The organism is uncultured Maricaulis sp. (genome assembly GCF_947259345.1).
Taxonomy (GTDB): Bacteria; Pseudomonadota; Alphaproteobacteria; order Caulobacterales; family Maricaulaceae; genus Maricaulis.
Map to the genome: position 1 here is coordinate 56,009 of NZ_CAMYLS010000005.1, position 226,673 is coordinate 282,681.

The window sequence follows — 226,673 nt, forward strand, 5'->3', positions numbered from 1 at the left end:
GCCTTTTGCGGGATGGCTCGAACAGGCCCTCGGCAGCGAGTTGTTTCTTGCGCTCTTCCAGCAGGGCCATGAGCGCGCCGGCGCCGGCCGGCTCCATGCTCTCGACGATGAGCTGGTATTGCGAGCGCCCCGGATAGGTCGAGAGCCGCCCTTCGATGACAACTTCCAGCCCTTCCTCGGGGCGGAAACGGAAACGTTGGGCCGTGCCCTTCCAGGCGATGGAGGCGATCACCGCCTTGTCATCCTTCACGTCGAAATAGACATGACCCGACTTGGCCACGACGACCCGGCCCAGCTCGCCGCGCACGCGGACATGGCCAAAGGCGTCCTCGACCGTCCGCTTGAGCGAACCGGCGAGCTCTGAAACCGTAAATTCGTGGATGTTTCCCGCGGGCGTATTCATGGCGACTCTGGTAAATCGGATTGCTCACTGCCGCAACGGGCCGACGGCGGTCGGATAGACTCGCGATTGTCCGGCGATTGCGCTAGGCAGTGCCCGAACATCGTTGCTTGGACGTATAGAGGCTCACATGAAGGTTCTGGTTGTCGGATCTGGCGGACGCGAACACGCCCTTGTCTGGAAGATTGCCCAGAGCCCTGAAGTCACCGCGATCCTGGCCGCACCCGGCAGTGCCGCGATCAGCGAGCTGGCGACCTGCCATGATCTCTCCGTCTCTGATCTGGATGGCCTGGTTGAGCTGGCCCGTCGCGAAGCCGTCGACCTTGTGGTTGTCGGACCGGAAAACCCGCTCTGCGATGGCCTCGCCGATCGTCTACGGCAGGCCGGCATCGCCACGTTCGGCCCGTCCAAGCTGGCCGCACGGCTGGAAACCTCCAAGGCCTTCGCCAAGGATTTCTACGCCCGTCACAATGTCCCCTCCGCCCGCTATGGCACTTTTTCTGATGCGGCCGAGGCCAAGGCCTTCCTCGACCAGTTCGAGCCGCCCTATGTGCTCAAGGCGGACGGCCTGGCCGCCGGCAAGGGCGTGGTCATCGTCTCTGATCGCGCCGAGGCCGAGAGCGAAGTCGATGCCTTCCTGTCCGGCAAGTTCGGCGATGCCTCGCGCACCCTGGTGATCGAGGAATTCATGGCCGGCGAGGAAGTCTCCATCTTCGCCCTGTGCGATGGCGACACCGTCCTCTATTGCGGCGCCGCCCAGGATCACAAGCGCGTCGGCGAAGGCGATGCCGGACCGAATACCGGCGGCATGGGCGCCTATTCTCCGGCCCCGATTGCCACCCCGGCCCTGATCGAGACAACGATGAAAACGATCGTCGAGCCGGTCGCGCGCGGTCTCGCCGCTGAAGGCTCACCCTTCCAGGGTGTGCTGTTTGCCGGGCTGATGGTGACCGCCGAGGGTCCCAAGGTCGTCGAGTTCAATATCCGTTTCGGCGACCCGGAATGCCAGGTCCTGATGATGCGGATCGAGACTGACATCCTGCCCTATCTGCAGGCCACGGCGACCGGCAAGCTGGCCGACATGCCAGCCCTGAGCTGGACCGCCGAACCGGCCATTACAGTCGTGATGGCGGCAAAGGGATATCCGGGCAGCTATGAGAAAGGCAGTGTCATTGGCGGTGTCGAGGCTGCCAACAAGATGGAAGGCGTGGTCGTCTTCGAAGCCGGCACGGCCCGCAATGCCGACGGCGAGCGCACAGCCAATGGCGGCCGGGTGCTGAATGTCACGGCCAGTGGCGAGACACTGCATTATGCCGTCGACCGGGCCTATGCCGCTGTCGACGAGATCGACTGGCCCGAAGGCTTCTGCCGCCGCGACATCGCCTGGCGGGCCCTCAAGACGCATTAGGGCAAACCGTGCACGCCGTTTGACTTCGTGGGTCTGGTCGTCATCTTCTTGCGCAAACACATGTTTGCGGGGAGGCAGACGAGATGCTGAAATCAGCCATGACCGCGATCGCCCTGATCGCGTCCACCACTCTTTCGACCGGCGCTTTCGCCCAGGACGGCAATGACGCGCTGACTGTCATCCATGCTGGCTGGCTCCTGGCCGTTCCGGGCGAAGACCCGGCCATGGAACAATCCATCCTGATCCGCGGCCAGCGGATTGAGGGGATTGAGGCGGGCTATGTCACGCCGGAGGGCGCCACCATCATCGACCTGACCGATGATTATGTGATGCCCGGCTTCATCGACAGCCATGTCCATCTGCAGTCGGAACTCGGCCCGGGCCGGCGTTTCAACGCCTTCACCATGTCGGCGGCCGACCTGGCCTTTGACGGCGCCGTCAATGCCAACACCACGCTGATGGCCGGCTTCACCACGGTGCAGGATGTCGGCGGTAATTTTGAAGCCTCGCTTGCCCTGCGTAATGCGATCGCGGATGGCGACATTCCCGGTCCACGCATGCGGGTGGCCGGTTCCGCGGTGACCCCGACCGGCGGCCATGCCGATATCAACGGCTTCTCGCTCGACGTGCTGCACATGTTCGCCAGCGAAAGCGCCTGCAATGGCGAGGCCCAGTGCCGCGAAGCGGTGCGCACACTGATCCGTGGCGGTGCCGATGTGATCAAGATCACCGCGACCGGCGGCGTCCTCTCCGACACGGCGGCTGGCGTCGAACAACAATTCTTCGATGACGAACTCGCCGCCATTGTCGAAGCCGCTCACATGATGGGCCGCCGCGTCACCGCGCATGCCCATGGCGTGACCGGCATCAATTCCTTCCTCGAAGCGGGTGGCGATTCGATCGAGCACGGCACTTATCTCGACCGTGAAAGCATCCGCCTGATGCGCCGCAATGGCGCCTATCTGGTTCCAACCGTGCTGGCTGGCGTCACCGTCGCCGAACTGGCCGAGACCGCCGATTTCATGACTGACAATCAGCGCGCCAAATCGCGCGAGGTCGGTCCGGTTATGCTGGAAATGGCGCGCCGGGCCCATGAAGGTGGTGTCACCATCGCTTTCGGCACCGACAGTGGCGTCTCCCGCCATGGCCTCAATGCCCGCGAGTTCGAGCTTCTCGTGGAGGCCGGGCTGACCCCGATGGAAGCGATTGTCACGGCCACCATCAACGCCTCGCGCCATCTGCAGATGGACAGCGATATCGGCACGATCGAAGCCGGCAAGCTGGCGGACATCATCGCCGTCGATGGCAATCCGCTGGAGAATATTTCCGAGCTTCGCGAGATGGGTTTTGTCATGCAGGGCGGCGAGGTTTATCGGGACTGATGAGCGAGATCGACGACAGCTTCTCCGGCACCAAGCCGGTCGTGGACGCGCTGGCCTTTGACGAGGCGGCGCTGGCCGAGTGGATGCAGGCCCATATTGTGGGCTATTCCGGCCCGCTGACAGTGGAACAGTTCAAGGGCGGGCAGTCCAACCCGACCTACAAGCTTGTGACACCGGGCAAAGCCTATGTCCTGCGCCGCAAGCCTCCGGGCAAGCTGTTGCCGTCCGCCCATGCCGTGGACCGCGAATTCCGCGTCATGAAGGCGCTCGGCGGTGCCGGTTTCCCGGCGCCGGTCATGCACGGGCTGTGCATGGATCGGGAGGTCGTCGGGACAGAATTCTACATCATGGATTTCGTCGAGGGCCGGATCTTCTGGGATCCGCTCCTGCCCGATCTCGGCAAGGATGAACGCGGCGCGATTTACGACGCGTCCAACGCCACCCTCGCCCACCTCCACGGCATTGATTTCGAGGCCGCGGGTCTGGGCGATTACGGCAAGCCGGGCAATTATTTCGAGCGCCAGATCGGTCGTTGGACCAAGCAATACCGCGCCGCCGAAACCTCGGCCGTACCGGCCATGGACAAGCTTATCGAATGGCTGCCCACGGCCGCGCCCGAGCAGGAACGCACCAGCGTCGTGCATGGTGATTATCGGCTCGACAACATGGTCTTCCATCCCACCGAGCCGCGCGTCATCGCCGTGCTCGACTGGGAGCTTTCGACCCTGGGCGATCCGCTGGCCGATTTCACCTATCAGCTGATGGGCTGGGTCATGCCACCGGAAATCCGCAACGGGCTTCTGGGCGTGGATATCGCCTCACTGGGCATCCCGACGGTGGAACAATACACCCAGTCCTATTGCGAACGGACGAACCGCTCGGGCATTCCGGCGCTGGATTTCTACTTCGCCTACAACATCTTCCGCCTGACCTCGATCATTCAGGGCGTCTATGCGCGGTCCTTGCAGGGCAATGCCTCAAACTCCCGCGCTGCCGAAATGGGCGCGGCTGTCGAGCCGATGGCAGAGGCCGCCTGGGGATTTGCCAAACAGGCCGGGGCTTGAAGCACGACCGACGGGCGGCGTCTCGGTCTTCCGTTCGCTCTACTCGTCCTTGGGCTGCTGCTTCGCGTGCTCGGCGATCACGGCAAGCGTTACAACAGTCACCATCAAGCCAGTGAAGACCATAAGCGGCCAGAGCGCGACCTGAATATCGCCAATCATTGCTTCATCTCCATGCGCCCGAGAAAGAAGGCACAGACCCAGCTTATCACGATCAGTGCGGATCCCATGAACAGAAAGCCCGGTCGGATCACACCGCTTTCTGCAAACAGTGACAGGCCAAGCGCTCCCAGGCCGACCGCCCGGCTTGATTGTTCCCAGCTTCTCCAAAGCGCGGCATTCGCGGAAATTTCGAAAAGTCGCCATCGCCCCACAGCCCTCCCGAGCCGCAACAGCACTCGCCTTATCCGCTCATCCCAATCGCGCATGCCCAAACACTACAAGTTCTGGTTATGTTCCGCAAGCGCCATACCCGCCTGCAGCACGCGCTCGTCCGTCTTGGCCAAGGCGATATAGTCCGGCCATGATCGCCGCCTTCATCCTGCTTGCAACCTTCGTCACCGCCTTCATTTCCGGCGTGTTCGGCATGGCGGGCGGGCTGATCCTGATGGGCGCGCTGGCGCTGGTCCTGCCGGTCGCCTCTGCCATGGTCGTGCATGGTGTAATCCAGAGCGTCTCGAATGGCTGGCGGGCCATCTTGCATCTCAAATGGATCGACTGGCGCATCCTGGCGATCTATCTCGCCGGCTCCGCCATCGCCGCCGGTCTTCTGGTCTTTGCCAGTTTTGAACTCTCCAAGCCCTGGCTCTTCATCATCCTCGGCCTGGTGCCGGCGGTGATCTGGCTGCCCAAACATATCCTTCACCTCGATGCCAGCCGGCCGCATCACGCGGTGGCCTGCGGCTTTGTCGTGACCGGGCTCAATGTCGTCGCCGGCGTCTCCGGCCCTCTGCTGGATGTCTTCTTCGCCGACACGCAGAGCGACCGGCGCAGCATTGTCGCCACCAAGGCTGCAACCCAGGTCATCAGCCATGGCGTCAAGATCGCCTATTACATCCTGCCCGCAATCGGCGCGGCGGGCCTGCCCTCGACCCAATGGCTCCTGGTCGCAGCGCCTCTCGCCATTCTGGGCACAACAGCGGGCGCCCGCTTCCTGGCGCTGATGAGCGATGTCCAATTCCGCCAGTGGACGAAATGGATCGTTTCCGTCATCGGCGCGATCTATGTCGTGCGCGGCACGCTCCTGCTAATCGGGTCAGCCTCATGATCATCACACCGCAGATTCGCGAAAATGCGATTGTCCGCCTGGAACCGCTCACCGAAGCCCATCGCGAGGCACTTCGCCCGCTCGCTGATGAGGCCGAGCTCTGGGCGCTGACCTCCCTGCGCGGTGATGGCCCGCATTTCGATGCCTGGTTCAACCTCATGCTGGGCAATACCCAAGCCGGGACGCAGATCAGCCATCTGGTCCGTCGTCAGAGCGACGGAGCGGCCGTCGGACATTCAGCCTGGCTCAGCCTCGCCCCGGAACACAAACGCCTCGAGATCGGCTGGACCTGGTATGGCCAGACCGCCCGCGGCACGGCCATCAACCCGGCCGCCAAACTCCTGCTTCTCGGCGGTGCATTCGAAGCCGGGGCGGAGCGGGTCGAGCTCAAGACGCATCATCTCAATGCCCGCTCGCAGGCGGCGATGACCAAGATGGGGGCGACCCGCGAAGGCACGCTGCGCCGCCACCTCCTGTGCTGGACAGGAGAGTGGCGCGACACGGTGTTCTTTTCAGTGCTGAGGCAAGAATGGCCCGGCGTCAAAGCCGGGCTGGAAGCGCGGCTGGCCTAGCCGTTGAGGCAGGTATCATTGAGGCCGACTATGCGACCGCTGCGTATCTCGATCTCGACCTGACCGGCCAGCGCCCCATCCGTCGCATAAACGCGCAAATCGGCAGGCGAACCGGCCGACAGGATAGCGCGGGTGCGGCCGGCATTGGCGGTGGAGGCACGGATAATGAGCGCACCCTCCGTGGCGGCCGGTTCGACACCCGGGCGCACAATGGCGCCGGAACGGCCGAGCTCGATCACAGCCTGACCGGTTTCCAGCTCGATTTCCGATCCGATCGCCGAAATCCGGCCCTGTTCGATCAGAATGTCCTGATGGTCCCACTCGCCCGACGCATCGATGATGGTGACGTCGCGAAGAAGGAGAGGTGCAGTCTCGCAAACCATCTCGGCAGCCTGGCTGGCGCCGGCGGCGAAAACGGCCAAAGAGGCCGCGAGACAAATTTTGATCAGTGCACGACGCATGAGTCGCTCCGCTTGGACGGCTCCTCTTCGTCCGACCACGGAATGAACTCAAGACAAGCTTTTATGACAGCTTGGCGTGAACGCGAATTATCGAAATATCGCCATCACTTCGCAGGCAATGTCGTGACAAAATCGGCCGTCATTCTCGCCCAGGCCGTCAGCGCTTCATCATCAAGGTCAGCCGGCCCATCGACGGTCACCCAGCCCTTCATCACACGACCGGTCAGGTCCATTTCCCGCGCGCCCGGCATGGCCAGGGCGGCGGCGTACTGATCGGGGCCGACCCGGACATGGAGCTGATCATTGGACGTACCGAAACTCATGTTTCCGCGGATCATCAGGGCAATACCCCCGAACATGCGCCGACGCTCCGGGCGTTGGCCGAGCGCGATGAGCGCGGTTTCCATTCGGTCGACAAGATCCGGATCAAACGCCATCGCGCGCCACTCCCTTGGCCTTGCGCCGGGCCCGGAAGAAATCTTTCAGCAGCGCCGAACCCTCGTCAGCCATGATGCCGGGCACAACGTCCGGGCGCCAGTGACAGCTTGGCTGGTCAAAGAAGCGCGTCCCCGAAACGACCGCCCCGCCCTTGGCATCGCTCGCGCCGAAGACCAGACGACCGATGCGGGCATGGCTGATTGCGCCGGCGCACATGGCGCAGGGCTCCAGCGTGACATAGAGTTCCAGACCGGTGAGCCGGTAATTGCCCAGCTTCGTCGCCGCCTCGCGCAAGGCGAGGATTTCGGCATGGGCGGTCGGATCATGGCCGGCAATCGGGCGATTATGGGCCTGGGCGATGACCTCATCCGTCGCCGGATCGACGATCAGCGCACCGATCGGCGCCTCGCCAGCCTCAGCTGCTGCTTGCGCCAAGCGTAGCGCCGCCGTCATAAAACGTGTATCGCGCGGGTCTGTCATACCGCGCGCGATAGAGCGCCTCTGCGAAAGGGTCAAGCGTGACCGGGACTGCCGACACTTCTGAACGTATTGCCAAATTCCTCGCCCGGGCCGGTGTGGCTTCGCGCCGCGAGGTCGAACGCATGATCGAGGGCGGGCGGATCAAGGTCGATGGCACGACGCTGGACACGCCTGCCTTCAAGGTCACGGGCAGTGAGACGATCGAAGTTGACGGCAAGCGCGTCGAGCCGCCGGCGGCGACCAAGCTTTGGCGCTATCACAAGCCGGACGGTCTGGTGACCACCCATGCCGACCCGGAAGGGCGCGAGACCGTATTCGACGCCATCCCCAAGGATCTCGGCCGGGTGATCTCGATCGGCCGCCTCGATCTGACCTCCGAAGGCCTGCTACTGCTGACCAATGATGGCGCCCTCGCCCGCGCCCTGGAATTGCCCTCGACCGGCTGGACGCGCCGCTATCGCGCCCGCGCCTTTGGCTCCATCTCCGAGTCGGCGCTGAAAGTCCTGCGTGCCGGTGTTACCGTCGAAGGGATCAAGTATGGCCCGATGGAGGTCGAGGTCGAACGCGAGACCGGCTCGAATATCTGGCTCGAAGTCGGCATTCGCGAAGGCAAGAACCGCGAGGTCCGCAAGGCCCTCGACGCGGTCGGCCTGCGCGTGAACCGGCTGATCCGTATCGCCTATGGTCCCTTCCAGCTGGGCCAGCTGGAGAAGGGCGAAATCAAGGCTGTGCCCTCACGCGTGTTGCACGACCAGTGCGGCCATCTGATCGATATGGGTGACGTGCCGACCGGCCAGGCCATCGCCAAGCCGCGCCCGGCCAACCGGGCCGGCCGCAAGCCGGGTCAGAAGCCGGGGCAAAAACCGGGCGCGCGCGCCATGGGCGGACCGGGTCAGCCCGGACGTCCCAAACGCGAGGTGGATGACAGCTTGCTTGAGCCGACCCTGAAAGGTCGGCCGCTGGACGCCAAATCCACCCGCGCCCGACGCGGCAAGGATGGCAAACCGACCGCCAAGCCCGCCCCGCGTCCCGGCGGGCCGCGTGGAAAAGGACCTCAGGGCAAGGGCCCGCGCAATCCCGGCGGCCGGAGCTAGAGCGATATGCGTATCGTCGGAGGCAAATTCCGCAATCGCGCCCTCATTGCGCCCAAGGGAAAGTCGACCCGACCGACCTCGGATCGGGCGCGCGAGAACATGTTCAACGTGATCGAACATGCTGACTGGTGTCCCTCCCTCGACGGCGCCCGCGTCGCCGACATTTATGCCGGCTCCGGGGCGCTGGGCCTGGAAGCGGTCTCACGCGGAGCGGCCTTCTGCCTCTTCATCGAGTTCGCGGCCGAGGCGCGCGGTGCCATTCGCGACAATGTCGACACGCTGCAGCTCTTCGGCATCACCCGCATCCATCGCCGTGACGCTACGGCCCTGGGCGAAAAACCGTCCAATCTCGGCGCCCCCTTCAACCTCGTCTTCCTCGACCCGCCTTACGGCTTCGGCCTGGGCCCCAAGACATTGGCCAAGCTGCTCGAAGGCAATTGGGTCAGCGAGGATGCGGTCGCCGTGCTGGAAGTCGGTGCCGAGGAAGAGCCGGAAACACCGGGCTGGACCTGCCAGGTGGAGAAAACCTATGGCGCGGCGAAGGTGTTGTTTTTGACTCGGAGGTAGGTCTCCTGACCTTAGACACACTTAACGCTCTGTCGGGTCGACGCCTTCGATCTGCTGCCTCAAGAAGCGGCGGACACTGCCAGTGCTTCCTGGTGGGAGAGTGGGATATAGAGTCTCCGTCAGCGGCGAGTTCGGCGAGGTGACCTGGACGACCAGAGGGGTGTCAGCAGTAGCTAACCGCGAAACCAAATCCAGCGAGAACTCCACATGTTGCTCTTCATCCATACGAATATGGACCGGCGTCGGGCGCGCGAAATCGATTGCGCTGAGATCGGCGTCCGGGGAGGGGCTGGCCCATCCAAATTGGAGCAACGCGAAATCAGGTATGCAGCGGCTGTCCTCCTGAAAGGCCGGTAGCACCCATGAAACGCCGTCACCTTGGGACTGCACTCCAATCCGATCATAACGCTCCGGGAAGGCGCGTCGGATACCTTCTAGGGCCAGCCTGCAAAACTCGCCCGGCTCCAGCCCTTGATCGGCTGGATTGAGTATGAAGAGATCAGCACGCTCATCCCAGATCGCATAGGACAACGGCATGTGTCCCAGCGCGCTTGGCAAGCGCAAAGACGAATCAAAAGAGACGATCGCAACGCGCGCGCCGGAGTCTGAGCGCCTCGTAGACGGGGCTTCATGCCAGACATGCTCGAACGCCAGTTCAACCCCGTCGAGGGTGATCTCAACGCGGTCCCGCCTGAAACCTGTGTTCAAATCCCAGTACGGCTCGCATGGACGCAAAAGGTCGAGAGGCTGCGCGCGCCCGGCTTCAAACATGACAATTCTTGACGTGCTGGAAGACTGGGGGGAAATCAGCGCAGCTATGACCGACTGCCGATCCGGCGCTTCAACGAGCTGGTAGATGTCCCAGACAGGGTTTGCATCCAGGAAGGCCTGCACGGCCTGAAGGACCGGCGTCTCCGTTTCGCCAATCGACCGAGCGCTGTGGAGCGGACGATCTCCAATTTCGGATGCGATTTCAGTCACGAGAGGAGAGATGCACGCAGCCATCTTGTCTTCTGTCCGGCGACAATCGAGGTCGATCGACACCACCTCTGGCACGGTGCTGCGGTTGACGGGGCGGCGTTGGCTGTATTGGACCTGATGCCTTCGACTGTCCTGAGGCGATAGGCTGGCAATCACCCGCTGCGCATCGGTTGAGAGAGCGATCTCGGTGAAGAAACAGGCCGCATAGTCAGTCGAATCTTCAAGCGCGACGCCCAATGGCAAGCTGGTGCTGCCTTTCAGCAGCATGGCCAAAACGAGTCCGATCAATTCACCCTCCCCGCGTTCTGTTCGAAGAAGCAATCATAGATGCAAGGATTCGCTTGTCCCAATTACTTCTGTCAGCAAGCGCGCGGCGATCGCCGCGCTGAGAACTCGGCATATAGGTCCCTGTGTTTTGCGATGATGTAGGATAGTTGCGCGAAGGAGGCCATTAGGTCTCTGCCTGCCTTCGCAGGTCATTCGGCGGGATGACACGGGAATGCTTGGTCCTGGTGCGGGCCGCCTTCCCTCTCCCAAGAGAGAAGGAAAGGGGCGACACAGCCGACAAATCGCCCTTGTTCGCTTGCCGGAAGGCCCGCCCCGCCTTGAGAATCCGGCGCTTGGCCCTATGTGAAAGACGACAAGCAACCAAAGGGGAGCCCGACATGCGCGTGGCCGACCTGCTTCTCGATATCCTGGCTGCACACGGCGTGCAGCAGGTCTATGGCGTGCCGGGAGACGCCATCAATGATTTCACCTTTGCGCTGGAAAAGCGTGATGACATGGAATTCGTCATGGTCCGCCATGAGGAAGCCGGGGCCTTCATGGCGTCGGCCCAGGCCAAGCTGACCGGTCGGATGACGGCCTGTATGGGCACATCCGGGCCGGGCGCGATTCATCTTCTCAACGGGCTTTATGACGCCAAGATGGATCATGCCCCGGTGATCGCGATCACCGGTCAGGCGCCGACCAAATTCGTCGGCACCGAATACCATCAGGAAGTCGCGCTTGAACGCCTCTTCTCCGATGTCGCCGAATACACCCGAACCGTGATGACGCCGGATCAATTGCCCGACGTAATGATCGAGGCCTGCAAGGCAGCGCTCGCCGGTCCCGGCGTGGGCCATATCGCCATCCCGTCAGACATTTCGGGGCGCTCGGTGAGCGCCTCGCGCAACACCTATGACCTCGGCGTGACGAATGCCCTGTCCATGCCATGCGCAGCGGCGCTCGACACGGCCAGCGAGCTGATCAATCAGTCGGACCGTATTGCCATCCTTGCCGGCATTGGCTGCGCTGATGCCCGCGAGGAATTGCTGGCCCTGTCCGAGCGAGTCGGTGCGCCGATCGTTCGCTCGCTGCGGGCCAAGGATGTCATCGACGAGGATATCGAAGCCTGTATCGGCGGGTTGGGCCTGCTGGGCTCCTCGCCCGGGAGCGCCGCGATGGCGAAATGTGACTGCTTGCTGCTGGCGGGTTCGGATTTCCCCTATATCGATTTCTTCCCGGACGACGCTAAGATCATCCAGATCGATTCCGCACCCACCCGACTGGGGCGCCGCGCAAAGGTGGATGCCCCGCTCGCCGGACATTGCCAGCCGACACTGGAAGCCCTGCTGACGCGCGTCGAGCGCAAGTCGGACCGCAGCTTCTACGACTCCATGCAGGCGAAGAAGACGGAGTGGAATCAGGAACAGGCTGAACGGCGCCAATCAGACGCGACACCGATCGCCCCCGAGCGCGTGATGCAGGAGCTCAACCGGATCGCCCCGACCGACACCATCTATACAGTCGATACCGGCACCTCGACCGCCTGGGCGGCACGCCATCTCATCGTCACGGAAGACCAGCGCTTCACGCTGTCAGGCGCCCTGGCCAGCATGGCCTTTGCCCCGTCCGGGGCGATCGGCGCCAAGTTTGCCTATCCCGAGCGGCCGGTCTGCGCGATTTCGGGCGATGGCGGTTTCGCCATGCTGATGGCCGATTTCATCACCGCCGTCCGCTATGACAAGCCGGTGGTCAATATCGTGCTCAATAACAGCAAGCTCGGCTTCATTGCCCTCGAGCAGGAAGCCAAGGGCCTGCCCGAGCATGCCATCGGTCTTGAGAACCCCGACTTCGTCGCCTTCGCCAAGGCGTGTGGCGGACATGGCGTCCGGGTGGAAGACCCGGACGACCTCGCCAAGGCCCTGCGCGACGCCTTCAACCAGACAAAGGCCAGCCTTGTCGAGATCATGGTGGATCCGGACGCGCTGATCATGCCGCCCAAGATCTCTGCCGAGCAGGCGATCAATTTCGGCATCGCAAAGACGCGTGAATTTCTGGGCTGACCGCGTGTCAGCCGGTCCGACTGGCGCCGACTATCGTCGCCCGAACAAGCGCTCGATATCGCTCAATTTGAGCTCCACATAGGTCGGACGGCCGTGATTGCACTGGCCGGAATGCGGGGTCGCTTCCATTTCGCGCAGGAGGGCGTTCATCTCCTCGCCAGTGAGGCGGCGGCCGGAGCGGACCGAGCCGTGGCAGGCCATGGTGCCGACCACGTCTTCCAGCTTCTCCTTCAGGGAGAGCGCCTGATCGTATTCGGCGAGATCATCGGCAAGGTCCCGGATCAGGCCCTGCACGTCGAGCTTCTTGAGGAGTGAGGGTGTCTCGCGCACGGCGATGGCGCCCTGGCCGAAAGCCTCAATGACGAGGCCCAGCTCCTCCAACTCTTCGGTGCGGTCAAGCAAGCGGCGCGCTTCGGCCTCGTCGAGATTGACGATCTCCGGCACCAGCAAGCGCTGCCGCTGGACGCCGGTCTCGGCAATCATCTTTTTCATGCGCTCATAGACGAGGCGTTCATGGGCGGCATGCTGATCGACAATGACGATGCCATCGCCGGTCTGGGCGACGACATAGGTCTCGTGCAATTGCGCCCGGGCGACGCCGAGCGGCCAGTCGGGTGGCGGTGTGGCAGATTGTTGGGCCGCGTCGAAGCCGGATTGAGGCGCCTCGCCCATCCCGGCGTCGTAAGCGGAGCCGTCCGGTTCGACACGCGCCGACATGCCGGGATCGAAAACGCGGTCCTGGACGGGTTCGGACGGCGGACGCGGAGCGCCCCAGCCGGCGAGGCTGGCGGTGTGGGACTGATAGCCGCCGGGTGGCGGTTGCGGGGGCTGATAGCCTTCCGGGCGCACCCGGCCCAGCGCGTAGCCGGCGACCGTGGTCGAGGCCCGATGTCCGGCGGCGGCCAGAGCGTGTCGCAGGGAGCCAACAATCAGGCCGCGCACGAGGCCTGCATCGCGAAAGCGGACTTCGGCCTTGGCCGGATGGACATTGACGTCGACCTGACCCGTGGGCAGCTCGACATTCAGCGCCACGACCGGATGGCGGTCGCGGGCGAGGAAGTCCTGATAGGCGCCGCGCACGGCACCGCCCAACAGCTTGTCGCGGACCGGGCGTCCATTGACGAAGAGATATTGGTGCATGGCATTGCCGCGCGAATAGGTCGGCAGGCTGGCAAAGCCGAATATCCGCACACCCTCACGCTCCTGGTCGACCTCGAGCGCGTTCTCGCCGAAATCCGCGCCGAGGATGGCCGACATGCGGGCAATGCGGGCCTCGGCGCCCTCACCGCGCTCGGCCGCGACCGACAGGCGCTTGCGTCCGTCCAGGGTGAGAAAGAAGCCAACATCCGGGCGCGACATGGCCATGCGCTTGACCACGTCCGTGATTCCGAGATTCTCCGAACGCTCGGATTTGAGGAATTTCAGGCGGGCCGGTGTGGCATAGAAGAGATCGCGCACCTCGATCCTGGTGCCGCCGCGCCCCAGCGGTGCCGCGGGGGCGATACCGTTGGTCTTGCCACCCTCGACCAGGATGGCCCAGGCATCGCCCGCCCCCTTGGCCTGGGTGGTGATCGAAAGGCGCGCAATCGAGCCGATCGAGGGCAAGGCCTCGCCGCGAAACCCCATGGTGGAGATATTGAGCAAATCGTCCTGCCCGTCCTCGGCGACCGGGAGTTTCGAGGTCGCGTGGCGCTCGATGCACAGCTCGAGCTCCTCCGGACTCATCCCCTTGCCATCATCCTCGATCAGGAGGCGGACCAGCCCGCCGCCCTCTGCGGTGATGTCGATCCGCTTCGCGCCCGCATCAAGGGCATTCTCCGCCAATTCCTTGACGACCGAGGCCGGCCGCTCGACGACTTCGCCGGCAGCAATACGGTTCACCGTCTCCGGTGGAAGGCGTCGGATAATGGGTTGGGTCATGGCCAAAGACATAGGGCCAGCCTCTTGGCTGGCCCTGAGTCGGTCAAGTGCGGTCGATCAGGTCAGCGAGCCCGCGCAGGACCCGCATAAGCCGATCAGAGACCAGGAAGCTTGGGCAGGAGACGGCGGTCGCGCTCGATCTCCACATCGCCACCACCGGTGACATTGTGGATGTTTTCCTGCGCGGCGGCCTCGGCAGAGGCATCCAGCGGGGTGGCATCGCCTTGCGGACGGTATTCGCCGTCACGCCAGAACAGCACCATGTCGGCAAATCCGCGATTCTTGCGCACCACGCTCGCCATCTCTCCATCAATGATGGAGCGGATAAACGGGTCGGCCGAACCGCCACCGGCACGGGCAACCAGCAGGGCTTCCGCATCGGAGCCTTCAAAATCACCCTGCGCGCCAAGCAGGGCCGCGCGGGCCTGCTGGTCCGGATAGATTTCGTCGGGACGCGGCTCACCGGGGCGCGGCGGACGCAGATTATATTCCGGCGGCACCGTCAACGGCGCGATGGTCACGGTGCGGAACTCGTCCGGGGTCGAGCGTTCGGCGCCGAGCGCGCGCGAGACATTGCTGCAGCCGGACAGGGCGATGGCCGCGGTGGTCGCGGCGAAAAGAGCAGTACGCAAACGCATCTCTGTGAGACTCCGAATTTGTGTTGGCGGGAGTTTAACCCAAAGCCGGGTCATCACTCCACCCCGCTATCATTAAGTGCCGCCCGGCTTGGGCTTTCGGTCATTGAGGAAGACGTCCAGCAGGATGGCGGCGACGCCGAGATTGATGCCCACATCTGCGATATTGAAGACGTAGGGAAAGTAAACATCGGAAAAATTTAGGAAATCGACGACAGCTCCAAAGGCGGCCCGGTCTATCGCATTGCCAAGGGCGCCACCGATAATGAAGCCGAACGCCACACCCTGAAGCCTGCGATCGGCTCGAATCGGGCCACGGTCCAGCAGTCCGGCGATCAGACCCAGCGCGACGAGCACGGAAAACACCACCAGCAGCCAGCGTCCGACCGGCCCGTCGGCTCCCAGAAGCCCGAAGCTGACACCCTTGTTCCAGACCATGGTGAGATCAAAGACGGGCGAGACCTCGATATGGCCGCATGTATTGGGCAGGGCCAGGCGTTCTGCACCCTCGGCGCGCTGAAAATCGAGACAGCCTGGCGGCGAGAAATTCAGCCCGACCAACACCCACCACTTGGTGAGTTGGTCGAGTACGAGGACAAGCGCAGCGATGCCAAGCCCGAGGCGCGGGACCGGCGACGCGGCGAAGCGCCGCCGGATCTCACGCGCCCAATCAGGCATTCTTCGCATCCCACCAGGCCACGGCCGCCGCATCACGCGGGCTCAGATCGGGATAGCGCTTGTCGGCACCGATCTCGGTCGAGTATTTCCACGACCGCGCGCACTTGGCGCCTTCGGCCCGGCCCGGAATGACGGCCACGTCGGCGACATCATCGAGACGGAAGGCCTCGCCCTCGGCAGCGCCGTCGACCAGATAGGCTTGGCTGGTGATGCCGATCTCGGCCAGGAAGTCATCGACATCTCCGGTCGTCTCGGCCGCCAGTGCAGCACGATAAGCCCCATCGGTGACATGCACACGCGGCGCCGCTTCCAGGCTGGAGCCGATCCGCTTTTCTCGACGCTCGACTTCCAGCGCGCCATTCACCACACGACGCAGGCGCCGGATCGTACGCCAATTCTCGGCCAGACTTCCGTCATGCCAGTCAGCCGGCGTTTTCGGGAACGTGCGCAGATGGACGCTGTCATCCTCGGACGGGAAGCGCGACAGCCAGGCCTCTTCCATGGTGAAGGGCATGATCGGTGCCAGCCAGGCGGTCAGGCGCATGAAGATCTCATGCATGACCGTGCGGCAGGCCTTGCGGCGGACGTCGTCCGGCCGGTCGCAATAGAGGCTGTCCTTGCGGATATCGAGATAGAAGGCCGACAGATCGACGACGCAGAAATTGAACAGCGCTGAATAGACCTTCTTGAAGTCATAGGCGGCATAACCGTCACGCACGACCTGATCGAGCTCATGCAGACGGTGCAGCATGAAGCGCTCGAGCGAGGGCATGCGGTCATGGCTGACATGCTCGATCGTCTCGTCATAGCCGTGCAGCGCGCCGAGCAGATAGCGCAGCGTGTTGCGCATCTTGCGATAGGCATCGACCGAGGTCTGCAGGATCTCTTCGGAGATACGCAGATCGTCGGTGAAGTCCTGGGCCGAAACCCACAGGCGCATGATCTCGATGCCGTATTTCTTGGCGATCTCGTTCGGCGCCAGCGTATTGCCGAGGGATTTCGACATTTTGCGACCATCGCCGGCCATGACAAAGCCGTGCGTCAGAACGGCGTCATAGGGGGCACGGCCGCGCGTTCCGGCGCTCTCCAGAAGCGAGGACTGGAACCAGCCACGATGCTGGTCGGAGCCTTCCAGATAGAGATCGGCCGGCCATTTCTGGTCCGCGCGCGGCTCCAGGGCAAAGGCATGGGTACAGCCACTGTCGAACCAGACATCGAGGATGTCGGTGATCTTTTCGTAGGCGTCCGCGTCATACTCGCTGCCGAGGAAGTCAGGCGCGGGACGCTCGAACCAGGCATCGGCGCCATCTTCTGCGACAGCATCGATGATGCGCTCATTGACCTTCGGATCGTTGAGCACGCGCGTCGTGCCCTTTTCCACGAACATTGTCAGCGGCACACCCCAGGCGCGCTGGCGCGAAATCAGCCAGTCCGGACGTTGCTCGACCATGGAACGAATACGGTTTTCCGAGATTTTCGGCGTGAAGGTCGTTTCGGCAATGCCCTTGAGCGCCTTCTCGCGCAGCGTGCCGCCGGATTTCATCGGCCGGTCGATAGCGACGAACCATTGCGGCGTATTGCGAAAGATGACCGGCGCCTTGGAGCGCCAGGAATGCGGGTAGGAATGCTCCAGCCGGCCCCGGGCGAGCAATTTGCCCTGTTCGACCAGATGCTCGATCACGGTCTTGTTGGCCGGACCTTCCTGTCCCTGCTTCTTGCCATCCAGACGGATGATGTTGAGACCGGCGAAGATCGGGACGTGCGGATAATAGGCACCATCCTCATCGACCATGTGCGGGACTGGCGCGTCCTTGTCATGCCACTCCGGGAATTCCATCCAGGCAGCATAGTCCTCGGCACCATGGCTGGGCGCGGTGTGCACGAAACCGGTACCGGCCTCATCCGTGACATGATCGCCCGGAAGGAGCGGCACGCCGTAATTCCAGAAGCGGTCGAGCTCCAGCAGCGGATGCGAACAGACGAAGCCGGACGGATCGATGGTATCGACCCGTTCCCAATTGCCGATCTTGGCCGCGGCCGCGGTCTCTTCCCAAAGCGCGTCGGCCACGATCAGGAGGTCACCCGGCATCGCCCAGGGCTTGAAATCGCCGCCATCGACGCCGGTGACCTTGTAGAGGCCATAGCTGATCTCCGGCGAATAGCAGATCGCGCGATTGCCCGGGATCGTCCAGGGCGTCGTCGTCCAGATCACGATATGAGCGCCGATACAGGATTTCGGGATCGCCGTTCCGTCCTTGCGGACACCGCGCACCGGGAAGCGGACATGGATCGTCGTGGAGATCTTGTCCTGATACTCGACCTCGGCCTCGGCCAGGGCCGTCTTCTCGACCGGCGACCACATCACCGGCGCCGAGCCGCAATAGACCAGGCCCTGTTCAACGAAGGCGAGGAATTCGCGCACGATGGCGGCTTCGGCCTCGAAAGCCATGGTGGTGTAGGGATCATCCCACTCGCCACTCACGCCCAGGCGCTGGAATTCGCCGGACTGGATACCGACCCATTCGCGCGCATACTCGCGACACTCGGCCCGGAATTCCTTGACCGGAATATCGTCTTTGTTGCGTCCCTTGGCGCGGAAATTCTGTTCGACTTTCCACTCGATCGGCAGGCCGTGGCAGTCCCAGCCCGGACGATAGGGTGCGTCAAAGCCCAGCATCTGGTGTGAGCGGACGACGATATCCTTGAGGATCTTGTTCTGACCCGTGCCGATATGAATGTGACCATTGGCATAGGGTGGGCCGTCATGGAGTACCCAGCGCTCGCGGCCCTGGCTCTCGGCGCGCAGGCGTTTGTACAGGTCGAGCTTGTTCCAGCGCTCGAGCCATTCCGGCTCGCGCTTGGGCAGGCCGGCCCGCATCGGGAATTCGGTACTCGGCAGGAAGAGTGTGTCGCGATAATCGCGGGTCGCGGCTTGGTCGCCGGACTTCGAAGGCGTGTCCGTCATCGGATCGGATCCTTGCGGTCTTTTGTCGTCATGGGTTCAAGGCAGGACATGTCCCGGAACCGCCCACATCACGCGGAACGGCCCGGGCCGGTAATTCGCCCGATGGCGGGGGTCGCGACGGACGCGCCCGAGCGTATGAACAGGGACATAGAGACCATGCCTCGCGTTTAACAGAGCCCGTCAGGCCGGTCCAGACAGGCGGCTCAGCGCCTTGCGCGCCGCGGCGGCGTCGGCGGCGATCTGGGCCTTCAGCGCGTCGAGCCCGTCAAACCGCTTCTCCGAGCGCAGATGATCGAAGAACTCGACGGCGATCGAGCGACCATAGAGATCGCCCGACCAGTCGAGCAGGTGAACTTCCAAAAGCTCGGTCGCACCATCGACCGTCGGGCGCTTGCCGATATTGGCGACGCCCGCAATCGTCGGCGCATCGCCATCAACGCCCACGCGCACGGCATAGACGCCGTAATCGGGACGGACATAATCACCCAGGGTGAGATTCGCCGTCGGGAAGCCAATGGTCCGGCCGCGCTGGTCGCCACGCTGGACGATGCCCTCAACCGCCCAGGGCGTCCCCAGCAGCGTCTCGGCTGCCTGCATGTCGCCATCATGGATCGCCTTGCGGATGCGGGTCGAGGAGACCTTGTCGGCGCCATTGCCATGTAATTCGGCAAAGGCGGTGGCGATGCCGCGCTCGGCGCAAAGGCGCGCAAGCTCGTCGGTATCGCCACTGCGACCCGTCCCGAAGCGGAAATCCTCACCCGTGACAATGCCGGCAATGCCCAGCCCGTCCGCCAGGATCGTCCCGACAAATTCGGCCGGCGTCATTTTCGCCATCTCCAATGAAAAAGGCAGGACATGGAGCTGGCTCACGCCCAAGCTTTCCAGGATGCGATTGCGGCGCGCCTCGCTCATCAGGCGGAAGGCCGGCGCTTCGGGTGCGAAGAAACGCCGTGGGTGCGGGTCGAACAGGGCCGCCCCCAGCGGGGCCTTCAGAGTCTCGGCCAGGCCCGCAGCCAGGGCAATGACATGTCGATGCCCCATATGGACACCATCAAAATTGCCCAGCGCGATGACGGCACCCCGGCTGTCATCCGGCAATCCGTTATGGCCGTGAAATATCCGCATCGCGGATCAAGCGTCCGCCGAACGGCGACGCTTGCGGACCATGACTTCCGCTTCTGCCTGCATGGTCAGCTTCTCGCCGACATAACAGGTACAGTCCATCACCGCCTTGCGAGACTTGAGATCGACCGACTTGACCTCGACGCGGGTCTTCACCTCGTCACCGATCCGGGTCGGATGAAAGAAACGCATGTTGAGGCCCAGGAAGATCGCGCCCGGTCCGGGCAGCTGGTTCCCGAGCACCCCGGAAATATAGGATGCAACCAGAGCACCATGCGCAATTCGACCACGAAATGGCGTCTTGCGGGCGAAATCCTCGTCCATATGGACCGGATTATAGTCGCCAGACACTTTTGCAAACAGTTCCAAATCCTCCTCAGTGACAGTCCTAACTGCCTCTGCGGATTGCCCAATTTCCATTTCTTCGAGAGCGATAGCGCGCGCTTCAGACATGGCTGACTCCATCTTTGTACCCGCTTTAACCGATTTTTATCCGCGAATGTCTAGGGTCCTCACTGAAGACAGCGGAACAAGCTGTCCTTGTGTAAACGCGCCGAGTGGATGGAGACTAAGCATGGCTGTCGATATGACGATGCCGATCCTGGTCGTGGATGACTACAAAACCATGATCCGCATTATTCGCAACCTGCTCAAGCAGATCGGGTTCGAGAATGTGGACGAGGCCGCCGATGGCCAGGAAGCCTACGCGAAAATGCAGGAAAACAAGTACGGTCTGGTGATCTCAGACTGGAACATGGAGCCCATGACGGGCTACGAGCTCCTGCAGAAAGTTCGCGCGGATGAGAGCATGAAGGCGACGCCCTTCATCATGGTAACCGCAGAATCCAAGACCGAGAACGTGGTCGCGGCGAAACGGGCCGGTGTAAACAACTACATCGTGAAGCCCTTCAACGCCGGAACTCTCAAATCGAAGATGTCAGCAGTTCTCGGCGACTTCTAGTCGCGTGATGAACAGCTTCACCCTCGTTTGAGTCTGCAAAGGAAGGAGGGCCCCATGCCCGCCGCCAATGTTGCCGCGCAAGTCCGCACCTCGCTAGCCTCCCTGAAGGCCAGTGATCTGCAGGATGCCCAGATCATGGAAGTCCTGAAGCTGGCACACCAGCTGACGGATACGATGAAGCTGTTCTTCAGCTCCCTCGACCAGTCGATCTGCCAGGAATTCAACTATATCGCGGACTATATCTCCCGCACTCGCGACGAGATTGCCGCCCTGCGGCCGAACGATATCAAGACCCAACGCATTCCCACCGCCGGCCAGGAACTCGAGGCTGTCGTCGGGGATACCGAACGGGCGACCGAAACGATCATGAGCGAGGCGGAAGCCGTGCTCTGTGACGAAGAAGCCGACTATGACGCCTACCGCGCCAATGTCGAAGCCCGGATGATGACCATCATCGAGGCGTGCAGCTTCCAGGATCTCGCCGGCCAACGCGTGTCCAAGGTCGTGACCTCGCTGCGCCACGTGGAAAACCGCGTCTCCCGCTTCGCCGAAGTCATGGGTGTGCGTGACGCGGATCAGGTCGTCGAAGAGACCGAGGAAGAAAAGCGGGCGCGCGAGCAATTGCTCAACGGCCCCGCGATCGGCGGTCCGGAAACCAGCCAGGACGACATCGATGCGATGTTTTCCGATGCGGCCCCGGTGTCCGATCTCGACCAGGACTCGATCGACTCCCTGTTTGACTGATCGACCGGGCGACTACCAGGTAAGCTGCGCCGCCACATAGCGCGCAGCGACACCGTAATCCTTCAGCGCGGCGGCGGCTGTCTCGATATCGAGGCGGCCGCCGTCAAGCGTTTCACCCAGGATTCCATCGGCGATGAAGAGGCAATCGACGCCGGCGCGCGTCGCGCCGTCGACATCGGTCTCAGGCCCGTCACCGATTGCCAGCACCCGGTCCAGATGAACCTCCACCCCTTGCGCTTCCAGCGCTCTCCGGGCGAGCCGGTAGATCGGCCGGTGCGGCTTGCCGGCCACAATGCTGTTCCCCCCCATCTCGCGGTAATAGCGGGCGATGGCCCCGGCGCAGAAGACCAGTCGATTGCCCGATTGCACGACAATGTCCGGATTGGCGCAGACCAGATCCAGGCCCCGTTCCAGCGCACGCCGGAGGACCGCGTCATAATCCTCAGGCTTGCCGTTGAAATAATCGTCCGGCCCGGTACAGGAAATGAAATCGGCCTGTTCGATATCGGTGAATTCCAGATCGAGACCGGAATAGAGGCTGCTATCGCGCTCCGGACCGATATTGAAGGCGCGTCCGGGCGTGCGCCTGACCAGCTGGGCATGAATGGCATCGCCCGACGTGACCATGGCGTCGGTCGCCGCGTCGGGCAGGCCCATATCGGTGAGGAAATGCGCCAGGCTGGAACTGCGGCGCGGCGAGTTCGACACCAGACAGACACGCCCCCCGCTCTCGCGAAACCGGATCAGGGCGTCGACGGCATCGGGTAACAGGTCGGTACCGTCACGGATGACGCCCCAGACATCGCAATAGAGCGTGTCATAGCGGTCGCGGAGCGGGCCGAGTGTGGCGAGTTCAGGCAGCATGGCCTGCTTGAAGCAGGCGCGTGCGCGGCGGTCAATCGCGCGCTGTGGCGCAACACCACGCTGCGAAAGACACGGTGGTGGTGGATTCGCGCCATCTCGCTCCTACCCGCGCAAGATATGCCCCCTGCTCGACCTACTCTTGCCGAGGCGGCCGCCGAACCAGGACGGACCACACAATCAGCGCGATCAAGGGAAACAGGACAGGGCCAAACTGCAGAAGCCCGCCTGTCATGATCTCAGGCAGAAGCTGCTCCTGACCCAGGAAGAAGGATCCTGCCGCGATAAAGAAGGCTGTGCACATCCGCCAGAGGTGACGCACAATACGCGGCGCACCGACAATCGAGCCACGCATCAACATGCGGGCATCGCCATAAACGCCCGCAAGACCCGCAACGATGAACACGACAAAGGCTTCAGGAGGTGCGCCATCCACCGTGCCGCTGGGGTTGGACAGTCCTTGGTACATGAAGAGCAGGCCAGCGGCGAAAGCCAGCATGGCGACAACCAGTCCGGCAATTTCCGGCGCGCCGGTCAATCTTCCATCACGCCGCGACGCCCGCCAGGACGTGAGCAGCAGGTAGAGCGACAAAATGCCGGCGATCGTGTTGGGTCGCTGGCCGGTCTCGAGGAAAGGCGCCACCCCGGCACCGACCAGAAAGGACACGAACATGGACACAAAGAACACGCTCCCGGCTGTGCGGTGAACCCGTCGGCCCTTTGGCGCGAGCACGGCGATGGCGCCCGAGACCAGCCCTACCGCCCCGCCGCCAATATGTGCCCAAAGCAGCAGGTCGGCCCCAAGTCGCAAGGCAAGCGGGGCAGTGGCATCAAGCCGAAGACGATCGGGGTAGGCCGGTTCAATCAGCAAGAGCGGCAAGACGAGCCAACCCAGCACGAGCATTGAGACCAGACCGGGCCAGGTCAGTTTTCCAAATATCGGCATGATCGCGCCCTCGGAGGGGTTGGGCCGCGCAGGTCGTGCCAGAAGCGCTGCCAAGGGATGATGAACAGGAAGGGAATTGCCAGCGCGCAGGCAAACAGGGTTTCGATGGTCGACGCGTCCAGCGTCCCGTCGAGCCAGCGCGGCAGCGCCACTGACAGGGTCCAGATCGATTTCCAGACCACCTCGAACACCAGGATTGGCAGCATCTTCATCGGCACCCACAATCCCAGCAGGGAGAAAAGAGCCAGAGCGCCGAGAAGGGCGTTCACAACCCCGTCCATTAGCGGAGCGGAGGCGGATTGGGTGAGGATGGCCGGCCCGATAGTCAGGCCCAGGCCAGCAAGCAGTAACAAGAAGCATCCGCGAAGAAGGATACTCCGAAGCGGGGATAAGGGTTTCATGGAACTCCACTCGTCTTTACACGGTTGCCGAGACTAGATTGCGGCAATGTGGCGGCCCATGATCAGCGGTAACAAAGATCATTGTCGGCAAATACGGGATGTCGATGGGATGGGTCAGCGCACGGTGGCCAACGGACTAATCGCCAGCCTGGTGAATTTCGCCGAAGCACGCGGAGCGGCTCGCATTGAGCTTCTTGAAACGGCCGGCATGGGCGCGCTCGACCTGTCGGACCCGGACGGTCGAACCCCGCTGGCCCTCTACATCCGCGCGCTCTCGGAAGCGCGCACTTTGCTGAATGATCCGGGGTTCGCGCTGCGCTGGGCCTCATCGACTGGGATGGCGGATATTTCCATCCTCGGCCTCATCATGGAAGCCTCCCGGACCATGGGAGAGGCCTTCGTGCAGCTGCAGCGATACGAGCGTCTCGCGATGGCCGTCGACAGACAGGGGGCAAATGTCCCGCGCTATATTCTGGAGCACCGTGGCGGCCGCCTGTTCATGGTCGAGAACACACCCGCCGCGCAAGTCGTACCCGAATTGACCGAGATCGGCTTTGCTCGGCTGACCTGCGGGCCCCGGCGTTTCCTGGATCAGGCTCATGTCCTCGGGGTCGAATTCACATTCCCACGGCCGGGCCATGGCGCGCTTTATGACACTGTTTTTCAATGCCCGGTGCAATTCGCAGGGACGCGCAATGCCCTCGAGCTTCATCCGGCAACAGCAGAATGGCCGGTGAACAACAAGCCGGGAAACTTATTCGGCGTCCTCGCCGACCGGGCCGACCGCCTGCTCGACAAGCTCGTGAATGACGCCAATGTCACGCAAAGGTTGGAACGCTGGCTCATTGAACGCATGCACACCGGCGAACTTCGTGCAGATCTCGCCGCGCGTGAGCTGGGCTTCAGCCGTCAGACCCTGTTTCGTCGCCTGCGAGACGAGAACACCACCTATTCAGAAACCCTGATCAATGCTCGCCGACGCGCGGCCGAACTCTACCTGCAGGGGCGACGCTCATCGATTGCCGACATTGCATACCTGGTAGGCTTCTCCGACGCAGCCGCCTTCTCACGCGCCTTCAAGCGATGGACCGGACAGAGCCCACAGGCCTATCGAGAACACACCTGATACGCGGTCTATTCCTGGCCCTCAGACAGACCGCTACGGCTCGGTTCGGCCTGATGCGAACAATGGCTAGGCCGTCATCTGGACGACATTGCTGACGCTGTCGGGCGCGCTCTCGAGGACATCATCACGCACCGGGCGTGGCTCGCCGAAGAGATGGCCCTGCCCGTAGGCAACATCCATTTCGAGCACCTCGACCACGGTGGACTCATCCTCGATCTTGTCGACGATGAGTTCGATACCGTGGCGACCGAACAGGCCTGCCAGGTCCTCAGTGGCGATCGCCCCGGCTTCATAGCCAGCGATGGACTCGTAATTGTCAATCGCGTCGAGAAGGCGCCGCCCGCCAATCTTGGCGAAACGCACCCCGGCCCGCTCCATCTCGGTCAGGTCCAGCTCGACATGTGCGATCTGGTCGATCGAGAAACGGAAGCCGAAATCCGCCATGCGGGCCATGTTGCGCGCGGCAATGGCATCGCGTTCTTCGAAGGCGCGCTGCGATATCTCGAAAATAAGCGACCCGGACAAATCCTTGTTCTGCCGGATGAAGTCGAGGAACTCCGGAAAGAAGGTCTCGTCAGACAGGGAATTGAGCGAAACATTGCAGAAAATGGCGACCTTCCGGTCCTGACCGGTCAGACGGCGTACGATCTGCACGCAACGGAAGAGCAGGAGATTGTCGACCTCGGCCATCAGACCGGCCTCTTCGGCAGCGGCCATGAAGGCAGCCGGAGCCAGGACACGACCGGTCGCATCGCGCAGGCGGGTATAGCTCTCATAGAAGGCCGTTCGGCGCTGCGGCAGGGTCACGACCGGCTGGAGATAGAGGTCGACACGATTGGCGGCCAGCGCCTCGCGGACCGTGTCGATATCGGTGTGCCCCGTGCTGGCCGCGGGCGCGGTCCCTGACCTGACATGATTGTCGGCACCGGCCGGACCGACCCGACGGACCAGATCCTCCAACACTTTCACTTCATGAACGAGCGCATTGTCCCGCTCGACCGATTCTGCCCGCAACTCGTCGGCGATTTCATCGATCCGCGCCTGCGCGGCCTCGAATTCCTCGGCCAGGGCCAGATTGGCAGCCTTCAGCTCGTGTATCTCGTCTTCCAGCGCGCGCCGCTCATGACCGCGGGCCGCTGCCGAATGCGCCATGCCGGCAACGATGAAGACGATCGCCCCCATCATCCAGGCATTGAGCGTCGGCATGAGGCCGAAAAACTCGAAGCCGATCGCGGCCACAGCCGCAATGGTGATGTAGGTCAGGAGGATCAGAATGTCGGATGCGCGGGGCATGTCGGGCCTTCGAATCAGCGAATCGTCAGGTGTGCTTGAAGGTTAAGCTGTGTCGGCTCGGGTTGTCGTTTGGTTAACGAAGGTAAACCCGAAGCGTCCGAACATTATCCAACATATTGATTTATAATGGCACGCATAAATTAAAGCGGCCCGTCAAACTGACGGGCCGCTCGCAATTACTGTGGAGAATCAGCTCGATCAGGACGCGGCGTGCGGCCGGATCAGGATTTCCACGCGGCGATTCTGCTGGCGCCCGGCCGGCGTATCATTGGAGGCAATCGGCGAACGCTCGCCCATGCCGGCGATATAGAAGCGGTCGCGCAGCACGCCCTGGGCAATCAGATAGTTGCCGACCGACATCGCCCGACGCTCGGAAAGCTGCTGATTGTATTCGGCGGCACCGATGCTGTCGGCATGACCGACAATGTCGACATAGGTCGCCGGGTAGCGGTTCAGCACGGTGCCGACATCGCCGAGAATTCCGTAGAACTGGCCCTGGATATCGGCGGAATTGGTGGCGAAGGTGACATCGCCCGGCATGATCAGGCGCAGATCATTGCCCTCGCGGCGCACGCCCACACCCGTATCGGACAGCGCTTCGCGCATGGCGGCTTCCTGCCGGTCCATGTAATTGCCGATGGCGCCGCCGGCGAGCGCGCCGATACCGGCACCGATCAGGGCATTGGTGCGGCCCTCTTCGCTGTCATTGGTATTGGTCAGATAACCCAGCGCCGCGCCAGCTGCCGCGCCGAGCAGGACGCCACGGCCAGTATTGTTGGCCCGGGTCTCGCCGGTATAGGGGTCAGTGGTCGTACACGCCGCGACGGACAAGGCCGCAACGGTCAGGACTGCAATACGGAGTTTCATCGTGGATCCCTCTCGGTAACGCAACTTCATGCCTATCATATCGAGTTATATGACGGGCGTGGCAATGGGCGGATTTATCTTTCCCGACATGAACGCAGGCTGACCGACAAATCTGCCCTCATTTGCATCGCGTCTCTCTTGACGGCCAGCAAGCAAGCTCCTATCTCCGCGGCTGTTAGCAGTCGTCGAGGGTGAGTGCCAACCCGCTCCCGGTGATTGCTGGAAACCTTCAGTCCTCTGTTTGGAGATAGACCAAGATGACTTTTCGTCCTCTGCACGATCGCGTGCTGGTGAAGCGCGTCGAAGAAGAGTCCACGACCAAGGGCGGGATCATCATCCCGGATACGGCCAAGGAAAAGCCGCAGGAAGGCGAAGTCGTCGCCATCGGCGGCGGCACGATCAAGGAAGACGGCACGGTTCGTCCGCTGGACGTCAAGGCCGGCGATCGCATCCTGTTCGGCAAATGGTCCGGCACCGAAGTCACCGTCGACGGTGTCGAGCTGCTGATCATGAAAGAGTCGGACATTCTCGGCGTGATGGCCTAGTCGCCAGCCCCGATCTGACCACCATCCTCTCAAGTTAGAAGAACGGATATAATCCAATGGCTGCCAAAGACGTACTTTTCGGCTCCGACGCGCGTGAACGCATGCTGCGCGGCGTCGACATCCTCGCCAATGCCGTGAAAGTCACCCTCGGTCCGAAGGGCCGCAATGTGGTGATCGAGAAATCCTTCGGCGCTCCGCGCACCACCAAGGACGGCGTCTCCGTCGCGAAGGAAATCGAACTCACGGACAAGTTCGAAAACATGGGCGCACAAATGCTGCGCGAAGTGGCTTCCAAGACGAATGACGTCGCCGGCGACGGCACCACGACCGCCACGGTCCTGGCCCAGTCCATCGTCCGCGAAGGCATGAAGTCGGTTGCCGCCGGCATGAACCCGATGGACCTGAAGCGCGGCATCGACAAGGCCGTCGCCATCGTCATGGAAGACATCAAGGCCGGCTCCACCCCGGTGAAGGATTCCGCTGAAGTTGCCCAGGTCGGTACCATCTCCGCCAATGGCGCGACCGATATCGGCGAGATGATCGCCAAGGCCATGGACAAGGTCGGCAAAGAGGGTGTCATCACCGTCGAGGAAGCCAAGTCCCTGGAAACCGAGCTGGATGTCGTCGAAGGCATGCAGTTCGACCGCGGCTACCTGTCGCCTTACTTCATCACCGACGCCGACAAGATGCAGGCCGAGCTGGAAGAGCCCTACATCCTGCTCTTCGAAAAGAAGCTGACCTCGCTGCAGCCGATGCTGCCGATCCTGGAAGCTGTGGTTCAGTCCTCGCGTCCGCTGCTGATCATCGCGGAAGACGTTGAAGGCGAAGCCCTGGCCACCCTCGTGGTCAACAAGCTGCGTGGCGGCCTGAAGATCGCGGCCGTCAAGGCTCCGGGCTTCGGCGATCGCCGCAAGGCCATGCTGGAAGACCTCGCCATCCTCACCGGCGGCCAGGTCATCTCCGAAGACCTCGGCATCAAGCTGGAAACCGTCACGCTCGACATGCTCGGCTCGGCCAAGCGCGTCAACATCACCAAGGACGACACCACGATCGTCGACGGTGTCGGTGACAAGGCCCAGATCGAAGCCCGTGTCTCGCAGATCCGTCGCCAGTCCGAGGAAACCACCTCTGATTACGACCGTGAGAAGCTGCAGGAACGCCTCGCCAAGCTGGCCGGCGGTGTTGCGGTGATCAAGGTCGGCGGTGCCACCGAGATCGAAGTGAAAGAAAAGAAGGACCGCGTCGACGACGCCCTCAACGCCACCCGCGCTGCGGTGGAAGAAGGTATCGTCCCGGGCGGTGGTGTTGCTCTCCTGAAGGCCTCCGCCAAGCTGGCCGGCCTGGAAGGTGACAATCCGGACCAGACCCAGGGTATCGCCATTGTGGCCCGCGCCCTGCAGTCCCCGATCCGTCAGATCGCCACCAATTCCGGTGTCGAAGGCTCGATCGTGGTTGGCAAGGTCATGGAAAACGCTTCCGCGACCTTCGGCTTCAACGCCCAGACCGAAGAATATGGCGACATGCTCGCCTTCGGTGTCATCGACCCGGCCAAGGTCGTCCGCACGGCCCTGCAGGACGCGGCCTCCGTCGCCTCCCTGCTGATCACCACGGAAGCTGCCGTGGCTGACGCCCCGAAGGAAGAAGGCGCCGGTGGCGGCATGCCTGACATGGGCGGCATGGGCGGAATGGGTGGCATGGGCGGCATGATGTAATCATGCCGGTCACCTGACCGATCAAAGGAAAGGGTCGCCCTGGTGGGCGGCCCTTTTCTTTTGCCTCGCGACACCACCTCCTCGCCGCGTTATGGTCGCAGCCGTGATTTCGGGAGGTGTCAGATATGAAACACATAGCCATGAGCAAAGGCTTCGTTCTGGCCGGCCTGTTGGCGGCCTGCCAGCCGGCCGAGACGGTGACGGATACCGCTGAAGCGCCAGCGGCCGCGACCGAAGCCGTCGCCCGCCATGACGCCGCCACCTTCCATCAGACAACGAGCTTCTCGCTCGCCTCGTCCGCCGGCTTTGCCTGGTCGAGCGATGACAGCCGCATCCTGATTTCCTCGGATGAGACCGGGGTGTTCAATGCCTATGCCGTTGATCCCGAGACCGGTGATCGCGAAGCCCTCACCGCGTCGGAGACCAATGCCACTTACGCCCTGTCATGGTTCCCGACCGATGACCGCGCTGTGGTCACGGCCGACACGGGCGGCAATGAGATCTCCCATATTTTCGTGCGCGAGCTCGATGGCCGTCTCAACGACATCACGCCGGGCGAAGAGGTCCGGGCGCAATTTCTCGGCTGGTCTCCCGATGGCAATGACATGTGGCTGATGACCAATGAGCGCGATCAGAGCGCGATGGACATCTATGCCTATGACACGCTGAGCTATGAGAGCGGCTTTGTGTTCCAGAACGATGACGCGCTGCAGATCGGCGATGTCAGCCCGGACGGGCGCTGGCTGGCCCTGGTGCGCAACCGCACCTCCGCTGACAGCGACATCCTGCTCCTCGATCTCGCTTCGGGCGAAACCGAGCCCCGCGTGATCACGGCTCATGAAGGCAATATCGCCCACGGCGTCTACACCTTCACGCCGGACAGCACACAGCTCGTCTATGCCACGGACGAGCATGGCGAGTTCAACCAGGCCTGGACCTATGACCTTGAAACCGGCGACACCGCGCCGCTGATCGAGGCCGAATGGGACGTCCAGTTCGTGATCTATTCCGACAGTGGGCGCTACCGTGTCTCCGGCATCAATGCCGATGCCCGCACCGAGGTCTCCATTCTCGACACGACAAGCGGCGAGACCCTGGCCCTGCCCGACCTGCCGGCCGGCGATATCGGCTCGGTCCGTTTCTCGCGGGATGAAAGCCGCATCGCCTTCCTCATCAATTCCGCGACCTCGCCCTCCAATCTCCATGTCGTGGATCTGGCCAGCCAGGCCCATGCCCAGCTGACCAATGCGCTCAACCCAGCGATCTCGGAAGCCGAGATGGTGGACGCGCAAGTGGTGCGCTTTGAAAGCTTCGACGGGCTGGAAATCCCGGGCATTCTCTATCGTCCGCACGAGGCCAGCGCCAACAATCCGGTACCGGCCCTCGTCTGGGTGCATGGCGGTCCGGGCGGGCAGAGCCGGATCGGCTATTCGGCCACCATCCAGCACCTCGTCAATCACGGCTATGCCGTCTACGCCGCCAATAATCGCGGCTCGTCAGGCTACGGCAAAACCTTCTTCCACATGGATGATCGCCGCCATGGCGAAGAAGACCTGCGCGACATTGTCGCCGCTGGTGACTGGCTGCGAGCGCAGGACTGGGTCTCGGCCGACGAGGTGGGTGTGATCGGCGGGTCCTATGGCGGCTATATGACCGCCGCCGCCCTCACCTTCCATCCCGAAGCCTTTGAGGTCGGGATCAATATTTTCGGCGTCACCAATTGGGAGCGCACCCTCGCATCCATCCCGCCCTGGTGGGAGAGCTTCCGCGAAGCCCTCTATGACGAAATGGGCGACCCGGCGACCGACGCCGAACGTCACCGCGCCATCTCCCCCCTCTTCCACGCCGAGAATGTCGTCCGCCCCATGCTGGTCGTCCAGGGCGCCAATGATCCGCGCGTGCTGCAAGTGGAGAGTGATGAACTGGTCGCCGCCGTCCGCGCCAATGGCGTACCGGTGGAGTATGTGCTCTTCCCGGATGAGGGCCATGGCTTCCGCCGCCGGGAGAACCGTATCACCGCGTCCGAAGCCTATGTGAGCTTCCTCGATGAATATCTGCGTGAGCAAGACGACGCTTCGGCCGAGTAGCCCGACGGGTATCAAAGCCGGGATTCGGGCATCGGCCCTGCGTCCCGGCGCCTCCGACTATAGCGCCACCCGCTGCTTCAGCACGGCCAGTCGGGCCACCGACTGGTTGATACGGCGCTCGGTCAGGCGGCCCTCGCGGATCGCCGCCTCGACCCAGCCGACAATGCGTTGCGGCAATTCGGCGTCCGGGGCGGCAGAGTTGGACAGCATGATCATGTCATTGCCGGCCTCTATGGCGCGGATGACCGCTTCGCGCTGATCGTAATTCTCCCGGATCGCGCCCATGTCGAGATCATCGGTCATCACCACGCCCGTGAAGCCGAGCTGCCGGCGCAGCAAATCATCCAGGACCGGAGCGGAAAAGGTCACCGGCTCGCCGCTGGGATCGAGCTGACGATTGGTCAGATGGCCACCCATCATCAAATGGGCGCGCCCTCGATCGATCAGTTCGCGGAAAGGGGCCAGCTCGGCCTCGCTCCAGCTGTCGGAAATGTCGACGAAACCGTCATGACTGTCGCCGCGCGATCGGCCATGCCCGGGGAAATGCTTGATCGCGCAGACCGCGCCTTCCGCCTCGAAGGCATCGATAAAGGCCGAGGCATAGTCGGCAATGGTCCCGCCATCCGTGCCATAGGCGCGTCCGTGACGACCGATCACGGAGTTTTCGGGATCGTGGAGGTCGGCAACAGGCGCCAGATTCATGTTGAAGCCGGCGGCGCGGAACTCGCTCGCACCCAGCCGGTAGAGATCACCGGCACTTTCCGGGGACCGCGCTTCCGCCACCTGCATGGCGCGTGGAATGTGGGTATAGCCGAGATCCCGGGACAGGCGCTGGACCAGACCGCCTTCCTGGTCGATCGCCATCCAGGCCCCCGGACGCGTGGCCAGGAAACGCGCCGCCGACCCCTCCGCCCCGTCGCGCGAGCGCACATTATGGCGCAGGAAGAGGACGCCGCCGATGCGGTTGGCAGCGAGATGGGCATCGATGATGTCGGCCCCTTCGGTCTCATTGTGCGAACCGATAAAACCAAGCAGCAACATGTCACCGACGCGCTCGGCCAATGGTCGATCCAGCGCGTCGCGCACGCTTGTGCGCAATCGTGCCTGCGCGGTCGTCCCGGCCGTCGCCATCAGTGTGGCGGCGAGACCTGATTGCAATACGCGTCGCCGATCCATGTTCCGCTATTCCTTGCCAATCCCCGGCCATGAGCATGCGGACCGACCCGCCCGGTGGCAAGCCTGTGCGGCACGTCAGCCTTGTTCCGAACGCGTCGCGCGCGGCTGATCAGGTGACAAATATTTTAGGCCGGCACAGGAACGCCGTAAGGCGGCAGCGATCACATTTGCGTCATATCGAAGAGGGATTGCAGCAATGAGAAAATTTCTGATGGCGGGTATTGCCCTGGCCGTGACCGGTGCCACCGCCTATGCGCTGGACGATGATCGCGACCGGCATACCCGCATTCATGTCGCGAGCGACAGCCATGCAACATTTATCGGCGATGATGGTCAGATCGTGGAAGTGCGCGGCGCCGGTGGCGATCGCACCATCCATATCGATCGCGACGGCGAACGCTCGGTGATCAATGTCGATGGCCAGGAGATCGAGATTGTCGACGGCGAAGTGCGCATTGATGGCCAAGTGGTCGATGTCGAACATGACGGTGTGGTCGTGATCGACGGCGTGAATGTCCGCGTCATCGAAGGCGACCATGCCCGCATGGGCCGGACGTTCGAACTGCATATGGCCGAGCGCGTGGAACATCTCGCCGAGATGGAAGATCATATCGCGCGCATGGTCATCGACATGGATGTCGAGGGCATCGAAGCCGGCGTCATGGCGTCTCTTGAGTTGGCCTTGGCCGGCCTCGATGAAGGCCGCATCGTCCACACGGATGATTGGGACGACCTCACACCGGAGGAACGCGAGGAAGTACGCGCCGAAATCCGTGAGGCCCGCGAAGAGATTCGGGAGGCCATGCACGAGACGCGTCGGGAAATGCGCGAGGCCCACGCCGAAATGGAAGGTGCCCGCCGCATGGCCCGGATAGAGGTCCGCCGCGCCGCCCGTGAGATGGCGCGCGCCGAACGCGAAATCGCACGTGCAGAACGGGACAGGGCGCGGGCCCGCGTCGAAGTCCTGCGCAGTGATGGGCAGGCTGGCCGGGCAAATGTCGAACGCCTGCAAGACGTCCTCCGCAATAATGACGCCGACGACATCCGGATCGAGGACGAAGATGGCCGCCGCCGCGTCTGGATCGATGGTGAGGAACAGACCGGCGACGATCTGGTCGACTGGCTGAACCGGCTTGAGATCGACCGTCTGGAGGGCCGTCATGACGGGCGTCGCGCCGAGCGCGAAATGCGTGTTGAGCGCCTGCGCCGCGGGGAAGGCCGACGCGTCATCGAACTGGATGGCGGCGAGCGGGTCGTGATTGTCGAAATCGATGAGGATGACGACGAGCGCTAGGCCGGTCCGGCACCGATTCCAAAAGGGCGGGCTCGCACATGCGGCCCGCCCTTTCTCGTGGCAAACAGGCCCAGCCTATTGTGAAAGCGCACAAAAAAAGGGGCTGGCAAAAGCCAGCCCCGAGATAACGGTTGGTCGATAAAGGGCGTCTCCTCCCCGAAACGCCAAAGGACAGAGCGGTCAGGCCCAGTCCGTTTTCGACGTTGACGTAGCACTCTGGTTACGTCAACCCCCATTATCTTAACGCTTGGGGATAAGCCTCGCCATCCGCTCGACTTTTCGCCACTACTTGTTGCGTTGCGCGACTGCGGATACCGCCGCAATCCAGCCCTCGCGGGCCACCGTTTCCTGGGCCGGCTGCTCTTCCCGCCAGGCCTTGTTGTCGCTGATATCAGCGGCCAGGCGCGCGCCCAGCTTGAGATCCTTGATCGTGACGAGGCCCTCTTCGCGCTCGTTCGAGCCGACGATAACGGCCGCCACCGCACCGCGGCGATCCGCATACTTCATCTGCTTGCCCATATTGCCTGACCCGACAAAGGCCTCGGCCCGGAAACCGGCCGCCCGCAGCTCGCCCGCCATGGCCAGATAATCGGCCGAGCGATCCTTCTCGCTGGCGACAACGAGGACCAGCGGCTTTTCCTCGACCGAACCGGTCAGACCCAGGGCGGACAGGGCAGCGGCGAAGCGGCTGACCCCGAAAGAGAAACCGGTCGCCGGCACAGCCTGCCCGGTGAAGCGCGAAACCAGGTCATCATAGCGCCCACCGCCGCCGACCGAGCCGAACTGGATAGGTGAGCCGTCCTCATATTGCGCCTGGGCCAGCAGCTCGGCCTCGAAGACCGGGCCAGTGTAGTAGCCAAGACCGCGAACGACCGACGGGTCAAACAGGGCGCGGTCACCATCAACGCCGATGGCCGACAGCACCCCATCAATCTCCGCCAGCGCCGCCAGACCGGCCTTGCCGGTCTGTGACGTGCCGATCAGCGGTTCAAGGCGGGCGATGACGTCGCTGCGGCTGCCACCACCGGCATCCAGGAATCCGAGGACGGTATCAATCCCGCCTGCATCCAGCTTTGCGCCTTCGGTATAGTCGCCGGACTCGTCCTTGCGGCCCTCGCCGAGAAGAAGCGCAACGCCGTCACGCCCCAAACGGTCAAGCTTGTCAGCGGCGCGAAGCACGCGCATGCGGCGCTCCGGATCCGCGGCACCGATGCTTTCCAGCACACCGTCGAGGATGCGCCGGTCATTGACCCGCACGACATAATCACCATCGGCCAGACCGACCGCCCGCATCACATCGGCGGCGAGCGCGATCATCTCGGCATCGGCCGAGGGGCTGCCGGCGCCGACCGTGTCGGCATCGCACTGCACGAATTGGCGGAAACGCCCCGGTCCCGGCTTTTCATTGCGCCAGACATCGCCGGCCTGATAGCGGCGATAGGGCTTGTTCAGGTCCTGAAAATTCTCGGCCACGAAACGGGCCAGCGGCGCGGTGTGGTCATAGCGCAGCGACAACCATTGGCCGTCATCATCCTCAAGCGCAAAGACGCCCTCATTGGGGCGCTCCTCGTCGGGCAGGAATTTGCCGAGCGCGTCAGCATATTCGAACGCCGAGGTTTGCAGCGGCTCGAAACCCCAATCGTCGTAGACACGGCTGGCCGTTTCGACGAGATGGCGCTCGACCCGGAGAACAGACCCGCTGCGATCTTCAAAGCCACGCGGTCGGCGGGCCTTGGGTCGGAAGGGTTTCTTGGCGCTCATCACGATCTCCGGTTTGTCCGCCGCAGCGCCCGGCGCTGCGGTCTTGATCAGGCGGTGTTTTCCACGAGCGAGCGGGCCCTGTGAACCCGCCTGTGCAGGCTGAGAGGGGAGATGCCGGTCCATTCACCGGAAATCAAGGCGTTACTGCGATAATCAGGATTGAACTGACCGGAGAGAGTGATGAAATCCGCCCTGCTAGCTGCCTCGATCGCGCTTGTTCTGACTTCCAGCGCCGCGTCGGCCGGCCCCGGCAGCGAGTTTGCCGCCTTCGCCGAGGCCATTGGTCAAACCGCCCGGGTCCGCTCTCGCGAGGCCGCCAGCCGTCCGGCAGCCCCTGCCACGCCGCTCGACATTGAGGACCCGTTTTCCTTCGAACTGGAGCAATTCGCCCTGGAAGCCATGCTGATGAGCCGCCGCATTGACGAGGCTGGCGGCCCCCTCGATCTGCGCTGCATCTTCCGAGGCATGTCCGCGGATGCCTCATCACGCCTCGAGGCGCTTAACGCAGCCGAAACGGCGGCCCAACAGGCCCACATCTATGCGGACCTGGCAGCGCTGATGTCGGATGCCAGCGAGATTGCGCCGGCCGTCGACGGGGAAGCCGATCTCGATAGCGTCCCGCTTCCGGCCAGCTGTCCGGCCATTTCGGACGGCTAATTATTGGCCGCCCACTCCAGCGCCTCGACCATACCACCGGAGGACAGGACCGTCGGCAGGACACGCGGTTCACCGCCGGACGCCGGGAAGAGCAGATAGAGCGGCACACCCGCCTGCCCGTGATCGGCGATCAGATTGGCAATGGTCTCATTGCGATTGGTCCAGTCAGCGCGCAGGCTGGCAACACCAAAGCGATCAAACGCATCTTCGACCGTCTCCGAGTCCAGAACAGTCAGCTTGTTGATCTGGCAGGTCACGCACCAGGCCGCTGTAACATCGACAAAAACCGGCTGCCCCATGGCCTGAAGCTCGGCGACCCGCTCATGCGACCAGGGCTCGACCCGTCCGGAAAGGGTCTGCGTGCTGGTCGTGGTGGGCAGGCGTGCAATCGCCACAACGCTGATCACACCACCCAGCAGCGCGAGAATGGCGATGATCGACCAGATTGTGTGTCCCTGGCCGTGCGCCCAGATCGCGAAACTGAGCGCCAGCATGGCCGCACCCAGGAAAACCAGGGCGATCGGACCGGATTGCAGCGTCAGCACCCAGCTCAGCCAGATCACCGAGGCGAACATCGGGAAGGCGAGGAATTGGCGGAAAGTCACCATCCAGGCCCCCGGCTTGGGCAGAAAACGCAACAGGGTTGGTGACAGGGAGAAGATGACAAAGGGCGCAGCAAGGCCCAGTCCCATGGCGGCCGCGACCAGCAGCACCACCGGTGCCGGCTGGGTCAGGGCCAGCCCCAGCGCGCCGGCGGCCAGCGGCCCGACGCACGGCGCCGCGACCACGACAGCCAGAACGCCGGTAAAGAAAGCGCCCTTCCAGCCCGGCTTGTCCGCCAGACCGGCACCCAGGCCCATCATGCGCGTGCCAACCTCGAGCGCCCCCATCAGGTTGAGGCCAATCGCGAAGAGCAGAAGTGACAGGATTGCGACCACGACTGGCACCTGAAGCTGGAAACCCCAGCCCACCGGGAGGCCCACTTCACGCAACAGGACCAATGCCCCGGCCAGACCGACAAAACTCAACAGCACACCGATCAGGAAAAATCCGCCCTGACGCCGAACAGCACCGGAATCAGCATGGGCGGCCTGCACAAATTTCAAAACCTTGATCGACAGGACCGGGAAGACGCAGGGCATCAGATTGAGGATCAGTCCGCCACCGAAAGCGAGCAGAACAAGGCTGAGCAATCCCGTGCTCATCCCGTCAGCCGAGGGCATCCCGCCCGACACGGGGGCGAGACCGAAACCGCCGGTGCCCGGCTCGGCCTCGACCGCGATAGCTTGCCGAACCTCTGATCCGCTGGTCTGCCAACTGACGACACCGTCCTGGCGGGCACGGCCGGCGCTTGACGCGGCATAGCCTGGCTCCATCAAGACCAGGGTTGTTCCCTCACCCGCCTGTACAATCTGTGCGCCCGCATTGCGGATCACGCCGGTTTCATAGGGGAAGAATCGGAGATCCTCGATCGCGTCCGGATTGGCAAAATCACTGCCGGCCAGCTCGAGAATGACGCGCCCGCCTTCGATCGAGAGGCTCGCGGAAACAGCCGGGTCCAGCTGAGGTTCGGCGTCCAGCGCCTCGCGGATATACCAATAACCCGCTTCATCGCGCTGCGCTTCAGGGCCGACATCGAGGGTCAGTGAGAGCGTGCGCTCTTCGGGGACGCAGATAACTTCACAAACCAGCCAAGTGGCATCGGCTCGCAATGCGAGCGTGGAACCGGCATAATCGGCGGGGACTGAAACCGGCATCGGCAAGACCAGCTCGCCCTTGTAACCGTAGTCCATGATCGCATCGGTCAGGGGTAGCTCGATCGGCATCGGCCAGACGACCTCACCGACTGTGACGCCGCCCGGCAGGGTCCAGTCGATTTCCACCGGCAGGCCATTATCGCCCGGATTGCGCCAATAAGTATGCCATCCATCCGGCATGATCTGATGCAGTCCGATATAAAAGCTGTCACCCGGAGCGACGACCGATTGCTCGGCAACCAGTTCAGCCTCGATGATGGCTTCCCCCCGCGACCAGCCCGATTGGGCAGAAGCGGGCGTGAAGCTGCCGAGGGCAGCCAGCGCGACCAAAAGGATAAAACCGGAAAGCCCGTTCAGGACACGCATCAAAAAACCTCGTGGAAATCTGCTGAAACCAGCGTTTGCGTTGAGGATATAGTCGCTTTTCCGCAAAGGTCGAACCGCGATCCCGCAACCGTGATCACAAATGCAAACGGCCGCGCCAGACAGGCGCGGCCGTTCTTCATTTGGATGCGTCAGGCGTTCAGGCTTGGGCCGACGCCGCAGCGTTGGCCACACTCGACGTGCGGCGCAGGATACGTTCCCAGCGCTGCAGGGAAATGATGTGCGAGACAATGGCACCGAGATCGCCATTGGTCTGCATTTCCTTGAGCTTGTCTGCCGGAAGAGCGTCAAATTTCTCCGAGGAGACACCGAAGTATTCAGCCACGGTAACCGGGTTGTCCGGGTCCTGCGGATTGGAAACCTTGACGTCTTTCTTCTCGAGCAGGTCCAGCGCGATCAGACGCTCGACAAAAGCTTCCGTAGTCTTCGCGTCATTCTCGAAGGCCGACACGAAATCGATCGCTTGCTGCGTGTAATCCGTCGGCTCGCCATTGGCGTCGAAGAAAGGACGCTCCGGGTTTTCCGAAACGACGAAGTCGGCGTCCAGATCGACACAGACCGTTGACGGCTGGTCGTTCGGGTTCGCCGCGCTCACGAACGGGTAGCGGCGGACATAGGCCGGAATGTAGTGCTCATTGTCGAACTGGCCGTCTTCGGTGACGAAGAGGTTTGAACCCTGACGCAGGCCCATGACCAGAACCGGCATCTTCTTCTCACCGAGGAAGATGATCGGATAGCTGCCGCAGGCGAAGGCGAACTCGGCGCTGATGGCCGGCACGAAATGCCATTCTTTCAGGAAGTTGAACGGCTGCGTGACCGTATTCACCCCGTAAGTGGCGTGTTTTTGTCGGTTGAGCGGCTCTACATTCTTGTAGAGCGGAACAGTTCCGGTAAGGCGCGGCTCGGTGGCGGCAGCGTCGACCATGATAGAAACCCCTTCAGTTCTTTGGGCACTGGATAGCGGATTAGCCCTGCCCCGGCAACGGATCGGCGCAGGCTTGTACATCCGTGCCTTCGCAAGAAAAATGCCGGGCCGCCAAACGGCCCGGCATTGCCCTGAAACATCGACTGAAAACGATCAGAAACGACGGCCAAAGCCGAGGCCGAACACCACCGGATCGATCTGCACATCGGCGGCAATGGCGCCATTGATGGTCACATCCGTATCAATGTCGATGTATTTGACATCAACATTGAAGAACCAGTCTTCATCGATCGCGAAGTCCACGCCGGCCTGGGCGGCCAGGCCGAAGCTGGCATCATAATCGATCGATGTCAGCGTGGTGCCTGTCGGCAGGTCTTCATTGAAGAAGTGGGTGTAGTTCACGCCCGCGCCGAGATACGGGCGCACCTGGCCATCCGGATTGAAATGGTACTGGAGCGTCAACGTCGGCGGCAGTAGCGTGACATCACCCAGGTCGACGTCTCCGAGCGAGGTCCCGACCGCCATCACATCATGCGGCGTCACGCCGAGGATGAGCTCGACCGCCCACTGGTCCTGCAGGAAATAGGTGATGTCCAGTTCCGGCACGATCGAGGTGTCAATATCGACATCGCCGCCGATGGTCGCGATATCGGCCGACTCATTGGGGGCCACATTGATGCCACGCAGGCGGACCAGCCAGTCACCGCTCTCGGCGGAGGCGGTCGGAGCCGCGACCAGCGCGGCAAGGGCAGCGGTGAAGAACAGGCGTTTCATGGGGTGATCCTTTCGTCCCTAAATAATCTAGGGACTTTCTGGACCCTCTCGCCGACGTTCGGGAGTGCGCGTTTCGCCGCGCGTCAGCCCGCCGCGCGGCAGGCTGACGCAGGCCGGCAATGCATCAGAAATCGAGGACGAGCGCGGCCCGCAAATTGCTGCCCGGCAACGGCACCTGGTCCTTGAGGAAGGAGGTGTGCAGACGCGCCTCCGCATCGGTCAGATTACGCGCCTCCAGGATGACCCGCAAATCGCGTTCCGCGACCGGGTGGAAGGACCAGCGCGCATTGACCAGGACATAGGATTGAGTCTTCAGCTCGAAGGGCGCCGTATTGTCCTGGACATCGGCCCACTCGGTCTCGAGGTGGAGTTGATGACCATCCCGCGACGCCGTCACACCGGCGGTAAAGGAGAGCGGCGGCAGGCGCGGCAGGTCACCGCCAGCATCGAGGCTCGCCTCGACATATTCACCGGTCAGCTCGCCATCAAAGGCCCAGCCGGAAAAATCACCCAGTGGCCCTTCCAGTCGGCCTTCAAAGCCCGACAGGACGGCATCTTCCTGACGATAGGCATAGACCGGGAAACCGTCCGCCTCAGCGCCAGTCGCGAAGGCGGCGATGAAGCCGTCATAATCGGCCCGGAACACCGAGGCCTCCAGCGACCAGTCGGCGAGCTGCGTCCGGGCGGTCAATTCAGCGGACACGGCGCGCTCTACATCGAGGGCCGTATTGCCGAGTTCATAGGTGCGGCTGGCGACGTGGGGGCCGTCGGCGAAGAGTTCGACATCCGTCGGGGCGCGTTCGCTGGACGACAAGGTCAGCGCGAGGAAGGTATCGCGTACCGGACGCACGAAAACCGATCCGGAGAAGCTGGTTGTTTCGAAACTGCGGCTGTCCGTTGCGGTATCCAGATCGCGGCTTTCAAAGCGAAGACCGCCTTCCAGCCCCCAGCGTTCGGCATCCCAGCGCTCGACCAGAAAGACACCCCAATCGGCGGTTTCCGACGGGGGCACATAGGCTTCATCGCCGATCGCTGCGAAGTCGCGGTTGAAGGCCTGCATGCCGGCAGCGCCTTCCCAGACACCACCCCACAGATCGATCGGGGTATGGCGGGCTTCCAGACGGCCTTCCCAGCCCTCATTGGTGAAGCGGGTGCCGACTTCGTCACCTTCCAGCTCGACATGCTCATAGCTGCCCGTGCCGAAGGAGAATTTCACGCGCTCGATATGCTCGCCGAGGTCGCGCCACTCGCCGCGCAGGTCGAAACGGGTCTGTTCGAGATCGATGCGGACGCTCTCATCATGACCGTGTTCTTCTTCGTGGTCATCGTGATCGTCGTGATCTTCGTCGTCTTCCCCGCCATGGGCGTGGCCGCCCGGAATGCCATAGAGGGCATTGGACTGTTTGATGGCAACGCCGATGAAGCCGTTCTCACCGACCCAGGAAATCCCGGCCGAGGCGGAACTGAAATCCAGGCCGGAATTCTCGACTGTGCCATAAGGGTGCTCGTCTTCACCGTGCTCATCAGCATGTTGGTCGTCATCATGAACATCATCATGGTCTTCTTCCGCCTCTTCAAAGAGACGGAAGGTTTCGGACTCGGCAAAGCCCGGAATGTCATAGGGTTGGGCGGTGCGCAGCAGGCCTTCCAGATTGATGACGAACTCGCCGGCATTGAAACGCACCCGACCGGCTGCGGTCTCGCCCTGGTCGACGGAGGTCAGCGAGCCGTAGAAGCGACCGTCCAGACCGTCCTCGGCGCGGGTTTCGGGAATGCGTCCGTCAATGACATTGACCACACCGCCGATCGCGCCGCCGCCATAGGCAATCGCCGCCGGCCCGCGCAGGATCTCGACGCTCTGGGCTTCCAGGGCTTCGGAGGCAACCGCGTGATCGGGTGAGTTGGTCGAGGCATCAATCAGGCCGACGCCATTGACGAGGACGCGAACCCGGTCGGCGCCGAGACCTCGGATGACCGGACGGCTGGCGGCGGGACCGAAATAGGTGGTGGAGACGCCCGGCTCGTGGGCGATCGTGTCGGCCAGGGAGCCGGACAGATTGTCTTCCAGATGTCGGCGGTCGACGACTTCGACCGCGCCCGCGACTTCGTCGGCGGCAACACCCAGCACAGAGGAGGTCACCACAATGACGTCCTCATCGCGCTCGCCATCCTGGGCGAAGGCGGTACCGCCGAGGCTGGCTCCAGCCAGCAGGGCGATCATGGCAGTGGTGTTGGACAGACGCGCGAACATGGCTTCCCCGATATGTAATAACAGAACAATTCGAGAGCGTGATATTATAACATTCACTTCACGGCAATGCCGAAGCGCTGGGAAATGCGGCAAAGCGTGATTAAATATCGGCAAGATGACCGCTGATTCCCTGACCAAGGCGCTCGACGCCGCCGAAGCCCATTGCCTGGAACGGGGTGAGAAACTCACCCCCGTGCGCAAGCGCGTGCTCGAACTCGTGCTGGAGGCCGACGGGCCGGTGAAGGCCTATGACCTCCTGGAAGCGCTCAAGCCGGGCCCCGGTTCCGCCAAGCCGCCGACCGTCTATCGCGCGCTGGATTTCCTGATGACCGCCGGCCTGGTGCACAAGGTCGAGGCGCTCAACGCCTTTGTCGGCTGCAGCCATGCCCATGATGAGGGCGGGGCCGAGCTTTTCATCTGCTCGACCTGTGGCGCCGTCGAGGAACGCCATGGCGCGCCGCTGCCGATGAATGCGCCGGAGGGCTTCATGATCCAGCGTTCGGTGGTCGAGCATTTCGGTCAATGCGCCAATTGCCGGCCGGCCTGAGGGAATGACCACAATGATCGAGCTTTGGCGCGGCTGCGTGAATGCCTGGGAATGCGACGAGCTGGGGCATTTCAATGTCCGCTTCTATCTCGCCCGCGCCAGTGAAGCCCTGGCCAATCTGGCCGAAGCCGCCGGGCTCAACCCGATCCAGCGCGCCGACGCCCTGGCGACCCTGATCCCGCAAACCCTGCACATCCGCTTTCTGGCCGAAGCCCGCCCCGGCGCGCCGCTCTATATCGAGGGCGGTTTTGTCGGCCATGACCGCGCCTCGGCCGACGTGGTCCTGGTGATGCGCCATTCCGGCACCGGCAAACCGGCCGCCAGCTTTGCCATCAAGCTGGCTCATGCCGCGCCCGACACGGCGCAAGCCTTCGCCTGGCCGGACCGCTTCGCCAAGGCCGCCAGGGCCTTGCAGGTCGAAACGCCCGACTTTGCCGCTCCGCGCGGCCTCACCACCAGACCCGGCAGCCGCCCGGTCTCGCTGAGTGCCGCGGACGCCCTCGCCCTGACCCCGATCGGCCGCGGCCGCTTCGGCCCGCACGAGATGGACGCCTTTGGCTGGATGCGGACCGAGTTTCTGCTCGGACGCGTCTCCGACAGCGTGACCAATTTCGCTGCCGCTTTTCCGGAAGAATGGGCCATGCATGCCGGCGAACCGTCGGGCAATATCGGTTCCGCCCTGCTGGAGTGCTGCATCCATGTCCATCGCTGGCCGCGTGCCGGCGACGGCTATGCCATCCGCTCCGGTCTAAAATCCGCCGACACCAAGGTCCGCAATATCGTCCACTGGGTGCTTGAACCCGCCACCGGCAAGCCCTGGTGGACCATGGAAGGCGTCGCCGCCCCCATGGATCTCGACCAGCGCAAGCTGGCGGAAATCGATGCGGCGACCCAGGCGAAAGTGGAAGCGGCGGTGGTGCCGGGGATTGAGGCTTAGGGCCCAGGCAGGTCCTCGCCCTTGATGGGCGAGGTGGATCGCCCGTCAGGGCGAGACGGAGTGGGTGACGGGCCGTCGGTGCCGGAACGCTGGCGCGTTTCGCCCGATCCGACCCGAGGCTGCCCCTCGGCCCACCTTCCCCATCAAGGGGAAGGACCTAGAGCTTGGCATCAACCAGGGCGGGGCTCGCATCGAGCCGCCCTGTGCCCCCAACGCCACACATCTCGCCTCAAACGCGAAACCCACCCGTGGCACACTTGCCCAGTCCGCCGGACCGGGCTACCCACCGCCTCCCGGATCAATCGGCACAAGAGAGCAGATCCATGCGAACTTTCATCTAGGCAAAACAGGTAGCCGGCGCGCTGCCTGACCCCGAAACCGCTTCGACCGCAACCCGGTCGCCGCCTTCGGGACTCCGCTGCGTCACTTGCCTGTCTTCCAGATGATGATTGCCATGAGGACGGACCCCGCAGCGCTGCTGCTCCCGGGTCCGCTGCTGAGATGTCCGACTTTCAAAACCAAGATGAAACGCCCCGCGCCCGCAATTTGTCCAATCTGCAGGTGCTGGCCTATCTGGGCCGCCAATGGGGGCGCCGTCCGGTCCTTCTGACCGGCATGATCACCTTCATGGTGCTGGCCACGATTGCCGAGCTGATGATCCCGCTCGCCGCGGGCGGGCTGATTGATGCCCTGGCCGCCGGTCCCGAAGCGGGTGCGCCCTGGCCCGCCTTCCTGACCTATCTGGGCGCGGCACTGGTCTTCTACGCCCTGCGCCAGTCGGCCTCGCGCTGCGAAGTGCCCTTCTCCTCGGGCAATATGGCGGATCTGACCACGCATGCCTTCTCGCGGGTCCAGCGTTTCTCGCTGGACTGGCACGCCAATACGTTTGCCGGCTCGGTGGTGCGCAAAATCACGCGTGGCATGTGGGCCTATGACAATGTCACCATCAACATCTTCATGGGCATTGCGCCCTCGGTTGGTGTGATGCTGGGCATTGCCGCGATGATGGCCTTCCGCTGGCCGCTGGTCGGCGGTGTGGTCTTTGTCGTGATGGCCTGTTTCGTAGCCTCGTCGCTTTTGCTCAGCCGCTATTACATCCGGCCGCAGAATATCCGCTCGAACGCGCTCGACAGCGAGATCGGCGGCGCCTTGGCGGATGCCATTGGCGGTGTCGCCACGGTGAAGAGCTTTGGCGCCGAAGGCCGCGAGGATGCCCGCTTCCATGAACTGGCCTGGCGCTGGCGGACGGAGACCAAGAAGACCTGGGGCCGCTTCGTCAATTCCTGGCTGGTCAATATTGTCACCGATCTGACCATGCAGGCGGCCCTGGTCGGCCTGCTGGTCTGGCAGTGGTCGCGAGGTGCGGCCTCGGCCGGCGATGTCGTGGCCGCCCTGACGGCCTACATGATCGTGTCCGGCTATATGCGGCGCTTCGGTGAACAGGTGCAGCAGGTCCAGCGCGGCATGGACGAGATCCAGGACCTCGCCGTCTTCGACCTTCAGGAAAGCGAAGTCGATGATCGCGAGGGCGCGCCGGACTTCCAGCGCCAGCGCGGGGCGATTCGTTTCGACGAAGTCGGCTTCACCTATGCCGGCCAGACGCGTCCGCTGTATCGCGACTTCTCGCTCGACATTGCGCCGGGCGAGACGGTGGCCCTGGTCGGTCCGACCGGCTCGGGAAAGTCGACCTTCGTCAAACTGGTTCAGCGTCTTTATGACGTGACCGAAGGCGCGGTGCGGATTGACGGTCAGGATGTGCGGTCGGTGACCCAGGAAAGCCTGCGCCGCAATGTGGCGCTGGTGCCCCAGGATCCGGCGCTCTTCCACCGCTCGATTGCCGACAATATCGCCTATGGCGCGCCCGATGCGACGCAAGCGGAGATCATGGCGGCCGCGAAGGCGGCCCATGCCGACGCCTTCATCGATCGTCTGCCGCAGGGCTTCGACACGCTGGTCGGCGAGCGCGGTGTGAAACTGTCCGGTGGCGAGCGTCAGCGGGTTGCAATCGCACGGGCTATCCTCACCGATGCGCCCATTCTCATTCTCGATGAGGCCACCTCCAGCCTCGACAATGAGACCGAGCGCGATGTCCAGGCCGCGATGGAGGCAGTGATGGAAGGTCGCACGACCATCCTGATCGCTCACCGGCTGTCGACCATCCGCAATGCCGACCGCATCCTGGTCTTCGATCAGGGCCGGATCGTCGAACAGGGCACGCATGACGAGCTGGCGGCCAATGATGACGGCCTCTATGCCCGCCTCGCCGCCCTGGCCGCGGGCTAGGATCACGATGACGCGAAGAACAGGCGGATGCCGCGCCTCCGCCTGTTCCATCGCGCGCGATCATGCTTGACTGGCACTCATTGAAACGAAGGAAGTCCTGTCATGCGTCTGGCCGCCCTGTTCGCCGTCCTGATCCTGATTGTCGCCGGCCCTGCACGGGCGGACGACGAACACCCACGCCCCTTCGACGAGAATTTCGCGGCCATGGATGTGGTCGATGCGGCCCTCGCCGAAGCCCTGGCGACAGACAAGCGCCTCCTGCTCGTGCTGGGCGGAAACTGGTGCCATGACAGTCGCGGCCTGGCACATCATTTCGAGGATGCCGAGCTCGCCGCCACGCTGGAGGCCCACTTTGTCACCCGCTTCATCGATGTCGGCTGGCGCGACCGGAACCAGGACATCATGCGCCGTTTCGGGGTCGCCGCTATCTATGCCACGCCGACCGTCTTCGTGATCGATCCGGCCGACGAGACCCTGCTCAATCGCGATGAGCGAAATTTCTGGGGCTCGGCCTATTCCACGCCGATCGAGGAGGCCCGCGCCTGGTTTGCCCGCTGGGCCGATGCGCAGCCGGCGACCGGCGGTCTCGTCGAGAGTTCGCTGGTCTACCAGTCGATGATGATCGAGATCGACATTTTCGAGGAGGAAGAAGGCGACCGCCTCGCCGCCGCCTATCGCGATGTCGGCGCATGGCGCATTGCCGATGAGGCAGACCGCCCGGAGAATTACCGCGCTCTCGACCGAGAGGTCGAACAATGGCGCCGCAACCTGCCCCGCGATGTCGCACAATTGCGCCAGGAGGCCCGCGCGATGGTCATTGGCGCCCTGAATGAGCGAGCCGACGGCGAGCCCTTCACAATCGAGACTGTCGCGGCGCTGGATGCGGAGAACCCCGATCTCGCCCTGCGCTTCCGACCCCATCAGAGCGAACGCTGGTAGGAGGCGAACCGCCATGTCGACGCGTCTGCCCTATTACGAAGTCCACAGCTTTGCCATTCCCGGCCAGGCCCATACCGGCAATCCGGCCGGCGTCGTGCTGATGGATGAATTCCTGTCTTACAGCGAGCTCTTGGGCATCGCCAACTCCAACAATCTCTCCGAGACCGCCTTTCTGGTGCCGCGCGGCGAGGATGTCTGGCATTTGCGCTGGTTCACGCCGGCGGTGGAGGTCGATCTGTGCGGCCATGCCACTTTCGCGGCGGGCGCCATCGTGATCGAGGAAGGCCTGGCCAAGGGCCGGACCGCGCATTTCGACACCCGCTCGGGACGCCTCGCCGTCAGCCGGGACAATCAGGGCGACGGCTATGCCATGGACCTGCCAGCGATCGGCTTTGAAGCGGCCCGGCGATCGGACGCACTGGAAGCCGCCCTCGGGCTCGACACCTCGCCAGAGATCGTGTTCGACGTCACGCGCATCCATGGCGCCCGCTATCAGATGTGGGTCGTTGCTGATGAAGCCGCCGTGCGTCTGGCAGAGCCGGATCATGCCAAGCTGCGCGCCCTCGATACGAATATCATCCTCACCGCACCGGGCGAGAAAAGCGATTTCGTGTCCCGCTTCTTCGCCCCGGCCTCGGGCGTGGACGAGGACCCGGTCACGGGATCGGCGCATTGCACGCTGGCGCCGTACTGGTCGGAGCGGCTCGACAAGATGCGGCTGAGTGCCCGCCAGATCGGGCAGCGCCCGGGTGCGCTGCAAGTGGCCCCCAAAGGCGAACGCGTGACCCTGCTGGGCCACGCGCCGCGCTATCTGGATGGCCAGATCATGGTCTGACCACATGGGCGACGATCGCGCTATTGGCGATGTCCCCGGCCTCGACCCCGACCGCGCCGGTCATCGCGTCGATCAAAGCGGTGATCGAACCGGTTCGGACCGAAGCGGTGTCCGCGATAGCCACGCGGGTAGTGGATGGCGACATCAATCCATTGGGTCTGGCCTCGATAACCGCGGACATAATAGCGGCCATTGCGGGCGACATAGACCAAGCCGGGCGTCGCGGGCAGGGCCGCGATACGGGTGTATCGGCGGTCGCGTTCATAGCGGTCGGGCTGGTAGGACCAGGCTCGCGGCGGACATTCGATCACGCTGGCATCGCGGCGGTCTTCGCGAAGATCGAAACGGCCGTCCATGTACCGGGAATCGCGGCGATCTTCGCGCAGATCGGGGCAGGCAGCCGCATTGAGGTGCCAGGTGCCGGCGCTGGCCGCTCCGGTGGCAGCGACCGATCCGACCAGAGCCAGAAAGACAATGCCGAGGCGTGCTTTGAAAGGTGTCATATCGGTCTCCTTCATCGAACGGCAGGGGGCCGTACTCGTGATGGAGACAGTCAAGCAAATCGCGGCTGACCGGGGCTTGAAGGCGATGTTCAGCTTCCAGTCATCGCGATGAACGTTGTATGGACGGTATAATTCGCTTCGGGGGAAGCGTCTGTTGTCGCCGCACCAAGGGTCAATTCGCGGCGGAGCGTTCGGGCAGAGGAGTTGATCATGCGCCATCATTTCTGGATCGCGGCCCTGGCCGTCGCACTGGGTTCATCCGCCATCGCCGAGGACGCCCCGGCCACCGAGACCGTCATTGAACTGGCGGGTGCGCCGGCCAATGAGCGCCTGTCCAGCCGCGAGATCCGCAACTGGTTGCGCCAGATTGACGTCAAGCCGCCCAAGCCCGGCAGCGGCACGACACCCGCCTCCACCCGCTATACCGGCAATGATACCTGCCAATGGGCCAATGATGGCGAGTGCGATGATCCGGGCATCGGCACCGGCGCCTGCCAGGTCGGCACGGATTATTCCGATTGCTGGCGTCTGGTCGAAGGAGTCGAGGACAATACCTGCCGCTGGGCCAATGATGGCGAGTGCGACGAGCCGGGCTTCGGCACCGGCGCCTGTACGCAAGCCACTGATCTCGCCGATTGCGGCGACATCATCCATCTGCGCTTTCGCAATGACAGTTGCGAGACCGCGTTCGACGGCGTCTGTAACGAACCGGGCATCGGTGATGGCGCCTGTGCCGAGCGCACGGACCGCGCCGATTGTTTTGGTCGCGAGCGGCCCTTGACCATCAATGACCATTATTTCGGCCGCGATGACCGCGTCTTCCACGATACCACCACCTTCCCCTGGAGCGTGGTCGGCCAGGTCGATTTCGATAGCGGCGGAGCCTGCACGGCGACGCTGATCGGACCGGACATCCTGATCACCGCCTCGCATTGCATTGATGATGACGGCCGCCCGGATTCACGCGGCACTTTCACCACCGCTTACGGCCGCCCCGGCGGCACGCTCTCGGCGCGGGTCATCGATCACATGATCGATCCGGAATGGGATTCCCGGCGCTTTTCCTCCGGCGATGATCTGGACGGGACCGATTGGGCCCTCCTGCGTATCGACCAGCCGCTGGGCGATACGCTCGGCCATGTCGGTGTACGGGCCCTGGTCGAAACGGAAGGCCGTCGCGGCGCCATGCAGGCCGAGCTCTACCAGGGCGGATACAGCTGGGATACCGGCATGCACCTGTCCGGCAATATCGGCTGTCATATGGTCGATATCGAGAACGACAACACAATGGCCCATGATTGCGACACCACGCGCGGCGATAGCGGCTCACCCTTCATGGTGCGCGAGGGGGAGGAGTATTTCGTGGTCGCGACGGACAGTAATTTCCGCTCCAATCCCAATGGCCCGATGATCTATATCGCCGCCCGGGCGGATCGCTGGATTCCCTATCTGGACGACTTCGCTTCGGGCCGAAACGGCACGATCGCCGCGTCGCGCCCGACTACCGGTGTGAAGCCGCCCAAATAAGTCAGTCTCCATCAGGCCCCAGCAGCGCGACCAGGCCCTCCGCCAGCGCGCTGCGCCAGCCCGCAATGTCATGCCCGCCGGGATAGACAGCCAGCTCGGCCTGATAGCCGTTGGCGTCCAAGGCTGCCGCCATGGCACGATTGGTGTCCAGCATGACATGGCCGCGATTGGTCACTGTCACGACGGTTTCAAGCCGGCCTGCGGCCAGATGGAAGACAGGGGCCGGGACGGGCGCTTGCGAGAGCTGACGCGCCGCCCATTCCGGCGCTTCACCCTCGGGTGCCCAATAGAAAGAACCCGACAGCGAAATCACGCCACCGATCACATCAGGACGGGACAGCGCCGTCAGGCTGGCCGACAGGCCGCGGCGGGAGGCACCGGCCAGGAGCGTGGTCTCGCGTTGTGGTGCCAGTCCGGCCTGGTCCCGCAGGACGGGCAGGAGTTCGTCGGCGATGAAGGCCGCCTGGTCGGCATAGGCCTGATCGGCGCTAGCCGCATCGAGCTGGTCGATCAGGACAAGATGCGTGGCCGGGATCTCGCCGGCCTCGGCCAGGCGCACCAGCAAGTCACTCGCCGGCGCCCGCTGGCCCCACAGAAAGGCGTCGTAGAGGATGAGAAGCGGTGCATCCGGCGCAGCGTCGGGCGCGCGATACACATCCAGCCGCGCTGTCCGTCCCAGCGCTTCGCTCTGTACGCGCAGCTGTTGCGGCGCGATGGCCGCATCGAAGGCGAGCGGTCGATGAATATCCGCACGGGGTGCGCGATCCAGGCGCAGCAGGGACTCGCCGTCGCGCCCGCCCAGCCGGACCGGATTGGCGGGATCGGACCAACGCTGTTCGCCGCCGCCCTCCTCGACCAGGAAGGAATAGACCGCCTGCACATCGCGGGGCACGGACAGGGTCAGCGTCCAGATATCCGCCCCCTCCATGCGCGTCATGGGCAGGGTGAAATCCTCGCGGTAATCGGTGACGGGCTGACGCGCCCGGTCGACATTGATGACACTGTCGAGCCGCACCGATTGCGTCTCCGGGCCGCCGCGCCAGGCGAAGGTGACCCGGGCATGATCCGGCCTGTCAGGGTCCGGTGCGATACGCGGCAGACGCGGATCCGACAGGCTTCGCCAGGCTTCATCGCGGGCATGCGGGCGCTCGCGCAGCATGTCCTCAAGCGCGCGGACCGCGGATGACGTCACGGGCACGGCTTGCGCCAGGCAGGGCCCGGCCAGGCCCGACAACATGATCATCGCGATTGCCAAGCGACGGATCTGCACACCCATTCTGCCCTGCCCTCTTTCCCCGCACATCAAAGCCAGTCTAGCGTGGCGGACCGATTGGGGGGGAGCAGAGATGACACTGATCACACAGACTTGGCCAAACGACCGTGTCTCACGCCTGATCCTGACGGCCTCCGGCCTGTTCGCCCTGGTCTATCTGTTCGATGATTTCGGGCTCTCCGCCCCCTTCCCCGCCAATGTCGTGATCAAGGCGGCCGGGGTCGCCCTGCTCGCCGCCTACGCGTTTCGCGCCGGACATCTGGTGCTGGCCGTCGGTCTCGCGCTTGGCGCCTTGGGTGACGTCTTCCTCGCCCTCGACGCCAGCGTCCTGCCACTCGGCATTGCCGCCTTCGGACTGGGGCATCTTGTTTATATCTGGCTGTTTGCCCGCTGGCGCATGGAAGCCGGTCCGCGCGGTGGCCTGAGCCGGATCGCGGCCCTGGCGGTTGCACTCGCTGGCCTGGCGATGATGAACTGGCTGCAGCCCCATTTCGGCGAATTGCAGATCGCCGCCTCAGTCTATAACGGCATCATCCTGGTCATGGCCGTTCTGGCCATTCTCGGACGCTCACCCCTACTCGCCATGATCGGCGCCCTGCTCTTCGTGGTCTCGGACAGCGTGCTCGCCATCCGTCTCTTCGCCGGCGAGCTGGATTGGGCCGGCCCGGTCGTCTGGATCTGCTACTATCTCGGCCAGGCGGCGATCACGCTCGGACTTGCCCATCAGCCCACGACCTGACCGCTAGAAGTCGCGAACGATGGAGACGTTGAGATTGCTGTCCGTCGGCTGCGTGCCCGGCTGCGGCTCGAATTCGTGCTTGATCCGGTAGGCCAGCTCCATGCCCCAATCCTCGGCGATCGCGGTGGTCAGCGCGAAGCGCTGGTCGGCGCGTGAGGCCGGGCCGGCGAGCATCGTGGTCTCGGCGGCGAAATCGGTGGTTTCGGTCAGGGCGAGATTGAGGGTGGATCCCATCTCGAAGATCCAGTCGGTCTCCGCATCGCCCGTATCGGGCAGGCGATACCGCATGCCCGGCCCTGCCCGCAAATCCCAGGCGACACGATCGCTGTCGAAGGGCTGGTGCAAGGCACCGGCGGTGGCAAAGGCCGCGTGTTGGTAGCCGGACAGGCGATCCTGCTCGTAAGTGCCGCCGATATAATAGCCCCAGGCATCGATGACATTGCGCTCGCCGCGCAGCTCGACCAGCCAGTTGTCGCGGGTAACAGCACCGGCGCTTTCGGTGAAATGATACGCGACCTTGCTGTCCAGTCCCCAGCCGCCTTCCAGCGTCCGATCCAGCTCAAGCGCGAAATTATAGTCGGTCTGCTCGGTATTGCCGGTATCGATGGTGACCCCGAAGCGTGAACGGCCGGACCATTCTTCCGGCTCGACCCAGGCCATCGCCTCGGCCAGCTTTGCCACCGGAGACCAGCCTTCAGAACCGTTTCTGTCATCCGCGGGCTGGTCGGCGCGTGCCAGGCGGACCGGCGCGGCGGCAAGGCCAGGTTCGGCCGGAGCGGCGCGATCAGACGCGGGCGCTTCGGTTATAGTCCAATCGGCCAGAAGGGATTGCCGACGGGGCGCGAGCTCGGAGACGGCAGCCAGCACGTCGGCCTCGCCGCCCTCCGCAATGGCGGCGATCAGCTCGACGGTCTTGCGGAAGTCCGGATCGCTCTGCGTCTCGTCCGCGGCCTGGATCAGGACGCGGTAATCATCGGACAAATCGGCAAAAACCGGCGAATAAAATCCGCCGGCCGCTGCCAGAAGCAGGGCAATCAGGTCACGCATGGGCAAGTCCTCTCGTCGCGCCTCGTCCTGGATTTGACGAAAACACGCGTCCAGTCATGCCCCATGCAGGGTTTCTGTAATCTTGACGCTAGTTGAGCAGACCCTGCTCGCTGGCCATGGATTTCATGGCCTTCTGGAGCTTCTCAAACGCCCGCACTTCAATTTGGCGGATGCGCTCACGGCTGACGCCATAATGCTCGGCCAGTTCTTCCAGCGTCTTGGGCTCGTCGGACAGGCGGCGCTCCTGCAGGATGTGCTGCTCACGCTCATTGAGCTCGCCCATGGCCGATTGCAGCAATTGCATCCGGGTGTCGAACTCGTCGCTTTCGGCCAACTCGTCTTCCTGGCTTTCCGCCTCGTCATCGGACAACCAGTCCTGCCACTGACCTTCGCCCTCGGTTCCGCGCAGCGGAGCGTTAAGCGAGGCGTCGGGGCCGGACAGGCGACCATTCATCGAGGTCACTTCATCCGTGGTCACGCCGAGCTTGGTGGCAATCGCCTCGACCTGGTCCGGCTTGAGATCACCCTCATCAAGCGCCTGCATCTGGCTTTTCATGCGGCGGAGATTGAAAAAGAGCTTTTTCTGGGCCGCCGTCGTGCCCATTTTCACCAGCGACCAGGAGCGCAGGATATATTCCTGGATCGAGGCGCGTATCCACCACATGGCATAGGTCGCGAGGCGGAAACCCTTGTCCGGGTCGAATTTCTTGACCGCCTGCATCAGGCCGACATTGCCTTCGGAAATCACTTCCGCGATCGGCAGGCCATAACCGCGATAGCCCATGGCGATTTTCGCCACGAGGCGCAGATGCGAGGTGACCAGCTTTTCGGCCGCGCCGCTATCCTCATGTTCACGCCAGCGCTTGCCCAGCATGAATTCCTCGTCCTTTTCCAGCATCGGAAAACGACGGATTTCAGAGAGGTAGCTCGACAGCCCTTGTTCGGGCGAGAGCGTCATTGAAACTGCATTGGCCATGACACGTATCCTATCCCATCGAGACGTCTTCAGACATGCGACATTTGCACGTCCCCCGGCGCCTCGTCCGAGACCTATTTGGGGAGCCCGCTTACCGAATGTAACCCCCTCACATGCCTGTGATGCGCATGGGTGTCATTCGTGAATGGTTGAGAGGGTCAGTCGGGCATTGTGGCGGCGAGCAGCAGGAGCGAGGCGAGCCGGTAATCAGTATCGAGATCATCCACATTGTTCCAGATCACCGCACGATAAATCGGCCCCCAGACGGCCCGGTCAGTTTCGGGCATGCCGCGCAGCATGAGGCCAATGACCAGGAGGCGGTCGCGCAGGCGGTCCCCGCGTTCAAGACGCAGCAGCGGCAGGAGTGGCGAGACGTCTTCATCATACCAACCTTCCTGGCCGGGGCGATAGAGCCACAAGGCCGTCTCCACAGCCCGTCGACCGCTTTCGGTCTCGACCGTCGCCCAAAGCGCCAGCCAGTTGGTATCGACCTCGTAGAATTGCTGCCAGGGATTCGGAGCGCCTGACGTCTGGATATCCAGTGCCGTGCGGGCGAATCCGGGACGGTCGCAGGCCAGCAATTGCGCCCCCATGCGCGGCCGCCATCCGCCTTGCGAATGGCGCAACATGTTCGTCTGTCCAAAGGCGTGTGAGTCGACATTGGCCCACTCCTCCCACGCCGCGTCATCCTCGCCCCGCATCAGCATCAGCATCGCCCGGTCCGGCCGGCTGTCCGCATGCACGGCGAGACGCGTCGCGGCGCCAGCCCGGGCGCAGTCGCCCAGCTCGCCCCACAGCTCGACCAGGCGCACGCCGGAGCTTTCCAACATCAGGGACTGATAGGTCACGAGCAAGTCGATGGCCGCGTCCGTGTCGCCAGCCCTGTGAAGGTCGCGAACAAGGGCATCAGCCAGATCGGCGGCATCATCAATGCCGCGGCGACGCTCCGCATAAGGTCGCCGCCAGACCTGTTCGATAGCCTCCCCCGGCAGCACCGAACCATCGGCCACGCGAAGTCGCAGTGCGAGAATGCGACGCCCATCGAGAAACGGCAGGGAGATCGCATCATTCAGGCGTTCCTCTGGCAGTCCTGCCATCAGCGCACCCGCCAGATCCCGCTCCTCCGGCCCCCAGGCCGCATGCCAATCGAGGACGGGCCCGCCGAGGTACCAATCGGGGTTGGCCAGGAGAAGATCGGCGGCGTCTGCCCGGTATTGGCGCTCGGCCTCATCCCGAGCCATTTCGCCGGCATGGCGCCGTGATTGCGTAAGAAAATCGAGCCGATCGGCGCCGCTGAGGCCTGCCAGAACCTGGTCGAGATGCCGAAAGTGAGCGTCCGCTACAGTGCTGGCCGCATCGTGGAGGCCTGCCGCCACCAGCTGGGTGTAGAAGACCGGTATCCCGCTTTGATGGATCCAGTTGCGATCATGCTCCAACACTGATCGGGACAGGGCGAGATAACGCTCTATCCGGTTCTGCCGCTCCCGCTCGCCCAAATGGGGCAGCCAGAAGGGCAGGTAGGTTTCCAGGATGTAGAGGGCCAGCGCGTCATCTTGTTCGGCTTCGGCATCATCCAGTTGCACTGCGATCTCGCCGGTCACTTGGCGGAGCAGATTCGCTCGATCCGGCGGATTCTCGAGCTCCCCGAACTCTACCAGCGCTTCGCGGAGGACATCTTCAGCCGGCTCGCCATCAATCTCGGCGCGTACCGACCCGAAGCGGTCTGTCAACGTGCCTGCGGCCTCTCGCACCGACTGCGCTGTGACCGGCGCGGACAGCAGGACCGCGCCAGCCAAGCCTCTCAAAACCATCCTGAAAACCATGATACCTCACAACCCTGACCAGCCTTTCGATCAACTTACACGCTTTCCTTCGCCTGGCCACGGGCCAACTGAAGCTCGACGCGTTTGAGTTCGCGCAGGATGCGGTTGTTCTGCATTTGCAGGCCCAGCCCGTTCTTCATGAAGAGGCCGAAATTGACGGCCACGACCACACCGACGCCCCAGCGGACGGTCATGACCGGGTCGGTGGTCTGGAACATTTTCCAAGCCGCCCAGATGGCCAGGCCGGCACCAATGATGTTGCCGATATAGGCGATCCACATCACCCAGCCGAGCTTGCCGCGAAACAGGCCAAAGGCCTGCGCGAAATAGCCGGGTTCCTCGGCAAGGTCGCCAAGAACGGCGCGGTCGTCTTCATCGAGGGCTTCCAGGATGAGACGGTCAAGGTCTTCAGTCTTGGTGGTCATCGCGATCTCCTTTCACGAATGATCGGCATCCGGCATAGCCGGATTGAGCGCCAACGCGAGCTTGCGCCGGGCGTGCATGAGACGGGTCTTGACGGTGCCCGCCGGTGTGTCGGTGATGACGGCGATCTCGGCGACCGAGAGCCCGTCCTGGTGGTAAAGCGCCAGCGCAATACGCTGATCGTCCGGCAGGTCGGCCATGGCCTTTCGGATAGCGCCCGCATCGGCAGCGTTTTCCGCGGCCTGCCGACCGTCGACCGATGCCCCGCCCATCTCGGCGGTGTAAGCCTCGGCAATGCGTCGGGTGGATTGACGTCCCCGTATCTCGGCGGCGCATTTGCGAGCCACAATGCGATAGGCCCAGGCCGGGAAAGCGGCAGGCTCACGCAGGGAGTTGAGGCCGCGAAGGATGTCGCACCAGGCGTCCTGCATGATATCGCGCGCCGGATCGACTTCACCGATCAACCGGCCGGCATGGCGCGACAAATCCGCATGCCACAGCCGACACAGGCGATCGAGCGCGACCCGGTCGCCGGCATGCGCCGAAACGATCAGGTATTCCGACAGAACGCGCTTGCGGTCACGTTGCATGATATCTCCCGCTGCCGCGCCCGAGGGCGGCATTCCAGGACAAGGTGCGCACGGCGCGGGACTCGGTTCAATTCCTTGTGCGGATCCACGACACAACAACCACCTTTGATTGTCATTCGTGACCATACGTTGTAGTGTGGCGGAGATTGAGGGAGGCTTTCATGCGTGGCTTGTTGACCTGTGTCTGCGTACCGACCCTGCTTCTGGCAGGCTGCACGACCCTCAACGGGCCACCACCGCCTCCGGCAGCGCAGACGAGCGAAGATTGCGACACAAGCGGCACACGGGTTGGCTCGGACAGCTGGCGCGCCATCCGGCTGGGTTGCGAGCTCGAATCCATTGCCGACCGCTCCGGCCTCTACATCGCGCGGTACTCGGCCATTACCGGCGATCGCGCCATGTTGGACCGCTTCTCCCTGGCCTCCGCCCTCAGCCTCGCCGGCTTCGGCCTGTTCGGGGCCCATGAGGACAATCTTCGCGCCGCCACGTTCGGACTGGGCGCCTCGACCGCCCTGCGCAGTGGCCTCAACCAGACCGAACAAGCCGAGATTTATGATGCCGGCGCGCGGGCCATGAATTGCTATGCCCAGGAGGCCCTGACCGTGCTAGACGGCTATAACGCCAACGATCGGACCGGCATGGAGACCGCCTATGTCGATCTGACGACGCTGTCAGCGCTGGCCCGGCGTGCGGCCAATGATGTCGCAACGCCGCCGGCCGACACGGCCAGTCTGGAAAGCCTGGTCGCCCAGGCCGACACGCTGAGGCCACAATTGCGCGACTCCTATGGCGCGATCCGCCGCTTTCCCGGCGCGCTGGCCATCAGCTGGCAGGCGGCCGATGCCCACATCCATGACCGGCTCGCAGCCCAGGCTCCGGACATCGCGGCACTGATCGCCGCCACGCGGGCGCTCGACCCCGACAGCAACCAGACCGGAGAGCCGGTGACCACCGGGGCAGAAGACCGGGAGGGGCTGGCCGGCACCAATGAGAGCGGCATGACCGTCACTGACATCACCGAGGGGCTGACCGCCGCCATTGCCACGGCGGAACTCTACATCGAGGCAGACTATCCGGCCCGGATCGCACGTCTGGGCGATTGCCTCGCGATCGCTGCACCCTGAACCGGCATGGTGGACCTGCACCACCCTGCGCGTCCGGACTCCCGCAAATGGGCCAATGGCAGCACCGTGCGCTACGGCTTCCTGATGCGAAACCCGCCGAGCTGGACCGAGCGCAAGGATATCGCCGCGTTTGAGGCGGCGCTTGCAGAGTGGCTGGCGCCGCCATGCGGCCTCCGTTTCGAACGGACAGACACGCTCGCGGACGCTCAGGTCCGCATCCGGGTCAAATTGACCGCGCCGATGCGCTCACGCGTCGGAACGGACGCATTGCGGGTGACAGATCCAGCCGCGCCGACGGTCTCCTTCAACCGGTCCCTGCGCGGTGCCGAAGGACGGCGCATGGCACTGCACGAGATTGGCCACATCCTGGGTTTTGTCCATGAACACCAAAGTCGACGCGCCGCGCTGGGATGGAATGTCGCGGCGGTAGAGGCCCACTTTGGCGCCCCGCCGATGAACTGGTCGCGTGAGGTGATTGAGAAGAATGTGCTCGAACAATCTGATGACGGTCGGATCACCGGCCCGGACTGGGATCCCGCCTCGATCATGCAATACGCCCTGCCGGCCGGGCTTCTGACCCGTCCCGACAGCTGGCGCAACAGGCCCGTCAAGCAGGCCGACGCGATCTCGGACGCGGACCGCGCCGAGCTCCGGGCCTGGTATCCGCCGGACTGATCCGCCCTATCCGGGCTTGGGCAGGGTCTTGTGGAATTGCAGATAGCCGCGTTCGACCATGCGGCGCATGGCTTCATAGGCTTCCGACAATTCTTCATAGGCGCTCCGCAGCAATTGCAGGCGGGCGACTTCCTCGGCCGTCAGCGGTGAACGCGAGCGCGCCGCCGACATGGCCGCATCGACCCAGGCCGAACGGGCCTTGGACGCCGACAGGGCGAGATTCTGGAAATCCTCGATCCCGACATGATGGATGGTCTTGGCAATCACCGCCTGATTGGCCGCGAAGACCGTGTAATCAATCTGCTCGAGATGACCCCGGCGCTTTTTCTGCTCGGCCGGGTCCTCGACCAGGTCCGGCTCGAAATGATCCGAGATCCGGCGATAGCTGGACGTTGATATCTTGCCCATGACGACACCTCCTCAACGGGTATCAAGGCCCGACCTTCTCACATCATGCCTTAACGGGCGGTTTCACACCGTCCGCGTTCAACCGCTCCGGGAAAGGCAAGGGACGGGACGGGGCCGAGGCACCGGGAGGCAAGCCAACCAAGCGGCGCGTGGACGCGTGGGGCATCGGGACACACGCCTCCCGATCCGGTCACGGCGTGGCTGATACCCGGCTGAACATCAGAACCAGGGCGCCGCTCATGAAGGCGGCGAGATAGAAGTAAAGCTTGATGCGTGACCGCATGATCGCGTCCCCAATGGTCTGCTTTGCGGGGATAGCGCGCGATTGTGAAACCGGTTCCGTCGCGGCTAAAAAATTTCAGCCGTCAGTCGAACGCATAAAGCAGCGACACGTCGAGCCGGACATCGGTCGGGTCGAAACCGGGCCGTTCCTCGAATTCGTGTTCGATGCGCAGGCCGGTCTGCACGGCCCAGTCACCGAAGAGACGATTGGTCAGGGTGAAACGCTGGTCGATGCGAGAGCCGCCACCGGCAAAGGCCGTCGTTTCCGAGCCGAAGCTGGCAGTCTCGGAAATCTGGTAGTGGACGCTCGAGCCAGCCTCGCCGACCCAGTCGGTCAGGGTCTCGCCGGTCAGCCCATCCTCGCGGTAGCGCTGGCCAACACCGGCGCGCAACACCCAATTGGCTTTCTCGTTTTCCACCGCATGCCAGATCCCGCCGGCGGTCAGGAAGGCCGAGCGCTCGTAAATCCCAATCAGGTCACGCTCATAGGAGCCGCCGGCATAATAGCCGATGCCGCTGTCGAGCTCGCGCGTGGTGCGCAATTCAACCAGCCAGTTATCCCGCGTGGTCCGGGTCGCGCTCTCGGAGAGGAAATACTCGAACTGGCTGTCAATGCGCCAGCCATGCTCCAGCTCGCGATCAAGCTCGACGGCAAAGGTGAAGTCAGTCAGCTCGGAATTGCCGCGCTCCAGCTGGACACCGGCGCGGACATGGCCGGCCCAGCTGTCATCGGCCAGGGCACGGATCGAGCCGGCCAGCCAGCCGCCGGACCCGTCCGGCGCTTCGCTCAGGTCAATCGGCGCACCGCCCAGATCGCGATGTTCCGGATGGGTTTCGGACGCCGCCGGCGTGGCTGCCGGATCCGGCTCGCTGACCGGTGCAGGCGCTGGCAGCGGCCAGTCGGCCACAGCGCCGGAACGATGCGGCAGATGCGCATTGATATAGGCATGCACTTCGGCCCGACCGCCCTCGACAAGCACGGAGACCATGTCGGCGGTCTCGAGGAAGCGGGCATCATCATCCTGGCGGTCCGCCGCCTCGTTCAGCAAGGCCTGATAGGCCTGCGGCAGGTCGGCGAAAGCCGGACCGGACATTGCCGACGTGACAAGGAGAATACCGGCAAGTGCGGCTGCGTTCAGATTGCGCATCGAGAGTCTTCTGCTGACAGCGACCGCAGACCGGCCTGTGACCCGTGAGCTTCTAGCCAATCGAGCTTAATAAATCGTGGGTTGCGCGCCGCGCAGGGCGTGAGCGGCGGCGCGATCATGGCCATATCCCGCCAAGGCGGTCCGGCGTATGATCGGGTGCGCGCATCCGCCGGATGCGGCCCCCGTGCGAAGGAGCACACCATGGCCAAAGGCCAGAAACGTTCCAACAAGGAAACCAAGAAACCCAAGGCCGAAAAGAAGACCCCGGTGCCAGACGCGACACCGGGCAGCGTCACCGGCGTGCTCGACCGTCGTCGCAAATAAGTCTGTCAGCGCTCTGGTCCGACCGGTTCTGCCGGTCGGATCGCTCGCCTTGCTAATAGCCGTAATAACCAGCCTGAACTGTCTGGGGCTTGCCACCCGCCATCTCGCCGCCGGTGTCCAGACCGGTCTTGTCATCGATCGCGGCATCAACCGGCATCGGCCCGGTCATCCGGGCCGGCGGCGGAGGCGGCGGGAGGGTCTGATTGACCTGTTGCACACGCTCGGTCTGCGGGCGCTGCGGGCGTGTTTCGGGCAAGCGCGCGATCGGCTCGACCGGGTTCGGCGGCCCGGCCAGCGCCGGGGCATTCTTGTCACTGCCCTGGGCGCCCGTCTGACCGTAAGTGCGGCGCGAGTCCGAGCGCAGATCATTGGCGGCCGGCAAATCGAGCTGACCGGTCAGCTCGGCGAGAAGCCGCGAGCCGATATCCGGAACCGCGCCGCTGCCCGCATTCTGAGCCATCGCCGCTACCGGCATCATCATGGCCAGTCCTGCCGCCATGGCCATTGTTTGAAACATCTTCATCTCAGCCCCCCTGGGTTCAAGTGCGTCGGAAAACTGTGTAGCTGAAACGCTTTAAGAGAGCGGAACCGGTTTACGGACAATTTTAGATATGGGCGGCGAACCGGTCGCCCGCATTGCCAATCCGGCCTGCACTTGTCACCTTCCTGTCGCCTCCCTGTCGTGGGCGACAGCGGCCTTCACGGCTAGGAAGAGGGGACGCAAACGGACCGGTACGGGACAAGAGACTGATTGCCATGGGACTGAAATCACTGCGCCTCGACAAGGGCTGGTCGCAAGAGCAATTGGCCACGATTTCCGGCCTCAGCCATCGGACCATCCAGCGGGCCGAGCGGGGCGAGACGCCCAGCCTCGAGACCCTGCGCGCCCTGGCGAGCTCATTCGAACTCACCCCGGCCCGTCTGCGTGACCTGATCCAGCCACAAGAGACGGAGCGCCCCGACATGGCCAGCACAGACACGCCCCCGAACCCGGCCCCGAACCCGCCAGCCGACACGACTGGCCCAAACTCTGGCGCCGGCACGACTGGCCCCGACACTGGCCCCGTCATCGGTCCCGCCACCAAACGCATCCTGATCGCGGTCGGCGTCTATATCGCGGTGATGAGCTGGCTCGCCGTCATGCAGGCCGTCGCCGGCTGGGATCCCGAACTCCTGCCCTTTATCGGTCTGACCGGCGCCGGCCTGGTCGCCACGACCGCCTTCATGGCGCTGGGCGGCGACAAGCCGGAGGCCGATTGAGGCGCAGGGTCAGTTTTGCCGCGTCAGGTCGATGCTGGCCCAGCACACCGGAGCGCGCTCGCCTATTTCGAGCGAGTCCCAGCCATGGATACAGTCGGACGCGTCAAAGCTCACCTCTTCCAGGTAGGGGTCCATCTCGGCGCAGGTGTTTTTCGAGGTGTCCAGCCGGGTTGTCCCATTGCCATCACTGTCGACCTGGATGTCCCAGCTCATCTCGACATGGGCCGTACAAAAACCCATGTCCTGGCTGTAATAGCCACTGCCCGACGCGAACTGGCCGCCATCGCCATCCGGACGCAGCTCGCCATCCGCCGAAAAGCGGATTTCCGAGCCCTCAATCGTCGTATAGATCCGCCCGGCCGGCGTCGTCACCTCATCCTGCATGGCCAGGGCCGACGCACCCGACAATCCGCCAGACACAACGATCGCCGCAGTCACACCCAAAATCGATTTCATCATGATCCTGTCCCCAATATCCGATTGATCCGACAGCGACCGTAACGGGCAAGGCTTAAAATCACGCGTGGCGGGTCGCGACAATTTTATCGACCCGCCGGAATGCCGCGGGCGACCGGACCGGCCTGCCCGGTCACGCCTCCTCCCCGAGCCCGGGCAGCGTCGCCATGAACGACTCGAAGGGTTCCAGCAGGAAGGCCTCTTCCTCCTCACGCGTCATATTGCCGGAGGCCGCATCGCTGATCTGCTCCAGCCTGTCGATCCAGCCATTGCCGCGGCGCTCAGGCGGCAGGACTTTGAGAAGCGCGGTCGCGGTGCGCACGGCCTGCACGGTCTCGCCGGCGTGAAATTGCCGGTAGAAGCATTGAACCATCAGTTTCAGGGCCGCGTGTTCATAAGTGGCGAGCACGGCGTCAAACGCCTCCGGCTCGGCTGTGTCGGACTGGCTGCCCCAAGCGTGGGTGGTGCGGTGAGAACGCGTTGCCGCGCGTGGCGTGTTCTGTCGAGTCATGGGAAATCCCCTTTGCTGGGCCGCGCCCGCGCCCTCTCGCAAACAAGCTCACAGGGGTGCGCGCTTCGCGCGGTGTTCGCCGAAGTGATGGGAGGCAAGCGGGATGCCGGCGATGCCGGTAACCGGTATGGGTAAAGCGCGTGACATCGTGACATCCCGCCTGGCGGAGTTTTCCCGGGCTGTCTCCACCCCGTTTCCAATCCTCACACGTACTCGGGTCGGTCGTTTAGTGCCCTCGGACGCGAAGAGAGGACGCCCTGCCAGCGCTCACGATCGTCACATCGATCGCCCGGACAGGCTCCGCTCGCTCCCGGGCAATCGTGACGTGGCCATCGCCTCCCGTCCCGGGAACCGCTGGTGATTATGGGGGTGTTGGAGAGGGGGCGGACAAGTTGGTGCGGTTTTTTCGGGTTTTGTTTTGTTTGCGGGAGGTTAGATGCGCGCGCAGCGGGGATAGACAGGTCCTTCCCCTTGATGGGGAAGGTGGGCCGGCGCATGAGCGCCGGGTCGGATCGGGTGAAACGCGCCAGCGTTCTGGCACCAACCTCCCCGCACCCACTCCGTCTGGCCGCTACGCGCCCAGCCACCTCGCCCATCAAGGGCGAGGACCACGCGCCCCGGCGCAGACCGGGCCATAAACCCCTTGCCAGCCAAAGGGCCTCAGGGGATGAGCGGGGGCAGGGTGAAACCGCGAAGCGGCAGCGTCAGCGAGGCCCGGATAACGGGAACCGATTTTCGGATAAAGCCGAGCGACCCAGAAGCCGCCCTTGACCCCGCTCATCTACTGAGGCGGAGACTTGGAATGGTTTCTTGGGGGGAGTGCGGATGCGCAGCGACATCAGCGCGCATGCACTCAGAATTAGGAAGCGGCTACGATATAAATCGCAGCCGCCCAATGGTAGGCGTGGCGCCACCGAGGCTACCTGCTCCGAACGAGATCAAAAAGTCGTAAACAACTATCAACACTGTGCTCAGTAGGCTTTGGTTTTTCATTTTGCGTGCCTTATTCTTCATATAGTTCTCCTTTTTGTTAATTTCGCCCTTCAGAAAACATTGCTTCAGAACGGTCAGTAAGCAGAAAAATATCAGAGCAAGTACCGGCAACAACCAGAGAATCGAACTCCACCACCCCAGGGCCACAACGAGCCCTAACTGATTATTTGTCTATATTACCATTTCATACTGGGTTAGTCAATATTTACCTGCAGCCGTGCGCTGCAACGCCCGCTATAGCACCCGCTGCAACTAATACGCACATTAGGGTGAAACCGCGAAGCGGCGGTTCCGCCGCCCTTGACCCCGCTCATCCCCTGAGGCGGAGGATTGGCATGGGGTTTTTGGTGGGGGATGAGGGAGACGCGAAATAGTGTGCGCCCCCTTTTTTTCGACTGCCCAAGTCACGAAACCGGCTTAGGTTTGAAGGCCTTGCGGTAGTTGAGGAGCCCGTCCCGGCGCCTTGTCAATACATCTTCATCCGACGTTCCGCGAACCACCCCAAGAGACAATCGCGCTTGCCTGGTTGTTTTGAAATGAGCGAACGGTGGAGAAACCCGACCATCATACACCACCGCCCCAGTCACGTGCGCGGGTCTGTGCCTGAAATGTCGGAACTTGTGGGTCTTGAAGCCTCTCTGGTGGATAAGGTTTAGGATATTTGCCTTAACGCGCGGTCCGATCGTCTCACCCGACACCGTCAAGTCGTCCATGTACAGGGTGAACGTCAAACCGTGTTCAACGCAAAGGGAATCAACTTCATCCCACATCGGTTTGTTAGCGTAGAAAGCCAAAATCGGACTAGTTGGCGCTCCGGTCGGCAACCTCCCATGCACGCATGTTAGCTTCGCCAAAATCCCTGATAGGTCCCTCGCGATACGCATTTTCTTGGAAAAAAAATCAAAAACCGCAGCTTGGACCGTGCTTGTGAAGTACGACTTAACGTCAAGGGTCCAACAATCTCCAGCATTAACGTGCTCCGAGGCGTTTCTAACCGGTCCGCGACCCTTCACAGGACAGAACAGGTACGCAGGCGGCGAGATGACGGATAAAATGCGGGCGAGGCGCGCTTGAACTTGTTTCAGAGACTTGTGCGGGTCTTCGATACGCCGCGTTCCACCTTTCGGCTTGGGCTCATCCCATTCGCGGTAAAGGGTGTCCGCTAAGTCGGCGAGATCCTGCAGATAGCTCCACTCGAAGCCAAGCATCGAGGAAAGCTGACCTCGCCCCTTAATTCCAAAAAGAGGTGATTGGCTAGGCGTTCTGCGACTTTTCATCGAACGAAATAAATTCCAATATTTTCAGTACCTTTTCGGCAACCGCTCCTCTTCCGTTGTGTGGCTGAGAGAGCTGTTCTGAAAAATACAAGATTGAAGAGGCGGGAACTCGAAACTCACGAGCGTATTGGTCGATGAGGTCGAGCGAAGGTGTTTTCGTGCCCTTTTCAATCTCCGATACATGCGAAGCTGAAACGCCAAGCCGGGAAGCCAATTCCACCTGCTTCAAGCCATGAAACACTCGAAGCTGTTTAAGCGCGCGGGAAAGCATTGGTCACTCCGAAAATAAAAAGGGGGATAGATCTCAGAACACTAATCGAACTGGCTAAAAATCCACAAGATCCTGAAAACGAGTCGGATAAACCATCCTGTTTTCAATACCTGCTTCCACCGGCTCCTTCGTTCTGGAGATCGCTGATCGCGGTCGTTTGTACCGATTTTCATCGCTATTCTCCGTGAAGGCAGCATAAGCACCGTGCCTATGCCGTCGCAGTCCTTCACAGATGTGCGCTATCAGTTTTTCTCCACCCTTTCTGTTGGCCTGCCCATCGCAGGGCAGGCCTTAAGACCGATCCCCGGGGAGATGAGCTGACAATCATCAGAGGCTAAGCCTCCACACTCCTCATTTGAGAAGCCATCGTCCTGCGAAATCACATCATCAACGACAATAGTAGTATAGGCAGAATATCGCCTGCTGTCAAGTAAATTCGCTCAGAGCGAATTTTATTCCCCGAAAGCTCCCTGAGCCCCCCCCTCAATCAATCGGCTCCCGCGTCTTCCCATCCTCACTCAAATAGATCTCCCCACCCAGCGCCTTGAACTCCTCGGCCTTGGCCTGCATGCCCGCTTCGGCCTCCACAGCATTCGGTGCCCACGCAGAGGGACATGTACCTCTGGTACGTGTCCCGGGAAGATACCTCGATACTGGAAGGGACAAGAAAACAGCTTCTGGATGGGACACGTACCAAAGGTACATGTCCCTCTTCAGCCTAGTCTATTGGTTCGCGGAACTTGCCGTCTTCCGACAGATAAATCTCCGAGCCCTTCTCGCGGAACTCCGCCGCCTTCTCCGCCATCCCGGCCTGGGCGTCCGAGCCAAGCTGGTTCGGCGCCCGAGCACTCCCAAACCGGTCCCGGATCTCCCGTGTAATCTCCATCGAGCAGAATTTCGGCCCGCACATGGAGCAGAAATGGGCGACCTTGTGGGCTTCCTTGGGGAGGGTCTTGTCGTGGAAATCGCGGGCGGTTTCCGGGTCGAGGGCGAGGTTGAACTGGTCTTCCCAGCGGAATTCGAACCGGGCGCGTGAGAGAGCGTCGTCGCGGATCTTGGCGGCGGGGTGGCCCTTGGCGAGGTCGCCGGCATGGGCGGCGATCTTGTAGGTAATCACGCCGACCTTGACGTCATCGCGGTCGGGCAGGCCCAGATGTTCCTTGGGCGTGACATAGCAGAGCATGGCACAGCCGAACCAGCCGATCATGGCGGCGCCGATGCCGCTGGTGATGTGGTCGTATCCCGGCGCGATATCGGTGGTGAGGGGCCCGAGCGTATAGAAGGGCGCCTCGTGGCACTCCTTCAATTGCTTGTCCATATTGGCCTTGATCTTGTGCATGGCGACATGGCCCGGCCCCTCGATCATGACCTGGCAGCCTTTTTCCCAAGCGATTTTGGTCAGCTCGCCCAGCGTCTCCAGCTCGGCAAACTGGGCGCGGTCATTGGCGTCGGCGATGGAGCCGGGGCGCAGGCCGTCGCCCAGCGAGAAGCTGACATCATAGGCCCGCATGATGTCGCAGATCTCCTCGAAATGGGTGTAGAGGAAGCTCTCTTCGTGATGGGCCAGGCACCATTTCGCCATGATCGAGCCGCCGCGCGAGACGATGCCGGTGACCCGGTCGGCGGTGAGCGGCACATAGGCCAGGCGCACGCCGGCATGGATGGTGAAATAGTCGACGCCCTGCTCGGCCTGCTCGATCAGCGTGTCGCGGAAGACCTCCCAGGTCAGGTCCTCGGCAATGCCATTGACCTTCTCCAGCGCCTGGTAGATCGGCACGGTGCCGATCGGGACGGGGGAGTTGCGCAGGATCCATTCGCGGGTGTTGTGGATATTCTTGCCGGTCGAGAGGTCCATCACCGTGTCACCGCCCCAGCGGATCGACCAGACCATCTTGTCGACCTCTTCCTCGACCGAGGAGGCGACCGCGCTATTGCCGATATTGGCATTGATCTTGGTCAGGAAATTGCGGCCGATAATCATCGGCTCGAGTTCCGGGTGGTTGATATTGGCCGGGATGATGGCGCGGCCGCGGGCGATCTCGTCGCGGACAAATTCCGGCGTGACATGTTCCGGGATTTCCGCGCCAAAACTCTCACCATCGGCGAGGCGTTCGGCAGCGCCCTCAACCGCCTGTTTGCGACCGAGATTCTCGCGCTCGGCGACGTAAACCATTTCCGGCGTGATGATGCCGGCCCGGGCGAATTCATACTGGGTGACCGGCTGGCCGTCCGTGCCCTTGAAGGGCTTGTGCGTCGTGGGAAATTCACGGGCGAGATATTTGCCTGTGGCGCCGCCATTATCGAGCGGGGAGAGCGGGCGGCCCTCATACTCGGTCAGCTGGCGATCCTTGTACCAGGCCAGGCGATGACGCGGCAGGCCGGTCTCGACATCAATTTTCGCGTCCGGATCCGAGTAAGGCCCCGACGTGTCATAGACGCGCACCGGCGGCTCATTGGCGGTCGGGTGAAGATCGATCTCGCGATGCGGCACTTTCAACGCCGGCCCCGCCTTGGGCGAGGTATAGACCCGACGCGACCCCGGCAGCGGCCCGGTGGTGACTTTCGGCGTTTCAAATTCGGACTGGTGGGTGGGCTTGTTCATGGTGTGGCTCCGGTCAGTCGTGACTGTGGGCTGGAATGGGGCGGGTCTCACCGGCTTCGGTGAAGAAGTCGTCCTCGCTCTGCGCGATCCAGGCGGGGTGGTTATTGCCCAGATGGATACCGGTGACCGCCTCGGCATTGAGGCGGGCGCGGGTGGCGTCGCCGCCCCATTCGCCGATCAGCCAGTAAGGCGGGAAGGCGTGCTGACTGGTGCGGGCCTGGAAGTGGTCGTGATGAGTCTCGTAGATGGCGGTCTCGGTCGTCGCATCGCCCATATGCATGACGGTGGCCTCACCATTGAGCGTCACACGGTGGGCCATGTTCTGGATGCCCGCCCGGCCTGCGCCGCCGGCATGGGGGATGTGCACGGTCTCGACGCGGATCGCATCGGCGACACCGTCGGCGGCGAGGACGAGTTCCTGCGGGCTGGCGATGAAGGGCAGCGCGTGAATGCGCGCCTCGAAGGCCGCGTCCCAGCCCTCGGCGGCCTGCATGTCGATCCGGGCCTGCCACGGCCCGACCAGGATCACGTCCGGGTGGGCGGCGAGATAGGCATTGACCGCCGCCGCGTCGAAATGATCGCCATGGACATGGCTGACAAAGACCGCATCGACCCCGTCAAAGGGCGGTGTCCCGGCCATGATCGCGGCGCGCACTTCCGGCGACACCAGCGGATAGCCGTAGGAGACGCTGAACAGCGGGTCGAACAGGATGCGCGTCTCGCCGGCGGTGACCAGGATCGCTTCATTGGCGAGGAAATGCGCGGTGGCCGGGTCGTCCTCGGACGGGTGCGCCAGGGCGGGCGCCGCGCTGAAACACGTGGCGAGGAGAAGGGCGGAGCAAAGGCGTTTCATCATGACGGCATCGTCTCGCTGGCAAGCGGTCAGACGACAGCGGTCACGGAAATAAGGCCGGAGGCGCAGCTGGTCTGCACCGCTCCCGCCTGCTCCATCCCGACGCCGGCATGACCCGGATCCGGTCCTAAGGGTGAAGTCTCAGCCCGGCCACAACATCAGCGGGGCACCCCTTGGAACTGTTGTCGCGCAGCGTGGACTTGGCGCGCTGATTTGGCAAGCGAAGCGGTGCGCCCGTCCGGCCTTAGCCGGTCAGACCCAGCCAGAGTCCGCCCACACCCAGCAAGCCGATCAGGACGGCCCAGACGCGCATCATGCCGGGGCGGGCGATGAAGGCTTCATAGACGCCCATCAGCGCTGGCGGGGCGATGATCAGGAAGACGCCCTTGATCAGGGCCACCCAGCCGATCACCCGGACCAGCATGGCCTCGCCGCCCGGTGCCGGCCCCAGCGTCGCCAGGATCAAAACGCCGGAGGCAAAGGCCAGGATGCCGCCGATGAAGCGGAGCAGGAAGCTTTCGCGCATCTCGGCCACCATGCCGGCCATGCGGTCGGCCTGGGCGAAGACACCAATCCCGGCGATGAGGAAGTAGAGGCCGAGGACACGAAGCCAGAAGTCACTCATGGACGCGGTATCAAACATGGCTGGACCCTCCCTGGATCGAGCCGCCAGCGTCGCAGAGGCGCGCGCGGCCGGCCATGTGACCCATCGTCACCGGCCTGCCGCGCGCACCAGTACGCCTATTGGCGGGTATAGATGTCCTCGCCCCAGGTCAGACGGACAAGCTCACCGCTCGCATCCCGCTCGAATTGCAAGCCGTCGATTTCGGCGAAGGGGTCGGACTGGCCGGCAAACAGGTCCGGTTGCGCCGGCGTCAGATCGATCCGCATATCGCCCCAGTGCGCGACAAGTTCACCGGCTTCCACTACCAGGTTGATGTCGAGATAGGGCTCGCCGGTCGACCAGGTGCCAGTATAGGCGACGAGCGTGTCGGCATCCGGTGACCAGGTCCAGCCCCCCCATTGCTCGTCGGCGCGCATTTCCGCGAGCTGCTCATTGCGATAGGCGAGATAGCGCTCGATACGCTGCGGATACTGCTCGATACGGATCTGACGCATGCGGTCCGCCGTCTCGTGCTCGGTCAGGAACTGGAAATACATGTTGATCGTGCGGCTGGTCAGCCAGCCGGTCATATTGTCCGAATTCGAAAAGGCCGCGACGCCGACACCGAGATCGGTCGAGAAGGCCATTTGCGTGCGCATGCCGGTATAGCCGCCGCCATGGACATAGAAATTGCTGCCCTCGAAATCGCAGATATTCCAGCCCAGCGCATACTGCGAACAGGGCAGTTCGGCGGCATTGCGCCGGTCTTCCGAATGGGTGGCGACATAGCCGGTCTGGGCCGCGCTCACCATGTCGGCGGTAATACTGGAGCCCGCCGGTCCCTCGCCGCGCAATTGCAGCTGCAGCCAGGCTGCCATGTCGTCAACCGAGGTCACCAGACCACCGGCCGATTGCATCATCCCGTCCGTCTTGGGGCGGATATCGTGCCAGCCCGCGTCCTCGCCCATCCAGAAATGCGACCAGGACAACTCCTCCAGCGCGAAGTCGGACGTGCGCGACGAGGTATGATCCATGCCCAGCGGGTCGATGACATAAAGATCGAGCCAGTCCTGCCAGGACCGGCCGGTCGCCGTTTCCAGAATGGCGCCATAAATGTTGTAGCCGAGATTGCTGTACTCGAAACCGGGTTCTCGGGCCTCGCTGTGCTCGGCGATCAGGCGCGGATAGTCGGCCGGGTCGATGGTGGTGGAATAGGCCTCGACCATCGGGATGATGCCATTGTCGATCGGAACCTGGTGGGTGATGAGATCACGCAACGTCCAGTCCGACGCCTCCAGCTCGCCGGGCAGTTCCAGGTCCGGCCAGTAATCCGAGATCGCACTGTCGAGCGGCAGGATGCCCTCGGCATCAAGACGGGCCGCCAAGAGGCCCATATAGGCCTTGGTCTGCGAGGCGATATAGATCGGCGTGTCGGTGGTCATCGGCGCCCCGGTCGAAGCGCGACGCTCACCCTGGACATGACGCATCAACACCTCATCCGCGGTCACCACGACCACGGCATAGCCCGGCCCCAGATCGGGAAATTCGGCGAGAAAGGCTTCCAGACTTTCGACGGCACCTTCCGGCGTTTCCGCGAGGGAAATCGGGGTCAGGCTCAACGCGGCGGCACTCGCCAGGCTCAGGGTACGCAGCATGTTCAGGTCTCTCCATCATGGGCCTTTTGTCCGGCCAGTCACAGCGTGATGTTAAATCGCCTCCCGGCTGCCGGTCTTGAACGCATGTAACCGGAAGCGCGCGCCGGTCAGGCCGCCATGAGGGTGCGCAAATCACGGGGCGTCAGGCCGGTTTGGCGCCGCGCAGCGCGTGTGAAATGGGCCTGGTCGGCAAAACCGCCGGCCTGTGCTGCATCGGCCGCGCTCTCGCCCTGCATCAGGCCGGAGATCGCCCGTCCCAGCTTGCAACGCAGACGGTAAAGGCTTGGCGGCAATCCGTATTGCCGGGTGAAAGCGCGCGAGAGATGGACGCGGTGGACGCCAGCCCGCTCGGCCAGTTCCTGCATGTCCGGATCGTCCGGATCATCGCGCAATTGCTCACGCACCGCATTGAGCCAGCTCCCGCTGGACCTCGCCAGGCGATCCGCCAGATCAGGATCAGCTTCCAGCCCCATCGCCGCGAGATCGGACACGGCAATGTCCGCATCGATCATTCCGTCACGCAGAGCGGTGATGATGCGGTGGATTTCATGCGAGGCATTGGCACTCGGGGCCGACCAGTCCCAATCATCAAGCCGCGGCAGGTCGGCGCAGAGTGGTGCCTCCGGGTCGATATTGAGGGCCAGCACCAGCGCACCGGCGGGCCCGTAGAGATTGGCATGGGGCAAGCCGGACGGCTTGATGCCGCGGCTGGTGCGAACGAGCTCGCGGGCGTGCCCCCGGCTCGTTTCGCACATTTCGCCAGCCAGCAACCAGGAAAGCTGGTGCGCGTCATGCGCATGAACCGGCATCGCCTCTCCCGGTTCATACCAGGTCAGGCGCGCCTCAATCCCTACGCTCTTCGCCAAAACGGTCTGAGGTCTCATCATTTCCCCTGCGCGAGTGATAAGACAGGGATGCCCGCTGCGGCATGATTGGATGATGAATACGTCGTAAGATGTCAGCGAAGTCTGAGGATTTGCCTAGTTCAGCGCTACCCGGCGTGAATGGCAGGCGTCGTAAAGACCCAGAAACGCCGTCGCATCGGTATTGCCGCGGCGGCTGGCATCGGTGAGATAGGCGCGGGCGCGATAGGGGTCATCAATCCCCTGCCCGTCCGACAGCATCAGCCCGGCCAGGAGGGCTGCGAGATCGCCGCCCCGCTCATCCGAGATGCGGGTCATGGCCGTTTCGGCGCGCTCGGCCTGACCTGGCCAACGCGCCGTCGCCAGGGTCAGCTGCGCCAGGGTGCGCGTATCGCCGGCCTGCATCAGGGCGCCGCCCCAATAGAAGGCCGCGGCCTGAACTGGCACCTGACGCTGCGCCGCCATGGCATCGAGTTGTTGCTCCATGCCGGCACTGACACCGCTGAGATAGCTGTCCCGGTGCTGGCCATAGCGCTGACACTCGGCCGACTGGGCTTCGGCTTCGCTGAGCCCGATCACCGCTGCACCCATCGCCCAGCCCAAGGCCACCATCCACGCCAGATTTGTCCGATTTCGGGCCATATGCCCCTCCCAGATTGAAGCCTGGCAGGAATGTGGCGCACGCGTTTTAACTCCGGGCCAATTGTCGACCCCAATATTTCAACAATTTCAATATATTAATCTTAATGTAAATGCGCCCCCGAGGTATTCGCCTCTAGCGCGAAACTTGCAGGGCTCGTGATAACTGAAAGGCGCGAGCATGATGAAATTCCTGGTTCAGGACGGACATGGGCATCTCGAAGAGAAGTCGAACAATTTCACCGCCATGCGGATCCTGTTCGCGCTTTTCGTGCTCTATGGCCACGCGCTGATGATCCCGTTGGGCCTGCCCTATGAGGGCGCCTGGGCCCTGACGGTGGACTTCGTCGTGCAGTGTGCGCTGGACGGGTTTTTCATCCTGTCCGGCTACATGATCACGGCCAGCGCCATGAGGTCGCGCGATGTCGGTCGCTATGCCAATGCCCGCTTCTTCCGGATTTTCCCGGGCCTGATCGCCACCGTGCTCGTGCTCTGGCTCGTCATTGGTCCGCTTTTCACCAGCCTGCCCATGACCGAGTACTGGGCCTCGAGCCAGACCTGGCTCTTTCCGCTCAAACTGATCGCCCAGTTCGATCCGATGGCCGGCCTGCCCGGCGTCTTCGAGGCCTCGCCCATGGGCGAAAACATGAATGGACCGCTCTGGACCATCCGCTATGAGTTGATGGCCTATCTCGGCGTCGGTGTGCTGATGCTGCTCGGCCTTTATCGCAAGAACGCGCAAATCCTCGTCTGGACGGCTCTCACCCTTGTCTTTGGCATGGCTGTAGAGACCTTCGGCTATCGCGGTATCGGCGAGGAGACGATCGGCACAATGGCCCGCTTCGCGCCCGCCTTCATGGTCGGCGCCGCCTTCCATGCCGGCCGCAAATATCTGCGCCTGTCTCCGGCCTTTGTCGGTCTGGCCATCCTCGCGGCCATCGTGACCCGGGACTTGCCGATCGGCTGGATGATGCTCGATATCGCCCTGGCCGCCAGCTATCTCCTGCTCGGCTATGTCCGCATCCCGGGCCGGACCGGCGAGCGCGTCCGCAATGTCGAGGACGTCTCCTACGGCATCTATATCCTGCACTGGCCGCTGGGCATGATGGTCTTCGCATTGATGCCCGGCCTGACCACCACCGCGCTGGCCCTGATCATGCTGCCGCTGTCACTCATCGCCGGCTGGGCTTTGCGTGTGCTGGTGGAGAAGCCGGCCTTGGCCCTGCGGGCGCGGATGAGCCGACGCACACCAGCCGACCCCGCCGCGATTCCCGCCGAATAGGCAGGGCCGCCTAGCTCCTGAACGGATCCTGCATCAGGATCACGTCCTCGCGTTCCGGCGAGGTCGAGACCAGGGCGATCGGGCATTCGATCAGCTCTTCCAGACGGCGCACATATTTGACCGCCTCGGCCGGCAGATCGGCCCAGGAGCGCGCGCCGGCGGTTGATCCCTGCCAGCCCTGCAGCTCTTCATAGACCGGTGTCGCCTTGGCCTGGGCTTCCTTGCCGGCGGGCAGATGATCGAGGCGCTGACCATCGACCTCATAGGCCACGCAGACCTTGATCGTCTTGAAGCCGTCCAGAACGTCCAGCTTGGTCAGTGCGACCCCATGCACGCCGCCGACCTGCAGGGTCTGACGGGTGATGACCGCGTCGAACCAGCCACAGCGACGCTTGCGCCCGGTGACCACACCGAATTCATAGCCGCGCTCGCCGAGCATCTGGCCGTCAGCATCAAACAGCTCGGTCGGGAAGGGACCTTCGCCGACGCGGGTCATATAGGCCTTGGCGATACCGAGCACATAGCCGACATCGCGCGGCCCGACCCCGGTACCGGCCGAGGCCTGGCCGGAGACGGTGTTGGACGACGTGACGAAGGGATAGGTGCCGTGATCAACGTCCAGCAGGGCGCCCTGGGCGCCTTCGAACAGGACTTTCTGATCCGACTTGATGGCGTCCTTCAGGACACGCCAGACCGGGGCCGCATAGGGCAGGATTTTCGACGCGATCTCGGTCAGCTCGGCGACCAGGGTCTCGGCGCTGTATTCTTCGTGACCGAGGCCACGACGCAGGGCGTTGTGGTGGTGGAGAATATCCTTCACGCGGGCCTTGAGGGCGGCCGGGTCGGCCAGGTCGATGACGCGCACGGCACGACGGCCCACCTTGTCCTCATAGGCCGGACCGATGCCGCGGCGCGTGGTGCCGATCGGTTCGCCATCATCGCGGTTCTCGCGCAGGGCGTCGAGTTCACGGTGGATCGGCAGGATCAGGGTGGCGGTCTCGGAAATCTTGACCACGTCGGGGGTGATCTTCACGCCTTGCTCGGCGATGCGATCAACCTCGGCCACGAAGGCCCAGGGATCGACGACCACGCCATTGCCGATCACCGACAGCTTGCCGCGCACAACACCGGAGGGGAGAAGCGAGAGCTTGTAGACATTCTCGCCGACAACGAGGGTGTGACCGGCATTGTGACCGCCCTGGAAACGGGCCACCACATCGGCGCGGTGCGACAGCCAGTCGACCAGCTTGCCCTTGCCTTCATCGCCCCACTGGGCACCCACCACGGTTACATTGGCCATGAAAGCCTCCTCGCTTGCGGGACTCGCACGCGCAAGCCCTGTCCGCGGGCCGATTATTTGTCACGAAGCCGTTATTTGGGCCAGACCCGTTTGCAGGAATACGGTGGATTGAATAGCCTCGTGCACAGACAAGTGCCGGGACGCACGATCAAAGGGGAAAGACCATGGTTTCAGCAAAAACCGTTCTCGCCGCGGCGAGCCTCGGTCTCCTCGCCTCCGCGTCCGCCCTTGGCCAGGCCGCCACGACACCGCCGGACGCTTGCGTCGGCGCGCCGTGGGACGCTTTCGATTTCTGGGTCGGGGAGTGGAATGTCTACGCCCCGTCCAATGGCGACACGCCCGGCCCCTATCTCGGTCACAACGTGATCGAACGCATCAATGGCGGTTGTCTGGTCACCGAGCATTGGGTCGGCGCCAGCGGCAATGCCGGCAACAGCATCAATATCCATGACCCGCTGATCGGTGAATGGCGCCAGGTCTGGATGAGCAATGGCTGGTATATCGATTACGCCGGCGGCCTCGACGAAGCCGGCGCCATGGTCCTGACCGGCGAAGCCTATACCGTCCAGACCGACACACGCGCTCCGCTGCGCGGCACCTGGACACCGAACGAGAACGGCACCGTCACTCAGCAATTCGAGCAGGGGGATGCCGAGGGCAATTGGACCACCGTCTTCGTCGGCATCTATGTGCCCAAGTCGGACGATCCTCGCGCAACGGAAGCGGCCGCCGCGCGAGGGGAGTAGGGCCGGCCCCTATTCGCCGCCATGATGGAAGCTGTTCGGGCTCTCATAGACGACCTCGCCATCGACCACGGTCATCCAGGGCTCGACCGTGAGAATCTCCGCTTCCGGGATGGTCATGATATCGCCCGAGAAGACGGTGAAGTCGGCGCGCATGCCAACCGCGATGGTGCCGAGATCATCTTCACGGAAAGAGGCATAGGCCGGCCAGGCGGTGAAGAGTTTGAGCGCGTCCTCGCGTGAGAGCGCTTCTTCCGCATGCCAGTTTTCGCCCTGGAAACCGGACAGGTCGGCCCGGGCCACAGCGGCATAGAATTCGATCCGCGGATCACCCTGTTCGACCGGCGCGTCCGAGCCGCCCGTGATATGGGCGCCGGCATCGAGCAGGCTCTGCCAGGCATAGGCACCCTCGAGGCGCTCATCCCCCAGACGGTCCGGCGCAAAATGCAGGTCACCAATGGCGTGAGAGGGCTGGAAGGAGGCGATCACACCCAGCTCGGCGAAGCGCGGAATATCGGCCGGATCAATGATCTGGCTGTGCTCGTCGCGCCAGCGCGGATCGGCCAATGCCCACTCTTCCGGTGAGACCTGCTGGCGCGCTTCCTCAACCCAGTCAAGCAGGTAGCGATTGCCGCGATCGCCGATGGCATGGACATTCATCTGGATGCCGTCGCGCAGGGCCTGGGTGAAGATACCGATCGTCTCGTCGGCTTCGGCAATGGCCAGACCGGAGGTTTCCGGCCGGTCGGAATACGGTTCCAGCAAGGCCGCGCCGCGCGAGCCGAGCGCACCATCCATGTAGAGCTTCACGGCGCGCGTGATCACCCGGCTGTCGGCCACATCGCGCATCCCGCCCTCGGCCAGCGGCGCATAGCCCTCCGGTCCGACAGAGAGATAGGTCCGCAAGGGCAGCTCTCCGGCTTCCGCGAGGTCTTCAATGATCGGCACCATGGTCCAGGGCACCGACATGTCATGGGCCCCGGCCCAGCCCAGGCTGGCGAGACGCCGGGCCCCCTCGGCATAGGTCTCGCGGGCAACTTCTTCCGACGGCGTCTCCAACAGCGGCGATAAGGCGAACATCGCCGTATCGACCAGGAGGCCGGTCGGTTCGCCATCCTCGTCAAACAGGATCTCCCCGCCCGATGGCGCAACGCTGTCACGGGTGATGCCGACAGCCGCAAGGGCGGCGCTGTTGGCGATCAGGGCATGACCATCAGCCCGCCGCAGGATGACCGGATTGTCCGGCGAGACCGGATCGAGGTCCTGACGGGTCGGGAAACGGGCCTCCGGCCAATGCGTCTCGATCCAGCCACGACCGACCAGCGTCGCGCCGTCAGGCGTGTCGGCGATCGCCGCCTCGACGCTGGCGACCATGTCGGCGAGCGAGGTCACACTGTCGAGATTGAGCGTGCGTTCGCGCTCCCCCACCCCATAGACATGGACATGACTGTCGGTGAAGCCGGGATACATCGCCCCGCCATTGAGGTCGACCAGGCGGGTTTCGTCGCCGATCCAGGCCTGGGCGGCCTCATCGTCGCCGACAAAGGCGATGCGATTGCCGCGCACCGCGACAGCCTCGACCATCGGTTCATCATCACGGGCGGTATAGATCGAGCCGCCCCATATCACCAGGTCGGCCGCACTCTCGGTCAGATCCCCGTCGCCATTCTCACCAAAGGGTTCGACGCTGTCCGTCTGGCCGCAACCGGCCAGAGCCAGAACCGACAATGAGATCATCCAGTGATTGGCGCGCATGAAAAAGCCTCCCCGCTTGTTGCCGGGAGGCTAGCCTGCGTCATCACACACGACAACGCCCGCAGCAGGCTGCGGGCGTTGTTAATTCGTCAGCGCTTGGTCGGCCTTAGGCCACCATGGCCTTTTTCAGGTCGCGCTTGATCTTCAGAGCCTTGTCCGAGAGCTTCTCGTCACGGGCCTTGAGGAGGAAAGCATCCAGACCACCAACATGATCCACAGACCGCAGAGCCTTGGCGGCGACGCGCAGCTTGTAACCACGGCCCAGCTTTTCCGAAGCGAGGGTCACATCACAAAGGTTCGGCAGAAAACGGCGGCGGGACTTGTTCTGAGCGTGAGAAACATTGTTTCCCGTCAAAACGCCAGTTCCCGTCAGTTCGCAACGACGCGCCATAGTCGCACCTTTCAAATATAAGAATCCGTGCGCACCGGTATTGCGACCAGTGCGAGAGCGGGCGAAATAAAGGAGGGGAGGCGGGCCGTCAAGCTTGCTGCGTTCATCTTGCAGCCGGTTTCGATCAGTTATTGCAGTTGGGTGGACAAATGCGTTAGGGCCTCGGGGGCTCGAAGTGGAGAGTATATCGTGAAAAAGACTTGGATTTACGGGGCTATGGCCGCAGGCCTGTTGGCATGCAGCGCAACCGTCGCGGCCGATGATGCCGCCGACATGGCCGCCGCCGCGGATTCCGCAGCACCCGTCCAGGGCGTCACCGTTCAGTATGCCGGCTCGGTCATGGTCTTTCAGGTCGCCAATATCGTGGTGTCCGGCCAATTCGCCGAAGACACCTACCAGGCCTCCGCCCGCTTTACCGCCGCCGGGCTCGCCGCGCTCTTCACCGATGCCGATATCGAGGCCGGTGTGAGCGGCTATCGTGACAATAATCAGCTGCGCCCCTGGCATTACAGCCACCTCAATCATGCCAGCTCAAAAAACCGCATTGTCGCGATCGATTTCCCCGACGGTGTGGCCACGCCCGACATCAATCCGCCCTTCGGCTCGATGGGCGAACCGCCTGCCACGGATGAAGAACGCGCCGGCGCCGCCGATCCGCTTTCCACGCTGCTGGCGATGGGTCTGGGCGCCGTGGCGCGCGGCGACAGTCATTGCTCCGGCCGCCTGCCGGTCTTTGACGGTCGGGCCCGCTATAATCTGCGCTTCGAGGATGGCGGGACGGACCGGGTCCGCACCCGCGCCTGGTCCGGTGAGGCACTGGTCTGCCACGCCTATTACGAGCCGGTCGCCGGCTATGAGGCGGATGAGTTCCCCTCCGAGGAGGATATTTCCCGGCCCATCACCTTTTGGCTCGCCCCGGTGCATGGCGGCGATGTCCACATCCCGGTGCGCATCCGCACCAATGCCGGTTTCGGCGGCGTGACGGTCGTCGCCCGGTCCATCGAGGAAAATTGACCGCTTGCCCCCTCGCCAAGCGCGCGCGGATTGCCTAGGTCTGCCAACTGCACCTGTGTGCACCTGTGTGTGAAGGAGTTGCGGGATGGCGTCCCACCGCAACGACCCCGGGCAGATCACCGCTGCCCTTGGTCCCACCAATACCGGCAAGACCCATCTGGCGGTCGAGCGCATGCTCGGACGCGCCTCCGGCATGATCGGACTGCCCCTGCGCCTGCTGGCGCGGGAAGTTTATGACCGGGTGGTCAAGGCAAAGGGCGTCGGCGCCGCCGCCCTGATCACCGGCGAGGAAAAGATCGTGCCGCCATCGGCGCGCTATTTCATCTGTACGGTCGAATCCATGCCGGTGGAAAAGCGCGTCGCCTTTGTCGCCGTCGACGAGATCCAGCTGGGCGCCGACCCGGAGCGCGGCCATGTCTTCACCGACCGCCTCCTTCGCGCACGCGGCTATGAAGAGACCATGCTGCTGGGCGCCGGCACGATGAACCGCATGGTCCGTGAACTGGTGCCCGAAGCCGAGATCACCTTTCGTGAACGCTTCTCCCAGCTCGCCTATGGCGGTCCGGCCAAGCTGACCCGCCTACCCCGGCGCTCGGCCGTCGTCGCCTTCTCCGCGGAGGCTGTCTATGCAATCGCCGAATTGTTGCGGCGCCGGCGCGGTGGCGCGGCTGTGGTGATGGGCGGCCTGTCGCCGCGCACCCGCAATGCCCAGGTGGAACTGTACCAGTCCGGCGAGGTTGACTTCCTCGTGGCCACCGACGCGATCGGCATGGGTCTGAACATGGATATCGACCATGTCGCCTTCGCCGAGAGCCGCAAATTCGATGGTCGCCGCCGTCGTCGCCTGACCGCCGCCGAACTGGCCCAGATTGCCGGGCGGGCCGGCCGCTTCCGCAATGACGGGACCTTCGGCGAAACGGCGGATTGCCGCCCCTTCGATCCTGATCTGGTGGAAGCAGTGGAGAGCCACAGCTTCGCGCCGGTCGAACGCCTGCAATGGCGCAATCCCGATCTCGACGACAGCTCGCTGGAAGCCCTGCAATACACGCTCGGCAAGCCCTCGCGCGACCCGGCCCTGGAACGGGTTGGCGAAGCCTCCGACGAGCGGGCGCTGGGCGTGCTCTCCAGCGATCGCGAGATCCGCGACCGGGCGACCTCACCCGCAGCCGTCCGCCGCCTGTGGGATGCCTGCCGTCTGCCCGACTTCCGCAAGGCGACGCTGGATGCCCATGCCCGCCTGATCAAGTCCATCTACATGCACCTGACCGGCCCGGGCAGTCGCCTGCCGGACGACTGGATGAATGGCCAGCTCGAGCGTTTCCGCAAGACCTCCGGCGATGTCGACGCCCTCGCCGCCCGCCTCGCCCATGTGCGCACCTGGGCCTATGCCGCGCACCGCTCGGACTGGACCCGAGACCCGGAACACTGGCGCGGCGTGACCCGTGAAATCGAGGACCGGCTGTCCGATGCCTTGCACGAACGGCTGATGCAGCGTTTCGTGGATCGGCGCACCAGCGCCCTGGTCAAGGGACTGCGTGATGAAAGAGACTTGCTGGCCGGGGTCGCCAGCAATGGGGAGGTTACGGTAGAAGGCCATTTCGTCGGTCGTCTGGCCGGCCTCGTATTCAAACCCGATGCGGACGGTCGCGAACTGGCTGCCCGGACCCTGAAATCCGCCGCGCTGCGTGCGCTGCGACCTGAGATCAACCGACGGCTGGGAGCCCTGGCGAAGACCAAGATGGAAGACCTGACCTTTTCCGATGACGGCAAGATCAGCTGGGGCGGCGAAGTCGTTGCCCAGCTCATTCCCGGCCCGACCCCGCTCAAACCCGCGATCAAGCTGCTTGGTGGCGATCTCGGTGCTGCCGAGGCCCAGTCCCGTGCCCGCGCCGGCCTCGAAGCTGGCCTGACCGCTCATATCGAGACCCAGCTCGCGCCGCTGTTCAAACTGCGCGATGCCGGCCAGTCCGACGACATGCCCGGTCTCGCCCGCGGTCTCGCCTGGCGTCTCTATGAGGCCGGCGGGGCGCTGCCGCGCCATACAATCAGCGATGATGTGCGCAATCTCTCCCAGGTCGAGCGCCGCTCCCTGCGCGCGGCCGGCGTGCGGATCGGCGAGCACATGATCTATGTCCCTGAACTGGTCAAACCGGCCCCGGCGCGGCTCAACGCCCTGCTCCATGCCATCGCCGCCGGTCGTACCGACCTGGCCTGGCTGCCGGCGCCGGGCCTGACCTCGGTCGCCAATGACCGCTCGCGGACCCGCGCCGAATACGCCGCCATCGGCTTTCAGCCCTGCGGACCGCGCGCCGTACGCTTCGACATGCTCGAACGCCTGGCCGATACGCTGCGCGAAGCCGGCAAGGATGACGGTCCCGGCTTCCCGCTGACCGCCGACATGACCGCCCTGCTGGGCTGTTCGGTCGAGGATATCCGCGGCACGCTGACCGAGCTGGGCTATCGCCGGATCCAGAAGGGTCCCGATCCGGAGAAGGCCGAGGGCGAGCGCTGGGACCGGCGTCACCGCAAGCATGCGGGCCCGCGCGGTGGTGCGCCGCGCAAGCCGGCCTCCCGCGCCGCCGAGCCGGTTGTGCCGTCTGACAGCCCCTTCGCCGCTCTCGCCGAGCTGGCCCTGCCGGAACAGCCCAAACGCAAGCCGCGCCCGCCCCGCAAGCGCCGCAAGGACAAGCCCAAGGTCAAGCCAGACCCGGCAAGTGTTGATACCGGGACGGACGCGGCCAAGGCCTCCGGGGCGAAGGCCGAGACGCCGGCAACACCCGAGCCGGCCAAGGATACCAAGCGGGACGAGGGCATTTGACGGTCGCGCGATGAACGAAACTGCAGACGCCCTCCGCATCGATGTCTGGCTCTGGCATGCCCGCCAGTTCAAAACGCGCAGCCTGGCCACGGCGGTGGTTCAGAAGGGCCGCATTCGCCTGACCAGCGCCGGCACCACACGCCGGATCGGCAAGCCTTCGGCCCTGGTGCGCGCAGGCGACACATTGACCCTGCCCCGCAATGACGGGATCGTGCGACTGGAAATCCTTGCGCTGGGCACGCGGCGCGGCCCCGCCTCGGAGGCGCAAGCGCTGTACCGGGTCGTCGAGGATGAAGAGACGGAAGCCAGCCATGTTTGACGCCATTCGCAGCTTTTTCGCCCCGGCCGAAGCCGACCTGCGTCCGGAAACCGACCCCCATATCGCGGCCTGCACCCTGCTGGTCGAGGCCGCCCTGGCCGATGGCATTTATGCCGATTGCGAGCAGGCACAGATCCGCACTATCCTGGGCAGCGCCTTCGGCCTGTCTGCGGCCCGGGTCGCCTTTGTCCTGGAACAGGGCGAGGAGTTGGCCGAGAGCGCGGTCGATCACCACCGCTTCACCAAAGTGGTGAAAGCCTGCCTGTCACGCCAGGAACGGATTGGCCTGATCGAACAGCTCTGGCTGGTCGCGCTGGCCGATGGCGAGAAATCGCCCTTCGAAGAGGCCTTCATCCGCCGGATCGGGCCGCTCCTGGGGATTGAGGACCGGGATCGCATCTTCGCGCGAACACGTGCGGAAGCCCAACTGCGGACCCGTTGACAAAAACGCCGTCGCAGCCCATGTCCCGCGCGGCATCCCTGCCCATGACACCGTTCAAAATCAAGTTCTGGCCAACATGACCTATATTGTCACCGACGCCTGCGTGCGCTGCAAATATACGGACTGCGTGGAAGTCTGCCCCGTCGACTGCTTTTACGAGGGCGAGAATTTCCTCGTCATCCATCCCGATGAGTGCATCGATTGCGGTGTGTGCGAACCGGAATGCCCGGTCGAGGCAATCAAGCCCGACACCGAGGATGATCCGGACGGCAAGTGGCTGGCCGTAAACTCGAAATTTGCCGAGGTCTGGCCCAATATTACCGTACGCAAGGACGCCCCGGCCGACGCGGATGCGATGGCCGAGGAAAGCGGGAAATACGAGAAATACTTCTCCGAAAAGCCGGGCAGTGGCGACTAGCCCCAAGGGGTTAAGCAACGCCTACCGTTTGGAAATAGCCGAATTTTGTGCTATGTTCTCCACATTGATGGGTAGCGCCTGTCGCGCCGCCTGCCTTTCTACACGGTGATTTGCGCGCAGACTTTTCGATCTCAGAGCCGGGTGGGTGCCGGAAGTCCTTTGAGAGCGATCTGCGAGCTTTTGCGTTTCCGTGCGAGCAAGGCCCAAAGAGAGAGCATCCATGACGAAAAACGACAAGTCTTTCAAAAAGGGCGACTTTATTGTGTATCCCGCACACGGCGTTGGCCGCGTAACGGGTGTTGAAAAAGACAGCGTAGCCGGCTTCGAAATCGAGGTTTACGTCGTCACCTTCGAACAGGACAAGATGACGCTGCGCGTGCCGACCGCCAAGACCGAAGCGTCTGGCATGCGGCCCCTCTCCAGCGACAAGATCGTCAAGGACGCGCTGAAGACCCTCAAGGGCAAGGCCAAGGTCAAGCGCACCATGTGGAGCCGCCGGGCCCAGGAATATGAAGCCAAGATCAATTCCGGCGACCTGATCCAGATCGCGGAAGTCGTTCGCGACCTGCACCGCGCCGAAGATCAGCCGGAACAGTCCTATTCCGAACGCCAGCTCTACGAGTCAGCGCTGGACCGCATGGTTCGCGAACTGGCCGCCGTCGAGGAAATCGAGCACGAGGCCGCCCGCGAAATGCTGTCGACCTCCCTCGCCAAGAAAGTCGCCGCCTGATTCACGCAATCAGGCCGCGAGACTGATACGAAACGCCCGGCCTTTTGGTCGGGCGTTTTGGTTCTTGGAGTGGGGGTTGCCAGAATTCCCGCAATCCAACCGTCATCCCCCGGTGGCCGCAAAGCGGCCATCCCGGGGGACCTCGACCACCCGGCAGGCCGCCCTCGCCTCACCATCCCCGCTTCGCACGGCGTCTGAAGCGCCGAGGTCCCCCGGATCGCGGCGATGCCGCGACCGTGGGATGACGGTGGGTAGTGGGGGCGGAATTGGCTGGGTGCGCCGTGGAAGCAATCGCGCGCCGCGCGGAGATATCCATAGATAACTTGGCAGCCAGCCAGCCGTATCCGGTTCTCCAGCTCAAGGGTGAAACCGCGCAGCGGCGCTCTCGCGCCCTTGACCTGGAAAACCGGATGCGGCGAGGTCTTGGCAAGGGATATATGGAATGGTGGGCGCCGCGGCGCCAATCTTCCAAAGCCTCCGCCCCTTTTTCCCGGTCGCGCCCTGGCGCGACCGGGACCGACGGGAGGCTCATCGCTGGCCGGACGGTTTCGTTGGTCCCGGGTCTTCGCCCAGTGGTGCACGGGTGATCAGCCCGCCTTACCCGCCATGTGATCCGAAACTCCGGTATGGGCGTAAGACCTCCTGAAGCGAAGGAGGACCACCATGACGACCGCCAAGGCCGCCACTGCACGTTCTGCCCACCCGTCTGCCGCCCGCGATGCCGGCGAGCAGCGTTTCGTCAAATCCGCCATGGCGCGGCCCCTGCTCTCCCGCGAGGATGAGAGCGAGCTGGCCCGGCGCTGGCGTGATGATCGCGATGAGGCCGCCCTGCACGAACTGACCGAGGCCCATATGCGCCTGGTCATCGCGGTGGCCGCCAAGTTCAAACGCTATGGCCTGCCCTTCTCGGACCTGATCCAGGAGGGCAATATCGGCCTGATGAAGGCCGCCGAGCGCTTCGAACCGGAACGCGATGTGCGTTTTTCGACCTATGTCACCTGGTGGATCCGCTCCTGCATCCAGGATTATGTCCTGCGCAACTGGTCGATCGTGCGGACCGGCACCACCTCGGCCCAGAAATCCCTCTTTTTCAATCTGCGCCGCATGCGCGCCCGCATCGGTGATCTGGAGGGCAGCTCGATCTCGCCGGAGAACCGTGAGCAGATCGCCCGGGACCTCCGCGTGCGCGAGAGCGATGTCGACACCATGGTCATGCGCCTCGGCGCTTCGGACCGCTCGCTCAACGCCCCGGTGGGCGATGAGGAAAACTCCCAGTGGCAGGACTTCCTGGTCGACGAGAATGCGGCCCCTGAAGTCGAGGTGATGGAAAGCACGGACAGCGCCAAGCGTTCGGCCTGGCTTGGCCAGGCGATCGAGGGCCTCAATCCGCGCGAACAATTCATCATCCGCGAACGCCGCCTCAGTGAGGAAGGTTCAACGCTGGAAACACTGGGGCAGACCTTGGGCATTTCCAAAGAGCGCGTGCGCCAGATCGAAAGCGCCGCCCTGACCAAATTGCGGGCCCATTTGTGCAAGGTCGTGGGCGACCCGGTCGAGGCCGGCCTCATCCCCAGCCAATAGAGCACTCGCCTGACAGCACTGCGTCAACGAGGCGGCCATGGTACCGCGGAGCCCTCCCTCCGCGGTACCAAATCGCAGCAGGCCTGCGCGCGGCAGTCCCATTGATGCTCACCGGGGACGGGCGTCAGCGGGATTGTCTTCCAGCACTTCAAGGCGCGCGATGTGATCGAGACGGATCATGGGTCCGTTCTCCTCGACCAGCCAACCGCGAACCCGCACGCGCCGACCCAGAAGCGCCTCCGGCCCCAGATCGGCGTCGAGGAAAGCCTGGCTGTCGCCGGCATCGATCCGGACCGTGAAATCGCTGCGATAATCCGATCCGAAATTGAGATATATGCGGCCGGAATCGAGCTGAACGGCATCGGTCACCCGGCCCGCCACGATCTGCGCCGAGCCAATGTCCTGCGCTCGGGCATCGGGATTTGTGTCGCGGATGCCATGGGCGGGATCCTGCCATAGCCCGCGCCGGCCCTCCCGGGCCTCGGCCTCGAGCCTGAGCAAGACCGCTGCATGGGCCTGATTGTCGGCATGACTCATCACACGAGCGAGACCCGCGGCCACCAAGCGGGCCTGAATCCAGACCGGTGCGGCGCCCGCACCCCCCGACCCGGTCGCCGTCGGTGAGACAGACACATGCGCCAGCGCCCGGGCATAGCGGTCGCGCCGCAAGCCGGAATAGGTGAGCGCCAGGCTCTGCCCGGCGAGCCGGTCCGCCAGCCAGGCCTCGGTCTCAGCCGGCACCGGCGTATCAATCTCTGCCAGACGCACTTCCAGCACACCGCCAGGGGTTTCCAGCTGGAGGGTGAGCGCGCCGGCCATGCCGATGAAACGCCCGTCCTCGCCAGCCTCACCTTGCGGCGGCCCCACATCCGCGATGGTGGCTTCCACAAGCGGCGCCATGCCGTCCTCATCCATCGCCTGGATGAGAGGCGGAGCCGGACTTTCCGGCGCGTTCCGGACGCTGCCGGACCGCTGCGCTTCTGCATGGGGGCCGGGACGGGATTCAGGCGTGCCTTCCGGCGCTGCTGCGGTGGGCTCACAGGCTGCGAGACCCAGGACGAGACAAACAGATCGATGCATGTCTGCACCTCCTCTCTTCGCCCCTTGCTGACCCTCACACAAATATACACTTTATAGTTGCACACTTCAAGCCGGCGCATGCCGAATGCAGGCCCGGTGCGCCGCCGTTTACCATTCCGTTTACTATCTCGCGCTAATCCTTCTCGCGACACTTTCAGCCAGGGACACCCCTACGATGAACGCCTACGCCTATACCGATGATGCCGCTGCCCATGAGGGCGCCACCACCGACGCTCACGCCATCGCTGAAGCCGTTGGCGAATCGGCGGCCCGCGCCTCGCAGGGCGCAGAGGCAGCCCAGGTGGCCCGCGATGCAATGAACCAGGTCGAGGAGTCCAGCCAGGTCCTCGAGCGGCGGGTCGAAGCGCTGACCGATGCCTCGCAGCGCATCAATGCGATCCTCTCGACGATTGAAGCCATCGCCAGCCAGACCAATCTGCTCGCCCTGAACGCGACCATCGAGGCCGCCCGAGCCGGTGATGCCGGTCGCGGCTTCGCCGTCGTTGCCGGCGAAGTCAAAGCCCTTGCCGGCCAGACTGCCAAGGCGACTGAAGACATCGCGTCCCGGATTGCGGCCCTCGACAATGAGGTCAAGGAAATCCTCGACGGCGTGCGTGGCTCCGGTCAATCCGTGGCCCGCGGCAAGGTCGCCGTAGACCAGATGACAGAGGCGACCCAGCAAGTCGCACACCAGCTCAACACGCTGCGCGACCAGGTTCGCTGAGTCGACCCCCAGCCAAGTGAGACAGCAAGGGCGGGCGCCGAAAGGCCCCGCCCTTTTGCGTGTCTGGCCCTGCTGCCCGCTTGCCTGCGGCGGGACGGGGCCTAGACTGGGAACATGACTCATCATGTCGACCTCTTCTGGTCCTTTCGCAGTCCCTATTCCTATCTCGCCCTGCCGCGTCTGATCGCGCTGGAGCAGGACTGGGACCTGCGGATCAATGTCCGCCCCGTGCGCCCGCTGGCCTTGCGCCAGCCGGACTTCTTCGAACGTGAAGATCCGCTCTGGATGGGCTATCTGCTAACCGACGTCCTCAGGCTGGCCGAGTATCTGGACATGCCGATCGGTCTGCCCTCGCCCGATCCGGTGGTCATGGAGACGGACCGCAAGCGCGCCGCGACCGTGCAGCCACACATTCATCGCCTGACCCGGATTGGACTGGCTGCGGCGGAGACCGGCCAGGGCCTGGCAGCGCTTCATGCCCTGTCGACCCGGATCTGGTCCGGAAACCCCTGGAGCGAACCGGGTATGTTGGAGGACGCGCTTTCCAGCTGCGGTCTCGATGCCAGTGCCTTGATCAGGACGGCAGAGAATGAGGCGGACAGGCTGGACGCCGTTCTTGCAGACAATGAAGCCGCGCTCACGGCCGCGGGGCATTGGGGTGTTCCGACCCTCGCCCATGACGGCGAAGCCTTCTTCGGCCAGGACCGGATCGACTTGCTGGTGTGGCGATTGAAACAGTCCGGGCTGACGGCCCGGAGCGAACCGCACCCGGCTGTCAGCACGCTAGATGGAGCGTGATTTCAGGATTGCCTCTTCCGGCGCGGAGAGGAAATCCGACAGCGCGTCAATCGAAAGGGGCTTGGACAGGAGATAACCCTGTATCCAGTCGCTGCCGAGCAGTTTCAAGGCGGCGAGATCGGTCTCCGTTTCAACCCCTTCGGCGACAACTTCCAGGCCAAGATTGTGAGCCAGGTCAATGGTCGACTTGATCAGCATGCGACCGCGTGTATTGGCATTCAGATTGGACACGAATTGCCGGTCCAGCTTCAGCTCATCACTCGGAATCATCTGCAGATAGGCCAGGGAAGACTGGCCGGTTCCATAATCATCAATCGAGATCCGGGCGCCCGACTCACGCCAGGAATTGAGATGCTCGATGGCCTTCTCCGGATTGGTCATCACAGCCGTTTCGGTGATCTCGAACGTGATGGGCCCGGCGGCGCCGACAATCATGGCGCGAGCCTTGCGCGCAAAATCCGCATCGCCAACGAGCGCACCGGAGATATTGATGGCGATGGAGATCGGCTTGCCCGCTGCCAGCAAGCGCTTCTGATCCGCAATGCTCTGCTGGATCGCCCATTCGGTGAAGGGGCGGATATGCCCGGTTTCCTCGGCTTGCGGAATGAACTGGTCCGGCGAGATGAAGCCACGTTCGGGATGGAACCAGCGGCTGAGCGCCTCAACGGATTCAAAGCGGCCGGTACGCACATTGAGCTTGGGCTGATAGTGGAGCGACATCTCGCCCCGCTCGGTGGCCCGCATCATCTCACTCATCAATGACAGGTTCGCCGCCGGATTTCCGTACAGCTCCCGGTCAAATTCGGCGTAGGGCAAATTGAGACGACGCGCCTGGTCAATCGCCACATGGGCCTGGCGTATGGCTGTTTCGGGATCCTCATCATGCGCCAGACCACAGATGATACCGACATCGATATTGAGATCGTCGACCTTGACGGCGACCTCGAACAAACCGGTCACGTCCCGGGCGACATCATTCGCCTCGCGCGCGTCGGCGGAGGACTGTAACAAGCCGAACAAGCCCGGCAGGAGCCGGTAGACGGTCACCGGATAATTGCCCCCGGCCAGGCGTGCGGCGACGGCTTGTTCAAAGCGGGAATAGACGCGGTAACCGAGCGCGCCCGACAAGTGTTTGCGCCGCTTGATCTGCACCGCGATGACGACCGGCACCTCGCCCGTCTCGGCCTTGACCTTGTTCAGGTCGCGCAGCATTGCGGCGTGTGTGGGCAGCCCGGTATTGGTGTCCGTATAGAGGACTTCGGACAAGGCCAGCGCTTTCGCGCGCGCCACCCGGCTCCTCGCAAAGACGAGACCGGCCAGGAAGAGACAAGCCACGCCGACACCCAGGGCAATCATCAGGTTCCGGGCCTGCCGGGCCCGCGCCAATTCGAGCGCCTGCTCAAGGCCTTCCGAGCGCAATTGCTGGATTTCGAGTTCCTGTTCAGTGAAGTCGAACTGGGCGCCGACGAGTGCGCTATTGGCCGAGGTCGCGAAAGCCGCGCGCTCATCGGTCAACCGCTTGAACGCCTGCAAATGGGAGAAGGCCGACACCCAGTCACCGTGTGCGGCGTAGATTTCGGCGGCGCTGCCATGCAATTCCATATAATTCTGCGAGGTCGTCTCAACATCGACATCGCGGAAAGCCACGCTCAGAAAGCGGACCGCCCTCTCGGATTCGCCGCGACCGTGCGCGATCTGCGCCCGGATTCCCCAGAAGAAGCGCACCCATTCAAACGTGCCATCATCCTCGACCAGGCTGAACGCGGCATCGATTGAGGCCTCCGCCCGATCGTAATCCGCCTGCTCGACCTGCATATTGGCCAGATTGTTGAGCACGCGCGCCTCGAGAATGGTGCTGCCCATGGAATTGGCGAGGGTCCGCGCCTGCTCGAAGGAGGCGGCAGCCTCCTCATAACGACCGAGTTGGGTCAGGGCATTTGCCAGATTGTTATGGGCGGCCAGGTCGAGTGATGGATCCTGGTAACGGGCCAGCGCATTCCTGAAATACTCCACCGCCCGCTCGTACTGCTGGGCGTCGGAATAGATCGATGCCATCGATTGAAGCGCAATCGACTCGCTGCGGCTCTCGCCCAGATCGCGGTAGATTTCATAAGCGCGCTGATAATTCTCCAGCGCATCGCCATGCTCACCGAGCACTTTCTCGATCCGCCCCAGGGAGGTGAAGATGTCGGCGAGAAGCTGCGTCTCGGCCGGCACCTCGCCCAGGCGCGCGAGCGCATCCAGCGCGATCGGATGGGCGTCTTCGGCGCGGCCCATACGGGTCAGCGCCTCCGATTGAAGCCACCAGGCCGTTGCCATGGCTTCATCGCGCTCATCAATAATGAGTCGCCGCGCCAGATCTTCGGCACGTTCGGACAGCGACAGGGCCGCCGTGGGGTCACGCATCATCGCGACCCGGGATGCGTCGACAGCTTCTGCGAAATCATGGATCGTTTCAGGGTCTTGCGCCTGCACGGCGGATGCCGCCAGAGCCAAAACCAGGCTCAGGACGCATGCAATCATCGCCAGTGGATATGCAAGCAACCGCACAGCTAATCTCCGAAAGCGCCCCACGGGACGATTTTGAAGCTTGACCGTACCAGTCTTGGTTAAAGGAATGCCTAATGGGCCCGCCCGCGAGACCTGTGGCACAAAGGAAAAGGGCCGCCGGCTTTCGCTGACGGCCCCCTTTCAACGCACTGCCGAGTGGATCAGAAGCGCATTTCGAAGCGTACTCCGCTGGTCGCGGCCGAGAATTCCGAGACCTGCTCGTCACCGGACAATTGCTGGCGACTGAAGACGCTCAGACGGCGATCGGATGATCCCAGCTCGGTCGCATAGATGACCTCGGCATAGACTGGCCGACGGCCACCCAGCTCCCACACATCGCTTTCGACACCCAGCTCTCCGGTTTCCCGGTCGGTGACCGCCATGCCTGTATAGCTCAGGGCGCCACGTTCGATATGCAGCGGCTGAACCATGCTCAGACGGACACCATCATTGTCCGAGAACAGGGCCTGATACCGGACCGAGACCTGGGCCGCGGTGCTGTCGATACGCTCGGCAATGTCCAGCAGGCCACCATCGAAGGCGGTGGTCCGTGTCTGCGCCAGGGTCACCGAAGCGCTCATACCGAACCGGGAGGACGGCTGGGCGTCGACACCGAAGGTCAGCGCGGTCGTGTCCGCACCGCCCTCGAGGGCCAGAAGACTGCCGCCCTGGGCACCGAGCAGGCCGGTCGCCTCGTGCAGCTGCGTCAGCGAGCCATTGACCGTGACGAGGTCATTCAGCGGATAGCTGAGATCGAGATTGGCCGCGAAGGCCTGGTAAGGCGCAACACCGTCAAACAGGGCCTGCTCCTCGCCGGTGCCCGGCATCACATAGAGCGCTTGCTCATACGTGGTGGTGATACCGAAGGAGACCTGCAGATCGCTGTCCATGTCGAACGAGCTCGCCGCATAGGCACCGCCGGAGGCAAAGCCGAGAACCGGGTTCACGCCACCGCTTTCCGGACGATGGTCCGAGAAGAGGTTGAAGCCGGTCTGGCTGGACAGCGCCAGCGCGCCCTCACCGACACCGAATTTCATCGAACGCCCGCTTTCCGTGTCGGTCAGCTCGATGCCGGCATGGAAGCCCAGTTCACGGGCATAGCCGACATTCGACGGATCCAGGGTGGAGGCCGTGGCCGTCACCATCAGATTGCCGGTCTGCGAAAGCCGTTGCGAAGCGCTGCTGATATCCGAGAAGTTGGTCCCGTTCAGCGAGGCGCTGGTGCGCTCATAGATATATTGCTCGGCATAGGCATTGGCGACCGAGCTGGCCAGCGAACTGCCGACGATCAGATCATCCACCGAGACCGTGAAGTCGCGATAGCTGTCGCCGATATCCTCAAACACCGTGACGTAATGCTTGTTGGAATGGCGTAGCGAGAGACGTCCACCGGTGATGATCAGGCTCTCGGCCTCGACCGGGTCATTGTGTTTGTCCAGGCCGTAGAGATTGGCTGGGTTGAGCGGTGACATGGCGCCGGCGACATCGAGCATGCCGTGGCCATAGACCGCGTCGACACCCGGCTCGCCGAGATCGCGGGCCGACAGCAAGAGGACATCCGCCACCTCGCTGCCATCGAGCCAATACCACCAGCCCTTGACCAGCGCCGCAGCACCGGAAACCAGCGGCGCGGCAAAGGACGTCCCGGAGACACGGGTCACACCGCCCTCGCCGTCATCGACGAGCAGGAGCTCACCCGGAGCGACCAGGAAACGGTCCATCAGACGGGAGCCGGTCTCGCAGACGCCATTGGTCAGCAAGCAGGCTTCGCCCGGCGTATTGGAGAAGGACGAGATATGGCCCGTCGGATCAACCGAGCCGACCAGAATGAGATTGTCAAGGACAGAGACACCGGTCCAGTCCAGGTCGACCGTCTGAGTGATGCCGTCATTGCCGGCCGCGATCACGAAGGTCAGGTCATCGGCATGGCGCGCCACGCGATCTTGGCGGAAGACCTCGGCCCATTCCTGGTGCAGGGTCCAGCCCGGCACGCCCAGAGACATGTTGATGATAGAGGTGCCGCCATTGGCCAGGGATTCAACCCCGTCCGCAACTTCCTGCCAGCCTGCCGTATGGGACTCGTCAAACGGATTGTAGAAGCGCATCGCCGCGTGCGGGGCGACCCCCATGACGCCGACACCATCGACCGGCGCACCGATCAGGCTGGCAACGGCATTGCCGTGATTGACGTTGAGATAGTCGCGCTCGCCGCGCTGGCCGCGGAAATTGGCTCCATCGACCGTGTTGACACTGAAGTCGAGCACGCCAATGAGGGGGGCACGGCCCCAATCATAGCTGGCCGCCAGAGCCGGAGACCAATTGATGGCCGGCATCCAGTGATCGACATGGTCGACGCCGGAGAAGCCCATCAGGCTGTCATAGAAAGTCAGGAAGAATTCCGACCGCTGGCCGATGCTGACCGAGGCCAGGCTGTCCGGGTCGTCGAGATCAATACCAAAGCGCTCCAGCAGGGCGTCGAGGAAGGCCTCGTCCATGCTCTGGCCGGTGCGCGCTTCAATGGCCGCCCCGAACACGCCTTCGGCGCGATCGATGACCGAGGCCATGTCATTGGCGATCGTCGTGAAGTCACCACCCTCGGCAGCCGCCTCATTCCATTCGAGATTGAGGTCACCCCAAACCGGGCCGACCTCCTGCCAGAAGGGATTGATGTCGCTCCAGAACGGATTGATGTCGTCGCTGAAGAAAGGATTGATGTCGCCCCAGAACGGATTGATATCGCCACTGAAGAAGGGATTGATGTCCCCGTCGAAGGGATTGATGTCGCCCCAGAACGGATTGATATCCCCCCAGAAGGGCGAGATGTCGCCGTAGAAGGGATTAATGTCACCGCGGAACGGATTGATATCACCCCAGAAGGGATTGATGTCCCCCCAGAACGGATTGATGTCACCGTAAAAGGGGTTGATGTCCCCCCGATAGGGATGAAGGAATGTGTTTCCGCTGCCGTCATTTTCATCGGAATCTTGTGCATATGCAGGCATCATGGCCCCGGTCAGGGACATGAGTGCAATGGCTGCCGCTCCGGATTTCAAATACTGTCGCATGAGGACCCTCCCAGCCCAATTTCATGCGACCACTATCACTCCCCCACGTTTCGGCCCCTCTAACAGACGTTGTCAACAACCGGTTAATTGAGGCGGTGGTTAACAAGCGGTTTCCTGGCGGTCGGCACCTTCCCCTGGACTGCGAGCCCGTGCAGGACCGAAGTTCACGCTTGCGTCCGGATTTCAACTATTCCAGTTAAACGTCCTGGTCGGCCCCGTAGCTCAGTCGGATAGAGCAACGGATTCCTAATCCGTAGGCCACTGGTTCGAATCCAGTCGGGGTCACCATATTCGCGCTTGCCCAGCGCGCCCGGCAACCTTAACGCACAGCCCCCTTGACCGCACGCATATTGCAGGTGTCAACTTTGTGTCACTGGACAAGAAGGGGCTCTTCATGAGGACCAGGACGATCCTGGATCCACGCACGCCGGTCAGGCTCTACCTGCCCGCGCTGATCAGTCTGGCCGTTGTCTTTGCAGCGGGTGAAACGCTGCTTCTGACGCTGTCGCCCGGCGGGGCCAATCTCGTCGAGACTGCGGCTGCAGCCTTGCTGAGCCTGTTGATGTCCGGCCTCGTCCTCGCCCTGCAGGCCTTACGGCGCCAATCCCTGTTGCTCAAGCATGCCAATGAAGTGCGCCAACTCTCGGAACAGCGCTATGATCTGGTCGTACGCGGAATGGCAATCGGCGTCTGGGACTGGGATGTGCGCGCCGACACGCTGATCCTCTCGCCCAACGCACAGCAAATCCTGGGCGTCAGCGACACGAATGGCCCCGGCAGCTCCGCCGCATTCTTCGATCGCGTCCATCCGGACGAGACCGATACCCTGACCGCGGCGATCCAGGACCATATCGACCAGGGCGTGCCCTTCTCGCGCGATCTGCGTCTGAAACACGCGGACGGCCACTATGTCTGGTGCCATCTCACCGGCCAGGCCTTGTGGACTGGACCGCAGGAAGCCATCCGGCTGGCGGGCTCGATCGAGGACATCACGGTTGAACGCGAAGGCGAGCTCGCCCGACGCCAGAGCGAGATGCGATTGCGCGCGGTGACCCAGAGTGCCGTTGATGCCGTCGTCGCCACCGATGCGGCGGGAATCATCCTGGAAGCCAACCCCGCCTGCCAGACGATTTTCGGCCATGACCCGACCGGACTGATTGGCGAGAATGTTCGCCTCCTCACCCCCGCCGAACACAGTCACAAGCACGATTACTACATCCGGCATTATATCGAGACGGGAGCCAGTGAGATCGTCGGGAAGGTGCGCGAAGTCGAGGGGCGCCATGCCGACGGTCATGCCATCCCCATCGAACTCGCGGTCACCGAGTACAGGGAGGGCGAGGAACATATCTTCGTGGCCACCGCCCGCGACCTGTCCGATCGCAAGCAGACCGAAGCCGAACGCGAAGCCTTCATCGCGCGCCTGGAAGCCAGCAATGCGGAGTTGGAGCGCTTCTCCTTCGCAGCCTCGCATGACCTGCGGGAACCCCTGCGCATGATCGGCAGCTTTTCGCAGATGCTGAACAAGCGTTATGCCGACCAGCTGGACGCCGACGGGCGCCGGGCGCTGAATATCTGCGCTCAATCCGCCAGCCGCATGCAGGCCCTGCTGGACGATCTGATCTCCTTTTCACGCGCAAGCGATGATCTGGGCCAGGTCGAAACCTTGCTGCCCGCCGACATGATCGAGCTCGCCCGACAAAACCTCGCCGAAGAGATCGAACGCACCGAAGCCAGCTTCGCCATCATCCATATGCCGCCGGCCATGCGAGCCAATCCGACGCGCTTCCTGCGGGTTTTCCAGAACCTGATCGCCAACGCGATCAAGTATGCGAAAGTGGACGCGACACCTCGCATCCAGATTTCGGCCTCGCCCTTCGAACAAGGCTGGCTGTTCACCGTCTCCGACAATGGCATCGGCATGAAGTCGGACTATTGCGAGCAGATATTCGAACCCTTCAAACGCCTGCACTCGCCCTCGGAATATTCGGGAACCGGCATGGGCCTTGCCATCTGCCGGAAAATCGTGACCGCGGCCGGTGGTCGAATCTGGGCAGAATCCGAACCCGACAAGGGTAGCCGCTTTTACGTATACTGGCCTGACCTCGAAGCATCCGATGTTGCGGATCTCGCCGAGACCAAGGGAGAAGAAGCATGAACGCGCCCCGAAAAGGCATTGAAATCTTGCACGCCGAAGACAATGAAAGCGATGTCTTCCTGACCCGCATGGCGTTCGAGGACAGCGATTTCCGCGCCCAGCTTCACGTCGCTGTCGACGGCGAAGCCGCGCTGGATTTTCTGTTCAAGCGATCCGGTCATGAGGGTGCACCGACACCGGACTTGATCCTGCTCGATCTCAACCTGCCAAAGCTGGACGGCAAGCAGGTCCTCGCACAGCTCAAGAATGCACCGGATTTGCGCCGCATCCCGGTCATCATCCTGTCCAGCTCACGAGCCGATCAGGACATCACGGACAGTTATGATCGCCACGCCAATGGCTATATCACCAAGCCGGACGAGTTTGGCCGGATGCGGGATGTCGTCGAGGCGATCGAGGAATTCTGGTTCGGCGCGGCGACGCTGCCGGCCCGACACTAGCACCAGGCTCGGTTTCACGCCTCAGGCCAGCGTCGCCATGTCGATGACGAAACGGTATTTCACATCGCTCTTGAGCATGCGTTCATAGGCGGCGTTGATATCGGCCATGGCGATCATCTCGATATCCGAGTGGATGCCGTGCTCGGCGCAGAAATCGAGCATTTCCTGGGTCTCGGCGATGCCGCCAATGGCGGAGCCGGCGATCGAGCGACGCTTGGCCAGGAGCCGACCGACGGAGGGCGACGGATGCGCTTCGTCCGGCACGCCGACCAGGACCAGCGATCCATTGACCTTCAGGCAATCGAGATAGGGGTTGAGATTGTGCGAGGCGGCGACCGTGTCGAGGATGAAGTCGAGCGTCAAACGCTCGGCTTTCATCTGGTCGCGATCCTTCGAGATCACGACTTTGGACGCGCCGAGCCGCTTGGCATCCTCGACCTTGCCCGGTGATGTCGTGAAGAGAACGACTTCCGCCCCCATCGCCTTGGCCAGCTTGACCGCCATATGGCCGAGCCCGCCCAGACCGACCACGCCGACCTTCTGTCCCGGCCCCACCTTCCAGTGACGTAATGGCGAATAGGTCGTGATACCGGCACACAGGAGCGGCGCGGCACCGGCGCGATCCAGTGTCTCCGGAATGCGCAGAACAAAGCTCTCCTTCACGGTCACACGCTGGGAATAGCCGCCATAGGTATGGCTGCCGTCCGGCAGGCGACCATTATAGGTCCCCGTCGCTCCGGTATCGCAATACTGTTCCAGCCCTTCATGACAGTGACCACACTCGCCGCAACTGTCGACCAGACAGCCGACCCCGACCGTATCGCCCGGCTTGACCTTGCTGACGGAGGCGCCCACCGCTGCCACCGTGCCGACAATCTCGTGACCGGGAACACAGGGGTACATCGTGTTTTTCCAGTCATTGCGCGCCTGGTGGAGATCGGAATGGCAGACACCGCAATGGGTGATCTCGATCAGGACCTCGTCCTGACCCGGCTCACGCCGCTCGAAAGAAATCGGGCCCAGATCGGCGTCGGCGGACTGGGCGGCATAGCCAAGGGATTGCGGCATGGGTCGGCTCCGTTTCGATGCTTCGGTATGGAAGTCTAGGCCAGCCGCGCCAAAAACCAAGGGCGGATGACGGTCTAGCCGACCGTGGCCAGGGCGATAATCCCCGCCTGCCCACCAAATTGCCCGCTTTCGCCGCGATGATGCGAGCGGCGGGCCGAGAAAAGCCGGCCCGGCTCGCCGTAGGTGCAAAGCTTCGAGCGCCAGATCGCCGCTTCCGGCAGGCCGGCCATGACAAGTTGCCGCCGACAGGCCTCGCCGACATCCAGATGCGCCCCGCCTTCCGGGTCGCGCGGCGAGAGGATGCCGCCGGTCACGTCAAAGACCGCTTCAAACTCGGCCACGACTTCCGGGCCGACCCGGTAATTGACCGCCGAGATGGACGGACCGATCGCGGCGAGGAGTTGCGCAGGATCGGTTCGGTAAGCTTCGGTCATCGCCTCCACCGTCGCCGCGGCGATATTCTGCACCGTGCCGCGCCATCCGGAATGGATCGCCGCCACCGCCCGATGGTCAGGGTCAAACAACAGGATGGGCGTGCAGTCGGCGGTCTGGCAAACAAGGCCGATACCCGGACGGTCCGTGATGAGCGCATCCCCCTCGCCCACGGCCTGGTCGCCCTTCGGCGCCCCGTCCACACGCAGCACGGCCCGGCCATGGACCTGATTGGCAAAGGCCAGGGCGTCGAGGCCCAGCGCCTTGCGCACGCGTTCGCGATTGGCCGCGACATGCGCCGCCTGGTCACCGCGCGACCGTGTCAGATTGAGCGAAGCATAAACCCCCTCGCTCTCTCCGCCCGGGCGCGTCGTGAAGGCATGAATGAGGTCCGGACGGTCAAGCGTCCCGGCGCGAACAAGATCGAGTGTCATGGCCGAAATCCTACCCGGTCGCGGCCCAGATCAAAGCCTTTTCCGGCCTCGCGAATATCCGCGATCAACGCATTGAAGGTCGACCAGTCATCGGACTCCGCGATCGACGCCCAGCCAGCCTCGACCGTGTCGATGACCAGATCCACCAGATCGGCCCGCTCGAAGGCGGGATGGGACAAGCGCTCGATGCGGACCGGCTCATGCGCCGCCAGGGCGGCGTGCCAGGCCTCGAACGCCTCCCCCGAATAGGTCGCCGCACGCGGACCGGCCATGGCGCGCCTGGCCGAAGCCTCACCGCAGAACCAGTCATGGAAAGGCGCCTGCCAACCCATTTTCGAGGTCTCCATGAAGGCCAGGAAGCTGCGCACCAGCACCTCATCCGCCTCTTCCCCGGCCGACGCCACGCCGAAGCGGCGCAGGAAGGCGTCCAGCAACGCCTCGCGATAGAGGGTCGGGAAAGTATTGAGCGCCGCCTCCAGCGCCGGGCGCTCCCCGACCAGGGCCAACGCATTGGCCAATTGCTGCAGCGCCCAGAACACCGTCTCTGGTTGACGGGCAAAGCAATACAGACCCTGCTGGTCGAAATAGGCCGCGGTAAAGCCCGGCTCGTAGTGGGGCAGGAAGCGCCAGGGCCCGTAGTCGAAACTCTCTCCGGTGAGGTTGAGATTATCGGTATTGAGAACGCCATGGACGAAACCGGCGGCCATCCAGCTGGCGGCCAGACTGGCACTGGCGGCAACGACCGCTTCCAACAATGCCGCAGGCCGATCCGGCGCGCCCTCGAGATGCGGGTAATAGTGTTCGATGGCGTGGTCGATCAGCCGACCGATCCGCTCGCTCGAACCCTCATAGGCATGACGCTGAAAAGTGCCGAAGCGCACATGGGAATGCCCCAGACGCGTCAGCACGGCCGAGCGGGTCGGCGAGGGTTCGTCATTGCGGGCCAGCTGCTCGCCGGTCTCAAAGACGCAAAATGCCTTGGAGGTGTAGACGCCGAGCGCTTCCAGCATCTCGGCTGCCAGCACTTCACGCACCGCCCCCTTCAGGGTCAGGCGACCATCACCGCCGCGCGACCAGGGCGTCTGGCCGGAGCCCTTGGTCGCCAGATCGAGCAGGCGATCACGGTCATCATGCAGTTGCGCGAACAGAAAGCCACGTCCATCGCCGAGTTCAGGATTATAGGTGCGGAATTGATGGCCGTGATAGCGCATCGCCCGCGGCGTCACCTGATTGTCAGGCAAAGGTTCGAAGCGCTGGAAATGCGCCTCGCGATCAGTGGGATCAAGACCGCCCAGGCCAATGGCCGGCGCCCAGCGATCATTCCGGAAGCGCTCGATGGCGGCCGGGAAATCCGCCGGTTCGACCGGATCGGAGAAGTCATCGCCCAGACGGGCAAAGGCGGGGTTCGGGCGATAGCGGTCGGAAAAACTCATGACCGGGAGCTAAGCCCGACCGGTCGCAATTGCAAATCTCAGCCGCGCAGCCCGTCACCCAGGATCAGCGCGGTCTCGTCGACCAGGGCCTTGGCGCCGGGCAGGACGGCGGTGAGGTTGAAATAGCCGTGCGGCAAACCCTTGCCGATATTATAGCTGACCGGAACACCCGCCGCGGCGAGCCGGTCCCGATAGGCCTGGCCCTCGTCCAGAAGCGGATCCAGTTCTGCGGCAATGATATGGGCCGGTGGCACGCCGGCGAGATCATTGTTCAGGAGCGGTGACACGGTCAGCTCGCTGGCCTGCTCCGGGTCGGCCAGATAGGCGCGCACGATCTGGTCGAGCGTGAAGCTGGAAAGAAGATGCCCCTCGAGGAATTTCGGCTTGGATTTGCGACGTTCGACCAGTTGCAGGAGCGGATAGATGAGCAGCTGGAAACAGATCCGGTCGCGCCGCGACTGGGCGAGGATGGCCGCAAGGCCGCCACCGGCGGAATCCCCGGCCACGGCGATCCGGTCCGGCAGCGCCCCAACCCTTTCCGCACCGGGCCCACACAGCCAGTCGAAGGCCGCGAGACAATCCGCAACACCCGCCGGCCAGACATGTTCCGGTGCCAATCGGTAATCGATGGCCAGCACGCGATGTCCGGACCTGGCCGCGAGACGCCGGCACAGGCGATCATGGGTCTCCAGATCGCCGATCACATAGCCGCCGCCATGCATGAAGAAGGTACAGGGACCCGCATCGTCGGCCCCATTGGGGCGATAGAGGCGGGCAGGCCGCTCACCCTCGGCGCCCGGGATCATCAGCTCGCGCACCTCGGCCAGATCCGGCGCGCGCACATCCATGTGCGGGGCGGCCTTCAGCAGGGCGTCGCGCATGCGCGGTGCCGCGCGGGCGGGCTCGAGCGGGTCCTGCAGTCCGAATTTCGAGAAGGCCTCAGGCCAGGCGGGCGTTTCCATGTGTACCGGTTAGCACGGCGCTGCCGCGCCGCCTACGCGACAAGTGCGACCGTCAGTCTCTAATGAACCGTGACACCGGCTTCGCGGTCGAGACGACCGGCCAGCGCATCTTCCATCACCGATCGCAGGGCGCGCCAGGCATCGGCGCTTTCCGGCAGACCCTGCCCGTCCAGATCGCTGACCGCCTCATCGGCATAGCCGATCGCCTGAGCGCCATGCAGATCGACCATGGTCCAGGCTATCTGGTGGATATCTTGGGCGGTGATTTGCACATGCGGGGTCATTCAGGGCTCCTGCCGGATGGGTCTGTTTCCATCAGGAAGAGCAATCCGTGGGCCAGACAGACGCCCAACTTAACCCAATAAAATCAATTACTTGAATTTTCCACAGATCGGCGCGCCCTGCCCTGCGGTCGAATTTGCCGAGTCGTTCTGTCCGGGTTAGTCCTGCGGGGTCGACATTGCCGGGCCGATGGCGTCCCAGATCGCGTCCGCGATGCGCTCGTAACGAGGGTCGATAGCGTTGAACATGACGGCCAGGGTCAATTCACTGTCAGGACGGTATTCGACCTTCGCGATAAAGCCCGGATCATAGCCCTGGTGGAACCAGCGCTCGCCGACCCCGTCCTGATCCTGCCATTGCAGGCCGATGCCATAGGCCCAGCCATGATCCACCTCGGGGTTGAAATTGATTGAGGCCCGCATGGTCTCGCGGTAATCCCCCTCCAAGGCCTCCCCGGCGAACCAGCTATGCCCCCAGCGGGCCAGATCAGTCGCGGTAAACACCCAGCCACCGCCACCCCATTCAAGAGCCGGGTCATAAGCGAGGCGCTCATATTCGCCCGCCTTGGTCGGAACGCCCGGGAAGACTTGCTGAAAGCGCGGTGACATATAGGCCGCAGTCAGGCGCGGCATGGCGCGACGCTGGGCTTCAGTATCGACCAGGCCAAGCGGCGTGATGAAGCGATCTTCGACGAAGGACTCCGGGGACTGGCCCGAGATCCGTTCGACGATGAACGCCACGATCGTGTAATTTGCGTCGGAATAGTGGAAGCCATCACCCGGCTCGAACAAGGGTTCCAACCCGGCCAGCGGACGCAACAAATCCTCATGGGTCACGCCCTGCTCCGAGAGGTCCAAGTTCTCCTCGGCGGACCGGCGTATGACCTCACGGATCGGCTCTGTTTCGAAATAATCGATCGGAATGCCCGATGCGTGATTCAGAAGCTGACCGATGGTGAAGGTCGCAGCATTGGGCAGCGGGTCAAACCAGTCCTCTCCACCGAGATACTCGGCGGCCCGGTCATCCAGAGAGACACGGCCTTCCTCGACCAGGGTCATCAGAGCGGCCGCGACAAATGTCTTGCCAATGGACCCGCCAAGCAGACGATGGTCGGGGCGCATTTCGATGCCGGCTTCGCGGTCTGCATGCCCCAACACGCTGGTCACCACCCGCCCATCGGGCAAACGCAGTGCGACGGTTGCTCCGACAAAGCCTCGCGGGCCGAGATGCGACTCGAGCACCTCGGTCATTGCCGTTTCCAGCGCGTCAACATCCTGCGCCTCTGCCACCGGCCAGGTGGCCATGGCGAAAGCCAGAATGGAAAGACCCTGTTTGATCATTTTCTTGCCCCTCATCCCGTTTGAGGGGCGAAGACTAGGCGCAAGCCGGGGCAGATTTGGAGTTAAAACACCGCAATATCGCGCTCACAATCCGGATCAGCCGCGCTTGCGGCCCGGGGCATAGCCGCCGCCTTCGAGATAGGCGATCTCCTCCGGCGTCGAGCGTCGGCCCAAGGCGTCGTTGCGATAGGGGAAACGTCCGAACTGGCGGATCACTTCGCGATGCTTGATGGCATGATCGCGCGTGCCTGTGCCGGAAAGGCGCTCGCCAGCCAGCTCGACACAGAGATCCTGGTCGGTGATCTCTTCGGAGTGCATGAAGGGCATATAGACGAAGGCGCGGCGCTCCTCCGGAATGACCCAGTCATAGCCGTGCTCGATCATCTGCCAGGCCAGATGCCGCGCCAGCTCGTCATGGGCGAAGGCATGGCCCGAGCCGCGCCAGATATTGCGGGTGAACTGGTCGAACATCAGGATCAGGGCGAACTGACCATAGGCCGTGTCCTCCCAAGGATGACCGCTCTGCCACCAGAGCCGCGCATTGTCCTCAACTGCCCTGGCAAACAGACGGCGCACCCGCGCGTCGAAGCCCGGTGAGGCCGCATACCAGCGCTTTGGGCCGGCGGTTTCGAACCAGAAGTCGATGACCTCGTCGATGGTCGGATCAGCAATACTCATACGCGCAGGCTACCGGATTGGACAGCCTCGTACAGCTCCCCCGTCAGCGGCACATAGCGCCCCTCACCGGGATGATCAAGCAGGATCGGATCTGTCACCTTGGCCGGATCGAAGCCTTCCTTGACCAGATCCACCTTGCGGAATTTGAACGTGCCCGTGGTGTCGGTCTGCGGCTGCAGGCGCAGGAAGAGCGGACGCGCATAGGCCGGCAGCGAGGCGTGGACATGCGCGTGCAATGCCTCGAGATCGAGCGGGCGCGCCGCATCGGTGACCAGGGCCGCCATGCCGGCGCGGCCGGAATGCCCCGTCACCTCAACGCCATAGACATTGGCCTGTTCCACGCCCTCGAAGGCCAGAGCCTCGGCAACTTCGCCGGTGGCGACATTCTCGGACTTCCAGCGGAAAGTGTCGCCGACCCGGTCGACGAAATAGTAATAGCCCAGCTTGTCGCGCGACATGAGATCGCCGGTCCGAAACCAGGCATCGCCTTCCTCATAGACGTCACGCAGGACTTTCTTCTCGGTGTCTTCCTTCGAGCCATAGCCATCGAAGCGGAAACGGGCGTCATCGGGGTCGATCCGGCCGATCGCCTCGCCGACTTCGCCCGGCTCGCAGGGAATGCAGCGACCATTGGTGTCGCGCAGCGGCATTTCCGCATCAAGGTCAAACTTCACCAGGTCGATATTGAAGCGGTGTTTGAGATAATTCGGCACGCGACCGACGGCACCGGGCTGGTTATACGCATTCACCAGGCCGACATTGCCCTCGGTGGACCCATAAAACTCGACGATATCCTTGAGCGCGAACCGCTTCTGGAAGGCCTCCCAGACATCGCGGCGCATGCCATTGCCGATGGCGCAGCGCAGCGTGTGATCGGTCTCCTCCGGCGCGACCGGCGAATTGACCAGGAAGCGGCACAGCTCACCGACATACATGAAGAGCGTCGCCTGGAAGCGTTTCACGTCAGGCCAGAAGGCCGAGGCGGAAAAACGCGGCCGGATGATCAGCGACCCGCCGAAGGACAGGGCACAGCCCACCCCGCACAATCCACCCGTCGCATGATAGAGCGGCAGCACCATCATCATCCGGTCTTCCGGGGCGGCCTTGGCGATGATGGCGAAGATGTTGAGATAATAGAGCGCGCGCACATGGGTCATCAGCGCCGCCTTGGGCAGGCCGGTCGTGCCACTGGTGAACATTTTCAGCACCGGCGCTTCCGGCTTCACATCCGCACGCACCGAGCGGTCGGGACGGGCGTCGCTGACCGCCTCGAGGGCTGGCATCAGCTCGCGGGCGCCGTCGATCGCACCGTCGAAGGACCAGGCCGCGATCTCGCCAATCCCGCAGGCGCGGGCGGCCGTATAGGCGTCTGCCAGCTCGGCCTCGATGATGGCGTGCTGGGTGTCGCCGATGGTCAGGCAATGCGCCAGGGACGCACCGGTCAGCTGGCTGTTTATCAAGGACGTCACGATGCCGACCTTGGACAGGCCGAACCAGACCGCGATGTATTCCCAGCGATTGGTCATGAACAGGGCGACGCTGTCGCCGGGCTTCAGGCCCTGGTCCAGTGCCCAATGGGCGATGCGATTGGCATAGGCGTCGAAGGCGCGATAGCTGATTTCTCCATCATCCAGGATCGCCATGGGACGGTCGGCGAACCGATCAACGGTATTCTCGATATGATCGGGGACGCGCAGGCCCGATCCGGCGCCGACCTTGGACACTTTGCGCAAGACTGCGAGCATGCTCGTCACATAATTGAACTCACGCGCGATCGCGCCCAGCATGCCCATTCTATCGACCTCCCATTATCTCTCTTTTGCGAGACGATATGGGGCGCCCCCGCCCGGTCAAGCAAGGCCGGGCGCTGGCGCCGCAAGTGTGATCACATGTTTCAGAAGATTACCGAGGATTGCCGCGTCAAGCGAGTGGGCTGGCCGCGGGGCTAGCGCCGGCGAAGTGTCCCCTGGCGACCGGTCTCCGAAAGCAGGGCCAGGCAGGCCGCGAGCAGGGGCAGATCCTTGAGCAGGAAATGACCGGCCCGCCCCAGCGCCGGGAACCCGCCCAGCTCACCGGCCCAGCTGCCCGGGAAGGTGATGAGGAAGCTCAGGGTCAGGAAGAAGGTGATGATCGCCAGATAGAGTCCCATCCGGAACAGCGTCGTGTTGAACCAGTAGCCCAGCAGTCCGACCACGGTGATCAGTTCGATCATGCCGATCAGATTGGACACGGTTTGCAGCGGCATCAGACCAAGCAGCCAGGCGAAGGCCGGCGAGGTTTCGACCAGCGGTTCAATGCCGGCAGCCTCGACAGCGGTAAACTTCATCCCGCCGATCCAGCCCAGGACCAACACAAGTCCCAGCCACATGACCGGCTGGCTCCACAGGCGCATATCGGTGTGGCGCTGGGCGAACATGCGCGAATTCTCGAAACTCCCGCCCCACAGGGAGAGACCGAGGATGGTGACATATTTGAGAATGCCCTGGCCGGAGCCGATGGCCGGGAATCCTCCCGCCGCCTCGATCCAGACCGGATTTGTGAACAGGACCGTCAGCGCCAGCGCCGCATAGAGCCCGGTCATGGCGAAACCGATCCGTCGAAAACTGCCCGACGGAAACGGTGCACCGACGAGGATGCCGGCTATGATCTGATACACACCCAGAGTCTTCGCCGCGGAGCCCGCCTGTCCGGCCAGGCCCGACAGGAAGGCGTGCCCCTCGATCCAGCTACCGGTGATCTGCGTCCCGACGGCGGTGAAATTCATCGCCCCGAACCACAGGAACATCACCGCCAGACACAGGCGGGCCACCAACAACGCGTTTCCAGGCGACAGCAAGACACCGGCCTCCGTCCAGGCTCAAGACAGAAGGCTAGCACCCGCAAGGAGGACTGACGAGGGCCGATTTCAAGCACTTGATGACGATGCAGTCAGGTATGGAGATACGGCGCGACCGATTGGCCAAGAGGGCAGGAGCAAAGCGAATTGCCGAGGGACACCCCCGGCCCCACCGGGCCGCAAGCGCGACCGCGCGCCGGGCGGCCAGCCCCCGCCCCGGCAGCCTTGAGCGCGCTTCATGTGAGCACGAACCCGGACACCCAAGGTGAGGCCAGGCGCGGGTTCGAGCGCAGCGGAAGCCAAGAAGGAATGGTGCCCCTGGCCAGACTCGAACTGGCACTTCCGAAGAAAACGGATTTTGAATCCGTCGCGTCTACCAATTCCGCCACAGGGGCCCTGTGATCGCCGTCCGGGCCTGCATGGGCAGGCTGGTCGAGCGAGGAAATTCGGAGGCGCAAGCTGCCCATCCCCCCCCGCTCTGTCAACAACCCATTGCGCTTGGACAGGCCTGCCGCTGCGGCTAGTCTCGCGAACAATCCGGGACGGGAAAATCAATGACCGAAACACACGCAGAACGCGGCCTCATCGGGACGCTGGAATCGATCGCGGAGACGGCGCCGGAAGACGGGCTGAGCCTGGGCGAGTTTGTCGACGCGCTGGGTGAGCAGGCCTTTGGCGTGATCCTGTTTGCGATGGCGCTGCCGGTCTGCATTCCCTTTCTCTACGGCGTTCCACAAGTCATGGCCCTGCCGATGATGGCGATTTCGGCGCAGATGATGCTGGGTCGACCCGAGCCCTGGCTGCCCGCCAGCTTCAAGGCACGGCGGATCGAGAAAGCGGGTCTGGCGCGCATGGCGCGCGGCGGTCGCAAATGGTTTGGCTGGCTGGAAGCGCTGGCGCGGCCGCGCCTGACCGCGCTGTCCGGTCCGACGGCGGAGCGTCTGGTCGGCGGCATTTTCGTCCTGTTCTGCGCTTCGATCCTGGTCCCGCTGCCCCTGACCAATTCCACCCCGGGCATCGCCCTGGTCATCGGCTCGCTGGGCCTTTTGACCCGTGACGGGCTGCTAGTCCTGGCCGGGCTTGTGCTCGGTCTCGCCTGGATCATCCTGCTGATAACATTGTTTTCATTCTTCGGCGCGGCCGCGGCTGATGTATTGAAAGACTTCATCCGGTCGTTGATCTGACGCGCCGGTCTGCAATCTGTGTGCGCATTGGTCGCGGTGCGCGTGTGAGGTGATGCCGTAATGATGCGTTTCATGAATCCGGTCCTGTCCCAATTCCCGCTGACACGCTGGCCGCTCCTGCTGGCCGGCGGCTCCCTGCTGCTGATGCTGGGCGCCTGGGGGTTTGAATATATCGGCGGCTATGCGCCCTGCGCCCTGTGCTATGACCAGCGCCATATTCACATGACGGTGATCGGGCTGGGCCTCGTCTTCGGCCTCGCCCTGATCCTGCGCCCTACCCTCGCCAAGGCGGCGCCCTGGATGATCTTCGTAATCGCTGCCGTTCTCATCTACTCGGCCGGCTTTGCCGGCTGGCATGCGGGCGTCGAATACGGCTGGTGGCCGGGCCCGGAGACCTGCACCACGACCGGCGGCACCCCCAATATAGACATGAGCTGCCTGATCGATCCCGAGCGCGACTGCCCGCCCGTCGTCCTGTGCGACGAAGCGGCCTGGACCCTGCTGGGCATTTCCATGGCTGGCTATAATGCACTGATCTCGGCCGGGATGGCGGCAATGGCCGTGCTGGTCGGACTGAAAGGCCTGAAATCATGAGCGAGGCCGACACGCGCTTCACCCCGCCCCTGCCCGGCAAACGACAGAATGCCCGCCGCGTCGAGGAAATGGTGCGCGTCGATCATGCCGGCGAATACGGGGCCGTGGCGATCTATCAGGGTCAGCGCGCGATTTTCAAAACCCTGCCCCACAAGGCCAGGATCGCCCGTCAGCTGGAGGAGATGGAAGCGGACGAGCAGCACCATCTCGACACATTCGACCGGCTGATCTTCGAACGCGGCACACGCCCGACCGCCCTCGCCCCGATCTGGGATGTGGCCGGCCACGCCCTGGGCGCTGCGACGGCCCTGATGGGCGGGAAGGCCGCCCATGCCTGCACCGAAGCCGTCGAGAGCGTGATCGAGCAGCATTATGCCGGCCAGATCGAGGAACTCGAGGCGATGGGCGAAGACGAGCTCGCCGCCCTGTTCACGAAATTCCGCGAGGAAGAACTCGAACACCGCGACCTCGCCATCGAGGAAGGCGCCAAACAGGCGCCGGGCTATGCGCTGCTCTCCAAGGCCATCGAAGCGGGCTGCCGCGTGGCGATCAAGGTGTCGGAACGGATCTAGGCACTCACACCTGACGCGCCATCGCGACCAGCTTGGCGACGGTATTCATGTTTCGCATTGTGCCGGATTTCGCGGCCGGAATGACCAGTTTCGACTGCGCCATGCCCTCGCAGTAGTGGATGTAGATTTCGCGCTGTCCGGCAGCGACCTCTTCGCCGGCCTGATGTTTCAGCGTGGCGTCCAGATCGTCCGGCGGCGGGGTATCGAGAAAGAGGGTGACGCAGCGATTGCCTGGCGCGTCCGCGAAAGGATTGGCGTCCAGAATTGCCTGCAGCGCCTCCGGCGTCCGCATGATCACACCGACCGGCTTGCCGGCAAAAACTTCAAGCGCCGCCTCCAGTCTCTTACCGGCCTCGGCAGACGTCAGATCGCTTTCGAACACCAGGTTTCCGGAGGCGATATAGGTACGGGGGTTGTCGAAGCCGACCCTCGCCGCCATCGCCTTCAATTCCGCCATGGGCAATTTGCCGGTCCCACCGACATTGACGGCCCGCAAGAAGGCGATGTGTGTGGTCATCCTGGCTCCCGCCGCCTTATCGTTCCAGCTCAATGTCCCAATAGAGATAATCAAGCCAGCTTTCATGCAGGAATTTGGGCGGGAATTTGCGGCCCTGGGCCTGCAATTCGTGCATGGAGGGGCGCTGCGGCGGGCGCGGCAGTGGCATGCGCGCTTCGCGCGGGGTGCGGCCCCCCTTCTTCAGATTGCACGGCCCGCAGGCGGCAACGATATTCTCCCAGCTGGTCTTGCCGCCCGCTCGGCGCGGGATGACATGGTCGAAGGTCAGCTGGTCGACGCCATGCTTGCCGCAATAGACGCATTTGAAGCCGTCGCGGAGCCAGACATTGTAGCGGGTAAAGGCCGGCGTCCGGTTCTGGTGGACATAATCGCGCAGCGCGACCACCGAGGGCACGTGCATCTCGAAACTGGGCGAGTGCACGACTTCCGCATAATGCGAGATCACGGCCACCCGTTCGAGGAAGACATTCTTGATCGCTTCCTGCCAGGGCCAGGTCGAGAGGGGCCAATAGCTCAGCGGCTGATAGTCCGCATTCAGGACCAGACAGGGCCATCCCTGCGGCGCCCGCTCAAGCACCTGCATGGCGACCTCCCTCACTGCGACCGGCAAAATCCCGTGGGGGGAGGCTGGTCGGGAGGGGGTGAGTATTCCGGACCACAGTCCTGAAAGCACACCTCCCATCGCACGCAAGACGCGGATTCGCTTGGACGAATCATTTCACATCCCGCGCTTGAAGGAAGATTACTCCTGTTCGCGTGTCAGTCCTATGACGGGTGCAAGAATCCTCGACGACAGCGGTCCGGTGTGGCTCAGCGGTAACGCCCGGCCAGGGCATTGCCGATGAATTGCCGGCCGATCTCCAGCCCGTCCTCGCCGATGGAGTGCGGCAGGCCCTGGGAGATATGCCATTGCGCGCCATGACCGGCGGCGGCGAGATTCTCCAGCGCATCGAACATGAAGCCCAGCGGCAGGACCTGGTCCTGGTCGCCATGCACCAGCATGATCGGTGGCTTCGAGCGCATCTCCTCCTTCAATCGCCCGCCGCCCGGCAGGGCTCCGGAGAAGCCCATAATCCCGGCCACCGGCCGCTCGCGGCGCAGACCGGTCGCCAGTGAGAGCATCGTGCCTTGCGAGAAACCGCACAGGACAAGGTCCTGCTCGGTCAGGCCATAGCGGGTGAGTTCCTGGTCGATGAAGGCATCAACGATCGGCCAAGCGGTTGCCGCGCCGGCCTCGATCCGGTCCGGGTCGAGATTGGAGATGGGAAACCATTGATAGCCGTCCGGCGCGCCGGGCACCGGGTCCGGCGCATTCGGCGACACCCACTGAACATGCGGCAAATCCCGCGCCCAATGCTGCCCCAGCCCGATCAGGTCCTTCCCGTTCGAGCCATAGCCATGCAGGAAGATCACCAGCTTTTTCGGCGCAGATCCGTCCCGCGGCGCCAGGCGCGGTCCGTCAATGGGTCGGGTCATGAAAGGGCTCCGGATTGATTGCAGACTGGATAGAGGGATGCGGGGCGTCGGGGCAAGATGCTTCCTCTTTCCTCCCCACAGCGTGGGGAGGTGCCCCGACGCGTAGCGGCGGGTCGGAGGGGCGGCGCCGGAGGCGACGAGCTGCCCCCTCGCTGCGCTCGGCCCCATCGACCCCGGCTGCGCCGGGCCCACTTCCCCACGCGGTGGGGAAGAAAAGCCACCCAGATGACAAATCGGCCTGACTCTGTCTCACTCCCACCATGAGCTTCACCACCCGCTTCGCCCCATCCCCGACAGGGCATCTCCATATCGGCCATGCCTTTTCTGCCTGGACGGCATTCCGCGCGGCGTGTGAGGCGGAGGGGCGTTTCATCCTGCGGATGGAGGATATCGACACCGTTCGCTGCAAGCGGGAATTCGAGCCGGTTATCCTGGACGATCTGATCTGGCTGGGGCTGGATTGGGAGGAGCCGGTTCGGCGCCAGTCGGAGCATTTTGATGATTATGCCCGCGTGCTCGAACGGCTCGAGGCGCTGGGCGTTATCTATCGCTGCTTCAAGACGCGGCGCGAAATCATGGAGGATATCGCGCGGGCACCGCACGAAGTCGGCGAGGTCTATCGTGGGCCGCTTGAACCGATGAGCGTGGATGAAGAGGCGAGCCGGATGGCGGCGGGCGAGGCCTTCGCCTGGCGGCTGTCGCTGGCACGGTGCCGCGACCTGCTGGGACCACGCTTTTCGGCCATGCGATATATCGAAGACGGGGCGGGCGAGCAGACCGCCAATCCGGACCCGTTGGGCGATGTCATTCTGGCGCGCAAGGATGTCGGCACCAGCTATCATATCGCGGTCGTGCATGATGACGCGCTGCAGGGCATCAGCCATGTCATCCGTGGCGAGGATCTGCGCGCGATGACGCCGCTCCACGTCCTGTTGCAGACCCTTCTGGACCTGCCCACACCGGTCTATCGCCATCACCGGCTTCTGCTGGATGAAAATGGCGAGCGCTTTGCCAAGCGCAACAAGTCAGTGACGCTGAAGTCCCTGCGCGAAAGCGGTGTCTCTCCCGACGAGGTCCGGTCGCGCTTCGCCACCTAGCGGCTGGCCACTTCCTCGCGCTCTGCAACCCGGCGCAAAGCGCCGTCGATCCAGCTGTATTCCCGCACCAGAACGGTGCTGCCGCGCGAGCCGGCATAGGAGAGCTGGCGCACCACAAAGCGCTCCTCGCGGTAATGCGACTGGGCTTCGATCTCATTGCCGGACATCAGCCAGACCACCCGGTAATCCTCGCCCTCGGACACCAGGGCCGGGAAAGCACAGATCGAGCCGCCGCAGAAATAGGCGACCGAGGCGCTGATCTGGCTGTCGCAATCGAGGTCCTGGGTGGCGATGGCAAAGTCGGGCACACGATCTTCATTGAGATAGGCGCTCACGCGCGGGGCCGCCTCGATGGCCGCATCCGGACAGGTCAGATCCCCTTCGCTCATGGTTCGAAGATGGGCCTGGAACGCGGCCAGCGCCGCCGTGGGCAACCGTGTCTCGTCTGGCAGCGGGGCCGGTTCTTGCGAACAGGCGGACAGCGCCAGCGCAGCGGCGAGGCTGCAGACCGTGACCGGGTGAAACAGATGTGTCGGTCGTCTCGTGCGCATGCGCGTCTTCCTTCAACGCGCCCCCTGTGCGTGAGGCCAGACTAGCCGCCCCTGCGCTGGCTGGACAAGGCCATATGCCGCACTTGTGATGCCGCCCGAATGCTAGGCAGGCGCGCCGCAACGCGCTATGTGGCGATCATGTTTGTCAAAGACCTGTGGTATTTCGGCGCCCTCGCCAGCGAGCTCAAGCCGGGCCAGCATCTCCATCGCGAGCTGCTGGGCCAGCCGATCCTGTTCGGACGCGACCATGACGGCAAGGCCTATGCCCTCAAGGACATCTGCCCGCATCGCGGCATCCTCTTGTCCGGCGGCGAAGCCCAGAACCGCGATGGCGAGACCCAGGTCGAATGCCCCTATCACGGCTGGCGCTTCCGCACGGACGGCTCCTGCGCTGCCATTCCCTCTCTGACCGCCGACCAGGCCGAGGCGATGGACCTGACCAGGATCCGCGTGCGCCGCTTCCCTGTGCATGAGGACCAGGGCCTGATCTGGATCTGGTATGCCGATGAGGACCAGGCCAATACCCCGCCCTCGATCGATCCGCCCAAGCTGGACATTCCCGAGGGGCACAAGCCGAAACTGGTCGTGCGCGACGTCTTCAACTGCCATGTCGACCATGCCGTGATCGGCCTGATGGACCCGGCCCATATTCCTTACATCCACCGTCAGTGGTGGTGGCGTTCGGCCAAGTCCGTGCATGAGAAAACCAAGAAATTCGGTCCGGTCGAGCGCGGCTTCTCCATGCTGCCACACGTGCCGTCGAAGAATTCCTATCTCTATTCACTGATGGGCGAGCCGCAGACCGAGATCCGCTTCCAGCTGCCCGGCCTGCGCACGGAATATGTGAAAGCCGGCGGCAAGCATTTCACCGGTTTCACCGCCGTGACGCCGACCAATGAAAACTCGACCGCGATCACCATCGTGGTCTACTGGGATCACTGGTTGCCCTCGATCGTGCCCAATCCGGTGATCCGCAAGGGCATCGAGACCTTTGTCGGCCAGGACCGCGATGCGGTGAACGCCCAGCAGGTCGGCCTCGCCTATGACCCCAAGCTGATGCTGATCCATGACAGCGATGTACAGGCGAAATGGTATTTCGCTCTCAAGCGCGCCTGGGACACGCACCGCGAGACCGGCGCCCCCTTCAAGAACCCCGTGCGCGCAGCGGAACTGCGCTGGAGAAGCTGATGGATACCTTCCTCACAGGCCTGCTTTACATCGCCATGCTGGCGGTCGTCATCACGCTCGGCTTTGGCATTTTCAACATGTACAAGTCGGACGACAAGGCGCGCTCGCGCTCGAACAAGCTGATGCGCTTGCGTGTCGTGCTGCAGTTTGCCGCCGTGCTGATCATCATCGCCATCTTCCTGGTGAAGGAAAATCTGGGCGGGTGAGGCCTACTCAGCCAGCGCCCGGATGGCATCGGCGGTCGGCCCCTGCAGGTTATTGACCCGGCCATCATTGAAGGCAACCACATAGCCGCGCCCGGTGGCCGGCTCGATCACCATTTGCACGAACCACATCGTGTTCGACCCGGCATGCAGAAGCTGGGTGCCGTTGAAACCCCAGCCCATGGCGTAATTGCCGTCGAATGTCGGGGTGTGAAGCGTCTCCCAACTCTGCGCGGACAGATAGTCATCGCCCTCGCCGCGAGCCCCGTCGAGATGGGCCTGGAGATAAAGCGCCAGGTCGCTCAGCGAGACATGGACTGTCCCGGCGGGTCCCAGGACCGGCGGATTATCCGCCCGCGGGCCCGGCGCAATCGCCTGAACACCAAACAGTCCACCTCGGTGCCCGCGCGGCTGGTCGACTGTGTCTGCCGATCCGGGCGGCCCGAATCCGGCGCTCGTCATCCCCAGCGGTTCAAATACCTCGCGTGCGATCAGCGTCTCCCAGCTCTCGCCGGTGACGGCCTCGATCATGGCACCAGCCACGACATAGCCGGCATTCGAGTATTGGTATTCCGCCTCCGGCGCGACCGTCGGTGCGGCGGCGAGGACACGGCGGGCATAGTCGACCCGCTGCGGCGGCAAGGGATCACCGCTCGCGCCCTGCTCGCCGAACTGGAACATGGCGACCATGCCGACATTGGGCGTCAGCCCGGCGCGGTGGGACAAAAGATGGCGGAAGGTCAGGTCGCGATAGGCGGGGTGGATGTCAGGCACGGCCTCGCCCAGATGCTGGGCGATCGTGTCATCCCAGCCGACAACACCCTGCTCGACCAGACGGGCAATGAGGGTGGCGGTCATGGATTTTGTGTTCGATCCCATATGCCAGAGGTCGTCGCGCCCGATCAGCGCCGGGTCACCCTGGGCCCGCACGCCGGCCGTTCCGATCTCGATTTCGCCATCCGTCATGCGCATGACTGCGACGCCCGGTGCGCCGGAGGCCTCAAGCGTCGTGGCGGCGATGGCGTCGACATCCGGCGCGGGGGCCTGAGCCGCTGGCTGAACGACAAGGAGCGCGGCGATTGCGAGACTGGTGAACATCATCTTCCCCTTTTCGGCCCTTCCCCGGACCGGAGTCAGGCGCTAGGTACAAGCCCATGGTTCGCCTGACAAAAATCTACACACGCACCGGTGATGCCGGATCAACGCGGCTTGGTGACATGTCGCAGACAGTCAAACACGACCCGCGCGTCGATGCCTATGGGGATGTCGACGAGGCCAATTCCTCTATTGGTCTGGCCCGCGCGGCCCTGGGCGCCAGTGATCCGCTCGACGCGCCACTGGCCCGGATCCAGAACGACCTCTTCGATCTGGGCGCAGACCTGTGCGTGCCGGAGAGCGAGACGCCGCCTGACTATGAGCCCCTGCGGGTCACCCAGGCCCAGATTGACTGGCTGGAAGGCGAGATCGACCGGCTCAACAGTCGGCTTGAGCGGCTCAACTCCTTCATCTTGCCCGGCGGGAGCGAGGCCGCGGCCCGTCTGCACCTGTGCCGCACGATCTGTCGCCGGGCCGAACGCAAGGTGTCGGCCCTGATCGCCAATGATGTACGGATCAATCCGGCCGTTCTGAAATATCTCAACCGCCTGTCCGATCTGCTCTTTGTCATGGCCCGAACAGCGAATGATGAAGGCCGCGCCGATGTGCTCTGGGTGCCGGGAAAAGACCGGGACTGAGCCCATTCTTTCCAGAGCGGAAAGATCAACTTATCGCCAGCCCGGTCGACAAAGTGTCGCAGCCTCCTATGTGTAGACCCACAAGTTCAGTCCATACGGAGTTACCGCATGACCCGCCTTCTTCTCGCCGCTTCCGCGGCTCTGCTGACCGCAACCGCCGCCACAACCACCGCTTTGGCCGAACCGGTGAATTTCGATTTCGACAAATCCCACACCCTCATCGAGGCCAGCTGGGACCATCAAGGCTATTCCACCCAGCGCCTGCAATTCACCGATTATGACGGCACCCTGTCGCTGGATCTGGAAACCCCGTCCAATTCGACCGTCGACATCACCTTTAACCTGATCGACGGCTTCTGGGTCGGCGCCAATCAGGACCGCTTCATCACGCACCTCAATTCCGGCGATTTCTTCGAAACCGAAGCCAATCCGACCGCGCATTTCGTGGCCACCGGCTTTGAAACCGAGGACGGCGAAACCGGCACGATGACCGGCGACCTGACCATGAATGGCATGACCGGCCCGGTCAGCCTCGACGTCACGCTCAACCAGGTTGGTGAAACCCGCGACGGCAACACCAAGCTCGGCTTCACGGCCACCGGCTCCCTGATGCGCTCGGAGTGGGATATGGGCTTTGCTGTTCCCTATGTGTCCGACGAGATCGAGCTTTTCATCTCGACCGAGCTGGTTGCGGCTGAATAGGCTCAACTGCCAAGCGAACCCGAATAAAGGGGCCTGTCCGCCGGACAGGCCCCTTTTTCTTGGCGTATCGGGCTCAGCGCCGAGGCTTCGGGCTGGACCAGAGACACAGGGTCAGGATGGCAAACAGGCTCGTCACGGCGATCGACAATCCTTCCAGCTCATCCACTGGCACTTCATCGATGAAGATGGTTTCCGTCCGCCAGATCACGGAATTGGTCCAGAACATCCAGATAAGGAAGAGTGTGACGGCGAAGGTGAGGAAAGCCAGGAAGAGACGCCCGCTCAGGCGCAGAGGTCCCCGGCCCGTTGGCCGCAATGTGACGACGCGCTTGCCGGCGACGCCGCCCGCCACAAGCCAGTAGGCCCAGAACAGGCCCACGGCAGCGACGCCCCAGCTCACCCAGGCGAGCTGCCGCGTCAAGGACACCGCCTCATCACAGCGTGCGGCGCCGTCTTCGCTTTCCATCAGACCCAGCCAGGCACAGCTCAGATCAAAGTCCAGCTGCGCGCCTGATGTCGCATTGGTGAGGAAGTAGTATCCGTCGCCGGTCTCGGGCTGGATATAGATCTGCCCATTCCATGAAGAGTTATTGCCACCATGCCCGATCAGGATCCCGGCCGGGGTTTCCCAGCGCGAATAGCTCATGGCGAAGTGTGGATTGGGGTCGGTCGGCGCGAAGGCCTGTTCCAGGCTGTCGTCGATCAAGACCCCCCCGCCATCCAGATGCGCCAGCAGGAAACGTTCAATATCGCCGCCTGAAGCATAGCCGCCCGCCGCCGTCAGCGCGACATCGCGCAAATCCTCGATAGGCTGGCGATAATAGTTGAAAGCTTGGGACACGGTTGGCAGTCGCGACGCATCAAAGCCGGAATTCGTCATGCCGAGCGGATCGAAAACACGTTGGCGAGCGGCCGTGTCGAAATCCGCACCGGTGACGGTTTCGACCAACATTTGCAGCAGGACAAATCCGCCGCCTGAATAGCGCCGGTTCTCACCGGGCTGATAGGCGACCCGGAGGGGTGCGAAGTTTTCGCTGAGATCGACTGCGTCCACAGGCTGCTCTTCATGAGCGCCCCAGCCGCCATAACCCGGCTGGTTGGTGCCGGCCGTATGCTGGAGAAGCCGCCGAACAGTCACCGCGTCTGGCGCATGCTCGCCATAGTCCGGCTCGAAAGGCAGATCATAGGTCGACAATGGCGCATCCAGGTCGATGAGCCCGTCCTGTGCCAGGCTGAGAACCGTCCAGACCGCCAAAGGCTTGGAGACCGATCCGAGATTGAACGCGGTGGCATCCGTCACCGGCGCGCCCTCGCCATCCGAGCGGCCCTCACGCGCCTGCCAGACCAGCTCACCGTCCCGGATCACGCCGGCTGCGACGCCCGCAATCGAATAGCGCTGCATCGCGTGATCCAGAACCGCGTCCATATGCGTGGCAATTTCGGCATCTGAACTCCCCGGATCCAGGCCGCGGATTTGCCGGAGTCCGATCGCGGACCAGCCCGCACTCACAACAAGAACAGCCAGGCAAACGGCTCTCAATTTCATCAGGGGCGACATGTCCAATCCTTTCGCCTTAACGTTGGCGATACCAACTACTATGTATTGCTATATATCTTGCTAAACCGATATACAAGCCATAGGAAGGGAGGCATGATCAGCGAGGCGGACATTGATGACCGGGACTGAGATGGAAGACATTCTCGACCGCTGGAGCTCCCAGGCTCGCAAGGGGTATTTCGAGATGCTGCTTCTCGCCCGCCTGAACGCCGGGCGCGCTTACGGCTACCAGATCGTCGCCGCCCTGAAGCAGGCCCCCGGATTTGAAAACCTCGCCGAAGGCACGGTCTACCCGGTGCTCACCCGCATGAAGAAGGACGGGCTCGTCACCGCCGAATGGGTGGCAGAAGATACGGGCCCGCCTCGCAAGTATTACACAGTGACCGAATTGGGCGCGCGGACGCTGGATGCCATGCAAGGCATCTGGCGCCGTATGGACGAAGTCCTTCTGGCTCAACCCGCAAAGGAAACGTCCTGATGCGCATGACCCTCGAGCTGACCACCGCCGAAGCCCGCCGCCTCTGGACCGACTTCCTTCGACGGCTTGACTGGGCCAATCGTGATTTGCCCGGTCCCGAGCGCGAAGAGGCGAAATCAGAAGTAATCGCTCATATCGCGGAAGACATGGCGGCGCTGGATCTGCCGGATGAGGTGGAGCGGCTGCGTGAAGCGCTCGACCGGTTCGGAATACCGCCCGCGCCGCCGCCTGCCTGGCAAAAGCCGCTCGCCATCGTCCTGCATTATCTGGCCATCATGGTGATGGGCGCCAGTGGCCTGGTCATTCTCATCCTGTTGCACATGACCCTGATGGAAGCACTAAACCCGGCCGCGGTCGGCCTCTACATCTATCCTGGCGACACTGTGCTGACCCTGTCCTACGAGAACCAGGCCGGCGCACGTGAAATTCTCGGCGCCTGGTTCATTCCGGCCATGCTGGTGGTATCGGCGCTTGGCAGTGCCGCCCTGTACGGTCTCTGGAAACTGGCGCTCTCACCGACAGGGCCGGTTTCGCGCTGGATGCGGCCATGACGGCTGCCGGCCGGAGCCCAAACGTACCGAATCATCGAATGGCATGCGGGCACATTCACTTCGCATCGCATCATGCCCCACTTTGAAAAGCCCGGACGCTCCAGCAAGGCCTGCATGACCGCCCATACCGGCAATACCGCAGCTGCGAATTGACGCAGGCGTAAGCCAGCTGGATGCATTGACTTACCGCACTGGCGAAGGCAGGTTCCCGGCCTATTCTTGTCAGGTGCGCGAACCTTGTCCGCGCGCGGCCAACCGGAGCCCCAGCATGAAGATTCTCGTCCCCGTCAAACGGGTCGTCGATTACAACGTGAAGGTCCGCGTCAAGCCCGACCAAACGGGCGTCGACCTCGCGAATGTCAAAATGTCCATGAACCCCTTCTGCGAGATTGCGGTCGAAGAAGCGATCCGTCTCAAGGAAAAGGGCGTGGCCGAAGAGATCGTCGTGGTCTCCATCGGACCGGCCCAGGCCCAGGAGACGATCCGCACGGCCCTGGCCATGGGCGCCGATCGCGGCATCCTGATCCAGACCGATGATGCGGTCGAACCGCTCGCCGTCGCCAAGCTTCTCAAGGCTGTGGTCGATGAGGAGAGCCCGGAACTGGTTGTCCTCGGCAAGCAGGCCATTGATGGCGACAACAACCAGACCGGCCAGATGCTCGCCGCCCTGCTGGACTGGCCGCAAGGCACCTTCGCCTCGGACGTCGAGATTGCCGACGGCAAGGCCAAGGTCACGCGTGAAATCGATGGCGGTCTTCAGACCCTGTCGCTCACCCTGCCGGCCGTGGTCACCACCGATCTGCGCCTCAACGAGCCGCGTTACGCGTCGCTGCCGAATATCATGAAGGCCAAGCGCAAGCCGATCGACACCAAGGCCCCGTCCGATTACGGCGTCGACACTGCACCGCGCCTGACCGTCGTGAAAGTGACCGAGCCGCCCAAGCGTGAAGCCGGCATCAAGGTCGAGAGCGTCGCCGAACTGGTCGACAAGCTGAAGAATGAAGCGGGGGTGATCTGACCATGACTGTTCTCGTTATTGCCGAACACGACAATGCCACGCTGAACGACGCGACCCGCGCTGTCGTCACGGCCGCCAAGGGCCTGGGTGGCGACATCCATGTCCTCGTGGCTGGTTCCAATGCCCAGGCCGTGGCCGATGCCGCTGCCAAGCTGGACGGTGTCGCCAAGGTGCTGCATGCGGAGAGCGATGGCCTGGCCAAGCCGACCGCCGAAGCCATGGACGCGCTCGTCACCCCGCTGATGAGCGATTATGACGCCGTGCTCGCTGCTGCGACCACTGCCGGCAAGAATTTCATGCCGCGCGTCGCTGCCAAGCTCGACGTGATGCAGATCTCGGAAATCTCTGCCGTCGAAGCGCCCGACACCTTCATCCGCCCGGTCTATGCCGGCAACGCCATGATGACGGTGAAATCTTCTGACGCGAAGAAAGTCATCACCGTCCGTCCGACGACGTTCGAGAAGGTCGGCGATGGCGGCTCGGCCAGCATCGAGGATCTCGGTGCCGCCTCCGGTCCATTCAAGTCGGAATTCGTCTCCGAAGAGTTGTCCAAATCGGACCGCCCGGAACTGACCGCCGCCAAGATCGTCATCTCCGGCGGTCGCGGGATGCAGTCCGGTGAGAATTTCCACCTGCTCGACAAGATCGCCGACAAGCTGGGCGCCGCCGTCGGCGCCTCGCGCGCTGCGGTCGATGCCGGCTATGTCCCGAATGATTACCAGGTCGGCCAGACCGGCAAGGTCGTCGCCCCGGAGCTCTACATTGCCGTCGGCATTTCCGGTGCCATCCAGCACCTCGCCGGCATGAAGGACTCCAAGGTCATCGTCGCCATCAACAAGGACGAGGAAGCGCCGATCTTCCAGGTCGCCGATTACGGCCTGGTCGCCGACCTCTTCAACGCCCTGCCCGAACTCGACGAAGCCCTCGGCTAGACCGAAGCAACATCGAAACGATCAAGGCCCGGCTGGTTCAGCCGGGCCTTTTTCTTGGCGGTTTGCGGTCAGCGGACCGCCCAAGTGTGCTGCCCCAGACGCCACCAGCTACGAAGTGTCGAGGGATGATGGCTGGCCTCTTCGAGCGCAGCCAGTGCATCGCGGTCCAGCCATCGGCCATCGCGCATGACCGCCTCAATCTCGTAAAGGCTGGCGATGTTTTGTGTCGGGTCGGCCGCAAGCAGGACAAGATCGGCAGCGCAGCCAACTGCCAGGCATCCGACCTGTCCCGTCATCCCCAGCGCTTCCGCTCCGTTCAGGGTGGCCGCACGGATGGCCTCCATAGGGGTCAGACCGGCATCGACCAGGATTTCCATCTCGCGCACGGTCGAAACCCCGTGCGGCGTGACCATGACACCGGAATCCGTCCCGACCGTCAGCGGCACCCCGGCCGCGTGCAGCGCCCCTGTCACCTCGACATAAAAGGCCTGCATGCTGGACCGGTCATCATGCGGGTATTGCGCCCAGAACTCGAAAGTCTCCTGCTCAAACCCGGCAATCACCGGATTATAGCTGGCCATGGCAGGCCGGGTGATGTGGGCACCCCCGGTCTCGACGATCCGGGCCAGATTCTCGTGCACAACCAAAGTCGGGTCGATCATCGTGCCGGAAGCGGCGACCTGTTCGGCAAGCCGGCGCACGCCCTCCGGGTCCATCTCGTCATTCAGCGCGTACCAGACAATCGACTCGGTGTGTTCCAGCGTCCGGAAACCGGCATCCAGCGAGGCGGCGAAATCGACAGGATCAGCTTCGGTGCCCTCAACGGGATGACCGCTCATCGTCATGCCCAGGATCGCCGCTTCTTCGCGGATCGCGGCAAAGCTTTCGCGGGACAGGTTGGAATAGAGTTTGAGATGACGATAGCCGGCGGCGTATTGACGGCGAACGCTGGCCCGCGCCTCGTCGGCGCCGTCGACGGCTTCGTGAAGGGCATTGCCATTTCGCCCGCCGACCTCATTGAGGATCGGGCCGGTTGTCAGAAGCCGCGGTCCGAGAATCTCGCCGCGTTCGATGCGACGGGCGAGCGGCAGGTGGAAGGGAAAGCCGCCCATATTGCGCACCGTGGTGACGCCATGCGCCAGGCCCGCGGCGAGGTCCGTCTCGTCGAAAACATGGACATGAACATCGACCAGGCCCGGCATCAGGACGCGTCCACCCGCATCAATCAGCTCGACGCCATCGGGCCGGGCCGGCAGCGCGCCCGTCCCGACGCGTTCGATCCGCCCATCGATCACCAGGACATGACCATTGGCCTGAACATTGTCGGTCGCGGGGTCGAGCAGGCTGGCATTGGTGATCAGATAGGACCGCGGCGCCTCGCGATCCGGGCGCATGGCCTCCGGCAATTGATGTGCCCAGGCGACGAGCACCGCGGCGATGATACTGAGCAGAAGGCCGAGGCCCATGAAAAGTCGAAGCATGTCTGTCTCCCGATTGCTGACGGGAGGACAGGATCACGAGCGTCCGGACGGATCGCCCGATATCCGGATTCCGGACGTGCGGAATGCGTCAGCTGGCGGCCGAACCGGATTCCGGACCGTTCGGCGCGGCATCCATGGCGTCCAGATAGGCCGAAGGCGTCCGCCCGGTCTCGCGCTTGAACACGGCATTGAAGACGGACTTGGAGCTGAAGCCGGCGGTGAAGGCGAGATCAATCACCCGCTGGCGGGTTCCGGCGCGGGCATTCTCCCGCATCATCGCGCAGACATCCTCGATCCTCAACGCGTTGATATAGTCATTGAAATTTCGCCCGGTAGCGGACTTGATGGCCAGGGTGACCGCCTTTTCGGTCAGGCCGCAAGCGGTCGCGACCTCCCGCCGTGTCAGACGCGGCTCGGTGTAGAGCGCCTCCCCCCGAACAACCCCCTCAAGGCGTTGGAAATCAGCCCTCGCACCGTCGCCGACCCTGTCATCGGCGGCGGGCTGCGAGGTCGGGTCCGCAACCCAGCCCCCCAACTCCCGGTCATCGAGCCCGGCGAACAAGCGGGCATGTTGAACCGCGAGAACAACCAGCACACAGACAAAGACCAGCGAGATTCCGATCTGGAACACATAGGCCGACTGGGTACCCAGCCAGGGCCAGTAGGGATGCAGCCAATGCGCGTCCATCCGCAGGATATCGAAGACGCCATCGACCACATAGAAGGCGATCATCGCCACCATCCAGTTGAGCTGGATGGTACGGGCATCGGAGCGCGTGTCCCGGGTCGCCCGGTGAAAGCGGTGCACCAGCAGGAGCGCCGCCGCGGAATAAAGGAAAAGGCTGATCCGCGCGCCATGTTCGACCAGGTCGATCTGCGGGGTGAGCGCGAGCGCGGCGAGAAAGGGGAGCGCGTGCGGCCAGTCCCGCCATCGCAGGGCCGGTCCGGCCATCATCACCCCGCGCACCACCAGATAGACCAGAGGCGGATAGGCCAGACGGAAAGCCGGCGTGACCAGCCATATCTCGCGAAAGCCCGACGTCTCTTCCAGGAAATTGAAGACCATCCAGCTCGCCGACATGGCCAGCAGCGCCGACACAGCCCGCAAGCGCGGCTGGCTCACGGTCAGCGCAAAACCAAGACCGGCCACCGCGATCAGGGCAAATTGCAGGAGATTGACGGCCAACAGGGTCATGAGCCGAGATTAGCGGCCAGGAAGCCGAAAACAATCTCCGGCCATCAGGCTTTCCAGCCGCGAAACTCGCGATACTCGCGGATCGCTGTGAGCGCGCGTTGCCGGGCGGTCCGGTCACCCTCCCCCATGGCATGCACAACAAGGCGAAAGAGATGCTCCGGCGCCTCGCGCAGGGCTTCGCCATCTGTCTCGGACAGGGGCGCGGCCACGCCGGTATCGGCCGCAACGGACAAGGATTGCTCGACCCGCTGAAGACAAGCCTTCAACCCGCCATCGCGCGACCGATAGCGCAGCGCCAAGAATATCAGGATGGCAACCAGGATAATCGGGACGATCAAGGCCATCCCGACTGTCTAGTCCGTGATGGCACTGGCCTCAATCGCCGCCATCACCGCGCGCAGATCGACAAACTTGAAATTCTGCCCGCCCGTATCGTTCTCATCGTCCTGCACGACCAACACCCCGGCCGGAAAATCCGGGCCGAGATTGGCGGCCGAAATATCAAGACCATCGGTATGCGTCACGCCGTCAATGGCCGCATCGACGATCTGCAGTCGGGTCACGAAGGCGTGGCTTCCCAGCTCGTAGACGGCATAGGTATTGTCGCCCTGGCTGGAGATGACCAGCCAGCCGCCGGTCTCGCCTTGCGGCAGGAGGGCGGCGCCTTCGGCATCGGCGGTGATCTCGCGGCCGTCCGTGGCGGCAATCGGCTGCGGCTCGGCCGGGTCGGTGGGCTCGGCGCCCATGGTCCAGACACCGACATTTTCCTCATTCATGTAGAGCTGGCCGGTCCGGTCATCGGCGACGCAGCCTTCGGAGATCGTGCCCAGCGTGACACGGCGCACTTCCTCGGTGGTGACCATGGCGCCATCCCAGCCGAGCGCGTACTGCACGAAAGTGCCCGGCTCCTTGTCCGAAAGGAAGGCATAGAGTGCCTGGTCAACCGGAGAACGGTAGAGGCAGAAACCGTAAGGCTCGGTCACATCCGCGACCGGCACCGCGCCGACATAGGAGACCTCGCGGGTGGCAGGGTCGATGAAGAAGAAAGCAATGCCACCATTGGAGCGATCCGATGCGGCGGCGATATCGACGACCCGGTCGCCCAGATCGAAATTGTAGCGCACATCGATATTGTTGAGCCGGCCTTCAGGGAGATAGGCATGCTCCTCGCCGGTCATTGTGTAGGCGTAGATGCCGTTATCCTTGTCCGTGCCGAAAATCAGGCTGTCCGCCGGATTGGCGGCGATCCAGACCGCGGGATCATCGGCCGCATCGCCCACTCCGGCCACGCTGGCGGTTTCGCGCGCGGCTTCGATCTCGATCGGCGGCAGGCCCTGGCTGCAAGCGGCCAGAGCGCTCGCGCCGACCAGAAGTCCCAACAGGTGTTTCATGGCGTCTCTCCCGTTCCTGTCCGGCGCGATAGCCCGTGGAAGATGGGGCGCCAAGCCCATTTCGGGCGACAATTCCGTGACAATTGTGTCGGCATTTCGCGTTGTCACGAGGCCATCGCAAAAACGACACGGAGGTGAGACCGAAGCGTCATCACCGTGTTGCTGATCCCCGCGCATAGAGGCCGCAACTTTGCCCGACCGGGCAAGGCAATTGTCAGTCCATGTGAGGGGGACTCCCATGAAGACCACCATCGCCATGCTCGGCACGGCTTCCGTGCTAGCACTTGCTGTCGCCAGCGCCGCCCAGGCCGGCACGATTGCCGGCCGCGTCACGGACGCCTCCGAAACCATCGGCCTGGCTGGCGCGACGGTTCGCATTCTTGAAACCGGCCAGACCGCCACAGTCGGTTCCGACGGGACTTTCCGTGTGACCGGCCTCGCGGCCGGCGAATACACGCTCCGGGTCAGCTATGTCGGCGCCGATGCGCGCGAAGTCAGCGTCAATCTGGCAACCGTCACCGACACGGTCTCACCAACCATCACGCTGGGTGATGACGTCGATTATGTCGACAATATCCTGGTGATGGGTCAGCGCGGCGCGCTGAACTCTGCCCTGTCCCGCCAGCGTGCCAATGACGGCAATATCGCGGTCCTCTCCTCGGACGCGATCGGTCAATTCCCGGATGAGAATGTCGCCGAGGCGGCTCGCCGCGCAGTTGGCGTGAACGTCCTCAATGACCAGGGCGAAGGCCGCTTCGTCTCGATCCGCGGCCTTGATCCGAATCTGGTCTCGACCTCGATCAATGGCGTTCGCCTTGTCTCGCCCGAAGCGGAAGACCGCCAGGTCGGCCTCGACGTGATCGACGCTGACGTGCTGTCCTCGGTCGTCATCAACAAGTCGCTCCTGCCGAACATGGATGGCGACAGTGTCGGCGGCAATGTCGAGATCGAAACCATGTCCGGCCTCGACGTGGACGGTGTCTATCTGCGCGCCCGCGTCGCCGCGCTCTATTCCGACCTCGAGCAGGAATTCGGTCATCGCGGCTCGATCAACTGGGCCAACAACTTCATGGACGGTCGCCTCGGCGTCGCCGCCTCCCTGTCCCACCAGGAGCGCGTGTTCGGGTCCGACAGTTTCGAAGTCGATGGCGGCTGAGATGTTGATGAAAGCGTTGCCTTCCCGAACGAAGTCGAGATGCGCAACTACCAGGTCACGCGTGAGCGCACGACGGCTGCGCTGAATTTCGACTACCGCGTCGACAACAATCTCAGCCTCTACTCACGCACCACCTGGTCAGACTTCTCGGATCAGGAATACCGCAGCCGGGTCGAGATCAAGTTCGAAGATGCAGACTATGATGATGCCAATTCAAGCGGCAATCTTGCTGTCTTCACAACGTCGGACATGGATATCGACCGCGATATCAAGGACCGCCTTGAAACCCAGATGATCTTCGCGACCGATTTCGGCGGCGAGTGGCTGAACGACAATACGACGATCGACTGGTCGCTCTCCTACGTCTATGCCGAGGAAGAAGAGCCGAACCGCCTCGACGTCGACTTCCGCTATACCTTCGAGGATGGCGAGACCTTTGCGGTCGATTCCAGCAATCCGCTACGGCCGCAGCTGATCTTCGCCGGCGGCGTCACGACGGATCGCGTCTTCGGCGCCAGCAATTTCGAGAATAACGGCTTCGAGCTGACCAATGGTCTGTCCCAGGACCGCGAGTATGCGGCGCAACTCAATCTCCGCCACGACTTCGATTTCGGCGGCCTGCCGAGCTATGTTCAATACGGGGTACGCGCCCGGACCCGCGACAAGAAATATGCCCTGGATTTCGACGTCTTTGATGATGCCGACCTCCTGCTCTCGGACGTCGCCCGAACAGTCGATTACGGCCAGGGCCCGATCGGTCCGGTCGCGAACCCGGCCGATGTCCGTGACTTCTTCTTTTCAAATCTGGGCAGCCTCGACTATGAGGCCAATGACAGCGATATCGACAGCTTCGGCGCCTCCTACCGCGTCGAGGAAGACGTGCTGGCGGGCTACTTGATGGGATCCATCGACAATGGCCCGCTGCGCCTCGTCGGCGGCGTGCGCATCGAGCAGACCGACATGGCCGCTCGCGGCTACGAAACCTTCCTCGCCGAGGAAGACGCCACACTGAACGGTGTTGTCCTAACCGAGGACACGGTGTTCGTGACCCCGACCAGTGCCAGCGATGATTATACCGACGTTCTGCCCTCCATCCTTGCCCGCTTTGAAGTGACCGAGAATGTCATCGTTCGTGGCGCCTATTTCGCCTCGATCCAGCGCCCCAATCCGGGCCAGTTCGCCCCGCGTATCCTGGTCGAACAAAATGACGATGACGAAGTCGAGGGTGAATTCGGCAATCCGGACCTCGAGCGTCTGGAAGCGGACAATTTCGATGTTTCTATCGAATGGTATCCGAACAATGATGCGGTCGTGTATCTCGGATATTTCTTCAAGGATCTGGAGAATGTCATCGGCGGTGTCGGTTATGAGGACATCACGCTGAACGGCCGCTTCTTCGACGAAGCCTCCTCCTTCATCAACCTGCCCCAGGCGGAAGTGTCCGGTATCGAGTTCAACTACCAGCAGGCGCTCGACTTCCTGCCGGTCGAGGGCTTCATCGCGGGCTTCAACTTCACCGCTTCAGACAGTGAGGCCACCCTGGCCGATGGCCGCATCATCCCGCTGCCGCGCCAGTCCGACACGGTGTGGAATGCGGTCCTGGGCTATGACAATGGCCCCTGGGATTTGCGCGCCGTCGTTTCTACCCGCTCGGAATATCTCGACGAGATTCGTGGCGGCGTGGATGAGGACCGCTGGGTTCTTGAACACACCCAGCTCGATCTCTCGGCCAAGTACGAGTTCAACGATGTGCTGCAGATCTTCGGCGATCTGAAGAATGTCACCGACGAGCCTTACCGCGCGGTGACCCGCCCGGACGGTATCGACCGGGTCGAGCAGTTCGAAGAATACGGCTGGTCCGCCGTCTTCGGGGTCCGTGTCACCTACTAAGACACTGACAAACACATCACAAAGAACACGCCCCGGATCGCAAGGTCCGGGGCGTTTTGCTTGCGCCGGATCAGGCCCGCCTGCGAGCGACACACAAGCATCGCCATCCTGTCATCGAAGCGTCGCGACCGGCCAATAGAAGGACGCCAACCCGCTCCTCCCCGAACGGGTTTGCTCCTCGATTATCCCTCCGAGATGCAAACAACTGGGCCGCCCCGAGACATCGGAGCGGCCCGTTTTCTTTGCGCAAGTCCGAGTGGTCAGACGTTGCGGCGGATCGCCGCCCTGATCAGGGCGTAGGCGTCTTCGCTATTCCATTCCGCCGGAGCCGGTACGCGGCCGATCTCACGGCCCTGCCCATCATAAAGAATGGACATGGGCAGGCCGATTGCCCGCACCAGACTGGGACTGGAGAAAGTCCCGTCATGGATGAGCGGCAGATTGCCCAGCTCCATCCGGGTGAGGAATTCACGGGCATCCTCGATTGACCGGTCCAGGGTCACCGTGACGACCTGGAAATCATCACCGCCCAGTTCCGATTGGAGTTCGGACAGGGCCGGCATTTCCTCGACACAGGGGCCACACCAGGTCGCCCAGTAATTCACGAGAATGACCTGACCGCGATAATCCGACAGGCGCACCTCATCCCCGTCACCATCGACATAGGCGAGATTGGGCTGGGCCGGCGCATCATCAAGCGAGACAAAAGCCCGCATTTCGCCATGGGCATAGCTGCCCAGCGGACCGGTTTCACCCTTGTCCATGGCCGAAAACACCACGTATAGAAGGCCAATAATACCGATAGCGGGCATCACGATCAGCCCGGCCTTGAGCGGCGACATTTTCATCTCAATCTCCTTCACGGGCATTTCCGACATGGCAGACGACACAAGCGACAACGCGAAGACCCCTTCTTCCAGTGCGATGTGGGGCGGCCGTTTCTCGGCCGGACCCTCCGCAGTCATGGAAGCGATCAACGCGTCGATCGATATCGACCAGCGCATGGCGGATCAGGATATTGATGGTTCCCTGGCCCACAGCCAAATGTTGGCCGCAACGGGGGTGATTTCAAGCGAGGATGCTGCGGCGATCCAGCGCGGACTGGAACAGGTCCGTTCGGAGATCCATGCCGGCGACTTCCCCTGGTCGGCCGCGCTTGAAGATGTGCACATGAATGTCGAGGCCCGGCTCAAGGAGATCATCGGCGAGCCGGCCGGTCGGCTACACACGGCGCGCTCGCGCAATGACCAGGTCGCGACCGATTTTCGCCTCTGGCTGCGCGATGCCTGCGACCGGGTTGATGCAATGCTGGCCGCTTACCAGACCGCGCTGGTCAAACAGGCCGAGATTCATGCCGATCAGGTCATGCCCGGTTTCACCCATTTGCAGACCGCCCAGCCGGTCTCGCTCGGCCATCACCTCCTGAGTTATGTCGAGGTTGCCCAGCGCGATCGCGGCCGTTTCGCCGATGCCCGCAAACGCCTGAATGAGAGCCCGCTCGGCTGTGCCGCCCTGGCCGGGACCGCCTTCCCCATCGATCGCGACATGACCGCCAAGGCGCTCGGCTTCGATCGACCCATGGCCAACTCACTGGACGGAGTCGCCGCGCGCGATTTCGCGCTGGAAGTCCTTTCGGCCGCCGCCATCTGCGCCGTGAACCTGTCCCGCTTCGCCGAAGAGATCGTGCTGTGGTGCACGCGCCGCTTCGGCTTTGCCACCCTGTCAGACGCCTGGTCGACCGGCTCGTCCATCATGCCGCAAAAGCGCAATCCCGACGCCGCCGAACTGGTCCGCGCCAAGCCGGGCCGCATCATCGGCTCACTGACCGGCCTCCTGACCGTGGTGAAGGGCCTGCCGCTGGCCTATTCCAAGGACCTCCAGGAGGACAAGGCGCCGGTTTTCCAGGCCATCGATGATCTGGAGCTGGCCCTCTTGTCCATGGCCGGCATGGCCGGTGATCTGACCTTCTTCCCCGACGCCTTGGAAGAAGCCGCCGGTGAAGCCTATTCCGACGCCACCGACCTGGCTGATTATGTCGTCCGAGAGCTGGGCAAGCCTTTCCGCGACGCTCACCACATCTCAGGCTCCATCGTCAAACTGGCCGAGGCTCGCGGCGTACCGCTGGCCGCTCTTGCCCTGGAAGAGATGCAATCGGTCGAACCGGCTATCGACGACCGCGTGTTTTCAGTGTTGAGTGCGCGAGCATCCATGTCGAGCCGCACCAGTTTTGGCGGCACATCACCGGTACGGGTGCATGAACAAGTGGCGGTCTGGAAGGACCGTCTGGGTTGTTGAGGAAATCACGATGAAACGCCTGACCAGTCTCACCCTTCTTGTCCTCAGCGCCCTCGCTGTCACGGCCTGTGGCCTGCGCGGCAATCTCGACCGTCCCGACCCGCTTTGGGGTGAGCCGCAGGCGGCAGAAGACGACGCCAGCGAATAGCGCGCCAGCGCCCTGATCCGGCTCACCAAAGTGTAATGCATCGGGGCCTCGTTATTCCGGTGCGGCGTGATAGTTTTGGCGCCATGCGTCGTACGTCCTTGATCCTTGCCTGGCTCGCGCTCGTTTGGGAGCGCTCGGTTCCGGTTGTCTGGCCGGGCCTGGCTTGGGTATCCGGTTTTCTTATCCTGTCCCTTCTGGGCCTGTGGGACAGTATCGGCGACCCTTGGCGTGCGATCTATGCGCTGACCTCCCTCGCCCTTGCCATCTGGCTGACCCGTTCGGGCCTGCGCCATTTCGCCTGGCCGGATGCCGACGAAACCGCGCGTCGCGTCGAGGACGATTCCGGCATTGTTGCCCGGCCCCATGAAGCACTGACCGACCGCCCGAGTGATCGCGACCCGGTTGCCCGGCGAGTCTGGGACGAACACCAGATCCGCATGACCGCGCGCCTGAAAGCGGCTCGGGCCCGTCGCCCTCAGGCCGCCTGGGCCCGGCATGACAGTTTCGCCGTCCGCGGCATGCTGGCGCTGGGCCTGCTGGTCAGCTGGATGGTCGCCGGCCCGACAGCCCGCGACAGGGTCGGCGAAGCATTTTCGCTGACGCCGATCATCGCCGGCGGCGACACGCTCTCCATCGACGCCTGGATCGATCCGCCCGCCTATACCGGGCGTGCGCCGATTTTCCTGGCCGCCGACAGCCGTGACGCCGTCGTGCCGGAAGGCTCGACCTTCGTGGCCCGCATCGCCGGGTCGCGTCGTCAACCGCGCCTGACCCTGCGCGATGGCGACGGACGCCAGCGCACGGACGGCAATGAGATCGGCGACAGCGTCTGGGAAATCCGGCAGCCGGTTGATCGCGACGCCACACTGCGCCTCGCGGCCCCGGGCACGCGCGAAACCTGGACGCTCAGCGTCACGCCCGACACACCACCACGCGTTCGCCTCACCGCCGTGCCGGATTCCACCGCTGCGGGCGAACTGGATCTCGACTTCACCGTCACCGATGATTACGGCGCGACTGGCTATGCGCTGGAGCTGCGCACTGAAGACAGTGATGATGCGTGGCAAGTCCTGCCGATCGAGACCAGCGCGGTCACGCCGGGCAGCGAAGACGATGCCATGACCACTTTGCTGGAAACAGCGCGGCATCCGCTGGCCGGCAGCCGGGTCGATATCCGGCTGGTCGCCACTGATGCTGCTGGCAATACCGGTCGCTCGCCCGAGCTGGGCATCACTCTGCCGGCCCGCGTCTTCCTGGACGCCCTGGCCCGCGCCGTCGCCGAGCAACGCCGCGACGTGATGGCCGCGAGCCAGCCCTATGCCGCGCTCGAAGAACCACCGGTCATGTATGCCGAGGACATCCCGCAAGGTCCGGCGTATTTCACCGAGAACCCGGCCCGCCGCATCGAACGGGCGCCGAACGGGCTGCAACGCGTCGCCCGCAGCCTCGCGGCCATTTCCGATGCGCCGGAATATTTCTTCGAGGACCCGATCGTCTATCTCGGCCTGCGGGAGGTCCTGCACCGCCTGCGCCGGCAGCGTGACCAGGCCGCGCTTGGTGATCTGGAAGGTGACCTCTGGCTGATTGCCCTGCGCGCGGAACTCGGCTCGCTCGCTGACGCAGAAGCCGCGCTGCGTGCTGCCGAGCGCGCACTGATGGAAGCCATGGCCCGTGGCGCCGACGAAACCGAACTGGCGGCCCTGTTCGAGGCCTATGAAGAAGCCATGCAAAACTATATGGCAGCCATGGCCCGAGAAGCCGCCGAGGAAGGCAACTTCGCCGAAGGCGGTCAGGGACCGAGCCTGAATAGTGAAGGCCTGCAGGAAATGCTCGACGCGCTCCGTGACGCCGCGGAGCTGGGCAATACCGCCGACGCGCGCCAGGCGCTCGCCGCCCTGTCAGAAATGCTCCGCAACATGCAGATGCAACTCGGTCAGGGGCAGGGCGAAGGCCAGCAGGACGACCCGATCTCCGAAGCCATCGCCCGCGCCCTTGAAGAACTGGGCGAAGTGATCGGCGAACAACGTAATCTGCAGGACCAGACATTCGGCCTTTCTGAACAGGAAGGCGGCGGCCAGCCGCAATCCGGCAATTCCTCCGGTCAGCAGCAGCAGGGCCAGCAATCGGGCGAAGGTCCGCAATCCCTCGCTGAAAACCAGAGCGGTGGCGGTCAAGGCGCCCAGGCCCTGGCCGATGCGCAGGGTCAGTTGGCCCAGCGCTTCTCGGAATCCGCGGACGCCCTCCCCGGTGAAGGCGAAGATGCGCTTGGCGGGGCCGGCGAAGCGATGCGCCAGGCCGAAGAAGCGCTTCGCAATGGCGATACCGAAGGCGCGCTTGCGGCCCAGGAACAGGCCTTGGCCGATTTGCGCTCCGGCGCCGAGGAGCTGGCCCGAGAACTGCTTGACCGCATGCAGGAAAATGGCGGCCAGCAAGCTGAGGGCGAAGACAATCGCGACCCGCTCGGCCGTCCCGCCGAAGGCGCCTTTGCTGACGGATCCGGCGTCGAAGTGCCCGATGAGATGAGCCGCGCCCGCGCCCGGGATATCCTCGAGGAATTGCGCCGCCGCGCCGCCGAGGCCGGGCGCCCCCAGGAAGAGCTCGACTATATTGACCGCCTGCTCGACCGGTTCTGATCCCTCCGCGATATTGCGGGTGCCAAATGAAGAAGGGCGGCCCGGGTATGCGGACCGCCCTTTTCTTGATCGCTAACTCAAAATGCCTCAGTGCTGGCCGGCGTCAACGGGTTCCGCAGCCGCATGCTGGTCCGCCGGCGCGTGATCAGCTTCTGCGGTGACGTCATCGCCAGCAGCTTGCGCGGCCTCATCGCCCGACTCCGACGGATACTCGCTCTCCATCACATTGCCATGGGCTGGCGTATCCATCAGGACCACCTCCACCTCGACCGCTTCCGGCGGCGGATCAGAGACGACGGTCCGGAATTCCTGGCGACGGCCGGCGCCGAGGCTTCCGGCCGGCATCGAAATCGTCCACTCCAGGACGGCCTCGCCATGCACGTCCCGCAGGATGGCCCGCAAGCCCGGAATGGCGCGCGAACGGCGGTCGAAATTGTGGACATCGCCCTCGACGACCAGAAGCGGCACGCCATGGTCGATTTCACGGGTGACGTCGAGCTCGCCGACATCATAACCCCAGGGGTTCACAGACGCGCCGACAGCCGCATAGGCCGAGGAGGCGCGCGGCCACATGGTCACGACATCGACGCGGAATATCCAGGCGCACACGAACAGGACGGCGCAGGCCGCGACAAGTCCGCCCCAAGCTCCGCCTGCGGCTGCGGCCGACAGGGTCCGGCGCTTTTTCTCCTGCCGCTCGCGGAAGGCTGTATGAACTTTCTTTTCGCCTGCAGCCTCCTCAACGGGCGCCTCCGGCGTGACCGGCGGGGCGGGTTGCAGGCTGGGCAGATCGCCGGGATCCTCGACCTCGGCGGTCCAGACATGACCACAGGATGCACAGCGCACACGACGTCCATTCGTGCCAATCGCATTGGGATTGGCACGGTAACGCGTGGTACATGACGGACAGCTGAGTACTATGCTCATATGAGTCGTCTACACATCTTCTTCGGCTCACCCGAACCCATGGAGGATTTCCATCAGTCCGCGTTCTTCCCAGTCACCGCATCATGATCCGGAGCCGGTCATCCGCTTCGACAATGTCGGCATGCGGTATGGCCGGGGACCGGAGATCCTGCGCGATTTGTCTTTTGATTTACCACGCGGTTCTTTCCAATTCCTCACCGGACCGTCCGGAGCTGGCAAAACCTCGCTTTTGCGACTGATTTATCTGGCCGCAAAGCCCTCGCGCGGGCTGATCAGCTATTTCGGGCGCGATGCTGCCACACTGCCGCGCAATGAATTGCCCGATCTGCGACGCCGGGTCGGCGTTGTGTTTCAGGAGTTTCGCCTGCTGGGCCACATGAATGTCTTCGACAATGTCGCCCTGCCACTGCGCGTGGCCGGTCGCAAGCGTCAGGACTATGCCGAGGATGTCGCCGAACTGCTCGCCTGGGTCGGACTGGGTGAGAAGATGAATGCGCTTCCCGCCACCCTGTCCGGCGGTGAGCAGCAGCGCGTCGCCATCGCCCGGGCCGTGGTCGGGCAGCCGGAAGTCCTGATCGCCGATGAACCCACCGGCAATGTGGATCCGGAAATGGGCATGCGCCTGCTGCGCCTGTTTGCCGAACTCAACAAGCTGGGCACGACCATCATCATCGCGACCCACGACCTTCAGCTCGTGCGCATGCTGGATGCCCCGGTCATGACGCTGTCGAATGGCCATCTTCATATCCGGCCGCCGCGCAGCGAACGCCTGCGCATGCGCGAGGAAGCCGAGGCTGAGGCCGAAGCCGAACGGGTCAGTGCCGCTCCGGCGGTGGCCGCCCCTCGCACGCCGGACCCGGATGATCCGAGCAATCCGGACACTGACATGACGGGCGGACATGATGACTGACGGCCTGCCCAAACCACCCAGCGGCGGCAATGGTCGCCTGCTGCCGCCCGATGCCGGCCGCGACCGCCCCCTCTTCGTCGTCGCAGCCATTCTGGTCTTTCTGGCGTGCATCGCCGCCCTCGGCGCCCGCGGTGCCTGGCTTCAGGCCCAGCGCTGGACAACCGATCTGGAAACCTCTCTGACCATCCAGATCCGCCCCGGCGAAAGCCGCGACGCCGAGGCCGACGCGACGCTCGCCGCCGAAATCACGGCCGGTTTTGACGGGGTCGAGCAGGCCACTTCGCGCGGCCGCGATCACGCCCTCGCCCTGCTCACACCCTGGCTGGGCGAGGGCAATCTGCCCGATGACCTGCCGCTGCCACTCCTGGTCGATGTGCGCACCCGCCCGGGCTCGCTTGTCGATACGGAGGGACTTCAGGCCCGCCTCGACGCGGAGGGCATGACGGCCCGGATCGATGATCATGGACGCTGGGCCCAGGCGGTGCGGCGCGCCGCAGGGACGGCCCAGGCGCTGGGCCTGGGTTTGCTGGCTTTGCTCGCCGGTGCCGCTGCGGCGGTGATCGCCTTTGCCGCGCGTGCCAGTCTGGCGGCGCGCCTCGACGTGATCGACGCGCTCCACCTGTGCGGTGCCGAGGACCGGTTTATTGCCGGCCTCTTCCAGCGCCGCTTCTTCATGCTGGGGCTCAAGGCCGGCGTGGCCGGGGCTATCTTTGCCGGGCTGGTCTCTCTTCTGGTCAGCCTGGGGGATGCGCCCGCCGACATGGCGTTTTTCCTGCCGCAATGGGCTTCCGACCCCTTTGAGTTTGTCCTGCTGGCGCTGGCCCCGATTCTGGCCGGCCTGACATCGGCGATTTCGGCCCGGCTCGCGGTCGCATCCGATTTGCGGGGGCGTTGGTGAGCGACCATAAATCCGCCTGTTTCAGACGCGAGGCTTCATGCCTGTGAGGGACTTGATTCACGGTGGGCCGGAGGGCCCTCCACACCGGAGAACGCCATGAAACGGAGCGTGTCCTGGCTGCGAGGCCTGTGCTTCGTGATTGTCCTGACGAGTGCCGTAGGTTTTGCCGCCTATGCCGGCAAGGTCGCAGGCTATGACATGCCCGCCGACGATGTTTCGGTCGACGCCATCATTGTTCTGACAGGCGATGCGGGACGACTGGCAGCAGGTGGTCAACTGCTGGAAGACGGCCGGGCTGGCCAGCTTATGATCTCCGGAGTCCATCCGTCAGCCACGACCGCGGATATCCGCCGCCATACCGGGCTCGACGATGCGCGTTTCGATTGCTGCGTCACCCTCGGACGCGAGGCCACGGACACGGTCGGCAATGCCCGCGAGGCGGCCGCCTATGTGCAGACCAACGGATATGAGCGCTTGATCATCGTGACCTCAGACTATCATCTGCCCCGGAGTCTTCTGGAGTTCCGCAGCAGAATGCCCGGCATCGACATCATCCCCTTTCCGGTGCGCACATCGGCACCCTGGCAGGATGTCCGCGCCTTGCGTCTGTGGCTCCAGGAATATGCGAAATACACAACGGTCCAGCTGCGTGACGCACTGGCGCCGCGCCCGGAAGAAGCCTGATGCGCCTTTTGCGATCCCTGATTTTCTACATCTGGATGTATGGGCTGATGGTGGTCTTCGGCCTGATCGGCACACCGCTCCTGCTCGGGCCCCGGTCCTGGGCCCGCAAGATCCTGCGGGTCTATCTCAAGGTCGTCTGGTTCGGCATGCGCTGGATTCTGGGCGTCACGTTTGAAGTGCGTGGCCGCGAGCATCTGACCACGGGCGGCGCGCTGGTCGCCTCCAAACATATGAGCATGTGGGAGACTTTGGCCTTCTGGGAAATCCTCCCCGACCCCGCCATCATCCTCAAACGCTCACTGATCTACATGCCGTTTTTCGGCTGGTTTGCGGTCAAGCTGGGCAATATCTCGATCGACCGGAAGGGGGGCGGCAAGGCCCTCAAGGGCATGCTTCGCGACGCGGCGACGCGCGGATCGGAAGGCCGCCAGGTCCTGATCTTCCCGGAAGGTACGCGGGTTGAGCCGGGCGAGTCTCCGGAGTTCAAGCCGGGCATTGCCGGCCTTTACAAGTCAATGAACAAGCCCTGCATTCCGGTCGCGCTCAATTCGGGTGTCCATCTGCAGACCTATTGCGGCCTGCGCAAGCCGGGCCGGATCGTGGTCGAGTTTCTCGATCCTATCGCCCCGGGCCTCGACAAGGCGAGCTTCATGCGCGAACTGCATGCGCGCATCAATCTGGCGACGGACGGGTTGCTCGCAGTCGATGGTATAACTTCAGACCCCGAGGAGCAGGCATGACAGACCGACTTCGTTTCATCCTGCCCTTCGGCGGCATTCTGCTCGTTTTCGCGCTCTATTCGATCTACTGGTTCGTCGCCAGCACCCAGATCCGTGCGGCAGTGGACGATTGGGTCTCCGACCAGGAGGCCGCTGGATACGTGATCGAACGCGAAGCGCTGACCGTGTCCGGCTATCCCTATCGGTTCCAGATCACCTTCCGTGAACCCCGCATCACCGCGCCACAGAGCGATGGCGGATGGCATGCGGAACTGGCTGCGCTGCAAGCGCATGCGGTGCCTTATGACCTGTCACACTGGATCATCCGCTTCGATGGCCCGGCCTTCGTCCATGATCTCAATGGTCCCGGCAGCCAGCTCGAGCTTGGTGCCAGCGATGCCCGGGTCAGTCTTGTCTACAACGAAGCCGGCGAGACTGAACGCGTGGGTGCGGAACTGATGGATTTCACCGTCCTCACACGCGCCGGCGCTGCCCCGGGCATCCAGTCCATCAGCGCGCTTTATCTCAATGGTATCGTGGAGGCGAACAACACGCTTCATGTCCGGATCATGGCCGAGGATATCGTGGCCGCGCCGGGTGTTTTCAGTGAGGATGTGCAGCGCGCTTTCGGCTACCGGCTGGACGAAGCACGCATGGAGTTTTCCGTGACCCAGTGGGCCGCACTTGCACACAATGCCGATGCCCGGGCCTGGAGCCGGGCCGGTGGCCTGCTCGACATCACGGATGCGGCCCTGCATTGGGGGCCAGCCGACCTGACGGCCGTGGGGGAATTCACGATGGATGAGTTCGCCCGACCGGATGGGCGCATGTCCCTGAGGGTCACCGATCCGGATACGCTGGCCGAGGCTTTGGTCGAAGCAGGGCTGATCCCGGAACAAAATCGCGAGGCCTTGCGTGTCGCCGCGATGCTGGCCCCGCGCGGACCGGAGGGCGTTTCACTCCCCTTCCGGATCCGAGATGGCGGCGTATATCTGGGGCCGGCGCGGCTCGGCGGCACGCCAGACTAGGCTGATCAAGCCCTCATGAAGTCCGCAAGCGCCTCGACCAACTGCCGGTTCTGGCTTTCCGTCCCGACAGTCGCCCGTAAGGCATTGGGCAGGCCATAGGGCTCGACTCCGCGGATGATCAGGCCCTTTGAGGTCAGGTAGGCGTCAGCATCGGCAGCTGTCTTGCCGGGCGTGTCAGGGAAATGGATCAGCACGAAATTGCAAACGCTCGGCGTGACTTCCAGACCCAGCCCGCCGATCTGCTGACGCAGATAGGCGACCCATTCATCATTGTGGGCGACCGATCGCTGCATGAAGTCACGGTCCTGGATCGCGGCGGTGCCGGCCTCGATTGCCGCCATATTGACGTTGAACGGTCCGCGGACCCGGTGCAGTACGTCGATGATCGGCTTTTGGGCATAGGCCCAGCCCAGCCGCAGGGCCGCGAGACCGTGGATTTTCGAAAAGGTTCGCGTCACCACGACATCATCGCGTTCGCGCGCCAGCTCGATACCGGCCTCGTAATCGGGATTATGGACAAATTCGGCATAGGCCGCATCCAGTACGAGAAGAGTCGAGGTCGGCAAGCCGTCACGCAATCGGCGGACCTCATCCGCCGGGATGTATGTGCCGGTCGGATTGTTCGGATTGGCCAGGAAGACAATCTTGGTGTCATCACCGGCAGCCTCGAGAATGGCATCGACATCACTGCGATAATCGCGCTCGGGCGCCGACACGAATTCAGCCCCGCATTGCATGGCCACCAGGCGATAGACCAGAAAGCCGTATTGCGACTGGACGACCTTGTCGCCCGGATTGAGATAGGCCCGGCCCAGCAGCTGAAGCAGCTCGTCCGACCCGGTTCCACACACGATGTTTTCGGCTTCGAGACCCTCGGCCTTCGCGATGGCTTCGCGCAGCTTGGTCGCGCCGCCATCCGGATAGAGGTGAAGCCTGGGCGCCGTCGCCTTCATCGCCTCGGCCGCCTTGTCGGAACACCCTAGCGCGTTCTCGTTCGACGACAGCTTGATCGGCTCGGCAATGCCCGGCGCTTCGGACGAACCCGGTTTGTAGGGGCGAATATCAAGAATGCCAGCGCGTGGATCGATAGCCATGGAAACTCCTCAGTCCCTCGGTGTCCGGCTGGACACTCGCCGGGGAGATAGCGCGGGCTGGCGCCGACCTTCAAGTGCCCGCGTGCGGGCGCGCGCAGTCCGAAGCCCCGGCATCACCCCGGCTGTGTGCTTGACCGCCTCGACCATGATCAGACCGCCCAGGCCCGGCCAGGCATATTCTCCGACCTCTTCCCAGAGATTGGATATCCTCCGATGCGTACTCCATCCCCAGGGCGGGGCATAAAGGGCGCGCGACCAGGCTGTCGGCGTGAGCAAGGCATCATCCAGCAGACGCGAGAGCTGGCCACGCGAGAAGGGGCGGCCATGCCCGAACGGCGTCGAATCAAGCCAGGCCCAGATACCGGCCCGTGAAGGCGAGACGATCATCAACCGCCCTTCCGGGGCCATGACCCGCCAGACTTCACGCAACAGGGCGGGGAGGGATTCGGTCTCCTCGAGGGCGTGGACGAGCAGGACACGGTCGAAAAGTGCTTCCTGGAAGGGTAGATGGGTCTCGTCCCCCAACGCGGTCGGCACGCCATCCGGCCCAGGCACAATGGCACCTTGTGCCGCTGGCATGAGCGACACGCAACGCCTGGCCGTGGCCTGCCAGGTCTCGAGATAGGGATTGGCGAAACCGATCCCCAACACGTCCATGCCGCGCACTTCCGGCCAGATCGGCTCCAGCCGACGGGTGATCATGCGTTGCGCCGTACGGCCCTGTCGGGTGCGGTAGAAGCGATCCAGTTCAAGAACGTCACGGCGCACTGGCCACACTCCTGCTCGGTGCCTAAGGTCAGGCGAGATTTCTGCCTCGGGCTTCGGGACGAACCCGCCCATCACAGCCTAACGCAAGCGGACATTTGGACAATGAGTGAACTCCTTATCCGGCAGTTTCCTTGCCTCTCCGACAATTACGGCTTTCTTGTCCATGACCCGGACAGCGGCGAAACCGCGACGATCGATACGCCTGATCCGGCGGTTATTCTTACCGAAGCCGAGGCCGCCGGCTGGCACATCACCCAAATATGGAACACGCATCACCATCCGGATCATGCCGGTGGGAATGACGCCATCCGGGCCGCGACCGGCGCCAGGGTCGTGGGACCGCGATATGACACCCACCGCATTCCATCGATTACCGACCCGGTCGGGGATGGCGATGTCGTGCAACTGGGGACCCACACGGCCAAAGTCCTCTACACGCCCGGACACACGATGGGGCATGTCTGCTACCACTTCGCCGCCGACAAGGTGGCCTTTGTGGGCGACACCCTGTTTGCACTCGGCTGCGGTCGCCTGTTCGAAGGCACGCCGACTCAGATGTGGCAGTCCCTGTCGCGTCTGGCCGAGATGCCCGACGAGACGCGGGTCTATTGCGCCCACGAATACACCGCCGCCAATGCCCGTTTCGCGCTGAGCGTCGATCCCGATAATACCGAGCTACAGGCCTATGCGACCATGGTCGATGCCGAGCGGGCGCGGGGCGAAGCAACCGTACCCACGTCGATTGGAGCCGAAAAATCAACCAATCCCTTCCTGCGGCCGAATGATGCCGCCATCCGGGCTCGACTGGACATGGCATCTGCCGCCACCGAGGACGTCTTTGCCGAGATCCGCCGCCGAAAGGACCAGTTTTGACCTTGCCTGCCGACGCCCGCCGCATCATCGAGACGCTCGGTCTTCAGCCCCATCCCGAAGGCGGCTGGTATGTGGAGACATTGCGCGACCCGGACCCGCAAGGCGGCCGCGACCGGTCGACGGCCATTTATTATCTGCTGGCCAAGGGCGAGCGCTCGCACTGGCACCGCGTTGACGCCATCGAGATATGGCATTGGCATGCCGGTGCGCCGCTGGAATTGTCTTTAAGCCATGACGACGAGACGATTGAGGTCATGCGGCTTGGTCCGACTATAGTCGGCGGAGAACGACCGCAGGGCGTCGTTCCACAAGGCGTCTGGCAATCGGCGCGCTCGACCGGTGCCTGGACGCTGGTCGGATGCACGGTGGCTCCGGGCTTTCACTTTGACGGGTTCGAGCTGGCGCCACCTGACTGGGCCCCGGGTAAAGCGGAGTGATCAGCTGGCGCTGGGACCGCTAAGCAGAACCTGGCCAATGAAAGCCGAGGACGGCCGTCCGGCATAGCCGAGTGCCGGCGCAATCACCACGACCAGGGCTGATTCCTGCCGATAGGCTGCCGGAGATTCGCCCAACTCAATACGCACGTGCTCGACACCGCGCAGGCGGCGACGCTCGGCCCGCACGGCGTCAAAGGCAGAGGCCACCATGTGCAGCGTGTCATACTGGACGCCAAGACCGGCACGGGGCGCAGGCGCATACTCCACCGATATGGAGCGGTCCAGGGCAGCGGCCATTTCGGTCGCCAGTGCCTCGGCCCGGTCGCGCACTTCTTCGGGCGAACGCGGCGGTGGCGCGAGCGCGCCGGCCGGGCTGGCAAAATCGGCAATGACGCCATCGGGAGCGGAGTGCGGGAAATAGGTCGCGCCACCCAGAGCCGTCAGGCGAATGACTTCACGACCGGTATCGGTGATGAACGCGGTTCCGCCGCCGGGTGCCCGATCCGGATAAAGCACAAGCACTTCACTGTCCTGTGCGTCGCGTTCACGCAGCAGGGCCGCATCGCCGGACCGGTCAAAAATGAAAAACTCACCGGTGTCCGCTCGCTGGAACCACCCGGAAACCTGCTGCACGCGCTCATTACGCAACAAGCGATCGCGCAGGGGGTTTTGCATCCCTGTTGCGGCGCCTGCAGCGAGTGCGGCGATCAGTATGGCGATCAACCAACGCGTCATCCCGGCTCGCATCATGACCGCCAAGACGGCGAATTTGGGGCAGACTGTGATTTCATGTCAGGCGAGGTACTGGCCGCCATTTATGGTGAGGGTCGACCCGGTGACAAACCCGGCCTCCTCGCTGGCCAGATAGACGCAGAGCGCCCCGATTTCACCCGCCTCGCCAAGACGTCCGACCGGAATGCCGGCAATGATGCTCTCCAGGACCTTTTCCGGAACTGCCGCGACCATTTCCGTATTGATATAGCCGGGCGTGATGCAGTTGACGGTAATTCCCTTGCGGGCGGTCTCCTGGGCCAGAGCCTTGGTGAAACCGATCACGCCTGCCTTGGCCGCCGAGTAGTTGACCTGGCCCATCTGACCCTTCTGGCCATTGATGGAGGAAATATTGATGACCCGACCCCAGCCACGTTCGCGCAGACCATCGATCAGCGGACGGGTGACATTGAACATGGAATTGAGATCGACATTGATCACCTCATTCCACTGCGACGCGTCCATTTTGTGGAACATGGTGTCGCGCGTAATCCCCGCATTATTGACCAGAATATCGATCGGCGCCCCGGCGAGCGCCTCCGCTTCGGCGACTCCGGCCTGGCAACTGTCAAAATTGCCGACATCGAATTTCACCACCTGGATGCCCGTGTCCGCAGCGAATGCGCGCGCCTTTTCCTCATTGCCTGCAAAGTTGGCAATGACTGTATGTCCTGCGGATTTGAGGGCGATACTTATCGCCGCGCCGATACCGCGCGTGCCACCTGTGACCAATGCCGTACGTGTCATGAGCATCCCCCCGGACCTGTCTGTTTCGCACCGGCATCATGGCCGGTCGCGTTCGCGCTTGCAGCACACCGCCTTGAGCGCGTAAACCCTTACATGGAATTGCAACGCGCCCAAGTCGAGCGAAAAACAATCTCGACATCCTTTTAGGCGCGAACAGGGGAGTAAATGGTGAGCAAATCGAACGCCAAGGCCGACGGCATCGTCATCAAGAAGTATGCGAACCGGCGCCTCTACGACACCTCGACCAGCCAGTATGTCACGTTGGACTACCTCCGGGACCTGGTCAAAAAAGGCACGAACTTCCAGGTCGTTGATGCCAAGAGCGGGGAAGACCTGACCCGCGGCGTCCTGGCCCAGATCATTTTCGAGGAAGAGTCACGCGGGGCCAATCTCCTGCCGGTCGATTTCCTGCGCCAGCTGATCGGCTTCTATGGTGACAGCCTGCAGAGCGTTGTGCCCGGTTATCTTCAGATGTCGATGAACTCCTTCTCGCAACAGCAGGAAGAGTTTCGGGACAAGATGACCGAGGCCATGAGTTCGCCGCAAGCAACCATGGCCATGATCGAGGAACAGACGCGCCGCAACATGGAGCTCTTCGGACAAACCATGCGAATGTTCACCCCCTTCCCGGCAGGATCCGCAGAGGGAGAAGCCGACGCCACAGGATCCGAGGCCGCACCTGAGAGCAAACCGGAAGACCTGTCCGCCCTGCGTGAGGAGCTCGACAGCCTGCGCGCCAAGATGGACCAGCTGCTCGATAAAAAGTGATGGCCCGGTCGGCGATACACAGCGCTGGCACAACCCCCTCACAGGGTTAACAAAATCGTACCGAAATGAGCCAACCGGTCCGCCTCGCGGGCCGGTTTTGCTTTGTCATGGGCTGCAAACACCGCATTTTCGGCCAGAATCGTGGTTAATCGCTCATTAAGAGTTGGCATCCGGCTTGCGAAAGAGAGGGCATGACCACGATCCGCAGCGCATATTCTGTCCCGACCCCGACCAGCCGGCGTATTGAGCCGGCCAGTCGTGCGCGCGGTTCGCAGGATCGTCCGCCGCGGCAGGAGCGTGCCCTCGTCACCGTCCCGACCCCGCAATCGAGCGAGCGCGATAGCGACCGCTCCTTTGTGCGGGCGCGCCCTGCCACGGCGGAAGTCATGGTTCAGATCATCGGCGACACGCCGCGTCGCGGCCTCAAGGCCGAAGCGAGCGAAGTCGAACGCTTCCGCCGCACCTATGCCCAGGCCGCACAAAAGACGACGCCGCCCCCGGTGTGGGAGCGGCGCGCATGACAATCGCTGTTGCCAAGGCCCGGCGCTATGGCTTCTGGCTCGATGTGAGCCTGGGCGCCGGCCTTCTTTTCGTTCTGCTCTAGCCGCCGTCGCCGACCGCAAGGTCGCGACGGGCTGCCACGATGGTGACGACGAAACCGGCGACGGTATCCATCAGCGTCATCAGCATGAGCAGGAAGAAGGTCGAGGTCGAGAAGTGACCGACCAGCAGGAAGAGCGCCATCGCGATCACGAAGATCACCATGGACAAGCCGTGATTGATGATCGTCGCCGTGCCGGATCCGGCGGCCTTTATCAGCTCCATGAAGAGCATGATCATGCCGAGAATGACCAGGAGATCACCCTTGGACAAAGGCAGGCTGCCCGAAACCATCGGCACTTCGAAAACATGCGTGCTCATGTCGGCGCCTGTCGTATAGGCGACGATGGCATAGATGATCACCGGAATGATCAGAAGTGGAAATACGTTGAACATGGAACCTCCCCCATTGCCGCGTCCGCCCCGTCTCTGGGCCTGATTAGCCGCGGTCATACCTAACAATACGCCGTTGTCCCCGCCTCCGGCCATACTTCACTCTCCCCGGTTGTGAAGCGGCCTGACGACTCGCTTCAATCAGAATTCGTCACTGCCCCGTGGATTACGGGCCCGCGAATTTAACCACATCACGCCCATAATGTCTGTGAGTGAGGCGAAAAGACGACCGAAATTCGTATATTTCGATGTCCCGATGGTGCGGTGGCGGTGCGTGACCGGCCGGAATTCGCATTTATATCCCTCGCGGATCATGAGCGCCGGCAGGAAGCGATGCTGGTGGTCGAAATAGGGGAGTTCAAGGTAGGCCGAGCGTTTGAAGGCTTTCAGACCACAACCGGTATCGGCGCAATTATCATTGAGCATCGCCTTGCGCAGACCATTGCCGGCGCGCGAGGCAAACTTTTTCCAGGCCGAATCCTGGCGATTGGCGGTCCGGTCCCCCCCGACCAGGGCCAGATCCTCGGGCGCGTCCGCGCGGGTGAGCCCGTCGAGCACAATCGGCAGATCCTGCGGCGGGTTCTGGCCGTCACCATCCAGCGTACAGATGATCGCCCCACGCGCATTCATCACACCCGTGCGGACCGACCGGGACTGACCGGAATTCACGCGGTGCGAGATAACCCGAAGCATTGGCAGCTCGGCTTTCGCATCAATCAATTCCTGGCGTGTCGCGTCGCTGGAACAATCGTCGACAAACAGAATCTCGAAGGTCCGCCCTGCCAGGGCGTCCACGATTTCGCGCGCCAGCGGCACAACATTGCCCGCTTCATTATAGGCGGGAACAACAACGGAGATTTGGGGAGTTTCTGGGGAAGACTGGCTCATAGATGTCTGCTTGAGCTTGCGAATACCGTAGGCCCGTTACATACCGGGTTTCACTAAAGACGCGAGGTATTTCTCATGCCGCGTGTGACCGACCGGTAAGCCGGCAGGATAAGCGGAGGGATTCATTTGACCGATCTGGCTCGCGGTATTCGCGCCTGGTGGATCATCGGCCTTCTCGCCGCCGCATCTGCCATAGTCGGCATCTTCACATTACCGCCGATCGATCGCGATGAAAGCCGCTATGCCCAGGCCACTGCGCAGATGCTGGAAACCGGCAATTTCGTCGAAATCAACTATCTCGACGAGGAACGCAACAAAAAACCCGTTGGCATACACTGGCTGCAAGCGGCTGCCGTCTCTCTCGTTTCGGACGCGGAAGACCGCCAGATCTGGGCCTATCGCCTGCCGTCCGTCCTGGGCGCCCTGATGGCGGCCCTGGCCTGTTTCTGGGGCGGCCAACGTCTCGTGGGACGCGAAGCCGCCTTCGCCGGTGCGGCCCTGTTCGCAACCACCGTCCTTCTGGGCATTGAAGGCGGCATCGCCAAGACCGATGCCATGCTGGTCGGCTGTACCACACTGGCCATGGCAGCCTTGGCCAATGCCCGTGGCGGAACAAGTCCCGGTTGGCGAACCGCACTCCTGTTTTGGGTTGCCCTCGGAGCCGGAGCACTGATCAAGGGGCCGGTGACACCGATGGTCGTCGGACTGACAGCGCTGGTACTGATGGTCTGGGAGCGGAAGATTACCTGGCTGAAACCGGTTATGGTCTGGTGGGGCCCGCTGCTCGCAGCCCTCATTGTCGCGCCCTGGCTGATCTCGATCCAGATCGCGACCGAGGGCGGCTTCCTGCGCGAGGCCCTGGGCGACGACCTGGCACCAAAGCTGATTTCCGCCGACGAAAGGCATGGTGGTCTGCCCGGCTATCACCTTCTGCTTCTTCCCCTGGTCTTCTTCCCGGCGACCCTCTTCCTCATCCCGGGCGCCGGCCGGGTGGTTGCGGCGCTGCGCGGCGAGGATGACCGCCTGGCGGCTTCGGCCCGCTTCCTGATCGCCTGGGTGGTGCCGACCTGGCTTGTGTTTGAAATCCTGCCGACCAAGTTGCCCCACTATGTGCTGCCGGTTTATCCAGCGCTGGCGCTCGCGGCGGGCTGGGGGCTGGTTGAGCTGGCCAAGGCTGCACGCTGGCAGCGCTGGGCGAGCTGGGTGCTGTATGCGATCGGCGTGGCGGCGTTCGCCGTCTTCCTGCCCTATGTCTTCGTCACCTATGGCAATAATGCCAGCTGGGACGCGATCCGGCTGGCCGGTGCCGGTTTTGAGAGCGGTTTCCAGCTGGAGTTCGACATGGGCGCCATCTTCCGTGTCTTTGCCGGGCTCACCCTTTTCTTGCAGCTTGCTGTGGCAGCCCTGGCATCCGACCGGATGCGACCCGGCGTTCTGGCCCTTAGCTTCGCCGTGTTGTCCGGCTTTGGCTGGCATGTCGCGGCACGCAGCGGTGTATTCGCCGAGTCCTATGCCGTCCGCCTTGCCGACCAGGTCCGCAGCGCCCGAGCCTATTCGGAAACTATCACCGGCCTGTCACCGGACGAGATCGTGACCGCCTCCAGCTTCACCGAACCCAGCCTCGCTTTCTCGCTCGGCACGGACACGATGTTGGGGACAGCGGAGGAAGTGCTGGCCTTTGCCGAGAGCCGGGACGAGCCGACGATGCTGGTGCTGGATTTGTCGCGGTTGCCCGGCCTCGCGGCGGTGATACAACTACACGATAGATTGGATCAGGCTCCGTCCGACTTGGGATGGCTCGTTGAGCGAGGCCGCAATTCCCCCTTCCTCGCACCACTGAGTCCCAGCGAAATCACCAGCACGACAGCCTTGCGTGCTGGGTGGCAGGACATAGTCCGGGCGCTGGGCATCTGCGAAACGCGGCTTCTGGCCGCAGGGACCAATTATGCGCGCGGCACCGACACGGAGTTGGCGATTTTCTTCACGGGTTGCCCGGCAAGTAATGATCTCCGCCTGATGACACGCCCGAATACCGACTTGGACTCATCCGCTCCCACTGACCAGGACACCCCCAATGACCCGCAAGATTGAGATCGTTGAAGTCGGACCTCGGGACGGGTTGCAGAATGACCCGGCAATGATGTCGACGGACACCAAGATCGAGTTTGTCGAGCGCCTGATCGCCGCCGGAGTGCGGCGCATGGAGGCGGCGAGTTTTGTCCATCCCAAGCTGGTCCCGGCCATGGCGGACAGCGATGCGGTGATGCAGCGCGTACCGCGCCAGGACGGGGTGAAGTATATCGGCCTCGCGCTCAATGAGCGCGGCATGCGCCGGGCGCTGGAGCATGGCTGTGACGAGGTCAATTACGTAATGGTCGCCTCGCCCGGCTTCGGATTGAAGAACCAGAACGCCACACCGGAACAGACGGCCGATCTTTTCGACCGCATCGCGGTTCTGGCCCATGATGAGGGCGTGCCGGTGTCGGTGACGGTCTCTGTGGCCTTTGGTGATCCGTTTGACGGCGAGGTCGACCCCAAGGTCGTGGCCCATCTCGCAGCCCGCGCCCGCGCTGCAGGGGCTGTGGAGTTCGCCATGGGAGACACGATCGGCGTCGCCGACCCGTGGCGCGTCCGCAAGACACTCGATCTCGTGCGCGCCGAGAGCGGTGACATGAAAATCCGCATGCACTTCCACAATACGCGCAACACGGCGATGGCCAATATCCACGCCGCCATTGAAGCCGGCGTCGATGTCATTGACGCCTCGGTGGGCGGTATTGGTGGCTGCCCCTTTGCCCCTGCCGCGACCGGCAATGTGGCCACCGAAGACGTGGTCTACATGCTCGAGCGCGGCGGTTTCGAGACCGGGCTGGACCTGGCCAAGCTGATCGAAACGGCGAAATGGCTGGAGACGGACGGGCTGAAACACCCGGTCGACAGCGCCCTGTCTAGAGCGGGCGGGTTTCCGAAACCGGCGCAGGGCTTGCCGGCGTAGTGTCGGCGGCGCGCTCCTGCGCGTTACGGGCTGCCTGACGCGCCTGCAATCGGCGCAGCCGCGCGAAGGCTTTGCGACGCGCCGCAATCATCCGAAGTCTGCCGGCCAGCTGGATCAAGGTCGCACGCCCCCAAATGGCGCCAAAGATCGGAATGATCATCGCCATTGTGGTGAGCCGCTCGAGGGCGCCGGGATAGTATTTCCAGAAATACTTGATGAAGCCGAGTGCCTTGTGCGTCTCGACAAAAAACGGGCTGGACTGGCTGGTTCCGCCGTAATGAATGATCGAGGCGCGGGGCTCGAACCAGACCTGACCGCCGCATTCGCGCACCTTGCGGCAAATGTCGATATCCTCGACATGCAGAAAATAGCGTTGGTCAAATCCGCCCATTTGCAAGAAGCCACGGCGTGGCATCATCATCGCAGCACCGGACACCACGGGCATGGGAGAGATCGTGTCGGGTAACGCCTCCCGCTCGAAGTGCAGGCTTCTCACGGAGGGCAGAAGTCGGTCCAGTCCGAGGAATGATACCATCGCTGAGCGAGGCGTCAGCTCACCGCGCCGCCCGCCGCGTTGCTCGCTTCCATCCGGATTGACGATGCGCGCGCCGATGACCCAGATATTGTCGCTCAATTCCTGTGCGGATCGTTTCAACCGACTCGCGACCCCCTTGGCCAGAACCGCGTCAGGATTGAGGAAAAGGACAAGATCCCCGCTCGCTCGCTCCGCACCGATATTGCAGCCGCGCGCGAAGCCGAGATTGCTGCCGGTTTCAATGAGAACGAAATTCTTCCGGGCCTCCGCGATGGCGCGCAGGGCCTGAATCATCTCGGGCGGATTGCCGTGATTGACGAGAACAAACTCATCCACACCCGGCGCAGCCAGAATGGAGGAGACGGCCTCCAGCAGGTGCGGTCCGGTATGCCAGGAAACCGTAACGACGGTCAGGCGCAGATTCCCGCTCACGGCCGTTTCCTTGCCGCGAGAAAGAACACGCTCGTCGCTGCCAACGCCAATGTCCCTTGGTGCCATTCTTGCCAGACCCCATAGGAGAATACGATCAACGACCCATAGACTACGGTAATCCAAGCTACAGCAATCGCCTGCAGCCGCGAAAGCCGCGGCGCAGCGGCGACTCGTCCACCCAGTGCGACAAGTCCCCCCGCCAAAAGTGTAGCTCCGACCGCCCCAGTCTCGAGCCAGATTTGCAGAGTGGCATTATGTGGATGCAACGGCAAGGATTCCACATCGTGAAAGCGACCATGCGCAAAGACTTCAGCCTGACCGTTCAGTGGCCGGGACGCGTCCATGCCATAGCCAAACCAGGGTTGCTCACGGATGAGATCGCCGGTGTAGCTCCATATCTGCAATCGCCATTCGAAGGATGCGGGTAGGGCCTCACGCACGCTGACCGGCATCACATCGATCAATGTCGGCATCACCAGTGGAAGCACCAGCACCGCCCCGGCCAGGATTCCGAAGAGGCAGGCCAGCATCGAGCGTGGCCAGAATGCGGTCATCACGGCGGCGATCAGTCCCAACACAAAGGCGGCAGCATTCACTTCCGTCTTGAAGCTGAAGGCCGCCACTGCGGCCAGAGCGAAAATAACAACCCCCACCACGGTCCCGCCCTCACGCCGGGCGATCAGGGCCACGGGCAGGCTCAGCAGTATCAGCGGCACGGCCGCATGGCCCAGATTGCGATTGAGATGGATGTCGAACCCCGAGCCTTCGGCATCGGAAAAGCCCTCCTCGGCGAGCTTGAAACCGCGTGTCGCCGCGCCGCCGGACAAGGTTTCAGACAACAGGAAAAGCCCGAGAGCGAGCACACAAAAGAACAGCGCCGCTTCCACCCGCCGCCGCCAGACACCATCCAATTGCCCGACCCGCATGGCGAACAGGATGTAGAGCGGTACGCCCAGCCCCGTTCGCCAGAGCTGGCCGGCATCGTCATGAGGTGACCAGGTAAAGCTGAGCAATGTCCAGGCAAGAAAAGCACCGACACTGATCAACCCCCAAGGGGTCTGCTTGATCGTCCAGAACTGGCGATGGACGGGAAAAGCCGCGATCGCGAGCAGTGATATCCACGGGGCGATCAGCAAACTGCCGGCGACCCCGAACGGGAAGGCAAAGGCAAAAGCCAGTAGGCCTGCCCATCCCGCCCGGGTGTCGCCGTGCTGCATGATATTGCCCGCCCTGATCAGGCGCGCTTGAGGTCGGGCGCCTTGGCGTCCTCGCTCAAACGGGCAATCGCGTCAGCGAGCGGCAGGATTTCCTGCGTCTTGCCGCCTTCGCCCAGGAAGCGCAGGGCCAGCGTGCCCTCTTCGGCTTCCTTGCGACCGACAACCGCGATCACCGGCACCTTGCCAACCGAATGCTCGCGGACCTTGTAGTTGATCTTCTCATTGCGCAAATCCGTCTCGGCATGGAGACCGGCCTTGAGCATGGCTGCCTTGACCTCTTCGGCATAAGCATCCGCGTCCGAGGTGATGGTGGCGATCACGACCTGGCGCGGCGCCAGCCAGAAGGGCAGCTTGCCGGCATAGCTTTCGATCAACACGCCGAGGAAGCGCTCCAGCGATCCGAGGATGGCCCGGTGCAGCATGACCGGACGATGCTTTTCGCTGTCATCTCCGATGAAGCTGGCATCGAGCCGCTCCGGCAGGTTGAAGTCGCACTGGATCGTGCCTGTCTGCCATTCCCGCCCGATCGCGTCCTTGACCACGAAGTCGAGCTTGGGACCGTAGAAGGCGCCATCACCCGGATTGTATTCATAATCGAGGCCCGAGGCTTCGGCCGCCGCCTTGAGCGAGGCTTCCGCCTTGTCCCAGACCTCATCCGACCCGACGCGCTGTTCCGGGCGGTCGGAGAATTTGATACGCGGTTCCTCGAAGCCGAAATCGGCATAGACCGACTTCAGCAGTTCACAGAAATCAATGACTTCCTGGGTGATCTGCTCGACCGTGCAGAAGATGTGCGCATCGTCCTGCACAAAGCCACGCACCCGCATCAAACCGTGCAGCGAGCCGGACGGCTCATAGCGGTGGCAGGAGCCGAATTCGGCCATGCGCAGCGGCAGGTCGCGATAGGATTTCTGGCCCTGGTTGAAGACCTGCACATGGCAGGGGCAATTCATCGGCTTCACGGCCAGGACTTTTTCTTCCTGGTCGATCGAGGAGATGAACATGTTCTCGCGATACTTGTCCCAATGGCCCGAGGCTTCCCAGAACTTGCGATCCATCAATTGCGGCGTCTTGATCTCGACATAACCGGCCGCTTCCAGACGGCGGCGCATATAGCTCGTCACCGTGCGGTAGAGGCGCCAGCCATTGGGATGCCAGAAGACCTGTCCCTGGGCTTCTTCCTGGAAGTGGAAAAGCTCCATCTGCTTGCCGAGACGGCGATGATCGCGTTTTTCGGCTTCCTCGATACGATGGAGGTGGGCCTTGAGCTGCTTCTCGTCCGCCCAGGCCGTGCCGTAGATCCGCTGCAGCATGGCGTTGCGATGATCGCCGCGCCAATAGGCCCCGGCCACCTTCATCAGCTTGAACGCCTTGCCGATCTTGCCCGTCGAGGGCAGGTGCGGGCCAAGGCAGAGGTCAAACCAGTCGCCCTGGCGATAGATCGTGATCGTCTCGTCCTCGGGCAGATCGCGGATCAGCTCGGCCTTGTAGGCTTCGCCCATCTCCTCGAACTTGGCGATCGCGTCATTGCGATCCCAGACTTCGCGCTCGAACGGGAGATCGGCATCGACGATCTCGCCCATGCGTTTTTCGATCGCCTCGAAGTCTTCCGGTGTGAACGGTTCGCTGCGGGCAAAGTCATAGTAGAATCCGTCCTCAATGGCCGGACCGATTGTGACCTGCGTGCCGGGGAAGAGGTCCTGCACCGCCTGGGCGAGGATATGGGCCGTGTCGTGGCGGATCACCTCGAGGGCCTTGTCATCCTTGCGCGTGATGATGGCCACCTGAGCGTCACCATCGAGCGGGCGTTTGAGGTCCCAGTCCTGGCCATCGACCTGGGCGATGATGGCGGCCTTGGCCAGGGATTTGGAAATCCCTTCGGCCAAATCCATCGGAGAGGCCCCATCGGGAAGTTCGCGTACGGATCCGTCGGGAAGCGTCACATTGATCATTGTTACATGTCCTTGTCGTCGGCGCGGCCCGCCGGCGGAATTGGGTCCATGGCACGTCCGGGCTTCGATCTGAAACGCCAGACCGCCCACCAGGGCGCTTGATTGCGTTCGCGCGGCGCGGGATCGACGCCGAATGTGCCCCCCGGTCGGCATCGACCGAGACGCCCCAGCGTGAGCCAGCCGCCGCGCCAGGGTCCCTGGGCGCGGATCGCGTCCATGGCATAGTGCGAGCAGGTCGGTTCATGCCGGCATCGGATTCCAAGCGCATAGAAGACCGGTGACAGGCTCAGCTGATAGGCACGAAGCAAGATCAGCATGAGGCCGGAGACCGGGCTTTTCAGCCCCTGTTTCCGTTCGCGTGAACGCATATGGAATCAAGCCTTTTAACGCCGCGGTGCGCGCTGTCCACCATGGACATGAAGCGCGCTTCGCGGGCCGCAGTAAAGATTGAGGGTGAGGATCGTCGATTTGGCGGACCGTCCACCGCCTCCTGCCGGCGTGGCAGGGGCGGACGGCCCTAGCCAGTCAGCGGGGTGGTCAGGGGCGTTGATACCCGGCCGCGTGTGGCCGTGGCGGCCGCATCGACAACGGCTTCAAAGGCCAGCATCACTGATTGATGACGCGCCGGATAAGCCCGGGCGCTCTCCAGAAGCGCGAGCTCAGCGAAGCGTCCGCGCGGCGCCGGCTTGCCCTCTTTCAGCATCGCCTTGAGCTGATCCCGCGCCATGACCAGGTCTTTCTGCGAGGCGCCAATCACATGGCGGCCGAGAATGGCGGCAGACGCCTGCCCCAGCGCACAGGCCTTCACCCGCAGGGCCAAGTCACCAACGCGATCGCCAGCCATCGCGATATCGACCTCGATCTCCGAGCCGCACAGGCGCGAGACCTTGCGCGCAGACGCCTGCGGTCGGGCCAGTCGCCCGATGCGCGGAATATCCGCGGCCAGTCGCAAGACGGCATTGGAATAAAGATCGTCGCTCATATCAGGCAATTTAGGGAGAAATGCGGACTGACGCCAGTGGCCACGGATTATCGCAACCGTCAGCGTCAATCCGCCTCGTAATCATCCTCGTCGAGATAGGTCGGCTCGGTGCGACCGAGCACTTCGGGGATATCGCCGAAGGGATCATCGCCCTCTTCCGGCTCCGGTTCCCAGACATCATCAATCTCGACCGACCAGAAGCCTTCCGCCTGGGCGGCACCTTCAGCCAGTCGCCCGGCGGCATCGGCATCCGCAGCGACGACGCCGTAGGTGACAAAACAGTCGCCCACGGCATCCTCGACCTGCAAGAGCACGTTGAAACCCTTGAGTGCCATCGTCCTAGTCCAGCTTGCGCCAGGTCGAGCCTTCCGGCCCGTCATCGACCTGGACCTTGAGCGCATTGAGTTCATCACGAACCGCATCAGCAGTCGGCCAGTCCTTCTCCACCCGGGCGGTCTGGCGGCGAATGATGAGCTCATCAATCTTCGCGCGTTCGGCGGGATCAAGATCGGTCAGGCCGAACCATGCATCCGGATCTGCCTGACCGAGACCGAGGAGACCGGCCGCGGCCAGCAGCTCGCCCTTGGCCCGGGCCTTCTCGACATCGCTGACCGCCTTGTTGGCATTGCCGGCGAGCTGGAAGAGTTCGGACAGCGCCTTGGGCGTGTTGAGATCATCATGCAGCGCTTCGACGAAGGCCGCCGGCGCATCCTGGGGCGCGGCCTCGATATCGCCGAGACGACGCAGCACGCCATAAACGCGGTCGAGCGAACGCCGCGTCTTGGCCAGCAGGTCGGCGGTCCAGGTCAAAGGGGCTCGATAATGCGCGGTCAGCAGGGCATAGCGCAGCACCTCGCCGGGATGATCCTTGATCAGCTCATGGACCAGCTGAACATTGCCGAGCGATTTGGACATCTTGTCCGTGCCCATGGTGAGGAAGCCATTGTGCAGCCAGTAATTGGCCATCGGCGCCCCCTTGTGGGCGCAGACCGATTGCGCGATCTCGTTTTCGTGGTGCGGAAAGACAAGGTCCGTGCCGCCGCCATGAATGTCGATGGTCTGACCGAGATGCTTCTCGCTCATCGCGGAGCATTCCAGATGCCAGCCCGGACGCCCGCGTCCCCAGGGGCTGTCCCAGCCAGGCTCGTCATCCTTGGCCGGCTTCCAGAGCACGAAATCCGCCGGATTGCGCTTGTAACTCGCCACCTCAACCCGTGCCCCGGCGACCATGTCATCGAGGTCACGATTGGAGAGGCGTCCATATTGCTCGTAGGAGCTGACATCGAACAGGACATGACCATCCGCCTCATAGGCGTGACCGCCATAGACCAGATTCTGGACCATGCCGATCATCTCGGGAATGTGGTCGGTCGCATGCGGTTCGATGGTCGGCAGGGTCACGCCCAGCGCGCCCATGTCAGCCCGGTAGATATCGGCATAATGCGTTGTGATCGCGTCGATCGGCTTGCCGCTCTCGCGGGCCGCCTCGATGATCTTGTCGTCCACATCGGTGATATTGCGGGCATAGATCACCTCCTCCTCGCCATAAAGGCGACGCAGGACGCGAAACAGCGTGTCGAAGACGACCGCCGGGCGCGCATTGCCAATATGGGCGTAGGAATAGACCGTCGGACCGCAGACATACATCGTCACCCGGTCCGGATCGGTCGGTTCGAAGTCGCGCTTGCGGCGCGCCATCGTGTCGTAAAGGGTGAGCGAATTCATTGGGAAACCCGTCTTCGGTCTGGGGTGATACTGAATTATTCTGCACCGGGTGTGGCTCAATTATTGGAAACCGGGCGCAGACCGCCTAAATAACCGCAAGTGCGCAAGCGCGAAAGCAGAGGATAACAGGTCGCGACTGTCAAAAACTGTCGTCTGCATCCTCGATCCGGAAACCGGCACTACGGTTTGGTCGTATACGCCGAGCCGACCCGAGAACGAAAGGATCCATGAGGATGGACGCCGTGACCCCAGACGCTGCCCGTATTGTGGCCGCAGCCAAGACCAAGCCAAGCCGCGAAGAGGCGGAAGCCGCCGTTCGCACCCTGATCTCCTGGGCCGGGGATGATCCCAGCCGTGAAGGCCTGATCGATACGCCCAAGCGGGTGGTCAAGGCCTATGAGGAATGGTTCTCCGGTTACGACGCCGATCCGCTCAAGGCGCTCGGCAAGACCTTCGAGGACGTGCAGGGCTATGACGACATGGTCATGCTCACCAATATCGATGTCGAGAGCCATTGCGAGCACCACCTCGCCCCGATCATGGGCGTCGCCCATGTCGCCTATCTGCCGTCCAAGGCCGTGGTTGGCATTTCCAAGATTGCCCGCGTCGTCGAGATCTTCTGCAAGCGTATGCAGACCCAGGAGACGATGACCGCCCAGATCGCCGACGCCCTCACCGAGGCAATGGAGCCGCGCGGCGTGGCTGTCCTGATCGACGCCAAGCACCAGTGCATGACCACACGCGGCGTGCATCATCCGAATGTTTCGACCATCACCACCACCTTCACCGGCGAGTTCCGCAATGACCGCGACCTGAAGGACCGTTTCATGCGCATGGTCGAGCGCGCCTGACACTTTCAGGCCTGATCCCAGGACCGAATGCCAAGCCCCGGAGCCTCGCTCCGGGGCTTTTTCGTGTGAGGATAAACATTATCGATGATGAAATCCGGCACGACGCGCCGAAATGACGGTGATGTGAAATCATTATGACGAATTCAGCGCCATCACTGGATTCTCAAATCATGTATGTTACGCCTCTTATTCATGCGTTTCAGAGACGCTGACTTGAACCCCCCACACTTTTTGACCGAAACAAGGGATGTGTTACATGCCCAATATTGTAATAACGGCTTTCGCTTCTGCTCTGACAGCCTTGGCGATGGCATCTCCCTCATTCAGCCAGGAGACCGAAATGACCGAAGCTCAAGCCACTCAGCAGTTCGAACTGACCGACCAGCATGTCACCGCCTTCATTCATGCCGCCCAGGGCATCAATGGCGTCGTCGAGACAGTGGGCCCGCAGATCGAAGCCGCGGAAACGGATGAAGCGCGCCAGCAACTCCAGATGCAGGCCCAGGGTCAGATGACCGAGATCGTGACCGAGGCCGGCCTCAGCGTCGACGAATACAATGCGATCGCCAACGCCGCGCAGACGGATGAAAGCATTGCCAACCGCATCCGCACGACCGCGGAAGAGATGGCCACGCAACAATAGCCTCCGACCGGCGACGAAGCAGGGCCGCACCGTGGATCACGGCGCGGCCCTTTTTGTGTCTGAGCCGAGATCAGGCCGCTTGCAACAAACCTTCAGCCTCCAGAGCGGCCTGAACCGCGGGCCGGCTCGCAACGCGCGCCTGATAGGCCGTCAGTGACGGATAGGCCTCCAAACCGATACCGGTCGGCCCGGTCCAGTTGGCAAGCGTGAAGAGATAGGCGTCCGCGATCGTGAAGCGTGGCCCGGTCAGATAGTCGCGCCCGTCCGCCAGCACACTTTCGACAAAGGCGAGTCGGCCGGTGACCTTCGCAATCGCGTCCGACTTTGCAGGCTCGCCGGAAGCCGACGAGAAAAGCGGGCTGAACGCCTTGTGCAGCTCCGACGAGAGGAAGGTCAGCCACTCATTGATGCGCGCCCGCTCGACCGTGCCCGCCGGCGCAGCGAGGCCGGCATCGGGATGCGTGTCGGCAAGATGCTGCACCATGGCCGCGCCCTCGGTCAGCACATTGCCATTACCCAGGTCAAGTGCGGGGACATAGCCCTTGGGATTGACCTGTTTGAACGGCACGCCGCTGGCAACGATCTCGCCCTTGGCGAGGTCGACCCGCTCGAGCGCGACGTCAATGCCGGCCTCGCGCAGAACGATATGAGGTGAAAGCGAGCAGGCTCCCGGGGCAAAATAGAGTTTCATGACATCAGTCTCCTTGGTTGATTGGGGAAAGGAAGAGGCGCGCACTCATGCGAGCGCGGGTTGCGGGCTTGGCAGGGTCAGATCCGACATCAGGTCGGCAACCGTCCTGTGCTTGAGCAGTGGCGCACCCTGACCGGCATAGAGCGAGGCGAAGTCCTCATCGCCCGCTGCCAGGGCTGCCCGCTTGAGATGACCGAGGAACCAGGCCTGGACAGGAAAGGGCGGAAGCTGGCCCGCACGCTTGTCCATCTCGGCCATGACACGATTGGGGATGCCGCGCGCCAGGCGCCCGGTATAGGTCCGCGTCAGCGCGGTGTGACGCGCCCGGTCGCTGAACAGGATATCGCGGTGTGCATCATGGGTGCCGGATTCGTTGCAAGCGAGAAAGGCCGTGCCGAGCTGGGCTGCGCCGGCGCCCAGGGTGAGTGCAGCCTCAATGCCGCTTCGGTCTGCAATTCCACCCGCGGCAATCACGGGCCGGCGGAGGCGACTGGCGATCTGACGGGTCAGGGGCAGTGTGCCGATCAGATTGTTTTCGGCCGGTTCGAGAAAGGCCGGGCGATGCCCGCCGGCTTCAGAACCGGTGGCCAGAATCAGATCGACACCCGCCGCGTCCAGGGCCTCGGCTTCCGCCAGCGTTGTGGCCGCGCCCAGGGTCTGGATACCGCGCTGGCGACAGGCCGCCAGCACCGCCGGGTCCGGGATCCCGAACACGAAGGAAAAGACATCCGGCCGCGCTTCGAGCAGCGCCTCCACCTGGTCCGCATACCGCGGATGATAGCGATTTGGGGGTTCGGGGCGATCAATCCCGTATTCCGCAAAAAAGGGCGCAAACAACGGCCAGACAGCGTCGAAGGCTTCGGCGCCAAAATCATCACCGCCCGGATCATGGTCCGAGACCCAGAGATTGAGCGCAATCGAACCGTCCGTGGCCGCGCGCAGCGCCTCGACGAGCGGCGCGATTTCGTCCGGCTCGAGAATGTGGGCACCATAAGAACCCAAACCGCCGGCATTCGAGACCGCGGCGGCCAGTGCCACGGTGGACAATCCACCTCCGAAAGGCCCCTGTATGATGGGATGGGGCAATCCGAGGCGTCGCTGAATTTCCGTCTGGGGCAAGACCTGACCCTCCTGTCCGTCACTGATGATTGGACAATTGGGGAGCAGGCTTACATAATGTAACCTTCTTGCTTCTGGTTAGACGATATTTGTACTATCCAGTTGGTAAGTCACTTACCGGATACTCAGTCATGCTCAAACGACGCCGCAATCAGGCCCCGCCGCTCGACGACGGGACGCACTGCCCGGTCAGTGAATGCATGCAGCTGCTCGGCGGCAGCTGGACCCCCTACATCATCTGGCACCTGTCCGCAGGGCCCAGACGCTTTTCCGAGCTGGAAAACGATATACCACCGATCTCGGCCAAGGTGCTGTCAACGCGGCTCAAAGCCCTGCGGACAAAAGGCGTCATCATTCGCACGGTCCAGCCGACCTCGCCGCCCAGCGTCGAATACACGCTCAGCGCGCTGGGCCACGAACTCCTGCCGGTCATTCAGGCGATTGTTGATGTCGGTACGCGTCTGAAGCGGTCCGCGAACGCCTGCCGGGGCTAGCTGACGCGTTCCACAGCGGGCACCTCGCCGCCCGATGCCGGGCGGATCCGCCATTCACTCTCAATGCTGGCCCGGTAGTCACGCGTGAGGATATCGCTGACCTTGATGTATTCGGCATCAGCCGCGTTGGGCGTCAGGGTCAGGCGAATATATCCATGGTCTTCCATATTGCAGTGATCGACGTCGGCATTGGCCTCGACCATCATCTTGCCATAGTCGACGCCGGGCGCCTTGAAGCCGGAAAAGGGCGACGGGCTGGTCACGGATGAGCCGACGAGCTCGGTTCCGATCCGATTGCCCTCACCATCAATCAGGTCATTGGTCCAGAAGGAGTGGACGTCACCGGTCAGCGTGATGATGTCGGCATCGACGGCACGCAGGGCAGCGAACAGACGTTCGCGTTCCGCAGGATAACCGTCCCACATATCGAGATTGAAGGGGATGCCGAAGCGGGTGCTCATGATGAAATTACGCGCAAACTCACTGTTTCGGGTCGCCCACCAGCGCAGCCAGCCCGGCATCTCCTCGGCAAAATTGGGGAAATTGACCCGGCTCATGATCACCTGGTTGGCGAGGATACGCCACGGCTTGCCCGCCGCCTTGGATGCGCCGCAGGCCGCCTGAATATCGGCAATCTGTGCTTCTCCCAGCAAAGTCCGGTCCTCGGCCCCGACGACATCGCGCTTCCAGGCTGCAACCGCCTCGAGGTTGGCCGGATCGGTATCATCGGCGTCAGAAGCCAGCGGAAAGGTCTCGAGCCCGACCTGCTGATCGCGCGCAATGAGACGGCTTTCAATCAAGCACAATGTCGCGAGGTCGCCGATCTCGTAATGGCCGCGGCGCTGGCGAAGGTCGTCGGCCGGTTCGCGGACCGGCTGCCAATCATACCAGGCGCGGAGTGCAGCATCGCGGCGCTCCGCCCAGATGCCCTCGCCGTCACCATGGTTCTCCGCCCCGCCGGTCCAAGCATCATTGGCGGTCTCGTGATCATCCCAGCTGACAATCCACGGAGCCGCTCCGTGAAGCGCCTGCAGGTCCGGATCCGACTTGTACTGGGCATGACGCTGGACATAGTCCGCATAGGTGAGGACCTCGTGCGCCGGCGACGGAACCCGGTTCATGGCCTCGGATTCCCCGGTCGCGTACTCGCCCGGCCCGTACTCGTAGAAATAGTCACCAAGATGAAGCACGAGGTCGAGATCGCCGTTCTCGGCAGCTTCGCGATAGACATTGAAATGCCCGGCCGGGAAGTTCGAGCAGGAGAAGACGCCGATCCGATACTGATCAAGCGCGCCTTCCGGGAGGGTGCGGGTCACGCCGACCGGCGAATAATCGTCATTGAGCCGAAAACGGTAGAAATAAGTCCTGCCCGGTTCGAGGCCCGTGGCCAGGATTTTCAGCGTCCCCAGCGGCTGCATCATCACATAGGTGATCTCTTCGCCCTGCTCGAAAACAATGTCGGTAAAGCCTTCATCACGAGCCACTTCGACACCGCGATAGCCGCCGCCATCATCAGTCAGTGCCGTCCACAACATGATGCTGGTCGGGTCCGGATCACCTGAGGCCACGCCATGATTGAAATGACCATTCTCAACTGGCTGAAAAACATCCGGCGATTTCGAACAGGATGAAACGGCAAGGCCGGCGCCTGCAGCCCCGATCAGGGCGCTCCGGCGTGTCAGATTGGTCTTGGTCATGATGTCCCCCGCACCGCGCCAACAGGCCGGCGTCTTTCTCTGTCATTCGGCCGCCAGAATGGACGCAGCGCAGGCAGTCTTGCAACCGCCTGCGCCGCAGTCCGTGCCTGACTAGAAGTCGGCACCGATCCGCACACCCCAAAGGAGCGGCGCGCCGGCGATGAAGGTCGGGATGCCGAAGGACCCACCGGTATTGCCGGCATCGATCAGATACTCGTCATTGGTGAGGTTCGAACCATAAAGCTCGGCGTGGTAGCGCTCGTCGGCACTCTCGTAACGCAGACGCGCATTGAGCAGCCCGTAGGACGGTTGCTGCAGCACACCGCCGAAACGGTCATTGTCATTGTCGAAGTAGATTTTCGACTGCCAGGACCAGGTCGGTACTAGGCTCACCGAACCCCAGCCTCCCGTCGCCACTTCCCAGTTCAAACCCATGGAGACGGCGTGCTCCGGGGCATAGCGGAAGCGGTTTCCGGCCAGTTCCAGCGCATTGCCCTGGCTGTCCGTATCGTCGAAGGTGGCGTGGTTATAAGCGTAGCTGACGAAAAGGTTGGCGGTTTCCGATAGGTCGAAGTCGCCCTGCAGCTCGAGGCCATACTGGCTGGCATTCCCCGCATTATCGGTGATGAAGCTGACTGTATTGGGATCGAAGCGGGTGGTCTGGAAGTTCTCGTATTCCGATTGGAAGACCGAGCCGGACACCGTGCCGCGGTCGAAGGTGATGAAGGCCCCCACTTCCAGCGAGTCGACGATCTCGGCCGGGGCTTCGGAGAAAAAGCTTGGCACCGAGGTGTCGACCGAGATCACATCCGGACGTCGTCCACGGGCAAAACTGGCCCAGGTATTGATCCGGTCAGTCACCGCATAAGAGGCGGCAAAGCGCCAGGTGAAATCGTCGAAATTGCCGTCCTGGCTGACGAAGTCTCCATTGGGCGTGAACGGCACGATCAGGGTATCGCCGAAGGTGACGAAGTTCGGCCCGGACAGGGAGCGACCATAGCCACGCGAAGTCTTGTCTTCCTCGGTGTAGCGCAGGCCGGCAGTCAGGGTGAGCCGGTCAGTGACCGCGTAGGACGCGTCCGCGAACACGTCCCAGGAGGTCGTCTCGGCTCCATTGGCGGCTTCTTCGAGATAGAAATCACGCAGCGGCACGAGCTGGTTCTGGGTCAGCAGGGCCGCGACCGAATAGGGGAATGGATTGAACGGGTTGTCCAGATCCACGCCCGGGAAGCCATTGAGTGCCAGAAGGCCTTCCAGCTGCGCCACCGTTGCGCCGAAACCGGCAGCCAGGGTCGGTGCGAGAAAGGCCTGGGCGACCCGCTCGTCCAGACCGATCGGGATGCGTTGCTCACCTTGCTCGGTGAACCAGAGCGCGCCGACCGAGCCGGTCAGTCGGCCGCCATTGTCATAGGAGAGGCGGAATTCCTGGCTGAACTGCTCGCCTACCGCATCTTCGCCTATGGTGAGGAAAGGCAGCGCCGTTCCGTCCGGATCGAAGACCTCGACCGAGGTGAAGTCACGCCAGCCCGTGATCGAGTTCAGCGTCCAGGCGTCATTAACGGCGTAGTTGGCCAACACGGTCACGCCGCGCACTTCGCGATCCAGGCCCAGCGGCGCACCACCTTCGAAATTGCCGAATGTGTTCAGGGCGGCCGGAGAATGCGGATCGGTATCGCCACCGGGTGCCGGGATAGAGCCGGACTTGAAGGACGTGCCCGGCGGTGTGTCTTGCTGGTAGTTGGCGATCACGTCGAAGGAGAAGCGGTCGCTGGGTGCACCGGACAGGACCAGGCGGACAGCCTGGGTATCACGCCCCTGCAAGCCTTCGCCACCCAGCGCATTGTCAATATAGCCATCCCGCTCACGGCTCACGGCGGCGAGTCGAAGGCCGTAATTCTCGTTCAGGGCGAAATTGACATGGCCGCGGGCTTCGCGCTGCCCCTCATTGCCAACGCCCAGCTCCACCGAAGCGGAGAATTCATCTTCGGCCTTGTTCTGGATGATATTGATGCCGCCAATGAGCGCGCCGCGACCAAACAGGGTCGGCTGCGGGCCCTTGGCGACTTCAACACGCTCGATGTCGAACAATTCGACATAGGAGCCACGCGAGCGCGTGATGGAGACACCATCCTGGAAGACGGCGACGCGGGTTTCCGACGTGGCCTCGCCACTATCCGTCGTGATGCCCCGGATCGAGTAGCCGGTATTGTTCGGGCTCTGCTCCTGCACGACCAGGCCGGGCGTGAAGGCCGCCAGATCCTCGAAATCGGCAATATCAAGCGCTTCCAGGCGTTCCGCGTCAAAGGCCGAGACATTGATCGGCACGTCCGCTAGGGATTGTTCGCGGAACTGGGTCGTCACGCGAATGACCTCAACGGCGTCCTCTGCCCCGTCCTGGGCCAGGGCGCCAGGCATGGCAGAAGCGGTCGCGGCCAGGGCGGCCGCGGTCAGAAGGCGGGACTTCAATGTCATGGTGTAATCCTCAAACGCGCGCAGCCCCCTCGACTGCGCCAGTTTGGCCGTGCTTATGCGCTGGCGATGACGCTTTGCCGACACACGGGTGACAGCTACATGACGCACTGCAACAAACAAGCCGCGCGTTGCATTCGCGCATCAGCTGGGGGAGTGTCGGTTCATGACCGAAATCGCAGAGACACGATCATTCGAGGTGGAGCCGGACGATGCCGGCGCTCGCCTTGACCGCTGGCTCGCTGACCAGATCGACACTTTGTCCCGTTCCCGGATCAAGGCGTTGATCGAAGAGGGGCATCTCGCCGTAGGTGGCGCCGTGCTGACGGATCCCTCGGCCAAGATCCTGTCCGGCGCGACCTACACGCTGGGAATCCCGGTTCCGCGCGCGGACACTCCCAGGCCGGAGCCGATGGACTTGGATGTCCTGCATGAAGACAGTGACCTGATCGTGCTCGTGAAGCCGGCGGGCCTGTCGGTTCATCCGGCCGCAGGCAATTGGACCGGGACACTGGTTCACGGCCTGCTCCATCATTGCGCCGGTTCGCTGTCCGGCATTGGCGGCGTCGAGCGACCGGGCATTGTTCATCGGCTCGACAAGGAAACCTCCGGCGTCATGGTGGTCGCCAAATCCGATGCCGCCCACCAGGGCCTCAGCGCCCAGTTCGCCCGCCACACCGTCGAGCGCGCCTATATTGCCTTCACCCGCAATGCGCCGAGCCCGAAGGCGGGGCGGATCGAGACCCAGATCGCGCGGTCCTCGCGCGACCGGATGAAATATGAGGTCCCGCACGACCCGAACTCGGAAGCGGGCAAACATGCGATCACCAATTACACGACGCTGAAGCGCTATGGGCAGACGGTCGGAGCCGCGATCGGCACCGGAATGGCGGCCAAGGTGGAATGTCGCCTGGAGACCGGACGGACGCACCAGATCCGCGTTCATATGGCCCATATCAACAGCCCGCTCCTGGGCGATCCGGTCTACGGCCAGAAACGCGGACGCCTGCTCGAACATGATGATGAATCGGGCACACTCAAGACATTCCGCCGCCAGGCCCTGCACGCGGCCATTCTCGGATTCAAGCATCCGGTGACCGGCGAGGCGTTGCGCTTCCAGACCGATCTGCCGGACGATATGAAACGGGTCGAAGCCATACTCGAGACGCTCTGAGCCATGACGGCCTCGTCTGCCTCCCCTGCCCGCCCGGCGCGGCGCCGCAATGCGGAAGCGACGAAGGCGCGCCTGATGGCAGCGGGTGAAGACCTGTTCGCCGCTCACGGTTTCACCGGCACGACGCTGGATGCCATCGCCGAGAAAGCCGAAGCCAACAAGGCGATGGTCCGCTATTATTTCGGTGACAAGGACGGGCTTTATACCGCCATCATCGAAGCGATCATCGATGATGTACTGGCCCGTCTGAAAGCCGAGCTGGCCCAGCCCGTCGATCCGGTGGCCGATATGGGTGACTTCATCGAGGTCTTTGCCCGCGCCATCATCAGTCGACCCGGCTTTCCTCGCATGATCCTGCGCGATTATCTCGATGGCGAGATCATGACCCGCGAAGGGCCGGCCCGAAAACTGCGGAATTTCATGGAAACGACGCGCCGCTTTTATGAAGCCGGCCATGCGAAAGGACGGTTCCGCGCCGTCGATCCGCACATGCTGCACCTGTCCATCGTTGGCTCGGCGATCTTTTTTTCGGTCACCCGACGCATCCGAACGGCAATCTCCACGCATCAAGGGATGGCAGACTTCGAAATCGAAGCTGCGCCATTTACGCGTCACCTGCGCGACCTCATGCTTTCGGGCATCACGTCAACGCAGGACTAGACGGGGGATTTAAGGGGGCGTTCGCCCGCATAATTATCTACCCGGATAGTTATAAGCGTAACGGGCTGACTGAAACAGACAAAGGGACACGTGACGATGAAGAACTGGATCAAATACGGGCTCGCCGGCCTCACCGCCGGACTGGCCGTAACAATGACCGCCCAGGCCCAGAACGACGGCACCGGGGCCATCCTGGACCGCTTCGCCGCCGATTATCTGGAAGACCCGACCTTCGAGGCGAGCACCGAATTCGGTGTCGTGGTTGATGGCGACTGGTGGACCATCACCATGGACGCAGACGCTGGCAGTTATGCCGTCACCCACGGCGAACCGGAAAGCCCGACCTTCTACTACACGGCCGAGGCGGACGCGCTGGCCCAGGTCGATCGTGGCGAAATGGCGGCCCTCACAGCCATGGGCAAGGCGTTCTCAAGCGATTATGCGCCCATGGATATCGAGCTTATGGACGGGGCGGATTTCGATCCCGCCATCCTCTCCCTCACCTTTCACTTCTGGACCCGCGGCACACCGGAAATCATCAACTGGCGCGAGCATGCCACGCGGGAAGTGCATGGCGGTAATGTCGGGATCATCTACTACCAGCCCGGCTTTCGCAGCGGGTTCGGCCATGTCATGCCCGGCCAGCATGTAAATGCCGATCCGCGCAGCCGCACCAATCCCTTCCCGACCCTCCTTGTTTTCACCGGCAATCGCGCCATCGCGCGCATTGACGGGGTCGACCACGAAGTCGGCAATGGGCAGGTCCTCATGATACCGGCCAATGTCTCCCATGAAATCCTCAACCCGTTCGATGAGCCAGCGGAATTCCTGCTCTTCATGTTCGGCGACGGCGCCTGAGGTCGCACCTGCACCGGCGGCGTTGTCTCACGCAGCGCCGCCGCCTAGCCTGTCGGCTTCGCAAGAGGAGACCGGTATGACAGCGCACGCGATGACCAAGGGTGTCGGCGGATCTGACGCCTCGACCGAGCTTTCGCGCCTGGAAGACCGGCTCAGCCACTGCCAACCCATCCCCGAAGCCAGCCTGCGCGAACGGCTGGATGGCTTGCGGGACCGGATGGGCAAGGCCGGGCTTGATGCGATCTGGCTCAATGCCGGCACCAATCTCAACTATTATACCGGCCTGCGATGGCCGGCGACGGAACGCCTCGTCGGCGCGCTTGTGACCGCGGATGGCGGTCTGACCTATTTCGGCCCGGCTTTCGAGACCGGCACGCTTGAAGGCTTCATGCGGCTGACCGCGCCACTCGCCACCTGGGAAGAACATGAAGACCCGTACGCGACCCTCGCCGGTCTCGACGACGCCAAGGGCCGTCTGGGGATCGATCCGACCACGCCGCTGGTAACCGCCAATGCCCTCTCCCACGCCTGGCCAGGTGAAACCGGCGATGCCGCCGAAGCGGTGCTGTCCGGCCGTGTGTGCAAGGATGCCGAGGAAATCGCCCTCATGCAGGCGACCAAGGATGCCACGCTGGACGTTCACGCAGCGGCCGCGCGTATCCTGCGTCCGGGCATCTCGACCCGCGAAGTGACCGAATTCATCCATGCCGCTCACAAGGCTATCGGCGCGCCGGGCGGCTCCACTTTCTGCATCGTCCTGTTCGGACCGGACACCGCCTTTCCCCATGGCGTTGCCAATCCGAAAACGCTCGAAGACGGCGATGTGGTCCTGATTGATACGGGCTGCGCCATTCATGGCTACCAATCCGACATCACCCGCAGCTATGTCTTCGGTGAACCGACGGATCGGCAGCGCGAAGTCTGGGACGCGGAGAAAGCCTGCCAGCTCGCCGCCTTCCAGGCCGCCCAGATCGGCGAAAGCTGCAGTTCGGTCGATGCGGCCGCGCGCGCAGAAGCGGAGCGACGCGGGTTCGGCCCCGGCTATGCCCTGCCCGGCATTCCGCACAGGACCGGTCATGGCATCGGCCTCGATATCCACGAAGGCCCATACTTGGTCGGCGGCGACGACACCCGGCTCGAAGTGGGCATGTGTTTTTCAAACGAGCCGATGATCTGTGTGCCGGGCGAGTTCGGGATTCGGCTTGAGGATCATTTCTACATGACCCCGACCGGGCCACGCTGGTTTACCGAGCCCTCGCGGGCCATAGACGATCCGTTCGGCTAGGTCTCACCGCTGACCGCCTTCAGGCCGATGATCCCGATCAGGATCAAAGCGAGGAAGAAAATCCGCAAATGGGTCGCCGGCTCGTTGAAGACGAGAATGCCGAGCGTCGCCACGCCAAGCGCGCCGATGCCGGTCCACACCGCATAGGCCGTCCCGGCCGGCAGGGATTTCATCGCCATCCAGAGGAGCGCCATGGAGGCGGCCAGCGTGGCCAGCACGGCGGCGTGCTGCCACCAGGGCGCATCACTGCGGACATATTTGAAGCCCAGCGCCCAGCCCATCTCGCAGATGCCGCCCAGCACGAGCAGGGTCCACGAATTGGTCAGCCAGCCCATCGCGATCAGCGCTCGAGCCGGAAATTGCGGGCCCAGACCTCGGCCACGACCGTATCGGCCTCGGTCAGCTCGACGGCGTGCAGGAGCGCGGGACAGGCCTCCTCGAAGGCGGCCCGGCCCGGATCCCAGCGGCTCATCATAGCGACATAGAGATCCAGCAGGCTCAGGCTTTCGCCGAGCAGAAAGGGACCGGGCGCACCATCGAAGGCGTCATTCATCAGCGTCCACATATCCAGACGGCGGCGGTCCGCCATCGCCAGCAGGTCGGCATGGGTCGCGCTGTCAGGATGAAAACGCTCGGGGCCATCGGAAATCGTGAAGGTGGAATAGAAGCTGGAGGCGAGGAACAGCATCCAACGCAGATATTCGGCCCGCTCCGGCGCGTCGATCGCCGGCGCGAGACCGGCATCTGAATGGCGGTCACCCAACCAGATCAGGATGGCAGCGCTTTCGGTCATCACGCTATCATTGGGCAGGATCAGGGTCGGAACCTGGCCAACCGGATTGACCGCCCGCACGCGGCGCTGCTCGGCGGCATCGCCGAGCGGGTCGACTTCCACAAACTCGTAATCCGCTCCGACCAGCTCCAGCGCCGCTTCGACGCAGACCGATCCGAAACCGGCCCTGCCATAGAGCGTGTAGGCCATTCAGGCGCGTCCCTTGCGGATGGCCGCTTGCACTTTCAACGCCTGCACCGTCATGCGCACATCATGGACGCGGACCATGGCCGCTCCGGCCGTCGCCGCACGCAGGGCAGCCGCAAGCGATCCACCCAACCGCTCCATCTCGGCCGCGCCCTCGTCAATAGCCGCTATGAAGCGCTTGCGGGAGGCCCCGAAGAGAACTGGATAGCCCAGGCCGATCACCTGATCGAGGTCGCGCATGAGCGCGAGATTGTGATCCAGCGACTTGCCGAAACCGATGCCCGGATCCAGCCAGATACTGTCGGCACTTACGCCGCGCGCCATGGCGATGTCCGCGCGCTCGGTCAGGAAGTCGCAGACGTCCGACACGACATCCTCGTATTGCGGGTCGGCCTGCATGGTCTGGGGCGTGCCCGACATGTGCATGAGAATGACCGGCACGCCAAGCTCGGCGGCGGTTTCGACCGCGCCGTCCGCCCGCAGCGCCATGACATCATTCCAGATATCGGCTCCGGCTTCGACGGCGGCGCGGGCCACAGCCGGTTTGAATGTATCGATCGAGATGCGGGCAGCCGTGCGCTCGCGGAGCGCCTTGATGACCGGAATGACGCGCCGCAACTCCTCATCCTCGGCCACAGGCGCGGCCCCCGGGCGCGTCGACTCGCCGCCGACATCAATCACATCGGCACCGTTCTTGAGCATCTCCAGACCGCGCGCGACCGCAGCCTCGAGGTCTACAAAATCACCACCATCGGAAAAGCTGTCAGGCGTGACATTGAGCACGCCCATGACAAAGGGCAGGTCCGATTGGCGGCGGGAACGGAATTTGGCCATGACGATCCGCTTGCTGGGACGGGGAAGTGTGACTGCCTGCCCCTGATATACGCTGCAACGCGGCGGCGCGACAATTGAAAGCCTGATCAGGGCTGATCAATCGCTGACCGTGTGCGAGGTCAGGTCGATGGCCAGACGGGAATAGATGTCACCCGCCTCCTGGCCAAGATGCACCGTTGCCGTCTCGCCCTCTGCAACGACGAGCCGCGGCGACTCTTCCAGGCCGAACGGTCGGGCGTGCACGTCATCCTGGAACGCCAAGTGAATGTCGTAGGTGATCCGTCCGTCGCCACCACGCATGGGCTGCATACCGACCATCAAGGTCCGACTTTCCGATCCATGCGCGTCCGACAGATCGGCAACGCCGGCGGGCAAGTTCTCGAGATAGACGAACATCACAGTCTCACCGCGACCGTCGCTGCGAAAGCTTGACGCCTCCTCCCTGCTGACACGGAGGTCTGGCAGAGCGGCCTCGACCGACACCGAATACCGGGTCATCAGGCTTGTCGACGACGCAGGACGCACGATCTCGGCGTCTTGCACGGGGGGTGAGTTGTGCGAACAGGCTGCGACCAGCACGCTCGCGGACAGAGCCATCAATACTCGCATCATCTTCCAATGCCCCATGATTGCCCGGGCATTTGTTCGTGATTTGACTGACGTGACAAGGCTGATCCGACCAAACTCCAGGCCGCCGCAAGAAAAAGCTCCGAACCTGTCAGGCCCGGGGCTATTGAATTTCGACTCGCGAAAGCCGATCAGGCGCCTTGCGGCTCCGGGTCAGCATCCGGGCCCTCATCCGTCGTCGGGACAGCGCTGGTCGGCGTGTCGCTCGGCGGGCGGGGCGTATCATCAGGGCGGCTTGGTGGTTTGCCATTGAGCAGATCGGTGATCTCGCTGCCGGAGAGGGTCTCATACTCGAGCAGCCCCTCGGACAGGGTCTCCCAGTCCTTGCGCTTTTCGGTCAGGATGCGGCGCGCCTCATCCATGCCAGCCTGGACCAGGCCGCGGACCTCTTCCTCGATTTTGCGGGCGGTGGTGCCCGAGACCGACTTGCTCTGAACCAATTGCTGGCCGAGGAAGACCTCGCCCTGATTATCGGCATAATCGATCGGACCAAGCTCTTCGGAGAAGCCCCACTGGGTGACCATCGCCTTGGCCAGACGCGTCGCCTGCTGGATGTCGGACGCCGCGCCGGACGTCACTTTTTCCTTGCCGAATTTCAGCTCTTCCGCAACGCGGCCGCCCATCATGATGGCGAGGCGCGAGGTCATTTCCTCATGCGTCATCGACATCTTGTCACCTTCCGGCAGCTGCATGACCATGCCCAGAGCCCGGCCGCGCGGAATGATCGTCGCCTTGTGGACCGGATCGGAGGACGGCACGTTGATTGCGACGATGGCGTGTCCGGATTCGTGGTAGGCCGTGAGCTGCTTTTCTTTCTCGGACATGACCATGGAGCGGCGCTCCGGCCCCATCATGACCTTGTCCTTGGCATCCTCGAATTCCTGCATCGAGACACGGCGCTTGTTGCGACGGGCCGCCAGCAGGGCGGCTTCATTGACCAGATTGGCCAGATCAGCACCAGAGAAGCCCGGCGTGCCGCGTGCGATCACTTTCGGATCTACATCCTCGCCCAGCGGGACATCGCGCATGTGGACTTTCACGATCTTCTCGCGACCGGTGATGTCCGGGTTGGGCACCACGACCTGGCGGTCAAAGCGGCCCGGACGCAGCAGCGCCGGATCGAGAACGTCCGGCCGGTTGGTCGCCGCAATCAGGATGATGCCCTCATTGGACTCAAAACCATCCATCTCGACAAGGAGCTGGTTGAGCGTCTGTTCGCGTTCGTCATTGCCGCCGCCGAGGCCGGCACCGCGCGAGCGGCCGACCGCGTCGATCTCATCGATGAAGATGATGCAGGGCGCGTTCTTCTTGGCCTGCTCGAACATGTCACGAACACGCGAAGCGCCAACACCAACGAACATCTCGACGAAATCCGAACCGGAGATCGTGAAGAAGGGCACATTGGCTTCGCCGGCCACGGCTCGGGCCAACAGAGTTTTACCGGTACCGGGAGGACCAACCAGCAGCGCGCCTTTCGGGATCTTGCCGCCCAGACGCTGGAATTTCGACGGGTCTTTCAGATACTCGACGACTTCCTGGAGTTCATCCTTGGCTTCATCGACGCCGGCGACATCATCGAAAGTCTTGCGACCGTGATGCTCGGTCAGCAGGCGCGCCTTGGACTTGCCGAAGCCCATCGCGCCGCCACGTCCGCCGCCCTGCATCTGGCGCATGAAGAAGATCCAGACACCGATCAGAAGCAGAAGCGGGAACCAGTTGAACAGCATGGAGAGGAAGACATTACCCCCCTCGGACGCTTCTTCGACGCGAATATTCACATCGGCCTCGCGCAGGATCGCGACAGTTTCGGTATCCGACGGCGGCAGGACCACCTCGAAGGTTTCACCGGAATTTGTCTGCGCCACGAGCGTATCACCCGTGATTGTCGCGCTGGAGATTTCATTGCGCTCGACCCGGTCGAGGAAGTCCGAATAGGACGGCCCCGGCTGTGCGCCGACCTGATCGGCCGGACGGCTGACCATCTGAACCAGGACCAGGACCAGAAGGCCAACAACGGCCCAGATCGCAATATTTCTCATCGGCATGTGTTTTTCCGTTCAATCATACGGTCATTCCCGACCTGATATGGGCATTCCATGTCCACAGTGCGAGTCGGACTGACAGCTGGGCGACAATCGCGTCACTACGCCGCCCTCGAAGCATCAAACCATCTGCCCGCACTTTCCGGAAGCAGACGCCTGCAAAATCTGTGCGCAATCAGCGGGCGAACCGCCTGTGCAGCGGTCACGCTTTCGTTATTCTCATCGGCCCGGCCCGCATCCAGTCCGGCGATCGTGACAATGCGTCCTCTGCGACGCGCGACGAGCAGGCCGGGACGCGCAGCTCCAGGCACTGCATCAAGTATAGCGCGCTTTTGCAGCCCTTCATACGTATCTCCCATAACCGCCCAATCAAGATCGTTGGCGCCCGCCCGGATCTCAAAGCGGCCATCGAAGACCCGGCTGCCGTCCGCCGCGTCAAGCCACGGCTGTGACGCTGCATGATCCACACGCCCAAACAATGCGCCGCGGTCCCGGATCATCATGGCTCGTCCTTTAGCCGGGGGTAGCAACCCGACGCCACATCCCGACCGCGGCTGGGCGGACAGAAGTGCCGCGTCCAGCGGCTGCAGGCGTGCTCGGGACGGACTCAGGGCCTGGCCGGAAATCGCCGAGACGAGCGCTTCGAGCAAAGTCAGACGGACTGTTGGCGTGATACCGGCCCAGGCCGCGAGCTCAATCTCGGCACCGCCCCAATCCCTCAGAACGAGGCAGGTCTGCGCTGCCAGCCAGGCTGATCGGCGCTCGACCAGCTGGATCGGCGCCAAGTCTTCCGCCAGGGCGGCGAGGCGTTCCGTCAAAAATCCGGCCGTGCGAAGCCTGGCCAGCCGATCACGCATCCGAATACGTGCATAGTGAGGGTCGGTGTTGGACGGATCATCAATCCATCGCTCGCCCCGCTGGGTAAGAACTGCACGCAATGTCGAACGGCTGACACCGAGACAGGGCCGCACCAGAGTCAGATCACGCCCCTCCGGCCAGGCTGGTGATGGGGCCTGATACGCCATCCCCGTCGCGCTGTGCCAGTTGCCGCCTGCCGCCAGTCGCAAGGCCACTGTCTCGGCCTGGTCATCACGCGTATGCGCCATCAGCAGAACAGGCAGGCCATGTCGTCTGCAAGCGCTGGCGAGCAAGGCGTGCCGCGCGGCGCGGGCGCGAGACTGCAGGCCGGAACCGGGCCTGGCCGCATCCCAATTCAGCACATCGCAGGGCCATCCGAGCCGAGCCGACACACCGGACACAAACTCCGCTTCTGCGCGACTCTCCGCACGCAATGCATGATCAACGGTCAGAACATGCAGGCTGCGGCCATTCTGCCGGGCCCAGTCGGAGGCCAGCAAAAGCAGGGCGAGACTATCGCTGCCGCCAGAGCAGGCGATGCCCACACGTCCGCACCCGGCGCGCTGATCCAGTTCGGCGAAGACGATATCGGCGGGCTGGACCAATCCCCTATCGGCAGTTGGCGCGCACCGACTCCCGGGCCGCGCGTGCCTGCGAGGCGGGTGCGGCATTGGGGAATTGTCGGCCGAAGCGGGCCAGGGTCGCACAGGCATCCTCGGTTCGCCCCATCCCGTGCAGGGAAGCCGCGAGGCGCACCAGTGCATCTGGTGCCTTTTCGCCTTCCGGCTGCTGGCGCAGCGAAGCGATATAGGCATCAGCGGCTTGCGTGAAATCGCTGCGGACATAAAAGGTTTCACCCAGCCAATAATAGGCTTGGGAGGTCAGCCCATGATCCGGGTTGTCAGCGACAAAGCGCTCGAAGCCGTCCTGGGCTCCAACGAAATCCCCATCGAGAAGACGGGCTCGGGCCGCCTCGTACGTCGCAGCCGGATCGACCCGTGCGGCATCACCACCTTCACCGATCACGGGCGCACCGCCCAGCACACCGGTCGCCGCGGCCCGGGCTTCGCCGTGTGGATCGTCGGGATCAATGATGGCGAGTTCGGCACCGTTCGCGGTCTCGGCACCGTCCTCCAGCACGGTTTCACCATCCGGGCCAAGCCCCTCATTCATCCAGGCAACGGCCGGATCGTCAGCCGCCGGCACCGAAGGACGCCGGTTTGCCTCCAGCTCTCGCTCCAGGACTTCGACCTGCTGACGCAATTGTCGGTTCTCGAAGCTCAAACGCTCACTCTCACCGGTCAGGGCCTGAACCTGGTATTCCAGCTCGTCCATGCGCCGGATCAGGGCTTCCGCCACCGGGTCTCCAGCCATGAATTCGGCTTCGAGTTCACCGATGCGGACTTCCGTCGCATCAATCCGCTCAGCCAGTTCGCGGCGCGATTGAGCATCGGCAGGAGTCGCCGCAAGCAATGCGACAAAGAGGGTGGAGCAAAAGATATATCTGATCATGTGAACGCACCTAACGAAGGAGGACGGCGAAATTGCGGCGTTCGGGGCCGGAATGGAAAACGCCCGCGACACATGTGTCACGGGCGTTCTCTGTCACGAGTAGCAACAGCTTAGTTGGTGTAACCGCCGACCAAGGTCGTGGTCGAGTTGCGGTTGACCGCCCAGCAGGTTTCCGACGACTGCATGCAGGTCGGACGTTCCTTGCCGTAGGAGGTCGTCGAAATCCGGGACGGATCCACACCTTGGCTGATCAGATAGGTCCGGGCTGCATTCGCGCGACGGGCGCCGAGAGCCAGATTGTATTCACGCGTGCCGCGTTCATCACAATTGCCGGCAACAAGGATGCGAGCGCTCGGATAGGAAGCCAGCCAGGCGGCCTGACGGCGAAGCGTCGCGCGGGCTTCGTCGGACAGGTCGCTGCGATCCAGACCGAAGAAGACCCGATCACCCGCGGCTTCCACGAAATGTGCGGTCGAACCGAGCTCGTAACCCGGGCCGGTATCGACCGGACCGGTATTGTCCGGCGCTGCGATCGGGTCCGGATCGCGCATCGGCGCCGTGTCGTCGACCGGAGGGGTCGAAGCACAAGCGGTCGCGAATGCCCCCAGCGCCGCAATGGCAAAAATCTTTATTTTCATAATGTTACACCCTCATCCAGCCCAAGCATCGAAGCCTGTGGCTTACTCCCAATCACGTAGCACGTGATCTTGTACCGATGGCGACCCCCCCAATGGCGCCGCATACCGGACGAAACGTTACGCAGAAATCGTCTACTCAATCAAGGGCGACCATGCCGGGTCGGACGCCATACCGCCCGTCGCTAGCCGCCGCAGATTGAAGCCTGCCAGATCAATGCTCCAGATTTCATAGCGCGTGCCATTGCTGCGCTGTTCTCCACGCGTAAAAAGCAGGACGCGGCCATTGGGCGACCAGGCCGGCGTGTCAACGAAATAGCCTTCGAAAAGGATACGTTCGATGCCGGACCCGTCCGCCCTGACGACGCCCAGCAGGAATTGGCCGCCCACTTGTTTGGTAAAGGCAATCAGGTCGCCACGCGGCGACCAGACCGGCGTCGTATAGCGCCCGGAGCCAAAGGTAATGCGCTGCACATCGCTGCCATCGCGATTCATGACATAGAGCTGTGAGCCGCCGCCACGTGCCGACGAGAAGACAATACGCCCACCATCCGGCGAAAAGGACGGCTCCACATCATCGGCCGGATGCTGGGTCAAGCGCTGCAGATTCCGAGTCTGCAGATCGAACAGGTGGATGTCGTGCCCCGACCGGGTTTCGATCGACACCGCCAACTCGGACCCGTCCGGTGAAAAGCGCGCGGACAGGCTCTGGCCGTCCAGGTCGACCTGGCTTGCGGCACCGGCACCGCCGGACGCGAAGAGTGCTTCCTGGCGCCCAGTTTCTAGATTGTAGAGATAGGTCGTGGCCTGGCCGTCGAGGAAAGATACATAGGTGATTTCCTGGGCACTCGGCGAATAGTTTGGCAACAGCGCCATATAGGAGCGATCGGTAAGGAAAGACGGGTTGGCGCCGTCCTGGTCCATCCAAGCCAACTGGCGGATGGGCTCGCCGTCAATTCCGCGGCCTTCAGACACATAAACAATGCGCGTGTTGAAATAGCCGGTCTCGCCGGTGAGGCGCTCATAGACGGCATCAGCGAGGCGATGCGCCACGCGACGCCAGTTTTCCGGGGCAGTACGATATTGCAGCCCGAGAAGCTGCTCTTCCAGGCGCGTATCCCAAAGGCGGAAGCCGACAACGAGGCGGCCATCCTCCTGGATGGTGACACTGCCAACCAGAAGCGCATCGGCATTGATCACTCGCCAGTCGGAAAAACGTGGGCGCAGGTCAATATTGGTGATGTCCTCGATGAAAGCATCCTGATCGACCGGCGCAAAAAGACCGGAACTGGCCAGGTCATTGGCGACCACGCGGGTGATGTCGGCACCGCGCCGCAAGGCCTCGTCCGAGGCCCCCACGAAGTCCGGCACGGCGATCGGCATGGGGTCCAGATTGCCCTGGGTCACGTCGACCCGCAGGGGTTCCTGGGCGTCGGAGGCGGCGGACCAGCCAATCAAGGCAAAGAGCGCAGCAAACAGGACAAGAATTCGGGTCATGGGACAGGGTCTCCGGGACGAATGTGGCTAGCCACCGTATAAGGACGGCGAGAAATTGACCTCAATTTGACGCCATTGAGAATAAGCTTCTGGCGGGAGCGGATAGGGCTGGCACTGAACGGCGGCGCGCAGAGCTCGCTCGCCAGCCACGCGCAAGTACGGGTTCGGTGAGTTGAGAATGCGAGCCTGGTCGGAAAGGCGCGGTGGGCCGGTAAGTTCACCGCTGCGGTCCAGGGTCAGTACCAGTTGAACGGCCAGCTCATCGGGCTCGGGGGCATCCAGCGAGGCGCGCCAGCAGCGTGACAGGTGCGAACGCAACATGACCTGCAGGGTGGCCGTCATCTCTTCGCCATTGCCGACCGCCGCGCGGCGCGCACCCTCATCCGCCGCCTGCGAGTCACGCGTCTCGGCAACGCTGCGGGACAGATCACCCAGCATGTCGTTTAGTGACGGCTCGGCGGGCTGCGGGTCGGGGCGGCGCTCGGGACGCGGAGCGGGGTCTGGTGCCACAGGTTCCGGCTCAGGCTCGGGCGCCTCCGCAACCGGTTCCGGGTCGGGCGCGGCCGGCGTCTCGGGCTCGGCATCGATGATTTCTGGCTCGGTTTCGACCGGTTCCGGCTCGGGAGCTGGCGCTCCTTCTGGTTCGGCAATGACGTCGTCGATCGTCTCTTCCGGCGCCGCTTCCTCGACCGGCTCGGGGTCTGGCCGGGCGGCACGGACATTTGTGGTGTCTGCGAGCGTCACCAGCTCGATCGGCACAATCGGCGCGCTCTCCAGCATGGAAGACACGCGGGGCAGATAGATCAACCCGCCCGCAATAATGCCGGCATGCACGAAAAGGGAGAGAACGAGACCACGCACCAGTTTGCCGCCACTACCGCTCGACCGGGTCCGTCACCAGGCCCAGATTGGAGAAGCCCGCCGCATTGATGTTCGCCATGACGCGCGCCACATCGCCGTAGGCGGCGCCGTCATCAGCGCGGATATAGATCCGCGCGTCGAAACCGGTGCCGGCAATGGCGCGCAGACGCGGAACGAGTTCCGCGATCTCGACCTCGGTCTCCTGCAGATAGATCATACCGTCCGCATTCACCGTCACCGTGAGCGGCTCCTCGCCAGCGGGAAGGTTGCGCGCCTCGGTCTCGGGCAGATTGACCGGCACACCCACCGTTAGCAGAGGCGCGGTGATCATGAACACGATCAGCAGGACCAGCATCACATCCACGAAAGGCGTGACATTGATCTCGGCCTTCGGCTTCCAGCGGGCGCGGCCGCGACGGGAACCGCCACTATCGAGCGATACAGCCATCGGACTACAGCCCGTCCCGGTCGGCCAGCGCCGAGAGCTCGTCCACGAAACCGTCGAGGCGCGAGCCATATTTGGCAAGATTGGCAGACAAGGCGTTGAAGAAGATCACGGCGGGGATGGCGGCTAGCAGGCCCAGCGCGGTGGCGAACAGCGCCTCGGCAATACCCGGAGCGACGACGGCCAGATTGGTGTCTTGCGAGGCCGCGATGGAGCGGAAGGCATTCATGATGCCCCAAACTGTCCCGAACAGGCCAACGAAGGGTGCGGCAGACGCGATGGTGGCGAGAATGCCCAGCCCGCCTTCCGAGCTGGTCATTTGCCGCCCGGCTTCGGCGCCCGCAGCCTTGGAGACGCGGCCACCGGCATTGTCACCCTTCCATTCACGCAGACCCGCTGCGAAGACACGGGAGAAGGGCTCACGCGGGTTCTTCGCAAATTGGTCGGCCAGCGCGTCGATCGACCGACCGGCCCAGAATTCGCGCTCGAACAGCTTGGCCTTGGCATGCAGGCCCCGCAATTGCAGCGCCTTGTCGATGGCGATCGCCCAAGACCAGACCGACATGAAGGCCAGAATACCCATCACGCCCTTCACCACCCAGTCGGCGCGCATGAACAATGAATAGAAGGAGAACCCCTCCACCACTTGCGCGACCTCGACGATAGAAGACTCCATAACGCTCACCCTTGCGCTTCGACCCGATGTCCGCACCGGCTCGATACCGTGTTCCACAATCCGTCCAGCGCGATGCAGACTCCATGCCTGCAACGACGCACTCCGCCCGTAACGGATCCTTGCCTACCGAATACGGCAAATTTCAGGAGGTGATAACCGCAAATACTGCGCGATCACGCATCGTCATTGTGCGCGACCGAGTGTGGCGCGACTTCCTCGACCACATCCCAATGCTCGACGATCCGCCCTGCTTCCAGGCGCAGGAGATCACAAGCCCGATAAGTCGCGCCGTCCATGTCGAAGCAGGAGAAGACGGCGACATAGGCGCCTTCCCCAACGACATCATCGACGCCATGATACGTCAGATTCGGTCGCGGGCTGCGACGTGCGACGAGTGCATCATAGCCTTCTGCACGGCAGCTGGAACCGGCCGAATGAGACACGAAACGGCCACGGTCGATAAAGGCGTCACGATGCTGCGTACCGCCCCCCTGAACGACCATTTTGATAAATGCGCGCACCTGCGCCTTGTTAAGCGACGCCTCGTCCTCCAGGCGCGGGTCCGGCTCGGCGGCTGCTGAAGCAGCACTGTAGGTTCCGCTTGGCGAGAACCGCGCCGACACCTGGCGCCTGACGGACATCAAACCGGCTGCATCGCGGCGAACCAGGCTCATCGTCACCCAGACATCGCCGCCGTCCGCCGTTTCATGCACGGAATGCATGAAAACGTCTGCTCCGTCCTGAAGCACGCGAGCGACGCTGAATCCGAAATTGGGAGGCGGATCCGGCTGCTGCGAAGGTCCGGCTCCTGATAGTCCGCTTGCCGACCGTCCAGGCGTTTTGAAATAATCTGCCAAACACTCCCCCTGTTCTTTCAGGGGTACCGACCCGTCACATTACACGCAAGTTATCTTCGACCTTGATGCCAAAAATGTATGCAAATGCGAATTATTCCGAGGCAATAGGCAAGACGAAATCGCGCCACTGCTTTTGCATCCATTCAGGCGGCCGCTTCGCTCGCCCCGCACCGTCAATACACACGGCCTGAACCGATGCGGTTGCGATCACCTCACCCTCGCGAGTCAATGCCTGCTCCATCATGAGGCGGGCACCCATCTGTGGCTTGAAACGGGTTTCGACAATCAGCACATCATCGACCCGCGCCGCGCGGATGAATTCGATCCCCATGCGACGCACAGCAAAGGCAAGAGACGGCTCCATGGCCGCCAGTTCGGAATGGTGAATGCCGCAGGCACGCAGGCTTTCAGTGCGACCCCTCTCGAAGAAGTGGAGGTAGCGCGCGTGATAGACAACACCGGAGAAGTCGGTGTCTTCGTAATAGACACGGACCGGAAGCCGGTGCGCCTTGTCGGAACCGAATTGACCGCTGGCCGGTTGAAGAAGCTTGCTCATTTGCCGAACAAGCCTCCCGGGTTGCCATTGCCGACCTGGGGCGGCGTCAGTCCGAGATGATCCCACGCACGGGCAGCAGCGAGGCGACCGCGCGGAGTCCGCTGGATGAAACCCTGCTGGATAAGAAAGGGCTCGACCACGTCCTCCAGGGCGTCACGGGCTTCGGCGAGCGCGGCTGCCAGGGTTTCGACACCGACCGGACCACCACCAAAACTCTCGATCAAGGCCTTGAGGTAACGCCGGTCGAGACTGTCCAGTCCGATCTCATCCACTTCAAGGCGCTTGAGCGCGCGATCCGCGACGGCATCGGTAATTTGCTGCGCATCTTCCGCCTCGGCGAAATCCCGAACCCGACGCAGGAGACGACCAGCGACCCGCGGCGTGCCGCGCGCCCGTCGCGCGATTTCACGCGCGCCGTCCGGTGTGGCTTCAATCCCGAGCTTCGCCGCCGCGCGGGTAACGATGAAGCCCAGCTCGGCCTCATCATAAAATTCGAGTCGCACCGGGACGCCGAAGCGATCTCGCAACGGCGTCGCCAGCAAGCCGGCGCGAGTCGTCGCGCCGACAAGAGTAAAGGGGGGCAATTCGATCCGGACTGTCCGGGCGGACGGCCCCTCGCCAATCACCAGGTCGAGGCAGTAATCCTCCATGGCTGGATAAAGGATCTCCTCAACTGCCGGCGCAAGTCGGTGAATTTCGTCGATGAAGAGCACATCGCGCGGTTCGAGATTGGTCAGGATGGCCGCCAGGTCGCCGGCCTTGGCAATCACCGGGCCGGACGTCGCCCGAAAGCCGACACCCATTTCCCGCGCCACGATCTGGGCCAGCGTTGTCTTGCCTAGCCCGGGCGGGCCGGACAACAGAACATGATCGAGTGCCTCCTCACGGCGACGCGCCGCCTCAACAAAGACTTTGAGATTGGCGATGGCAGCCTTCTGTCCGACAAAATCGGCGAAGGAGAGCGGGCGCAAGGCCCGATCGCGGCCGTCACTGGGTTGCATGTCTTGGTCAACAAGGCGGTCTTCGCCGGGCGGGTCGAGGGCGTCAGTCATGATCGGCGGGATTTATCGTGATCCGCGCACCCGCGTCCATCCGGACACAGGTGACACGTCGAAACGAACGCTCGAACGGATAAGAAATCATGGCGCTAGCTCCTTCAGGGACAGGCGAATGACATCGCCTAGCGCCGCTTCATCGCCCAGGTCTCGCAGGGTCGTGGCAACGGCCTGCCGGGCCGCGCTTTCGTTATAGCCCAGATTAATCAGGGCGGAGACGGCATCGTCACGCGCAGCGCTATCGCCGCCGCGCACGACCGGGCTCGCCGGCATTGCCTCGCCGGTAGCGCCGTGGACAGGCAAGCCGATCAAGAAACTACGGCCGCTTGGCGGGGCCTTGTCCTTGAGCTCGGTCGCGATCCGGGTCGCCAGCTTTGGACCAACCCCCTTTGCCCGGGCGAAGGTGGCCTTGTCTCCCAGGGCGGCTGCGTTGGCGATTTCGCTGACCGGAACCGTATCGAGTATGGCGAAGGCCGCTTTCGCACCGACACCCTGGATGTTTTGCAAATGAACAAACCAGGCGCGTTCAATATCATCGATGAAGCCGAACAGCTTGAAAGCGTCTTCGCGAACATACGTTTCAATCTGCAAGACGATGTCCTGACCCGGCTCGAGCCGCGCCAGCGTTCGAGCGCCTGCGCCGACCAGATAGCCGACGCCGTTGACCTCAAGCACCAACTCATCCGCTCCGAGCGCTTCGACCCGCCCCTTCAGCATTCCGATCATGCGGCACTCCCGATACGCGATGCCCGTCTGTGATGGGCATGACAGATAGCGACCGCAAGCGCATCGGCAGCGTCGGCCGTCGCCTTTGTTCCTGGCAGGAGGATACCGACCATGGCAGCGACCTGAACCTTGTCGGCCGCTCCGGTTCCTACTACGGATTTCTTGACCAGGCGCGCCGCGTACTCGGCAACCGGCAAGCCCGCCTGCGCCGGAGCTAGCAACGCCGCCGCCCGGGCATGACCCAGTTTGAGCGCAGAGGAAGCATTGGCGGCCATGAAGGCCTCCTCGATCGCCGCTTCGTCCGGCTGGTACGACTCCACAAGCGCGTTCACCCCCGTAAAAATATGCGACAGCCGCTCACTCAGGGGTGCGCTCGTGGCCGGCGTGATGACGCCATGGGCGATAGCGCGGAGGCTCGAGCCTTCGACGGTCACTACGCCCCAGCCCATTCGACGGAGGCCGGGGTCAATTCCCAGTATTCGCACGGATAACGCCATTCGCCCCTCCCGGATGCGTCTACCTAACACCAGCCTAGGCGACGGAACAAGACGAGAACGACGCCCCGTACCCACTTCAGCTCATGACACTCTCGCCTTGCGAATAGCTCTCATCCGCGATCTGAGCGCAGTGCAAACAATTCTCATGCGCACTTTTCTTGCAATTCATTATCGAGAATACTTCTATACACCTGAATTAATGAGATTTATTTTCTTGAACTTTCAATTGCCCAGGCCCCGAGCTCTGCTTAGACTTTCAACGAAATCAAGTGGAACGCGTTCTGCGGTCCGAATTTTGACACTGGGGAATTTAAGTCATGGCCAAAAAAGGCAAGATCAGTCGCCGCTCCTTCCTGACCCGCGTTGCGGGCGGAACCGTCGCAACAGGCGCCATTGCAACCGTTGCCGGCGCTGCCGTCGTACAACGCTATGCGGACGCGGATCCGGTTGACGGCGTCGCCCGTACCGGCATCACTGATGTCGACCCGAATGACTATGCCAACCACGGCTCCAGCCGCACCGGTCGCACAGACAGCGACAGCGGCGCCTGCGCCGACCAGGCCGGCTATGGCCGCGGCAATACCGGCTACACCGACAGTGACAGCTCCGGCTGTACGGATCCGGGTGGTCGCGGTCGCGGACCGAGCCTTTAAGACACTTCACGACGGCGCCCACGGGCGCCGTCGTTTTATCTCAATCGTGAGGGACAGGGGGTAATTCTTGGGGGATTGCCCGACACGACAACGAGGTAGTTAAATGGCCAAGAAGGGCAAACTCAGCCGCCGCTCATTTTTGACCCGCGTCGCTGGAACCGCCATTGCCACGGGCGCAGCCGGAACGATTACGGGCGCCTCCATTGCCCAGAACCATACCGGTCGCACCGATTCCGACAGCGGTAGTTACGCCGACCGCGCCGGTTACGGACGCACAGGCGCCACCGACGCGGACTCCGGTCGCAATGCCGACCGTGCCGGTTACGGACGCGGCAGCTCCGGCGTGACGGACAGCGACACCGGTACTTATGCTGACCCGGTCGGAAATGGCCGCGGTCGTTCGGGGATCACAGACAGCGACTCGGGATCCTATGCGGACCCGGCCGGAAATGGGCGCGGGCGTCGAAGCTCTGGTATCACTGACAGTGATACGGGCGCCTATGCTGACCCGGTTGGCAACGGTCGCGGTCGCTCCGGAATTACCGACAGCGACTCCGGTGCCTATGCTGATCCGGCTGGAAATGGACGCGGACGTCGATCCTGCACCGACAGCGACACAGGCGCCTATGCAGATCCCGTCGGCCGCGGCGATCGCTGCCGCTGAGTTTTGGCCCGGTCGGCCGACACCGTCGGTACCGACCCCGCCTATGGAGGCTTGAATGGCCAAACGAGGACAACTCTCCCGCCGCTCTTTCCTGACTCGCGTTGCCGGGGCCGCTGTCGTAACCGGCGCCGCGGGAACCGTGGCGGGCTGCGCAACAACTGGCTACACCGACACTGACACAGGGCGCTATGCCGACCCCGCTGGCGCTGGTCGCGGTGGTTACGGCACGACCGGGGTCACCGACAGTGATACCGGTCGTTATGCCGATCCGGTTGGCAACGGTCGCGGCGGCGGCATCACCGATGCCGATTCCGGTCGCTATGCTGACCCGGTTGGCGGCGGTCGAGGTGGCGGCGTCACGGATTCCGATACCGGCAACTATGCCGACCCGGCAGGGCGCGGCCGAGGCAGTTCCGGCATCACTGACAGCGATACTGGCAGCTATGCCGATCCCGTCGGTCGCGGTCGCGGCGGCGGTGGGCGCGGTGTGACTGACAGTGACAGCGGACGCTATGCCGACCCGGTGGGCGGCGGCCGTGGCGGTCGCTCCTGCACCGACAGCGATACCGGCACTTATGCTGACCCGGTCGGCGGAGGCCGGCGCTGCTGACCTGAAGTCAGTCCCGATCAACCCCCGTGCTGCAGCGCGGGGGTTTTTCATGTGTGGCCAAAGCGCGACCATCCGCGCAGGCGACATCGCGAAAGCAACTCGCTAACCTTTTCAAGCACTCAAAGGGGGAGACACACCACATGACCGCACCGCTATGGCTGACCGATCCGTTTCGCGCCATGATCGACCCGATCGATCGCGACGCCTTTTTCCGTGACTATCACGAGAAAAAGCCGCTGATCGTCCACCGTGAGGATCCAGGGCGTTATGCCGGTCTGCTCTCCATCGCCCGCATCGATGACATCATATCCAGCATTGACCTGCGTGAAGGGTCCCTGGACATGGCCCGGTCGGAACCGCCGGTCAGTCGTGAGGATTACATGTTTGACACCGGTTATGTCGACCGGGGCGGCGTCGCCAACCAGTACCGGAAGGGCGCAACAGTCATCCTGCCGCAATTACACATGACAGATGCCGTTCTGGGCGAATTCTGCCGGGCCGTGGAATCCATTCTGAGCTGTCACGTCCAGACCAATATTTATCTCACGCCTCCCGACAATCAGGGCTTCAACACCCATTATGATGACCATGACGTCTTCGTGCTTCAGATCGAGGGCGAGAAGCTCTGGCGCTTTTATGAAACCCCGGTCGAAAACCCCTATCGCGGCGAAGGCTTCCGTCCAGACGCCCATCAAGCCGGCGACCCGGTCGCGGAATTCGTGCTCAAGGCAGGCGAGTGCATCTATGTCCCGCGCGGCCTGATGCATGACGCGCAGACCCACGGTGATACGGCCTCACTGCACATCACGCTGGGTCTGATCGTGAAGACATGGGCCGACTTGATGCTGGAAGCCGTGTCGGAAGTGGCACTGCGCACGCCAGCCATGCGGCGCTCGCTTCCGCCCGGCTTTGCGCATCCAGAATATGATCGCGGCCAGGCGGCGGAACAATTCAGAGCGCTGACTGATACGCTGGCCCAGGAGATGAGCCTGGACGGGGCGATGGACTTCTTTGTCGACAGCTTTATCCGCTCTCGGGTACCTAATACCCGGGGTACGATTAGCGGCTACACCGCCCCGGCACGGCCCGGGCAGGCCTTCCGCCTCCGCCCGTTCGTTCCGTGGCGCTTCGCCGGCGATGGCGACGAGAATGTCATCATCACCGCTGGCGGCGAAGTTCGCTTCCCGGCCGAAGCCGAAGCTGGACTTCACAAGCTGCTTGATGGGGCCGAAGTCACAGCGGCAAGTTTCGAAGGTCAGGAAGAGGCTGCGGCAATTGAAACGCTGGGCAAGCTGCACGCTTACGGCCTGACACTTCCAGTCTGAATGACGCCCGGCTCCGGGCTTCAGGTTATAATTCAAAACCAGACGACACCTTGCACACGGTAAGGTTAAAATTCTACATGCGCCTCCCTGAAGCGGCCCGGAACATCCGGGCCGCATGCTTGTTTGCAGGTAGGTATGCAATACCGTTTCGCCGCCATGTTCGTGGGCACGCTGATCGTCTTCGCGACGCTCTGGCTGATGTGGCCGTCCCCGATCAACGCTGTGTATTGGGACGAGCCCGAACCGCCGACCCTGACCGGCGCGCTGGCCCCGCGCCCGGCACTCGACGACGCTCGCATTACCCAGCTGGGCACGGCTGGCACAGCTCGATCCTTTGTTGTTACAGAGGACGGCACCGTTTTTTACGGCACGTCCACGGGCGAGGTGCGCCGTCGACATTATAGCTCCGGCGCTGACGCCGTGCTCGCGAACTTCGGCAATGCGCCTGTTGCCGATATCGACTGGATCAACGAAACCCGGCTCGGCGTCACGACGCCCAATGGCCTCTATGCGGTAAGTACCGTTAACGGCGAATCTCAACGGATCAGTGCCGGGGTACCCGGCCATCCCTTCGGCTTCGCCCATGATCTGGCAGTCGCGCCGGATGGTCGGATTTACTTCACCGATTCATCAACACAGAACCACACCAGCGAACGTGGCCAGAATCATCACCTCGACATGCTGGAGAATCGGCCTCACGGCGCGCTCTATGTCTGGGATCCACGCACCTTCCGCACACGCCTGGCGGCCGATAGACTCTACTTCCCCAGCGGCATCGCGGTCGCGTCAGACTATCAGTCTGTCTATATCTCCGAGAGATTTCGATTCCGCATCCTGCGCCACTGGATCGAAGGTCCGCAGGCCGGCGACACCGAAGTCTTCGCGAGCAATCTTCCCGGATTTCCCGACGGGCTCGCAGCCGACGGGCAGGGGCGTCTTTTTATCGCCATGCCCGCGCGTCGCAGCCAGTCACTCCGCACGATCCGACGCAATCCCTGGCTGGCCCGAATCGTCGCCCGCTTGCCGGGGTGGTTGCAGCCGCCGACCAGCCGGTCCGACACCTTTATTGCCGTACTGGACGAAGCCAGTGGCGACGTCATCGCCACGCTGGACGAGACAGGCCAGCGGACATGCCAAGTGTCGAACCTGAACATTTCAAACAGCCAGGACCTGTGGTTTGGCTCGGCTGATTGCGGATATATGGCACAATTGCCGCAAGCCGCAGTTCAGGCCAGCCTTCACCATCCATCAACGACTGCCGCGTCCGGAAACGATTGAGTCCGGTCTAGCCGACTGTTCAGCCCAGCAGGGCTTCCGCACAGTCGACAATCCCGGCGGCCGTGATACCGAAATATTCGTAAAGCGCCTCGGCCGGTGCACTGGCCCCGAAACCGGTCATGCCCACGAAGCCACCCTTTCGCCCGATCACCTGGTCCCAGCCAAAGCGCAGCGCCGCTTCGCAGGCCACGATCGGCACGCCTGCGGGGAAGAGGCCGTCGAAATAATCTGCATCCTGCTCGAGCAGCAGGTCCAGGCAAGGCGCTGATACCACGCGGACAGAGCGGCCCTTGGCACGAAGCATCGTCGCGGCCTCAACCGCGAGGCTCAGTTCCGAGCCCGTGGCAACCAGCACGACATCCGGTGTGCCGGCACAATCAGAGAGAATGTAGCCCCCCCGCGACGACCGGTTCTCACTGCCGTCATCTTCACGCAAGAAGGGCAATTTCTGACGCGACAGGGCGAGCACGGACGGGCCGTCTACGCGGCGCAGCGCCAAATCCCAGGCCTCCGCCGTTTCCAGCGCGTCCGCGGGGCGGAACACGTGCATGTTCGGAATGGCGCGCAGCGACGCCAGTGTCTCGACGGGCTGGTGGGTCGGACCGTCTTCGCCCAGACCGATCGAATCGTGGGTCATCACGTAGACGACCGGCTGGTTCATGAGTGAGGACAGGCGCATCGACGGTCGGCAGTAATCAGCAAACACCAGAAAAGTCGCGACATGCGGGCGAAATCCGCCATGCAGCGCCATGCCGTTGGCACAGGCTGCCATGCCATGCTCACGCACGCCGAAATGAATGTACTGGCCCGCATAATCGCCTGCTTTCACAATGCCGACATCAGGGGTCTTGGTAAGATTGGAGCCTGCGAGGTCGGCCGACCCCCCCGCCAGGCTGGGCCAGTCGCCAATAATCGCAGCCAGGGTCTGACCAGAGGCCGCACGGCTGGCCAGAACCGGCTTGTCCGCAGCCACCTTGCGTCGCCAGGCTTCGAGCGCGGCCAGTTCGGTTTCGCCCGGTTCGCCGGAAATCTGCGCGACAAAATCATCCGCCTTGTCAGATCCGGCGAGGCGGTCCTGCCAAGCCTGATGCGCATCAGCCGAGCCGGTGGCGCGCCAGGCATTGAGGATCTCCTGCGGGAGCTCGAAGGGTGCAGCATCCCAGCCAAGCGCCGACCGCGTACCAGCGATCTCCTCATCACCGAGCGGAGCACCGTGACTGCCAGCAGTCCCGGCCTTGGTCGGAGCACCAAAACCGATGGTCGTACGGCAGGCGATCAGGACGGGCTTGTCAGACGAGCGGGCAGCCTGAAGCGCGGCATCAATGGCGGCGTGGTCATGACCGTCAATGCGCGAGACGGACCATCCAGCCGCGTCGAAGCGCTTGAGCACATCGGTGCTCTCGGACAAATCGGTCGGGCCATCGATGGAAATCTCATTGTCATCCCACAACACGCACAGGCGGTTGAGGCCGAGATGGCCGGCCAGCGAGATCGCCTCGTGAGAAATCCCTTCCTGCAGATCCCCATCCGAGGCAATCACCCATGTCCGATGGTCAACCAGATCATCGCCGAAACGGGCGTTCATCATCCGCTCGGCCAGCGCCATGCCGACAGACATTGAGATACCCTGTCCCAGCGGCCCGGTGGTCGCTTCAACGCCCGGGGTGTGACCATATTCCGGATGGCCGGCGGTCAGGCTGTCGAGCTGCCGGAAATCCTTTAGCTGGTCCATTGTGATGTCCTCGAACCCGGTCAGATGCAGGAGCGAGTAAAGGAGCATCGAACCGTGTCCGGCCGAAAGGACGAAGCGATCGCGGTCCGCCCAGGCCGGCGCGGCCGGATCGAATTTCATGTGCTTGGACCAGAGGACCGTGGCCACGTCGGCCATGCCCATCGGCATGCCAGGATGGCCCGAATTGGCCTTCTGGACCGCGTCCATGGACAGTGCCCGGATGGCATTGGCCATGTCAGACATCGAGACGGAGGTGGAAGGCGTGGTCATGTGAGGGTCTCCATGCACCGTGGCGCTGATCAGTCGGCAATCAGGCCGGTCCGGGCGAGTAGGGCTTTGGTCGAGGCGTCATAGCTTGAAATATCTCCGTCCAAAATCCCTTTGGTCAGCACTTTTCCCAGCTCCACTCCCCATTGATCAAACGGATTTATGTCGTAAATCACGCTTTCAACGAAAACCTTGTGCTCGTGCAAGGCGATAAGGGCGCCCAGTGTCTTTGGTGTCAGGTCGTCCAGCAACAGGGTCGATGAAGGGCGGCCGCCCGGCATCGACTTGTGCGCGGCCAGTTCGGGTTCGAGCGCCCGGTCGACCTTGCGACCGTCGAGCAAAGCGGCTCCCTGCGCCGCCATATTGGCTGCCAACGCCCGCTCACGCGCATCCGTACTGGCGAAATGCCGCCTGATACCGATGAAATCGACCGGCACGATATCGCCGCCCTGATGCAACCACTGGAAAAAGGAATGCTGGATTTCAGTCCCGTTGCCGCCCCAGACGAGTGCCCCGCCCGGCGTCGGGCCTGGCTTGCCGTCCACGGTCACGGACTTGCCAAGCGATTCCATCTCCAATTGCTGGAAATAGTCAGCGAGCTTGCCCAGGCGCGCCGAATAAGCCGCAACGCAGCGAGCCGGATACTCCAAGCCGATCCGGTTCCAGACATCGACCAGCCCCTTGAGCATCGGCATGTTTCGCTCCAGCGGGGCTGTCGCGAAATGCTCGTCCATGGCCCGAGCGCCGTCCCGAAAGGCTTCGAAGACGTCAGGACCCAGCCCGATTTCCAACGCCAATCCAACCGCGCTCCACACTGAATAGCGCCCGCCGACCCAGTCGGGGAAGTCAAAGACGAGGGCGGGATCAATTCCGAAGGCCTTGGCCTTGTCCGGTGCCGCGGAAGCGGCCGCGAAATGGGCGCCGGCACGGTCCGGTCCGACATGGCCAGCGAGCCAGTCCCGCGCGGCCTCGCCCGACATCAGCGTCTCCTGGGTGGAGAAGGATTTCGACGCGACGATGAACAGGATGGCGGCTGGATTTGCGCCGGCAACGGCGTGTTTCAAGTCACTGGGATCCAGGCTGGCCACAAAGCGAAGCTCGGGGCCATCCTCGGCATGGTCTGACAGCGCATCGGCGACCAGACGCGGACCGAGATCCGAACCGCCAATCCCGATATTGACGACGCGCTCGATCGTGACCCCGGACGGCGCGAAATCACCGGAGCGGACGCGCTCTGCGAACGCCCGGGTCTCCGCTTGCGTCCGCGTTACAAGAGCCGCGGCGTCGCTGCCCTCGAGGTGACCACACTGACGATAGGCCATGTGCAGGGCTGGGCGCCCTTCGGTAGCGTTCACAATCCCGCCCGAAAGAAGCATGTCACGCTTGCCTTCAAGCCCCCTCGCGCGGGCGCACTCGAACAGCGCCGCCAAAGCGTCCGGATCAAGCCTCTGCTTGGTCGCGTCAAATTCCAGGCCGGCCGCGCTCAGGGTCAACGCCTGAGACCGAATCTCACCGGCCTCGGCCAGGTCGCGAAGTGAAGAGCCGGCCAGGCGGTCGGCGTGGGCATTCAAAGCTGTGTCGGACACGGGGATTCCTGCAGTCGATATGGGAAGGAACAGCCTATTGGCAGGTACCGCGCTTCACAAGGCATTGCCGGTGGTTTTCCCGACATCTCCGATGATGCGGTGGGCGTCCTCGACAGCCCCCAGGAGATGATAGAGCGTGCTGGCCGGCATCCGATCGGCAACGCGCAATCCATCGGCATCAAAATGGTCGATCCAGCCACCGGGAATAGCCGGATCAAGATGCCATTTCAGCAATTGTCGGGCGGCCTCTTCGGACTCTTCGATCGCGCCCGCATAGCCAGCGCGCTGCCGAGCCAAGGTTGCCCGGAGCCATTCCGTTTGCACCCAGGTCCGCGATCCGGCCTCCACGGGCTTGCCCGAGGCGGAAATCACTTTCTGGGCAAAGCCTCGGTCGCTGTTGCGCCCATGCCGCATCGCATGATCATAGAGGACTTCGGACACGCCTGCCGGAATGTCTCCGCCAGCCTTGCAATAGTCCGCGAGCAACCACACCCATTCAAACTCATGGCCGGGTTCGACGAGCTTCCCGACCCTACCGTCAAGCGGTGCGAGCTCGTCGTCGAAGAATTCGCCGAGCCAGCCCTCCGATTGATTGAGAAAAGCCCGCAACAGAAGCTCGGCGATGTTATCGGCACGTTTGAGATAAGCCGGATCGCCCGTCACTTGATGCCAGGCAAGCAGGCTCTCGAAAAGGTGCATGTGGGGGTTCTGGCGTCGCGGCAATGCCACGCCGCCAATATTCTCGCGATATCCGCCAGACGACTCCGCAAAGCGCTCGTCCAGAAACCCCAGCACGTCTGTTGCGGCAGTCCGGAAATACTGATCACCGGTGAGCCGGTACATCCACGCCTGCGCGAGCAGGATAAAGGCGTGATCATACAGGTCCCGCAGCGGATCAGCGACCTCGCCGGAATCCGTCAGTCGGTGTACCCAACCGGGTTTACCATCCGGCGCGTGAGCGCGCCGCTCAAGGAGACCGTAGCCCTCCAGGGCCAAATCCCGACCATCGCACCACCCCTCCAGGTGGGCCCGGGCAAACACGAAGATCTGACGTGCCTGCGTCCGCACGCGCCGAATGTCGCCTGAGATGGGAAGGCCATCGAAGCTCAGAGATTCGAGAAATCCGCCTGATCGCCGATCCCACGCCCGCTCCTCCCAGAACGGGAGCGCGCGCGTCAGTCCCCAATCAACGAAGCGCGCCACACAGCTCATCACCGTCCCCTTGAGCGCTACCTGCGTCTAATCGCCGAGTTGGGCCATATCCTCGTCGGAAATGTCAAAATTGGCGTAAACATTCTGGACATCGTCGCAGTCTTCCAACGTTTCCATCATCTTCATGAGCGTGGCGACCTTGTCACCGGTCACTTCAATCAGATTCTGCGGCCGCCAGATCAGTTTCGCCGAGGACGGATCGTCGAATGTGGCCGTCAGATTGCCGACGACTTCCATCAGGTCTTCGCGCGCCGTGTAAATGACGTGCTCGCCCTCATTATCCTCGTCACCCTCTTCTGAACCGACATCCTCGGCCCCGGCCTCGATCGCCGCTTCCATCATCGCGTCTTCGTCGGCGGTCGACAGCGGATAGCGAATCTCGCCGACATTATCGAACATGAAGGCCACGGACCCGGTTTCCCCGAGATTGCCGCCATTCTTGGCAAAGGCGGTACGAACTTCCGCCGCGGCGCGATTCTTGTTGTCGGTCGACACCTCGACGATCACGCCGATTCCGGCCGGGCCGAAACCTTCGTAGCGGATATCTTCGTAGGCTTCGCCATCACCACCGGACGCCTTGTCGATAGCGCGCTGAATATTGTCCTTGGGCATCGACTGGCCCTTGGCGTTGGCAACGGCCAGACGCAAGCGCGGATTGGCATCCGGATCCGGCCCACCCAGCTTCGCGGCTATCGAGATTTCTTTCGACAGGCGCGAAAACAATTTGGAACGCAGCTTGTCCTGGCGCCCCTTGCGATGCTGAATATTGGCCCATTTGGAGTGTCCGGCCATGTTCGGGATCCCTCTTCCTGCGGATTCGAGGCGACTTCCTTACCGAGATTGACGCACAAACGCCACTCTCTGCGCCATATTCGCAGGCTTATCTCACAGCAGCTCGGAGCGGCCCTCTTCCTTAAGGGCATTCACGAGCTCCTTCACATCCTGCGTGCGGGAAACATCGCTCACCAAAACCGCGTCGCCTGTGACCACAACGACAACATTGTGCAGCCCCACGACACCGACACGCGGCCCCGACGACATGACGTAGGAATTGCGCGTGTCCACGAGATGCACATCGCCACGTTCGACATTGCCATCAGCCGTCTTGTCCTCGGCCACATCGAAAAGCGCCTGCCAGGCTCCAATATCGGACCATCCGATATCGGCGGGAATGACGACGGCCTTGTCCGTCTTCTCCATGACGGCATAGTCAAATGAGCTCGATGGACATTCAGCAAAGCTCTCGGCACACAAATTGACCTCATCCCCGATCGCATCCGCATGAGTGAGAGCCTTTTTGGCCGCCTCGGCGATCGGCGCGCAGAGTTGCTCCATTTCGCCGATGACTGCGCCGGAACCGAAAAGGAAAATTCCCGCATTCCAGAAAAAGCGGCCGGTATCGAGGAAGGATTGTGCGACCTCTCGGTTCGGCTTCTCGGTGAATCGTTTCACGCGAAAAGCGCCGCTCATTGCCTCGCCGCGCTCGATATATCCATAGCCCGTCTCCGGGCCGGTCGGTTTGATCCCGAATGTCGTGATCGCGCCTGATGACGCGGCGGATGCCGCAGTCTCGACCGCCTCATGAAAAGCCGGAACATCGCGAATATGGTGGTCAGCGGGCAGCAGTAATACCAACGCGTCGGGGCCATATTCGCGCGCCACCAGATGAGCGGCCACAGCCGCGACAGCTGCGGTATTGCGAGCGACAGGCTCGATCACGAAATGCGAAGTCGGGACGGACATGGCCTCAAGTTGAAGCCGCGCCAGCTCGTGCTGAACCTCATTCAGTACAATGATCGGCCGCTCGAACTGGAAATCCCTGCTGGTGCTCGAAACCCGAAGCGCGGTTTCCTGAACCATCGACAACTCGGTTACCAGTGCATGCAGCTGTTTCGGGTGAGCCGAGCGGGAGAGCGGCCACAAACGAGTCCCTGACCCACCTGACATGATGACTGGAACGACAACGCTCATCGCCTGCCCCTTCTCTTGCTCGACACGCAGACCGAGACATGGCCCGAATGACGTGGGAGTGGCAATGCCCTCAAGCGTTGGAAAGGTCGGAAAAACTGCGCTTGGTCAGTGCGTCGACGCGCCGACCCGCCGCTCAATCCGGGTTGCCGGCGGGAAATCACGGGCCGATAGGTAACTCAGCAGCTGCCCGAGGAGGTCGGCGCAATCAGTCTGGACGATCCGCACATACGCATCGCCATCAAGTCTGCTGGCCGTAAAAAGACACGCTGCGGCGGTTGCGGTCTCACCGTCTATGGACCGCAGGAAAGCACCGACATGCTGGTCGAATTCATGCGCGGCCTTGGCGTCCTCGAACCTGATTGTCTGCTTGAACACTATTTCCCCCATGTCCTCCCCGCTGCTGTTGCGCGAGGCGGGCGGCGCGTGACGCCCCCCGTCGCGACGATCGGCGCAGTTGGAAGACGCATCCATGCAGCTATCATGCCGCGAATTCGTCGCACCGTTCCTGGCACATAATCACACCAACGTTGGAGCTCACGCTAGCTTTACCCGAACGGGGATCAACCAGTTGCAGCGGCGAACCGGACTGTTTCCGCTGCGTCGCAGCAAATTTGTCACATTAGGCGGGCAGCCACTCGGCGAGCTGTCCGCCGAGCCGAATTGGCTCACATCGGATAGCCAGACCCGTCGCGTCATCGGTCTCAACATAGACGCCGCACAAAGTCGCCTCACCGGTCGCGGGCTCGAAACGGCCGGACCGCATACGCGTGGTGAAGCGGCGCAAGGGCTCTTCCTTGTCCATACCGATCACACTGTCATAGTCACCGCACATGCCGGCATCCGTCTGATAACCGGTACCGCCGGGAAGGACGCGGGCATCGGCTGTCGGCACATGCGTATGGGTTCCGACAACCAGGCTGGCGCGGCCGTCGCAGAACGCACCCATCGCCATTTTCTCGCTGGTCGCCTCGCCGTGGAAATCAACAATAGCGGCATCGGCGACCACGCCGAGCGGCGCCGCCGCCAGTTCACGCTCAACGGCCGAGAAGGGGTCGTCGAGCGTCTCCATGAAGAGATTGCCCATGACATTCATGACGAAGACGCGGCGACCATCAGGCAAGTCGTAGAGATTGGCACCGGCGCCTGGCGTCGATCCGACCGGATAATTGGCCGGGCGCAGGAGACGCGGTTCACGGTCGATGAAAGACAGGGTCTCGCGCTGATCCCAGGCATGATTACCCAGCGTCAACACATCCGCGCCCAGATCGAATAGCTGGTTGCAAATCTTCTCCGTCACCCCAAAGCCGGCGGCCGCATTCTCGGCATTGATGACGACGAAATCGAGCTGCAAGGCCTCACGAACACGCGGCAGGTGGTCCTCGACCGCCCGTCGCCCGGTCTTGCCGACAATATCTCCGAAAAAGGCCAGGCGCATGTGATCCACAACTCCGTCAGCGATCAGGCTGTCGGATATGGCGCATCACGGATGGAAAGTCCAAGTCATCACTGATGCAGCCGGATCAGGCTGCGGATTCGACGCCTGGCACATAGTCGAGGATCGGCGCCAGGCAGCGCTCGGCGTCGGCGAGTGTCCAGCCTTTGCGACGGGCATAGTCCTCGACCTGGTCTCGCAGAATACGACCAACCGCAAAATAGTGGCTGTCCGGATGCGAAAGGTACAGGCCTGACACGGAGGAAGCGGGTGTCATGGCGAAAGAATTGGTCAGGCCGATTCCGGTCTTGGCCTCGGCGTCGAGCAATTGGAACAGGGTCCGCTTCTCGGTGTGATCAGGCTGGGACGGATAGCCGGGGGCCGGGCGGATTCCGTCATAGGCCTCGGCGATCAGCTCGCGATTGGTGAAAGCCTCGTCCGGGGCATATCCCCAGTATTCACGCCGGACTTTCACATGCAGCCATTCTGCGGCCGCCTCTGCCAGGCGGTCAGAAAGTGCCTTGAACAGAATTGAATTATAGTCGTCCTTGTCGGCTTCAAAGCTGGCGAGCAGCTCGACATTATCACCGGCGGTCACCGCAAAACCACCCAGCCAATCGCCGTGGCCGGCCGGTGCCAGAAAGTCATACTGGCAGACATGTGGCCGGTCATTGTCCTTGCCGGCTTGCTGACGCAATCCGTAGAAGCGGGCGAGTTCCTTGTTGCGCTTGTCATCGGTAAACACCACCGCATCGTCGCCGTCGCGGTGGGCTGGCCAGAAACCGACTACGGCTCGCGGCTCAAGGAGCGCCTCCGACACGATACGGTCCAGCATCGCCTGAGCATCGGCAAAGAGCGCCTTGGCCGCCTCGCCGCGCTTCGGATCTTCGAATATTGCCGGATAGCTGCCCTTGAGTTCCCAGGTGAAGAAAAAGGGCGTCCAGTCGATATGATCGACGAGTTCGGCCAGGTCGGGCTTCAGCTCGGTCACGCCCGGGCGCACCGGGACAGGCGGCGTATAATTGCTCCAGTCACAGGACCAGGCCTTGTCCCGCGCACGCTCAAGCGGCAGCCGCGCCTTGGCCGAACGCGCCGCAAGCCGCCGCTCACGGATTTTCGCCAGGTCACCCTTGACGCCGCGGGCATAATCATCGCGTTGGTCGGACAGGAGTTTGGACACGACGCCGACCGCACGGCTGGCATCGAGGACGTGCACAACAGGCGCGACCTGGATCGAAGGATCGATCTTGACTGCGGTGTGGGCCGGACTGGTCGTCGCGCCTCCGATAAGGAGCGGGATATCGACTTTCTGGCGCTCCATTTCGGAGGCGACAAAGACCATCTCATCCAGTGACGGGGTGATCAGGCCCGACAGGCCGATAATATCGGCGCCTTCACGGCGCGCGGTTTCAAGAATGGTCTCGCAGGGCACCATCACGCCGAGATCGATGACGTCATAGCCATTACATTGCAGGACCACGCCGACGATATTCTTGCCGATATCGTGAACATCGCCCTTCACCGTTGCCATGATGATCTTGCCGTTCGACTTGCCCTTATTGCCGCTCTTTTCCTTCTCCGCTTCCATGTAGGGAATGAGATGCGCCACGGCCTGCTTCATCACGCGGGCCGACTTGACCACTTGCGGCAGGAACATCTTCCCATCGCCGAACAGGTCGCCGACCACATTCATGCCGTCCATCAAAGGCCCTTCAATGACATGCAGCGGGCGATCAAAGGTCTGGCGGGCCTCTTCGGTATCATCGACAATGAACTCATTGATGCCGTGCACCAGTGCGTGGCGGATGCGTTCCGCGACAGGCGCCTCCCGCCATTTCAGATCACGGACCTTGGCCTGCCCACCGCCCTGCCCGCGATAGCGTTCAGCGGCCTCAAGCAGGCGATCGGTGGCATCGTCACGACGGTTGAGGATGACATCCTCGACCAGCTCGCGCAGCTCCGGCTCGATCTCGTCATAGATGTCTAGCTGCCCGGCATTGACTATGCCCATGTCCATGCCGGCCTTGATAGCGTGATAGAGGAAGACCGAATGCATGGCCCGGCGAACAGTCTCATTGCCGCGAAACGAGAAGGAGATGTTCGAGAGCCCGCCCGAGACGTGGCAGCCCGGCAGGGTCTCGCGGATGCGCCGTGTCGCCTCGATGAAATCGACAGCGTAGTTATTGTGCTCCTCGATCCCGGTCGCGACGGCAAATATGTTGGGATCAAAAATGATGTCTTCCGGCGGGAAACCAATTTCTTCGACCAGGATTTTGTAGGCTCGCTCGCAGATTTCGACTTTGCGGTCTGAGGTGTCGGCTTGGCCGCTTTCGTCAAAGGCCATGACAACGACCGCAGCCCCATAGGCCAGACAGGTGCCAGCCTGTTCACGGAACTGGGCCTCTCCTTCCTTGAGGCTGATCGAATTGACGATTGCCTTGCCCTGCGTGTTCTGCAGGCCCGCTTCAATCACCTCCCATTTGGAGCTGTCGACCATGACCGGAACGCGCGCAACATCCGGCTCGCCGGCGATCATACGCAGGAAGCGAGTCATCGCCTCGACACTGTCGAGCAGACCTTCATCCATGTTCACATCAATGATCTGCGCACCATTCTCGACCTGTTGGCGAGCGACCGAAACCGCTTCAGCGTAGTCACCTTCGGTGATCAGCTTCCGGAAGCGGGCCGAGCCGGTCACATTGGTACGCTCGCCCACATTGACGAAGCTGGGTACGGATACAGACATGAATTGAGCCTCAGGATGCCAGTTCGAACGGTTCCAGGCCGGCCAGGCGCATGGCGCGCTTGCGTTCGGCGGGACGACGCGGATTTGCGGATTTCGCCGCCGCCGCGATGGCACGGATATGATCAGGCGTCGTGCCGCAGCACCCGCCAAGAATATTCACCAACCCGGATGATGCCCATTCACCGACATGACCAGCGGTCTGATCCGGTGTTTCGTCATACTCGCCCATGTCATTGGGCAAGCCGGCATTGGGATAGGCAATTATGCGTGTGTCCGCGACGCGTGAGATCGCGGCGATATAGGGTCGCATCTCGTCCGCTCCCAGTGCGCAATTGAGACCGACGGCCCACGGCCGGGCATGGCGGACAGAATACCAGAAGGCCTCGGCGGTCTGGCCCGACAAGGTCCGCCCGGAACGGTCGGTGATCGTCCCGGAGATCATGATCGGAATGGCATTACCGGACGCGGCGCGCAGGTCCAGAAGCGACTTGATCGCGGCCTTGGCATTGAGCGTGTCGAAGATGGTCTCGATCAGGAAGAAGTCGACAAAGGGCGCCATCGCCTCTGCCTGTTCATAATAGGCTTTTCGTACCGTCTCGAAGTCGACATCGCGGTGCCCTGGGTCATTTACATCCGGGGAAATGGAAAGCGTCTTGTTGGTCGGTCCGATCGCGCCGGCGACACCGCGTTCGATACCGGTCTCCGCCGCCACATCGTCGGCCGCAGCCCGCGCCAGCCGCGCACCCTCGCGCGCGATCTCCGGTGCCAGCGCTTGCATCTCGTAATCCGCTTGCGCGATCGACGTCGCCGAGAAGGTATTGGTTTCGACGATATCTGCACCAGCCTCGAAATAGGCGCGGTGGATGCCCTTCACACTGTCTGACGCGGTGAGATTGAGGATGTCATTATTGCCCTTTATGGACACACCCCAATCGGCAAATCGCGTCCCGCGATAACCGTCCTCATCAAGCTTGAGGTCCTGGATCTGCGTTCCCATTGCTCCATCGAGAATGAGGATGCGATCCGCAGCACGTTCTTCAAACGCCTTGATGCGATCCACGCGGTTCATGAAGCCACCGCCTCACGTTCACGCTCGCCCGCCTTCACACCAAGCAGCTGACAGGTCGAAAGGGCCAGCTCGGCCCGGTTAAGCGTGTAGAAGTGGAAGCCGTCGACCCCGCCATTGCGCAGCTTGCCGCACAATTTCGCCGCCACGTGGGCAGTGACCAGCTGACGGGTTCCCGCATCATCGTCGAGACCTTCATAAGCCTCGTGCAGCCAGTTCGGCAGGCTTGCGCCGCACAGGCCGGCAATCCGCTTGAGCCCCTTGAAGTTCGGCTGCAGCATGATGCCAGGAATAATCGGGATGCTGATCCCGGCACGCGCCGCCCGGTCACGGAAGCGGAAATAGATATCGGAATCGAAAAAGAATTGCGTAATCGCGCGCGTCGCACCGGCATCAATCTTGGCCTTGAGCAGGTCGATGTCGAAATCCGGATTGGGGCTTTCCGGATGAGTTTCCGGGTAGCAACCGACAGAAATCTCGAAATCGCCAATCTCGCGGATACCCCGCGTGAGCTCGGCCGCATTGGCGTAGCCTCCGGCAGGCGGCACGTATGCGCCCCCGATCGCGTCGGGCGGATCACCCCGCAGGGCAACGATATGGCGAATACCGGACGACCAATACTGCCGGATCACGCTATCGACTTCCTCACGCGCCGCATCAACGCAGGTCAGATGCGCAGCCGGCCGGATGGAGGTTTCCTCGACAATTCGCTGGACAGTGCGGTGCGTCCGGTCACGCGTCGAACCGCCGGCGCCGTAGGTCACGGAGACGAAGTCCGGCTGTAAGGGCGCGAGGCGGGATATCGACTCCCAAAGGGTTGCTTCCATGGCGTCTGTCTTCGGCGGGAAAAATTCGAACGAAACCGCCAAGTCGTCTGCACGTCCCTCTATCTGTCCATCCGCACTCATGGCTCACCTTCCGACATTTGGCCCTGCGCCGCGGCCAATCGAGACCACGCTTCCGCAATGAACGCCCCATACATCATCACATAAAGATATCTTTATATGAATTGATTGGCTAGAGGCGATTTCGGACATTCGGCAGCAGTGCGCCGCCGTGCGGCAATATCGCCTGCAAAGCGAACGAGACTTGCATCCGATCGCCACATCTGGTCTACCCAGCCATATAAAGATTTCCTTATATGAGGTTTCGACTGTGAGCCGTTCTTCCTACATCTTCACATCCGAAAGCGTTTCGGAAGGCCATCCAGACAAGGTCTGCGACCGGATTTCCGATACGATTGTCGATTTATTTCTGGGCAAAGACCCGGAAGCCCGCGTGGCATGTGAGACACTGACTACTACCAACCAGATCGTGCTGGCAGGCGAAGTCCGCTGCGCGGCCGAAATCAATGATGACGAGATTGAGGCCGCGGCTCGCGACGCCGTTCGCGACATCGGCTACGAACAGGACGGCTTCCACTGGAAGACCGCCAACTTCCAGAATTTCCTGCATGAACAGTCCGCCCATATCGCTCAAGGCGTGGATGCCAGCGGCGACAAGGATGAAGGCGCGGGCGATCAGGGCATCATGTTCGGCTATGCCTCGGATGAGACGCCGCAGCTCATGCCGGCACCGATCACTTACTCGCACCAGATCCTCAAGCGCATGGCCGAACTCCGCAAATCCGGTGAGCGTCCGGAGTTCGAGCCGGACGCCAAATCGCAGGTTACGATGCGCTATGAGAATGGCGTACCGGCAGGCGTGACGTCAGTCGTCGTCTCGACCCAGCACAAGGACGGGCTGAGCCAAGCTGACATCCGAGAGCTGGTGCGCCCGGTCGTTGCCGAAGTCTTGCCCGATGGCTGGATGCCGCCGGAAGAAGAATTCTATGTCAATCCGACAGGGACCTTCGTGATTGGCGGTCCTGATGGCGATGCCGGCCTGACCGGTCGCAAGATCATTGTTGACACCTATGGCGGCGCCGCGCCGCACGGGGGCGGTGCCTTCTCAGGAAAGGATCCGACCAAGGTTGATCGGTCCGCCGCCTATGCTTGCCGGTGGCTGGCCAAGAATGTGGTTGCCGCGGAACTGGCAAAACGCTGCACTATCCAGGTTTCTTATGCGATCGGCGTCTCCAAACCACTCTCACTCTATGTCGACCTGCACGGAACGGGTCGCGTGGACGAGGTAAAACTGGAAGATGCGCTCCGGCAGCTGGCCAACCTGTCACCGCGTGGCATTCGCGAACGCCTCCAGCTGAACAAGCCAATCTACGCCCGCACCGCTGCCTACGGCCATTTCGGCCGAACGCCGGGCGAGGATGGTGCCTTCTCCTGGGAACGCACCGATCTGGCCGACGAGCTTCGCTCGCTCCTCTGATCCTGATATGAGCAGGGCCAACACACTGGCCCTGCCGCTCCGAGAACACCGATAAAGAAGGACCTGATGGTTATGACGCAATTTGCTGCGGATAAACCCTACGTCGTCAAAGACATGTCGCTGGCCAAATGGGGCCGGATCGAATTTGACATGGCCGAGATTGAAATGCCGGGCCTGATGGCCCTGCGCGAGGAATACAAGGACGCCCAGCCGCTCAAGGGCGCGCGCATTGCCGGCTCGCTGCACATGACCGTGCAGACCGCCATCCTGATCGAAACGCTGACCGCGCTCGGCGCCGAAGTCCGCTGGGCTTCGTGCAACATCTTCTCGACCCAGGACCACGCCGCTGCCGCCATCGCCGAAACGGGTGTGCCGGTCTTCGCCACCAAAGGCGAAACGCTGGAAGAATACTGGGATTATGCCGACGCCATCTTCCATTGGCCGAACGGCGAAACCGCCAACATGATCCTCGATGATGGTGGTGATGCGACCATGTATCTGATCCTCGGTGAGAAGGCGGAGAAAGACCCCTCCCTGCTCGACCACCCGAAATCGGAAGAAGAAACAGCCCTCTTCGCGCAGATCCGCAAGCGCTTTGAAGCAACTCCAGGCTGGTTCGCCAAGGCCAAGGCCGCCATCCAGGGCGTGTCAGAAGAAACGACGACCGGCGTGATGCGCCTCTACCAGATGCAAAAGCGCGGCGAACTGCCTTTCCCGGCAATCAATGTGAATGACAGCGTCACCAAGTCGAAATTCGACAACCGTTATGGCTGCCGTGAAAGCCTTGTCGACGCAATCCGTCGCGGCACCGATGTGATGATGGCCGGCAAGAAGGCCGTCGTCTGCGGCTATGGTGACGTCGGCAAGGGCTCGGCCGAGTCGCTCGCCGGTGCCGGCGCCCGGGTCTATGTCACCGAAATCGACCCGATCTGCGCCCTGCAGGCCTGCATGGACGGTTTCGAGGTCGTGCGCCTGGAAGACGTCATTGGCGAAATGGACATCTTCGTCACAGCGACCGGCAATAAGGACATCCTCACCGTCGACCACATGCGCGGCATGAAAGACATGGCGATCGTCTGCAATATCGGCCATTTCGACAATGAGATTCAGGTCGAGAGCCTGAAGAACTTCCAGTGGACCAATGTGAAGCCCCAGGTTGACCTGGTGAACTTCCCCGAAGGCCACCGCATCATCCTTCTGTCCGAAGGACGCCTGGTGAATCTCGGCAACGCGACCGGCCATCCGAGCTTTGTGATGTCGTCCAGCTTTACCAACCAGACGCTGGCCCAGATCGAGTTGTGGACCAAGGGCGATGACTACACCAACGAAGTCTATATCCTGCCCAAGCATCTCGACGAGAAGGTGGCAGCCCTACACCTCGACAAGCTGGGCGCCAAGCTCACTGTCCTGTCGGAAGACCAGGCCGACTATATCGGCGTGCCGCAGGCCGGCCCGTTCAAGGCCGAGCATTATCGCTACTAGGCAGCTGCAGTTTAGCTGAGACACGCCCCGGTCCCTTGGACCGGGGCGTTTTTGTTAGAGCTACTCCGTTATCGGCAGACAATCGCAGGCTGCGGCCGCCTCCCAGTCCAGCCGGATCCAGCAAAGGGCTTTTTCAAGTGCATGGAACTGGCCAACCTGGCGCCCAGTCGAGTGGGCGACTGTGGCGACGATCATGGAGACGATCTCCTGGTCTTCGGGACGACCGACGAAACCGAGCTTCGTGCCCGGTCGCAAATCATCGACCAATCCCTGGACATTCTCGATAATCTCCACCGGCTCTGCTGTGATGGTCGCATCGGTGATATTGATGAGCGCGCCGCGAACATTCTGCGCATTCGCGACATCCTTGAGTACGAGTCGGGACGCCTCGATTTCGCTCGCGTCAACCGGCCCGGTGTGGATCAGGCAGGCCGCCAAATTGGCTGGATCATGTGTAACGATGAACGTCATCGCGCCCCGATCTGGCTTTCGCATCACCGGATGACCGGTCGAACACGACGAAGCGGCTCTCGGTGACCAGGGCATCCAGTGGCTGATCATGGCCTTGTACTGGAAGGTCGGCAACCACCTGACAGTCGAAAGCCAGCCCGACGGCCCGGACGGGTTGCGTCGCCCGCAGCGCCGCTAGGGTGTAGTCATAGTAACCCTTGCCAAAACCGAGCCGATTGCCACGCCGGTCACAGCCCAGCAATGGGACCAGAAGCAGGCTTGGCTGACAGTCGGATTGTCGGGCGTGCGGCTCCATCACGCCAAACCCCTTGCGCTCGAGTTGATCACCGGTCTGCCAGGCCCGAAAGACAAGCGGCTCACCGTCACCGATGACCACTGGCAGGCAGATGGAATGTCCGCAAGCGGCTAGCCGCGCCATCAGCGGTCGCGGATCCATTTCGCCCGCGAGCGGCCAATAGCCCGCGATACAGTCAGCAGTTTCAGGCACCCACGCGTCCGGAAACGCTTCAGCAAGCGCGGCCCCGGCCTGCGGCTGCGCTTCAGACGCTTGGCGGCGCAGGCCAAGCAAGTGCGCTCGCAAGGCCGCTTTGTCGGCAGGGGAATTCATGTGGCGGCTCCACTTGCGCCGTCAGAGCGTGTTTATCCCCACAAACCCGACAGTTCAGGTGGGCACCACTTAAACGGGACCACGGTCCCAGACAGAGGCAGTTCCCTCGTGGAGGTGTACGGTCCGCAGGATAGACGCCCCGGTCGCACGCAGCAGATGACCGCCACCCCCTATGTGGAGGCGATTGCGCTTCAGCTCAAGCACCGGCTTCCACTATTGCGCTTCCAAGCGCAGCGTCCAGCACGTCTTGGTCCACGCTTATGCCATCACTCTCCAAGCTGTCTGCAAAGCTTTCCATCCGCTCGGCGAGGCGTGCCAATTGTCCCGCCAGACGATCGCGCGCAGCGGATTGCAGGCTGGCCGCTCCATGGTTTTCGTGGCGAAGCCTCTGTACCTGCTCTTCAAGCTCGGCGACCCGCCGGTCCGATTCCTTGAGATCATCAACGAGGATCAAGGAGGCCATCAGCAAGAGCCGCAGATCTCCAATCTGCCCGACCTGCCCGGATATATCGCTCACGCGGTTGTCGAGACTGGTCGCAAGCTCGCGCAAATAGGATTCCTGACCGGCCTCGCAGCCAATCGTAAAGTCGCGACCATTGAGCGTGACGGTGACTCGCGACATCGCCTCAGCCCTCCTCCGCCATCAACTTGCGCAAATCCTCGATCGCACCGTCCAGCGCGTCAGAAGCCGTCTGCGCGGCCTCCTGCAACAATGCCTCGCGGCCACGCGCCTGATCCAGCGCCTCGGCAAGATTGGCCCGGTCGGCGTCAGAATCGCGCGCTTCCATGGCAGCGCGCTCGGCCCGCTCCACACGCGTTCGCATGGCCCGCCCCGCACCTTCAACGCGGCTCATCGCGGCGTCCAGACGAGCGACCATGGCCTCAATGGCATCTTCAGGCATATCAGGGCGCACGTTCATACGCCGAGAATCGTCTGTGTCGGCACAAAGTTCAAGTTCTTCATCAAGATTATCCCCTGCCGCTTTGACTCGCAGACCTTTCATACAGCCCAAAAACGACGGAATAGAGGTGATGGTGACGGCTTGCGCCACACGCGCGAATGTTTGACGCCCTTCGCGGAACGGTCCAAACATCCCGAAGCCGAAAATCGCCAAGCAAAGGCATCCGCTACCGATGTATTCCCTACCCGACTGGGCCTTCTACCCGATCGCGACCGCGCTGGCGGCCGGTATGGTCATAACCGCGATGAGTTTCGGCGAGTCCGGCCACCGAAGTCCGGAAGAAATTCGCGCCGAAGGCATTGCCTTCGCAGATGACAGCCTCGCGGCGCTGACCCTGGGAAACGGATTGGCTGCTGAATTTCTCACGGACGAAGAATCGCAGTTCGCCCGGATATCGGCGGCACGCGGCCCGTTTGACGGCATTCAGTCAGCCGGGGCATTCTTCACGTTGTCGGAAGACGAAATCGAGGCGCTCGAAGGGCATCGCGTCCGCCTGACATTTGTTGTTCGGGCCGCCGAAATCAACGGCGCTGAACAAGTGCGCCTGAACCTGTTCATTCCAGGACGCAGTCAGGGTGACTGGCAAAGCAGCCCGGTGACTTCGGAGTTTACGCGCGTGACTCTCGATCTAACTCCTGCTCAATGCGATTGGGGGTTCGCCTATGTCGCTGTGTGGCCGGACTGGGCAACAGATCGCAACCAGATCGACCTCGAACGCGTGGAAGTCAACGCATTGGAGCCGGTGACCTGCGACGGTTAAACTCGCGTCTTGCCGACGCGCCAGACCTTGGCCCGACGCGTAATAAGATCGAACGGATTCCAGTTCATCATCCGCGCCAAACGCATGGCAGACACGCGTCGACTGGCCTGAATTTCCACGCGAGAGGCCAGAATCTTCTCCCGCGCGGACATGCCATCGGCGATGGCTCGCGCGAACAGGCGGCCCTGCCCAAAGCGGAAAGCGGAAATCCACAACGCCAGGGTAACGGCAACATGGCCTGGCAGCAGGGCCCAGAACAGCCAGCCGGGCGTATTTTTGAGAAACACCCACAAACGGTTGCGGACCCCGTAATAGGTCGCAAACTCGGACCTGCGACCGGATGATCCGTAGCCGACATGGTCAACGCGCGCGCCGGCCAGTTGAATCACCGCCCACCCGCGCAGGCGCGCCCGGTAACCCAGATCAACATCCTCATTGTAGCAAAAGAAGCGGTCGTCAAAGCCGCCAAGCGCCTCGAACACATCGCGCCGAACGAACATCGCCGCGCCACAGGCCGCGAATACCTCGCCTTCGGGGATAGCGTTCAGCTTGCGACCATATCCCGATCGGTAGGCCAGCCCCAGCGCATGGTAGCAATCTCCGGTTCCATCCAGGACGTCTTCATTGCCGGCAGCAAATTGTGTCGACCCGAATAGCGGGACATCCGGATAGGCGCGGCTGGCCGCCTCCAATTGCTCGATCCAATCCCGATGCGGGTAGGCATCCGGGTTCAGCAATGCCAGCCATTCCGACTGCGCCGACCGGGCAAGCAGATTATTGCCGCCAGCAAAACCGAGATTCTCACCACTCTCAATCAGCCGAATGCCGGGCGGAATATCGGCCGCGGCGACACGCTGCCCGTCCGGCGACCCATTCTCCAGGACCAGTATCTCGCGCGGCGCGCGCGTCTGCGACCGCAGTGCATCCAGACAGCCCGCGAGGGTACCAACACTCTTGTAGGCAACGATCAGCACTGTGATATTGGCAGTCTCAGTCACGCGGAATCCTGTATTTGCTTGCGGATTGCTGCGGCGCAGCGCCTTCCCTTTTCCCGGGTAGCGGGTAGCATGCTTTCCGGTTGTCGCGAACTCCTCCCGCATGTGCGCCACCTATTAATGCGTACCTGTAGTGCGGGGGAATTCAGCTCGTAGCGCGGAGCATGCGCGCAATTGTCAAGCATTCCGCGAACCGGCGAAGGACGACACGGTTGAGCAATATCCTGATTGATACCGGCCTCGTTCTTGCGCTCGGTGCCGTACTGCTGTCGGGGCGCCTCTCAACGGCGCGCGCCTTCGCACTCTTTATTGCGGCCGTAATCCTCACGGGTCGGATCTCGCTTGATGATGCGTTCGAACGGCTGACCTCGCCCGCCATTCTCGCCGTTACAAGCCTGGTGATTATCGCCTCGGCCTTGACGCGATTGCCCGGTCTCAGTCGGATTGTGTTCGGACAAGCCGGCCTCCCGACGCGCCTGACGCTCGCCCGCTTCCTTGGCGCGGCGGCGCTGACATCATCGGTGACACCCAACACGGCAGTAGTTGCGGCCCTCCTGGGGCCGGCGGCGCGACGCCCCGACCTCGCCCCGCATCTCCTTCTGCTGCCGCTCTCCTACATGGCCCTGGCCGGGGGGATGATGACCCCTTTCGGGACGTCAGCTAGCCTTATGGTGACTGGCGAAGCCGCGCGCCACGGCATCGAATTGTCTGTACTGGACTTCGTGATACCGGGAGCAGCGGTCGCGGGCGCCGTCTTCATCGTGCTGACGGTCCTGGCACCGGTCATCCTGCGCGAGCGCCAGCCACGGCAAACCGACACATCAGGCATCTTTCACATCGAAGCCCGTATTGACGACGCATCCAGCCTGGATGGCCGCAGCGTCACCTCAGCAGGCCTGCGCCGATTGCACAGCTTCTACCTCGCCGAGGTGGTGCGGGGAAACCGGGTCGTTCGCCCCGCCCATCCCGGTTTCGTGTTGAACTCCGGTGATCGGTTGATTTTCGTCGGCGATATCACACACTTCGATGAGCTCCACAATATTGACGGCCTGACACTGGACAGCGCGCCGAAGAGGCGTGCTGGTGATGAATTCTTTCACGCGGTGATCAGCGGGCAGAGCTTGCTGGACGGCCAAACACTGCGCGAGGCTGATTTTCGTGCCCGTTTCAATGCATCCGTGATGGCCGTTCGCCGCGGCAATGAGCGCCTTTCGGGCAAGCTTGGGGACATCCGCCTTCGCACAGGCGATGTCCTGATCCTGTCTGCTGGACCCGACTTCGGCAGCCGGGATAATGTCCGGCCCAATCTTCACATTCTAGACGTCCGCATGCCCGGCCAGGCTCCGATGCGCGCGAGTACCGCATGGGCGCTCGGATTGAGCTTCATCACATTCCTCGCCGCCGCGCTCACCCAAGTCATCCCATTCCACCACGCAGCCCTCGCGCTGGCGGCTTTGGTCGTGGCCCTCGACTGGAGTTCGGCACGAGAGGTACGCCGGAATTTCCCGTTCGATCTCGTTATCATCCTGTGGGGCGCCATTCTGTTGAGCCTGGTCATCACCCAATCGGGGGCCGCGTCCGCCATGGCCGACATGATCGCGACGGCAACAGCGCACATGCCACCCGCCGCGGCGCTCTGCCTTATCTTCCTATTTGCCTGGGCAATGACCGAATTATTCTCCAATGCCAGCGCCGCGCTCACCGCACTACCAGTGGCGTTGGCCACCGCGGCACAACTCGACCTGCCCGCAGAAGCCTTTGCCCTGGCGACTGCCTTTGGGGCCAGCGCCAGCTTCCTCATGCCCTTCGGCTATCAGACACATTTGATGGTGATGACACCTGGCCGCTACCAGCTCACCGACTTTCTCGCGCTTGGCGGAATCGTGTTTGTGACATACGCCTCGACCGCACTCAGCGTACTCAGCTTCAGCTATCTGTGACTGGAAACCCTCTCATGCCGAACATCGACGACAAGAACGCGATCGCGTTCGAATTTGCCCGCATCTGCTCACTCGCCGCCGTCAAGGTCATGGAGATCTATGCGGGAGATTTTGAAGCGCGCGGCAAGGCCGACAAGTCGCCGGTCACCGATGCGGACGAACTGGCCGAGGAAATCATCCTCGCCGAGCTGGCCTCAAGCCTGCCTGGCATTCCGGTGCTCGCCGAAGAAAGCTTCGCAAGCGGGTTTCGTCCGAATACCGACGGCTCATTCATCCTCGTGGACCCGGTCGACGGCACCAAGGAATTCCTGAGCCGGAACGGCGAGTTTACCGTCAACATAGCGCTCATCGAGAATCGCGCACCGACCGCAGGCTGTGTTTTCGCACCAGCGCGCGAACGCATCTTTGTCGGCGGAACCAATGCATGGGCCGGCACCCTGAAACCAGGAGAATGCGTGAGTCCCGCCTCGCTGCAGCCGATCGAAACCCGGGCCCCGTCAAAAAGCGGGATGATTGCGGTCATGAGCCGGTCTCATGCCGATGACAAGACCGTCGCATTTGCGGAGTCACGGGGCGTCACGGAAATCGTTTCCGCCGGATCTTCATTGAAATTTTGCCTGGTGGCTGAAGGTGTTGCGGACGTATATCCGCGCTTCGGACCGACCAAGGAATGGGACACCGGCGCCGGCCACGCCGTTCTGAACGCCGCCGGCGGGGTGGTATTGACCCCAGACGGGGACCCCTTCGTCTACGCCAAGGCTGAAACAGAGTATCTCAACGGCGCTTTCGTCGCCTGGGCGCGCAAGCCGGATCAGAGGTAAAACCCCGGAGACACGCAACATGCCTCCGGGATTGTTACTCAGCCCAGGCGGCCCAGACGCCTGAGTTCGGCGATCAACTGGTCCGCCGCGTCTTCGGCACTGAGATCGGCCGTCTTGATATGCAGCTCCGGCGAGTCAGGCACCTCATAAGGACTGTCGAAACCCGTGAAATTCTTGATCTCTCCGGCCTTCGCTTTCTTGTAGAGCCCCTTCGGGTCGCGCTCCATGCACAACTCGATCGGCGCATCGATGAAGACTTCAATGAACTCGGACTCATCAACGAGTTCACGCACCATCTGCCGCTCGGAACGGAAAGGCGAAATGAAAGAGCAGGTAACGATCAGGCCCGCATCAACAAACAGTTTTCCGACTTCACCTATGCGTCGGACATTCTCGACGCGGTCTTCGTCGGTGAAGCCCAGATCCCTGTTCAACCCGTGGCGAATATTGTCGCCATCGAGCGAATAGGTGTGATGCCCCGCCTTTGAGAGCTTGCTTTCAACCAGGTTCGCGACCGTCGACTTGCCGGCACCGGACAGGCCGGTGAACCATAGAATTGCAGGCTTCTGCCCCTTGATCCGCGCCCGATCATCCTTGCTCACATCCATGGCATGATGATGGATGTTGGACGCACGCCGCAGACCGAACTCAATCATGCCGGCGCCAACCGTCTGGTTGGTGAAACGGTCAACCAGGATGAAGGCACCCATTCCACGAATCTGCTGGTACGGATCGAAGGCGACCGGCCGGGCAGTCGACAGATTGCAATAACCGATGCCGTTCATATCAAGTTTTCGGCTCGGCTTCTTTTCATAGGTATTGACATCCACGCTGTGTTTCAGCGCTGACACGGTAGCGGGGGTCGTCGCCGTACCGATCTTGAGCAAGTAAGAGCGCCCTGGCAGCAGGCTCTCTTCGGACATCCACAAAATCTCGGCGGCAAACTGATCCGTGACCTCCGGACGCGCCGCGGCCTCGGCGATCACATCACCGCGCGAAACGTCGATTTCGTGGTCGAGGACCAAGGTGATCGCATCGCCGGCGACCGCCTCCACCAGGTCACCATCCGCCGTCACGATCCGCTCGACCATCGCGGTCTGCCCGGACTGGGCTACGACGATGGTATCACCGGGCCTGACGATTCCGGCGACCACCGTCCCCGCATAGCCACGGAAATTGAGATCCGGGCGATTGACCCACTGGACCGGCATGCGGAACGGCTGATTCTGGATGTCACTGCTGACGTCCAGTTCTTCGAGGTGCTCGATCAAGGTTGGCCCGGTATGCCAGGCCATGTCCTCGCTGCGCCGCGTGACATTGTCACCATAGCGCGCCGACATGGGGATGGGCGTGATCGTCTCGAAACCCAAGGCCTCGGCGCTCCGCAGATAGTCCGCGACGATCTCGTGGAAACGGCCGCGCGAATGCTCTACCAGGTCCATCTTGTTAACCGCCAGAACGATGTGGCGAATGCCCATCATCCGCGCAATGTAAGTGTGGCGCAGGGTCTGGACGAGCACGCCCTTGCGGGCATCAATCATCATCACCGCGACATCAGCCGTCGACGCGCCAGTCGCCATATTGCGGGTATACTGCTCGTGACCGGGCGTATCCGCGACCACGAACTTGCGCTTTCCGGTCGCGAAGAAACGATAGGCGACATCGATCGTGATGCCCTGTTCGCGTTCCGCTTCCAAACCATCCAGCAAGAGAGCGAAATCGACCTCATCACCGACAGTGCCGTGTTTGCGGCTGTCACGTTCCAGGACGCTGATCTGGTCCTCGAACAATAGTTTGCTGTCGTAGAGCAGACGGCCAATCAGGGTCGACTTGCCGTCATCGACTGAGCCGCAGGTCAAGAAGCGCAGGACACCCTGCCCGCCGGATTGGGTCAGGCGATCGATGACGTCCGCGCGTGAGCTTTCGATACTCATCAGAAATAGCCCTCGCGCTTCTTTTTCTCCATCGACCCGGCTTCATCGTGATCTATCAATCTCCCGGAGCGTTCCGACGTGCGAGCGGTGAGCATCTCCAGCACAATGCGCTCAAGACTGTCGGCGTCGGACTCGACCGCACCGGTGAGCGGGTAGCAGCCGAGTGTGCGGAACCGCACCCGTCTGAGCTCCGGCGTCTCGCCGGGATGCAGCGGCAAACGGTCGTCATCCACCATGATCAGCTGGCCGTCGCGCTCGACAACAGGACGTTCGGCCGCAAAATAAAGCGGCACAATCGGGATGGCCTCTTCCAGGATGTATTGCCAGATATCCAGCTCGGTCCAATTGGACAAGGGGAAGACCCGGATTGACTCGCCCAGCTTGATCTTGGTGTTGTAATTATTCCACAATTCGGGGCGCTGATTCTTCGGGTCCCAACCCTGATTGACATCGCGGAACGAGAAAATCCGCTCTTTGGCGCGCGATTTCTCTTCATCACGCCGCGCACCACCAAATGCCGCATCATAGCCGTGCCGAGTCATGGCATTGCGAAGCGCCTCGGTCTTCATCACCTGGGTATGGACCTGAGATCCGTGGTCGAACGGATTGATGCCTCGAGTTCGGCCGTCTTCATTGATTTCAACCCGAAGCTCGAGCCCAAGCGCCGCCGCGATCGCGTCCCGAAATTCAATCATTTCCTTGAATTTGAAGGTCGAATCGACATGTTGCAAAGGGAATGGCAAGCGCGATGGATAGAAGGCCTTGAGGGCCAGATGAAGCATCACCGCGCTGTCCTTACCAATCGAATAGAGCATGACCGGATTGGAAAACTCAGCCGCGACTTCCCGCATGATGTGGATGCTTTCGGCCTCTAACGCATGCAAGTGCCCCGACAAGGGTTGTGGGCGCTTGTACGGACCAGCGCCAAACCGCGCAGCATAGGCGCGGATCCGTTCGGATATGTCGATTGTCACTATTCGGCTTCCTGTTCGATCGCTCACAAGGGGCCCTGAACCTCGTGGACGTCTAGACAAACACGCTCTTTGGTCGCCGACAACCAAGAGACATTGGCTTTATATGGTACGGACGCGCCGTCATTCCAAGCGCCGACAGCACTCGCCCCTGTCAGTTGCGCGAAGCATACCCGGTTACGGCATCCACGACGCGATCAATATCCGCCTGCGGCATATCCGGGTGCATTGGCAATGAGACGACCCGGTCGGCCGCGGCCTCGGTCGCCGGCAGACCTCCAGGAGCACAGGGAAATCCTGAATAGGGTTCATGCTTGTGCAGCGGGATCGGATAATAGACGGCCGTCGGGACACCGCGCTCGGCGAGAAAGGCCCGGAACCCGTCCCGGTCAGCAACTTCAATGGTGTACTGCGCCCAGGTGGACCGGGCGCCGTCGATGATACGCGGCGTTTTCACGGCATTGCCAAATCCGGTGGCGTAGGCATCTGCGACGGCCTGCCGCATCGCGATCTCCTCGCCGAATACATCGAGCTTGGCCAGTAGAATGGCCGCCTGGATCGTATCGAGGCGCGAATTCAGACCAATACGGGCATACTCGTAGCGCGACGCGCCCTCGCCGTGCACGCGTACCGACTTCATGGCCGCATAGAGTGCGTCATCCTTGCACAGGATTGCGCCCCCATCTCCATAAGCACCCAATGGCTTGGCCGGATAGAATGACACCGTGAGAACATCAGCCCAATGCAGGGTCGCCTTGCCGTCGAGCGTGCACCCGTATCCCTGTGCACAATCCGAAATAAGCTTCAGCCCGTTCTCGCGCGCAATCGGCTTCAGGGCCGGATAGTCCGCTGGTTGCCCAAACAGGTCTACCGCGATTACGGCGCGTGGCGTCAGTTCTCCAGCCTGATTCACCGCCTCGACCGCTGCTGCAAGGCTCGCGGCCGACATGTTGTAGGTATCCGGATCGATGTCGACGAAGACAGGCGTTGCGCCGGCCAACACCACGACTTCCGCTGTCGCAGCAAAGGTGAAGCTGGGCACGAAGACCGCATCGCCGGGCCCGATTCCGAATGCCATCAACGGGATGAGAATGGCGTCAGTGCCATTGGCGCAACTGAGCGCGCGGCCCAAGCCGCTGAACTCGGCCAGCCTGTCCTCAAGCTCATTGACTTCCGGACCGAGAATATAGCGGCCTTCGTCGAGAACCTTCATCACGGCGGCGTCGATCCGGTCCTTGATGCGGGCTCGTTGTGCACCAAGGTCGATGAAAGGGATCATGTCGGACATCTTGCAGCCTTCCCGTGCGGCAAATCAGGTCGCAATGCGACTCGCAACGCTGCATAGCGGCACCCCGCCGCGCCTTGAAATCACGAAACATTTCGCTTCTGCACAGGACAGACCCAGCTCTGCGCTGTGCGCAAAGCGGCGCAGCGGGCCCCACACGCGAAGTGCTGTTCACGCGCTTTTGTTCCCGCGCGGTTTCGCGGTAGATGTAGGCGTATAGTTCAAGAAGGCCTTGTCTGCCCTTCTTTGTTTCGTGCCTGCGCACAAGAGAAGCTGTGGCGATGACCTCGACGATAACCTTTGCGGCTGCGGTTCCAATTGGCGCATGGCACGCCTTTATCCCGCACGCCTTCGAAAGCCTCGCCAATCAGGGCGTGGAACTCGACGTCGCCTTACTGGATGCATCCGGCGATCCGAGAGTTGTCGAAGCGGCTGAAAAGTGCCCCCTCGATTTCGCCTATCGTCGCCACGGCCCGGATCAGGGCCAATCCGATGCCATCGATGAGGGTTGGCGAAAGACGCACGGATCGGTTGTCTTCTGGCTCAATGGCGACGACCGGCTGACACCCGGCGCACTCAAGCGGGTCAGGGACCTTTTCGACTGCAATCCGGACATTGATGTCGTTTACGGGCAGTCCGATTTCATCGATGGGCAAGGCCGCCGTATTGGCCAACACGACCAGACCGAAGAGATTTCGGACCTGTTGCTAAGGTCCAACATCATCTCCCAACCATCCTGCTTTGTCCGCCGGACCGCGCTCGACTCCATTGAGGGTGTCAATAAATCCCTCCACTATGTGATGGATTGGGACTTGTGGATTCGCCTCTATCGAAACGGGGCCCGCTTTCTCCATACCGATCAGACCTATTCAGAGGTCTATATTGGCAACGATACGAAGACGGGGGCCGTGTCGCCTGACAGACTGACAGAAGTCTTCAACCTGGTTCGTCGGCATGCCGGCTATTGGCCAGCGTTGAAATCGACCGTCGCGCTGGCAGCGCACACCCTGCAATCCAGGCGCCAACAGGCATGACGAAACCGGCACTTCCGAAAATTCATCTGGTTACCCCCAACTACAACGGGGCTGACTATCTGGAGGAAACCATCCTGTCTGTGCTGCAACAGGGTTACGAAAACCTCCACTACACACTTGTTGACGGCGCCAGCCAGGACGGCTCCCGGGATATTCTCGAACGGTATCGTGGCGCGGTGTCGGAAGTCATCATAGAGCCGGATGACGGTCACGCGGACGCGCTGAACAAGAGCTTTGCGACGCCGCATGGCGACATTATGGGCTGGATCAATTCCGACGACATTCTTTTGCCGGGTTGCCTGTCAATTGTCGGTCGGATTTTTGCCACCTACCCGGAAGTCTCATGGGTCACAGGACTGCCGACAACTTGCGATCTAACCAGCAAGCTGACCTATGTTGGCCCCACCAAGAACTGGTCAAGACTTCGCTTTCTTGCGGGCGACCACCTCTGGATCCAGCAGGAATCAACCTTCTGGCGACGCAGCCTGTGGGAGAAGGCGGGCGGCCAATTGGACACGCGCTTCAAGGTCGCCAACGACTTTGAATTATGGTCACGCTTCTTCCGTCATGCTGACCTGCATACCGTGGAGTCCATGCTTGGCTGTTTTCGCGTCCGCGAAGGTCAGCGCTCGGACGTCGATCGAGCTCGCTATATGCGAGAGGTTGATACTGTGCTGAAGAGGGAACTCGACCAGCTTGCGCCGGATTTCCGCGAAACATTCTGCAACCTTGTACCGAGATCTCCCAGGCACTTGGAAGCCGAGGCATTGGCCGAGCTCAGGACCGAGTTGAGCCAAGCCGACCCGCCGGTGATCACCCGACGCGGACTGCGGTGGCGGGCTCCCCTGCATTCACACTCAGCTCGAGAAGTCCGCGATCAGGTGAATAGACTAGTTTCACCGACCTCTTCAGGATGGAAAGGGCTTGTTAAGCGGAATTGGCGGTTTCTTGCCTCCGGCGCAAGCGTCCTGTCGGTTGCAGGAATCGTCGCATTTCTTGCCCCATCATTATCAATTTGGGTGGCACTAATTTGCGGACTGGGGACGGCCTTCAGCCTGATTATCGCGATTGCCTTGAAGACCCGGCGCATTATTCGGACCCTTCTTACAGCTGTCGCTGAAATTCATGTCTACAACGCAGATTCCACGTATGCTCAACATATCATAGATCAGGAGCTAGACGAGCTCAGCGCGCGCTTGACGGAGTAGCGCGGTTATGTCGGCCACATCAGCTGCTTAGGGTCAAATTCCCCATTTCCGACGGTGAAACCGCCATGCATCCGCGATGATTGTATCGATATCTGAGCGCTTTGGCCTAAATCCAAGCAACTCGGCCGCATGGGCGGTGCTAGCAGATAGCGCAGCCGCATCGCCCGGTCGCCGGTCACACACATCATACAATGGCTTCAGCCCCGTTACCCGTTCGATAGATCGCAATATTTCGAGAACGGTCACACCTGTGCCAGTGCCGAGGTTAGTCACTATTAACGGATCACCGCTGGCCAACTTGTCCACCGCTGCCAAGTGGGCGTCCGCCAAATCCATTACATGGATGTAGTCTCGGATATTTGTCCCATCGCGCGTCGGGTAATCGGTTCCAAACAGCTTCATTCTAGCGCCTAAACCGGAAGCTGACTTCAAAGCATTCGGGATAAGGTGCGTTTCAGGGTCGTGTTCTTCTCCAATATCTCCGTCAGAACTGGCACCTGCGGCATTGAAATAGCGGAGAATCGCGCATCTGATCCCACCGGCGTTTGAGAGGTCGATCATCATCTCCTCGACCGCCCGCTTGGTGCGACCGTAAACACTGACGGGATTGCATGCTTGGCGTTCTGTGATCGGGATCGCGTCCGGCTGTCCATAGACCGCGCAGGTCGAGGAGAACACGACATTCTTAATGCCGGTCTTTGACATTCCATTGAGGAGATTAATGACGCCGCCGGTATTGTTCGTCCAGAATTTGAGTGGATACCGCTCCCCTTCACCGACCTCAATACACGCTGCAAAATGCATGATGGCGTCTGGCTTGTAGCGCTCAAGAGCGCCTTCGATCTCCTGCGGGACTCGAATGTCGCCGATCGCCAGCTCACCCCATTTTACGGCGTGCTTGTGCCCTGTGGACAAATTGTCAAAAACGATAGGCTCAATACCGCGCGCGGCAATCGCCTTACAGGCGTGCGACCCGATATATCCCGCGCCGCCGACAACAAGAATGCGTTCCATTACAAGCCTCTTCCTTGCCTCATACGTCTAGTCGACGTAGACAATAATGCGCTCACCGTCGATAAAGACAGATGAAGGCGAAGGCCAGGGCTCGCGTTCATCCAACAAGCCTTCCTCGACTATTTCGGCCGCTGACTGCTTGCGGCCATATGTCAATCGAACAGAAGAGCCCAACAAACCGAAAACATGGTCATCAACCCAGATGTCGGAAATTTCGCCATAATCCATATGGCCATCACCCAGCTCGTCCCAATTTCGACCACGAGAACGAAGAAGTTGAAGCCGATACCGCGGGAGGGCGCCAACTCGTATCAAGTCGTATCGAACTGATGGGTCGAAATTCTCCAACGTTTCAATCCGATAGAGTATTCGGTTGAAGGTCGAGAGATCGCGTTCCTGGCCCCGCATCAATACGTGCTGGCGCACCAAGTCCGCCTGCACCGAAACAACAATCACAAACGCACTCAAACCGACCGCCGCTATTCGAGCGAGCCCGGCCCGGAAATGATGGGAGACGAGCAATCCGGCGAATCCATAGAGGTAAATCAAGCCGGAATTATATCGGTACTGATAGATATTTCCCGGGTCCGAAATGTAAAAAATAGCTTTGCTGGCTAGGATCGCGAACGGCCATGCCAACACAAGACTTATCACTCCTACCGCATTCTCTCGCGCCGCAACCAACGACGTGAAAGCTGCGAGGGCGACCAAGATTCCAAACCCGACATTCAACGCGTTGAGGATATCCGGTTGGGTGATAATGAGGTGCCTGAACGCAGCGAACGATACTTCTCGTATACGCTCGACCAAGGCGCCGAAGTCCGCAAGGTCGATCGCTTTGCCATTGTCGGGAAGATACTGGATCGTCCATAGATAGATCATCAATCCGATCGTTGTCGCGACAAACGCACCAAGCGCCGGTGACCAGACCCTGACTATTTGAGACAAGACCGATCCAGCATCGTCGGATTTGCTCCCTGGGCTTTCGCAAGCTCGCCAGATAACGCCTGTTACAACGAGGACAGCAAGCGCGCCGATTGCTGCCTGATAGGTTGCAAGCATAAAGACGACGACGATACTCGCCGAAACCAATCGCCTTATCGAAAACTGGGTCAATAATGCCGCTGCGACACATGCAAGTAGGTTTGCGATAAAGAATATTGGCGACATAAACCCATAATAATAGAATGCAAGATTAATAGGGCATACGATAATTATTGCACCGAATATAAATAGTGAATCCCTCTGAAAATCACTTCCATAAGACCTGATGATTATAAAAACGGACGCCAACGCCGCAGCCAGTGAAAGCCCTGGCATAACAACAGGGACGTTTGCACCATAATGCAACCAACCTATGACCGGTCCCATCCAGCGGCCATTTTGTACTTGCTCATTCTCCGCGAGCCACGGCATACGGAACGCATGGTTATCTAATAGAAATTGAGTATAAAATATAAAGTATGAAAAGACACCCAACGCCAACAACAAAAGCATTGTGGCTCGCCTATCTTTCAATTCCTGAATCAATTCGGACCTGAACGAAATAATAGTCGAAATAGTGCTGTTAAATATTTTTATCACAATTCACCCCAACACCTACACCCTTGAATCCACGAAGTATTTAGGCCTCCGCTTAACCTCCAAGTATATTTTCCCCACATACTCACCGATCAAGCCCAATGCCAGGAGCTGCACGCCACCAAAAAATGAGATCGCAATAATCACTGATGCCCAACCCTCGACGCTCGCGCCCGCCAGCGCTGCCGCGAAGGCGAAGATTGTGGTCGCAAAAGCCAACATTGAAATCACGACACCTAACGCCGTAATGAGCCGCAATGGGCGAATGGATAAGGAGGTCACGCCCTCCCAAGCAAGCGACACCATTTTCGCGAGCGGGTATTTCGATTCACCAGCTTGCCGCTCTGATCGGGAGTATTCTACAACTCCCGAACGATAACCAATCATGGGAACGATCCCGCGCAGGAACAGGTTGGTCTCCCGATACTCGAGCAAGCTATCGAGGGCTCGCCGGCTCAGTAGGCGAAAATCCGCATGATTGAATACAATATCAACACCAAGAAACTTGAGTAATTTGTAGTATTGCTCCGCAGTATTTCGCTTAAATACAGTATCCGTGCTCCGATCAGCGCGCACTCCATATACGATGTCACACCCATCTTGGGTAGATTTGAGCACCATTTGCTCTATCACTGCGGGATCATCCTGTAGGTCTGCGTCGATTGTTGCGATCAGGTCGCCTTGCGCCTCGGTCATGCCCGCGAGCACAGCCACTTGGTGTCCCCTATTGCGCGACAGCCGGACCCCTTTAACCTCGTCGTGCTTGTTCGCGAACTCTGATATCAATCGCCAAGTTTCATCACGCGAACCATCATCCACGAACATAACGCGACTGTTTTCTGACACCAGCTTCTTCTCGACGAGATCCCGGATTACGCCCACGAAAACGGGGGTGCTGATAGGCAATACGTCCTGCTCATTGTAGCACGGAACAACGATTGTAAGCTGAGGAAGCATCCCCACCCCCATTTCTGCTAGCGAACGTTAAAAACAACACATTTTAGGCCAACGAAGTTCACCACGGCATACACCACAACGCCAATTACTTGGGATATGTACACACTAACGTCCAATATCTCCACGAAAGCGGCCACAACAATCAAGTTTGAAGTGTAAGCCGCCAAAAAAGTGATTAAAAATCTAGCCAACTCAAGTAAAGTGACACTTCCCCTTACCCGAAACGACCAAAACCTGTTCATCAAAAAACTGAACAACAGCCCCGCCGCGTAACCAGACAAATTTGCTAACAAATAATCAACGCCTGATAATTGCAGCGCAAATATAATCACCAATCCCAAAATTGTATTTATTGCACCAACCGATAAAAACTTGAAAATTTGGTCAATTATTTGCATTATATCAACGAACAGCTGAGATCGAATACTGCCCACCTAGGGGCAACCACTCCAGAAGCCGTTCCGTGGGCCGCATTACTTTTAAAATACTAGGAAAGAACACATGAAATCGCGACGATGGCGCATTCCAGTTAGCCACTCGGAAGCGCTTTCGCATCTCACTATTCCGAATGAGGATCGCATTTTCATCAAACGGGCATGTATTGACCGCGTGTAGCGTCAACGGATTCAATGGATTGTGCTCAAATAGGACGAACAATCCACCCGGCCGGAGCACGCGCCGGATTTCCGATAGCCAAAATCCGTGTTCACCAGGATCGATATGGTGAAAAACACATGCGGTGAACACGAGATCCGCGCTCGCATCCTCCAGTGGGATTGACCGATTAATCAGTATGTTGGTGGCAATCTCAGGAAAACGTGCCGCCGAGATGGCCAAGCTTTTTTCGGACACATCGGCGGCATATATCCGTGAGTCTGGGAACTCCGATTTCAGATGGGGCAAGGTGTTCCCGATTCCCGCGCCAAAATCGACGATTTTGGATGGTGATATGTCGTGCAACCGTGCTATGCGCGCGGTCTCTCGAGCCTTGTACTCAGCGAAATAGTCCGGCGACTCGCCTGTTATAGCGATATTAGCGGCATGCTGCTGGTCATATGCATCCGCGTATTGATCGAACTCAGCCTGGTCCATTCTTACCCTCCTCGAGACGACGCCCAATAAACCATCGACGCACAGCTCATCTACCCGGCAAACAGGGCAGCCAATACGACGCTCCGCCGAGATACCTAATCGAACCTCGGATTTTCCGCTACTACCACACCATCGCTCGACTGGACCAAACCGTAGGGCATCTCGCAAAGCTCGGCACGCTCATAGTGCATTCGGATCCGCCATCCTGCATTGCGAAACAGCGTGACCATTGAGCGATGTCCATCTGATGACAAATGCGTGCCAACGAGCACCGTCTTCACGCGATCATTCAGAACGCCGATTACCTGCGGGACCATATTATTTTCGGCACCCTGAATGTCGATATGCATGAAATCAGCAGGGCCGGACATCCGGTTCAACAATTCTTCAATCGTGTAGGCGCGTACCGTGACATGTTTTGGCGCCGTCGCCGTCCCACGGAGTGACGCGCCATAGTCCTCGTCCGGATTCTCGATCACAGGAAATGAAATCTCGCCCGGCTCTGCGCTGACCGCGCCATGAATGAGATGGACCCCCGCAGTAAGCAGGCCATTTTTGCGGAAATGGTCTTCCATCCATTGCCAATGAGTGAGATCGGCTTCGACTGCTACCGCTTCAACATCGTGAATCTCACGCCGTTGTCGCACAGCTGCGAGGGCGGTGGACGACCAGGTCCCCCAGCCCGCACCCAGCTCGACGAACCGATATACGCCTCTCGCGCGCGTTACGCTCTCAAGCACCGCAACCCAGTCGAGATAGTGCTCATTCAATACTGGCAGCTCGGCACTGAACCGCGTCCCCGCTTCCGGCGCGAACCGGGACCAGCCCTTCTTGAAGCGAACCTGGGTCCCGACCCCGAGGAAATCATAGTTGCTCGCACCATCGGTTTCGACTTCGACGACATCAAATTCTGAAAAAATCGGGTCGTGAGTCACCATTCTCAAATCCAATCATGATCGCAATTCGGGTCGTCCGGGTCTCCTCTGCGCGTAGGCGCCAATCTAGGCTGATAGCAGCGCCTTGAGCACGTCCGGCACGAAATTGGTTCGGCCATAGCGTGCAGCAAGTATTTTCAGCGCCGCCCTGCGCCGACGCAGCGCTTCAGTATCGGCTGCGATTGCCTCGAGGCGCGCTGGCAGTTCGCTGATGCTCTGACGATCTTCACCGCATTGGATCACCGCCTGTTCCCAGATTGATTGGGAGCCGGGAGCCTTGTAGGTGTCGGCGAGCACAACCGGGATGGCACCGCTACAAATGGTTTCCCAGAGACGGATCGAGTTCGGGCCGGTACCCGACGGGCAAAGGGCGAACTGCGTCTGAGCCATGACCTGTTTGAACTCTTCAGACGCGTTCGTATCAATCAGCCCCGCACTGCTCTGTGCGCGCGCCAGGACCTGATGGTCATAGACGACCTTGTTGTAATGCCAGGTCTCACGATCCCGAACGAGACCCCGCGGGTGTTCGGCCAGCTCCTCGATCAGGAAGGTCCGCGACTGGGTAAGATAGATCGGGGTCGCCTTGGCGCCGACGAAGGAGAACAGATAGGGCCGCTCCTCAATCGGTATCTCCGGGCCTTCCGGGATCTGAACCGGATAGAGCGGGAATGGATGGATGGCCAAACCCCGGTCGTCACCGAACCGGATCCGGCCGTGGGTGGCATGTGACCAGAATACATCTGTCACACCCGCCGCCTCGAATAATTCCGGGAAGTTCAGCATGTGGATATGCTGACATACCGTGATGACCTGCTTGTATCCCGAAACGGCCCGCGCGGCGCGCTCAAGACCGGATTGGAGGGCCGACAGACGATCGGTATCACCCTTGTTGTGATTACTGACATCGATCAGGGTTGCCCACGGGAACCCGAGGTAAGCGGCATTTCCGCCACGCATCGCCAGCAGCCTGACCTGGTTGAATGCGTGCTGTTCGGTGATGGCTGGATGCTGCCAGTGCGCATCATATGCGACAATATTCCGGTCGACATACAGATCGCCGTCACGCGACGGCAAAGAGATTGGTGCTGTCTCGGCCCGTATAGCGGGCGGCGCCTTGGTGCGAAGCGGGTCATCGACCGCACCCGGTTCGATCGGCCGGACAGGGGGGAGCGAAGTGCCTCGCTCATTCGCCCAGCGTTCGAGAGACTTGTTGATCTTGGCTTCACGAAAATGAGTTGATCGTACGGGCCAGACGTCAATGTCCAACACAGCCGGGTCTGTCAGGCCCTCACTGGCATGCACCATGGCCGTGCCGCCGACAATGCGAAGATCCCCCTTCTTGTCGTAGGTCCTCAAGCCGGTTTCATGGACGTGAATGCTCCGGATCTCGCGGCAGGGATTGTAGATGGCGTGGCCATAGACGGCGAAGGTGTAAGCCACCTTGTTGTCGCACCGCGGTACGCCCAGCGGGAAGTTCAGGCACCGATCACGGTCCGGGTTGGACGCGTGCGCCGGCCAGTAGGCCCAGGTATCCTGCGACCAATGCGGATTGGGGTGCAGGCTGGTTTCACTGCCCGACAATTCATGCCGGCTCAATGCGACAAACCCTGTCGGGTCGGCATCAAACACGCGCTCGAGAAGGCTCAGCGTTTCGTCAAAATAGATATCGGCATTGGCAAGCACCGATATATCCTGGGGACAATACGCCTCGGAGAGTCGCGTCCAATCCTCATAGGTCGGCCTGCGGTCCATCCGCAACACGGTGACCCGCCCATCTGACTGATCGACAGCGGCATCATCATCAATCATCAGATAAATATGAGAAATCAGGTCATTCGCCCGGTTCTTTTCCAGACAGAGGACCAGTTCCTTCTCGCGCGCCGGATCGGATGGCTTGAAATACGGCATGAACAAAGAAATCGGCACTATTTCCCCCTTCGGGCATGTTTACTGGCCATCATCACCGCGACGAAAGCGAATCTGGCCGCGTCGTCAACAGGCATGTTCCGCCCTGTCCAGCTCAGCGTCATAGCCCAATTGCAGACAGAGATCCTGATACGCGCCGCTCGCCTCGGCTTCCACGACAAGCTCGTCGGAGTAATCCCGCCGCGAACGCGGTGCGATCTTGTCGCCGCGCCGGCCACTATCGCCGGACAGTCGCATAACCGAAATCAGCGCTTTCCAGTCCGGATTGTAGGCAAGTTCGAGATGCCGGCAGATCTCGCGCATCGTCTCATCCGGATCTGACACGAACCGCTCATAGCGGATGATTGCAACATTCTGATACGCGGAGAGAAATGCCAGGTAGCGGCGAGCGTATTCTTCGAGCGAAAACGGTGAGAAATGCCGCCAATCATTGCGATCCAGCGCAAGATAGGAATCAATGGGATGCCGAACGGTCACGATCGATCGCAGCGGAAACCAATCAGCCAGCATGGCCGCCAATGTCGGCCGCCTTTCCCAATCCGTGTCGGTACAGAATTGTGAATGGGCATGATCACGCAATATCAAGCGCCGCCCAATTCGATCCATCCGGGCGTGCAATGCCTTCATCGATGCACAAAACATCTCCACCGCCGTGTCCTCATCGATCGGGCTGAGCGCACCCCGCGCCAGCAAGATCGGGTCTGTCGGGGCAAATCGCGAGCGCTGCGTATTCAGTTGGATGGTGCTGAGCGGGTCAACTTCACTCAATAATAGGGCGTTTGGTTGCGATTGCAGCCCTCTGGCAATCAGTGTGCCGCCTGTACAGGCAAAATGATGAACAGTCCGAATCGGCGTCAGATCACTTTTGGGACGCGTTTTCAGGAGTTCAGACAGGCTCCGAAGATCGGCCTGGCTCATTCGATCAAACGCAGCCATTGGCGAGTGTGCAAGGTCGCCAAAATCCAAGGCAGACGAAGCGCCGGAATGAGGCAATAATGCACTCATGAAGGCTTCGCCCGGTTTTTTGTTCCGGCACGCTTCGTCGTGGACTTCGAAGCGGCCCTGGTCCGGCCGGCTGTGCGCTTGGGCGCCGGCAGCGATTCTTTCTCCTCCGACTCGATTACCTTCTGCGCCAGACCATCCAGGAATTGCTCCAACTGACGCTTCTCGTCAGCCAGCATCGCGTATCGGTCTTGCAGGTCAGCCAGATCGGCCTGAGCAATCCGCTGAATCCGCAGTGACAGTCGGTTGTCGTCGCGTAGCGCATCGATTTCCGCACTCAACCGCTTTGTAGCCTGATCTTGATCATCATAGCGATGCCGAGCGGCTTCCAGCTCTGCCTTCAGCCGATCACGCTCGCTCCGCATGGTTTCAAACGCTGCGAGGTTCGCCTGGGCGTCTTTCGCGGTTTGGTCACGGGCAGCCTTCAACTCATTCACTTGCTGCTTCAGCGTCTCAAGGTCGTTTTTGGCCGACTCAGCAGCCTTGGAATTCGCCTCCTGCTGAGCCACCATTTCTTCCTTGAGCGCATCGCGCTCATGCGTCATCGATTCCAGCGACGACTGGGCTGCCTGCGTGGCCTCATCATGCTCCGTCCGCAGTCGATCCAATTCCTCATTCAGCGCATCGCGCTCATGCGTCATCGAATCCAGCGACGACTGGGCGGCTTGCGCCTCGGCACGTGCTTGATCCCGCGCCGCGGTCAGGGCGCCCGCTTCCTCATTCAATTGGTCGAGACTGGCACGGTTTTCTTCGGACATCCGGGAATAGGAATGTCGCAATTCCGACACGATCGTTTCGAGCTCAAGCGCACGCTTTTCATTCCGCAGGTTGCACGCTTTCCAGTCTTTCTCGACGAGCGCGAAACGAACATCCGGATCAGCGGGATCGGATTCCCACACAATTCGGCGCTGGCTCCCTGTGAGCCAGGCTTCAACCTGCTCCAGATCAGCGCCACCTTCGTGAAGCTGTACCTCGGCGACACGAATGACGACCGCATCAAAGTCATCAAGCAAGCCCGCCTCATCGAGGTCCGATAATACAAGCAGAACTTCTGACGGTGCATCCACGACCAGGGCTGATCGGCCGCTCGACACCCCCGCCCCGCGGGCTGCCAAAAGGTTTCTGGGTTGAATCAGCTTTACCGGCACGCTTTCGAGACTTCGGAGCCCCGGAAACAAAGTCATGGCCCCGGTCGGCACGCGCAGACTATTCAGATCGCCAAAGCTCGTTCGACGAAAGGAACCGTCGCCGTTTCGCTCCGCTACCGCTGCCTCGACAAGCTTGCCAGACCCGCCCCCATCGAGCCATTTCCGTACAGCATTGGCGCGCTCCGGGTCAGGCTCCACCAGGACAAGGTCGTCAACACGACCCTGCCAGAAGCGGCCCGCATCATCGCCGCACCCAATATGAACGACCAGACCGAAGTTTGCCGTTTCGACGCCGAACAATCCTTGCATTACTCAACGACCTCGTCCGCCACGGAACCGCCGCGAAACATGCGCAAGGGCGCCGTTACCTTCCAGGAGGTCGAGTTTCGTGTCTGTTTCAACGCGTCGCGCAATTGTTCCGCGTCCCGTCTGGACCATTCCAGCGTGAAGGCCTGATCGGCGTTTTCCGCACGCAGTCGGTCCCGCTCCTTGACGGCCGCATCGCGTTCCTGCTCGATCCGCCTCTGTTCAAGACCCCCACCCCGACGCGACGCCAACCGGTGATACCATTCGAGCTCGGACTGGCATTCGAGAAGCGCATTCTGTAGATCGGCGACCAGTGCTCGCTGGGCATCCAGTGCCGTCACGGGCCCTTCGCCAACACCCGCGGGCGTCTGGTTGGCGGAGGCGGCACGGTCGATCAGCTCGGTGAGGCCGCTCAATGAGATCGCAACCTCCTGCTCCAGCACTTCGGCGTCACGCTCGACGCATCCCATGCTTGCTCGCAATTCCTGGTCGAGACGGGTCAGAAGCGGGCTGGCCTCTACGGCCGCCTTGCCAACCAGTTGATGGAGAAGCGAAACCGGTAAAAGCTCGGGCATGTCGTCCAGGCGAACACGAAAAACGGGTTGCGCGCGTTCATCGAAATAGGCCTGGACAGCGCTCGATACGATGTCCCCGGACAGCCAGCTGATCTCGCTGGGCAGGACGAGGACCTGTCGACGCGCGTGCCGGAACAGATCCAGTATTTCCTTCGCTCGGGTAGCAACCCACTCATGCGCCCCTTCGGCCTCCAAGCCGTCCGCCAGGCACGCTGCGTAAAGTCGAGCGGCCGGTGCGGCCAAAACAACGAAGCGCGAACCGGCATCCTCTCGAATGCACTTGTACAGCGCGTTGTGATCGAAGGTCACCGCTTCGCCGAGATGGGCAAGTTGCGCGCCATCCCCGTGAACAAGTTCCGAATGCGCGACCGAATAATACAAGTTGACGCCCTTTCTCAACGTGTTGAAACAATCCGATACTCCAATCGGATGCGGGCAACAAGGCCGCGCACCCCAGTCCTCCACCGCTCGCATGTGTGCCAAACGCCTGTACTGGAAGGCGCGGCGCTTGTTTTCAGATGGGTGACAGTTTAACAGGGGTGGCCACGATCCAACCACCTTGTACAAGTTCCGGGAATCTCATGACAAAGCGTGCACTTATTACCGGCGTGACTGGGCAGGACGGCGCCTATCTGGCCGAGCTCCTGCTCAGCAAAGGCTATGAAGTTCACGGACTGAAGCGCAGGGCCTCCTCATTCAACTCCCAGCGCGTCGATCACCTCTATGTTGATCCGCATGAGGCTGAGACTCGTTTCTTCATGCACTACGGTGACATGACCGACTCGACCAACCTGATCCGCTTGGTGCAGCAGATTCAGCCGGACGAAATCTACAATCTGGCGGCGCAGAGCCACGTGAAGGTGAGCTTCGAAGCGCCTGAGTATACAGCCAACGCCGATGCCATCGGCGCGCTGCGCCTTCTGGAAGCGATCCGCATCCTCGATCTGCAGGACAAGACACGCTTCTATCAGGCCTCAACCTCAGAGCTGTACGGGCTGGTGCAAGAGGTTCCGCAATCCGAAACCACCCCCTTCTATCCCCGCAGCCCCTATGCCGCGGCGAAGCTCTATGCCTATTGGATCGCAGTGAATTATCGCGAGGCCTATGGCATGCACGCGTCAAACGGCATTCTCTTCAACCATGAAGGCCCGACCCGCGGTGAAACCTTCGTGACGCGCAAGATCACGCGTGCGGTTGCAGCCATGCATCAGAACCGCCAGAGCAAGCTTTATCTCGGTAATCTTGATGCCCAACGTGATTGGGGACATGCAAGAGACTATGTCGAGGGAATGTGGCGGATCGTGCAGCACGCCACAGCCGACGATTTTGTGCTGGCAACCGGAGAGACGCACACGGTTCGCGAGTTTGTGGAGCTGGCATTCAAGGAGATCGATATCACCTTGGAATGGGTGGGGTCCGGCGAGTCCGAAACCGGTCGCTGCGCAGCGACCGGTCGTGAGCTGGTAGCCGTCGATCCGCGGTACTACCGTCCGACCGAAGTTGATCTCTTGATCGGTGACCCGACCAAAGCGAAAGAAAAACTGGGCTGGCAGCATACAACCCCCTTCCCCGAGCT

The 226,673-nt window shown here is 62.4% G+C and carries 219 protein-coding genes, 2 tRNA genes, 1 pseudogene and 1 riboswitch (2 of these 223 running past the window's edge); of the genes and pseudogenes, 89 read left to right on the top strand and 133 right to left on the bottom strand.

Features of this window, described 5'->3' with window-relative positions; translation table 11 throughout:
* A protein-coding gene (xseA, locus tag Q0X62_RS02075) for an exodeoxyribonuclease VII large subunit (RefSeq protein ID WP_297731083.1) crosses the window boundary here: on the bottom strand, positions 1-403 show its beginning. The gene continues 1,055 nt to the left of window position 1, outside the view; 403 of the gene's 1,458 nt are visible here — the first part of the coding sequence; its start codon is at positions 401-403; its stop codon lies beyond the left edge, outside the window.
* 127 nt (positions 404-530) lie between these two features.
* Here xseA and purD point away from each other — a divergent pair, with 127 nt between their 5' ends.
* The 3 genes from purD (at position 531) to Q0X62_RS02090 (ending at position 4,254) form a co-directional block, all read left to right on the top strand.
* Positions 531-1,808, top strand: a complete 1,278-nt coding sequence (gene purD / locus Q0X62_RS02080; protein WP_297731085.1) for a phosphoribosylamine--glycine ligase — start codon at positions 531-533, stop codon at positions 1,806-1,808.
* Positions 1,809-1,891: 83 nt separating this feature from the next.
* Entirely contained in the window at positions 1,892-3,190 is a 1,299-nt protein-coding gene (locus Q0X62_RS02085) for an amidohydrolase family protein (protein ID WP_297731087.1), read from the top strand.
* Positions 3,190-4,254, top strand: a complete 1,065-nt coding sequence (locus Q0X62_RS02090; RefSeq protein ID WP_297731089.1) for a phosphotransferase — start codon at positions 3,190-3,192, stop codon at positions 4,252-4,254. Before Q0X62_RS02085 ends, Q0X62_RS02090 begins: the two co-directional genes overlap by 1 nt.
* Before the next feature lie 155 nt (positions 4,255-4,409).
* Here the strand turns inward: Q0X62_RS02090 and Q0X62_RS02095 are convergent, their stop codons facing one another.
* Positions 4,410-4,679 carry a hypothetical protein gene (locus Q0X62_RS02095; RefSeq protein ID WP_297731090.1) on the bottom strand — a complete coding sequence of 90 codons (270 nt, stop codon included), beginning with the start codon at positions 4,677-4,679 and terminating at the stop codon, positions 4,410-4,412.
* A 95-nt stretch (positions 4,680-4,774) separates the two neighbouring features.
* On the opposite strand from Q0X62_RS02095, the gene Q0X62_RS02100 reads away from it, so the two are divergent.
* Together Q0X62_RS02100 and Q0X62_RS02105 are read left to right on the top strand one after the other, a co-directional pair.
* On the top strand, positions 4,775-5,518 hold the full coding sequence (locus Q0X62_RS02100; protein ID WP_297731092.1) for a sulfite exporter TauE/SafE family protein: 744 nt from the start codon (positions 4,775-4,777) through the stop codon (positions 5,516-5,518).
* Positions 5,515-6,090: a GNAT family protein gene (locus tag Q0X62_RS02105; protein WP_297731094.1), complete on the top strand. Its 576-nt coding sequence runs from the start codon at positions 5,515-5,517 to the stop codon at positions 6,088-6,090. The genes Q0X62_RS02100 and Q0X62_RS02105 overlap by 4 nt, the downstream gene beginning before the upstream one ends.
* On the opposite strand, the gene Q0X62_RS02110 is transcribed toward Q0X62_RS02105, so the two are convergent.
* From Q0X62_RS02110 to tadA, 3 genes are all read right to left on the bottom strand, one after another.
* Positions 6,087-6,551, bottom strand: coding sequence for a hypothetical protein (locus Q0X62_RS02110; RefSeq protein WP_297731096.1), 465 nt, complete (start codon positions 6,549-6,551; stop codon positions 6,087-6,089). The genes Q0X62_RS02105 and Q0X62_RS02110 overlap by 4 nt on opposite strands.
* A 104-nt stretch (positions 6,552-6,655) precedes the next feature.
* Positions 6,656-6,988 (bottom strand): TfoX/Sxy family protein, encoded by a 333-nt coding sequence (locus Q0X62_RS02115; protein ID WP_297731098.1) that lies wholly within the window; start codon positions 6,986-6,988, stop codon positions 6,656-6,658.
* Positions 6,978-7,442: a tRNA adenosine(34) deaminase TadA gene (gene tadA, locus Q0X62_RS02120; RefSeq protein WP_366946093.1), complete on the bottom strand. Its 465-nt coding sequence runs from the start codon at positions 7,440-7,442 to the stop codon at positions 6,978-6,980. The genes Q0X62_RS02115 and tadA overlap by 11 nt, the downstream gene beginning before the upstream one ends.
* A gap of 65 nt (positions 7,443-7,507) precedes the next feature.
* On the opposite strand from tadA, the gene Q0X62_RS02125 reads away from it, so the two are divergent.
* Positions 7,508-8,563, top strand: a complete 1,056-nt coding sequence (locus tag Q0X62_RS02125; protein ID WP_297731100.1) for a pseudouridine synthase — start codon at positions 7,508-7,510, stop codon at positions 8,561-8,563.
* A 6-nt stretch (positions 8,564-8,569) separates the two neighbouring features.
* On the top strand, positions 8,570-9,130 hold the full coding sequence (gene rsmD, locus Q0X62_RS02130; RefSeq protein WP_297731101.1) for a 16S rRNA (guanine(966)-N(2))-methyltransferase RsmD: 561 nt from the start codon (positions 8,570-8,572) through the stop codon (positions 9,128-9,130).
* 21 nt (positions 9,131-9,151) lie between these two features.
* Here the strand turns inward: rsmD and Q0X62_RS02135 are convergent, their stop codons facing one another.
* Entirely contained in the window at positions 9,152-10,399 is a 1,248-nt protein-coding gene (locus tag Q0X62_RS02135; RefSeq protein ID WP_297731103.1) for a hypothetical protein, read from the bottom strand.
* Positions 10,400-10,776: 377 nt separating this feature from the next.
* On the opposite strand from Q0X62_RS02135, the gene Q0X62_RS02140 reads away from it, so the two are divergent.
* Positions 10,777-12,441: a thiamine pyrophosphate-dependent enzyme gene (locus Q0X62_RS02140; RefSeq protein WP_297731105.1), complete on the top strand. Its 1,665-nt coding sequence runs from the start codon at positions 10,777-10,779 to the stop codon at positions 12,439-12,441.
* Between the two features lie 30 nt (positions 12,442-12,471).
* Here the strand turns inward: Q0X62_RS02140 and mutL are convergent, their stop codons facing one another.
* The 6 genes from mutL to Q0X62_RS02170 form a co-directional block, all read right to left on the bottom strand.
* Positions 12,472-14,361: a DNA mismatch repair endonuclease MutL gene (gene mutL / locus Q0X62_RS02145; RefSeq protein WP_297731107.1), complete on the bottom strand. Its 1,890-nt coding sequence runs from the start codon at positions 14,359-14,361 to the stop codon at positions 12,472-12,474.
* Positions 14,362-14,456: 95 nt separating this feature from the next.
* Positions 14,457-14,999 carry a DUF3035 domain-containing protein gene (locus tag Q0X62_RS02150; RefSeq protein ID WP_297731109.1) on the bottom strand — a complete coding sequence of 181 codons (543 nt, stop codon included), beginning with the start codon at positions 14,997-14,999 and terminating at the stop codon, positions 14,457-14,459.
* Positions 15,000-15,071: 72 nt separating this feature from the next.
* Positions 15,072-15,674 carry a signal peptidase II gene (gene lspA / locus Q0X62_RS02155; RefSeq protein WP_297731111.1) on the bottom strand — a complete coding sequence of 201 codons (603 nt, stop codon included), beginning with the start codon at positions 15,672-15,674 and terminating at the stop codon, positions 15,072-15,074.
* Positions 15,667-18,639, bottom strand: coding sequence for an isoleucine--tRNA ligase (gene ileS, locus Q0X62_RS02160; protein ID WP_297731113.1), 2,973 nt, complete (start codon positions 18,637-18,639; stop codon positions 15,667-15,669). The genes lspA and ileS overlap by 8 nt, the downstream gene beginning before the upstream one ends.
* A 180-nt stretch (positions 18,640-18,819) precedes the next feature.
* The gene (locus tag Q0X62_RS02165; RefSeq protein WP_297731114.1) at positions 18,820-19,764 is read right to left on the bottom strand and encodes a bifunctional riboflavin kinase/FAD synthetase; all 945 of its coding nucleotides are present in this window, start codon (positions 19,762-19,764) and stop codon (positions 18,820-18,822) included.
* A gap of 6 nt (positions 19,765-19,770) precedes the next feature.
* On the bottom strand, positions 19,771-20,214 hold the full coding sequence (locus tag Q0X62_RS02170; protein WP_297731116.1) for a MaoC family dehydratase: 444 nt from the start codon (positions 20,212-20,214) through the stop codon (positions 19,771-19,773).
* Positions 20,215-20,335: 121 nt separating this feature from the next.
* Here Q0X62_RS02170 and Q0X62_RS02175 point away from each other — a divergent pair, with 121 nt between their 5' ends.
* Both Q0X62_RS02175 and Q0X62_RS02180 read left to right on the top strand, forming a co-directional pair.
* The gene (locus Q0X62_RS02175; protein WP_075188872.1) at positions 20,336-20,722 is read left to right on the top strand and encodes a response regulator; all 387 of its coding nucleotides are present in this window, start codon (positions 20,336-20,338) and stop codon (positions 20,720-20,722) included.
* A gap of 54 nt (positions 20,723-20,776) precedes the next feature.
* Positions 20,777-21,466 carry a protein phosphatase CheZ gene (locus tag Q0X62_RS02180; RefSeq protein ID WP_297731119.1) on the top strand — a complete coding sequence of 230 codons (690 nt, stop codon included), beginning with the start codon at positions 20,777-20,779 and terminating at the stop codon, positions 21,464-21,466.
* 12 nt (positions 21,467-21,478) lie between these two features.
* On the opposite strand, the gene Q0X62_RS02185 is transcribed toward Q0X62_RS02180, so the two are convergent.
* From Q0X62_RS02185 to Q0X62_RS02195, 3 genes are all read right to left on the bottom strand, one after another.
* Positions 21,479-22,330, bottom strand: a complete 852-nt coding sequence (locus Q0X62_RS02185; RefSeq protein ID WP_297731121.1) for a TIGR01459 family HAD-type hydrolase — start codon at positions 22,328-22,330, stop codon at positions 21,479-21,481.
* 133 nt (positions 22,331-22,463) lie between these two features.
* Complete coding sequence (locus Q0X62_RS02190; RefSeq protein ID WP_297731123.1) at positions 22,464-23,273, bottom strand: hypothetical protein; 810 nt, start codon at positions 23,271-23,273, stop codon at positions 22,464-22,466.
* Positions 23,252-23,626 (bottom strand): hypothetical protein, encoded by a 375-nt coding sequence (locus Q0X62_RS02195; RefSeq protein WP_297731124.1) that lies wholly within the window; start codon positions 23,624-23,626, stop codon positions 23,252-23,254. Before Q0X62_RS02195 ends, Q0X62_RS02190 begins: the two co-directional genes overlap by 22 nt.
* Positions 23,627-23,783: 157 nt before the next feature.
* Between Q0X62_RS02195 and Q0X62_RS02200 the strand changes: the two genes are divergently transcribed.
* Positions 23,784-24,800: an AraC family transcriptional regulator gene (locus Q0X62_RS02200; protein WP_297731126.1), complete on the top strand. Its 1,017-nt coding sequence runs from the start codon at positions 23,784-23,786 to the stop codon at positions 24,798-24,800.
* 66 nt (positions 24,801-24,866) lie between these two features.
* On the opposite strand, the gene Q0X62_RS02205 is transcribed toward Q0X62_RS02200, so the two are convergent.
* Together Q0X62_RS02205 and Q0X62_RS02210 are read right to left on the bottom strand one after the other, a co-directional pair.
* Entirely contained in the window at positions 24,867-26,093 is a 1,227-nt protein-coding gene (locus tag Q0X62_RS02205) for an EAL domain-containing protein (protein ID WP_297731128.1), read from the bottom strand.
* A gap of 198 nt (positions 26,094-26,291) precedes the next feature.
* Complete coding sequence (locus Q0X62_RS02210; RefSeq protein ID WP_297731130.1) at positions 26,292-26,960, bottom strand: OmpA family protein; 669 nt, start codon at positions 26,958-26,960, stop codon at positions 26,292-26,294.
* Between the two features lie 257 nt (positions 26,961-27,217).
* On the opposite strand from Q0X62_RS02210, the gene groES reads away from it, so the two are divergent.
* From groES to Q0X62_RS02225, 3 genes are all read left to right on the top strand, one after another.
* Complete coding sequence (gene groES, locus Q0X62_RS02215) at positions 27,218-27,505, top strand: co-chaperone GroES (protein ID WP_297731133.1); 288 nt, start codon at positions 27,218-27,220, stop codon at positions 27,503-27,505.
* A 56-nt stretch (positions 27,506-27,561) separates the two neighbouring features.
* On the top strand, positions 27,562-29,217 hold the full coding sequence (groL, locus tag Q0X62_RS02220) for a chaperonin GroEL (protein WP_297731136.1): 1,656 nt from the start codon (positions 27,562-27,564) through the stop codon (positions 29,215-29,217).
* A gap of 125 nt (positions 29,218-29,342) precedes the next feature.
* Positions 29,343-31,304 (top strand): S9 family peptidase, encoded by a 1,962-nt coding sequence (locus tag Q0X62_RS02225; protein ID WP_297731138.1) that lies wholly within the window; start codon positions 29,343-29,345, stop codon positions 31,302-31,304.
* A 57-nt stretch (positions 31,305-31,361) separates the two neighbouring features.
* Here the strand turns inward: Q0X62_RS02225 and Q0X62_RS02230 are convergent, their stop codons facing one another.
* Positions 31,362-32,480: a glycoside hydrolase family 3 N-terminal domain-containing protein gene (locus Q0X62_RS02230; protein ID WP_297731140.1), complete on the bottom strand. Its 1,119-nt coding sequence runs from the start codon at positions 32,478-32,480 to the stop codon at positions 31,362-31,364.
* A 196-nt stretch (positions 32,481-32,676) separates the two neighbouring features.
* On the opposite strand from Q0X62_RS02230, the gene Q0X62_RS02235 reads away from it, so the two are divergent.
* Positions 32,677-33,774, top strand: a complete 1,098-nt coding sequence (locus tag Q0X62_RS02235; protein ID WP_297731151.1) for a hypothetical protein — start codon at positions 32,677-32,679, stop codon at positions 33,772-33,774.
* 285 nt (positions 33,775-34,059) lie between these two features.
* Here Q0X62_RS02235 and hisS read toward each other — a convergent pair whose 3' ends face one another.
* The gene (gene hisS / locus Q0X62_RS02240; protein ID WP_297731153.1) at positions 34,060-35,535 is read right to left on the bottom strand and encodes a histidine--tRNA ligase; all 1,476 of its coding nucleotides are present in this window, start codon (positions 35,533-35,535) and stop codon (positions 34,060-34,062) included.
* 180 nt (positions 35,536-35,715) lie between these two features.
* Here hisS and Q0X62_RS02245 point away from each other — a divergent pair, with 180 nt between their 5' ends.
* The gene (locus tag Q0X62_RS02245) at positions 35,716-36,192 is read left to right on the top strand and encodes a hypothetical protein (protein ID WP_297731155.1); all 477 of its coding nucleotides are present in this window, start codon (positions 35,716-35,718) and stop codon (positions 36,190-36,192) included.
* Here the strand turns inward: Q0X62_RS02245 and Q0X62_RS02250 are convergent.
* The 4 genes from Q0X62_RS02250 to Q0X62_RS02265 form a co-directional block, all read right to left on the bottom strand.
* The gene (locus Q0X62_RS02250) at positions 36,189-38,315 is read right to left on the bottom strand and encodes a protein-disulfide reductase DsbD domain-containing protein (RefSeq protein WP_297731157.1); all 2,127 of its coding nucleotides are present in this window, start codon (positions 38,313-38,315) and stop codon (positions 36,189-36,191) included. The two genes, Q0X62_RS02245 and Q0X62_RS02250, sit on opposite strands and share 4 nt — an antisense overlap.
* Before the next feature lie 157 nt (positions 38,316-38,472).
* Positions 38,473-39,258 (bottom strand): SapC family protein, encoded by a 786-nt coding sequence (locus Q0X62_RS02255; RefSeq protein WP_297731159.1) that lies wholly within the window; start codon positions 39,256-39,258, stop codon positions 38,473-38,475.
* Positions 39,259-39,411: 153 nt separating this feature from the next.
* The gene (locus Q0X62_RS02260; protein WP_297731161.1) at positions 39,412-40,032 is read right to left on the bottom strand and encodes an OmpW family outer membrane protein; all 621 of its coding nucleotides are present in this window, start codon (positions 40,030-40,032) and stop codon (positions 39,412-39,414) included.
* A 124-nt stretch (positions 40,033-40,156) separates the two neighbouring features.
* Positions 40,157-42,283: a TonB-dependent receptor gene (locus tag Q0X62_RS02265; protein ID WP_297731163.1), complete on the bottom strand. Its 2,127-nt coding sequence runs from the start codon at positions 42,281-42,283 to the stop codon at positions 40,157-40,159.
* A gap of 115 nt (positions 42,284-42,398) precedes the next feature.
* On the opposite strand from Q0X62_RS02265, the gene Q0X62_RS02270 reads away from it, so the two are divergent.
* From Q0X62_RS02270 to Q0X62_RS02290, 5 genes are all read left to right on the top strand, one after another.
* Positions 42,399-42,830 (top strand): transcriptional repressor, encoded by a 432-nt coding sequence (locus tag Q0X62_RS02270; protein ID WP_297731165.1) that lies wholly within the window; start codon positions 42,399-42,401, stop codon positions 42,828-42,830.
* A 4-nt stretch (positions 42,831-42,834) separates the two neighbouring features.
* Entirely contained in the window at positions 42,835-43,767 is a 933-nt protein-coding gene (locus tag Q0X62_RS02275; protein ID WP_297731167.1) for a thioesterase family protein, read from the top strand.
* Between the two features lie 501 nt (positions 43,768-44,268).
* Positions 44,269-46,050, top strand: coding sequence for an ABC transporter ATP-binding protein (locus tag Q0X62_RS02280; protein ID WP_297731169.1), 1,782 nt, complete (start codon positions 44,269-44,271; stop codon positions 46,048-46,050).
* A 102-nt stretch (positions 46,051-46,152) separates the two neighbouring features.
* A complete protein-coding gene (locus Q0X62_RS02285; protein ID WP_297731171.1) occupies positions 46,153-46,989 on the top strand; it encodes a thioredoxin family protein in 837 nt (278 codons plus the stop codon).
* A gap of 13 nt (positions 46,990-47,002) precedes the next feature.
* A complete protein-coding gene (locus Q0X62_RS02290; RefSeq protein ID WP_297731172.1) occupies positions 47,003-47,824 on the top strand; it encodes a PhzF family phenazine biosynthesis protein in 822 nt (273 codons plus the stop codon).
* A 20-nt stretch (positions 47,825-47,844) separates the two neighbouring features.
* Here Q0X62_RS02290 and Q0X62_RS02295 read toward each other — a convergent pair whose 3' ends face one another.
* Positions 47,845-48,327, bottom strand: a complete 483-nt coding sequence (locus Q0X62_RS02295) for a hypothetical protein (protein ID WP_297731174.1) — start codon at positions 48,325-48,327, stop codon at positions 47,845-47,847.
* A gap of 210 nt (positions 48,328-48,537) precedes the next feature.
* On the opposite strand from Q0X62_RS02295, the gene Q0X62_RS02300 reads away from it, so the two are divergent.
* The gene (locus tag Q0X62_RS02300) at positions 48,538-49,854 is read left to right on the top strand and encodes a trypsin-like serine protease (RefSeq protein WP_297731175.1); all 1,317 of its coding nucleotides are present in this window, start codon (positions 48,538-48,540) and stop codon (positions 49,852-49,854) included.
* A 1-nt stretch (position 49,855) separates the two neighbouring features.
* On the opposite strand, the gene Q0X62_RS02305 is transcribed toward Q0X62_RS02300, so the two are convergent.
* Positions 49,856-51,130 carry an alpha/beta hydrolase-fold protein gene (locus tag Q0X62_RS02305; RefSeq protein ID WP_297731177.1) on the bottom strand — a complete coding sequence of 425 codons (1,275 nt, stop codon included), beginning with the start codon at positions 51,128-51,130 and terminating at the stop codon, positions 49,856-49,858.
* 70 nt (positions 51,131-51,200) lie between these two features.
* Between Q0X62_RS02305 and Q0X62_RS02310 the strand changes: the two genes are divergently transcribed.
* Positions 51,201-51,866 carry a lysoplasmalogenase gene (locus Q0X62_RS02310; protein ID WP_297731179.1) on the top strand — a complete coding sequence of 222 codons (666 nt, stop codon included), beginning with the start codon at positions 51,201-51,203 and terminating at the stop codon, positions 51,864-51,866.
* Positions 51,867-51,869: 3 nt separating this feature from the next.
* Here the strand turns inward: Q0X62_RS02310 and Q0X62_RS02315 are convergent, their stop codons facing one another.
* The 5 genes from Q0X62_RS02315 to Q0X62_RS02335 all read right to left on the bottom strand — a co-directional run bounded on the left by Q0X62_RS02315 (position 51,870) and on the right by Q0X62_RS02335 (position 56,725).
* On the bottom strand, positions 51,870-52,913 hold the full coding sequence (locus tag Q0X62_RS02315) for a DUF481 domain-containing protein (protein WP_297731182.1): 1,044 nt from the start codon (positions 52,911-52,913) through the stop codon (positions 51,870-51,872).
* A gap of 88 nt (positions 52,914-53,001) precedes the next feature.
* Positions 53,002-53,889 (bottom strand): RNA polymerase sigma factor RpoH, encoded by an 888-nt coding sequence (gene rpoH, locus Q0X62_RS02320; RefSeq protein WP_297731184.1) that lies wholly within the window; start codon positions 53,887-53,889, stop codon positions 53,002-53,004.
* 158 nt (positions 53,890-54,047) lie between these two features.
* A complete protein-coding gene (locus Q0X62_RS02325; RefSeq protein ID WP_297731186.1) occupies positions 54,048-55,712 on the bottom strand; it encodes a hypothetical protein in 1,665 nt (554 codons plus the stop codon).
* Positions 55,713-55,747: 35 nt separating this feature from the next.
* The gene (locus tag Q0X62_RS02330) at positions 55,748-56,137 is read right to left on the bottom strand and encodes a DUF6768 family protein (protein ID WP_297731188.1); all 390 of its coding nucleotides are present in this window, start codon (positions 56,135-56,137) and stop codon (positions 55,748-55,750) included.
* A 12-nt stretch (positions 56,138-56,149) separates the two neighbouring features.
* A complete protein-coding gene (locus Q0X62_RS02335; protein ID WP_297731190.1) occupies positions 56,150-56,725 on the bottom strand; it encodes an RNA polymerase sigma factor in 576 nt (191 codons plus the stop codon).
* A 161-nt stretch (positions 56,726-56,886) separates the two neighbouring features.
* Here Q0X62_RS02335 and Q0X62_RS02340 point away from each other — a divergent pair, with 161 nt between their 5' ends.
* Together Q0X62_RS02340 and Q0X62_RS02345 are read left to right on the top strand one after the other, a co-directional pair.
* Entirely contained in the window at positions 56,887-57,849 is a 963-nt protein-coding gene (locus Q0X62_RS02340) for a hypothetical protein (RefSeq protein WP_297731192.1), read from the top strand.
* Between the two features lie 6 nt (positions 57,850-57,855).
* Entirely contained in the window at positions 57,856-58,524 is a 669-nt protein-coding gene (locus Q0X62_RS02345) for a M12 family metallopeptidase (RefSeq protein WP_297731194.1), read from the top strand.
* Between the two features lie 6 nt (positions 58,525-58,530).
* Here the strand turns inward: Q0X62_RS02345 and Q0X62_RS02350 are convergent, their stop codons facing one another.
* Together Q0X62_RS02350 and Q0X62_RS02355 are read right to left on the bottom strand one after the other, a co-directional pair.
* On the bottom strand, positions 58,531-58,932 hold the full coding sequence (locus Q0X62_RS02350) for a hypothetical protein (protein ID WP_297731197.1): 402 nt from the start codon (positions 58,930-58,932) through the stop codon (positions 58,531-58,533).
* Positions 58,933-59,297: 365 nt separating this feature from the next.
* A complete protein-coding gene (locus tag Q0X62_RS02355; protein WP_297731199.1) occupies positions 59,298-60,362 on the bottom strand; it encodes a DUF481 domain-containing protein in 1,065 nt (354 codons plus the stop codon).
* A gap of 201 nt (positions 60,363-60,563) precedes the next feature.
* Here Q0X62_RS02355 and Q0X62_RS02360 point away from each other — a divergent pair, with 201 nt between their 5' ends.
* Complete coding sequence (locus tag Q0X62_RS02360) at positions 60,564-60,686, top strand: hypothetical protein (RefSeq protein WP_297731201.1); 123 nt, start codon at positions 60,564-60,566, stop codon at positions 60,684-60,686.
* A 52-nt stretch (positions 60,687-60,738) separates the two neighbouring features.
* Here the strand turns inward: Q0X62_RS02360 and Q0X62_RS02365 are convergent, their stop codons facing one another.
* The gene (locus tag Q0X62_RS02365; protein ID WP_297731203.1) at positions 60,739-61,209 is read right to left on the bottom strand and encodes a hypothetical protein; all 471 of its coding nucleotides are present in this window, start codon (positions 61,207-61,209) and stop codon (positions 60,739-60,741) included.
* 233 nt (positions 61,210-61,442) lie between these two features.
* Between Q0X62_RS02365 and Q0X62_RS02370 the strand changes: the two genes are divergently transcribed.
* Complete coding sequence (locus Q0X62_RS02370; RefSeq protein ID WP_297731205.1) at positions 61,443-61,946, top strand: helix-turn-helix transcriptional regulator; 504 nt, start codon at positions 61,443-61,445, stop codon at positions 61,944-61,946.
* 9 nt (positions 61,947-61,955) lie between these two features.
* Here Q0X62_RS02370 and Q0X62_RS02375 read toward each other — a convergent pair whose 3' ends face one another.
* The 10 genes from Q0X62_RS02375 to Q0X62_RS02420 form a co-directional block, all read right to left on the bottom strand.
* Positions 61,956-62,405 carry a hypothetical protein gene (locus Q0X62_RS02375; RefSeq protein WP_297731207.1) on the bottom strand — a complete coding sequence of 150 codons (450 nt, stop codon included), beginning with the start codon at positions 62,403-62,405 and terminating at the stop codon, positions 61,956-61,958.
* Positions 62,406-62,535: 130 nt separating this feature from the next.
* The gene (locus Q0X62_RS02380) at positions 62,536-62,913 is read right to left on the bottom strand and encodes a hypothetical protein (RefSeq protein ID WP_297731209.1); all 378 of its coding nucleotides are present in this window, start codon (positions 62,911-62,913) and stop codon (positions 62,536-62,538) included.
* Between the two features lie 1,397 nt (positions 62,914-64,310).
* Entirely contained in the window at positions 64,311-65,114 is an 804-nt protein-coding gene (locus Q0X62_RS02385) for a reverse transcriptase family protein (protein WP_297731211.1), read from the bottom strand.
* A gap of 46 nt (positions 65,115-65,160) precedes the next feature.
* Positions 65,161-65,454: a helix-turn-helix transcriptional regulator gene (locus Q0X62_RS02390; protein ID WP_297731213.1), complete on the bottom strand. Its 294-nt coding sequence runs from the start codon at positions 65,452-65,454 to the stop codon at positions 65,161-65,163.
* 718 nt (positions 65,455-66,172) lie between these two features.
* Entirely contained in the window at positions 66,173-68,056 is a 1,884-nt protein-coding gene (gene thiC / locus Q0X62_RS02395; RefSeq protein WP_297731216.1) for a phosphomethylpyrimidine synthase ThiC, read from the bottom strand.
* 13 nt (positions 68,057-68,069) lie between these two features.
* Positions 68,070-68,912: an MBL fold metallo-hydrolase gene (locus tag Q0X62_RS02400; RefSeq protein ID WP_297731218.1), complete on the bottom strand. Its 843-nt coding sequence runs from the start codon at positions 68,910-68,912 to the stop codon at positions 68,070-68,072.
* A 77-nt stretch (positions 68,913-68,989) separates the two neighbouring features.
* Positions 68,990-69,093: riboswitch (TPP riboswitch) on the bottom strand.
* 60 nt (positions 69,094-69,153) lie between these two features.
* The gene (locus tag Q0X62_RS02405) at positions 69,154-69,552 is read right to left on the bottom strand and encodes a hypothetical protein (protein ID WP_297731220.1); all 399 of its coding nucleotides are present in this window, start codon (positions 69,550-69,552) and stop codon (positions 69,154-69,156) included.
* 98 nt (positions 69,553-69,650) lie between these two features.
* Positions 69,651-71,168, bottom strand: a complete 1,518-nt coding sequence (locus Q0X62_RS02410; RefSeq protein ID WP_297731223.1) for a serine hydrolase — start codon at positions 71,166-71,168, stop codon at positions 69,651-69,653.
* Between the two features lie 107 nt (positions 71,169-71,275).
* Positions 71,276-72,052: an AraC family transcriptional regulator gene (locus tag Q0X62_RS02415; protein WP_297731225.1), complete on the bottom strand. Its 777-nt coding sequence runs from the start codon at positions 72,050-72,052 to the stop codon at positions 71,276-71,278.
* A 96-nt stretch (positions 72,053-72,148) separates the two neighbouring features.
* A complete protein-coding gene (locus Q0X62_RS02420; RefSeq protein WP_297731226.1) occupies positions 72,149-72,673 on the bottom strand; it encodes a hypothetical protein in 525 nt (174 codons plus the stop codon).
* A 178-nt stretch (positions 72,674-72,851) separates the two neighbouring features.
* Between Q0X62_RS02420 and Q0X62_RS02425 the strand changes: the two genes are divergently transcribed.
* Positions 72,852-73,952 carry an acyltransferase gene (locus Q0X62_RS02425; RefSeq protein WP_297731228.1) on the top strand — a complete coding sequence of 367 codons (1,101 nt, stop codon included), beginning with the start codon at positions 72,852-72,854 and terminating at the stop codon, positions 73,950-73,952.
* 10 nt (positions 73,953-73,962) lie between these two features.
* On the opposite strand, the gene Q0X62_RS02430 is transcribed toward Q0X62_RS02425, so the two are convergent.
* Positions 73,963-75,252 carry an adenylosuccinate synthase gene (locus tag Q0X62_RS02430; RefSeq protein ID WP_297731230.1) on the bottom strand — a complete coding sequence of 430 codons (1,290 nt, stop codon included), beginning with the start codon at positions 75,250-75,252 and terminating at the stop codon, positions 73,963-73,965.
* Between the two features lie 164 nt (positions 75,253-75,416).
* On the opposite strand from Q0X62_RS02430, the gene Q0X62_RS02435 reads away from it, so the two are divergent.
* The gene (locus Q0X62_RS02435) at positions 75,417-75,998 is read left to right on the top strand and encodes a hypothetical protein (RefSeq protein ID WP_297731232.1); all 582 of its coding nucleotides are present in this window, start codon (positions 75,417-75,419) and stop codon (positions 75,996-75,998) included.
* Positions 75,999-76,007: 9 nt separating this feature from the next.
* Here Q0X62_RS02435 and Q0X62_RS02440 read toward each other — a convergent pair whose 3' ends face one another.
* Entirely contained in the window at positions 76,008-77,750 is a 1,743-nt protein-coding gene (locus Q0X62_RS02440) for an amidohydrolase (RefSeq protein WP_297731234.1), read from the bottom strand.
* Positions 77,751-77,856: 106 nt separating this feature from the next.
* Complete coding sequence (gene rpmB, locus Q0X62_RS02445) at positions 77,857-78,141, bottom strand: 50S ribosomal protein L28 (RefSeq protein ID WP_295691337.1); 285 nt, start codon at positions 78,139-78,141, stop codon at positions 77,857-77,859.
* A gap of 189 nt (positions 78,142-78,330) precedes the next feature.
* On the opposite strand from rpmB, the gene Q0X62_RS02450 reads away from it, so the two are divergent.
* The 7 genes from Q0X62_RS02450 to Q0X62_RS02480 all read left to right on the top strand — a co-directional run bounded on the left by Q0X62_RS02450 (position 78,331) and on the right by Q0X62_RS02480 (position 85,463).
* Positions 78,331-79,155 carry a DUF3108 domain-containing protein gene (locus tag Q0X62_RS02450; RefSeq protein WP_297731237.1) on the top strand — a complete coding sequence of 275 codons (825 nt, stop codon included), beginning with the start codon at positions 78,331-78,333 and terminating at the stop codon, positions 79,153-79,155.
* A gap of 85 nt (positions 79,156-79,240) precedes the next feature.
* On the top strand, positions 79,241-81,973 hold the full coding sequence (locus tag Q0X62_RS02455) for a helicase-related protein (protein ID WP_297731239.1): 2,733 nt from the start codon (positions 79,241-79,243) through the stop codon (positions 81,971-81,973).
* 10 nt (positions 81,974-81,983) lie between these two features.
* Complete coding sequence (locus tag Q0X62_RS02460) at positions 81,984-82,292, top strand: RNA-binding S4 domain-containing protein (protein ID WP_297731241.1); 309 nt, start codon at positions 81,984-81,986, stop codon at positions 82,290-82,292.
* Positions 82,285-82,734, top strand: coding sequence for a TerB family tellurite resistance protein (locus tag Q0X62_RS02465; RefSeq protein ID WP_297731243.1), 450 nt, complete (start codon positions 82,285-82,287; stop codon positions 82,732-82,734). The genes Q0X62_RS02460 and Q0X62_RS02465 overlap by 8 nt, the downstream gene beginning before the upstream one ends.
* 76 nt (positions 82,735-82,810) lie before the next feature.
* Complete coding sequence (gene fdxA / locus Q0X62_RS02470) at positions 82,811-83,152, top strand: ferredoxin FdxA (RefSeq protein ID WP_297731245.1); 342 nt, start codon at positions 82,811-82,813, stop codon at positions 83,150-83,152.
* Positions 83,153-83,372: 220 nt separating this feature from the next.
* A complete protein-coding gene (locus tag Q0X62_RS02475; protein ID WP_297731247.1) occupies positions 83,373-83,882 on the top strand; it encodes a CarD family transcriptional regulator in 510 nt (169 codons plus the stop codon).
* Between the two features lie 663 nt (positions 83,883-84,545).
* Positions 84,546-85,463 (top strand): RNA polymerase factor sigma-32, encoded by a 918-nt coding sequence (locus tag Q0X62_RS02480; protein ID WP_297731250.1) that lies wholly within the window; start codon positions 84,546-84,548, stop codon positions 85,461-85,463.
* A 108-nt stretch (positions 85,464-85,571) separates the two neighbouring features.
* Here Q0X62_RS02480 and Q0X62_RS02485 read toward each other — a convergent pair whose 3' ends face one another.
* Positions 85,572-86,543 carry a thermonuclease family protein gene (locus Q0X62_RS02485; RefSeq protein ID WP_297731253.1) on the bottom strand — a complete coding sequence of 324 codons (972 nt, stop codon included), beginning with the start codon at positions 86,541-86,543 and terminating at the stop codon, positions 85,572-85,574.
* 175 nt (positions 86,544-86,718) lie between these two features.
* Here Q0X62_RS02485 and Q0X62_RS02490 point away from each other — a divergent pair, with 175 nt between their 5' ends.
* On the top strand, positions 86,719-87,267 hold the full coding sequence (locus Q0X62_RS02490; protein WP_297731255.1) for a methyl-accepting chemotaxis protein: 549 nt from the start codon (positions 86,719-86,721) through the stop codon (positions 87,265-87,267).
* Between the two features lie 114 nt (positions 87,268-87,381).
* Positions 87,382-88,065 (top strand): DsbA family protein, encoded by a 684-nt coding sequence (locus tag Q0X62_RS02495; protein ID WP_297731257.1) that lies wholly within the window; start codon positions 87,382-87,384, stop codon positions 88,063-88,065.
* Here Q0X62_RS02495 and Q0X62_RS02500 read toward each other — a convergent pair.
* Positions 88,051-90,615 carry an EAL domain-containing protein gene (locus Q0X62_RS02500; protein WP_297731259.1) on the bottom strand — a complete coding sequence of 855 codons (2,565 nt, stop codon included), beginning with the start codon at positions 90,613-90,615 and terminating at the stop codon, positions 88,051-88,053. The genes Q0X62_RS02495 and Q0X62_RS02500 overlap by 15 nt on opposite strands.
* 161 nt (positions 90,616-90,776) lie before the next feature.
* On the bottom strand, positions 90,777-93,680 hold the full coding sequence (locus Q0X62_RS02505) for a S8 family peptidase (protein WP_297731261.1): 2,904 nt from the start codon (positions 93,678-93,680) through the stop codon (positions 90,777-90,779).
* A gap of 211 nt (positions 93,681-93,891) precedes the next feature.
* On the opposite strand from Q0X62_RS02505, the gene Q0X62_RS02510 reads away from it, so the two are divergent.
* The 3 genes from Q0X62_RS02510 (at position 93,892) to Q0X62_RS02520 (ending at position 96,278) form a co-directional block, all read left to right on the top strand.
* Positions 93,892-93,968: transfer RNA gene (locus Q0X62_RS02510), tRNA-Arg, on the top strand.
* Positions 93,969-94,074: 106 nt separating this feature from the next.
* The gene (locus tag Q0X62_RS02515) at positions 94,075-95,838 is read left to right on the top strand and encodes a PAS domain S-box protein (protein WP_297731263.1); all 1,764 of its coding nucleotides are present in this window, start codon (positions 94,075-94,077) and stop codon (positions 95,836-95,838) included.
* Positions 95,835-96,278, top strand: coding sequence for a response regulator (locus tag Q0X62_RS02520; protein WP_297731265.1), 444 nt, complete (start codon positions 95,835-95,837; stop codon positions 96,276-96,278). Before Q0X62_RS02515 ends, Q0X62_RS02520 begins: the two co-directional genes overlap by 4 nt.
* Positions 96,279-96,299: 21 nt before the next feature.
* Here Q0X62_RS02520 and Q0X62_RS02525 read toward each other — a convergent pair whose 3' ends face one another.
* The 10 genes from Q0X62_RS02525 to Q0X62_RS02570 form a co-directional block, all read right to left on the bottom strand.
* Positions 96,300-97,346 carry an NAD(P)-dependent alcohol dehydrogenase gene (locus Q0X62_RS02525; protein WP_297731266.1) on the bottom strand — a complete coding sequence of 349 codons (1,047 nt, stop codon included), beginning with the start codon at positions 97,344-97,346 and terminating at the stop codon, positions 96,300-96,302.
* Between the two features lie 74 nt (positions 97,347-97,420).
* A complete protein-coding gene (gene pgeF / locus Q0X62_RS02530; protein WP_297731268.1) occupies positions 97,421-98,212 on the bottom strand; it encodes a peptidoglycan editing factor PgeF in 792 nt (263 codons plus the stop codon).
* Complete coding sequence (locus tag Q0X62_RS02535) at positions 98,209-99,645, bottom strand: protein adenylyltransferase SelO family protein (RefSeq protein ID WP_297731270.1); 1,437 nt, start codon at positions 99,643-99,645, stop codon at positions 98,209-98,211. The genes pgeF and Q0X62_RS02535 overlap by 4 nt, the downstream gene beginning before the upstream one ends.
* Before the next feature lie 38 nt (positions 99,646-99,683).
* On the bottom strand, positions 99,684-100,607 hold the full coding sequence (locus Q0X62_RS02540) for an alpha/beta hydrolase (protein ID WP_297731272.1): 924 nt from the start codon (positions 100,605-100,607) through the stop codon (positions 99,684-99,686).
* A 59-nt stretch (positions 100,608-100,666) separates the two neighbouring features.
* Positions 100,667-100,891: a hypothetical protein gene (locus Q0X62_RS02545; RefSeq protein WP_295696175.1), complete on the bottom strand. Its 225-nt coding sequence runs from the start codon at positions 100,889-100,891 to the stop codon at positions 100,667-100,669.
* Between the two features lie 156 nt (positions 100,892-101,047).
* Positions 101,048-102,229: a serine hydrolase gene (locus Q0X62_RS02550; RefSeq protein WP_297731274.1), complete on the bottom strand. Its 1,182-nt coding sequence runs from the start codon at positions 102,227-102,229 to the stop codon at positions 101,048-101,050.
* Positions 102,230-102,325: 96 nt separating this feature from the next.
* Positions 102,326-102,907 (bottom strand): DUF924 family protein, encoded by a 582-nt coding sequence (locus Q0X62_RS02555; protein ID WP_297731276.1) that lies wholly within the window; start codon positions 102,905-102,907, stop codon positions 102,326-102,328.
* Positions 102,904-104,700, bottom strand: coding sequence for a long-chain-acyl-CoA synthetase (locus tag Q0X62_RS02560; protein ID WP_297731279.1), 1,797 nt, complete (start codon positions 104,698-104,700; stop codon positions 102,904-102,906). The genes Q0X62_RS02555 and Q0X62_RS02560 overlap by 4 nt, the downstream gene beginning before the upstream one ends.
* 152 nt (positions 104,701-104,852) lie before the next feature.
* A complete protein-coding gene (locus Q0X62_RS02565) occupies positions 104,853-105,716 on the bottom strand; it encodes a DUF417 family protein (protein WP_297731281.1) in 864 nt (287 codons plus the stop codon).
* Positions 105,717-106,053: 337 nt separating this feature from the next.
* Positions 106,054-106,138, bottom strand: a tRNA-Leu gene (locus Q0X62_RS02570).
* A gap of 159 nt (positions 106,139-106,297) precedes the next feature.
* On the opposite strand from Q0X62_RS02570, the gene Q0X62_RS02575 reads away from it, so the two are divergent.
* Genes Q0X62_RS02575 through Q0X62_RS02585 form a run of 3 tightly spaced genes read left to right on the top strand, consistent with a single transcriptional unit; the run spans position 106,298 to position 108,093 of the window.
* Positions 106,298-106,927, top strand: coding sequence for an exopolysaccharide biosynthesis protein (locus tag Q0X62_RS02575; RefSeq protein ID WP_297731284.1), 630 nt, complete (start codon positions 106,298-106,300; stop codon positions 106,925-106,927).
* 60 nt (positions 106,928-106,987) lie between these two features.
* Entirely contained in the window at positions 106,988-107,521 is a 534-nt protein-coding gene (locus Q0X62_RS02580) for a disulfide bond formation protein B (protein ID WP_297731286.1), read from the top strand.
* Positions 107,518-108,093 carry a demethoxyubiquinone hydroxylase family protein gene (locus Q0X62_RS02585; RefSeq protein ID WP_297731288.1) on the top strand — a complete coding sequence of 192 codons (576 nt, stop codon included), beginning with the start codon at positions 107,518-107,520 and terminating at the stop codon, positions 108,091-108,093. Before Q0X62_RS02580 ends, Q0X62_RS02585 begins: the two co-directional genes overlap by 4 nt.
* Positions 108,094-108,097: 4 nt before the next feature.
* On the opposite strand, the gene Q0X62_RS02590 is transcribed toward Q0X62_RS02585, so the two are convergent.
* The 3 genes from Q0X62_RS02590 to Q0X62_RS02600 all read right to left on the bottom strand — a co-directional run bounded on the left by Q0X62_RS02590 (position 108,098) and on the right by Q0X62_RS02600 (position 110,086).
* Positions 108,098-108,610 carry a DUF1697 domain-containing protein gene (locus tag Q0X62_RS02590; RefSeq protein WP_297731290.1) on the bottom strand — a complete coding sequence of 171 codons (513 nt, stop codon included), beginning with the start codon at positions 108,608-108,610 and terminating at the stop codon, positions 108,098-108,100.
* 16 nt (positions 108,611-108,626) lie between these two features.
* Positions 108,627-109,193 carry an HNH endonuclease gene (locus tag Q0X62_RS02595; RefSeq protein WP_297731291.1) on the bottom strand — a complete coding sequence of 189 codons (567 nt, stop codon included), beginning with the start codon at positions 109,191-109,193 and terminating at the stop codon, positions 108,627-108,629.
* Between the two features lie 227 nt (positions 109,194-109,420).
* A complete protein-coding gene (locus Q0X62_RS02600) occupies positions 109,421-110,086 on the bottom strand; it encodes a phospholipase (protein ID WP_297731293.1) in 666 nt (221 codons plus the stop codon).
* Between the two features lie 260 nt (positions 110,087-110,346).
* On the opposite strand from Q0X62_RS02600, the gene gluQRS reads away from it, so the two are divergent.
* Positions 110,347-111,183 (top strand): tRNA glutamyl-Q(34) synthetase GluQRS, encoded by an 837-nt coding sequence (gene gluQRS / locus Q0X62_RS02605; protein ID WP_297731295.1) that lies wholly within the window; start codon positions 110,347-110,349, stop codon positions 111,181-111,183.
* Here the strand turns inward: gluQRS and Q0X62_RS02610 are convergent.
* Positions 111,180-111,734 (bottom strand): hypothetical protein, encoded by a 555-nt coding sequence (locus Q0X62_RS02610; protein ID WP_297731297.1) that lies wholly within the window; start codon positions 111,732-111,734, stop codon positions 111,180-111,182. The two genes, gluQRS and Q0X62_RS02610, sit on opposite strands and share 4 nt — an antisense overlap.
* Before the next feature lie 138 nt (positions 111,735-111,872).
* Between Q0X62_RS02610 and Q0X62_RS02615 the strand changes: the two genes are divergently transcribed.
* Positions 111,873-112,922 (top strand): Rieske 2Fe-2S domain-containing protein, encoded by a 1,050-nt coding sequence (locus Q0X62_RS02615; RefSeq protein WP_297731299.1) that lies wholly within the window; start codon positions 111,873-111,875, stop codon positions 112,920-112,922.
* A complete protein-coding gene (locus Q0X62_RS02620) occupies positions 112,922-113,128 on the top strand; it encodes a twin transmembrane helix small protein (RefSeq protein WP_297731301.1) in 207 nt (68 codons plus the stop codon). The genes Q0X62_RS02615 and Q0X62_RS02620 overlap by 1 nt, the downstream gene beginning before the upstream one ends.
* Before the next feature lie 3 nt (positions 113,129-113,131).
* On the opposite strand, the gene Q0X62_RS02625 is transcribed toward Q0X62_RS02620, so the two are convergent.
* Positions 113,132-114,223 carry a serine hydrolase gene (locus Q0X62_RS02625; protein WP_297731302.1) on the bottom strand — a complete coding sequence of 364 codons (1,092 nt, stop codon included), beginning with the start codon at positions 114,221-114,223 and terminating at the stop codon, positions 113,132-113,134.
* 56 nt (positions 114,224-114,279) lie between these two features.
* Between Q0X62_RS02625 and Q0X62_RS02630 the strand changes: the two genes are divergently transcribed.
* On the top strand, positions 114,280-114,858 hold the full coding sequence (locus Q0X62_RS02630; RefSeq protein ID WP_297731304.1) for a cob(I)yrinic acid a,c-diamide adenosyltransferase: 579 nt from the start codon (positions 114,280-114,282) through the stop codon (positions 114,856-114,858).
* 108 nt (positions 114,859-114,966) lie between these two features.
* On the top strand, positions 114,967-115,560 hold the full coding sequence (locus Q0X62_RS02635; protein WP_297731306.1) for a YceI family protein: 594 nt from the start codon (positions 114,967-114,969) through the stop codon (positions 115,558-115,560).
* A 73-nt stretch (positions 115,561-115,633) separates the two neighbouring features.
* Here Q0X62_RS02635 and Q0X62_RS02640 read toward each other — a convergent pair whose 3' ends face one another.
* Entirely contained in the window at positions 115,634-117,106 is a 1,473-nt protein-coding gene (locus tag Q0X62_RS02640) for a serine hydrolase (protein WP_297731308.1), read from the bottom strand.
* A gap of 127 nt (positions 117,107-117,233) precedes the next feature.
* Here Q0X62_RS02640 and Q0X62_RS02645 point away from each other — a divergent pair, with 127 nt between their 5' ends.
* The 4 genes from Q0X62_RS02645 to Q0X62_RS02660 all read left to right on the top strand — a co-directional run bounded on the left by Q0X62_RS02645 (position 117,234) and on the right by Q0X62_RS02660 (position 120,097).
* Entirely contained in the window at positions 117,234-117,596 is a 363-nt protein-coding gene (locus tag Q0X62_RS02645; protein WP_297731311.1) for a PadR family transcriptional regulator, read from the top strand.
* The gene (locus Q0X62_RS02650) at positions 117,596-118,147 is read left to right on the top strand and encodes a hypothetical protein (RefSeq protein WP_297731313.1); all 552 of its coding nucleotides are present in this window, start codon (positions 117,596-117,598) and stop codon (positions 118,145-118,147) included. The genes Q0X62_RS02645 and Q0X62_RS02650 overlap by 1 nt, the downstream gene beginning before the upstream one ends.
* 268 nt (positions 118,148-118,415) lie before the next feature.
* Complete coding sequence (locus tag Q0X62_RS02655) at positions 118,416-119,165, top strand: electron transfer flavoprotein subunit beta/FixA family protein (RefSeq protein ID WP_297731315.1); 750 nt, start codon at positions 118,416-118,418, stop codon at positions 119,163-119,165.
* A gap of 2 nt (positions 119,166-119,167) precedes the next feature.
* The gene (locus Q0X62_RS02660; RefSeq protein ID WP_297731316.1) at positions 119,168-120,097 is read left to right on the top strand and encodes an FAD-binding protein; all 930 of its coding nucleotides are present in this window, start codon (positions 119,168-119,170) and stop codon (positions 120,095-120,097) included.
* Between the two features lie 68 nt (positions 120,098-120,165).
* Here the strand turns inward: Q0X62_RS02660 and Q0X62_RS02665 are convergent, their stop codons facing one another.
* From Q0X62_RS02665 to Q0X62_RS02680, 4 genes are all read right to left on the bottom strand, one after another.
* Positions 120,166-121,578, bottom strand: a complete 1,413-nt coding sequence (locus Q0X62_RS02665; RefSeq protein WP_297731318.1) for an amidohydrolase family protein — start codon at positions 121,576-121,578, stop codon at positions 120,166-120,168.
* 88 nt (positions 121,579-121,666) lie between these two features.
* Complete coding sequence (locus Q0X62_RS02670; RefSeq protein ID WP_297731320.1) at positions 121,667-122,773, bottom strand: helix-turn-helix transcriptional regulator; 1,107 nt, start codon at positions 122,771-122,773, stop codon at positions 121,667-121,669.
* Positions 122,774-122,817: 44 nt separating this feature from the next.
* Positions 122,818-123,117, bottom strand: coding sequence for a hypothetical protein (locus Q0X62_RS02675; protein WP_297731322.1), 300 nt, complete (start codon positions 123,115-123,117; stop codon positions 122,818-122,820).
* A gap of 9 nt (positions 123,118-123,126) precedes the next feature.
* Positions 123,127-124,164 carry a phytase gene (locus Q0X62_RS02680; RefSeq protein WP_297731324.1) on the bottom strand — a complete coding sequence of 346 codons (1,038 nt, stop codon included), beginning with the start codon at positions 124,162-124,164 and terminating at the stop codon, positions 123,127-123,129.
* 238 nt (positions 124,165-124,402) lie between these two features.
* Between Q0X62_RS02680 and Q0X62_RS02685 the strand changes: the two genes are divergently transcribed.
* Together Q0X62_RS02685 and Q0X62_RS02690 are read left to right on the top strand one after the other, a co-directional pair.
* A complete protein-coding gene (locus tag Q0X62_RS02685) occupies positions 124,403-125,320 on the top strand; it encodes a TonB-dependent receptor (RefSeq protein ID WP_297731325.1) in 918 nt (305 codons plus the stop codon).
* A gap of 21 nt (positions 125,321-125,341) precedes the next feature.
* Positions 125,342-127,210: pseudogene (locus Q0X62_RS02690) on the top strand (TonB-dependent receptor); the annotation flags it as partial.
* Positions 127,211-127,470: 260 nt separating this feature from the next.
* Here the strand turns inward: Q0X62_RS02690 and Q0X62_RS02695 are convergent.
* Positions 127,471-128,058 (bottom strand): TlpA disulfide reductase family protein, encoded by a 588-nt coding sequence (locus tag Q0X62_RS02695; protein WP_297731328.1) that lies wholly within the window; start codon positions 128,056-128,058, stop codon positions 127,471-127,473.
* A 28-nt stretch (positions 128,059-128,086) separates the two neighbouring features.
* On the opposite strand from Q0X62_RS02695, the gene argH reads away from it, so the two are divergent.
* The 3 genes from argH to Q0X62_RS02710 all read left to right on the top strand — a co-directional run bounded on the left by argH (position 128,087) and on the right by Q0X62_RS02710 (position 132,286).
* Complete coding sequence (argH, locus tag Q0X62_RS02700) at positions 128,087-129,505, top strand: argininosuccinate lyase (protein WP_297731330.1); 1,419 nt, start codon at positions 128,087-128,089, stop codon at positions 129,503-129,505.
* Positions 129,506-129,515: 10 nt separating this feature from the next.
* Entirely contained in the window at positions 129,516-129,653 is a 138-nt protein-coding gene (locus tag Q0X62_RS02705) for a lipoprotein (RefSeq protein ID WP_297731332.1), read from the top strand.
* 83 nt (positions 129,654-129,736) lie between these two features.
* Positions 129,737-132,286 (top strand): DUF4175 family protein, encoded by a 2,550-nt coding sequence (locus tag Q0X62_RS02710; protein ID WP_297731334.1) that lies wholly within the window; start codon positions 129,737-129,739, stop codon positions 132,284-132,286.
* Between the two features lie 87 nt (positions 132,287-132,373).
* Here Q0X62_RS02710 and Q0X62_RS02715 read toward each other — a convergent pair whose 3' ends face one another.
* Complete coding sequence (locus tag Q0X62_RS02715) at positions 132,374-133,213, bottom strand: MJ0042-type zinc finger domain-containing protein (RefSeq protein WP_297731337.1); 840 nt, start codon at positions 133,211-133,213, stop codon at positions 132,374-132,376.
* 46 nt (positions 133,214-133,259) lie between these two features.
* Between Q0X62_RS02715 and ftsE the strand changes: the two genes are divergently transcribed.
* The 5 genes from ftsE (at position 133,260) to Q0X62_RS02740 (ending at position 137,452) form a co-directional block, all read left to right on the top strand.
* Positions 133,260-134,123: a cell division ATP-binding protein FtsE gene (ftsE, locus tag Q0X62_RS02720; RefSeq protein WP_366946094.1), complete on the top strand. Its 864-nt coding sequence runs from the start codon at positions 133,260-133,262 to the stop codon at positions 134,121-134,123.
* Positions 134,113-135,021, top strand: a complete 909-nt coding sequence (locus Q0X62_RS02725) for an FtsX-like permease family protein (protein WP_297731339.1) — start codon at positions 134,113-134,115, stop codon at positions 135,019-135,021. The genes ftsE and Q0X62_RS02725 overlap by 11 nt, the downstream gene beginning before the upstream one ends.
* Positions 135,022-135,117: 96 nt before the next feature.
* Positions 135,118-135,705 carry a YdcF family protein gene (locus Q0X62_RS02730; RefSeq protein WP_297731341.1) on the top strand — a complete coding sequence of 196 codons (588 nt, stop codon included), beginning with the start codon at positions 135,118-135,120 and terminating at the stop codon, positions 135,703-135,705.
* A complete protein-coding gene (locus tag Q0X62_RS02735; RefSeq protein ID WP_297731343.1) occupies positions 135,705-136,445 on the top strand; it encodes a 1-acyl-sn-glycerol-3-phosphate acyltransferase in 741 nt (246 codons plus the stop codon). The genes Q0X62_RS02730 and Q0X62_RS02735 overlap by 1 nt, the downstream gene beginning before the upstream one ends.
* Complete coding sequence (locus tag Q0X62_RS02740; protein ID WP_297731346.1) at positions 136,442-137,452, top strand: DUF2125 domain-containing protein; 1,011 nt, start codon at positions 136,442-136,444, stop codon at positions 137,450-137,452. Before Q0X62_RS02735 ends, Q0X62_RS02740 begins: the two co-directional genes overlap by 4 nt.
* A 5-nt stretch (positions 137,453-137,457) precedes the next feature.
* Here Q0X62_RS02740 and hisC read toward each other — a convergent pair whose 3' ends face one another.
* Both hisC and Q0X62_RS02750 read right to left on the bottom strand, forming a co-directional pair.
* On the bottom strand, positions 137,458-138,546 hold the full coding sequence (hisC, locus tag Q0X62_RS02745) for a histidinol-phosphate transaminase (protein ID WP_297731348.1): 1,089 nt from the start codon (positions 138,544-138,546) through the stop codon (positions 137,458-137,460).
* Positions 138,547-138,555: 9 nt separating this feature from the next.
* Positions 138,556-139,314 carry a methyltransferase domain-containing protein gene (locus Q0X62_RS02750; RefSeq protein ID WP_297731350.1) on the bottom strand — a complete coding sequence of 253 codons (759 nt, stop codon included), beginning with the start codon at positions 139,312-139,314 and terminating at the stop codon, positions 138,556-138,558.
* Between the two features lie 102 nt (positions 139,315-139,416).
* On the opposite strand from Q0X62_RS02750, the gene gloB reads away from it, so the two are divergent.
* A complete protein-coding gene (gene gloB / locus Q0X62_RS02755) occupies positions 139,417-140,187 on the top strand; it encodes a hydroxyacylglutathione hydrolase (protein WP_297731352.1) in 771 nt (256 codons plus the stop codon).
* A complete protein-coding gene (locus Q0X62_RS02760; protein ID WP_297731354.1) occupies positions 140,184-140,624 on the top strand; it encodes a cupin domain-containing protein in 441 nt (146 codons plus the stop codon). Before gloB ends, Q0X62_RS02760 begins: the two co-directional genes overlap by 4 nt.
* On the opposite strand, the gene Q0X62_RS02765 is transcribed toward Q0X62_RS02760, so the two are convergent.
* Both Q0X62_RS02765 and phbB read right to left on the bottom strand, forming a co-directional pair.
* Positions 140,625-141,359: a DUF4908 domain-containing protein gene (locus tag Q0X62_RS02765; protein ID WP_297731355.1), complete on the bottom strand. Its 735-nt coding sequence runs from the start codon at positions 141,357-141,359 to the stop codon at positions 140,625-140,627. It lies immediately after the preceding gene.
* Positions 141,360-141,416: 57 nt separating this feature from the next.
* On the bottom strand, positions 141,417-142,142 hold the full coding sequence (phbB, locus tag Q0X62_RS02770) for an acetoacetyl-CoA reductase (protein ID WP_297731356.1): 726 nt from the start codon (positions 142,140-142,142) through the stop codon (positions 141,417-141,419).
* 165 nt (positions 142,143-142,307) lie between these two features.
* On the opposite strand from phbB, the gene phaR reads away from it, so the two are divergent.
* On the top strand, positions 142,308-142,910 hold the full coding sequence (gene phaR, locus Q0X62_RS02775) for a polyhydroxyalkanoate synthesis repressor PhaR (RefSeq protein ID WP_297731358.1): 603 nt from the start codon (positions 142,308-142,310) through the stop codon (positions 142,908-142,910).
* A 191-nt stretch (positions 142,911-143,101) separates the two neighbouring features.
* Positions 143,102-143,431 carry a hypothetical protein gene (locus tag Q0X62_RS02780; protein WP_297731360.1) on the top strand — a complete coding sequence of 110 codons (330 nt, stop codon included), beginning with the start codon at positions 143,102-143,104 and terminating at the stop codon, positions 143,429-143,431.
* A gap of 79 nt (positions 143,432-143,510) precedes the next feature.
* Here the strand turns inward: Q0X62_RS02780 and Q0X62_RS02785 are convergent, their stop codons facing one another.
* Positions 143,511-143,906, bottom strand: coding sequence for a hypothetical protein (locus Q0X62_RS02785; RefSeq protein ID WP_297731362.1), 396 nt, complete (start codon positions 143,904-143,906; stop codon positions 143,511-143,513).
* Between the two features lie 138 nt (positions 143,907-144,044).
* A complete protein-coding gene (locus Q0X62_RS02790; protein WP_297731364.1) occupies positions 144,045-144,791 on the bottom strand; it encodes a glycosyltransferase family 2 protein in 747 nt (248 codons plus the stop codon).
* Between the two features lie 126 nt (positions 144,792-144,917).
* On the opposite strand from Q0X62_RS02790, the gene Q0X62_RS02795 reads away from it, so the two are divergent.
* A complete protein-coding gene (locus Q0X62_RS02795; RefSeq protein WP_297731366.1) occupies positions 144,918-146,882 on the top strand; it encodes a glycosyltransferase family 39 protein in 1,965 nt (654 codons plus the stop codon).
* Entirely contained in the window at positions 146,866-147,786 is a 921-nt protein-coding gene (locus tag Q0X62_RS02800; protein ID WP_297731368.1) for a hydroxymethylglutaryl-CoA lyase, read from the top strand. Before Q0X62_RS02795 ends, Q0X62_RS02800 begins: the two co-directional genes overlap by 17 nt.
* Here Q0X62_RS02800 and Q0X62_RS02805 read toward each other — a convergent pair.
* From Q0X62_RS02805 to cysS, 7 genes are all read right to left on the bottom strand, one after another.
* Positions 147,740-148,753, bottom strand: a complete 1,014-nt coding sequence (locus Q0X62_RS02805) for a glycosyltransferase family 2 protein (protein WP_297731370.1) — start codon at positions 148,751-148,753, stop codon at positions 147,740-147,742. The genes Q0X62_RS02800 and Q0X62_RS02805 overlap by 47 nt on opposite strands.
* Positions 148,750-149,970 carry an O-antigen ligase family protein gene (locus tag Q0X62_RS02810; RefSeq protein ID WP_297731372.1) on the bottom strand — a complete coding sequence of 407 codons (1,221 nt, stop codon included), beginning with the start codon at positions 149,968-149,970 and terminating at the stop codon, positions 148,750-148,752. The genes Q0X62_RS02805 and Q0X62_RS02810 overlap by 4 nt, the downstream gene beginning before the upstream one ends.
* A 17-nt stretch (positions 149,971-149,987) precedes the next feature.
* The gene (gene thrS / locus Q0X62_RS02815; RefSeq protein ID WP_297731374.1) at positions 149,988-151,922 is read right to left on the bottom strand and encodes a threonine--tRNA ligase; all 1,935 of its coding nucleotides are present in this window, start codon (positions 151,920-151,922) and stop codon (positions 149,988-149,990) included.
* A gap of 2 nt (positions 151,923-151,924) precedes the next feature.
* Positions 151,925-152,290, bottom strand: a complete 366-nt coding sequence (yidD, locus tag Q0X62_RS02820; protein ID WP_297731376.1) for a membrane protein insertion efficiency factor YidD — start codon at positions 152,288-152,290, stop codon at positions 151,925-151,927.
* A gap of 149 nt (positions 152,291-152,439) precedes the next feature.
* Positions 152,440-152,904, bottom strand: coding sequence for an iron-sulfur cluster assembly scaffold protein (locus tag Q0X62_RS02825; RefSeq protein WP_297731378.1), 465 nt, complete (start codon positions 152,902-152,904; stop codon positions 152,440-152,442).
* Positions 152,905-152,969: 65 nt separating this feature from the next.
* Complete coding sequence (locus tag Q0X62_RS02830; protein WP_297731381.1) at positions 152,970-153,239, bottom strand: hypothetical protein; 270 nt, start codon at positions 153,237-153,239, stop codon at positions 152,970-152,972.
* A 4-nt stretch (positions 153,240-153,243) separates the two neighbouring features.
* A complete protein-coding gene (cysS, locus tag Q0X62_RS02835; protein WP_297731383.1) occupies positions 153,244-154,629 on the bottom strand; it encodes a cysteine--tRNA ligase in 1,386 nt (461 codons plus the stop codon).
* A gap of 233 nt (positions 154,630-154,862) precedes the next feature.
* Between cysS and folE the strand changes: the two genes are divergently transcribed.
* Together folE and Q0X62_RS02845 are read left to right on the top strand one after the other, a co-directional pair.
* Positions 154,863-155,480, top strand: a complete 618-nt coding sequence (gene folE / locus Q0X62_RS02840) for a GTP cyclohydrolase I FolE (RefSeq protein ID WP_297731385.1) — start codon at positions 154,863-154,865, stop codon at positions 155,478-155,480.
* A gap of 340 nt (positions 155,481-155,820) precedes the next feature.
* Positions 155,821-156,123 (top strand): DUF4168 domain-containing protein, encoded by a 303-nt coding sequence (locus tag Q0X62_RS02845; protein ID WP_297731387.1) that lies wholly within the window; start codon positions 155,821-155,823, stop codon positions 156,121-156,123.
* 70 nt (positions 156,124-156,193) lie between these two features.
* On the opposite strand, the gene gstA is transcribed toward Q0X62_RS02845, so the two are convergent.
* Entirely contained in the window at positions 156,194-156,814 is a 621-nt protein-coding gene (gstA, locus tag Q0X62_RS02850) for a glutathione transferase GstA (protein ID WP_297731389.1), read from the bottom strand.
* Between the two features lie 45 nt (positions 156,815-156,859).
* On the bottom strand, positions 156,860-157,933 hold the full coding sequence (locus tag Q0X62_RS02855; RefSeq protein ID WP_366946089.1) for a nitronate monooxygenase: 1,074 nt from the start codon (positions 157,931-157,933) through the stop codon (positions 156,860-156,862).
* Positions 157,934-158,064: 131 nt separating this feature from the next.
* Here Q0X62_RS02855 and Q0X62_RS02860 point away from each other — a divergent pair, with 131 nt between their 5' ends.
* Positions 158,065-158,427, top strand: coding sequence for a helix-turn-helix domain-containing protein (locus Q0X62_RS02860; RefSeq protein WP_297731391.1), 363 nt, complete (start codon positions 158,065-158,067; stop codon positions 158,425-158,427).
* Here Q0X62_RS02860 and Q0X62_RS02865 read toward each other — a convergent pair.
* Positions 158,424-160,124, bottom strand: a complete 1,701-nt coding sequence (locus Q0X62_RS02865) for an alkaline phosphatase D family protein (protein WP_297731393.1) — start codon at positions 160,122-160,124, stop codon at positions 158,424-158,426. The two genes, Q0X62_RS02860 and Q0X62_RS02865, sit on opposite strands and share 4 nt — an antisense overlap.
* Before the next feature lie 111 nt (positions 160,125-160,235).
* Entirely contained in the window at positions 160,236-162,596 is a 2,361-nt protein-coding gene (locus tag Q0X62_RS02870) for a TonB-dependent receptor (RefSeq protein WP_297731394.1), read from the bottom strand.
* A 163-nt stretch (positions 162,597-162,759) separates the two neighbouring features.
* On the opposite strand from Q0X62_RS02870, the gene Q0X62_RS02875 reads away from it, so the two are divergent.
* The 4 genes from Q0X62_RS02875 to Q0X62_RS02890 all read left to right on the top strand — a co-directional run bounded on the left by Q0X62_RS02875 (position 162,760) and on the right by Q0X62_RS02890 (position 166,570).
* Positions 162,760-163,767: an RluA family pseudouridine synthase gene (locus Q0X62_RS02875; RefSeq protein WP_297731396.1), complete on the top strand. Its 1,008-nt coding sequence runs from the start codon at positions 162,760-162,762 to the stop codon at positions 163,765-163,767.
* 3 nt (positions 163,768-163,770) lie between these two features.
* Positions 163,771-164,427 carry a TetR family transcriptional regulator gene (locus tag Q0X62_RS02880; protein ID WP_297731397.1) on the top strand — a complete coding sequence of 219 codons (657 nt, stop codon included), beginning with the start codon at positions 163,771-163,773 and terminating at the stop codon, positions 164,425-164,427.
* A gap of 96 nt (positions 164,428-164,523) precedes the next feature.
* The gene (locus Q0X62_RS02885; protein WP_297731399.1) at positions 164,524-165,285 is read left to right on the top strand and encodes a cupin domain-containing protein; all 762 of its coding nucleotides are present in this window, start codon (positions 164,524-164,526) and stop codon (positions 165,283-165,285) included.
* A gap of 91 nt (positions 165,286-165,376) precedes the next feature.
* Positions 165,377-166,570 (top strand): Xaa-Pro peptidase family protein, encoded by a 1,194-nt coding sequence (locus Q0X62_RS02890; RefSeq protein ID WP_366946095.1) that lies wholly within the window; start codon positions 165,377-165,379, stop codon positions 166,568-166,570.
* Here Q0X62_RS02890 and Q0X62_RS02895 read toward each other — a convergent pair.
* From Q0X62_RS02895 to ruvC, 17 genes are all read right to left on the bottom strand, one after another.
* Positions 166,567-166,905: a multidrug efflux SMR transporter gene (locus tag Q0X62_RS02895; RefSeq protein WP_297731403.1), complete on the bottom strand. Its 339-nt coding sequence runs from the start codon at positions 166,903-166,905 to the stop codon at positions 166,567-166,569. The two genes, Q0X62_RS02890 and Q0X62_RS02895, sit on opposite strands and share 4 nt — an antisense overlap.
* A gap of 5 nt (positions 166,906-166,910) precedes the next feature.
* The gene (locus tag Q0X62_RS02900) at positions 166,911-167,552 is read right to left on the bottom strand and encodes a glutathione S-transferase family protein (protein WP_297731405.1); all 642 of its coding nucleotides are present in this window, start codon (positions 167,550-167,552) and stop codon (positions 166,911-166,913) included.
* Positions 167,553-168,383, bottom strand: coding sequence for a dihydropteroate synthase (folP, locus tag Q0X62_RS02905; protein WP_297731406.1), 831 nt, complete (start codon positions 168,381-168,383; stop codon positions 167,553-167,555). It abuts the gene before it with no gap.
* A 96-nt stretch (positions 168,384-168,479) separates the two neighbouring features.
* A complete protein-coding gene (locus Q0X62_RS02910; protein ID WP_297731408.1) occupies positions 168,480-168,995 on the bottom strand; it encodes a hypothetical protein in 516 nt (171 codons plus the stop codon).
* 146 nt (positions 168,996-169,141) lie between these two features.
* Entirely contained in the window at positions 169,142-171,055 is a 1,914-nt protein-coding gene (gene ftsH, locus Q0X62_RS02915) for an ATP-dependent zinc metalloprotease FtsH (protein ID WP_297731410.1), read from the bottom strand.
* Between the two features lie 98 nt (positions 171,056-171,153).
* The gene (tilS, locus tag Q0X62_RS02920) at positions 171,154-172,515 is read right to left on the bottom strand and encodes a tRNA lysidine(34) synthetase TilS (RefSeq protein WP_297731412.1); all 1,362 of its coding nucleotides are present in this window, start codon (positions 172,513-172,515) and stop codon (positions 171,154-171,156) included.
* A 4-nt stretch (positions 172,516-172,519) separates the two neighbouring features.
* Positions 172,520-173,422, bottom strand: a complete 903-nt coding sequence (ybgF, locus tag Q0X62_RS02925; protein WP_297731414.1) for a tol-pal system protein YbgF — start codon at positions 173,420-173,422, stop codon at positions 172,520-172,522.
* A gap of 110 nt (positions 173,423-173,532) precedes the next feature.
* Positions 173,533-174,060 (bottom strand): peptidoglycan-associated lipoprotein Pal, encoded by a 528-nt coding sequence (pal, locus tag Q0X62_RS02930; RefSeq protein WP_297731416.1) that lies wholly within the window; start codon positions 174,058-174,060, stop codon positions 173,533-173,535.
* Between the two features lie 132 nt (positions 174,061-174,192).
* On the bottom strand, positions 174,193-175,554 hold the full coding sequence (tolB, locus tag Q0X62_RS02935; protein ID WP_297731417.1) for a Tol-Pal system beta propeller repeat protein TolB: 1,362 nt from the start codon (positions 175,552-175,554) through the stop codon (positions 174,193-174,195).
* Positions 175,555-175,581: 27 nt separating this feature from the next.
* Complete coding sequence (locus Q0X62_RS02940; protein WP_297731419.1) at positions 175,582-176,415, bottom strand: hypothetical protein; 834 nt, start codon at positions 176,413-176,415, stop codon at positions 175,582-175,584.
* Between the two features lie 13 nt (positions 176,416-176,428).
* Positions 176,429-176,863 (bottom strand): biopolymer transporter ExbD, encoded by a 435-nt coding sequence (locus tag Q0X62_RS02945; RefSeq protein WP_297731421.1) that lies wholly within the window; start codon positions 176,861-176,863, stop codon positions 176,429-176,431.
* Positions 176,864-176,867: 4 nt separating this feature from the next.
* The gene (gene tolQ / locus Q0X62_RS02950) at positions 176,868-177,536 is read right to left on the bottom strand and encodes a protein TolQ (RefSeq protein WP_297731424.1); all 669 of its coding nucleotides are present in this window, start codon (positions 177,534-177,536) and stop codon (positions 176,868-176,870) included.
* Between the two features lie 173 nt (positions 177,537-177,709).
* Entirely contained in the window at positions 177,710-178,258 is a 549-nt protein-coding gene (locus tag Q0X62_RS02955; protein WP_297731426.1) for a hypothetical protein, read from the bottom strand.
* A 226-nt stretch (positions 178,259-178,484) separates the two neighbouring features.
* Complete coding sequence (gene ybgC, locus Q0X62_RS02960) at positions 178,485-178,949, bottom strand: tol-pal system-associated acyl-CoA thioesterase (protein ID WP_297731427.1); 465 nt, start codon at positions 178,947-178,949, stop codon at positions 178,485-178,487.
* A complete protein-coding gene (gene ruvB, locus Q0X62_RS02965) occupies positions 178,946-180,001 on the bottom strand; it encodes a Holliday junction branch migration DNA helicase RuvB (RefSeq protein WP_297731429.1) in 1,056 nt (351 codons plus the stop codon). The genes ybgC and ruvB overlap by 4 nt, the downstream gene beginning before the upstream one ends.
* A gap of 87 nt (positions 180,002-180,088) precedes the next feature.
* On the bottom strand, positions 180,089-180,730 hold the full coding sequence (gene ruvA, locus Q0X62_RS02970; protein ID WP_297731431.1) for a Holliday junction branch migration protein RuvA: 642 nt from the start codon (positions 180,728-180,730) through the stop codon (positions 180,089-180,091).
* Positions 180,727-181,227, bottom strand: a complete 501-nt coding sequence (gene ruvC / locus Q0X62_RS02975) for a crossover junction endodeoxyribonuclease RuvC (protein ID WP_297731434.1) — start codon at positions 181,225-181,227, stop codon at positions 180,727-180,729. Before ruvC ends, ruvA begins: the two co-directional genes overlap by 4 nt.
* A gap of 317 nt (positions 181,228-181,544) precedes the next feature.
* On the opposite strand from ruvC, the gene Q0X62_RS02980 reads away from it, so the two are divergent.
* From Q0X62_RS02980 to Q0X62_RS03000, 5 genes are all read left to right on the top strand, one after another.
* Positions 181,545-181,880: a hypothetical protein gene (locus Q0X62_RS02980; RefSeq protein WP_297731436.1), complete on the top strand. Its 336-nt coding sequence runs from the start codon at positions 181,545-181,547 to the stop codon at positions 181,878-181,880.
* Positions 181,881-181,983: 103 nt separating this feature from the next.
* The gene (locus tag Q0X62_RS02985; RefSeq protein WP_297731438.1) at positions 181,984-182,544 is read left to right on the top strand and encodes a hypothetical protein; all 561 of its coding nucleotides are present in this window, start codon (positions 181,984-181,986) and stop codon (positions 182,542-182,544) included.
* Between the two features lie 55 nt (positions 182,545-182,599).
* Complete coding sequence (locus Q0X62_RS02990) at positions 182,600-183,154, top strand: hypothetical protein (RefSeq protein ID WP_297731440.1); 555 nt, start codon at positions 182,600-182,602, stop codon at positions 183,152-183,154.
* A gap of 140 nt (positions 183,155-183,294) precedes the next feature.
* Positions 183,295-184,479: a cupin domain-containing protein gene (locus tag Q0X62_RS02995; protein WP_297731442.1), complete on the top strand. Its 1,185-nt coding sequence runs from the start codon at positions 183,295-183,297 to the stop codon at positions 184,477-184,479.
* A 135-nt stretch (positions 184,480-184,614) separates the two neighbouring features.
* Positions 184,615-185,757 carry an SMP-30/gluconolactonase/LRE family protein gene (locus Q0X62_RS03000; protein WP_297731445.1) on the top strand — a complete coding sequence of 381 codons (1,143 nt, stop codon included), beginning with the start codon at positions 184,615-184,617 and terminating at the stop codon, positions 185,755-185,757.
* Positions 185,758-185,776: 19 nt separating this feature from the next.
* On the opposite strand, the gene tkt is transcribed toward Q0X62_RS03000, so the two are convergent.
* The 10 genes from tkt to metF all read right to left on the bottom strand — a co-directional run bounded on the left by tkt (position 185,777) and on the right by metF (position 198,677).
* Positions 185,777-187,759 carry a transketolase gene (gene tkt, locus Q0X62_RS03005; protein WP_297731448.1) on the bottom strand — a complete coding sequence of 661 codons (1,983 nt, stop codon included), beginning with the start codon at positions 187,757-187,759 and terminating at the stop codon, positions 185,777-185,779.
* 29 nt (positions 187,760-187,788) lie between these two features.
* Complete coding sequence (pgi, locus tag Q0X62_RS03010; protein ID WP_297731450.1) at positions 187,789-189,342, bottom strand: glucose-6-phosphate isomerase; 1,554 nt, start codon at positions 189,340-189,342, stop codon at positions 187,789-187,791.
* Between the two features lie 54 nt (positions 189,343-189,396).
* Positions 189,397-190,554 (bottom strand): AGE family epimerase/isomerase, encoded by a 1,158-nt coding sequence (locus Q0X62_RS03015; RefSeq protein WP_297731452.1) that lies wholly within the window; start codon positions 190,552-190,554, stop codon positions 189,397-189,399.
* A 27-nt stretch (positions 190,555-190,581) separates the two neighbouring features.
* The gene (locus Q0X62_RS03020) at positions 190,582-191,346 is read right to left on the bottom strand and encodes a YebC/PmpR family DNA-binding transcriptional regulator (protein ID WP_297731454.1); all 765 of its coding nucleotides are present in this window, start codon (positions 191,344-191,346) and stop codon (positions 190,582-190,584) included.
* 93 nt (positions 191,347-191,439) lie between these two features.
* Entirely contained in the window at positions 191,440-192,525 is a 1,086-nt protein-coding gene (locus Q0X62_RS03025) for a mannose-1-phosphate guanylyltransferase/mannose-6-phosphate isomerase (protein WP_297731456.1), read from the bottom strand.
* 105 nt (positions 192,526-192,630) lie between these two features.
* Positions 192,631-192,996 carry a hypothetical protein gene (locus Q0X62_RS03030; protein WP_297731458.1) on the bottom strand — a complete coding sequence of 122 codons (366 nt, stop codon included), beginning with the start codon at positions 192,994-192,996 and terminating at the stop codon, positions 192,631-192,633.
* A 148-nt stretch (positions 192,997-193,144) separates the two neighbouring features.
* Positions 193,145-193,960, bottom strand: a complete 816-nt coding sequence (locus tag Q0X62_RS03035; protein WP_297731460.1) for a TIGR00282 family metallophosphoesterase — start codon at positions 193,958-193,960, stop codon at positions 193,145-193,147.
* Between the two features lie 85 nt (positions 193,961-194,045).
* Positions 194,046-196,703 (bottom strand): methionine synthase, encoded by a 2,658-nt coding sequence (gene metH / locus Q0X62_RS03040; RefSeq protein ID WP_297731462.1) that lies wholly within the window; start codon positions 196,701-196,703, stop codon positions 194,046-194,048.
* Between the two features lie 10 nt (positions 196,704-196,713).
* The gene (locus Q0X62_RS03045; RefSeq protein ID WP_297731464.1) at positions 196,714-197,772 is read right to left on the bottom strand and encodes a homocysteine S-methyltransferase family protein; all 1,059 of its coding nucleotides are present in this window, start codon (positions 197,770-197,772) and stop codon (positions 196,714-196,716) included.
* The gene (metF, locus tag Q0X62_RS03050) at positions 197,769-198,677 is read right to left on the bottom strand and encodes a methylenetetrahydrofolate reductase [NAD(P)H] (RefSeq protein WP_297731467.1); all 909 of its coding nucleotides are present in this window, start codon (positions 198,675-198,677) and stop codon (positions 197,769-197,771) included. Before metF ends, Q0X62_RS03045 begins: the two co-directional genes overlap by 4 nt.
* Positions 198,678-198,924: 247 nt before the next feature.
* Between metF and metK the strand changes: the two genes are divergently transcribed.
* Together metK and ahcY are read left to right on the top strand one after the other, a co-directional pair.
* A complete protein-coding gene (gene metK, locus Q0X62_RS03055; RefSeq protein WP_297731469.1) occupies positions 198,925-200,091 on the top strand; it encodes a methionine adenosyltransferase in 1,167 nt (388 codons plus the stop codon).
* Between the two features lie 72 nt (positions 200,092-200,163).
* On the top strand, positions 200,164-201,573 hold the full coding sequence (ahcY, locus tag Q0X62_RS03060) for an adenosylhomocysteinase (protein WP_297731555.1): 1,410 nt from the start codon (positions 200,164-200,166) through the stop codon (positions 201,571-201,573).
* 60 nt (positions 201,574-201,633) lie between these two features.
* On the opposite strand, the gene Q0X62_RS03065 is transcribed toward ahcY, so the two are convergent.
* The 4 genes from Q0X62_RS03065 to Q0X62_RS03080 all read right to left on the bottom strand — a co-directional run bounded on the left by Q0X62_RS03065 (position 201,634) and on the right by Q0X62_RS03080 (position 203,766).
* Complete coding sequence (locus tag Q0X62_RS03065; protein ID WP_297731471.1) at positions 201,634-202,044, bottom strand: hypothetical protein; 411 nt, start codon at positions 202,042-202,044, stop codon at positions 201,634-201,636.
* Positions 202,022-202,651, bottom strand: a complete 630-nt coding sequence (locus Q0X62_RS03070; protein WP_297731473.1) for a 5-formyltetrahydrofolate cyclo-ligase — start codon at positions 202,649-202,651, stop codon at positions 202,022-202,024. Before Q0X62_RS03070 ends, Q0X62_RS03065 begins: the two co-directional genes overlap by 23 nt.
* 196 nt (positions 202,652-202,847) lie before the next feature.
* Complete coding sequence (gene zapA / locus Q0X62_RS03075) at positions 202,848-203,273, bottom strand: cell division protein ZapA (protein WP_297731475.1); 426 nt, start codon at positions 203,271-203,273, stop codon at positions 202,848-202,850.
* A gap of 4 nt (positions 203,274-203,277) precedes the next feature.
* Positions 203,278-203,766 (bottom strand): DUF4164 family protein, encoded by a 489-nt coding sequence (locus tag Q0X62_RS03080; RefSeq protein ID WP_297731477.1) that lies wholly within the window; start codon positions 203,764-203,766, stop codon positions 203,278-203,280.
* A 76-nt stretch (positions 203,767-203,842) separates the two neighbouring features.
* Here Q0X62_RS03080 and Q0X62_RS03085 point away from each other — a divergent pair, with 76 nt between their 5' ends.
* Positions 203,843-204,373 (top strand): hypothetical protein, encoded by a 531-nt coding sequence (locus Q0X62_RS03085; protein ID WP_297731479.1) that lies wholly within the window; start codon positions 203,843-203,845, stop codon positions 204,371-204,373.
* Here Q0X62_RS03085 and Q0X62_RS03090 read toward each other — a convergent pair.
* Positions 204,370-205,371 (bottom strand): glycosyltransferase family 2 protein, encoded by a 1,002-nt coding sequence (locus Q0X62_RS03090; protein WP_297731481.1) that lies wholly within the window; start codon positions 205,369-205,371, stop codon positions 204,370-204,372. The genes Q0X62_RS03085 and Q0X62_RS03090 overlap by 4 nt on opposite strands.
* Positions 205,372-205,580: 209 nt before the next feature.
* On the opposite strand from Q0X62_RS03090, the gene Q0X62_RS03095 reads away from it, so the two are divergent.
* On the top strand, positions 205,581-207,308 hold the full coding sequence (locus Q0X62_RS03095; RefSeq protein WP_297731482.1) for an SLC13 family permease: 1,728 nt from the start codon (positions 205,581-205,583) through the stop codon (positions 207,306-207,308).
* 14 nt (positions 207,309-207,322) lie between these two features.
* Positions 207,323-208,129, top strand: a complete 807-nt coding sequence (cysQ, locus tag Q0X62_RS03100; protein WP_297731484.1) for a 3'(2'),5'-bisphosphate nucleotidase CysQ — start codon at positions 207,323-207,325, stop codon at positions 208,127-208,129.
* 38 nt (positions 208,130-208,167) lie between these two features.
* Here the strand turns inward: cysQ and cysN are convergent, their stop codons facing one another.
* The 3 genes from cysN to Q0X62_RS03115 form a co-directional block, all read right to left on the bottom strand.
* Entirely contained in the window at positions 208,168-210,063 is a 1,896-nt protein-coding gene (gene cysN / locus Q0X62_RS03105) for a sulfate adenylyltransferase subunit CysN (protein ID WP_297731487.1), read from the bottom strand.
* Positions 210,063-210,959: a sulfate adenylyltransferase subunit CysD gene (gene cysD, locus Q0X62_RS03110; RefSeq protein WP_366946096.1), complete on the bottom strand. Its 897-nt coding sequence runs from the start codon at positions 210,957-210,959 to the stop codon at positions 210,063-210,065. Before cysD ends, cysN begins: the two co-directional genes overlap by 1 nt.
* Positions 210,960-211,188: 229 nt before the next feature.
* Positions 211,189-212,322, bottom strand: coding sequence for a DegT/DnrJ/EryC1/StrS aminotransferase family protein (locus Q0X62_RS03115; protein WP_297731492.1), 1,134 nt, complete (start codon positions 212,320-212,322; stop codon positions 211,189-211,191).
* Between the two features lie 278 nt (positions 212,323-212,600).
* On the opposite strand from Q0X62_RS03115, the gene Q0X62_RS03120 reads away from it, so the two are divergent.
* A complete protein-coding gene (locus Q0X62_RS03120) occupies positions 212,601-213,353 on the top strand; it encodes a glycosyltransferase (RefSeq protein WP_297731495.1) in 753 nt (250 codons plus the stop codon).
* Positions 213,350-214,561, top strand: coding sequence for a glycosyltransferase family 2 protein (locus Q0X62_RS03125; RefSeq protein WP_297731498.1), 1,212 nt, complete (start codon positions 213,350-213,352; stop codon positions 214,559-214,561). The genes Q0X62_RS03120 and Q0X62_RS03125 overlap by 4 nt, the downstream gene beginning before the upstream one ends.
* A 33-nt stretch (positions 214,562-214,594) precedes the next feature.
* On the opposite strand, the gene galE is transcribed toward Q0X62_RS03125, so the two are convergent.
* From galE to Q0X62_RS03170, 10 genes are all read right to left on the bottom strand, one after another.
* Positions 214,595-215,575, bottom strand: coding sequence for a UDP-glucose 4-epimerase GalE (gene galE, locus Q0X62_RS03130; protein ID WP_297731501.1), 981 nt, complete (start codon positions 215,573-215,575; stop codon positions 214,595-214,597).
* Positions 215,576-215,602: 27 nt separating this feature from the next.
* Complete coding sequence (locus tag Q0X62_RS03135) at positions 215,603-217,072, bottom strand: glucosyltransferase domain-containing protein (RefSeq protein ID WP_297731504.1); 1,470 nt, start codon at positions 217,070-217,072, stop codon at positions 215,603-215,605.
* Between the two features lie 102 nt (positions 217,073-217,174).
* Positions 217,175-218,113, bottom strand: coding sequence for a glycosyltransferase family 2 protein (locus tag Q0X62_RS03140; protein ID WP_297731507.1), 939 nt, complete (start codon positions 218,111-218,113; stop codon positions 217,175-217,177).
* 17 nt (positions 218,114-218,130) lie between these two features.
* A complete protein-coding gene (locus Q0X62_RS15650) occupies positions 218,131-218,511 on the bottom strand; it encodes a GtrA family protein (RefSeq protein WP_366946090.1) in 381 nt (126 codons plus the stop codon).
* 4 nt (positions 218,512-218,515) lie between these two features.
* On the bottom strand, positions 218,516-219,205 hold the full coding sequence (locus Q0X62_RS03145; protein ID WP_297731510.1) for a class I SAM-dependent methyltransferase: 690 nt from the start codon (positions 219,203-219,205) through the stop codon (positions 218,516-218,518).
* A 95-nt stretch (positions 219,206-219,300) separates the two neighbouring features.
* Entirely contained in the window at positions 219,301-220,143 is an 843-nt protein-coding gene (locus Q0X62_RS03150; protein ID WP_297731512.1) for an FkbM family methyltransferase, read from the bottom strand.
* A gap of 63 nt (positions 220,144-220,206) precedes the next feature.
* Positions 220,207-222,066 carry an exostosin family protein gene (locus Q0X62_RS03155; protein WP_297731514.1) on the bottom strand — a complete coding sequence of 620 codons (1,860 nt, stop codon included), beginning with the start codon at positions 222,064-222,066 and terminating at the stop codon, positions 220,207-220,209.
* A 66-nt stretch (positions 222,067-222,132) separates the two neighbouring features.
* Complete coding sequence (locus tag Q0X62_RS03160; RefSeq protein ID WP_297731516.1) at positions 222,133-223,071, bottom strand: sulfotransferase; 939 nt, start codon at positions 223,069-223,071, stop codon at positions 222,133-222,135.
* The gene (locus Q0X62_RS03165) at positions 223,068-224,525 is read right to left on the bottom strand and encodes a hypothetical protein (protein ID WP_297731517.1); all 1,458 of its coding nucleotides are present in this window, start codon (positions 224,523-224,525) and stop codon (positions 223,068-223,070) included. Before Q0X62_RS03165 ends, Q0X62_RS03160 begins: the two co-directional genes overlap by 4 nt.
* Complete coding sequence (locus tag Q0X62_RS03170) at positions 224,525-225,478, bottom strand: hypothetical protein (protein ID WP_297731520.1); 954 nt, start codon at positions 225,476-225,478, stop codon at positions 224,525-224,527. The genes Q0X62_RS03165 and Q0X62_RS03170 overlap by 1 nt, the downstream gene beginning before the upstream one ends.
* 200 nt (positions 225,479-225,678) lie before the next feature.
* Here Q0X62_RS03170 and gmd point away from each other — a divergent pair, with 200 nt between their 5' ends.
* A protein-coding gene (gene gmd / locus Q0X62_RS03175; protein WP_366946097.1) for a GDP-mannose 4,6-dehydratase crosses the window boundary here: on the top strand, positions 225,679-226,673 show its 5' portion. The gene runs 79 nt beyond the window's last position; the window shows 995 of its 1,074 coding nt (coding positions 1-995); its start codon is at positions 225,679-225,681; the stop codon falls past the right edge of the window.

Excerpts from the sequence above, each read along its gene's own strand:
- lspA (WP_297731111.1), bottom strand. The coding sequence starts at position 15,674 with ATGCCTGATTGGGCGCGTGAGATCCGGCGGCGCTTCGCCGCGTCGCCG.
- phbB (WP_297731356.1), bottom strand. The coding sequence starts at position 142,142 with ATGACACGTACGGCATTGGTCACAGGTGGCACGCGCGGTATCGGCGCG.
- Q0X62_RS02680 (WP_297731324.1), bottom strand. The coding sequence starts at position 124,164 with ATGAAACACCTGTTGGGACTTCTGGTCGGCGCGAGCGCTCTGGCCGCT.
- Q0X62_RS02360 (WP_297731201.1), top strand. The coding sequence starts at position 60,564 with ATGGCCAAAGGCCAGAAACGTTCCAACAAGGAAACCAAGAAACCCAAG.
- Q0X62_RS02250 (WP_297731157.1), bottom strand. The coding sequence starts at position 38,315 with ATGCGTGTCCTGAACGGGCTTTCCGGTTTTATCCTTTTGGTCGCGCTG.
- Q0X62_RS02990 (WP_297731440.1), top strand. The coding sequence starts at position 182,600 with ATGGCCAAACGAGGACAACTCTCCCGCCGCTCTTTCCTGACTCGCGTT.
- Q0X62_RS02285 (WP_297731171.1), top strand. The coding sequence starts at position 46,153 with ATGCGTCTGGCCGCCCTGTTCGCCGTCCTGATCCTGATTGTCGCCGGC.
- Q0X62_RS02420 (WP_297731226.1), bottom strand. The coding sequence starts at position 72,673 with ATGGCCCGAAATCGGACAAATCTGGCGTGGATGGTGGCCTTGGGCTGG.
- Q0X62_RS02495 (WP_297731257.1), top strand. The coding sequence starts at position 87,382 with ATGACTCATCATGTCGACCTCTTCTGGTCCTTTCGCAGTCCCTATTCC.
- Q0X62_RS03145 (WP_297731510.1), bottom strand. The coding sequence starts at position 219,205 with ATGGACCAGGCTGAGTTCGATCAATACGCGGATGCATATGACCAGCAG.
- groL (WP_297731136.1), top strand. The coding sequence starts at position 27,562 with ATGGCTGCCAAAGACGTACTTTTCGGCTCCGACGCGCGTGAACGCATG.
- purD (WP_297731085.1), top strand. The coding sequence starts at position 531 with ATGAAGGTTCTGGTTGTCGGATCTGGCGGACGCGAACACGCCCTTGTC.
- Q0X62_RS03025 (WP_297731456.1), bottom strand. The coding sequence starts at position 192,525 with ATGAGCGTTGTCGTTCCAGTCATCATGTCAGGTGGGTCAGGGACTCGT.
- Q0X62_RS02665 (WP_297731318.1), bottom strand. The coding sequence starts at position 121,578 with ATGCTTCGACTTTTCATGGGCCTCGGCCTTCTGCTCAGTATCATCGCC.
- Q0X62_RS02225 (WP_297731138.1), top strand. The coding sequence starts at position 29,343 with ATGAAACACATAGCCATGAGCAAAGGCTTCGTTCTGGCCGGCCTGTTG.
- Q0X62_RS02615 (WP_297731299.1), top strand. The coding sequence starts at position 111,873 with ATGTTTGTCAAAGACCTGTGGTATTTCGGCGCCCTCGCCAGCGAGCTC.
- rpoH (WP_297731184.1), bottom strand. The coding sequence starts at position 53,889 with ATGGCCAATGCAGTTTCAATGACGCTCTCGCCCGAACAAGGGCTGTCG.
- Q0X62_RS02115 (WP_297731098.1), bottom strand. The coding sequence starts at position 6,988 with ATGGCGTTTGATCCGGATCTTGTCGACCGAATGGAAACCGCGCTCATC.
- cysN (WP_297731487.1), bottom strand. The coding sequence starts at position 210,063 with ATGAGTATCGAAAGCTCACGCGCGGACGTCATCGATCGCCTGACCCAA.
- Q0X62_RS02460 (WP_297731241.1), top strand. The coding sequence starts at position 81,984 with ATGAACGAAACTGCAGACGCCCTCCGCATCGATGTCTGGCTCTGGCAT.
- groES (WP_297731133.1), top strand. The coding sequence starts at position 27,218 with ATGACTTTTCGTCCTCTGCACGATCGCGTGCTGGTGAAGCGCGTCGAA.
- Q0X62_RS02780 (WP_297731360.1), top strand. The coding sequence starts at position 143,102 with ATGACCACGATCCGCAGCGCATATTCTGTCCCGACCCCGACCAGCCGG.
- Q0X62_RS02465 (WP_297731243.1), top strand. The coding sequence starts at position 82,285 with ATGTTTGACGCCATTCGCAGCTTTTTCGCCCCGGCCGAAGCCGACCTG.
- galE (WP_297731501.1), bottom strand. The coding sequence starts at position 215,575 with ATGGAACGCATTCTTGTTGTCGGCGGCGCGGGATATATCGGGTCGCAC.
- Q0X62_RS02545 (WP_295696175.1), bottom strand. The coding sequence starts at position 100,891 with ATGACCCCGCATGTGCAAATCACCGCCCAAGATATCCACCAGATAGCC.
- Q0X62_RS02875 (WP_297731396.1), top strand. The coding sequence starts at position 162,760 with ATGACCGAAATCGCAGAGACACGATCATTCGAGGTGGAGCCGGACGAT.
- Q0X62_RS02685 (WP_297731325.1), top strand. The coding sequence starts at position 124,403 with ATGAAGACCACCATCGCCATGCTCGGCACGGCTTCCGTGCTAGCACTT.
- Q0X62_RS02610 (WP_297731297.1), bottom strand. The coding sequence starts at position 111,734 with ATGCGCACGAGACGACCGACACATCTGTTTCACCCGGTCACGGTCTGC.
- Q0X62_RS02280 (WP_297731169.1), top strand. The coding sequence starts at position 44,269 with ATGTCCGACTTTCAAAACCAAGATGAAACGCCCCGCGCCCGCAATTTG.
- Q0X62_RS02870 (WP_297731394.1), bottom strand. The coding sequence starts at position 162,596 with ATGACATTGAAGTCCCGCCTTCTGACCGCGGCCGCCCTGGCCGCGACC.
- pgeF (WP_297731268.1), bottom strand. The coding sequence starts at position 98,212 with ATGACACTCGATCTTGTTCGCGCCGGGACGCTTGACCGTCCGGACCTC.
- Q0X62_RS03065 (WP_297731471.1), bottom strand. The coding sequence starts at position 202,044 with ATGACGTTCATCGTTACACATGATCCAGCCAATTTGGCGGCCTGCCTG.
- ruvC (WP_297731434.1), bottom strand. The coding sequence starts at position 181,227 with ATGGCGTTATCCGTGCGAATACTGGGAATTGACCCCGGCCTCCGTCGA.
- Q0X62_RS02730 (WP_297731341.1), top strand. The coding sequence starts at position 135,118 with ATGAAACGGAGCGTGTCCTGGCTGCGAGGCCTGTGCTTCGTGATTGTC.
- Q0X62_RS15650 (WP_366946090.1), bottom strand. The coding sequence starts at position 218,511 with ATGCAAATAATTGACCAAATTTTCAAGTTTTTATCGGTTGGTGCAATA.
- Q0X62_RS02985 (WP_297731438.1), top strand. The coding sequence starts at position 181,984 with ATGGCCAAGAAGGGCAAACTCAGCCGCCGCTCATTTTTGACCCGCGTC.
- Q0X62_RS02270 (WP_297731165.1), top strand. The coding sequence starts at position 42,399 with ATGACCGCTGATTCCCTGACCAAGGCGCTCGACGCCGCCGAAGCCCAT.
- metH (WP_297731462.1), bottom strand. The coding sequence starts at position 196,703 with ATGTCTGTATCCGTACCCAGCTTCGTCAATGTGGGCGAGCGTACCAAT.
- Q0X62_RS02980 (WP_297731436.1), top strand. The coding sequence starts at position 181,545 with ATGGCCAAAAAAGGCAAGATCAGTCGCCGCTCCTTCCTGACCCGCGTT.
- Q0X62_RS02340 (WP_297731192.1), top strand. The coding sequence starts at position 56,887 with ATGCGTGGCTTGTTGACCTGTGTCTGCGTACCGACCCTGCTTCTGGCA.
- Q0X62_RS02100 (WP_297731092.1), top strand. The coding sequence starts at position 4,775 with ATGATCGCCGCCTTCATCCTGCTTGCAACCTTCGTCACCGCCTTCATT.
- zapA (WP_297731475.1), bottom strand. The coding sequence starts at position 203,273 with ATGTCGCGAGTCACCGTCACGCTCAATGGTCGCGACTTTACGATTGGC.
- Q0X62_RS02455 (WP_297731239.1), top strand. The coding sequence starts at position 79,241 with ATGGCGTCCCACCGCAACGACCCCGGGCAGATCACCGCTGCCCTTGGT.
- Q0X62_RS02640 (WP_297731308.1), bottom strand. The coding sequence starts at position 117,106 with ATGAAATTGAGAGCCGTTTGCCTGGCTGTTCTTGTTGTGAGTGCGGGC.
- Q0X62_RS02205 (WP_297731128.1), bottom strand. The coding sequence starts at position 26,093 with ATGCCCCGCGCATCCGACATTCTGATCCTCCTGACCTACATCACCATT.
- Q0X62_RS02645 (WP_297731311.1), top strand. The coding sequence starts at position 117,234 with ATGACCGGGACTGAGATGGAAGACATTCTCGACCGCTGGAGCTCCCAG.
- Q0X62_RS02995 (WP_297731442.1), top strand. The coding sequence starts at position 183,295 with ATGACCGCACCGCTATGGCTGACCGATCCGTTTCGCGCCATGATCGAC.
- Q0X62_RS02105 (WP_297731094.1), top strand. The coding sequence starts at position 5,515 with ATGATCATCACACCGCAGATTCGCGAAAATGCGATTGTCCGCCTGGAA.
- phaR (WP_297731358.1), top strand. The coding sequence starts at position 142,308 with ATGGTGAGCAAATCGAACGCCAAGGCCGACGGCATCGTCATCAAGAAG.
- Q0X62_RS02945 (WP_297731421.1), bottom strand. The coding sequence starts at position 176,863 with ATGGCTGTATCGCTCGATAGTGGCGGTTCCCGTCGCGGCCGCGCCCGC.
- Q0X62_RS02300 (WP_297731175.1), top strand. The coding sequence starts at position 48,538 with ATGCGCCATCATTTCTGGATCGCGGCCCTGGCCGTCGCACTGGGTTCA.
- tkt (WP_297731448.1), bottom strand. The coding sequence starts at position 187,759 with ATGACCACGCCTTCCACCTCCGTCTCGATGTCTGACATGGCCAATGCC.
- Q0X62_RS02695 (WP_297731328.1), bottom strand. The coding sequence starts at position 128,058 with ATGAAAATGTCGCCGCTCAAGGCCGGGCTGATCGTGATGCCCGCTATC.
- thrS (WP_297731374.1), bottom strand. The coding sequence starts at position 151,922 with ATGATCAATGTGACGCTTCCCGACGGATCCGTACGCGAACTTCCCGAT.
- Q0X62_RS02600 (WP_297731293.1), bottom strand. The coding sequence starts at position 110,086 with ATGACCCGACCCATTGACGGACCGCGCCTGGCGCCGCGGGACGGATCT.
- Q0X62_RS02590 (WP_297731290.1), bottom strand. The coding sequence starts at position 108,610 with ATGACCACACACATCGCCTTCTTGCGGGCCGTCAATGTCGGTGGGACC.
- ybgC (WP_297731427.1), bottom strand. The coding sequence starts at position 178,949 with ATGAGCAAGCTTCTTCAACCGGCCAGCGGTCAATTCGGTTCCGACAAG.
- Q0X62_RS02265 (WP_297731163.1), bottom strand. The coding sequence starts at position 42,283 with ATGTTCGCGCGTCTGTCCAACACCACTGCCATGATCGCCCTGCTGGCT.
- Q0X62_RS02200 (WP_297731126.1), top strand. The coding sequence starts at position 23,784 with ATGGGTCAGCGCACGGTGGCCAACGGACTAATCGCCAGCCTGGTGAAT.
- Q0X62_RS02585 (WP_297731288.1), top strand. The coding sequence starts at position 107,518 with ATGAGCGAGGCCGACACGCGCTTCACCCCGCCCCTGCCCGGCAAACGA.
- Q0X62_RS02910 (WP_297731408.1), bottom strand. The coding sequence starts at position 168,995 with ATGATGCGAGTATTGATGGCTCTGTCCGCGAGCGTGCTGGTCGCAGCC.
- metF (WP_297731467.1), bottom strand. The coding sequence starts at position 198,677 with ATGAGTGCGGATGGACAGATAGAGGGACGTGCAGACGACTTGGCGGTT.
- Q0X62_RS02485 (WP_297731253.1), bottom strand. The coding sequence starts at position 86,543 with ATGCATCGATCTGTTTGTCTCGTCCTGGGTCTCGCAGCCTGTGAGCCC.
- ftsH (WP_297731410.1), bottom strand. The coding sequence starts at position 171,055 with ATGCCGATGAGAAATATTGCGATCTGGGCCGTTGTTGGCCTTCTGGTC.
- ruvB (WP_297731429.1), bottom strand. The coding sequence starts at position 180,001 with ATGACTGACGCCCTCGACCCGCCCGGCGAAGACCGCCTTGTTGACCAA.
- Q0X62_RS02705 (WP_297731332.1), top strand. The coding sequence starts at position 129,516 with ATGAAACGCCTGACCAGTCTCACCCTTCTTGTCCTCAGCGCCCTCGCT.
- Q0X62_RS02305 (WP_297731177.1), bottom strand. The coding sequence starts at position 51,130 with ATGGGTGTGCAGATCCGTCGCTTGGCAATCGCGATGATCATGTTGTCG.
- Q0X62_RS02505 (WP_297731261.1), bottom strand. The coding sequence starts at position 93,680 with ATGCGACAGTATTTGAAATCCGGAGCGGCAGCCATTGCACTCATGTCC.
- tadA (WP_366946093.1), bottom strand. The coding sequence starts at position 7,442 with ATGACGGCGGCGCTACGCTTGGCGCAAGCAGCAGCTGAGGCTGGCGAG.
- Q0X62_RS02310 (WP_297731179.1), top strand. The coding sequence starts at position 51,201 with ATGACACTGATCACACAGACTTGGCCAAACGACCGTGTCTCACGCCTG.
- rsmD (WP_297731101.1), top strand. The coding sequence starts at position 8,570 with ATGCGTATCGTCGGAGGCAAATTCCGCAATCGCGCCCTCATTGCGCCC.
- Q0X62_RS02550 (WP_297731274.1), bottom strand. The coding sequence starts at position 102,229 with ATGATCAAACAGGGTCTTTCCATTCTGGCTTTCGCCATGGCCACCTGG.
- Q0X62_RS02400 (WP_297731218.1), bottom strand. The coding sequence starts at position 68,912 with ATGATGAAACGCCTTTGCTCCGCCCTTCTCCTCGCCACGTGTTTCAGC.
- Q0X62_RS02890 (WP_366946095.1), top strand. The coding sequence starts at position 165,377 with ATGACCAAGGGTGTCGGCGGATCTGACGCCTCGACCGAGCTTTCGCGC.
- Q0X62_RS02410 (WP_297731223.1), bottom strand. The coding sequence starts at position 71,168 with ATGCTGCGTACCCTGAGCCTGGCGAGTGCCGCCGCGTTGAGCCTGACC.
- Q0X62_RS02185 (WP_297731121.1), bottom strand. The coding sequence starts at position 22,330 with ATGCTGCCTGAACTCGCCACACTCGGCCCGCTCCGCGACCGCTATGAC.
- Q0X62_RS02900 (WP_297731405.1), bottom strand. The coding sequence starts at position 167,552 with ATGGCCTACACGCTCTATGGCAGGGCCGGTTTCGGATCGGTCTGCGTC.
- Q0X62_RS02520 (WP_297731265.1), top strand. The coding sequence starts at position 95,835 with ATGAACGCGCCCCGAAAAGGCATTGAAATCTTGCACGCCGAAGACAAT.
- Q0X62_RS02880 (WP_297731397.1), top strand. The coding sequence starts at position 163,771 with ATGACGGCCTCGTCTGCCTCCCCTGCCCGCCCGGCGCGGCGCCGCAAT.
- folE (WP_297731385.1), top strand. The coding sequence starts at position 154,863 with ATGGACGCCGTGACCCCAGACGCTGCCCGTATTGTGGCCGCAGCCAAG.
- Q0X62_RS02555 (WP_297731276.1), bottom strand. The coding sequence starts at position 102,907 with ATGAGTATTGCTGATCCGACCATCGACGAGGTCATCGACTTCTGGTTC.
- Q0X62_RS03020 (WP_297731454.1), bottom strand. The coding sequence starts at position 191,346 with ATGGCCGGACACTCCAAATGGGCCAATATTCAGCATCGCAAGGGGCGC.
- Q0X62_RS02625 (WP_297731302.1), bottom strand. The coding sequence starts at position 114,223 with ATGTTCACCAGTCTCGCAATCGCCGCGCTCCTTGTCGTTCAGCCAGCG.
- Q0X62_RS02415 (WP_297731225.1), bottom strand. The coding sequence starts at position 72,052 with ATGAGACCTCAGACCGTTTTGGCGAAGAGCGTAGGGATTGAGGCGCGC.
- Q0X62_RS02175 (WP_075188872.1), top strand. The coding sequence starts at position 20,336 with ATGGCTGTCGATATGACGATGCCGATCCTGGTCGTGGATGACTACAAA.
- Q0X62_RS02165 (WP_297731114.1), bottom strand. The coding sequence starts at position 19,764 with ATGCGGATATTTCACGGCCATAACGGATTGCCGGATGACAGCCGGGGT.
- mutL (WP_297731107.1), bottom strand. The coding sequence starts at position 14,361 with ATGACCCAACCCATTATCCGACGCCTTCCACCGGAGACGGTGAACCGT.
- gluQRS (WP_297731295.1), top strand. The coding sequence starts at position 110,347 with ATGAGCTTCACCACCCGCTTCGCCCCATCCCCGACAGGGCATCTCCAT.
- Q0X62_RS03000 (WP_297731445.1), top strand. The coding sequence starts at position 184,615 with ATGCAATACCGTTTCGCCGCCATGTTCGTGGGCACGCTGATCGTCTTC.
- Q0X62_RS02435 (WP_297731232.1), top strand. The coding sequence starts at position 75,417 with ATGGTTTCAGCAAAAACCGTTCTCGCCGCGGCGAGCCTCGGTCTCCTC.
- Q0X62_RS03135 (WP_297731504.1), bottom strand. The coding sequence starts at position 217,072 with ATGCTTTTGTTGTTGGCGTTGGGTGTCTTTTCATACTTTATATTTTAT.
- Q0X62_RS02370 (WP_297731205.1), top strand. The coding sequence starts at position 61,443 with ATGGGACTGAAATCACTGCGCCTCGACAAGGGCTGGTCGCAAGAGCAA.
- Q0X62_RS02350 (WP_297731197.1), bottom strand. The coding sequence starts at position 58,932 with ATGGGCAAGATATCAACGTCCAGCTATCGCCGGATCTCGGATCATTTC.
- Q0X62_RS02670 (WP_297731320.1), bottom strand. The coding sequence starts at position 122,773 with ATGACCCTGTTGGCCGTCAATCTCCTGCAATTTGCCCTGATCGCGGTG.
- Q0X62_RS02535 (WP_297731270.1), bottom strand. The coding sequence starts at position 99,645 with ATGAGTTTTTCCGACCGCTATCGCCCGAACCCCGCCTTTGCCCGTCTG.
- Q0X62_RS03070 (WP_297731473.1), bottom strand. The coding sequence starts at position 202,651 with ATGAATTCCCCTGCCGACAAAGCGGCCTTGCGAGCGCACTTGCTTGGC.
- Q0X62_RS02725 (WP_297731339.1), top strand. The coding sequence starts at position 134,113 with ATGATGACTGACGGCCTGCCCAAACCACCCAGCGGCGGCAATGGTCGC.
- Q0X62_RS02660 (WP_297731316.1), top strand. The coding sequence starts at position 119,168 with ATGACTGTTCTCGTTATTGCCGAACACGACAATGCCACGCTGAACGAC.
- Q0X62_RS02650 (WP_297731313.1), top strand. The coding sequence starts at position 117,596 with ATGCGCATGACCCTCGAGCTGACCACCGCCGAAGCCCGCCGCCTCTGG.
- ileS (WP_297731113.1), bottom strand. The coding sequence starts at position 18,639 with ATGACGGACACGCCTTCGAAGTCCGGCGACCAAGCCGCGACCCGCGAT.
- Q0X62_RS02180 (WP_297731119.1), top strand. The coding sequence starts at position 20,777 with ATGCCCGCCGCCAATGTTGCCGCGCAAGTCCGCACCTCGCTAGCCTCC.
- Q0X62_RS02800 (WP_297731368.1), top strand. The coding sequence starts at position 146,866 with ATGACCCGCAAGATTGAGATCGTTGAAGTCGGACCTCGGGACGGGTTG.
- folP (WP_297731406.1), bottom strand. The coding sequence starts at position 168,383 with ATGGCCAAATTCCGTTCCCGCCGCCAATCGGACCTGCCCTTTGTCATG.
- tolB (WP_297731417.1), bottom strand. The coding sequence starts at position 175,554 with ATGACCCGAATTCTTGTCCTGTTTGCTGCGCTCTTTGCCTTGATTGGC.
- Q0X62_RS02355 (WP_297731199.1), bottom strand. The coding sequence starts at position 60,362 with ATGCGCAATCTGAACGCAGCCGCACTTGCCGGTATTCTCCTTGTCACG.
- Q0X62_RS02845 (WP_297731387.1), top strand. The coding sequence starts at position 155,821 with ATGACCGAAGCTCAAGCCACTCAGCAGTTCGAACTGACCGACCAGCAT.
- Q0X62_RS02150 (WP_297731109.1), bottom strand. The coding sequence starts at position 14,999 with ATGCGTTTGCGTACTGCTCTTTTCGCCGCGACCACCGCGGCCATCGCC.
- Q0X62_RS02255 (WP_297731159.1), bottom strand. The coding sequence starts at position 39,258 with ATGGTCGACGCTGCCGCCACCGAGCCGCGCCTTACCGGAACTGTTCCG.
- Q0X62_RS02345 (WP_297731194.1), top strand. The coding sequence starts at position 57,856 with ATGGTGGACCTGCACCACCCTGCGCGTCCGGACTCCCGCAAATGGGCC.
- Q0X62_RS02210 (WP_297731130.1), bottom strand. The coding sequence starts at position 26,960 with ATGAAACTCCGTATTGCAGTCCTGACCGTTGCGGCCTTGTCCGTCGCG.
- fdxA (WP_297731245.1), top strand. The coding sequence starts at position 82,811 with ATGACCTATATTGTCACCGACGCCTGCGTGCGCTGCAAATATACGGAC.
- thiC (WP_297731216.1), bottom strand. The coding sequence starts at position 68,056 with ATGAACAAGCCCACCCACCAGTCCGAATTTGAAACGCCGAAAGTCACC.
- Q0X62_RS02110 (WP_297731096.1), bottom strand. The coding sequence starts at position 6,551 with ATGCGTCGTGCACTGATCAAAATTTGTCTCGCGGCCTCTTTGGCCGTT.
- Q0X62_RS03030 (WP_297731458.1), bottom strand. The coding sequence starts at position 192,996 with ATGGATGCGTCTTCCAACTGCGCCGATCGTCGCGACGGGGGGCGTCAC.
- Q0X62_RS02595 (WP_297731291.1), bottom strand. The coding sequence starts at position 109,193 with ATGCAGGTGCTTGAGCGGGCGCCGCAGGGATGGCCCTGTCTGGTCCTG.
- Q0X62_RS02330 (WP_297731188.1), bottom strand. The coding sequence starts at position 56,137 with ATGACCACCAAGACTGAAGACCTTGACCGTCTCATCCTGGAAGCCCTC.
- Q0X62_RS02630 (WP_297731304.1), top strand. The coding sequence starts at position 114,280 with ATGGTTCGCCTGACAAAAATCTACACACGCACCGGTGATGCCGGATCA.
- Q0X62_RS02475 (WP_297731247.1), top strand. The coding sequence starts at position 83,373 with ATGACGAAAAACGACAAGTCTTTCAAAAAGGGCGACTTTATTGTGTAT.
- Q0X62_RS02525 (WP_297731266.1), bottom strand. The coding sequence starts at position 97,346 with ATGCCGCAATCCCTTGGCTATGCCGCCCAGTCCGCCGACGCCGATCTG.
- pal (WP_297731416.1), bottom strand. The coding sequence starts at position 174,060 with ATGAAAATAAAGATTTTTGCCATTGCGGCGCTGGGGGCATTCGCGACC.
- Q0X62_RS02235 (WP_297731151.1), top strand. The coding sequence starts at position 32,677 with ATGAGAAAATTTCTGATGGCGGGTATTGCCCTGGCCGTGACCGGTGCC.
- Q0X62_RS02860 (WP_297731391.1), top strand. The coding sequence starts at position 158,065 with ATGCTCAAACGACGCCGCAATCAGGCCCCGCCGCTCGACGACGGGACG.
- Q0X62_RS02620 (WP_297731301.1), top strand. The coding sequence starts at position 112,922 with ATGGATACCTTCCTCACAGGCCTGCTTTACATCGCCATGCTGGCGGTC.
- Q0X62_RS02830 (WP_297731381.1), bottom strand. The coding sequence starts at position 153,239 with ATGGCACTCAAGGGTTTCAACGTGCTCTTGCAGGTCGAGGATGCCGTG.
- Q0X62_RS02260 (WP_297731161.1), bottom strand. The coding sequence starts at position 40,032 with ATGAAACGCCTGTTCTTCACCGCTGCCCTTGCCGCGCTGGTCGCGGCT.
- Q0X62_RS02140 (WP_297731105.1), top strand. The coding sequence starts at position 10,777 with ATGCGCGTGGCCGACCTGCTTCTCGATATCCTGGCTGCACACGGCGTG.
- Q0X62_RS03045 (WP_297731464.1), bottom strand. The coding sequence starts at position 197,772 with ATGAACCGCGTGGATCGCATCAAGGCGTTTGAAGAACGTGCTGCGGAT.
- Q0X62_RS02390 (WP_297731213.1), bottom strand. The coding sequence starts at position 65,454 with ATGCTTTCCCGCGCGCTTAAACAGCTTCGAGTGTTTCATGGCTTGAAG.
- Q0X62_RS02580 (WP_297731286.1), top strand. The coding sequence starts at position 106,988 with ATGATGCGTTTCATGAATCCGGTCCTGTCCCAATTCCCGCTGACACGC.
- Q0X62_RS02090 (WP_297731089.1), top strand. The coding sequence starts at position 3,190 with ATGAGCGAGATCGACGACAGCTTCTCCGGCACCAAGCCGGTCGTGGAC.
- Q0X62_RS02765 (WP_297731355.1), bottom strand. The coding sequence starts at position 141,359 with ATGACGCGTTGGTTGATCGCCATACTGATCGCCGCACTCGCTGCAGGC.
- Q0X62_RS03160 (WP_297731516.1), bottom strand. The coding sequence starts at position 223,071 with ATGAGTGCATTATTGCCTCATTCCGGCGCTTCGTCTGCCTTGGATTTT.
- Q0X62_RS02635 (WP_297731306.1), top strand. The coding sequence starts at position 114,967 with ATGACCCGCCTTCTTCTCGCCGCTTCCGCGGCTCTGCTGACCGCAACC.
- Q0X62_RS03165 (WP_297731517.1), bottom strand. The coding sequence starts at position 224,525 with ATGCAAGGATTGTTCGGCGTCGAAACGGCAAACTTCGGTCTGGTCGTT.
- Q0X62_RS02085 (WP_297731087.1), top strand. The coding sequence starts at position 1,892 with ATGCTGAAATCAGCCATGACCGCGATCGCCCTGATCGCGTCCACCACT.
- Q0X62_RS02515 (WP_297731263.1), top strand. The coding sequence starts at position 94,075 with ATGAGGACCAGGACGATCCTGGATCCACGCACGCCGGTCAGGCTCTAC.
- Q0X62_RS02325 (WP_297731186.1), bottom strand. The coding sequence starts at position 55,712 with ATGGTTTTCAGGATGGTTTTGAGAGGCTTGGCTGGCGCGGTCCTGCTG.
- Q0X62_RS02230 (WP_297731140.1), bottom strand. The coding sequence starts at position 32,480 with ATGGATCGGCGACGCGTATTGCAATCAGGTCTCGCCGCCACACTGATG.
- Q0X62_RS03140 (WP_297731507.1), bottom strand. The coding sequence starts at position 218,113 with ATGCTTCCTCAGCTTACAATCGTTGTTCCGTGCTACAATGAGCAGGAC.
- cysQ (WP_297731484.1), top strand. The coding sequence starts at position 207,323 with ATGCCGAACATCGACGACAAGAACGCGATCGCGTTCGAATTTGCCCGC.
- Q0X62_RS02245 (WP_297731155.1), top strand. The coding sequence starts at position 35,716 with ATGAAATCCGCCCTGCTAGCTGCCTCGATCGCGCTTGTTCTGACTTCC.
- cysS (WP_297731383.1), bottom strand. The coding sequence starts at position 154,629 with ATGAATTCGCTCACCCTTTACGACACGATGGCGCGCCGCAAGCGCGAC.
- Q0X62_RS02825 (WP_297731378.1), bottom strand. The coding sequence starts at position 152,904 with ATGAGCGACGATCTTTATTCCAATGCCGTCTTGCGACTGGCCGCGGAT.
- Q0X62_RS03120 (WP_297731495.1), top strand. The coding sequence starts at position 212,601 with ATGACCTCGACGATAACCTTTGCGGCTGCGGTTCCAATTGGCGCATGG.
- Q0X62_RS02575 (WP_297731284.1), top strand. The coding sequence starts at position 106,298 with ATGACCGAAACACACGCAGAACGCGGCCTCATCGGGACGCTGGAATCG.
- Q0X62_RS02480 (WP_297731250.1), top strand. The coding sequence starts at position 84,546 with ATGACGACCGCCAAGGCCGCCACTGCACGTTCTGCCCACCCGTCTGCC.
- Q0X62_RS03015 (WP_297731452.1), bottom strand. The coding sequence starts at position 190,554 with ATGAGCTGTGTGGCGCGCTTCGTTGATTGGGGACTGACGCGCGCGCTC.
- hisS (WP_297731153.1), bottom strand. The coding sequence starts at position 35,535 with ATGAGCGCCAAGAAACCCTTCCGACCCAAGGCCCGCCGACCGCGTGGC.
- Q0X62_RS02710 (WP_297731334.1), top strand. The coding sequence starts at position 129,737 with ATGCGTCGTACGTCCTTGATCCTTGCCTGGCTCGCGCTCGTTTGGGAG.
- ruvA (WP_297731431.1), bottom strand. The coding sequence starts at position 180,730 with ATGATCGGAATGCTGAAGGGGCGGGTCGAAGCGCTCGGAGCGGATGAG.
- Q0X62_RS02735 (WP_297731343.1), top strand. The coding sequence starts at position 135,705 with ATGCGCCTTTTGCGATCCCTGATTTTCTACATCTGGATGTATGGGCTG.
- Q0X62_RS02955 (WP_297731426.1), bottom strand. The coding sequence starts at position 178,258 with ATGCATTCCGTGCATGAAACGGCGGACGGCGGCGATGTCTGGGTGACG.
- Q0X62_RS03085 (WP_297731479.1), top strand. The coding sequence starts at position 203,843 with ATGGTCATAACCGCGATGAGTTTCGGCGAGTCCGGCCACCGAAGTCCG.
- Q0X62_RS02675 (WP_297731322.1), bottom strand. The coding sequence starts at position 123,117 with ATGGCCTTGATCGTCCCGATTATCCTGGTTGCCATCCTGATATTCTTG.
- Q0X62_RS02560 (WP_297731279.1), bottom strand. The coding sequence starts at position 104,700 with ATGGGCATGCTGGGCGCGATCGCGCGTGAGTTCAATTATGTGACGAGC.
- Q0X62_RS02715 (WP_297731337.1), bottom strand. The coding sequence starts at position 133,213 with ATGAGCATAGTACTCAGCTGTCCGTCATGTACCACGCGTTACCGTGCC.
- Q0X62_RS02785 (WP_297731362.1), bottom strand. The coding sequence starts at position 143,906 with ATGTTCAACGTATTTCCACTTCTGATCATTCCGGTGATCATCTATGCC.
- gstA (WP_297731389.1), bottom strand. The coding sequence starts at position 156,814 with ATGAAACTCTATTTTGCCCCGGGAGCCTGCTCGCTTTCACCTCATATC.
- Q0X62_RS03035 (WP_297731460.1), bottom strand. The coding sequence starts at position 193,960 with ATGCGCCTGGCCTTTTTCGGAGATATTGTCGGCAAGACCGGGCGACGG.
- Q0X62_RS03150 (WP_297731512.1), bottom strand. The coding sequence starts at position 220,143 with ATGGTGACTCACGACCCGATTTTTTCAGAATTTGATGTCGTCGAAGTC.
- argH (WP_297731330.1), top strand. The coding sequence starts at position 128,087 with ATGGCAGACGACACAAGCGACAACGCGAAGACCCCTTCTTCCAGTGCG.
- Q0X62_RS02790 (WP_297731364.1), bottom strand. The coding sequence starts at position 144,791 with ATGAGCCAGTCTTCCCCAGAAACTCCCCAAATCTCCGTTGTTGTTCCC.
- Q0X62_RS02490 (WP_297731255.1), top strand. The coding sequence starts at position 86,719 with ATGAACGCCTACGCCTATACCGATGATGCCGCTGCCCATGAGGGCGCC.
- Q0X62_RS02380 (WP_297731209.1), bottom strand. The coding sequence starts at position 62,913 with ATGACTCGACAGAACACGCCACGCGCGGCAACGCGTTCTCACCGCACC.
- Q0X62_RS02385 (WP_297731211.1), bottom strand. The coding sequence starts at position 65,114 with ATGCTTGGCTTCGAGTGGAGCTATCTGCAGGATCTCGCCGACTTAGCG.
- Q0X62_RS02740 (WP_297731346.1), top strand. The coding sequence starts at position 136,442 with ATGACAGACCGACTTCGTTTCATCCTGCCCTTCGGCGGCATTCTGCTC.
- Q0X62_RS02540 (WP_297731272.1), bottom strand. The coding sequence starts at position 100,607 with ATGGAAACGCCCGCCTGGCCTGAGGCCTTCTCGAAATTCGGACTGCAG.
- Q0X62_RS02895 (WP_297731403.1), bottom strand. The coding sequence starts at position 166,905 with ATGGGCTGGCTGACCAATTCGTGGACCCTGCTCGTGCTGGGCGGCATC.
- Q0X62_RS02425 (WP_297731228.1), top strand. The coding sequence starts at position 72,852 with ATGATGAAATTCCTGGTTCAGGACGGACATGGGCATCTCGAAGAGAAG.
- Q0X62_RS02365 (WP_297731203.1), bottom strand. The coding sequence starts at position 61,209 with ATGAAGATGTTTCAAACAATGGCCATGGCGGCAGGACTGGCCATGATG.
- Q0X62_RS02315 (WP_297731182.1), bottom strand. The coding sequence starts at position 52,913 with ATGCGTGACCTGATTGCCCTGCTTCTGGCAGCGGCCGGCGGATTTTAT.
- Q0X62_RS03125 (WP_297731498.1), top strand. The coding sequence starts at position 213,350 with ATGACGAAACCGGCACTTCCGAAAATTCATCTGGTTACCCCCAACTAC.
- Q0X62_RS02440 (WP_297731234.1), bottom strand. The coding sequence starts at position 77,750 with ATGCGCGCCAATCACTGGATGATCTCATTGTCGGTTCTGGCTCTGGCC.
- yidD (WP_297731376.1), bottom strand. The coding sequence starts at position 152,290 with ATGCGTTCACGCGAACGGAAACAGGGGCTGAAAAGCCCGGTCTCCGGC.
- hisC (WP_297731348.1), bottom strand. The coding sequence starts at position 138,546 with ATGGCTATCGATCCACGCGCTGGCATTCTTGATATTCGCCCCTACAAA.
- Q0X62_RS02885 (WP_297731399.1), top strand. The coding sequence starts at position 164,524 with ATGAAGAACTGGATCAAATACGGGCTCGCCGGCCTCACCGCCGGACTG.
- Q0X62_RS02865 (WP_297731393.1), bottom strand. The coding sequence starts at position 160,124 with ATGACCAAGACCAATCTGACACGCCGGAGCGCCCTGATCGGGGCTGCA.
- Q0X62_RS02095 (WP_297731090.1), bottom strand. The coding sequence starts at position 4,679 with ATGCGCGATTGGGATGAGCGGATAAGGCGAGTGCTGTTGCGGCTCGGG.
- Q0X62_RS02295 (WP_297731174.1), bottom strand. The coding sequence starts at position 48,327 with ATGACACCTTTCAAAGCACGCCTCGGCATTGTCTTTCTGGCTCTGGTC.
- gloB (WP_297731352.1), top strand. The coding sequence starts at position 139,417 with ATGAGTGAACTCCTTATCCGGCAGTTTCCTTGCCTCTCCGACAATTAC.
- Q0X62_RS03115 (WP_297731492.1), bottom strand. The coding sequence starts at position 212,322 with ATGTCCGACATGATCCCTTTCATCGACCTTGGTGCACAACGAGCCCGC.
- tolQ (WP_297731424.1), bottom strand. The coding sequence starts at position 177,536 with ATGGAGTCTTCTATCGTCGAGGTCGCGCAAGTGGTGGAGGGGTTCTCC.
- ybgF (WP_297731414.1), bottom strand. The coding sequence starts at position 173,422 with ATGATCAGATATATCTTTTGCTCCACCCTCTTTGTCGCATTGCTTGCG.
- Q0X62_RS02275 (WP_297731167.1), top strand. The coding sequence starts at position 42,835 with ATGACCACAATGATCGAGCTTTGGCGCGGCTGCGTGAATGCCTGGGAA.
- Q0X62_RS02335 (WP_297731190.1), bottom strand. The coding sequence starts at position 56,725 with ATGCAACGTGACCGCAAGCGCGTTCTGTCGGAATACCTGATCGTTTCG.
- ahcY (WP_297731555.1), top strand. The coding sequence starts at position 200,164 with ATGACGCAATTTGCTGCGGATAAACCCTACGTCGTCAAAGACATGTCG.
- Q0X62_RS02190 (WP_297731123.1), bottom strand. The coding sequence starts at position 23,273 with ATGCCGATATTTGGAAAACTGACCTGGCCCGGTCTGGTCTCAATGCTC.
- Q0X62_RS02405 (WP_297731220.1), bottom strand. The coding sequence starts at position 69,552 with ATGTTTGATACCGCGTCCATGAGTGACTTCTGGCTTCGTGTCCTCGGC.
- Q0X62_RS02810 (WP_297731372.1), bottom strand. The coding sequence starts at position 149,970 with ATGCAGCACGGCGACACCCGGGCGGGATGGGCAGGCCTACTGGCTTTT.
- Q0X62_RS02290 (WP_297731172.1), top strand. The coding sequence starts at position 47,003 with ATGTCGACGCGTCTGCCCTATTACGAAGTCCACAGCTTTGCCATTCCC.
- rpmB (WP_295691337.1), bottom strand. The coding sequence starts at position 78,141 with ATGGCGCGTCGTTGCGAACTGACGGGAACTGGCGTTTTGACGGGAAAC.
- Q0X62_RS02430 (WP_297731230.1), bottom strand. The coding sequence starts at position 75,252 with ATGGCCAATGTAACCGTGGTGGGTGCCCAGTGGGGCGATGAAGGCAAG.
- Q0X62_RS02170 (WP_297731116.1), bottom strand. The coding sequence starts at position 20,214 with ATGTCTGAAGCGCGCGCTATCGCTCTCGAAGAAATGGAAATTGGGCAA.
- Q0X62_RS02655 (WP_297731315.1), top strand. The coding sequence starts at position 118,416 with ATGAAGATTCTCGTCCCCGTCAAACGGGTCGTCGATTACAACGTGAAG.
- Q0X62_RS02375 (WP_297731207.1), bottom strand. The coding sequence starts at position 62,405 with ATGATGAAATCGATTTTGGGTGTGACTGCGGCGATCGTTGTGTCTGGC.